Consider the following 230,686-nt stretch of genomic DNA (forward strand, 5'->3'; position numbering starts at 1 on the left):
CGCCGTGGTCTTCACCGCCGTGATCACGGCGGTGGGCCTGTGCCTGTACCTCAGGTACCGCAGGGGAGTTGCACTGCGCGGCCCGGTTGCCGAGACCGCCGCCGAAGGGCTCTGACGCCCACCGGGGTCAGACGGCAACGGGGCGCCGGGCGAACACCCGGCGCCCCGCGCGTTCAGCGGACGCGCACGTAGCCGAGGTGTCCGGAGATCTCCTCGGCCGCGGCCCGGACCGCGACGGCCACCTCGCGCAGGAGCCCTTCGGACAGCCGGAACGACGGCCCGGAGGCGCTGATCGCGGCCACGACCTGCCCGTTGTGGGCGAAGACCGGAGCGGCCACGGCATTCAGTCCCGTCTCCAACTCCTGGATGGTGCAGGCGAATCCGTCCCTGCGGGCGGCCTCAAGCTGCTTCCGCAGCTCCAAGGGGTCGGTGACGGTGCGCGGCGTGTACCGCTCCAACGGCTCGGCGAGCCTCTTCTCGAGGGCCGCCTCGGGCAGGTGCGCCAGCAGCACCTTCCCACTCGAGGTCGCGTGCAGGGGCGTCCGCTGGCCGACCCAGTTGTGCGTCGTGATCGCCGACGGGCCGAGCACCTGGTCGATGTTGACGGCCGCGTCCACGTCCAGGATCGCCAGGTTGATGGTCTCGGCGACCTCGACCGCCAGCCGCTCACAGATCGGCCGGCTCTCCCGGGACAGGTCGAGCCGGACGGTCGCCGCACCGGCGAGCCGGACCAGGCCGAGGCCGAGCCGGTACTTCCCCCGCTCGCCGGGCTGCTCGACCAGCCCGCGCAGCTCCAGGGCGGCGACCAGCCGGAACGCGGTCGACTTGTGCACCCCGAGCTCGGCGGCGATCTCGGTCACCCCCGACTCGCCGCGGCGGGCGAGGAGTTCGAGGATCGTCACCGCCCGGTCGACGGACTGCACCGGGGATTGCCCCGCACTGTTGCTCATGGCGCAACATTATGCACAACCAGCAGCTTCCACGACCCTTGACAAGGCTTCGACCCGAAGAAACCATGTTGCGTATACCGAATCGAGTTGTGCAATACGCGACACGATTCGATCTCTGGAGGCTCTGGAGGTTCCACGTGATCACGGTGTGCCGGATCGAAGACCTGCCCCCCGGCGAGGCCCTCCGGGTCACCGAGGGTGTCCCCTCCCCCATCGCCCTCTTCAACGCGGACGGCACCTTCTACGCCGTCGACGACACCTGCACGCACCAGGACGCGTCCCTCGCCGACGGCTGGCTGGAGGGCTGCCTCGTCGAATGCCCACTGCACGCCGCCTCGTTCGACCTGCGGACCGGCCGCCCCACCTGCCCCCCGGCGAAGGAGCCGCTGCGCACCCACCGGGTCTCCGTGCAGGACGGCTTCGTGCTGCTCGACATCACCGTCGGTGAGCCGGCATGAGAACGATCGCCGTCGTCGGGGCCTCGCTCGCCGGCCTCAGCACCGCCCGTGAGCTCCGCTCCGAGGGGTACGACGGCGCCCTCGTGATCGTCGGCGAGGAGCGCCACCGGCCGTACGACCGCCCGCCGCTGTCCAAGGAGTTCCTCAAGGGCGACATCGACGCACAGGCGCTCGCCCTGGGCACCCCGGACGAGTACCGGGACCTGGGGGTGGAGTGGCTGCTCGGCGAGCGGGCGGTACGCCTTGATCCGGCGAGCCGGACGGTGACCCTGGCCGGCGGTCGCGAGCTGCGCACCGACGCGGTCGTCATCGCCACCGGCGCCGGCCCCCGGACGATCCCCGGCTCGGCCGGGCTGACCGGCATCCACACCCTGCGCACGCTGGACGACGCCGAGGCCCTGCGCGCGGACCTCACCAACGGCACGCCCCGGGTCGTCGTCATCGGCGCGGGCTTCCTCGGCGCCGAGGTGGCGTCCACCGCTCACCGCCTGGGGCTGGAGGTCACCGTCGTCGAGGCCGCCGAGGTGCCCCTGGAGCGGGCGCTGGGCCGTGAGATGGGCCTGGTCTGCGCCTCGCTCCACGCCGACCACGGGGTCCGCCTGCGGTGCGGCGTCGACGTCGTCGGCTTCACGGGCGATGACCGCGTCACCGGTGTACGGCTGGCGGACGGACGTGTGCTGCCCGCCGAGGTCGTCGTGGTCGGCGTCGGGGTACGTCCCGCGACCGACTGGCTCGCAGGCTCCGGCGTCCGGGTGGACGACGGGGTGGTCTGCGACGCCGGTTGCGCAACCGGCGTCCCCGGCGTGGTGGCCGTGGGGGATGTGGCCCGCTGCCCCAACCCCTTCACCGGCCGGCACACGCGCATCGAGCACTGGACCAACGCGACGGAGCAGCCGAGGACCGCCACCCGCACACTTCTGTCCGGCACACCCGCGCCCGGGCCCACCTCCGCCCCCTACTTCTGGTCCGACCAGTACCAGGCGCGCATCCAGCTCGCCGGGCACGTCAGGCCGGGCGACGAACCCCGGATCGTCGAGGGCGACATCGACAGCCGTTCCTTCACTGCCGTGTACGTGCGGGACGGGCAGGCCGTCGCGGTACTCGCGATGAACCAGGCCAAGGTGTTCAACCGGCTCCGCCGCACTCTGGTCCCGGCCGTCACGGTCACAACGGGCTGAGCCGCATTCCGCGTACGCGGCCGACCGCATCCGAGTGACCGAGATGAGCGATGTGCGGGCGTCGGGGCGACTCCATGTGCCCGGTGGACTGGAGAAGCCAACCACCTGGCGGAAGGGGCGCGCACGGGCCATCGGCAGGAAACGGAGAGACTCCGCCCCCTGCCGGTCGCAGGTGTCCGGCTGTTCCGCGTCGCCGAGCAGCGGACGGCCGGCCCGCTTCCACCCGGAACTCCGCGTGGGTCAGGCCGCCTTGCGGTGGCGGTAGAACTCGGTGTGGTCCGGGTCCAGGGGTGTGTTGCCGAGGATGATGTCGGCGGACTTCTCAGCGAGCATCATCACCGGAGCGTAGATGTTGCCGTTGGTGACGTACGGCATCGCCGAGGCGTCCACGACGTGCAGCCCCTCCAGCCCGTGGACCTGCATGGTGGTCGGGTCGACGACCGACATGTCGTCGGTGCCCATCCTGCAGGTGCAGGACGGGTGCAGGGCCGTCTCGCCGTCGCGGGCGACCCAGTCGAGGATCTGCTCGTCGGTGTCCACGGCAGGGCCGGGAGAGATCTCGCCGTCGCTGAACTCGGCGAAGGCGGGTTGGCCGAGGATGCGCCGGGTGACGCGGATGGCCTCGACCCACTCCCGCCGGTCCTGCGCGGTGGAGAGGTAGTTGAAGCGCAGCAGGGGGTGGACGCGGGGGTCGCGCGACCTGATCTTCACCGAGCCTCGCGCGTCCGAGTACATCGGGCCGATGTGCACCTGGTAGCCGTGTCCGCCGGCCGGCGCGGAGCCGTCGTAGCGGACGGCGATCGGCAGGAAGTGGAACATCAGGTTGGGGTAGTCGACGTCCTCGTTGCTGCGCACGAAGCCGCCGCCCTCGAAGTGGTTGGTCGCCCCCGGCCCGCTGCGCAGGAACAGCCACTGCGCGCCGATGAACGGCCGCCGCCAGAGCTTGAGTTGGGGCTGCACCGAGACGGGCTGCCTGCAGGCGTGCTGGACGTACACCTCCAGGTGGTCCTGGAGGTTCTCTCCGACGCCGGGCAGGTGGTGGACGGGCCTGATACCGAGGGCGGACAGCTCGTCCGCGTCGCCGATGCCCGAAAGCTGAAGCAGCTGCGGGGAGTTGATCGCGCCTCCGGAGAGGATGATCCTCCCGCCCTGGACGCGCCGCACCGAACCCCGGTGGGCGTACTCCACGCCGACGGCCCGCTTGCCGTCGAAGAGGACGCGGGTGGCGAGCGCCCGGGTCCGCACCTCCAGGTTGGGGCGGCCCAGGACGGGGTGCAGGTAGGCGCGGGCGGCGCTGAGCCGGCGGCCGCGGTGCAGGTTGCGGTCGAAGGGGGCGAAGCCCTCCTGACGGTGGCCGTTGACGTCATCGGTCAGCGGGTATCCGGCCTGTTGCACCGCCTCGAAGAAGGCGCCGAAGAGCGGATTGCCCACCGGCCCGCGCTCCATGACGAGCGGGCCGTCGTGGCCACGGAACGCGCCGTCCCGGTCGGCGAGGCAGTTCTCCATCTTCTTGAAGTACGGCAGGCAGTGCGCGTAGTCCCAGGTCTTCATGCCGGGGTCGGCACCCCAGCGCTCGTAGTCCAGCGGGTTGCCGCGCTGGAAGATCATGCCGTTGATGCTGCTGGAGCCGCCGAGGACCTTGCCCCGGGCGTGGTAGATCCGCCGGCCGCGCATGAACGGCTCGGGCTCGGATTCGTACTTCCAGTCGTAGAAGCGGCTCCCGATCGGGAACGTCAGGGCGGCCGGCATGTGGATGAAGACGTCCCACGGGTAGTCGGGCCGCCCGGCCTCCAGCACCAGCACCCGGTTCGCCGGGTCCGCGCTCAGCCGGGCAGCGAGCGCACAACCGGCCGATCCTCCGCCGACGATGATGAAGTCGTACTGCTGAAAGGTCATGTGTTCCTGCCGTAGCTGTCGGCGCCCGGCGGGTGCGGTACCGCAACCAGGCGGTTGGCGGGCGATGGCGAGGCGGGATGGGGCAGGGGGAACCGACGTCCGACGCGACGTCGACGGCGAGTTTCTCCAAGTGAGACTCGATCCGTATGGCGCAACAGTCTCCGCGCGGCACGGATCGGCGTCAAGCCGCACCAAGCTGCGGTGTCAGGTCTTCCGCCGACGTTCGCCCCTCCCTACTGTTGTGGGTTGCGCAACCGCGTGCGTAATCTGAAACAGCTTGGTTGCCCTCCACACGTCAGGCAGGAGTCCTGCCATGCCCCACCAGCTTCCCGAGCACCCCGACTGGCTGTGGCGCACGCCCGATCCGAAGCCGTCCTACGACATCGTCATCGTCGGCGCGGGCGGCCACGGCCTGGCCACCGCCTACTACCTGGCCCGCAACCATGGCATCACCAACGTCGCCGTCCTCGAACGCGGTTGGCTGGCCGGCGGCAACATGGCGCGCAACACCACGATCATCCGCTCGAACTACCTGTGCGAGGAGAGCGCGGCGATCTACGAGCACGCGCTGGAACTGTGGGAGGAACTGCCGGAGGAACTGGAGTACGACTTCCTGTTCAGCCAGCGTGGCGTGCTCAATCTCGCACACACCCCGCAGGACGTCCGCGAGGGCACCCGGCGGGTCAACGCCAACCGGCTGGGCGGAGTCGACGCCGAGTGGCTGGACCCGGACGAGGTCCGCGCGTTCTGCCCGATCGTCAACACCTCGCCCGAGGTCCGCTACCCCGTGCTCGGCGCGACCCTCCAGCCCAGGGCCGGCATCGCCAAGCACGACCACGTCGCCTGGGCGCTGGCCCGCAAGGCCGACGAGTACGGCGTCGACCTGATCCAGAACTGCGAGGTCACCGGCTTCGTCCGCGACGGCGACCGGGTCATCGGCGTCGAGACCACCCTCGGCCGGATCGCCGCCGGCCAGGTCGCGCTCGCCGCCGCCGGGCACACCAGCACCCTCACCGACCTGCTCGGCCTGCGCCTGCCGCTGCAGAGCCACCCGCTGCAGGCCTTGGTCTCCGAACTGCTCGAACCCGTGCACCCGACCGTGGTCATGTCCAACCACGTGCACGTGTACGTCAGCCAGGCGCACAAGGGCGAGCTGGTCATGGGCGCGGGCATCGACCCGTACAACGGCTACGGCCAGCGCGGCTCGTTCCACCGGATCGAGCAGCAGATGGCCGCCGCACTGGAGCTGTTCCCGATCTTCGCCCGCGCCCACGTGCTGCGCACCTGGGGCGGCATCGTCGACGTCACCCCCGATGCCTCGCCGATCATCGGACCGACCCCGATCGAGAAGCTCTACCTCAACTGCGGCTGGGGAACCGGCGGTTTCAAGGCGACACCCTCCTCGGGCTGGGTCTACGCCCACACCATCGCCACCGGCCGGGCACACCCGTTGGCCGCGCCCTTCGCGCTGGAGCGGTTCACCACCGGCGCCCTCATCGACGAGCACGGCGCCGCCGCCGTCGCACACTGAGCCCCCGCAGGAGGACACATGCTGCTCATCGCCTGTCCCTGGTGCGGGGAGCGCGACGAGACCGAGTTCCACTACGGCGGCCAGGCCCATGTCGCCTACCCGGCCGACCCCGAGGAGCTCTCCGACGCCCGGTGGGCCGAGTACGTCTTCGTCCGCGACAACCCCAAGGGCCCGTTCGCGGAGCGCTGGTCGCACGCGGCCGGCTGCCGCCGCTGGTTCAACGTCATCCGCCACACCGTCACCCACGACATCCTGGCCGTCTACCCGGCGGGCCGGGCGGAGCCCGAGGTGCACGCATGACCCACCGCCTTCCCGAGGGCGGTCGCGTCGAGCGCGCGACCGTGCTGCGGTTCAGCTACGACGGGGTCGAGTACTGCGGGCTGCGCGGCGACACCCTTGCCTCCGCACTGCTCGCCAACGGCGTGCTCGCCACCGCCCCCAGCCTCCACCGCGAGCGTCCACGCGGGATCGTCACGGCAGGCGTGGACGAGCCCCACGCGCTGGTCCAGGTCGACGGCCCCTGCTCGGAACCGATGCTGCTCGCCACCACGGTCGAGCTGTACGACGGGCTGTCGGCCACCAGCCTGCGGGGCCGGGGCCGGCTCGACGAGGCACCCGACGAGGCCGTCCACGACAAAATGCACCTCCACTGCGATGTTCTCGTCGTCGGCGGCGGCCCGGCGGGCCTGACAGCCGCACTCGCCGCCGGGCGCTCCGGGGCCCGGGTCGTCCTGGTCGACGACCAGCCGGAGCTCGGAGGCGCGCTGCTCGGCGGCCGGGAAGAGATCGACGGGCGCCGCGCGCTCGACTGGATCGAAGGTGTCCGCGCCGAACTCGCCGCCCTGCCCGAGACGCGGATCCTCACCCGCGCCACCGCGATCGGCTACCACGACCACAACTACCTGCTGGTCGCCGAGCGCCGCACCGACCACCTGGGCCCGCACCCGGTCCCCGGCGTGTCCCGTCAGAGGCTCTGGCACCTGAGGGCCCGCCAGGTCGTCCTGGCGACCGGATCGCACGAGCGGCCGATGGTGTTCGCGGGCAACGACCGCCCCGGCGTGATGTCGGCCGCCGCCGTCCGGACCTACCTCAACCGCTACGCGGTGCTCCCCGGTCGGCGCGCCGTCGTGTTCACCACGAACGACCACGCCTACGCCACGGCCCTCGACCTGGCCGCGGCCGGCACCGAAGTGGCTGCGCTGGTGGACACCCGCCCGCAGCCGCCCGCCGCACTGGTCGCCAATGCTCGCCGCGCCGGGATCGAGGTCCTCCCAGGGGCGGCCGTGGTCGCGACCGCCGGCGAGGACCGGATCACGGCCGTGCGGATCAGCGGACTGACCGCCGATGACGCACTGACCGGGCCGGTGCGGGAGGTGGGCTGCGACCTGCTCGCCGTCTCGGGCGGCTGGAGCCCGGCGGTGCATCTGTGGAGCCAGTCCCGCGGCACCGTGCGCTACGACACGGGGATCGCCGCGTTCGTCCCGGACGTGAACACGCAGGATGTCCAGGCCGTCGGAGCCGGGCGCGGCACGTACGACCTCGCCGGCTGTCTCGACGAGGGCTTCGCGGCCGGAGCGGCGGCCGCGACCCGCGCCGGGTTCCCCGCGGCCGTCCCGCCGGTGCCTCCCAGCGCGGGCGACGAGCCACCCGCGCCACCGCGTCCGGTCTGGATCGTGCCCGGCGAGGACGGCGAACCGGCGACCTGGCGCGACCACTTCATCGACTCCCAGCGCGACGCGACGGTCGCCGACGTCCAGCGGGCGGTCCGGGCCGGGATGCGCTCCGTCGAGCACATCAAGCGCTACACCACCATCGGCACCGCCCACGACCAGGGCAAGGGCTGCGGGGTGAACGCGATCGGCGCCATCGCCCGGCTGCTGGGGGCGAGTTCGCCCGGCGAGGTCGGCACCACCACCTTCCGCGGCCCGTACGTCCCCGTCTCCTTCGCCCTGCTCGCCGGACGCGAGCGCGGCCCGCTCTTCGACCCGGTGCGCACGACGCCGATCCACCCCTGGCACGTCCGGCGCGGCGCGGTCTTCGAGAACGTCGGCCAGTGGAAGCGTCCCCGGTACTACCCGGAGTCGGGTGAGGACATGGACGCCGCCGTGCTGCGGGAGTGCCGAGCGGCCCGCGAAGGCGCCGCGGTCCTGGACGCCTCCACCCTCGGCAAGATCGACATCATCGGCGCCGACGCCGGGGTTTTCCTGGACCGCATCTACACCAACGGCGTCGCCGAACTGGCCGTGGGATCGGCTCGTTACGGCGTCATGTGCCGCCCCGACGGCATGGTCTTCGACGACGGTGTCACCGTGCGGCTCGCCGACGACCACTACTACCTGACGACGACCACCGGCAACGCGGCAGCCGTGCTCGACTGGTTGGAGGAGTGGCTGCAGACCGAGTGGCCCGAGCTGCGCGTGCGCTGCACCTCGGTGACCGAGCAGTGGTCCACCGTGGCCGTCGTCGGCCCCCGCTCCCGCGAGGTCGTCGCCGCCCTCGCGCCCGGTCTGGACGTCTCCAACGAGGCGTTCCCCTTCATGACCGCCCGTCAGGCCGACCTGGCCAACGGCGTTCCGGCCCGGATCTGCCGCATCTCCTTCTCCGGCGAGCTGGCGTACGAGATCAACGTCGCGAGCTGGTACGGCCTCGCCGTGTGGGAGGCCGTGATCGCGGCGGGCGGCCCGGCCGGAATCACCCCCTACGGCACCGAGACCATGCACGTGCTGCGAGCCGAGAAGGGCTACCCCATCGTCGGCCAGGACACCGACGGCACGGTCACCCCGCAGGACCTCGGCATGCAGTGGATCGTCTCCCGCCACAAGCACTTCGTCGGCAAGCGGTCCTTCCGCCGGTCGGACACCGCGCGGGCCGATCGCCGGCACCTGGTCGGACTGCTGCCGGTCGACCGCGGCGAACTGCTGCCGGAGGGCTCCCAGCTGGTGGCCGACGGCGTCGACACCACGACCGGCCCGGTCCCCTCGCTCGGCCACGTGACCTCCAGCTACCGCAGCGCCGCGCTCGGCCGGACCTTCGCCCTCGCCCTCGTCCAAGGCGGCCGGGACAGGATCGGCGAGACCGTCCTCGCGCCGCTCCCGGACGGCCGCATGGTCGCCGCGACCATCACCGGACCCGTGCTCTACGACCCGAAGGGAGCCCGCCGTGACGGTTGACCAGCTGCGGCGCAGCCCGCTCGGACACCTCACCGACACTCCCCCGGCCTCCGGCCGGGGGGACCCCCGTGTCGCCCTTGCCGTCACGGGCGGACGAGGCGTCCGGCTGCGCGAGGTCCCGTTCCTCGTCCAGCTCGACCTCCGGCTCGACCCGGCCGGCCCGGCCGCAGCGCAGGTGGCCGAGGCGCTCGGCGCGCCTCTGCCGACTCGGACCGGCGCCGCCGTCCGAGCGGGCGACCTCCAACTGCTGTGGCTGGGACCGGACGAGTGGCTCGTCGTCGGCCCGGACGGCTCCCGTCCGACGACCGAGCGGGTCCTGCGCGCGGCGCTGGGAGACGAGCCGGGATCGGTGGTGGACGTCTCCGCCAACCGCACGACGCTCGAACTGTCCGGCCCGGCCGCGCGCCAGGTACTGGAGAAGGGCTGCTCACTCGATCTGCACCCGCGCGCCTTCGCGCCGGGCCGCTGCGCCCAGACGATGGTGTCCAAGGTCAACGTGGTGCTCCACCAGCTCGACGCGGCGCCGTCGTACCGGCTCCTGGTCCGCGGGTCATTCGCCCAGTACCTCGCGGACTGGTTGCTCGATGCGATGGAGGAGTACCGGCATCCGCCGCTCCCCGTCCTCCCCTGACCGGCTACGACTTCGGCTGCTTCGGGCCCGGGGCCGACACTCCACGGGGCCGTCGGCCCCTCGGTGCCGGGGCGGGCAGGCCGCCCGGGCGGGTGGGACGGCCGAAGCGGACCGGCACGCCCGGGGAGTACAGCACGCTCACGGGCGGCCCGGCCGGCGACGGCAGGCCGGCCGCGGTCACCAACTCGTCGTCGCAATGGAGGAGTTCGGCGCGGTGCAGCGGCCAGCGCGGGTGGGTGTTGGGCAGGTGCACCGTCCGGCCGAGGAAGGCGTTGTGCATGCCCCAGCGGGCGGTCAGGAAGTGTTCGAGGGCCGTCGGGCGCTCGATCCGCTCGCCGATGCGGACCCGGATCCGGGAGCGTGTCCCCCGCGGTCCGGGCCAGCGCCTGCGGCTGGTGTAGCCGATGGTGTCCGCGTCGCGGTGGATCGCCATCTTGGCCCACATGTAGGGCAGCCGGAAGGCGCTGCGGGCGATGGCCACCGGCAGCAGCCGCGAGGCCTCCAGCGAGCGGAACACCACACCGCGCCGCCCGTGCCGGTCCACCGAGTAGAGCCGCACGTTGGTCTCCGGAAAGGTGCCGAGGTACGGGATGCCCGGCGCGTTGAACCAGCCCACGCGGTGCATCCGGAACGCCACCAGGCCGATGTAGGTGAGTCCGTCGTGCGTGTCCGGCACGGTCCCGGCCGGCAGGAGCGGCGCCACGTCCGCGGGGTCGGCGGCCCAGTGCAGGAACGACAGGTCGAGCCAGGACTGGGTGAGCAGCGCGCCCGGCACCTCGCGCACCGGGTCGGGCGTTATCGGCTCCGCGGGGGCAGGGACGAGCGACATCGCACCAGCGTCGCACGCCCTTACATCCGCCTCCCCGGCACCCCCGGCCGCCGGTTCGCGGGGGGTGGCGGGTGAGGCTCCTGTGAAAGGTGTTGTTCCGGTGGACGGAATGAGCCGGTGAGCGATATATGTAGGCGCATGACAGAACGCTCCATGCAGGAGCCGACACTGCTTCTGCTCACCGCGCTGGCCGACGCCCCGAGGCACGGCTACGCACTCATCCAGGAGATCGCGGCGATCTCCGACGGCCGGGTCACGATGCGCACCGGCACGCTCTACGGCGCGCTCGACCGGCTGCTGAGCCAGGGCCTGATCGAGGTCGCCGCCGACGAGGTGGTGGACGGCCGCGCCCGGCGCACCTATGCGCTGACCGACGCCGGCCGGGGGGTGCTGGCCGCCGAGGCCGAGCGACTCCGGGCCGTCGCCGCCGAGGCCAAGCGCCGGCTCTCCGTTTCCGTTGTCCGTCCGGGGGTCAGGGGGGCCTTCGCGTGAACCAGTCGACGGCCGGCCTCAGGGCCGCCCTCATGCTCTACCCGGGCCGCTACCGCCGCGAGCGCGGCGAGGAACTGGCCGACGTCTTCGCCGGGACCACGGCGGATGCGGGCCGGCTGGCCACCGCCCGGGAGCTGTTCGACCTCGGCGCGTACGGGCTGCGCATGCGCACCGGGCTCACGTCCACCTCGGCGGGCGGGCGGCTGGCGGTACTGGCCGCGCCGCTCGTGGCCGGGGCGGCGGCGGGGCTGGCGACGGCGTACGCAGCCATCGAGTACACGCAGGGCTTTCCGGGGCATCTGACGCTGCACCACACGCACTACCTCCTGAAGGTCCTGGCCTCCTACGCGGTGGTCGGGGCGGTACTGCTCTCGGCCGGCGCGGCGGTGCTCGGGAGGTGGACGGCGGCGAAGTCGTTCGCCGTCGTGTCGGCACTCGCGACGGCGACGGACATGGCCTTGCAGGCGACCGATCCGTTCTTCGGCGACCTCTGGGACTTCCTGGAGCAACTCCAGTGGCACGGGCCGTACCTGCTCTGGCCCCTGGTGCTCCTGGCCGCACCACGGGACGCCCTGCCGTCGCCGACCTGGCGGGAGCGGGGCCTGCTGGCGGCATCGGCGGTACTGACCCCCGTGGTGGCGCTCACGGCCAACGTCTACGACAGCACGCACCACCTGGAACTGCAGTCGCGGGCCCTGATGGTCTGCGTCCCGCTGCTGATGGCGCTGACGGCGCTGCGCGGATGGTACGTGGTGGCCGTTCCGGGACTCGCCGCACTGCCGTGGGCGCTGAGTGTCAACCTGCACGCGATGTGGCAGCAGACCGGCGGATTCTGGCGGTTCGCCCCGATGGCCGTCGTGGCGGTCGCCGCGATGATCGCGGTGGCCACGCTGGGACGGCGGCGCGGTTCGTCCGACCCGGCGGGATCGAACGGCGGGGACGGGCGACTGACGGCCTGAGACCCAGCGGCCGATGAGGTGTCCGGGATCCCCGCGAACGGGGACTCCCGGACACCTACCGCGAGTGCCCCTGCGGCGGTCCCGGCCGTCAGGCGGCGGCGAGTTCGGTGAACTCCCGGATGTCGATGCCGCGGTGCAGCGCGCGCAGGTCGGCGTGGAGCGCGGACGGCGGCACCGCGAGGACGCCGCAGCGCGCGTGGGCGAGGCAGTAGCGGCTCACCGAGCGCCGCAGCAGCCGGTGCAGACTGCCCCGGACCGCGCCCTGCTGCCCGGCGCCGACCACCAGCAGATCGTCGGCCCGGTCGGCCAGCCGCGTCAGCACCGGGCCGGTCTCCCCGCGCACCACCAGCGGCTCGACCCGCACGCCGACCGGCAGACCGCCGAACGCCTCGTCCAGCGCGCGCTCCAGCCGCTCGCCGGCGGCCTCCTCCCACGTGCGGAGCAGCGGCGGGCACGGCTGCGCACGGTAGTTGCGCTCCCCGCCGACGGGGGTCCAGGCGAGCACGGGGACCAGGACGGCCTGCCGGGCACGGGCCTCGTCCACCGCACGGTGCAGTGCAGTCAGGCTGTGCAGCGATCCGCTTACTCCGACGATGACGCGCGCGACGTCCGACATGGTCCTTCACTTTCCGATATCCGACCCACCAAGTTCCTTTGATTACATTGCCATACTCGATGTCCACCTGTCTACCTAAGGTGTCAATCGCGTCTGACCTTGCATCTCGCAGACATCGCGGTCACTTGTCCGAGGTCCGGACCTCCTGGAGCAGGCCCCAGGTGAAGTCGGCGGTGCACGCGAGCGGCCGGCCACCGGCGTCCGGGGCGGTGAAGTCGAGCCGGAAGCGGGTCGGGGCACTGCCCTCGCGCGGCACCGCCGGCGGGAACGCGGCCCCCACATCGGCCACCACGCAGCTCCACGGCACGAGATCGCCCAGCGTGCGCAGCACCGGCGCCGGTGCGTCCGCAGCGCGGACCAGCCACTCGTTCAACAGCGGACTGCCGGCCTGCGCCGGGCCGACCAGGACCTCGAAGCGCAGTTCGGGCCACAGCGGCAGCGGCCACTGCTGCGCCGTGCACGCGAGATCGCCGATCCGACGGGGCACGATCGTGGGCGGCGGGCCGAGCACCGCGATGTACCGCCGGGCGCCGGCCGGGAACCGGGGCGAGCGGATCATCGCCTGCCAGCGCTTGTTCGCCTCCCGCATGGCGCCGCGCGTGACACCGAGCCGCCGGACGGCCTGCTCGACCAGTTCGGGGTGATGGTCGGCCATCCTGCGCAGCAGTACGAGCTGGAACTCAGTGGTCCCGAAACCGTGAATCGCCATGCCGCCAGGCTACGAGGAGCGGCCCGGCCGCAGCTGCGTGCCCGTTCCGTCCGGCGGGGGCGCGAACTGCCGTCCGGAATCGCGGTGCCACCGACAGCGGGGACTCGGCGATCGAACGGTGCAGCCACCAGCAAGACGGAGGGGGTGCCACGAAGGCTCCCCCGCCACCGTCAGGACACCCCCCACGTGCGGCAACTGACCGCGTGGAGCCCGCAGTGCGCCTACGGGCCGCTTCGGCGACGATGCGCGCTCGAACGAGCATGCGGACGCCTTCGGTCCACCGACCGGACGGTAGGATCTTCCCCCGTAGCAGGCAGGACGGCCCCCGTACTTGCTCCGTCCACGCTGTACAGATCCTCACCGTCCGGTGCGGCGTCACAACCGATCGTGCATACCCGGACCCCACCTTGTCAAGAATCCTTGATGAGGGAACGACCCGACTGACCGCTCGTCACGTATGATTGACGACAGTTCAGCCCCCACGCCGCGAAGGAGCGCACAGGAAGATGGCCGAGGACAGCACCACGGCTCACCGCCGAACCATCGCGGAGCGACTCGAACACCTCATGAGCACCGGGCACCCCGACGGAACCGGTCCACGGGACTACCTCGCGGTGGAGCTTGCCAGCCAGGAGCACGCGAAGCGTCATCCCGGCAGCCCCACCATCAGCCGTCAGACGGTGCACAACCTCCGCCACGGCAAGGTCGCCAACCCGGGGATCAACGCCCTGACCGCCCTGGCGAACGTGTACCAGGTTCCGATCGCGCACTTCCTGTCCGCGGGCGACGATGCAACCGCCGGACCGGCGTCGGAGCCTTCGCCCGCCATGGTGCTCCAGCGGCTGGACGACGTCCTCAGGGTCCTGCAGCCCGACACGGCCGCCGCCCTCGATGACGCGGCCCGCGTCGCAGTCCTGGATTCCCGAGGCTGCAAGATCGGTCCCTCGGACCTCGCGACCCTGCGCTCCGGGCAGTGGGACGAGCAACTGCGCCGGCCCCTGCGCGACTTCGCCGGCAAGATCAGTCTCCCGCCCGGCTACTTCGTCGACGACACGATCCCCGCCGCCGACCCCAACGACCTGTTCCTCCTGGGAGCCTTGAAGGCCGTGGGCGCCAGGAGCGTCGCGATGCGCCAGGTCGCCGGCCTGCCCGCGGACGCGCTTCAGGCCCTCTCGCCCGTGCTGGACCTCCTCAGCAAGGCGAACCCGCGGCAACGCATGTAGCGCGGCGCACCCGGCCACGCCCGGGTAGGGTCCACTCGCCGGGTTCCCCTGTCGTCGCCCTCACCGGCCGCCACGGGAGCCCCACCAGCACGACCGGGGGATGTCGTGAAGTTCGTCCAGTGGCAGCAGATCGAACTCCTGTGGGGAGCGGAGTTGAACGACAAGGAACTACGCAAGCGCTGCGCCGACGTAGTGGCCCGGATCGACTTCCCCAGCCCGTTCAGCATCAACGCGCTGGTCGACAGTGTCGAACGCCGGCGGGGACGCCAGATCTCGCTCGTCCCCGTGGCGTTGCCCGTCCACCCGGGAAGCCCGTGCGGCCTGTGGGTGGCCACGGACGACATCGACTACGTCCTCTACCTGCAGGAGACGAGCCGGGCTCACCAGGAACACATCGTCATGCACGAGCTCGGCCACATGCTGCTGGGACACGGCTCCACCGAGGCCGACCAGGCCGAGGCCACCCGGCTGCTGATGCCCACCCTCGACCCGCGCTTCGTCCAGGCGGTCCTGGCGCGATCGGTCTACACCAGCCAGGAGGAGCGGGCAGCCGAACTGGTCGCCTCCCTCCTTCCCCTGCGGGCCGGCCGCGAGGCCGCCCAGGCACGGCAGGAGCCCGTGAGCCCCGGCATGGCTAACCTGGTCCGGCACATCGGTGCCGCCCTGGAACGCAACTCCTCGCGAAGGACCTGACCCTTGCTGCTGCTCACCGTCGTCTACGGCATCCTGTCGGTCATCACGTGGAGTGCCTTCGTCTACAAGGTCCGTGATCTGGCACGGGACTGGCGCAACCGGGAACTCCAGCTCCTCTGCCTCTCGATCGCCACGTTCGCCGCCCCGTTCGTCCTCGCCTCGCCCCACGTCTACATGGGGATCGATGACGTCCTCGGCGTGCCGAACATCGCCACACTGATCATCTACATCTGCGTGGCAGTCTGCGTGACCGGCTTCATCGCCCTGCTGGTGTCCTGGTCCTCGGCCCAGGGAGGGTTCCGGCTGCGCCACTGGATCGGGGTCGGCTACTCGCTGGCCACGCTCGTCGTCATGACCGTGTGCTTCTTCCTCGGCAACGTCGACGGCCCGGAGCATCCCGTGGACTTCGACGTCACCTTCGAAGCGGTGCCCTACATCTCCACCTTCCTGCTCAGCTACCAGCTCCTCTTCACGACCAGCATGGTGATGCTCATCGTGCTGTGCCGCCGCTATGCCAAGGCCGTGGACCGCCTGTGGTTGCGCCGCGGACTCCTCACCGTCGCCCTCGGAGCCTGGTTCGGTCTCGGCTACGGAGTGCCCAAGGTCGCGAACATGGTCTGGGACCTGTTCGGGCCCTCCCCCCTGCACGACGTCAGCAGCATCGCGGCACCGCTGTCCGCCAGTGTCTCGGCCATGCTCTTCTCCATCGGGTTCACCATGCCCGGCTGGGGCGCCGGAGCGAGCCGCCTGAAGGATCTCGCAGCCGCCTACCGGTCCTACACGCGCCTCTACCCCCTGTGGTGCGACCTCGCCACCGCCTTTCCCGAACTCGTCCTCTTCACGCCGAACGAGCGTCAGGAGCCCTGGTCCGTCCGGGACCTGCTCTCACGTCCCAGGATCGAGATCCGCGAGGGACGGATGGTCCTTCAGCCCCGTGACAGCCACGAGGCCGACACACTGCAGGACCTCGACCTGCTCGTGACGCGCCAGCGGGTGGAGATCCGCGATGCCCAGCTCAGGCTGCGCCCCTACTTCACGGAGTCGGTCGCGCAGGAGGCACGGGACCTCGCACGGAAGCGGAAGCTCACGCCCGACGAGGTCGAGGCGGCCGTGGAGGCCGCTCAGATGAGCGTCGCTCTTCGCGCACACACTGCCGGGGCCCTCGTACCGGCCACGGCCACCAGCCTCCACGCCCCCACCGCCGTCGACCCGGCAGAGGAAGTCTCCTGGCTGGTCAAGGTGGCGGTCGCCTACAAGACCTCTCCCGTGGTTGCCGCCGTGACCGCGCGCTTCGCCGGAGCCGCCGCCGGAGTCGCCGCCTCATGACAGGCACCGGTCCGGCTCCGGGCACGTCGACGGACACCCCGACGCTGTTCGACCCCGCACTGCTGGCCGACCCGCACGCGGGCTACGCACACCTGCGGGGGGCCTGCCCCGTCGTACGCACGATGACGCCGGACGGAGCTCCGGTGTGGCTGGTCACACGCTACGAAGACGTTCGGGCAGCACTGACCGACCCACGGCTGTCGCTGAACAAGCGGACTTCCACCAGCAGCGGCAAGCACGGTGCGTCGATGCCCCCGTCGCTCGACGCGCACCTGCTCAACATGGATCCGCCCGACCACACCCGCCTGCGCCGCCTCGTCGCCCCGGCCTTCACCGCCCACAGGGTCGCCCGGCTGCGGCCGGCGATCCAGCAGCGCACCGACGAACTCCTCGACCGCTTCCAGGACGGCTCGTCCGACGTCATGACCGCCCTGGCCACACCACTGGCGCTCACGGTGATCTGCGACGTACTCGGCATCGCCCGGGAAGACCGCCGAGACTTCCGGACGTGGACGGACGCCCTCCGCTCCCCCGCTGCGGACGCGGCCCTCACCTCGCGCCGGGCACTCCACAACATGCACGGCTTCCTCGTCGAACTGATCGCCGACAAGCGCGACCACCCCGGCGATGACCTCCTCACCCAGATGATCACGGCACGCGAGGACGGCGACCGGCTGTCGGAACCGGAACTCGTCGCCCTGTCCTTCCTCCTCCTGTTCGCCGGGTACGACAACAGCGCGAACCTCGTGGGCAACACCGTCCTGGCGCTCCTGACCCACCCCGAAACGCTGCACTCCCTGCGATCGGGCGCCCTCGGCATCGACGGGGTGGTCGACGAGGTCATGCGCTGGAACAGCCCTTCCATGCTGGCCTCCCGACGGTTCGCCCGCGAGGACGTCCACATCGGAGGCGTCCGGATCGCGGCGGGCGAGCGGATCTGGATGTCGCTCGCCTCGGCCAACCGGGATCCGCAGCAGTTCAGCGACCCCGACCGGTTCGACGTCCACCGACCGGAAGGCGGACATCTCGGGTTCGGCCACGGCATCCACTACTGCCTCGGGTCGGCACTCGCCCGCCTGGAGGCCGAGATCGCCACCGAAGCACTCATCCGCCGCTTCCCGTCACTGCGGCTGGCGCACCCGGACGAGCCAGTCGAATGGTGCGACTCCTTCCGAAACCGAGGACCGCTCGAACTCCCAGTCATCTGGTAGCGAGAGCCGACTGCCGGGTGGACCTCGACGCGCCGGTGCACCGCTGCGTCCCCGAGCTGGAGCCGTCAGGCCCGCGGTGCCGGATCGCCCGCCCGGGCATGCGCCGGACCAACCTCCACGGGTCCCGCGTGATGCAGATGGCGCAGTACGGGCCGAGGATGAGTTTGGTCCCGGGGACTGTTCCCCTGGCCAGAGCCGTGCGACCGGCCCCGGGTGGTGAACCGGGCCGGGAGTCTCCCGCAACACCCGAGGAGTCGCCATGACGACCGAGAAGCCGATCGATCCCACCGTGCCGCCCAGCGGCACCGGGTGCGTGGAATGCGATGCCGCAGGCGGCTGGTGGTTCCACCTGCGGCGGTGTGCGGCCTGCGGCCACATCGGCTGCTGCGACGACTCGCCCGCCAAACACGCGACTGCGCACGCCAAGGCAACCGGGCATCCCGTGATCCGCAGCTTCGAACCGGGCGAGGGATGGTTCTGGAACTACGACACCGAAGAGTTCTTCGAGACCGGCCCACAGCTGGCCCCGCCTGACAACCACCCGCCGGGCCAACCCGTCCCCGGCCCGGCCGGACGCGTGCCGGTCGACTGGGCCGAGCGGATCGGCTAGCCGCTCACTCCCCTTCCGGACCCACGACCGGGCCCCGGAGGCCGCGCACCCCCAGGCCGGGCAGAACTACGCCGTCGCGCAGTGGGCCGCCGCCCACGGAGCAGAGCCGGTTACGACGGTGGGCCGGGCCACGGGTCGGCGAGCACACTGGAAGGGGTCGTTCCCTGGAGCCGGCAACAGTCCTGGGTGGTGGGCCATGGCAGAGGTCACCGAGGCGGTGCGGACCGTGATGATGACCGTGGACGACGATCCCGCGGTGTCCCGTGCGGTTGCCCGGGACCTGCGCCGTCGCTACGGGAGCGACTACCGGGTGGTCCGCGCCGAGTCCGGCGCGTCGGCGCTGGAGGCGCTGCGCGAGCTGAAGCTGCGGGGCACGCCGGTGGCGGTGATCCTGGCGGACTACCGGATGCCGCAGATGAACGGCATCGAGTTCCTCGAAGAGGCACTCGATCTGTACCCGGGAGCCAGGCGGGTGCTGCTCACCGCCTACGCCGACACCAACGCCGCGATCGACGCGATCAACGTCGTCGACCTCGACCACTACCTGCTCAAGCCGTGGGAGCCGCCCGAGGAGAAGTTGTACCCGGTGGTGGACGACCTGCTGGAGTCGTGGCGGGCCACCGGGGGCCGGGCCGTGGACACCACGAAGGTCGTCGGCCACCGCTGGTCGGCCCGCTCCTCGCAGATCCGGGAGTTCCTGGCCCGCAACCAGGTGCCGTACCGGTGGTACTCCAGCGAGGAGCCGGAGGGCACGCGCCTGCTGGCCGCCGCAGGGCTGGACGCGCGGCGGCTGCCGCTCGTGGTGCCCCCCGACGGCGCGGTGCTCGTGGAGCCCGACGAACGGGACCTGGCCGCCCACGTCGGGCTGTCGACCACCCCGGCGGCGGACTTCTACGACCTGGTCATCGTCGGCGGCGGACCCGCCGGACTCGGCGCGGCCGTCTACGGAGCCTCGGAGGGCCTGCGCACCGTCCTGGTGGAGCGTGAGGCGACCGGGGGCCAGGCGGGCCAGAGCTCGCGGATCGAGAACTACCTGGGCTTCCCCGACGGGGTCTCCGGCGCGCAGCTCACCGATCGGGCGCGCCGCCAGGCCACGAAGTTCGGCGCTGAGCTGCTCACGGCGTGCAAGGTGACCGGGTTGGAGGTGAACGGGGCCGCCCGCACGCTGCGCTTCGCCGACGGCTCCTCCGTCTCGGCCCAGGCCGTGATCCTGGCGACGGGCGTGTCGTACCGGCAGCTGGACGTGCCGGGAGTCGCCGAGCTGACCGGGCGCGGGGTCTACTACGGCTCGGCGCTGACCGAGGCGGCCGCCTGCCAGGGGCAGGAGGTGTTCATCGTGGGCGGGGCGAACTCCGCCGGCCAGGCCGCGATGTTCCTCGCCCGCCATGCCCGGAAGGTCACCCTGCTGGTGCGGGCACCGGAGCTGGCCGCCTCGATGTCCTTCTACCTGCTCCAGCGGGTCGAGGACACCCCCGCCGTGTCCGTGCGCACGGACACGGCCGTCGAGGCGGCCCACGGCAGGGAGCACCTGGAAGCGCTGACCCTGCGAAACCGGGTGACCGGGCGGTCCGAGACCGTCGACGCACAGTGGATGTACGTCTTCATCGGTGCCGAGCCGCTGACCGACTGGCTGGCCGGCACGGTGCTCAGGGACCCCCGCGGCTTCGTGCTGACCGGCCCCGATCTGAGCGCCGACGGGCGCCCTCCGGCGGGCTGGCCGCTGGACCGGCCTCCCTACCACCTGGAGACCAGCGTGCCGGGAGTGTTCGCGGCCGGAGACGTCCGCGCGGAGTCCGCCAAACGGGTCGCCTCCGCGGTCGGCGAAGGCGCCATGGCCGTCATGCTCGCACACCGGTACCTGGAGCAGTCGTGACCGCCCGCCCGGCGAGCTGCGACGAGCAGGAGCTGCGGAGGCTGTTCCTGTTCGAGAGGCTGACGGCCGAGCAGCTCGCCCAGCTCTGCCGGGACGGACATGTGGAGTGGTTCGACCCCGGCCCCGTGTACCGGGAGGGCGATCCGGCCGTGAACCTCTACGTGCTGTTCCACGGCACCGTGGTGCTCTCGCGCCGCGTCGGCGGCCAGGAGGTGGACATCAGCCGCACCTCCGCGCCCGGGGTGTACGCCGGGGCCTTCCAGGCGTACCTGGGCGACCAGGTGCCGCAGGTGTACAACAACTCGCTGCGGGTCACCGAGCGGTCCCGCTTCTTCGTCCTGCCCGCGGAAGCCTTCGCGCAGATCATGCGCGACTGGTTCCCGATGGCCGTCCACCTGTTGGAGGGGCTGTTCTTCGGATTCAAGAACACCCAGGAGGCGGTCGGGCAGCGGGAGCGGCTGCTGGCCCTCGGGACGGTGACGGCCGGGCTCACCCACGAGCTCAACAACCCCGCGGCCGCCGCTGTGCGCGCCGCCTCGGCGCTGCGGGAGCGCATCGCCCGGGCACGCCGCGAGTTCGCCGCACTCGCGGCCGGGCCGCACCGGGGCGAGGACCTGGCGCACCTGAGCGACCTCCAGGACCTGACCGTCGACCGGATGGGGCAGACCCCGAAGCTCAGCCCGTTGCAGGCCGCCGACCAGGAGGATGCGGTCGGTGACTGGCTGGAGGAGCACGACGTCGCCGACGGCTGGGAGCTCGCGTCGGTCCTCGTCCAGGCGGGTCTGGGCACCGCCTGGCTGGACCGGATCGTGGGTGCGCTGCCCGCGGAGATGCTCAGCAGCGCGCTGAACTGGCTGACCTGCACAGTCGAGTCCGAACTGCTGCTGGGCGAGATCGAGGACGCGACCCACCGGGTCTCCGCGCTCGTCGGGGCCGCGAAGCAGTACACGCAGCTGGACCGGGCCCCGTACCAGAACGTCGACGTCCACGAACTGCTGGACAGCACTCTGCTGCTGCTCGCAGCGAAGATCGGCCCGGACATCACGGTCGTGTGCGACTACGACCGCACGCTGCCGCGCGTCCCCGGCTACCCCGCCGAGCTGAACCAGGTCTGGACGAACCTGATCGACAACGCCGTCTGGTCCATGCGCAGCACCGGCCCCGGCGAGGGCACCCTCACCGTCCGGACCGCGCGGGACGGGGACCGGGTGCTGGTCGAGTTCCGCGACACCGGCCCCGGCGTGCCCGCCGACGTGCAGAGCCGGGTCTTCGACCCGTTCTTCACCACCAAGCCCGTCGGCGAGGGCACCGGCCTGGGCCTGGATGTCTCGTGGCGCATCGTCGTCAACCGGCACGGCGGCGACCTGCGCCTGGTGTCCGCGCCTGGCGACACCCGCTTCCAGGTCCGCCTCCCGATCGCCCCCGCGGAGCCCGACTCCCCGCCGGAGCAGGCCTGAAGCAATCAGCAGGCGGCTGCAGACGCAGGTCAGCGACCTCGATCTGGCGGACGCCATGTACGAGTCCGTGATGCGGTCGATCCTCGTCGACGCGCCGACGATGACCGGCAACCCCGCGACCGCCGCCGCCATCGCCTTCCGCACCGTCGCACCCACGCTGCCGAAGCTCACGGACGCCGAGCGCGCTCTCCTCGGCGAATGGCTGGCCCGCGCCGCCGACAGCTGACGGGCCACGCCCGGCGCGACCGCGGCAGACCGGCGCGGCACGAACCTCGCGTGCCCGCCGCGAAGCACCGCCGGGACTGGGCCCGCCCCGGAGCGGACCTTCCAGCGCATGACGAGGCACAAGGCGACGGCGGCGAGGGCGAATCCGACTCCCAGCAGCACCGCGGCCCTTGAGGCGCCTTTGTGAGCCGACCAGCCGGGACAGGGCGACCTTCGGCGGGTAGTGCACGAGCAGATGGATGCGGTGCTTATCGCCGTTGAACTCGACCAGCCCGGTTTCGAAGTCGGCGCAGACGGCGCGCACGATCTCTTCGCAGCGCCGAAGGATCTCGTCGGTGAACGGTCCGCGCCGGTACTCGGGCGTGAAGACCACATGCGCATGCAGCACGCGAATAATAGTTCGACAATTGTGGATATCGGGATTTGGCTCCCAACGTCCGGACACAGACCTAGGGTTGAGCTCGTGAAGGTCGTGGTGCAGGTGAAGCTGGTGCCGGAGGCCGATCAGGCCGCCGCGCTCCGGATGACCCTGCGCATGGTCAACGAGTCGGCGAACTGGGTGTCGGTGGTGGCATTCGAGCGCGGGGTACCGCGTGAGTACGAGCTGCGCAGGCACACCTACCAAGCGCGCCGGAGTGCCACTGGTGTACGTGAACCCGGCGTACACCAGCCAGGAATGCTCCCAGTGCCACCACATCGACCGGAAGAACCGCGTCGACCAGGCGACGTTCGCCTGCCGGTCCTGCGGGACCGTCATGCACGCGGACGACAACGCTTCCCACAACATCGTCCGCAAGGGCGAGACCGTGTGGACAGCGGGGCGTGAGTCACGCGTCCCAGCCACCGCAACCTAGGTGGCTCAGACGTGGGAGGCCACGCGGCACCCAGCCGCGCCCTACCCACAAACCCGGCCCCATCAGGGCCGGGTCAAGTTGACGTGTCGTTGCCCGCGCGCAGCCAGGCGATGTAGTCGGAGGCGGCTCGTTCGGTGTCGTACTCGGGCTGGTAGCCGGTGTCTTCCTTCAGGCGGCTGATGTCGAGGACCAGGTGCGGCGCACCGCCTCCGCCGGGGAGGCCGACCTCGGCGCCGGGCGCCGTCTTTCCGTCCTCGGCGAAGGCCGGACGGACGAGGTGGGTGAGGTCGGGGGCGCAGCAGCGGCGTCAAATCGCTTTTGCACTATGGTGGTTGACGTGTCCCGGCCCCTACCATGAGAGCGGGCAGGAGGGGGCCATGGCCGGGATGTCGGCGGAGCCGGGGCGGCGGCTTGAGCGTGCGCTGGCCTGGGCGATCAGGAACTCGGACGGGGTCGTGGCGTTCACCGGCGCCACGGTGGTCGGTCTGCTCGACATGCTCGGCGACACGGTTGCGGAGCGGGTCGGATCGGGCGCGACCCTGCTGGTGCTGGCCGCGTTGGTGTACGGGACGCTGGCGGACCGCAAGCGGCGGGCGGCGGACATCCGGGAGGCGATGGCCGGGACCAGGCGGGCACTCGAGGGCATGACCGCGATCCGGGAGCTCGCCGGCTCCGAGGTCGAGCAGGCCCTGGCCCAGGCCCGGCAGGACACCGACCGGTGGGTGTTCAAGGGCGGCACCGGGACGTACCTGCGGGCGGTCACCCTGCCGGAGTGCGTCCGCGAGGCGCAGCGCCTGCGCCGTTCGCTGACGGTCAAGATCGACATCGTGCACCCGGGCGACGAACGGGCCTGCCGGGCGTACGCGCGGTTCCGGCAGGCCTTCGGGCGCCCGTCGGACGGCGACCCGTGGACCACCGGCCGCACCCGCAAGGAGTCCTTCGCCACCGTGCTCGCCGCCTGCTGGTACCGCCAGCGGCTGGACACCCTGGAGATCGACGTCCACCTCTCCTCGGTGGTCCCGACCCTGCGCTACGACCTCTCGGCGTCCTGCGCGATCGTCACCCAGGACGACCCCAGCCGGGTGAGCCTGTACGTCGAGAAGGGCCGGCCGCTGTACGACTACTACGTCACCGATCTCCACCACTACCGCGAGCAGGCCGTCAAGCTCGACCTCCGCGACGCGGAGCCGCTCGGCGACGAACCCACCGTCGAGGAGGTGCGCCGGCTGTTCGACGGGCTGGGACTGCCCCTGCCCGCCGACCTGACGGACCGGGACGTCGGCGAGATCGTCGACAAGGCGCTACGAACGGAGAACCCGTACCGGAGGTGACACGGATGGACTTCGCCGTGCTGGAGCAGCTGGTCGGCCGCACCTCGGCCGAGCCAGGGCTGCCCGCGCTGGTGATCCGGGAGCTGGAGGAAATCGCCTCCGGCGAGCGGCCGTTGAACGCGGTCTCGCACCCGCTCGGCTTCTTCTGTCTGCCGGTGCTGCGCCAGGGCGAGCTCGGAGTGTGCGTGCACGTCTTCGAGCCCGGCGGGCTGCGCGAGTCGCTGGTGCACTGCCACAGCTGGCAGTTGACCAGCAGCGTGCTGTACGGGCGGATCGGCAACACCCGGATGCGGGTCTCCGACGCACCGGACCGGCCGACGCACCGGCTGTTCGTCGTGGAGAGCGACGCCTCGGGAGTGGACCAGCTCCGGCCGACGGCACGGCTGGTGCGCTGCGGGGTCGAGGCCCGGCACACGGGCGCCCGGGGCGACACGTACACGCTGGCCGCCGGGACGTTCCACACGACGGTCGTACCGGACGGCGGTCCGGCGGCCACCTTGGTCCTCGCCCGGACGGTGCCGGACGGCCGGGACCTGATGCTCGGTCCGGTGCACGCCCCGGCGCGGCGGACGTTGCGCCGGGCGTGCGACCCTGTCCGGACCGCCGGGCTCGCCCGGTCCTGCGCCAGGAGGATCCGTGAGCGGGGGTGAGGCCGGGACGCCGGCGGGAGGCCCGGAGTCGGCGGCAGGGTTCGCCGCCGAGTGCCGGATCGCGGTGGACGCGGCGGAGCGGGCCGGTGCGCTGCTGCGCTCGCGCTTCCAGCAGGAGCACGCGGTCCGTCCCAAGGGCGACCGGGGCGACGTGGTCACCGACCTCGACCTCCTGGCCGAGGGGCTGGTGGTGGCCCGGATCCGGGAGAGCTTTCCGCGGGACCGCATCCTCACCGAGGAGGCGGGCCTGCTGGACGGCGACCGGCCGGACCGGACCTGGCTGGTCGATCCGCTCGACGGCAGCAACAACGTGGTGATCGGTCTGGCCGCCTACGTGGTGGGCGTCGCGCTGTGCGTCGAGGAGCAGCCGGTGGTCGGGGTGGTGCACGATCCGGTGACCGGGCGGACCTGGCGGGCGCTACGCGGCTGCGGCGCGTACGGTCCGCACGGGCGGATCGCCGGCCCGGCCCGCAGGCTGCCGCCGGCCGGGCCGGTGCTGGCCTGGACCCAGGGGCACGGTGTCGCCCGGGACGACCCGACCGCGTGCGGGCTCAGGACGGCGCTGGAGGCCGGATCGCGCCGGCTGCTCCAGCTGTGGGCCCCCCTGCTCACCTGGTCGATGCTGGTGCGCGGGGACATCGACGGTTTCGTCGGCTACCGGCCGGAGGAGATCGACCTCCCGGCCGGGAGCCTGCTCGCCGCCGAGGCGGGACTGGAGGTCCGGCGCCTGGACGGCGGCGAGTTCAGCCACCGGATCGGACAGCCGGACACCGATCGCAGCTTCGTCGCCGGCCCGCCCGAGGCCATCGGGCACCTGCTCGACCTGGTGGCACGCGCGCGGCTCACGCGGTGACGGCCAACGCCGTCGTGGCGGCCAGCACCGCGGCGACGGCCAGCACCGCGCCCGTCGCCGTCACCCGCCGGACCGGCACCCGGACGCCGAAGGCGCGGCACCGCTCGTACCAGATCAGCGTGGCGAGCGAGGCCCAGGGCAGTATCACCGGCCCGGCGTTGGTGCCCACGAGCAGGGCCAGCAGCTGCGCGTGGTTGCCGACCGGCACCACGGCCTCGCCGGCCAGGTAGACCGGCAGGTTGTTCAGCACGTTGGACAGGCCCGCGCCGGCCAGCGAGGCCCGGAAAAGCCCGGACGCGCCGCCGTCCGTGCCGACCGCCGTGGCCAGCAGGTGGTGCAGCCCGTGCGCGTCCACCGTCTGGACCACCAGGAACATGCCCGGCACCAGGACGAGCAGCCGCCACGGCACCAGGGAGAGGCGCAGCTCCGTCGGCCGGCGCAGGGCGAACGCCACCACCGCGACGGCCGCGGTGGTGGCGGAGGCCAGCCACAGCGGCAGGTCGGCCAGCATAACGGCGAGCAGGAAGACGGCGCAGCACGCGGCGCAGATCCGGAACAGCACCGGGTCCGCCGGCCGGTGCCGCTGCGGGGGCTGGTAGTCGAGCGCCCCGCGCCGGCCGCGCCGCCAGTAGAACAGCCACAGGCAGGCCATGGTCAGCACTACGGCGGCCAGTTGGGGCGCCCACATCGCGCGGGCCATGCCGGCCGGGGTGAGGGCGACCCGGTCCGCCGCCAGCAGGTTGGTCAGGTTGGAGACCGGAAGCAGCAGGCTGGAGGTGTTCGCCAGCCAGACCGTGGTCATCGCCAGCGGGACGGGGGCGATCCCCACCCGTCCGGCCAGCGCCAGCATCACGGGCGTCAGCAGGACGGCCGTCGTGTCGAGGTTGAGTGTCACCGTGGTGAGCGAGGCGAAGGCCACGCACAGCACGAACAGCGCGGCGTAGCTGCCCCGTCCGGCCCGGGCCACGGCGGTCGCGACCGCGTCGAACACCTCGGCGGCGCTGGTGAGTTCGGCCAGGACGATGACGCTGGCGAGGAAGGCCAGCAGTGGCCCGATGCGGGTCATCGCGGCCCCGGCGGACGCGGTCGGCAGCAACCCGCTCGCCACGCACAGCAGCCCGGCCGCGAGCAGCCCCACCGCCACCCGGTCCAGCACTTCCAGACGCCTCAGGAACAACACGGGCAGAAGCATCGCACGCGGAAGTGAGCCGGGACAGACGGCCGCGAGAGACGGCCGGGCCGGCCGCGGCGGCCGGTGAACCCTTCCGCACACTCCCCAACTGCTGATGAACTGTCATAAAGTTGGCGCATGGGAGCGCTTGACGCCGACAGCGGGGAATCGTCCGGGCCGCTGGACTTCTTCATCAGTTACTCGCCGGCCGACGAGCGGTGGGCGGCATGGATCGCCTGGACCCTGGAGGAGGCCGGCTACCGGACCTTCCTCCAGGCCTGGGACTTCGTGCCGGGCACCAACTTCGTCGAGTTCATGGACCGCGGTGTCACCGAGTCCGCCGCGGTGATCGCCTTGTTGTCCCGCCACTACGAACGCTCGCGCTACGGACGGCTGGAGTGGCAGGCCGCGCTCCGCGCCGATCCGGACGCGCCGGAGCGGCGGCTGGTCACCGTCCGGGTCGAGGACGTGTCGGTCGACGGCCTCCTCGCCATGATCACCTACGTCGACCTGGTCGGGGTCGCCGATCCGGACCGGGCCCGCCGGCTGCTGCTCGCCCGGATCGAGCAGGCACTGGACGGCCACGCCCGGCCGCGGCTGCGGCCCGGCTTCCCCGGCGAGCCATCGGCGACGACAGCGACGGCAGCCCCGGCGGCCGGCCGCCCGTCAGCGGCAGGCGGCACGCACCTCGTGGACGGCGCCCCGGCGCCCTCGCCGCTCGCCCGGCCGATCGGCCGGACCGGCTGGAGCGGGCGGCGACGCCCGTCCGCCCGGCCCGAGTACCCGCCGGCCGCCCGGGACCGGACCGGCCGGGAGTCCATCACCGTCCTGCACCTGGCCGGCCCGGCGTTCGGCCGCGGCCAGGACCCGGTCGACCTCCAGGCGGCGATCTGGGGCGATCTGGTCGCACTCGCCGACGGCGGCGCGCCGGCCCCCGAACTGCTCGTCGTCACCGGCGACCTGACCGCGTCCGGCAGCCCCCGCGAGTGCGACCAGGCCCTGACCTTCCTCACGGGCCTGCGCACCCTGCTCGGCCTGGAGCCGCACCGGGTCGCCATCGTGCCGGGGGGCCAGGACGTCAACCTCGCCGCCTCCCGCGCCTACTTCAGCACCTGCGAGGCGGACGAGCAGCCGCCGCGCCCGCCGTACTGGCCCAAGTGGCGGCACTACACCCGGTTGTTCCAGGAGTTCTACCAGGGACTGGACACCGTGTTCGACAGCGACCAGCCGTGGTCGCTGTTCCCCGTGCCGGAGCTCGGCACGGTGGTCGCCGGCCTCAACTCCTCCCTGGCGTACAGCCACCGGCCCGACGACCAGTACGGCTGGCTCGGCCCGGAGCAGGCCGCCTGGTTCGCCCAGGCGCTGCGGCCGTACGAGGCCGAGGGCTGGCTGCGGATCGGCGCGCTGTGCCACCCGCTCTCCGCTCCGCCCCGGCCGACGGGCACCGGCGCAGGCATCGGCGCGGGCATCAGCCCGGGTATCGGCGCGGGCGCCGGATCAGGGCGACACCCCGGGGCGCTGCGCGACCTGGACCGCTTCACCCGGCTGACCGCACCCCGGCTGCACCTGCTGCTGCACGGCCCGGCCGACGGACGCTCCGCCGTCTCCGGGCTGCCCCTCCAGGCCGACGAGTTGACCGTCGCCCGGGTCGCCGGGCCCGGCTCGCACCAGCTGCTCCAGCTCACCCGCTCCGGCCTCACCCGCTGGCCCGGCCCCGACGGCGGCGCCCAGGACCGGCTCCACCGCCCCTGGCACCGTTCCCACCGCGCGTTCGGCCCCGCGCCCGGCCCGGCCGAGCCGCTCCCGGCCGCCGGGCCGCCCGACCGGGAGGCCCGGGAGCTCGCCTCCCCGCTGGAGGCGCTCACCGAACGGGTCGCGGAGGTGTGCCGGACGAGGCACCAGGGCGCCCAGCTGCGCTCGGTCGGCGGCCCGCTGCCCCAGCTCCTGGTCACCTGGCGCGAGGCCGACTTCGTGCGCCAGCAGCGGGTGGCCGTCTGCCTCGGCACGCCGCAGGCGCAGGACATCGACGGGTTCATCGCCCAGGTGCACGCCGCCGAGACCGCGGCACCGGCCGGCGCCGGGGGCGACGCCGAGCTCGTGTACGAGGGAGCGCCACCGGGCCGCGCGCTGCGCGACCACGCCCGCCGGCGCGGGGTGCGGCTGCGCAGCTTCGTCGAGTTCCAGGGGCTGCTGGACCTGCACGACTACGTGGCCGCCCAGAGCGAACGCATGCGCTCCGACGACCGGTACCCGCCGGGCCTGTACCTGCCGCAGCGCTACCGCCGCCTCGACCACCCCGCCACCGGCGAGGGCGACGGGCTGGTGGACCACCTGCTGCGCCAACTCGACGGCGACCAGGGCAGGTTCGTCCTGCTGCTCGGCGACTTCGGGCACGGCAAGACCTTCGCGCTGCGCGAACTCGCCCGCCGGATCCCCCTCGAACTCCCCCAGCTGACACCGCTGTTCATCGAGCTGCAGGCGCTGGACCGGGCGCACTCCTTCGACGAGCTGGTCGCCGCCCACCTGGCCGGCCACGGCATCGACACCATCGACCTGCGGGCCTTTCGCTACATGCTCCGGCAGGGCCGGATCGTCCTGCTCTTCGACGGCTTCGACGAGTTGGTGAACCGCGTCAGCTACGAGCGGGCCGCCGACCACCTCCGGGTACTGCTGGACGCCTCGGTGGACAGCGCCAAGATCGTGGTCAGCAGCCGGACCCAGCACTTCAGTTCGCAACAGCAGGTGCTCACCGCGCTGGGCGAGCGGGTCCGCCTGCACCCGCAGCGGGAGCTGCTCGACATCCAGGAGTTCACCCCGGCCCAGATCCGCAGCTACCTGGTCAACCGGTACGGCGACGAGGCGGCAGCCGACCGCCGGCTGCGGCTGCTCCAGGACATCCCGGACCTGCTGACGCTGTGCCGCAATCCCCGGCTGCTCAGCTTCGTCGCCGAGTTGGCGCACAACCGGCTCCGCTCGGTGGCCAGCGCCGGGCGCGCACTGAGCGCCGCCCGGCTCTACCAGGAGGTGTTCACCGCCTGGCTGGAGTTCGAGGAACGGCGCGGCCGGGGCGGCCCGGGCGCGGCGCCCGGGCTGAGCCTGGACCAGCTCTGGGCGGCCGTCACCGAACTGGCCGTCCGGCTCTGGGAGAGCGGCCGCGACACCCTGCCGCTGGACGAACTCACCGATCTGGCATCGACCCTGGCCCCGCTCGCCGACGGCCGGCAGCCTGCCGCGCACACCGCGCACGCGGTCGGCTCGGGCAGTCTGCTGGTGCGCACCGACGACGGGATGTTCCAGTTCATCCACAGCTCGGTGATGGAGTGGCTGGTCGCCCGCGAAGCGGCGGTCCGGCTGGCCGCCGCCCCGGACGGCGCCCTGACCGGCTCCCCGGGCGGCGACCTCCCGGGCGGCGGGCTGCTCGGCCGGGCGAGGTTCAGCCGGCTGGCGGTGGAGTTCCTCTGCGACCTGGCCGACCACCGGGTGTGCCAGGAATGGGCGGAGCGGGTCCTGGCCGCCCCCGCCGAGGAGCCGGCCCGGGCCGCCGGGCGCCGCAGGTCCGCGCGCAGGCCGGTCCAGCACGACGAGATCGCCCGCGCCAACGCCCTGCGGATACTGGCCCGCCTCCGGGTGCCGTCACGGACCGACCTGCGCGGAGCCCTGCTGGTCGGCGAGGACCTCTCCCACCGGGACCTCTCCGGGGTCGACCTCAGCCACGCCGACCTCACCGACGCCCGCCTGGTCGGCACCGACCTCTCCGGTGCCGTCCTCCGCGACGCCCGGCTGGTCGGCGCCAGACTGTCCGGGGCGAACCTGTCGGGCGCCGACCTGTCCGGCGCCGACCTGCGCCGGGCCCGGCTGATCCGCACCGACCTGCGCGGAGCCCGGCTGGCCGGCGGCCACTGGCAGCGCGCCGCCGTGATCTGCGCCGGCACCGATCCGGGCCTGCTCGCGACACCCGAGCTGCGGGCGGCGGCGGTCGCGCCCGGGCTGCCCGTGGAGGCCGGCTTCCGCCCCTCCGAGGTCGGCGTGCCCTACGGCTTCGACCCCCGGACCAGCCGGCTGCCCGAGCCGGTGGCCTTCAGCACCGATGGCCAGTTGCTCGCGGTGGGCAGCGACGACGGCACCGTCCTGGTCTGCGACGCCATCACCGGCACCGCGCTGCGCACGCTCAGGGAGCACGTCGGCCGGGTGTACGCGGTGAAGTTCGCCGAGGGTGTCCTCGCCACCGGCAGCGCCGACGGCACCGTCCGCCTGTGGGACCCGGTGTCCGGTGCCTGCCGCCACCGCCTGGACGTGCACGCCGACGGCGTGTGGCCGGTCTCGCTGCGCCCGGACGGCCGGCTGCTCGCCACCGGCGACGCCGAGGGCACGGTGACCCTCTGGGACACCGTCTCCGGCCGCCCGCTGCACCGGCTGCCCGGCCACACCGCCCCCGTGTACACCGCCGTGTACAGCCCCGACGGCTCGCTGCTCGTCACCGGCGACGCCGCCGGCGCCGTACGGCTGTGGGAGGCCGACACCGGCCGGCTCGTCACCGAACTCGACCGGCACCACGGCCCCGTGTACCGCGCCCGGTTCAGCCCGGACGGCACGCTGCTGGCGACCGGCGACGGCGGCGAACCGGCCGGCCCGGCGCCGACGGCCGACCCGGGCCCGGCCGTGGGCGGCCGGTACCCGACCGCCGGCGGGACGGTCCGGCTGTGGGACACCGCGACCTGGCACCTGCGCCGCACCCTCACCGGCCACACCGGCCGCGTCTACACCCTGGCCTTCCACCCCGAGGAGCCCCTGCTGGCCAGTGGTGACACCTCCGGGCAGGTCCGGCTCTGGAACACCGACACCGACACGGCGGCCGGACTGCTCACCGGCTGCACCGGCGCGGTGTACCAGGTGGCGTTCCACACCGGGCCCGACGGATCGGGCGCCGGAGCCCTGCTCGCGGCCGGGGACAGCGCCGGGACGGTCCGGGTCTGGCAACTCGGCGGCGGTGGCACCAGCGGTCTCGGCACCGGCGGGGGCACCGGCGGGGAGGGCGAGCCGGCCGTCCCGCTGCGCCGGCAGCCGCAGGAGCACCACGGGTCCGTCTGGGCCTGCAAGTTCCGTCCGCACGGCGGCCCCGAGGGATCCGACTCCGGGACCCTGCTGGTCACCGGCGGCAACGACGGGGCGGTCCGGCTCTGGGACGCGGCCACCGGGCAGAGCCGCCGGCTGCTGCGCGGGCACGGCCGCCGGATCGGCGCACTCTCCTTCAACGGGAGCGGCAACCTGCTCGCGGCCGCCGGCAACGACGGGACGGTCCGCCTGTGGGAGCCGACCACCGGCCGCCGGCTCCGTGAGATCACCGGCCGGAGCAACCGCCTGGTCTCGGCCGCGTTCGGCCCGTCCGGCCCGGTCCTGGCCACCGCCAGCAACGACGGGGACATGTACCTGTGGAACGCCGCGTCCGGCGAGTACCAGCGGCGGCTGGACGTCGAGACCGAGCACGTCTGGGCCGAGGCGTTCAGCCCGGACGGCTCCCTGCTGGCCACCGCCAACGACGACGACACCGTCCGGATCTGGTACCGCTCCACCGGTGCCCACGTCGCGACCCTCGCCGAACACCGGGGCCGGGTGCGCTCGATCGCGTTCGGCGCGGACGGCCGCCGGCTCGCCACCGCCTGCGACGACAGCCGGATCCGGCTCTGGGACCTCTCGACCGGCCGGCTGCGCGGCAGCCTGGAGGGGCACACCGACCGCGTCTACGCCGTCGTCTTCGCCCCGGACGACTCCTGGCTCGCCAGCGCCTCCTGGGACGGCCACGCCGTGGTCTGGGTCGACGGCCGGCCCCGGCACCACCTGCACGGCCACACCGGCCGCCTGTGGACCGCCGCCGCCCACCCCGGGGGCGGCTGCCTCGCGACCGCCGGCGACGACCGCGTGATCCGGCTCTGGGACCCGAGCACCGGCCACGGGACCGCCCGGCTGACCGGCCACACCGGCCGCATCCTGGCCCTCGCCTTCAGCCCGGACGGCTCGCTGCTGGCCAGCGGCGCGGAGGACGGCACCGTCCGCCTCTGGAGCGTCCCCGGCTCCGGGCCCGCCCCCGACTCCCCCGCCGCGCTCCACGCCACCCTCCTCGCCACACCCACCGGCTGGGCCGCACTCAGCCCGTCCGGCGGCTACAAGTACGAGGGCGACCTCGCCGGCGAGTTCTGGCACGCCGTCGGCATGTGCCGCTTCGAACCCGGCGAACTCGACGCCGCCCTCCCCGACATCCGCCGCCTCCCCCTGGAGTCCCCGCTCTGATCCCACCCGGACGACGGGCGCGACGGTGGACCTGCGGCCGCACTCGGAGCCGCCGCGCCCGCCCGCCGTCACCAGCGGTCGTGCACCCGTGGCCGCAGGGGCAGGGCGGGGAGTCGGCGAGGGGTGACGGCCAGCACGAGGCGGGCCGGCCGGACGACGCGGCCGACCAGCGGCCGCACCGGCTGGTCCGAGACCGGCCGGAACTGCCAGCCGGAGAGGAGGGTGGCCAGCGCGATGGTCATCCCTTGCCATGCGGACCCGGCGGCGACGCACCCGTGGTCGTCGGAACCGAACGGGATCAGCGCGCGCCGAGCGGCGGGGTCGTTGTACCGGTACGGGTCGAACCGGTCCGGTTCGAGGAACAGGCCGGGGTCGCGGTGCAGCGCGTACGGGCTGATCAGGACCTCATCACCGGGTGCCAGCCGCCGATCGCCGAGCAGCACCGGTTGGGACGCGCGGCGGAGCAGGAACGGGCGTGCGTAGCAGCGGAGTGCCTCGCCGACGACCTGCCTGGTGTACATCAGCGTGCTGAAGTCGGCGGCGGTGGGCGGCCTGTCGTCCAGGACCTCGGCGATCTCGGCGAGGATCCGCTGCTCGATGTCGGGCCGACGCGCCACCTGGTGCAGCGTCCAGGCCAGCAGGGCGGCCTGGGCCTCGGTTCCGGCCAGGACCAGGCCGATCAGCTCGTCGCCGATCTCGTCGTCCGTCAGGGCCGGGCGGCCGTGCTCGTCCTGGGAGGAGAGCAGCAGGGTCAGGGCGTCGGTGTGGTCCTGGGGAGAGTTTCGACGGTGGGCGAGCGCGTCGGCGAGGACGGCGCGGACGGGGGCGGGCGTCGACCGGAGCCGAGGCTCGGAGCAGGCGAGCCCGGGGATCTCGTCGAGCACGGCCGGGAGTACGTCGCCCAGGGCCTCGGCCAGGTCGTTCCCGGCCGGCCCCGTGACGAGGGACCGGGCCAGGGTGGCCAGTGCGAGGCGGGTCATCTCGTGGGGGATGTCCAGCGCGGACCCTGCGGTCCAGGAGCCGGCCACCTCTGCCGCCGCGTCGGCGGCGATCCGCGCGTGGTCATCGAGCCGGGACCAGTGGAACGCCGGCTCGACGACCCGGCGGCGGGCTGCCCGGACGGATGGCGGGGCGGTGCCGGGCCCGTGGCCGAGGGCCGGGCCCGGACTCCCGGGGAGCCATCCGACGTCGAACTTCGACGCCTCGTCGACCAGCACCTGCTCCACCAGATCCGGCGAGGTGACGAGGTGTACCTCCCGAGGCCCGAGGCGGACCGTGACGATCTCCTCGCCGGAGCGGAGGGCGGCCACGAAGCCGAGCGGATCCCGCAGGAGGTGCGGCCCGTCCCCGCCCCGCCGCGCTCCTGCGTGCGTGGCGGAGTGACGGGGGCACTCCTCGGTGTGCGAGGTGGGCTGTGCCGGTGTCGCCGACATGGTCTCTCTTTCGCTTTCGGATGTCGCCGACCGGCCTTACGGGTGACCGGGCACGGAAGTTCAGTCGCGCCCGGACCGCGTGGATGAGGGGGCGGCGCCTTGTGGGCGCCACCCCCTCGGGCCGACCGCAGGGTGTCAGTCGGCGACGGCCGCAGCCGGTGCCGGTGAGGGCGCCGGCGTCGGCTCGGGGTCCGCTGCTTCCGCCCGGTAGTCCTCCGGGCTGGTCTCGTCGGTGCCCTGCGGAGTGCGCAGGATCCGGAACAGCACAGTGAGCACGGCGGCGGCCAGAAGGTTGAGAGCCAGGGCGGTCAGGCCGAGGTAACCGGTCTGGCCGATCAGCGGGATCAGCGCGGTGCTGCCGCCGAAGTGCCTGGTGGCGGGGGTGGCGATGCCGTAGGCCTGCCAGGTGCCGTAGGCCATGCCCACGGCCCAGCCGGCCAGCAGCGCCCAGCGGTGGAACCAGCGCGTGAACAGGCCCACCGCGACGGCCGGCAGGGTCTGCAGGATCCACAGGCCGCCCAGCAGCTGCAAGTTGATCGCGACCTGCTTGTCCGTGCCCAGCACGAACGCCAGCGCGCCGAACTTGACCAGCAGCGAGACGAGTTTGGCGACCCGGGTCTCCTGCTGCGGGGTGGCGTCCGGCTTGAGGAGTTCCTTGTACACGTTGCGGGTGAAGAGGTTGGCCGCACCGATGGACATCACGGCCGCCGGGACGAGTGCGCCGATGCCGATGGCCGCGAAGGCCACGCCGGTGAACCAGCCGGGGAAGAGGGCGGCGAACAGCTGGGGGATGGCCAGCTGGGCGTTGTAGCCCTTCTCCCCCTTGCCGACGCCTGCGGCCACGGCCAGGAAGCCGAGCAGCGCGAGCAGGCCGAGCATCAGCGAGTAGGCGGGCAGCAGGGCCATGTTGCGCCGAACGGTCCGGCGGGACTTGGCAGCGAGCACGCCGGTGACGCTGTGCGGGTAGATGAACAGACCCAGCGCCGATCCCAACGCCAGTGTGGCGTAAGCCCATTGGGCCTTCGGTGCGGGAACGAGCGAGCCGACCGGCTGGTGGGTGGCGGGGTTGACGGCGCTGAACTTGGCAGCGGCCGCGTCGAAGATGTGCCCGTAGCCGCCCAGCCGCATCGGCAGGTAGACCACTGCGACGATGATGACGAGATAGACCAGGGTGTCCTTGACGAAGGCGATCAGCGCCGGGGCACGCAGGCCCGAGGAGTAGGTGTACGCGGCGAGCACCGCGAAGGCCAGCAGCAGCGGCAGGTCCTTCGTGAACCAGTTGCCGCTCGATCCGCCGCCGATTCCCAGCACCTCCAGCACGGCTTCCAGGCCCACGAGTTGGAGTGCGATGTAGGGCAGGGTGGCGAGGATGCCGGTCAGCGCCACGGCCAGGGTCAGCGCCCGGGAGCCGTAGCGCCCGCGTACGAAGTCGGCCGGGGTGACGTAGCCGTGCACGCGGGCCACCGACCACAGCCGCGGCAGCAGGAGGAACACCAGCGGGTAGACCACGGCGGCGTAGGGCACCGCGTAGAAGCCGGCCGACCCGGTGGCGTACACGGCCGCGGGCACGGCGATGAAGGTGTAGGCGGTGTAGACGTCACCGCCGAGCAGGAACCACGTCACCCAGGTGCCGAACGAGCGCCCGCCCAGCCCCCATTCCTGCAGGTCGAGCGCGTTCTCCGCGCGGCGCCACCGGGCGGCCAGGAACCCCATGACCGTCACCAGGGCGAGCAGCAGCAGGAAGACCGTGAGCGCCGGGGTGTTCACCCCGTCGGCGAGGGGCTTCATCGGGCGTCACCGCCGTGGAGGGCCGCGCGGTGCTTCTCGTCCCGGCTCAGCAGCACGTAAGCGGCGCAGGTGAACAGGGCCGAGAGCGGCACCCACGCGAGCTGGTACCAGTAGAAGAAAGGCACTCCGTCGAGCGCCGGTGTCGACTTGCTGTAGGAGGGCACCCACAGCAGCACGACCACGGGCACGGCCAGAGCGAGGCCGGCCAGTACCCGTTCCGGCGTCACCGCGGGCAGACTGCGCGGCACCTCTTCCCCGCTGGTCCGACGGACTTCCGATGACATCTGTGCAGCCTCCGCGTTCCTGATGGGCGATCCGGCCGGTCGGCCACTTCCGGCCGGCGCATGCCCACCCTTACGGCGTCGAGGCGGTCGAGGTTCACGGCTTTCGGCCGCGGACGACTACGCGGCCCGACCGAGCGCCCGCGCCCGGTTGCCGTCCGGCCGGTTGACGGAACGTCGAGTGAGGTGGCGGCTCAACTTCACCGAACCGGACGCCTCGGAGTCCGTGACCGGCCCGGGCTGCAAGGACGTCAGCCGTGGGGGCCAGGCGCTGTCCCTGGACCTCAACGGCGGCCCGGTCAAGGTCTGGACCGGCCCCGACTGCACCGGCACCTCCGCCGTGGTGACCAGCAGCGTCCCCGACCTCTCCAGGGTCGGCTTCGACAAGAAGATCGCCTCGATCCGTTTCGGCGGCTGACGGCATTCGGCCGTGGGCTCGTGACCGGCTCCTCGCCGCTGAACCGCTGCGCACGGTTCTCTCCTCCGCTCGGTTTCTCCCGGCGCAGCGCCTCACGTGCCGTAAGGCCGACAGGTTCAGGCCCGCAGCTCGGGGAACTGGTCGTCGCGCCACTCCTGCTCGTGCGCGGTGTCGTCCTGCTCGCGCTCGCGCAGCTCGACGCGGCGGATCTTGCCGGAGATGGTCTTGGGCAGCGGGTGGAACTCGACCCGGCGGACGCGGAGGTACGGCGGGAGGTGTTCGCGGGCGTGGCGCAGGATGGCCAGGGCGGTGTCACGGCCGGGCGCCCAGCCCGGGGCGAGGGCGATGTACGCCTTCGGGACGGCGAGCCGGATCGGGTCGGGCGCGGGGACGACGGCGGCCTCTGCCACCGCCGGGTGTTCGATGAGCACGCTCTCCAGCTCGAACGGCGAGACCTTGTAGTCGGAGGCCTTGAAGACGTCGTCGCTGCGGCCGATGTACGTGATGTACCCCTCGTCGTCGCGGACCGCGAGGTCGCCGGTGCGGTAGTACCCGCCGGCGGTGACCTCGGCGTTGCGGTCGGGGTCGCCGAGGTAGCCGGTCATCAGGTTGACGGGCTGCCGGGCAAGGTCGAGGCAGAGCTCGCCCTCGTCGCCCGGCTCGCCGGTGACGGGGTCGACGAGCAGGACGGGGACGCCGGGCAGCGGGCGGCCCATCGAGCCGGGCTTGAGCGGGGAGCCGGGCGTGTTGCCGACCAGCAGGGTGGTCTCGGTCTGCCCGAAGCCGTCGCGGATGGTCAGACCCCAGGCGCGCTCGATCCGGGCGATCACCTCGGGGTTGAGCGGCTCGCCGGCCGCGACCAGCTCGCGCAGCGCGCCCGGTCCGGCGGACAGGTCGGTCTGGATCAGCATCCGCCAGACGGTCGGCGGCGCGCAGAAGGTGGTGACCTCCGCCCGGCGCAGGTGCTCCAGCAGCCGGGCCGCGTCGAAGCGCGAGTAGTTGTGGACGAAGATCGTCGCCTCGGCGATCCACGGCGCGAAGAAGCAGCTCCAGGCGTGCTTGGCCCAGCCCGGGGAGCTGATGTTGAGGTGCACGTCGCCAGGTCGCAGGCCGATCCAGTACATGGTGGTCAGGTGGCCGACCGGGTAGGAGGTCTGGGTGTGCTCGACCAGCTTGGGGCGGCTGGTGGTGCCGGAGGTGAAGTAGACCAGCAGCGGGTCGTCCGGCGCGGTCACCGCCCGGAACGGCGCCGGGTCCTCGATCCGGTACGCGTCGGCGTACGACGCCCAGCCGGGTGCCGCCTCGCCGATCGCCATACGGGTCCAATCGCCTGGCACCGGAGCGAACTTGGCGGTGTCGGCGGTGTTGGCCAGCACGTGGCGGGCGCCGCCGCGCTCGATGCGGTCGGCAAGGTCGGCACCGCCCAGTGCGGTGGTGGTGGGCATGATCACCGCACCGAGCTTCATCACCGCGAGCATGCTCTCCCACAGCTCGACCTGGTTGCCCAGCATGAGCAGCACCCGGTCCCCCTGCCGCACGCCCTGCCCGGCCAGCCAGTGGGCGACCTGGTCGGAGCGTCGGGCCAGCTCGTCGAAGGTGTACTTCGCCTCGCTGCCGTCCTCCTCCACGATCCACAGCGCGGTCCGGTGGTTGCCCCGGGCAAGGACGTCGAACCAGTCGACCGCCCAGTTGAACCGTCCGTCGAACACCGGCCAGTGGAACTCCTCCAGCGCGGTCCGGTGGTCCCCGGTCATCCGTACCAGCACGTCCCGCGCTGAGCGGTACCGGCCGGTGGCGGAGTCCGCGGGGTCCGGTGAGTAGGTCGTCACGGCGATTCGCTCCTGAGAAGAGGGCAGCCGAGCCTCGGCCGGCTCGGCGTACGCCCCAGTCTTGACGTACCGCCGCGGCCCCCGGTTCATCCTCCCGCCGGTCGGGCCCGGGACCCGGGCGGCGACCGGGGTCTGCTCCGGCGGCGCACACGTAGTCCGTCGGGTTCGGCCCGATTACGTGTTTCCCCGGATGCCGGCCGGGTGCCGCTCATCCGAGGATGAGGGCCGGGAGCAGCGTGGACGGGTTCGGCCGGCCTCGCCGAGGCTCCGCCGTACCGCCGAGGAGTTCTGTTTGGACGCCGTTCTCACCCTGCCCACGATCGAGTCGGCACGCCGCGAGGGCGTGGCGCGCACGGCCCCGGCGTTGTTCGGCCGGGAGCGCGAAACGGCCGACCTGCGCAGGCGGGTGGCCCGGGCGCTGGCCGGTGCCGGTGGCGCCGTGCTCGTCACCGGTGAGGTCGGGGCCGGCGTGACCAGCCTGGTGTCGTCCTGTCTGGCCGAGCCGGCCCGGACGGGCGTGCCGGTCTGGCGCGGCGCGGCGGACGAGCTCGGGCGACGGTTGCCGCTGCTGCCCTTCCTGGAGTGTCGTACCGGGACCGGCCGGGCACTCTACCGCTCCAGCCCCGACCTGGCCGAGCTGACTCGCGCCGCCGGTGGCGCGGTGTCGCTCGCCGCCACCAGCGGCCTGCTGCTGGAGGCGGTCGAGGAGCAGTGTGCCCGGGGCCCGCTGGCACTGGTGATCGACGACGCCCAGTGGCTGGACGACGCTTCCGTCGCGCTCTGGCGCCGACTGGCGCGCGTCGCCGAGGACCTGCCGCTGCTGCTGGTGGCCGGGGTACGGCACGGGCTGTGGTCCCGGCCGGTCGAGTCGCTGGTCTCGGCCGCCCGACTGGCCGGCGACGCGATCGAGCTGGGACCGTTGCCGCCGCAGGCCGTCACGGCGCTGGCCGGCCACCGGCTGGGCGCGGCGGCCGGCGAGAGCCTGACCAGGCTGCTGGCGCAGGCCGGCGGCAACCCCGGCTACCTGCTGGAACTCCTCGACGTGCTGGACCGCCAGGGCGGGCTGCGCCGTGGCGGAGCGACGGTGGAGCTCGCCGAGGCCGGGGCGGTGCCTGCGTTCACCGAGCTGGCCGAGCTCCGGCTGGCCGAGCTGTCGCCGGGGGCGGCCATGGCCGTGCGGGAGGCGGCGCTGCTCGGGCGGCGGGCCCGGATGGCGGATCTCGCGGCGGTCACCGGGCAGTCCACGACCGAGCTGGTGGGCGCGGTGCGGGAGGCCGTGTCGGCGGGGCTGCTGGCCGGGTCCGAGGACGGTCTGGCCTTCCGGCACCCGATGCTGTGGCGCGGCATCCGGGAGAGTGTTCCGGACGTGCTGCGCTGGTCGATGCACGTGGAGACGGCGCGCCGGCTCGCCGAGTCCGGTGCCGAACCGGTGCGGGTCGCCGAACAGCTGGATCAGGCCGGGCCGGTGCTGGACGGCTGGGCGGTCGGCTGGGTTCGCCGGCATGCCTCCGTCCTGGTCGAGCAGGCCCCCGAGCTCGCCGTGCCGGTGCTGCGCGCGGCGGCGGGCGACGGGCACCTGGACGACCGGGCCAAGGTGCTGCAGGCCGCGCTCGCCCGGGCGATGCTCCGCACCCGCCGGTACGACCAGGCGCTGGAACTGGCCCGGAACATCGTCGCCTCGACGGCCGACCCGGTGCTGACGGCCGAGGTGGCGTGGGACCTCGCCCGCAGCCTGCACCTGGTCGGCGGCCACGTCGAGGCCGGCCGACTGTGCGAGGAGCAGCTCGCCAGGGACGGTGTGCCGGCTGTGTTGCGGGCGCGGCTGGCCGCCTGCCTGGTCTACTCGCTCGTGGTGCTCGGCGAGCCCGTCCAGGACCGGCTCGCCGACGCCGAGGCCACCGCCGACGCCCTGGTGCGCGCGTCCGGCGACCCGTGGGCCTCGGGCGGGCTGATGCTGTGCCGGGCCGTCGCGGCGCGGGCGGTGGGCGACGGCGAGCGGGCGCTCGCGCTGCTGTCGCAGGCCGACGACGTGCTGTCCGGTCCCGGGGACGGCCGGCCGGAGCTGCGCGCGGTGGTGCTCTCCGAACTCGCCGATCTGCTGGGCGAGTTGGACAGTCTGGTGCAGTCGGACGCCGCGCAGGCCCGGGCCAGGGCGTCGGCCGCGCAGTCGCGCACCCACGACTCCCGGTGGACGGCGGTCGCCGGATTCGCGCTGCACCTGCGCAATGGCGCCTGGGACCTCGCCGGGGGCGAACTCGCCGAACTGTGCCGCCCCGACGAGCCGCAGCCCATGCTGAGCGCGCACTGCGCATACGCCGTCCAGCAGGCGGTCTGCGCGCAGCCGGAGGCCGCGGCGGCGCAGCTGCGGCTGGCTCAGCAGGTGGCGGGGGCCCGGGCCGTCGGGCGTACCGCGACGCTGCTGCGGGCCGCCGAGGCGATCGCGGCCGAGCGGGCGGGTGACTCCGCCCGCGCCCTGCGGGCGTTGGAGGGGGAACTGTCCGCCGGACGCGCTTCGGGAGCGGCGTACCGGCTGGTCTGGTGTCCCCGGGCGGTGCGCTACGCGCTGGACTGCGGCCACCTCGAACTGGCCGAGCGGTTCGTCGGCTTCGCCCGGGACTCGGCGGCCGCACAGCCTCTTCCGCACCGGGTGTGGGTGCTGGCCTGGTGCGAGGCGCTGGTCGCGGCGGACGACGCGCGGCTGTGCGCGGTGGCCGAGTACTTCCGGTCCGCCGGGCGGCACACGCAGCTGGCCTGGGTGCTGGAGGACCTGGCCGCGGTCCGGGCGGCCACCGGGCAGACCGCGTCGGCCCGGCTGACCCTCGCCGAGGCCCTCCAGCTGTACCGGGACCTGGGCGCTGCGGCGGAGGCCCGCCGGGCCGAGCAGCGGTTGCGCGCGGCGGGCGTCGAGGCGGTGACCCGGCGCCGGACGGGCCGCAGGCGCGCGGCGGCCGGCTGGGAGGCGCTGACTCCGGCCGAGCTGACGGTGGCCCACCTGGCGGGCCGCGGCCTGTCCAATCCGCGGATCGCGGAACGGCTGGGCGTCTCCGCGCGGACGGTGCAGACCCACGTCTCCGGCATCCTGGGCAAACTCGGCGCCACCTCGCGGGTCGCCATCGCCCAGGAACTCGCGCGCCGGGAGGAATCCCCGGCCTGACGGGCACTACCAGCGGTCGGCCGGGTCCGCCGGGATGTGGTGCGGGATCTCGACCCGGGAGCGCAGCCGGAGTTTGGTGAGGATCCGCGAGACGTGGGTCTGCACCGTGCGCCGCGGCAGGTTGAGCTCCGCCGCGATGCCGGGGTTGGACATCGCCTGCGCGGCCATCCGGGCGATCCGTTGCTCGGTGGCGGTCAGCGACTCCCAGCCCCACTCGCGCCGGACGCTCGGGCCGTCCGCCCCGTACGGGACCCCGAGCCGGCGGCACTCGGCGGCGGCGCGGGCCGCCGTGTCCTCGGCCTGCCGGTGCTCGCCGGACGCGGTGAAGGTGCGCGCCGCGTCCTGCAGGGTCTGGGCGTGCTCCAGCGGACGCGCGGTGCGCTGGTAGTACGCGGCCACGTCCAGCAGGGCGACGGCGTCGCCCGCGAGCAGGGCCTCGCAGTGTGCGGCGGCCTGCTGCCAGTAGGCGATCGGAGCGCGCTCGGCCTCCGTACGGCAGACCCCGGCGGCGTGGGCGGCGGTGGTACGGTCTCCCGCGGCCAGCGCGAAGCGGACCAGGTACGGCAGCCAGTGGAAGCGCATCCCCTGCTGACGGATCCGCTCCGGGTCCAGGCACTCCAGCAGGGCTGCGGTCGCCCGGCTCCGATCGCCCGCCCGGTCCGCCGCCACCGCAGTGGCCAGCGCCAGCAACTGCCGGGTGTCGAAGTCGAACTCACCGGTCGGCCGGTCGGCGCAGAGGTCCAGGTGGCGCCGCAGCGCCGCGTCGTCGCCCCGGTGGGCCGCGATCGCGGCCAGCATCGCGTGCACCTCGAAGAGCAGCCAGTGCTCGGCCGTGTCCTGGTCGGCGAGATGGTCGATCTCCGCCGTCGCCTCGTCCCAGCGGCCCTGCTGGAAGCGGAGCTTCGCCAGGTCGACCGTGGTGGTGAGCGGGGTGACCCCGCCGCTGTGCTCGGTCGTCCGGCGCAGTGAGTCGACGGTGTCCTCGATGTCCGCGGCCCGGTCCAGGGTGCGGAGCGCGCGGAGCCGTCCCGACAGCGCGATGACCAGCGTGTAGCGCTCCGACGGGTCCCGGCGCAGCGCGTCGATGGCGTCCTCGATCCGTTGCAGCGCGAGGTGCGGGTCCACCGACTCCGCGAAGTACGCGCTGAACCAGTTGGCCAGGCCGACCGCGAACCAGGCCTCGCAGGACCGGCCGAGCTCGATCGCCCGGTCGAGGTGGCGCTGCGCCGCCTCGGGCCGTCCCAGGTGGTGCTCGATCGGTCCGCGCTGGGCGTGCAGGGTGGCGAGCCACCGCGGCGGGATGTCACCGCGCGCGAGGGCCTGCTCGATGACGTCGACCGACTCCGCGAGGCGCCCCGAAACGTGCAGGTGGATCGCCAGGTGGAAGCTGGCCTCGCCGACCGTGGCGGGGTCGGCGTCGGACGCCAGCAGTTGCCGGCAGAGCACCGACACCTGCTCGGGCCGGTGGACCCGGTGCAGGGCGTTCACCACCGCCAGGTACAGCCGGCCGTCCGGAGCCGCCGGGTCGAGCAGCGGCGAGAGCAGCTCGACGGCGACGGCGGGAGCCCGGTTGACCAGTGCCTCACTGTGCTCGTGCAGCCAGGTTCGCGACCAACTGCCTTGCGGCGCCCAGGAGTCCGACGAGGCGGCGGCCTTGGCCAGCTGCCGCAGCACGCGGTCGAGGGGGGCGTCCGCGGCTTCCAGCCGCTCGGCGGCCCTGGTGTGCAGGGACGCCCTGAGCGCGAGCGGGATGTCCTCGTACAGCCGCTCCTGGAGCAGCGGGTTGCGGAACGCGGTCGTGCCGCCGTGGAGGCCGATCAGTCCGAGCGCCTGTGCGCCGGTGAACCTCGGAGCCAGCTCCCGGGCCGAGCCGTCCAGGACGGCCAGCGCCTCGTCGGTGCCGAACTCCGGTCCGAGCACGCTGAGGGTCTGCAGGAACTCGTGGTCCTCGGGGCCGAGATGGCTGATGCGGTTGCGGACCGCTCCGGCCAGCGTGGCACCGACCAGCTCGGCGGCGAGGTCGACCGCCCGGCTGCCGTCCGCGGCGGGCCGCAGGAGGCCCTCGCGTCCGACGTGGCCGAGGAACTCGACGGCGCACAGCGGGCTGCCGCCCGTGCCCGTCAGCAGCTGGGTCAGCCTCGGGCCGGGGGGCGCGCCGAGGTGGTGCTCGGCGAGCGCGGTCAACGCGGCGGCGTCCAGCAGGCCGAGGCGCAGCAGCGGGCCCTGGCGCCGGGTGTGGCCGCGGCGCAGGGCCTCGACGGCGGCGCCGACCGTCCGGCTGCGCACCGCCCCGACCAGCAGCAGCGGCAGTTGGTCGGCGTGCCGGGCGAGCCGCTGCCACCAGACGGCGGTGGCGTCGTCCACCCACTGGAGGTCGTCGATGAAGAGCAGCACCGGGTGTTCTCCGCAGGCCGTCTCGACCAGGCCCAGCAGACGCTCGATCAGGGCCGGGATGGCGTCCTGGTTCGCCCCCGCGCCGGTCCGCAGCAGCCGGCGGATCTCCGCGCGGGCGGCGTCCTCGCCATGGCGGTGGACGCCCAGCGCGTCGAGCACGGGCAGCAGCGGGAACTCGCCGGCGGCCTCGTCGCAGCAGCCGCGTACGACGGCGAAGCCGGCCGCGAGCGCGTGCGCCTCCAGTGCCTGGACGAGGGTGGTCTTGCCGCTCCCGGGCTCGCCCTCGATCAGCACCGCCTCGCCGTACCCCCGGCGGGCCTGCGTCAGCAACTCCGCGAGCCGAGCCAGCTCCGCGTCACGTCCGAACAGCGACGCGGAGGGGGATTCCGTCATGGTCTTCCGCATGCTGGCCGCTGTCCTGCCCCGTCTGTTCGCCCTTGACCTGGAAAGAGAGCCGTTCAACCGATTGTCAGACTCACGCGAGGAGGGTACTGGATTCCGGACGGACGGCCCCGGGCCGGTGGCGCGAGCGAGGTGGCGAGACTGTGGCGCGGATCACGCTGGACCGGACGCCCGGCCCGTCCGTAAGGCGGGGGGACGTCGAATGGGAGGCGGCGCGGCCGGGTGCTCCCACCGCTGCCCCGGAGGATTGTCAGGCTGATGAAGCATGCTCAGGAGCGGCTGGTGCGCGAGTTGTACGCGCGGCACGCCGCTGCGGCGTATCCGCAGGCCCTCAGGCTCACGGACGGTGACCGGGAGCGGGCCGGTTCGCTGCTCCGGGCCGCCCTGATGGGCGCCCTGCGCCGCCCGGTCGCTCCGGCCGGTGCCGACATCGGCGGCCGGCCGGCCGACGAGAGATCTACTTCAACCACCGCTCGCTCGCCGAGACCGCCGAACTGCTCGACACCCCCGAAGGAACCGTCAAGTCCCGCTGCTTCTACGCCATCCGCGCGCTGCGCCTGGCGCTCCAGGAGCACGGCCTGGCGCTCTGACCCGGACTCGGCCACCGCCGTCAGCGGGCGCCGCGCCCCTGACAGCGAACCTCAACCCTCGACCACGCGACAGTGGTTGGACCCTGGCGCCGATCGCTGACGCAGAGCGCGAATGACTCACTGACTCCCGGAGGAGATGACAGGCCCGCGCCGCTCCCGGAGCCAGCCGTCACTCAGGTCCGCCCAGACACCCTGGTACTGGTCGAAGAGAGACTGGAGCCGAGCGTGGGTGAGATCGGCGGCGGACGTTGAGGCGATGAGGTGCTCCAGCTCATCAGCGAGACGATGGAACCGGTACTGCGTCTCCTCCATCAACACCCAGCGCGACCTCCAGTTGAAGAACGACTCGACGGCCCCCAGCAGTGTGACCACTGCCACCAGCGCGAAGGCCAGACCGGCCCAGAAGTTCAGGCTCTGCAGACCGAGGATGATCGTCGAGGTGGCGGACAGCGAGAGCGTCAGCACCTTCAACGCCGAGGAGGCCAGCCGAAAACGCTTCTTCCTCCTTCGGGCGTACGCGTTTCCCTGCCGCATCTTCTCCAGGAGGCGACCAGCAGCCTCCACCGGATCCAGCCCCACCTCCACAGCTCCCCCAGATCCCATTCCGCCCCCATCACTTCCGGCGTACGACGCCTCCTGCGACTCCCGTCCGTAGGGTCTCACACCCCAGGACTGCGCCGCGGACGGCAACGCTCGACTCCCCGTACCCCGGGTCCGGACCCGGGGTACGGACCCGGTCGGTGACCGGCTCCGGCTCCGAAGGGTGCACCGGGGCACGGGAAGTCAGCGCGAAGTCGCCGGGAAGTCAGTGGGAGATCAACGGCCTTGGAGGAACCTGACGTTGCCACCGAAGGTCCAGCCCTTTGAGCCGTCCCAGTTGACCGACCGCGTCATGAGCGCTTCTGCACGGAGGCCGCCTGGGCGGTGAGAAGTGCCGTGATCTCGTCGGCCAGGTGCGGGCCGAGCCGCCCCCAGCCCTCCTTGTAGCCGTAGACGCCGGCCAGGGTGCGGGCCTCGTAGTCGCCGTTCATGATCTCGATGTCGTCGGCCGTGATGAGCGCCGGGTGGGCGACTCCGACGGCCGCCGAGACCTTCATCAGCTCCTTGCGCAGGGTGCGCAGGTAGACCGCGGCCCGGGTGGCCTTCGAGGCCGGGTCGAGGCCGCGGGCCAGCCACGGGTTCTGGGTGGCGATGCCGGTGGGGCACTTGTCGGTGTGGCACTTCTGCGCCTGGATGCAGCCGATCGACAGCATCGCCTCACGGGCCACGTTGATCATGTCGACGCCCAGGGCGAACGCGACCGCGGCGTTCTCGGGCAGGCCGAGCTTGCCGGAGCCGATGAAGGTCAGGTCGTCGGTCAGCCCCAGCTCGGCGAAGGTGCCGTAGACCCGGGAGAAGCCCATCCGGAACGGCAGCGACACCGAGTCGGCGAACATCCGCGGTGCCGCCCCGGTGCCGCCCTCGCCGCCGTCGATGGTCACGAAGTCGACGCCGCGGTCACCGCGCGCCATCAGCGTGGCCAGCTCCTGCCAGAAGTCCATCTCCCCGACCGCGCTCTTGACCCCGACCGGCAGACCGGTCTCGGTGGCGAGCAGCTCGACGAAGTCGAGCATCGAGTCGACGTCGCCGAACGCGGTGTGCCGCGACGGGGAGGCGCAGTCCTTGCCGACCGGGATGCCGCGGATCCCGGCGATCTCCGGGGTCACCTTCGCGCCCGGCAGCATCCCGCCCAACCCCGGCTTGGCACCCTGGGAGAGCTTGATCTCTATCGCCTTGACCGGGGCACTGGCGACGACGTCCTTGAGCTTGTCGAGGTTGAAGCTGCCGTCCTCGTTGCGGCAGCCGAAGTACGCCGTGCCGAGCTGGAGGACGAGGTCACCGCCGTTGCGGTGGTACGGCGAGAGGCCTCCCTCGCCCGTGTTGTGCATCGCACCGGCCAGCGCCGCGCCCTTGTTGAGTGCCGTGATGGCCGCACCGGAGAGCGATCCGAAGCTCATCGCCGAGATGTTCACCACGCTCGCCGGCCGGAACGCCTTGGCGCGCCCGCGCGGCCCGCCCAGCACCTTGGCCGAGGGCAGGGGAGCCTGCGGGTCGTGCGCGTCGGGCAGGGCGCCGGCGAACGTGCGCTGCTTCAGGTAGGCGTGCCCCTGGACGTGCTCGACGTCGACCTCGGTGCCGAACCCGAAGTAGTTGTTCTCCTCCTTCGCCGACGCGTAGATCCAGGTGCGCTGGTCACGGCTGAACGGGCGCTCCTCCTCGTTGGAGGTCACGATGTACTGCCGCAGCTCCGGCCCGATCGTCTCCAACAGGTACCGGGCATGCCCGATCACCGGGAAGTTCCGGAGCAGTGCGTGCCTCTTCTGGATGAGGTCGCGGGCAGCCAGAAGCGCCACCGCTGTCGCGGCGGCCGCGCCGATCTTCCGGGCTTGCATGGACGTTCCTCCTCGATGCGCGGCACCGTCGCCGTGCGTTGGAGCCGTTGTGTCGGGCTGGGCGTCGGACGGCGGCACAGGACCATTCGGGCAGGCATCAGCGTCCGTCGAATAATGCGAAATGATGTTAAGAGCCCGAGCGAACAGGCCTGCAGCCAGGGGGCCGGTCCGGGGTTCGCCTTTACCATCGGCGCGCCCGGCGTTCCGGTGGCCGGCAGGCGGCACGCCGACTCGTCGAGGTTGGAACCGGGTCCAGGGAAGCCGAGGACCGCGGCCATCGAATTCCCGTCAAAACCAGGGCACAACAGAACGGCATCAGAGACCCGGCAGCGGCCCCTCGCATATTCGCACCACAACCAGTACGACGGAAAGATCAGCCGGCGCCGTGCGGACTTTGTCGCGCGCCGGATCGCTCCGTGCACCGCCTACGGCGAAGGTCGAGGACGCGGCCGCTGGCATGGCAGGCCATCAGGCATGACTGATGGTGTCTCAAATCCACCGCCATGCACTGTCCCAAACGGCAGGTCAGAGCGGTGAGACAGCTCAACGCGAGCCGGTACGGGCAGCAGCCGGCCGATCTTCGGCGAGGTCGCTGATAGCTTTGAGAAGCGGGACGCGGCGGCGTCCGTCGCGCTTTCCCGAGGACTCCCGATCCCGATTTCATCGCGGATCCGAAACCAGCCCGATCAAGGATTTTCATCTATGGGAATAACCGCCGTGCGGCAATACCTTCCGCGTGCCGTCCTGGGCATGACGCTCGTGGCGCTCGTCATCGCTTTTCTGCCCGGCACCCGAGCGACCGCCGCGAGCTGGACCAGCAGCTGCGCCGCCGGCAGCTTCTGCCTCTACGACCAGGTCGGCGGCCAGGGCGCCGCGCTGGCCGCCGACCCGACCGTCCCGGTCCAGGGCCTCGACGCCTCCTGGAACGACCGGGCCCGCTCGGTCGACAACCAGTCGTCGTACTGGGCCTGCTTCTACGCGGACGCGTCGTACGGCGGCACCGTGCAAGCCGTCCGCCCCGGCGGCCAGGCCAACCTCGCCGAGCTCGGCACCCGGCTGGACGGCAAGGTCACCTCGTTCAAGGGCGCCAAGTCCAAGGCCGGCTGCTTCACCGGCTACGAGCGCTGCGCGACCGGACAGCTCTGCCTGTTCGCCGAGGAGAGCGGACGCGGTGCGATGACCGCCCTCACCGAGAACGAGGTTCGCGGCTACGGCGCCGATTGGAACGGTCGGGCGGTCTCCGTCTTCAACCACACCGGCAAGCACGCGTGCTTCTACCCGAACCCGGACCTGAGCGGCAGCTGGAGCGCCGGCGGCTCCACCTACCGGGCGTTCGTCGTCCTCAGCGGCGACAGCACCTTCGTGCCCGCGCCGTACGCCGGCACGCTCAGCTCCGACCGCCTGGTCACCGCCTCCGGCGGCCGCCCCGCCACCGACTTCTGCTGACCGAGGAGGACTGTCATGAAGCGCACCGCAGCCGTCCGCACCGCCACGATCCTCGGCCTCGCGGCCTCCGTGCTCGCCGCCCCCGGCGGCGGCCTGGCCGGCGCCGCCGACACCGACATCGCGCTGGGCTCCATCACCCTCGCCCAGGGCGCCCGCACCACCCCCTTCCCGGGCATCACCCGCACGGTCTACCAGGACGCCGACCGGTCCTGGACCGTCAACGTGGTGGACATCGACCCGGCCCGCGCCCCGATCACCTTCAACGGCTCCATCGGCGACGGCATGTACACCACGCAGACCGTCCAGGAGATGCTCGAACAGACCACCGGTGTGGCCAGTCGCCGCCCGTTCGTCGGCATCAACGGCGGCTACTTCGACACCGGCGTGACCCTGAAGCCGGACCCGGCCGGCCAGATCTTCCTCGGCGACCTCGGCGGCGTCTCGATCAAGAAGGGCCGCCTGCTCAGCGAGGCCGCCGGCGGCCGCCTCGTCCCGCTCCCGGCCGACGCCCCCACCGGCGCGAAGGCCGTCCTGCGCCCGGCGGGCTCCGTGCTGATGCTGCAGAACGGCCGCCCGTACATCACCGAGCTCGCCACCAAGCTCACCGTGCAGCTCTCCGACGACCCCACCGTGAGCCGCAGGATCGACGGCATCAACCGCCTCCCCGGCCGCCAAGCCCACTGCCTGCGCAACCCCGACCCCGCCGACAAGACCGTGAAGGTCGTCGAGGGCGTCTGCTTCAACCCGTCGGAGATCGTCGAGTTCACCCCCGAGTGGGGGGCGAAGACCCCGTCGCCGGACTTCCTGAAGGACACCACCACCGACGACGACCCGGGCGTCGAGGTGCTGTTCGACCCGGCGGGCACGGCCACGGCCTGCTTCCGCCCCGGCGCCGCCCCCGGCGGGATCGTCAGCGACGCCCCGCGCGGCGGCCACGACGTGCCGCCCGGCGGACGCGCCCTCCAGGGCACCGGCGACGGCGCCACCTGGCTCTGGGACAACGCCTGCGCCGGCAGGTCCGTCGCCGAGCACACGGTGATCACCGACACGCGGTTCGGCGACACCCTCGCCGACACCTGGTTCGGCCGCGCCCCCGCCGGCGCCGTCGAGCAGCCGATCGACCCGGCGCTGTACGCCACCGACGGCGGCGACGTCCTGATCCGCGACACCGCGCTCGTCTACCAGCCGGCGACCGACATCGACAGGCGCACCTGGCGCACGGCCGCCGGGGCGGACGGTTACGGCCACCTCTACCTCGTCACGGTCGAGGGCCGGAAGGGCGGTGGCACCGGGCTCGCCGAAGGCGCCACCCGCAGCGAGTTCGCCCGGCTGCTGAAGTCGCTCGACCTCGTCGACGCGATCAACATGGACGGCGGCGGCTCCACCACCCTCAACATGCGCGACGCCAACGGCAACGAACCGCCGCTCACCACGACCACGGACTCGGCCCCGCGCCACGTCGCCGACACCGTCTACGCCGCCGTCGGCGGCTACGGGCTCGCGGCCCGCTAGGCGGTCGGCTCCGGAGTCCTCCGAAGGTTGACTCCGGAGCCGGTGTCGTACATGGCGTCTGGTCAGATGCCGGGGCGGCGGGGGACCCGGTGGTCGGTGACCGTCAGCAGCCCGGCCTTCCCCAAGGCAGCCTCGGCGGGAAATGCGGCCGCCATGCTCGCTCCTCCCCCGGATACCGCACCGATCCGCGCGAGCGCCGACCCGAACGGCACCAGGTCTGCGCCCATCGCCCCGACCCCGGCCACCGGGACCACCTTCGCCACGTCCAGCAACTCCTCGCCCGGCCCCAACAGCGGCTCCACCGCCAGGCGATAGCGGTTGATCATCTTCTCGGTCACCCCCGCAGGGTAGCGGTCCCGGCTGCCTCGCCCTCAAAGGTCGCCGGTCCCATGCCGGGTCCGGGCTGCGTGCGCGTGGTGGCTAGGATGAGCTATGGAATCGAACATCACACGTTCTGCGGCGACTTGGGCCGGATCGCGGGCGCAGGTCCTGGCTTTCCTGATGGGTGCCGCGGCCGTCGGCTGGACCGTGGTCGCGCTGAGCGTGCATGCACCCGATCCGGCCGCACTCGACCCCGACGGTGCGACCGATGCCGCAATGGCCCGGACGGGTGCTGCCGTGATGGCCGCCGTCGCGGCGGTGGCAGCCTTGCTCTGGTGGCGCCACCGGGTGACCGCGCACCGTCCGGGGAGGGGTTGGGCGCGCGCGGCGTTCGCCGTCTCCGCTGCTCACCTGGTGCCCGTCCTGCCGGTGATCGCACTCGCCTCGTGGGGCTGGAGCGCCCCGCTGATCGCGTTCACGTGCGCGGTGATCACCTGCGGCGTTCAGGAGGCCGCCGCGGCGACGGCGACGGGTGACGGCCGGGCGGGCCGGTTCACCCCGACGTCCGGCTGACGACCCGAGGCGCCGGTGCAGGACGAACCGGGCCCAGCCGCACGGAATCCGCTGTTGGCCGTCGGGAGAAGCGCCTCACGTCCTGCTCACAGGCCGGGTGCCTGGAAACCGTTCAGATACCAGAGGGGGGCGACGTACCAGATCAGGGCGATCGCGGTGACGAGGGTACCGCCGGCCACGGGGAGTGCCCAGCCGGGCCAGCGGCGGTGCCGGACCACGATGACCTTGGCGACGAAGGCCCCGTAGAGGAAGCAGCCGGTGAGCGAGTGCAGCGCCACGCGGGTGTCGGTGAATTGGACGCCGTAGGCGGTGATGCAGTGCTGAGCGATGGGCAGGGAGAGGAGGAAGGCGGCCAGGCCGATGAGGCGGTGCGTGGTGTGGACCCGGTGCGGTGCGGCTTGCAGTGCGGGAACACGGCCGTAGATCCACAGGGCGAGAAAGAGCTGAATCAGCGCCAGGCCCAGGAGTGCGGAGCCCAGTTGGGCTTTCAGCTGCATCGCGTCATTGCCGCGGTTCCCGAAGAGGCTGGCCTCGTAGTCGGGGGTGTGTACCCGGCCGTACCAGAAGAGGCCGGCCGCCACCGCCACGGGCAGGAGAAGCCACAGGACGTCATGGAGCCGTCGGTGGCCGACGGGGGGAGCGAGGCCCTCCACGCGCTCGGCCGCCGCCGCTCTCGATCTTGCCGCCGCCGCTAGCGCTGGCTGCCAGGCCACGACGATCAGCAGGGTGAGCACCTCGGCGATGAGGCTGAGCACGGCCTGCGGGGCGGGTTGCAGGCCGTCTTCGGAGAACCCGAACAATCCGGTGGTGCGAGATGCGACGAACCCGACGAGCGTGCAGACGGCAATCACCGCGCCGGCGATTCGCAGGAACAGGGGCGCCCCCAACAGAAGGAGTGCGGCCACCGCGAAAGCCGTGCTGGCCTGCAACAGGAACAACGGGCCGATGATGTGGACGAAGCGGTATCCGTCGATGTAGAGCTGGGCGTGGATGTATCCACTCGCCGCGAGCGTGGCGGCAAGCACCAGGCGCAGCGCGAGGGCGGGCAGGCTCCGGGTGTTCATGCGAGCTTCTCGTCCTTGACGGCCAGTGCGTGGCTGCCCTGCCAGTAGTTGACGGTGCGGATGCCGAGTGCGTCCTTGAGGCGTCCGGCGGGCAGTACCTGCGGGAGTGGGGCGGGGCCCTCTCCGGGTTTGGGGAACGGGTAGCAGGTGGGGCGGGCCGAGTGGAAGGTGATGTTGCCCTCGGTCTTGCTGAACAGCTGGTGGACGTGCCCGTTGAGGCACGTCACTGAGGAGAAGCGGCGAAACATCGACAGCAGCTGCACCGAGTCGTCGGTGCCCCAGCCCCACGTCGGATACATCGCGAACAACGGGATGTGGCTGAAGATGACGATGGGGGTGTCCGACGACAGGCCCGCGATGTCCTTGCGCACGAAGTCGATCTGATCGTTGCCCAGGTGGCCGAGTTGCTCCAGGTGCAGCGTGTTGACGAGCGCGATGAAGTGCACACCGTGAGTGTCGAAGCTGTACCAGCCGTCGCCCAGGGTGTTCTGGCCGAAAGCCTGTCGGTAGGCGCGTGGTCCGTTGTCTCCGATCGAGTCGTGCTCGCCCGGCACGGTGAAGACCCGGTCCGTGTCCAGTTGCGACAGCATCTGCTTGACCTGATCGAACTGGTCCGGAGTGGAAAGGTGCGTCAGGTCGCCACTGTGCATGACGAAGTCGGGCCGGAAGCCGAGGGAGTTGATCTGGTTGATCGCTGTGCCGAACGTCCCGGTGACGTCCATGTTGGCCGGTCCCTGGAAGCCGATGTGGCTGTCGGAGATCTGCACGAACCGCAGGTCCGCGCTGCTCGCCGGGGCCGCGCTCGCCGAACCGGGGATGTGACTGATCACCTCGCCTGCGGTGACCGTCAGGACGACGGCACCACCGAACCAGGCGGAGTGCCGCATGAGCTGCCGGCGGGTCATGCCGTGCTCGCCGCCACCGTTGGAGTCGTCCGTGTGCTCGGTCATGGGGTCACCTCCACGGTGGCGGTCATGAACGGGTGGATGCTGCAGAAGTAGGGGTAGGTGCCGGGTTGGGTGAACGTGTAGCTGTAGGTGTCGTTGGTGGCCAGGGCTGCCGACTGCAGTGGCCCGCCCGATCCTTGCTTGCTGGTGACGGTGTGAGTGTCGGGGTCGGTGTTGGTCCAGGTCACCTTCGTACCCACCTTGACCGTCAGAGCGGGCGGGGAGAACGCGAAGTTCTGGATCGTCACCGCGTTGGCGGCCGCTGGAGCGGACGGCTGGCCGCCGGCAGTGGCAGGTGAGGTCGAGGACGCGCTTGGTGGTGCGCTGACAGCGACCGTGCCGCTCGTTCCGGAGGCACCGGGAAATCCCGCCAGGGTCTGACCGGGTCCGGGGCTCAGCGCACCGGAGGGTTTGGGTGACGATCCGCCGCACGCGCTGAGCAGGCCCAGCACTCCGGCAACGGCGACCGCGACCAGGCAGGCCGTACGCGGCCGCCGGACTGGCGGAGAGGAATTCGCATTCATGACCATCGTTCCTTCTACGCGTCCCCAGTCGCCCGGGCGGGTGTGATGCAGGACCAATCCGCGATCGGTCTCCACGAGCAGATGGGACGACCGCGGAACGCCGGCCGGGCGATGCTGGAAAGGGGTGCAACCCGGTGGGCCACGCTATGTGAGCGAACGGCACATCCCATGCTGCAAAACGAATTCCACGGCGGAGTATCGCTGTTTCACCCTTGCGGCGGGCAGTGGGGCGCCTCAAGCAGGGAGGCCCGGCGGTGCCCCGCCCGGGGGCGGCGAGGAGATCCAAGGGCGCACCGTCCCTGGCAACACCGTGAAAGGGCCGCACGCAGGCCAGTACGACTGAGCCGAGCCCTGTGGATATTGCGTTGCCCCGCCCCCGCCCGCTTCGTAGGGTCTCGTCCCGACAGCGACGTGTAGCTCAGCGAGACAGAGCACCAGGCTCGGGACCTGGAGGGCGCGGGGGCAGAACCCGCCACGTCGGCAATGGACACCAACGCTGAGCAGCAGCACCCGCGCCCGACGGCCGCCACCGCCGTCACCGTCTCCACCGACTACGCGCACGGCCGGCTCGCCCGCGCCTTCGCCACCGCCCTGTCCCACCCGGACCCGGCCACCCGCGAACGCGCCGAGCAGCGGATGAGCGGCTGGCGCGCGGTGCTGGCCGGCATGCGCGACGGCCGCCTGCGGGTCGGCTCCCGCACCCCGGTGACGGGCCTGCCCGCCTGGGTGACCCCCGAGGTGCTGCGCGGCGGCTTCGCGACCGGCCGCGCCCGCGCCGAAGGCCCCCTCCAGCCCGACGAGTCGGCGGCCTGCCGCGCCGCCGGCATCCCCGAGGGCCGCGCCGAGCTGTTCGCCCACTCGCTCACCGAACCCGGCCTCACCGCGCTGTGGCGCCTCCTCGACAGCGGCCGCTACCGCGTCACCGTGCCCGAGGAGGCCGCCCTGCTCACGGTCGCCTGGCTGGTCCGCGCGGGCGAGCACGACGCCGCGCTCGACCTGGTCGCCACCCTCCGGCCCTTCGCCGACCGGCTGCGCTTCACCCCGCGGCCCGGCGGCTCCTCCACCGCCGCCCCCGACGCCGTACACCGCACCACCGCCGCCGACGCGAGCGCCGCCCTCGCCCTCCGCGGCCCCAGCCACGCCGTGGAGACCCAGCGCGAGGCCCACACCGTCTGGCTCCCCTTCTCGGACGAGTTGCTCGCCCACTGGTTGGAAACCTCCCCCAGCGACGAGCGTCCCGGCCGCGTCCTCGACCGCACCCCCGGCCCCGACTGGCACCGGCGCAGCGCCGAACTCCTCCTGCGCTACCGCACCCTCGCCGCCGCCCACACCCGGTGCGGCAAGCACCGCAACCCCCGCGAGAACCTCGGCATCCTGCGCACCGCCCTCGAACTGACCGTCACCGGCAAGCAGTTGGACGCCCGTACGATCGGTCTGCTGCGCCACGCCGCCGAGTCGATGGTCCGCCGCCGCGGCCTGCCCGGCTCCGCCCGGCACACCGCGCTGCGCCGGGAGCAGGGCCGCCAGGCCGCCCTGCCCTCCCACCACGCCCTCGCCGTTCTCCTGCTCGCCCGCCTCGCCGACCTGCCCGAGCACGAGGGAGTGGCCGACCCTGCCGCCGTCCTCGCCCCCGTCACCGTGGCCGAGGCCGACGCCAGAGGCCTGCCCGTCGGCGCCGTCATCCCGGCCACCCTGCACAGGCCCGTCCTGGCCGCCACCAGCGCGCCCGTCGAAACGCTCATCGAGCGCGGCCTCGTCCCCTCCGCCGAGGTCCTCGCCGAACTCGTGCCCCAGCTCGCCTCGGTGGCCGACGCCGCCGCCCACCCCGACCCGGCCCTGCGCACCCTGGCGGCGGCAGGCCACCGTGCCTTCGCCGAGCGCCGCTCGCTGCTCCTGCTCGACTACGCCCACCAGGTCCGCGCCGAGGAACTGCCCTGGGTGCAGGCCGTCCGCCCGCACCGCAGCACCGACCCCGCCGTCGCCGACACCCAGTTCGCCACCCTGCGCCGCCTGGGCGAGGTGGCCGTCGGCGCGTTCCCCGGCACGATCCTGCCCAACCCGCTGGTGAGCGAACTGGCCGCGCTGGCCCGCCGCTGCGGCACGCAGCTGCCGTTCGTCGAGGAACTGGCCGCCGACATCTTCATGGGCGGCTTCTCCTCGAAGTTCCCCGCGGCCGCCCGCATCGCCGCCGAGCTCCTCGAAGGCACGCTCTACGAACGATACTTCGGCATCGACTACCTCGACGTGTACACCCTGGCGGACGGCGCGCCCTTCGCCGCCCTGTGCACACGGCGGGCGGCCCGCACCGGCGAGCCGCGGTCGGTGGCCGGCAACGGCACGGTGATCGAGCAGGCCCAGATCCTCACCACCCACAACCTGGCCACCCTCGCCGGGCCGGTCGGCATCACCCCGCCCGCCGGCTGGGACACCCTCGCCCGGCGCTCCTTCGCCACCGCCTGCCGACTGGCCGGACTGGCCGAGCGGGTGCCCCGCCCGCTGCCGGTCGTGAAGAACGCCGCCTTCGCCTGGCGCCAGGGGCTCTTCCACCTCTCCCTGTGCCCGCCGCGGGCCCGGGACGCCGTCCTGCGCGAACTCGCCCAGGACCACCCCGCCCGCCTCGCCCCGGCCGTGACGGGCCTGCACCTGATCGCCGGCGGCGGCCGGTTCGACCCCGACGGCACCGCGGATGGCGGCACCGCCCGCCGCTTCCTCGGCTGGAGCACCGGCCCCCACTGGCTCCTCCACCGCTGAGCCACCGCCGCCCGCCCCGGCCCGGTCGAAGGGCCGGGGCGGCGGCTTTTGGCTCGGCGATCCGGATGCCGACCAGCCGGTCGACGTATGCCCCGGCCCACCCCCGGCCCCGACCCCGCTCCGGGCGAAGCCCGCCCGGCGGGCCGTCAGCGGTGCCGGACCGCGGTGATGGCGGTCGCGTCGAGGTCCTCGTGGTAGGAGGCGGTGGCGTGCAGGTCGGCGGCGAGGGCGATGGCGAGGGCGTCCGGGGTCTGGCGTTCGCTGGTCTCGAAGAGGAGGGAGCCGCCGGGGGCGAGCCAGCGCGGGGCGTCGGCGGCGACGCGGCGCAGCACGTCGAGCCCGTCGGTGCCGCCGTCGAGGGCGGGGAGGGCCTCGTGCAGGCGGGCCTCGGGGGGCAGGAGGTCGATGTCGGCGGTGGGGACGTACGGGACGTTGGCGAGCAGGACGGCGATGCGGTTGCGCAGGGCGGCGGGCAGGGCGGCGAAGAGGTCGCCGTGGTGGACCTGACCGCCGCACGGGGCGAGGTTGCGGCGGGCGCAGCGGACGGCGGCCGGGTCGACGTCGGCGGCGTGCAGCTCGACGGGGTGCGGGACGGCGGCGGCGAGGGCGGCGCCGAGGGCTCCGCTGCCGCAGCACAGGTCGACGATGACGGCGTCCGGGCCGGTCAGCGCGGTGGCCGTGGTGACGAGGTGCTCGCTGCGGCGGCGCGGGACGAAGACGCCGGGGTCGACGGCGATCCGCAGGCCCGCGAACTCGGCCCAGCCGACGACGTGTTCCAGCGGGCGGCCCGCGGCGCGGGCGCGGACCATCGCGGCGAGCTCGGCCGGTGTGGCGGCCGCGGTGAGCAGGATCCGCGCTTCGTCCTCCGCGAAGACGCAGCCGGCGGAGCGCAGGCGCGAGACCACGGAGGAACGAAGGGGCGCGGAAGGGAAGACCGACAAGGAGAACCTCTTGAGGGAATCGAGAAGAACTGAACGACTCCGTCAGGGCCCCGCGAGGGACGTCGCCGTGGAACGGGACGCCATCGCGCCTACGCGCGCGACGCGCCGTCCCTGCGACCGGACCCGGGGAGCACCCGCTCGGACGTACCGGTAATGGGTCTCACCTCCCTGGGTAGCGGTCCTACTCGGCGTCGGTCACCCTACCGCACCTCTGCGTGACCAACCTCCGGGGTCGGTCGATCTCTGGCTCTCAGCCCATGATGTCCGCGACCACGGCCGCGAACTCCTCCGGGGTGAGGATCCGGATGCCGAGCTCCTCGGCCTTGGCGCGCTTGGAGCCGGCCTTCTCGCCCGCGACGACGAGGGTGGTGCGCTTCGAGACCGATCCCGAGGCCTTGCCTCCGGCGCGTTCGACGAGCTCGTTCACCGCGTTGCGGGAGAGGTCGGCGAGGGCGCCCGTCATGGCGCCGGTGACGACGACGGTCTCGCCGGCGAGCGGGCCTGCCGCCGAGTCGTCCCCAGAGGTGGTGGCGGCAGGCGCTGCCGGTTCGGTGACCTCCGTACCGACACCCTGGGCCGCGAGTCGGTCCAACAGCGCTGCCACGTCGTCGAGTTCGGCCATGATGACGGCAGCCTTCTCGACCCCGATGCCGTCCACGCCCGCGAGCGCCGCCACGTCGGCGGCCCGGATCGCGGCCATGCTGCCGAAGTGGGCGGCGAGGCGGCGGGACATCGTGCGGCCGGTGCCGCGGACGCCGAGCGCGCAGAACACCCGGTGCAGCGGACGCGTGCGGGCCGTCTCCAGGGCGGCGAGCAGGTTGTCGGCGCTGGTCTCGCCCATGCGGTCGAGGGTGAGCAACTGCTCCTTCGTGAGGGTGAAGAGGTCGGCGATGTCGTTGACGAGACCACTCTCGACCAGCTGGACGGCCCGGGTGCCGCCCAGGCCCTCGATGTCGAGCTGGTCGCGCCCGGCCGCGTAGATCACCGAGGCGACGGCCTGGCAGGCCCTCCCCCGCACACAGCGCCAGCGCTGCTCGGACGTGTCGATCGCGTCGCCGCAGCGCGGGCACACCTCGGGGAACACGATCGGCCGCTCGGCGCCGGCGCGCTCGTCGACCAGCGGCGCCTCGACGCGCGGGATGACGTCCCCCGCCCGGTAGACGAACACCTGGTCGCCGATCATCAGACCGCGGCGCTCGATGTCGGCCGGGTTGTGCAGCGTCGCGTACGTGACGGTGACGCCGTCGATCACGACCGGTTCGAGGACGGCGCGCGGCGCGATGATCCCGGTGCGGCCGACGTTCCACTCCACGGCGAGCAGCCGGGTGACCTTGTGCTGCGCCTGGAGCTTGCGGGCGACGGCCCACCGCGGCGCGCGCGATCCCGAACCGGCCTCCTCCTGGTCCGCCGCCGCGTCCGCCTTGACGACGACGCCGTCGATGCCGAACGGCAGCGCGGCGCGCAGGGCGGCGATCTCGTCGATGCGCTGCTGCGCCTCGGCGAGGGTGGCGCAGCGGCGGGGCGCGGCGTCGGTGGTGGCGGCGGTGTTGGCGCCGAGCTCGGCGAGGCGGGCCAGCAGGGCGGCGTGGTCGAGGCCGGGCAGGCCGAGGGCGTCGTAGGCGAAGAACGTCAGCTCGACGCGGTAGGGGCGGTCCTTGGCGCGCAGGGTGCCGGCGGCGCCGCTGCGCGGGTGGGCGAAGGGGGTGGCACCGTGGGCGGTGCGGACGGCGTTGGCCTGCTCGAACTGCTCGTGGGTGAGCAGGACTTCGCCGCGCAACTCGATGTCCAGCGGCTCGGCGAGCCGCGCGGGCAGGCCGAGGACGGCGTCGGCGGCGTGGGTGATGTCCTCACCGGCCAGGCCGTCACCGCGGGTGAGCACCTGGGCGAGCCGCCCGGCCCGGTAGCGGGCTGCGACGGCGAGACCGTCCAGCTTCGGCTCGACGCACCAGGCGGCGACCGGACGGCCCAGGCGGCGCTCCAGACCGGCCGCCCAGGACTCCAGCTCCTCGGCGGAGAACACGTTGTCGAGCGAGAGCATCGGCACAGTGTGCGGGACGTCCCCGCCCGCCGCCCCGCCGGCGACCTTCCCGGTCGGCGTCTCGGGCAGCACCTCGTCGGGGTGCTCACGCTCGTAGGCCTCGATCGCCCGCACGAGCGCGTCGTACTCGTCGTCGCCCAGCGGGGTCTCCCCGTCGGCGTAGTACGCGGCGGCAGCCCGGACGGCGGCGGCGACGGCGTCGGCGTAGGCGTCCGCGGAGGTCAGGGCGACAGGGGAGGCCATGGTGGCGATGTCCTTCATGCCGCCATCATGGCGAGTAGGACTGACATTCGACCGCCTTCGCCGGCGGGCCCCGGAGCCTGCGCAAAAAACGCTTTGGCGGACCACGGCAGCCACTGCTAGCCTGCCGGAGACCGTGCGAGAGAACGAGGAGGTGGTACCCGTGAACGCAGTATCGACATGGGTGCTCCCCTCCGGGGTCACGGTCGGGCGATAGGTCGTCCGGGAGCGCCGTTCAAGAGCACTCCCGAAAGGCACGACCATGCAATTCACTTCCGAGCAGCGCCTCGACAACGGCGTCCTCGAACGCGAATTCACCCTCGGCGAGATCCCCGGCACCCTGTGGACGCCTGAATCCGCCGCACCGACCCCGCTGATCCTGATCGGCCACAACGGCGGCCTGCACAAGCGGGAACCGCGGCTGGTGGCCCGGGCCCGGCACGCCGCGGCGTACGGCTACGCGGTGGCCGCCATCGACGCCCCCGGGCACGGCGACCGGCCCCGTTCCGCCGCCGACGAACAGGCCCGCGCCGACCTCCGCCGGGCGATGCAGGCCGGCGAACCGGTCGACGAGATCTTCGAGTCGTTCATCGGTCCGCTGGTCGAAAAGGCGGTCCCGGAGTGGCGGACCACCCTGGACGCCCTCCTTTCGCTGCCCGAGATCGGCGGCCCGGTCGGGTACTCGGGGTGGACCGCCGTCGGCATTCGGCTGGCGGTGGTCGAGCCGCGCATCGCGGCCGCCGGTTTCTTCGCCGGGGGTTACGTGCCCCGCGCCCAGCGCGAGGAGGCCCGGCAGGTCACCATTCCGCTGCGGTTCCTGCTGCAGTGGGACGACGAAGGGAACCCCCGGCAGCGGGCCCTGGACCTGTTCGACGCCTTCGGCTCCAAGGAGAAGACGCTGCACGCCAATCTGGGCGGGCACGCCGGCACCCCGTGGTTCGAGGTGGACGACGGTAACCGGTTCTTCGGCCGGCACCTGAAGTGAGGCCGGGCCGGCAGGCCGGCAGCGGACGGTAGGCGGTGCCGGCCAGGATGCCGCTCGTCGAGGACGGGTCCCGGGGACTGCGGTGGCCGGCAGATGCACAACCGCCCCGATCGCGGCGGTACCCGCCATCGGCGGTACCGGCCGGTCGGGGCGGCACGTCTCCGGATCGACGACGGTGAAGGGTCGGCCGGTCCGGCCCGCTGGGCCGCAACTGACGGAAAGCCCGCGACCTTGGGGCAGGTGACAGGATCCGCGCCCAGCCGGTGACAGCCATCGCGCCCGGCCGGGTGATGAACCGCAGGTCGTCGAAGGCCTGCGGTGACAACCGTCGCGGCCCGTCACACCGGCCGCCCGTCACCCGGTCGCCGGGCGGGGCGGCGTGTCGGGTGGCGGGGGAAGAGTGGCGGCGGAAGGGTGGCTGGCGGAAATCCCCCGGGAGAAAGGGCAGCCATGCCTGAAGTCACCACTGCGTACAAGACCGGCACGCCGTGTTGGGTCGACCTCATGGCGAAGGACCAGCGGGCCGCGCTCGACTTCTACCGTGACCTGCTCGGCTGGCAGGGCGAGCCCGGCCCGGCCGAGTTCGGCGGGTACGCGGTCTGCGAGCTCAACGGGAAGGCTGCGGCCGGAATCGGGCCGGCGATGGCCCCGGAGGGGATGCCGGAGCCCCCGACCGTGTGGACCAGCTACCTGTCCACCACGGACGCCCAGGCCACCCAGGACGCGATCACCGCTGCGGGCGGCACGCTGCTGGTGCCGGTGATGGACGTCGGAAGCCTGGGGCGGATGCTCATCGCCTCCGACCCCCAAGGCGCGGTGTTCGGGGTCTGGCAGCCCGGCGACTTCTTCGGCGCGAGGGTGGTCAACGAGCCCGGCGCGCTGATCTGGAACGAGCTGCACACCAGTGACATCGAGGCCGCGACCGCCTTCTACGGCGAGGCCTTCGGCATCGAGATCCAGCCGATGGAGGGTGCGGAGGGCTCGTACTGGGCGCTGCACGTGGGCGGTCGGCCGGTCGGCGGGGCCACGCTGCTCGCCAACGACCCGCCCGGCACTCCGGCGCACTGGCTGACGTACTTCGCGGTCGACGACGTGGACTCCACCGTCGACGCGCTGGTCAAGAGCGGCGGCACCGTCCTCGCCCCGCCCTTCGACATGATGGCCGGCCGCATGTCGGTGGTCGCCGACCCGCAGGGCGCCCCGTTCGCACTGTTCAAGTCGTCCATGTAGGGACGCGCGCTCACGCTCTCCCTCCGCCCGCCCGGGCTTTCCCGGGCGGGCGGAGGTGCTCCGCGAAGAACCTGCGGACCGCGCGGCGGACCGTCAACATCGCTCGCGACCACCGAGTTCGGGCCGGCACGGGACGGGGCGGGAGGAGTCGACGAGGCAGCCGGGGGCGAGCCTGCTGGTGGCGGCCGCCCAAGGCGCCGTCCGCGATCCGGCGGGGGACGCCCCGGACCGCGTTGTAGGGGGCGCACGAGCACGACTCGGCGCCGCCGTCAAGTTGCACGTGTCCGTCGATCGCGTGCCGCTGGGCTTGGCAGCTCGTCCGGGTCTGCTGGACCACGAGCGCGATGCGCTGACGCGGCGGGGCTGAGGGGTCTCACCGTCGGTGGTCCAGTCGCGCCAGTCCCCTTCCACCCCTGTGAGGTGCCGGACCAGGCCGAGCAGCTACGCCGGGACGCCCGTCAGCGGCCTCGCGCGGTACAGGGCCGACGCGCCCGGCGGGACGAGGCAGGGCAGCAGCCACTCCCACAGCGCGGTGACCCGGCGGGCGCGCTCCTCGGGCGAGCAGTCCTCGCCGAAGGTGACCTCCAGGCCGCACGCAGCCGTCACCACGAGCGACTCCGGCCCGATGCCGCCCGGGCGGTCGCGCAGTTCGCCCGCCCGGCGCGCGCCGGACAGCAGCTCCCGTACCACACCCGCCCAGACCCCGTGGAAGCCCCGCGTCCCGGCCGCGCCGGGTTGCGCCGGGCCGGGTTGCGCCGGGCCGGGTTGCGCGGCCTCCCTCAGCCACACGCCGCCCTCCCGGCCGAGCCGGAACGCGGCCCGGATCACCGCGTCCGAGCCGAGCGCGTCGACCAGCCAGTACCCCGAGTCGATCAGCGCCTGGAGCGGCGACGAGGCCGTGCGCAGCGTCGCGCACGCGCCGCGCAGCGACTGCTCGGCCTGGTCCAGCACCGCCCGCGCCAGGTCCTCCTTCGACGCGAAGTGGAAGTACAGCGCCCCCTTCGTCACCCCCGCCACGCTCGCGATCTCGCCCAGCGTGGCCCCCGCATAACCACTGCGGCCGAACAGCACCGCCCCCGCCTCCACCAGCCGCCCGCGCGTCCGCTCCGACCTCTCCTGCGCCACCTGCCTCAACCCCTCACTGCTGCGAGCCGGTTCCGATCACACCCACCGCACCGAACAGCCTCGCCGGGCCGCGTCCGCCACGCCGGCGCCCTCATCCGACCCGGGTGAACCGGGCCCCGGCGCCCGGCTGTTCGTCCTTCCGGACCGCCGCGGCCGGTGCGCCGCCGGCCTCCGCCCGCTCGGGGGCGGCCACCAGGATCGAGCGTTGGAGCCGCCGCAGCGCCGCCGACGGTTCCATGCCCAACTCCCTCACCAGGGTGGCACGGAGGCGCTGGTACACCTCCAGTGCCTCCCCCCTCCGGCCGGAGCGGTGCAGCGCGAGCATGTACTGGCCGTGCAGGCTCTCGTGGGTGCGGTAGCGGTCGACCAGCACGGTCAGTTCGGCGAGCAGGACGCGGTGGCGGCCCAGCCGCAGGTCGGCCTCGATGCGCTGGTCCAGGGCACAGAGTCTGGTCTCCTCCAACCGCTTGGCCTCGACGCCCAGTTGGCCGCCGGCCGGGACGTCCGAGAAGGCCGGTCCGCGCCACAACCGCAGCGCCTCGTCGAGCATTCTGGCGGCGAGCCGGTGATCGTCGCCGTCCATCGCGCGGTAGCCCGTGCCGGCCAGGCGGTCGAACTCGCGGGCGTCCACCAGGCCGCCGCCGCTGTTGAGCATGTAGCCGCCGGGGGACGTCACGAGGACGTCCTTCGCGCAGGCGACCCCGGCGGCGGCGCCGGTCGCGGCGATCGCGCGGTCGATGAGGTCGCGCAGTTGGAGGACGTACGTCTGCACCGTGGTGCGGGCGCTGCGCGGCGGGCGGCCGGACCAGAGTTCGTCGGCCAGCACGCCGGCCGGGACCACCTGGTCCGCCCGCAGCGCCAGTAACGCCAGGACCTGACGCGGCTTCGGCGCCGACGGCACCACCGACACACCGCACATCCGGACGTCCAACGCCCCGAGCACGCGGATCTCCATGACGACCACCCCAATCCACGGAACGCCCCCGGCGGATCCGCCGCGGCCGGCACCCGACTCCCCCGGATCGACACCCGGGCCACTTCACCAGTCAAAAACAGGACGGGCGGTTTGTCAATACAAAACCGAACGCGCTGTTTGTTTATGCGAATCGGGGTACACGTGCTCAATTACGGGGCGCGGGCAGGCATCCTGCACTCCCCACGCGCGATGCCGTGCGACCGCGCGCGGGCAGGGCCATGCGCCCGGGCCGACCGGTAGGCGGCTTGCCGACAGGCCGCCTACCGGCACGCGACCTGTCGGCCGGTGGACATACGGAAGGCGGCGCCGGAGCCCAACAGGCCCAGCGCCGCCACCAGTTCGCCCGCTCCCTCGCGAGCCCCGCGCTACCTCAGGACACCGCGACCCCGTCGCCGAGCGCGTGCGCCTCGACCTCCGCGCTCCCGCCGCCGTCTCGGCTCCTGCCCGCGCCGCCGGAGCCGCCCTCGGCCGCCGCACGGGCCACCGCCACCTCGGCCACCACCTGGGCGCCGCGGTCCGGACCCATCCGCAGCGAACCGAGCACGCCGGGCACCGCGATGCTCGGCATCATGTGCTGGAACAGTCCGGCCACCCGACGTTCCAGGTCGGCTCGGCCGCTCAGCTTCTGGGACTGGATCTGCACGCCCGTCCACGCCGCCGTCAGCAGCCACGCGGCGTCCGCCGGAACGACGTGCGGCAGCAGCTCGCCGCGCTCGCCGGCCGCGACCAGGATCGCCTCGAAGCGGGCGATCCACCCGAGGATCGCGCCGCTGCCGAACTCGTCGAACACGTCCTGGCCGAGCGAGAGCCGGGCGCCGGCGCTCAACAGCGGGTCGCGCGGCAGCAGATGGGCGACCACCATCCCGGTGTCCACGAACTCCTGGAGTTTGCAGACGCGTTCGGGCACCTCGTCCTGGGTGAACTGCTCCTCGACCACACCCTGCGCAAGATCGCGCTTGGACGCGAAATGGAAATAGACCGCCCCGCGCGTCACACCGGCCCGGGAGACCACCTCGCCGATGGTCGCGCCCTCGTAGCCGAACTCGTCGAAGACAGAAGCCGCGGCCTCCAGGATCAGCCGACGCGTCCGGAGCGCCCGCTCCTGCCGTACCACCGGAACCACCCCGCCCTGACGTTCTCCCGAAAAACAAAACCAAACACGCCGTATCTTAGCGACGACCGACCCAAAGGGGACAGGACGATGTCCGGGAATCGCCCCATGGGCTGCATCTCCCCCACCCGCCCCCTCCCTCCAGCGAATTCGAGGCCACCGGCGATCCGCCGACACCTCGGGGCCGCCCCTCGCGCCGAGTCGAACACAAAACCGAACGCTCGGTATCTGCAGCGGTATGCCGGGCTTCGGAAACGATGAAGATCGACGCCCGGGACGGGCCGCACCGGCGGCAGCTACCGCTACTCCATGCACCGGGACGACCAGGAAGCCGCCGCCTTCCACGGCTCGCTCCACGAGGCCCGGCCGGACACCCCCCGCGTCACGAAGCGTGAAAGCCGAAGCGCGTGGCGCCTCCACGGCGGTGCGCGCTTCGTCGCGTGGCGCCGCGCTCAGGGCCGCCCGGGCGCCGGCGCCGGGTTCATGGCCTCCACGGCCTTGACCAGAGGGGCGAGTTCGGGATTCCCGGCGGCCTCGTCGAGCGCCTCCCGGAGGGCGGCGTCGTTGGTCGGCCGGGCCGCCTCCAGCAGCTTCAGGCCGTCCTCGGTGACGTTGGTGTAGATGCCGCGGCGGTCGGTGGGGCACAGGTAGCGGGAGAGCAGACCGCGGTCCTCCAGGCGGGTGACCAGGCGGGTGGTGGCGCTCTGACTGAGGACGACCGCGTCGGCGACCTGCTTCATCTGGAGATGGCCGCCCTCGCCGTCGTGCTGGCGGCTGAGCACGTCGAGCAGCGAGTACTCGCGCACGCTCAGGTCGTGCCCGGACTGCAGGGCGCGCTCGATGTGCGCCTCGATCCGGCCGGCCAGGAGGTGGAGGGCGGCCCATCCATTGGCGAGGGCGGTGAGCGCGGGGTCCGTGGCGGTCATGGGCGCGGTCTCCTTCCGGGGGCGACGGGGTCCAGGATAAGCCCCACCCCCGAATACCAGCCTGAGCAAAATACCCACACTTGGACTTATGGCGCGCCTGCAATTATTGTTGAGGCCTGTAAGGCGCACTAGCAATCTCACCTGGAGGGTCGCACCATGCCTCTCGCACTGCTCGCCCTGGCCATCGGGGCCTTCGGGATCGGGACCACCGAGTTCGTGATCATGGGTCTGCTACCCGAGATCGCAGGCGACTACGGTGTGTCCATCCCCACCGCCGGACTGCTGGTCACCGGCTACGCGATCGGCGTCGTCGTCGGCGCGCCGCTGATGACGGTGCTCGGCACCCGGATCAGCCGCCGGACGATGCTGATGCTCCTGATGGGCCTGTTCGTGGCGGGCAACCTGCTCTCCGCGGCCGCGCCGAACCTCGGCGTGATGCTCGCCGGCCGCATCGTGGCCTCGCTCGCCCACGGCGCCTTCTTCGGCATCGGCTCGGTGGTCGCCGCCGACCTGGTCGCCCCGGACCGGAAGGCCGGCGCCATCGCCACCATGTTCACCGGGCTCACCGTCGCCAACATCGTCGGCGTACCGCTCGGCACCTTCATCGGCCAGGCCGTCGGCTGGCGCACCACCTTCGCCGCCGTCGCCGCGCTCGGCGTGGTCGGCCTGCTCGGCATCGCCAGGCTGGTGCCCGACCTGCCCCGACCCGGAAACGCCCACCTGCGCCGCGAGCTCACCGCGTTCCGCAACCCGCAGGTGCTGCTCGCGATGGCGATGACCGTGCTCGGCTTCGGCGGCGTGTTCGCCGCGATCACCTACATCGCCCCGATGATGACCCGCGTCGCCGGCTACTCCGACGGCGCCGTCACCTGGCTGCTGGTGCTGTTCGGCGTCGGCATGTTCCTCGGGAACCTGCTCGGCGGCAGGTTCGCCGACCGCCGGCTGATGCCGATGCTGTACGCCTCGCTCGGCGGACTCGCCGTCGTCCTGGGGCTGTTCACCCTCACCGCGCACAACAGGATCCTCGCCGCGGTCACGATCCTGCTGGTCGGCGCGCTCGGCTTCGCGACCGTCCCGCCGCTGCAGAAGCGCGTCCTCGACCAGGCTCACGGCGCACCCACCCTCGCCTCCGCCGTCAACATCGGGGCGTTCAACCTCGGCAACGCCCTCTCCGCCTGGCTCGGCGGCCTGGTGATCTCCGCCGGCCTCGGCTACACGGCCCCGAACTGGGTCGGCGCGCTGCTCGCCGCCGCGGCCCTCGTCCTCGCCGTCTGGTCCGCCGCCCTGGAGCGCCGCACCCCGGCACGTGAGGCCGCCGTCGCCGCTACCGCCGTCCCCGTCCACCACTGACTCCCCCGCCCCCGTTCCCCCAGGAGAAGCGCCACCATGAGCGCCACCTCCGTCACCCCCTCACCACTGCGGATGAGCTTGACGGTGCCGGCCATGAGGGCCTCCGAGAGGTCGCGATCGAACCTTTGCGCCGCGAATTTCCCGCCACTCAAAGGCCGATGCGGTTCGCGATTCACCGTTCCGGGTGATGGCGGGCCGACGCGCACGGCCGGGATCCTGGTGGCCCGAGACATGACGAGACGCCGACAACACCGGGAGGGCGAGCGATGGAGACCCAACTGCCGCACCACGAGGACGGTTCGGGCGTCGGCCGGCGCCGGATGCTGGGGATCGCGCTCGGGGCCGGGCTGGTGCCCGCACTGGGGGCGTCAGCCGCCGCGAACGCGAAGCCGGCACCGGACGAGCCCGACATGTCGGCTGCCGAGCTCGGGCGGCGCGTCGCCGAGGTGGCCGCCGCGCAGATCGGCGTGCCGTACGCGTGGGGCGGCGGCGACCGGCTCGGGGCGGGCTACGGCTTCTGCGACGGCGAGAACGGCTACCTCGACGGAGTCTGCCTCGGCGAGAAGACCGTCGGCTACGACTGCAGCGGCCTGTCCCTCTACTGCTGGCACCTCGCCAGCCACGGGAAGATCGAACTCGCCCACTACACCGTCGCGCAGTTCAACCGGAGCGCCGCGGTGGAGCGCGACGCCATGCTCCCGGGCGACCTGATCTTCTTCTCCCGCCCGGACGCGATCCTGCACCACGTGGGGATCCATGTGGGCGACGGCGCGATGATCCACGCCGAGCGGACGGGCACGCTCGTCGCCCGCGTCGAGAACGTGCTCGACATCCCGCGCTGGGCCGACGAGTTCGCGGGAGCACGCCGCCCGCACTCCGCTTCCTAGCGACTCACAGGCTCAGCCGCCCCGTCACCAGCCCGCCGTGGACGCGCAGCAGCAGCCCCTGCAGCACCTCCCGCTCCTGCGCGTCCAGCGGCGCGAGCACCTCGTCCTGCACCGACCGCGCCTCGGCGTCGAGTTCGGCCAGCAGCGTCCGCCCGGCGTCCGTCACGGACACCGACACGCGCCGCCGGTCGGCGCCGTCCCGGGCCCGTTCGACGTACCCACCGGCGGCCAGCTGGTCGGCGATCTTGGCCAGGTCGCTCGGGTCCAGGGCGAGCCGCTCGCAGAGGTCCCGCTGGGCGTGCGGCCCGAAGTCGGCGAGGGCGGCCAGGACGGCCATGTCCCACAGCCGCAGTCCGCGCCCGGCCAGCCGCTCGCCGAGGCGGGCCCGAGCGGTGCGGCCGATCCGGGAGAGGAGGTAGGTGCTGAGGTCCAGCAGGGTCGGCGGCATGCCGTCCGAGGGCGAGGCGGCGGGAGTGGTCATGGCTGGATTCTAGGGTTTATTCCTATAGTGGGTCTGCACCTACTAATATTCGAGTCACGCCCCAGGAGCCCTGTTCATGGACGCTCTGTATCCCCGCCTGCTCGTCACGCGCTTCGCCGAGTGCTTCGGCTTCTACCGCGCCGTCCTGCCGGCCCTCACCGGCGCCGCCCTGATCAAGGGCGCCCCCGAGGGCCCGTACGCCAACTGGGACGTCGACGACCAGGCCGTCCTCGTGCTCTACGACCGCGCCGCCATGGCGGCCACCCTCGGCACCACGGACCTTCCCCTCCGGGCCGCCGCCCAGGACTCCGCGATGCTGGTCCTCCGCGTCGACGACGTCGACAAGGCGCTCGCCCTCTGCCTCGCCCACGGCGGCACCCTCGCCGTGCCCGCCACCGACCGCCCGGAGTGGGGCCCCAACCTGCGCAGCGCCCACCTGCGGGACCCGGACGGCCACCTGATCGAGCTGCAGTCCTACTGACCCGCCCCCGGCGGCCCCGCACCGAGGACGGGGCCGCCGGAGGACGCGACACTCAGCCGTGGAAGGCCTGGAGCTCAGCGCACGGGCTCCTCCTCCCACAGCTCCCCGCTGCACGCGGCCACCAGCGCGCCGATCCGCGCCAGCGCCTCCTCGGCCGGCATCGGGTCGAGTCGGCGCCCGTCCCGCAGGCGCAGCGCGACGCGCCCGTCCGCCGCCTCCCGGGCGCCGATCACCGCCTGGTACGGGACCAGGCGTGCCTCCCGGATGCGGGCGCCGAGGCTCCCGTGCTCGGGACCGGCGATCTCGGCGCGCAGCCCGAGGTCGAGGCAGCGCTCGCGCAGCCGCTCGGCCTGCGGGAGTTCGGCGTCCGAGATGGGCACCAGCACGATCTGGGCCGGCGCGAGCCAGGCGGGGAACGCGCCGCCGTACAGCTCGATCAGGTGGGCGACCACCCGCTCGACGCTGCCGATCACGCTGCGGTGGACCATCACCGGCCGGTGCTTGGCGCCGTCCGGGCCGATGTAGTGCAGGTTGAACCGCTCGGGCTGGTGGAAGTCGATCTGGACGGTCGAGAGGGTGAACTCGCGCCCGGCGCCGTCGGCGATCTGGACGTCGATCTTGGGCCCGTAGAACGCGGCCTCCCCCTCCGCCGCCTCGAACGGCACGCCGGAGCGCTCCAGCACCTCGGTGAGCAGCGCGACGGCCCGCTCCCAAAGGGCCGGGTCGGCCACGTACTTGCCGCCCGCGCCGGGCAGCGAGAGGCGGTAGCGGACGGGCACGATGCCGAGCGCGCGGTGTGCCTCGCGGATCAGCTCCAGTGCGGCGACGGCCTCGTCGGCGGCCTGCTCGGGGGTGCAGAAGACGTGGGCGTCGTTCAGCTGGATCGCCCGGACGCGGGTGAGGCCGCCCAGCACGCCGGACAGCTCGGAGCGGTACATGCCGCCCAACTCGGCCATGCGCAGCGGAAGTTCGCGATAGCTGTGGGGGCGGGAGCGGTAGATCAGCGCGTGGTGGGGGCAGAGGCTGGGGCGCAGCACCATCTCCTCCGAGCCGAGTTGCATGGGCGGGTACATGTCGTCGCGGTAGTGCGCCCAGTGGCCGGAGATCTCGTACAGCTCGCGCTTGCCGAGGACGGGCGAGTACACGTGGCGGTAGCCGGCACGGCGCTCGCGGCCGCGGATGAACTCCTCCAGGGTGTGCCGGACGGCGGCGCCGTCGGGCAGCCAGTAGGGCAGGCCGGAGCCCATCAGCGGGTCGGTGTCGAAGAGGTCCAGCTCGCGGCCGAGCTTGCGGTGGTCGTGGGCGGCGGCGTGCTCGTGGGCAGCGGTGGCGTGGTCGGCGTGGACGTCGGCGGGGGCGTGAACGTTCATCGGGTGGTCTCCACTCGGAGGGCGGGGCGAGTGGATCAGGGAACGACGAAGCCCCGGGGCACTCGCCCCGGGGCTTCGGACTAGGTCAGCAGTCAGCGCACCGGGACTCTTTCCGGCGTCGTCGTGGCGAGTGCAGCGCGCTTCATGCGATCCACCGTAGCAGGTGGGCGATCCCGGTGGTGATCTCTTCTTCCGCCGGACGACCTGGCCGAAGCGTGGCGGGAAGATTTCCACCGGCTGGAGGAGGCAGCCCCGCGTACGTCTTCGAGTGCGGGTCCTGCCCGGGCCGCCCCTTCACCCACTGGTTCGACGGGGGTCGACCAACACGGAGGGTTGGCCTGTGCTCGCAGTGACCCGAGCTCAATACAGGACCTCGCACCCCCGGGCCGCGAGTGCATCGAGCGAATCGGGTGCGAGGTGGACGGGGTTCCAGCGGAGGTCGAGCTTCTCCAGGGCGGGGAGCTCGGTGAGCCAGGTCGGGAGGGTGGTGATCCGGTTGCTGCGCAGGTCGAGGCGGCGCAGCAGGGGGAGACCTCCGAGGAGTGGCGGGATCTCCGTGAGGCGGTTGTCGCGGAGGTCGAGCTCGCGCAGGTTCGTCAGGTCGCCGGCGGACGACGGCAGGGTGCTCAACCGGTTGCCGCGCAGCCAGAGTTCACGTAGAGAGCCGAGCCGGCCGATCGAGTCGGGGAGGACGGCGAGCCGGTTGTGCTGGGCGCGCAGCTCCACCAGGGACGCCATGTCGCCGATCGTGGCGGGGAGTTCGCCGAGCCGGTTCTCGCCGACGTTGAGGTAGCGCAGCGCTGTGAGGCGGCCGAGGGTGTCGGGGAGCGCGCTGAGTGCGTTGTCGTGCAGGTAGAGGAAGTCGCGCAGGCCCGTCAGGTCGCCCAGCTCGGCAGGCAGGGTGGTGAGTCGGTTGTGGCCGAGGTCGAGGGTGCGCAGGCGTCGCAACGCGGCCACCGAAGGCGGCACGTCGACCAGGCCGGTCTCGGCGAGGATCAGGACGGTCACGTCCGTGCGGTCCCACACGTCGGCCGGCACCTCTGCGGCGGGGCGTCGCCAGAGGTTGAGCGTGGTGTCGGTCGTCATGACGCCTCCCGGGTCAGCCCGGTCAGCTCGTCGGCGCTGACCCGGAAGCGCAGGAGGCGGCCTCCCGCGGTGAAGTCGTCCAGCGCGTCCGGCGCCGCAGGCGTGTTGATCACGCGGTCAGGCTGCCAGCGGTGCACCCGCCGCCGCAAGTGCCCGGCACCCGTCGACGCAGCCGGCGTGGGCTCCGTTCACCCCGGCCACGACCCGGCCGGCCATGCTGCGTCCCGGCCCTTCGTCCCAGCCGTTCTCTGGCGTTCCTGCCCTTCGACGGAGCCCTGCCGGATCGGGGACCGGAAGGCGGAGCCGCCTTCGATCCGCCCGGTCTTGAACCCCACCATGCCCACCGGGCGTACCGTCGAGCCCGCCCGGCGCGGGCGATAACCGATTGACCGCGCCGACGGCCGCTGCCCATCATCCCCGCATGGACGCACGATTGCTGAACGTGGTGGACGTCGAGGCCACCTGCTGGGACGGACCGGTGCCGCCCCGTGAGGTCAACGAGATCATCGAGATCGGACTGACCGTGGTCGACCTCGAAGCCCGCGAGCGCGTCGGGCGGCACCGGATCCTGGTGCGACCGAAGCGCTCGACCGTCAGCGCCTTCTGCACCGAGCTGACCGGGCTGACGCAGCACGAGGTGGACACCGGTCTGCCGTTCGCCGACGCCTGCGCGCTGCTGGCCGCCGAGTACGGCGCCGGGGAGCGGGCCTGGGCCAGCTGGGGCGACTACGACCGCAAGCAGTTCACCCGCCAGTGCCGCGAAACCGGCGTGGCGTACCCCTTCGGCGAGCGGCACACCAATGCCAAGGCGGCCTTCGCGTACGCGTACGGGCTGCGCAGGCGCCCCGGCATGGCGCAGGCCCTGGAACTGGCCGGCCTGCCCCTGCAGGGGCGTCACCACCGGGGCGAGGACGACGCGTGGAACATCGCGGCACTGATCCTCGACCTCGCCCGGGTGGGGCTCTGGCCGCAGGGCGACGAGGGCTGAGTTCCGGACAGCCCGCCGCCCCCGGGAAGCTCCCGGAGGCGGCGGCAGGGCGGCGGAACCGGCCTACAGGTACATCGTGTTGGGCGGCAGGCCGCACAGGACCCGGCCGTAGAGCTCGGTGTTGGTCGCGGAGTGCATCAGGGCGTGCATGCTCAGTGCGTGCAGGTCCCGCACGGTGCGCTGGAGCGAGCCGGTGAGGTACAGCGAGCCCCCGCCGCTCGCGTCGCCGAGGGTGCGGGCCGTCCGGGTGGCACGGTCGAAGACGCGACCGAGGTAGGCGCGGGCGTGCACCCGCTCCTCGACCGTCCACGGCTCACCGGCCGCGCCCTTGGCGTCCACCAGGGCGGCCAGCCGCGCGGCGTGGCCCTCGGCCTCCTCGATCTGCAGCGCCGCCTCGGCGACCTGGAGGTGGGTGACGGGGGCCTCGCGCCGGGACGCGTACTCGGTGTACGTGATCTTCTTGTCGAGCTGCTCCATGGAGGCCGCGAGCGCGGACTTGGCCAGGCCGATCGCGGTGCCGGTGAAGGTCGTGCAGCCGGTCGCGATCAGCGGGGCGCGGTAGAGCGGCGACTCCGGGTTGAGCTTGGAGGCGGACTGCTCCCGGAGGACGAGGGCGAGCGGCAACAGCCGGTCCTGCGGCACGAACACGTCCTCGGCGACGGTCGTGACGCTGCCGGTGCCGCGCAGGCCGGTGGTGTCCCAGTCGTCGACGATCGTCAGGTCGCAGAGCGGGATCAGCGCCATCAGCGGCCACTGCGACTGCCCGTCCGGCGTCGGGCCCATCGCGAGGGCCACCTGCCACCGGCTGTGGTGGGCGCCGCTGATGAACTGCCAGCGGCCGTTCACCACGGCGCCGTCGGCGGCCGGGACGGCGGCGGCGGTCGGGCTGAGCACGCCGCACACCCGGGCGTCGCCCGACTCCGGGCCGAACACCTCGTCCTGGACGTGGTCGGGGAACTGGCAGGCCATCCAGGCGGAGATGGACCACGCGGAGACGTTCCACGCGGCCGAACCGTCGCCCTGGGCGAGCTCGGTCATGACCTCGACGAAGGTCGCGGCGTCGGTCTCGTAGCCGCCGTAGCGGGCGGGCACCCGCATCCGGAACACGCCGGCGTCGGTGAGCGCCGCCAGGGACTCCTCGTGCAGCCGCCGGTGCTCGTCGCCCCACGGGGCGTGGGTGCGCAGGACGGGGGCCAGTTCGGCCGCACGGCGGATCAGTTCCGCGCGGGCCGGGGCGTTCGCGTTCATGAAGCTCCTTGGAGGCGGTCAGACGGCCGGGGTGAGGCGGATGGGCAGCGTGGCGGTGCCGTTGAGCAGGAAGGTGCCCTGCGGCTGGACCTCCTCGGCCGGCACGGCGAGGGCGAGGTCCGGGAAACGGTCGAACAGCGCGGGCAGCCCGATCGCGGCCTCCATCCGGGCCAGCGGCGCGCCGAGGCAGTGGTGGACGCCGTAGCCGAAGGACAGGTGGTCCTTGTCGGGGCGGGTGATGTCGAAGCGGTCGGCGTCCTCGCCGTGCCGGCCGCGGTCGCGGCCGGAGGCGGCGAAGCCGATCAGCACCGGGTCGCCCTTGGGGATCCGCACGCCGGCGATCTCGACCTCCTCCGTGGTGAAGCGGAACGGCAGTTGGGCGATCGGCGACTCGACGCGCAGGGTCTCCTCGATGACGTCCCGCCACGGCACCCGCCCGTCGCGGACCATCGCGAACTGCTCGGGGTGGGTGAGCAGCGCGACGACGGCCTTGCTGAGCAGGTTGGTCGTCGTCTCGGAGCCCGCGCCGAGCATGAGGTGGAGCGTGCCGGCGAGTTCGGACCGGTTGAGCCGGGAGCCGTTGTCCTGGGCCTCGATGAGCATGCTCAGGAGGTCGTCGTCCGGCTCCTTGCGCTTCATCTCGATGAGCTCGTACATGGCGTTGTGCCAGGACTCGACGTTGGCGACGGCCTCTTCGTGGTTGATGGTGGTCTCGGTGTTGACCTCGCCACCGCGCATCACCTCGCGGCGCATGTGCTCGGGCACGCCGAAGAGTTCGCAGATCACCTTGGTGGGCAGCGGGTAGGCGTAGCGGTCCTTGAGGTCGACGACCTCGCCGGGCGCGGCGGTGGCCAGGTCGTCGAGGAGCTCGCGGACGATGCGTTCGACGCGTGGACGCATGGCTTCGGTGCGGCGCAGGGTGAACGCCTTGGCGGTGAGGTTGCGCAGGCGGGCGTGGGCGGCGCCGTCGCTGGTGGTCATGTTGTCCATCAGCACCCAGCCGATCAGCGGGAAGTCCTCGCTGATCTCGCCGTTCACGAAGGCCGGCCAGTGCTCGTGGGCGTTCTTGGCGAAGCGCTCGTCGTTCAGCACCTGGCGGACGGTGTCGTAGCCGACGACCGACCAGGCGCGGACGTCGCCGGGCAGGGTCACCTGCGCCACCGGGCCCTGGGCGCGCAGGCGGGCGGCCTCGGCGTGGACGTCCCGGCCGGTGGGGTCGAGCACGATGGGCTCGGGGTGGGGTGTCACGGGGGAACCTCCGGTAGTTCCGTGTGCTGGTTGTCCGTCGGATCACGTGCGGGAGCGGTGGCGGGCCCCGAGCATCACCCGGGTGACGACCGAGGGCCGCATGAGCGCCTGGGGCGGGTCGACCAGGCCGGCCGCGCGCAGGAAGGCGGTGGAGAGGGTGCCGTCGTGGGCGGCGGCGGCCTGCAGGCGCGGCATGTAGAGGTTGGCCATCCGCACGGCGAGCGTGCGCCGGCCCTGGACCTCCGGGAAGCCGAGGTCGCCGCCGACGGCCATGTCCCAGGGCGCGTCGACGACGGCCGCGAGGTCGCGGAAGTAGTCGCGCGGGCGGGGTGGGACGCCGCGCTCCAGGTGACTGCGGAGCACGGTGGCGCCGATCGCGGCGACGGTCATGCCCTGGGCGTAGATGGGGTTGAACACACAGGCGGCGTCGCCGATGGTGAGCAGGCCGTCGGGCAGGCGCTCGACGCGCTCGTAGCGGTGGCGGACGTTGGCGGGGAAGTGCATGGAGACGGGCTCGGTGAGCATCCGGGCGTGTTCGACGGCCGCGTGGATCTCGGGGACGGGCATCTTCTTCGCGAAGGCGAGGAAGCCCTCCGGGTCGGTGGGCGGGCGCTCGCCGAGCAGGCCGTAGAGGGCGAGGGCGTAGCGGTCGTGCAGGCGCACCAGCGTGGCTCCGCGCGGCTGGCCGGGGCCGGCCACGCAGACCAGGCCGGCGCCGTCGCCGATCGGGTCGACGGGCAGCGGGGCGGCGAACTCGGCGGTGGTGTAGGTGAGGTCGATCTTGACGCGCTCCTGCGGCACCTGCGGGTAGCCGAGTTCGTGGAGCCAGCGCGGGGTGCGCGAGCCGCGGCCGGTGGCGTCGACGACGAGGTCGGCGGCGAGGACCTCCTCGGGGCCGTCGAAGGGCTGGACGCGCACGCCGGTGACGCGGCGGCGGTCCGGCGAGGAGTCGAGGCCGTTGATGTCGCAGCGGTCGAGGAGGCGGACGTTGGAGAGGGCGAGGACGCGCTCGCGCACCCGGGCCTCCAGCAGCGGGCGTTCGGCGGAGACGCAGATCAGCCCGGTCTCGGCCTTGCGGATCGCCCGGCCGTTGAAGTACCACGTCAGCCCGGTGCCGAAGTCGCAGACGGGGACGCCGAGTTCGGCGAGCTCCTTGGTGAGGCCGGGGAACAGCTCCTCCAGCACCTGCTGGCCGCGGGCGAGCAGGCCGTGGACGTGCCGGCCCTGCGGCGCGCTGCGGCGGGGGCCCACGGAGGGCGTCAGCGCGTCCCGGTCCACCACCGTGACACCGCGGTAGGCGTCGGCCAGCAGGCGGGCCGCGAGCAGACCGGCCACGCTCGCACCCAGTACCACGGCCCGGTCACCGATTCGAGTAGCCACCGTGCTCCCCTCTTGGAACGTCCGACGGCGGGTGAAAGCGAACGAAAGCGCGCATCCGAAAGCATGGGAATTGGCGGCGCGTCGAAGCAGCGCGCTCGGCCGACGGGACCATCATTGACGGCCCGGGAATTCGCCTCTACTTCCAGATTGCTCTGTCGCCCGGCGGTGCCCCGGTGATCCCTGTTTACCGCCGGGGCGCGCTGGTAGCGTCCCCGGGCGGCAGGGACGAAGGGCGGTGCTGCGCCCAGCAGATGGCGTCGCGCCCGCCCGACGGGTGGCATGCCGCCCGACGAATTGAGGAGGCCCGGAAATGCAGCCGTTCCGAATCGCCGTTCCGCAGGAGGACCTGGACGACCTCCATCGCCGCCTGGCGGCGGTGCGCTGGCCGGCCGAGGTGCCCGGGGCGGGCTGGGCCCGCGGGGTGCCGCTGGAGTACCTGAAGGAGCTCACCGAGTACTGGCGGACGGAGTTCGACTGGCGGGCCGCGGAGGAGCGGCTGAACCGCTTCCCGCAGTTCCGCACCGAGATCGACGGCGCCACCGTGCACTTCCTGCACGTGCGCTCCCCCGAGCCGGACGCCACGCCGCTGGTCCTCACCCACGGCTGGCCGGGCTCGGTCGCCGAGTACCTGGACGTCATCGAGCTGCTGACGGACCCGCGCGGCCACGGCGGCGACCCGGCGGACGCGTTCCACGTCGTGATACCGGCCCCGCCCGGCTTCGGCTTCTCCGGCCCCGCACCCGAGGCCGGCTGGGACGTCCCCCGGATCGCCCGGGCCTGGACGGAGCTGATGCGCCGGCTCGGCTACGGCCGCTATCTCGCCCACGGCGGCGACCTCGGTGTGTGGATCTCGCTGACCGCCGCCGCGCTCGACCCCGAGCACCTCGCCGGTGTGCACGTGACGTTCCTGCTGACCCCGCCCACCGGCCCGGAGGACCTGGAGGGCCTCGACGAGGCGGACCAGGAGCGGCTGGCGTACCTGGCGGCGTTCGAGACCACGGGCCGGGCCGGCTACATGAAGATCCAGAGCACCCGCCCGCAGACCCTCGCCTACGGGCTCACCGACTCGCCGGTGGGCCAACTGGCCTGGATCGCCGAGAAGTTCCAGGACTGGACGAGCGGCGACTCGGTCAGCCGGGACCAGCTGCTGACCAACGTCTCGCTGTACTGGCTGACGGCGACGGCCGGTTCGTCCGCGCAGCTGTACTACGAGATGGCCGACATGCTCCCCGACGCCGCCCGCCGACCCGTCGCCGGGCCGCCGCAGCCGGTGCCGCTCGCCGTCGCCGCCTTCGCGCACGACGGGAGCCTGCCGGTGCGGCGGATCGCCGAACGGCGGTTCCCGAACATCGTCCAGTGGAGCGAGTTCGCCGAGGGCGGGCACTTCCCGGCGCTGGAGGTGCCCGAACTCCTCACCGGCGACCTGCGCTCCTTCGCCCGCGCCGTGCGGGCCCACGAGGCGGCCGACGAGCAGCCGAAGCAGGCGGCCGACGAAATGCCCTGAACTTTTTTCGCGGCCGGAGTCCAATCCGCGGTCCTCCCGTTCGTCGAAGTGTCGAACCGCACTCCGACAGCCGAGCCGAGGAGACGACGTGCCGCACACCGAGGACGCAGCGCCGGTCCCGCCCTCCGGGGACGGGACCGGCCGGTTCCCCCTCTCCAGCCAGCAGGAGCACTGGTGCGCCAACGCGGGCTCCGGCTCGTTCGGGCCCCGGTTCACCGTGTCCAAGGCCCTGCGGATCACCGGGCGCGTCGACGTGGCGGCGCTCCAGGGCGCGCTGGACGACGTGGTGGCGCGGCACGAGGTGCTGCGCACGGTCATCGTGCGCGACGCCGAGCCGCCGCACCAGGAGGTGCGCCCGCCCTCGCGGGTGCCGCTGCACGTCCGGGACCTGCCGGTGGCCGAGGAGCGCCGCGGCCCGACGGCGCAACGGCTGCTCGCCGAGGCCGAGTCGACGGCGCTGCCCGTCGAGCGGCTGCCGCTGCTGCGGGCCTTCCTGACCCGTTTCGACGACCGGGACGCGGTGCTCGGCCTGGTCAGCCACCACACGGCGTGCGACGGCTGGGCTCTCCAGCTGATCCACCGCGACCTGGCCGCGTGCTACGCGGCTCGGACGGAGGGGCGCGAGCCGGACCTGCCGCCGCTGCGCCAGTACGGGGAGTACACGCTGTGGCAGGCGGAGAACCGGGCGGGCGAGGCGGCGGCCGAGAACCTGGCGTACTGGCGAAAGCGGCTGGACGGCGCGCCGTTCTTCACCCTGCCGACCGACCGTCCGATCCCGCCGGTGCACACCGAGCTGTACGTCGCGCACCCCTTCCGCTTCGACGCGGCGACGGCGGACGCGGTGGCGGCGCTCGCCAAGGCCTCCCGCTGCTCGCGGTTCATGGTGATGCTGGGGGCGTTCGCGGTGCTGGCGAGCCGGATCTCCGGCGTGGCCGACCCGGTCGTCAACACGATCGTGCACGGCCGGGGCCGGCCCGAGTACCAGGACACCGTGGGCCCGTTCCTCAACTTCCTGGCCCTGCGCACCGACTTCGCCGACGCGGGCGCCTTCCGCGAGCTCCTGCTCGCCGTGCGCACGACCTGCCTGGAGGCGTACCGGCACGAGGTGCCGATCCACCGGGTCGAGCAGGCCGTGCCCTCGCTCATGGCGCCGATGGCCGATCCGCGCAACTGCGACTTCATCTTCGGCTTCTCCGAGACCCTCGCCGCCTCGGCGAACGGCGCGGACCCGTTCCTGATCGCCGAGGGGGCCGTGCCGGTCGCCAAGGCCGAGAACGTGAGCGAGCAGATCCCGGGCGGCGCCGCCTGGAACATGGGCGTGGCGCCGTCCGGCGAGGTCAGCGGCGCCGTCCAGTACAACCCCGAGGAGTTCGACGGGGCGACGGTGGCCGGCTGGGTGGCCGCGTACCGGCGGATCCTGCTCGCCGTCCTCGCCGACCCGGAGCGCGACTGGCGCACGCTCTGACCGGGTTGAGGAACCCCGACTGCGGCACCCCACACGAGAGGTGTTTCCCTTGACGTCCTACACACTCGAACCGCTGGGCCCCGTCTTCGGCGCCCGCATCACCGGCATCGACCTGCGCGAGGAGGTCGGCCGGGAGACCGCCGACCGGATCCTCGACGACCTCGTCCGCCACCGCGTCCTGGTCCTGCCGGGCCAGGAGCTGAGCCACGCCGACCACGTCCGCTTCAGCCGCCTTTTCGGCCCGCTGGACGTCTACCCCGTCGCCCGGTACGTCGTGCCGGAGCACCCCGAGGTCCTGAAGATCAGCAACATCTTCGAGGACGGCGAGCCGATCGGCCTCTACGACGGGGACGACCAGGAGGAGTGGCACACCGACTACTCGTGGCGCGAGATCATGAGCCGGGCCTCGCTGCTCTACTCGGCGATCGCCCCGGAGGAGGGCGGCGACACGATCTTCGCGGACAGCACGACGGCCTACGACGAGCTGCCCGAGGAGGTCCGGGAGCGGATCGCCGGCCTGAAGGCCGTCCACTCCATGGCGCACCTGGTCGAGCAGGAGCTCCTCACCAACCCGCACAAGAAGCCGCTCTCCGCCGAGGAGCGCGAGCGCACGCCGGACGTGGCGCAGCCGATCGTGCGCCGCCACCCGGTGACCGGCCGCAGCTCGCTCCTGCTCGGGAGCATGATCATCAGCGGCATCGTGGGGCTCGGCGAGAAGGAGAGCGCCGAGCTGCTGGACGACCTGCACGCGCACGCCACCGCGGAGCGCTACCTCTACCGTCACCACTGGAACGTCGGCGACCTCGTGATCTGGGACAACGACGCGACCATGCACACCCGCACCCCGTGCGACAGCCGTTACCACCACCGGCTGCTCTACCGCACCACGGTGATGTGACGGCCCGTCCGCCGTCGAAAAGCCGCTCGTCCGTTCCGCACGATCGGCGCGAATAAAACACTTCGCAAACGAACCTTGACCGCATTCTGGAAGATGCGGTCAGGCCGACCCGCCCTGGGAGAATTCCCGGGGAGGGAGAACCCAGGAGGAATGCATGTCCGGGGCCATTTCTGAGAGCATCGCGCCGCCGCGCACCGAGGCCGGCGCGGAAATCGCCGCCGCTTTTCCGGCGGCCGGCGCCGAGCCGGACACCGCCGTCCGCCTCGCGCTGATGGAGCGGCTGCACCGCCACTACACGACCTACCTCGGCGGCGCCGAAACGTTCCTGTCGGTGCCGCGGCTCAACGCCGACCCGGTCGTCACCGCCACCGAGGACGCCTGGCTGCGCTGGGAGGACCACCAGGTGGACCCGGCACTGCTGCCGCGCACCGCCGAGGGCCTCGCCGACTGGTTCACCGACCTGCGCTCCCGGCACGTCCAGCCGGCGTTCTGCCGCTACCTCGCCGACGAGGCCACGATCGAGGAGATCGCGCTGTTCTTCCTCGCCGAGGAGCTGGTCGACAGCCGCTTCGACGACCTCGTCGCGCTCGCCCAGATCGGCGCGGCCGGCACCAGCAAGCTCACCATGGCCGAGAACTACTGGGACGAGATGGGCGAGGGCAAACTGGAGCAGATGCACACCCGGCTGTTCGAGCACTCGGCCCGGTACATGCGCGGCCGGCTCGAACTCGGCGGCGTCGACGTCTCCGGCCTCGGCGGCATGGAGGTGTACGAGAACGCCAACCTCGTGCTCATGTACGGGATCCACCGCCATCTGACGCCCCGCCTGCTCGCCGCGATGGGGCTCATGGAGTACACCGCACCGGTGCGCTTCCAGGCGATGGTCGACGGGTGCGCGCGCCTCGGTGTGCCGGACGACGTCATCCTCTACCAGCGCATCCACGTCCACGTGGACGCCGACCACGGCGCCGAGTGGCTGGAGAACGTGCTGGCCCCGCTGGCCCACCACTCCCCCGAGGTGCTGCGCGAGATCGGCATGGGCGCGCTGACCCGGGAGCGGGTGGCCAACGCCTACTACACGAAGGTCTGGCAGCAGATGCGGGCCCTTCGGTGAAGGCAGCGCCGTGAAGCCCGAGGAGTTCTACCACGACGGCAGCCGGTCCCTCCAACGCCGCTTCGGCACCGAGGAGTTGGCGGACCACCTGGCACGCAGGTACGTGCTCGACGAGCTGGAGGAGGCGCACGCCGAGTGGATCCGCGGGGCCGACGCCGTGTACGTCGCGACGCTCGACCCCGACGGCTTCCCCGAGTGCTCGTACAAGGGCGGGCTCCCGGGCTTCGTCCGCGTCCCGGACCTGCGGACGCTGGAGATCCCCAGCTACGACGGCAACGGCATGTACCGCACGCTCGGCAACGCCGCCGCCGCGCGGCGCGTGGGGCTGCTGTTCCTCTTCCCGGCCCTGCGCGCCAAGTTGCGGGTGAACGGCACCTGCGACGTCCTCACCGACGGGGACGCGCTGCGCCCGCACCACGGCGCCGAGGCCGTGCTGCGGGTCGGCGTGACCGCGGTGTTCGAGAACTGCCCGCGCTACCTCCACGACCCGGTGACCGGTGAGCACTCCACGCACTGCCCGCGCCCCGGCCACCGGCCGCCCGACCCCGACTGGAAGCTGAAGCCCGAGTACGACGGGCTGCTGCCGGCCCGCGAACCCATGGATCCAGGAGCTGCCACCCCATGAGCCGACGCACCGTCATCGACCTGTCCCACCCGATCGAGGCCGGCATGACCACCTACCCCGGCCTGCCCGGGCCGGTGATCGCCGACCACATGTCCCGCGCCGACTCCCGCACCCGGTACACCCCGGGCACCGAGTTCCAGATCGGGCGGATCGAGATGGTCGCCAACACCGGCACCTACCTGGACACCCCGTTCCACCGCTACCCGGACGGCGCCGACCTGTCCGGCCTGGACCTCGCGCTGCTCGCCGACGTCCCGGGCGTCCTGGTCGACGCCACCGGCACCGGGCGGGCCGTCGGCCCCGACCTGCTGGAGCGGCACGAGGTCGCCGGGCGGGCAGTGCTGGTGCGCACCGGCTGGGACCGGCACTGGGGGACGGAGAAGTACGGCGACCCCGAACACCCCCACCTCACCGTCGACGCGGTGCACTGGCTGATCGCCGAGGGAGCCGCCCTCGTGGGCATCGACTCGGTCAACATCGACGACATGGCGGACCTCGACCGCCCCGCCCACACCGGTCTGCTCGGCGCCCGGATCCCGATCGTCGAGCACCTCGGCGGCCTGGACCGCCTCCCGGCGAACGGCTTCCGCTTCCACGCCGCCCCGCCGCCCGTGGTCGGCATGGGCAGCTTCCCGATCCGCGCGTACGCCGTCCTCGACCGGCCCGCCGACTGAGCCTCGCGGCCTGTCCATCCGCCGCCGGCCCGTTCGTCGGATTCGCAGAAGGATCCGAAACCGGATCCCGGAAGCCGGACCGCCGCCGGACACCGGCGGCGGACGACCCCGAGCGAGGAGACGGACCATGAAGTACCTGCTGCTGATCTGCGCCGACCAGGACGCCGAGGTCACCCCCGAGGACGACGCGGGCATGGCGGTCGGCACCGCCGACTGGGTCACCGAGATGGACGGGCGCGGCGTGCGGCTGGACGGCAACCGGCTGCGCCCGGCCGGGGACGCCACCTCGGTGCGGGTCCGCGCCGGCGAGGTCGTCGTCAGCGACGGCCCGTTCGCGGACGCCGAGGGCCGGATCGCCGGCTACGACGTCATCGAGTGCGCCGACCTCGACGAGGCGATCGAGGTGGCCGGCAAGCACCCGGTCGCCCGCTTCGGCACCATCGACGTCCGCCCGGTCTGGTAGCCGGGCCCCCTCAGCGGCCCGGGCGTGGCACGCATCCGAACCGATCGCATCCGAGACCCACCGAGAAAGGCCCCCGCGATGACGCACGACACGGCCGCCACGGCCGCCGCACCGCTCGCCCCCGAGCTCCTCGCGCAGTACCACCGGGACGGCTACGTACTCCTGCCGCCCGGCTCGCTGGCCGGGGACCTGCTCGACGTGGCGCTCGACGAGCTCCCGTCGGTCCTCGCCGAGGACAACCCCGGCCGGGTCCTGGAGCGGGACGGCCACACCGTCCGCTCGGTGTACGGCCTGCACCGCACGCACCCCGCGATCGCCGCGCTCACCCGGCGGCCGGCACTGCTCGGCGCCGTCCGCGGCCTGCTCGGCGGCGACGTGTACGTGCACCAGTCGAAGGTGAACATCAAGGCGCCGTTCGCCGGCGACCAGTGGGAGTGGCACCAGGACTACGTCTACTGGCTCACCGGCGACGGCATCCGGCGGCCGGACCTGGTCAACGTCGCCGTGTTCCTCGACGAGGTGACGGAGTTCAACGGGCCGCTCACCTTCGTGCCCGGCTCGCACACCGCCGGGCTGCTGGCCAGCATCGACGCGGACGGCATGCCGCTCGGCTACGAGGACGCACCGGCCTGGGTGGCGACGCTCACCGCCGACGAGAAGTTCCGGGTGCGCCACTCCGTCATCGAGGAACTCGCCCGCGCCAACGGGATGGTGAGCCCCAAGGGGCCCGCCGGGTCGGTGCTGGTGTTCCACCCGAACATCCTGCACTGCTCGGCGGCGAACATCTCGCCGTTCCGCCGGTCGATGCTGATGTTCGTCTACAACAGCGTCGCCAACCGCCCCGAGGTCACCGGCCTGCGGCCGGACTTCCTCGCCGACCCGGAGCCGGTCGCGCTCCAGCCGATCTGACGACCCGCCAGAACAGCACACGGCGATCACTTTCGGCGCAGGGGGGAAACCATGCGGGACGCGGACGAGCAGGTGGGCGCATGAGCCAGCGTAGCGAGCGAATGGTCAGGAGGTGCGGGTTTCGCGAAGCGACCGCCGAGCGTAGCGGGGTGGGCGCATGAGCGGCGGAGCATCGGTGCTGCGCGGGCCACGGGTGCCCCACCAAGCGCCGTACGGCGTCCCGGGGCTGGTCCGCGAACAGCGGACGCGCACCCCGGACGCCGTCGCCTGCTCCGACCCGGGGCGCACCCTCACGTACGCCGAGCTGGACCTGCTCAGCGACGCGTGCGCCGCGGCCGTGCGGGGAGCGACGGGCGGGCGCCGGGGCGCGGTAGCCGTGCGGATGCCCCGGCAGGCCGACCTGCTGGTCGCGCTGCTCGGGGTGCTCAAGGCCGGCTGCCACTACGTCCCGATCGCGACCGACGAGCCCGCCGGGCGGATCGCGGCCATGGTCGCCGCCGTCCGGCCGCTGTGCACGGTGGTGGCGGCCGGGCAGGAGGACCTCGCCCCGGGCGGTGCGCCGGCCGTCACCGTGCCGCGCACGCCGCCCGCCGGGTACGCGCCGCTGCGGGAGGTCGGCCCGCAGGACCCGGTGTACGCCCTGTTCACCTCCGGCTCGACGGGCGCCCCGAAGGCCGTCCTGGTCGGCGCCGCCGCGCTCGCCAACCGCGTCCTGTGGATGGCCGGGCGGTTCGGCCTCGACGGGCGCGACCGCGTCCTCCAGAAGACGCCGAGCACCTTCGACGTCGCCGGGTGGGAGTTCTTCCTGCCCGTCGTCACCGGCGCCCGCTGCGTCTTCCCTCCCGCCGACGCCCACTACGACCCGCAGCTCCTCGCGCGCGCCCTGGCCGACGGGGGCATCACCGTCTGCCACTTCGTGCCGACCATGCTGGAGGCCCAACTGCGTCTGGCGCCCGTCGAACTCCCTTCACTGAGACTGGTGTTCTGCAGCGGTGAGGCGCTGCCACCCGCACTCGCGGTGCGCTTCGCGCAGTGGTCGGGCGCCGAACTGCACAACCTGTACGGGCCGACCGAGGCCGCGATCGACGTCACGCACTGGCCGGTGCCGCGCGGCCTCGCCGCCGACGGGGACGTCCTCATCGGAGCACCGATCGACAACGTCGACCTGCGGGTGGCCGGGGCGGACGGCTCCCTCGTACGTGCGGGCGAACCGGGCGAGTTGTGGATCGGCGGCGTCCAGGTGGCGCTCGGGTACGTGGGCCGGCCCGACCTCACGGACGCGGCGTTCGTGCTGCGGGACGGCCGGCGCTGGTACCGCACCGGGGACCTGGCCCGCGTCGAGAACGGCCGGCTGCGCTACCTCGGCCGGATCGACGCCCAGCTGAAGATCCGCGGCGTGCGGATCGAGCCCGCCGAGGTCGAGGCCGCGCTGACCGCGCACCCGGCGGTCGCGGCCGCGACCGCCGTCGCCGTCCGGCCTCCGGACGGACCCGCCGAACTCGTCGCGGTGGCGATGCGGGCCGACGGCCGCGAGGACGCCGACCACGAGATCCTCGCGCACGTCGCCGGGCGGCTGCCCCGGGCCTTCGTGCCGCGCGCCCTGCGCTGGGTCGACCGGCTGCCCCTCACCTCCTCCGGCAAGGCCGACCGGCGGCGCATCGGCGAGGAGACGGAGCGCTGGTGGGCCGCGGCGGTGACCGGTGGCGACACGGCGGACCAACCGGCCGCCGCCTGGTGGGAGGTGCTCGCCGTCCCGGCCGACGGGCGGCGCGAGGACCTCGGCTTCCTCAGCCTCGGCGGGCACTCGCTCGCCGCCCTCGCCCTGATCGCACGGCTCGCCGAGCTGTACGGCGCGGACGTGCCGCTGTCGCTGTTCCTGCGGGACAACCTCACGCTCGCGGGCCTGCGGAACGTCCTCGCCACCGCACCTCGCGGCGCGCGCCCCCAGGCCGCCCCGGGCCCGTCCGACCGCAGCCCGCTCACCCCCGTGCAGGAACCGCTCTGGCTGCTCAACCGCGCCCTGGCCGACGACTCGGGCAACAACGTCGTCGGCGCGCTGCGGATCCCCGCCGGCGTCGACGACTCCGTCCTCCGGGCCGCCGCGCGGGACGTGATCGGGCGGCACGACCTCCTGCGCGCGGCCGTCGAGGTCACCGACGGCGTCCCCCGGTGGACGTACGCGCCCTCCTGCGAACCCCGGTTGACCGTCCGGGAGGTCGCCGACCCGCTCGACGAGACGGCCGAGCGCGGCTTCGTCGCCGACGTCGCACGGACGGCGATCCCGCTGGACCGGCCGCCGCTGCTCACCCTCGGCCTGCTCCGCGGCAAGGGAGAGGCGCTGCTCGCGCTCTCCCTGCACCACCTGGTGGCCGACCAGCACGCCCTCGAACTCGTCGCCCGGGACCTCGCCGCCGCCTACACCGCCCGCGCACGCGGCCTCGCGCCGCAGTGGCCGCCGGCGCCGAGCTTCGCCGCCTTCGCCCACCGGCGGGCCGCCGTCGTCGGCTCGGACCGCTGGCACGAGGACCTCGCGTACTGGGAGGCGCTCCTGCCCGACGCGCCCGCCCGCACGCCGCTGCCGTTCCGGCTCACCGGCCCGGTCGGCCCCACGCTCGACGGCCGCCGGACCGTCGCCGCGCTCGGCCCGGACCTCACCGCCTCCCTCGACGCCCTCCTCGCCCGCACCGGGCACACCCGGGCCACGTACGTCGTCGCGTGCGTCGCGACCGTCCTCGCCGCGTGGGCGGGCGAGCGGTCCGTCGCCGTGGGCGTGCCGGTCAGCCGGCGGCTGCGCCCCGGGGAGCAGGAGCTCGTCGGACCCGTCCTCAGCACCGTACCGCTGTGGCTGGACGTCGAGGACCGGGACGGGCGGGACGACCTGCTCGGCCACGTGCGCGAGCGGTCGCTGGAGGCGCTCGACCACCTCGCGCCCACGTTCCAGGCCATCGTGCACCGGCTGGGGCTGCCGCCCTCGCCCCGGGACAACCCGCTGTTCCAGGTGTGGGTGAACGACCTCAGCCGGATCGGCCCGGCGCCCGCCTTCGCCGACGCGCCCGCGCGGTGGGTGGACGCGGCGCCGCCGTACGCGCTGTTCGACCTCAACTTCTACGTCCGGCACGATCCGCAGGACGGGCTCCGGCTCGAACTCGTCGGGCGGGACGGGCTGTTCGAGGACGCGGTGGTCGACGAGCTGCTGCGACAGGTGGCCGAGGTCGCGGCCGCGTTCGCGGCGGACCGGGCGCCGTTCGACGCTCCTCCTGCCCCTCCTGCGAACGCGCCCCGGCCGGACGCGCCCGACGTCCTCGCGCGGATACGGCAGGTGGCTTCGTCGCGCCCCGCCGCCGTCGCCGTCCGCTCGCCCCAACTGACGTTCACGTACGCTGAGTTGGTCCGCCGCTGGGAGCACATCGCCGCCACCGTCACCGCTGCCGGCATCGGCCCCGGGGACGTCCTGGAGCTGCGCGCCGGCCGCAACCCCGACCTCGCCGCCGCCTTCCTCGGCGCCCGACAGGCGGGCGCCGCCGTCGCCCTCACCGACGCGCACCTGCCCGCCGCCGCACTCGCCGAACGGCAGGACCTGCTGCGCCCCAGGGCCGTGCTGACCGCCGACGACACCCTCCGGCCCGGCGCCCGGGAGCCGCGCCACCTCCCCGGCATCAGCCACGTCCTGTTCACCTCCGGCACCTCCGGCCGCCCGGCCGCCGTCGCCGTGCCCCCGGACGCACTCGCCGGCACGCTCCACTGGTACCGCCGCTCCTTCGGCCTCGGCCCCGACGACCGCGTCGCCCTGCTCGGCGGCCTCGGCCACGACCCGCTGCTGCGCGACCTCCTCGTCCCGCTGCTCGTCGGCGGCACCGTCGTCGTCCCGCCCGAGTCCGTGTTCACGGCCCCCGACCGGCTGTTCGCGCTGCTGGACGACGAGCGCGTCACCGTCCTGCACGCCACCCCCGCGCTCCTCGAACTGCTCCTCTCCGGCCGCCCCGACGAGGCCCGCCTGCCGCACCTGCGCCTGGTCGTCAGCGGCGGCGCGCCGCTCACCGCGGGCATGGTCCGCGCGCTGCGCGCCGTCACGGCGGCGGCCGTCGTGAACGCGTACGGCGCCACCGAGACGCCCCAACTCGCCTCCGCCTGGCGGCTCGCCGCGGGGCAGGCTCCGCCCGCCGGGCTGCCGGACACGGCCGAACTTCCCGTCGGCACCGGCGCGGGAGCGGCCGAGCTGCTCGTCCTGCGCCCCGACGGAACGCCCGCCCCGATCGGCCACGCCGGGGAGGTCGTCGTCCGCTCCCCGCACCTCGCCGCGGGCTACCTCGACGCCACCGGCCGCGGCGACCGCTTCGACACCGCGGCGGGCACCTACCGCACAGGCGACCGCGGCCGCCGCCACCCGTCCGGCGCCGTCGTCCTGCACGGCCGGCTCGACCGCCAGCTCTCCGTCAACGGCTACCGCCTCGACCCCGAACAGGTCGAGCGCGCGGCCCTCGACCACCCCGCCGTCCGGCACGCCGTCGCCGGCCTCACCACGACCGCCGCCGGGCCCGTGCTGTCGCTCACCGTCCGCACCGCGCCCGGCGCCGCCGCCCCGGACCCGGCCGACCTCCGCTCCCACCTGCGCCGCCGGCTGCCGCGTTACGCCGTGCCCACCGAGCTCCGCTTCGCCACCGGCGCCGCCCCCGGCGGCCGTGCCAAGGCCGCCGGAGCGCCCACGACCGGGAGCACCGCGCACGAGGGCCGAGCCGCCCGACTCGCCGAACTCGTCAGGGAGGTCGTGGGCGTCGACCTCCCGCCGGCCGACAACTTCTTCGACGCCGGGCTCAACTCGATGGCCGTCGTCCGTCTCCACGCCCTGCTGTGCGAACGGCTCGCCACCGCCTTCCCGGTGACCGCGATGTTCGAGCACCCGAACCTCCTCGCGCTGGCCCGCTTCCTCTCCGGCCGTGCTCCGGCCCCACCGCTCCGGGACGGTCCCCCCGCGCCCCGGTCCGCCCAACCGGCCGAGCAGCGGCGGCAGTTGCGCCGACGCATCCGACACGACCTCCAGGGGAACACGTGAACGACCAGAGCAGGTACGAACCCATCGCCGTCGTCGGAATGGCCGGCCGGTTCCCCGGGGCCGTCGACCTCGGCGCGTTCTGGGCCAACCTCCGCGACGGCGTCGGCTCCATCCGCCTCGCCTCCGACGAGGAGCTCGCGGCAGCCGGGGTCCCGGCCCGCGCGCTCGCCGACCCGCGGTACGTCAAGGCCGTCGCGACCGTGCCCGAGATCGACGGCTTCGACGCCGGGTTCTTCGGGCTCACCCCGCGCGAGGCGCGCATCTGCGACCCGCAGATCCGGCTCTTCCTGGAGTGCGCCCACGCCGCCCTGGAGGACGCCGGCTACGACCCCGAACGGCTCGCGGACGTCGGCGTGTTCGGCTCCGCCGGGCGCGGCCGCTACCTCGACCTGGTGCGTCGCAGCGAGGGCCGCGCCGGGAACGGCGGCAGCGGGGGCGACGGCGTCGGCTTGTCGCTGAGCACCTGGAACTCGACGGACTCGCTGGCCCCGCTGGTCTCCTACAAGCTCGGCCTGAACGGCCCGAGCCTCGGCATCGCGACCGCCTGCGCGAGCCCGCTGGTGGGCCTGCACCTGGCCGCCGCGTCGCTGCGCGCGGGCGAGTGCGAGGTGGCGCTGGTCGGCGGGGCGGAGGTCGAACTTCCGCTGGAGCACGGCTACTGGTGGGAGCCCGGCGGGAAGATCAGCCGCGACGGGCACTGCCGCCCGTTCGACGCGGCCGCGACGGGCACGGTGTTCGGCTCGGGCGCCGGGGTGGTCGCGCTCAAGCGGCTCTCCGACGCGCTCGCCGACCGGGACCACATCCGCGCGGTCGTCCGCGGGACGGCCGTCAACAACGACGGCTCCGCCAAGGCCGGGTTCGCCGCGCCGAGCGTCTCCGGCCAGTCGGCGGCGATCGCCGAGGCGATGGTGGCGGCGGAGGTCGAGCCGGGCGACGTCGGCCTCGTGGAGGCGCACGCCTCGGGCACCGTCCTCGGCGACCCGATCGAGGTCGCCGCCCTCACCTCGGCCTACCGCTACCTCGGCGCGACCGGGAGCGGCGCCACCCTGCTCACGTCCGTCAAGGGCAACATCGGGCACCTCGGCCACGCGTCGGGGATCGCCTCGCTCATCAAGGTCGTGCTGACGCTGCAGCACGGGACCGTCCCGCGCACCGTCGGGTTCCGGACGGCCAACCCCGAACTCGGCATCGACGACTCGCCGTTCGAGCTCCCACCCGGGGCGGTGCCGTGGGAACGCCGGGCGCGGCGCCCCCGGGTGGCGGCCGTCAACACGTACGGGGTGGGCGGCACCAACGCCCACGTCGTCGTCGAGGAGGCGCCAGTGCGCGAGCCGTCGACGGCCTCCCCGGCGACAGACCGTCCGCGGATCGTCGTCTGGTCGGCCCGCACGCCCGAGGCGGCGGAGCGCTACCGGGCCCGGCTCACCGGCCACTTCGCCTCCGGCGCACCGGACTTCGCCGCGAGCGCCGCCACCCTCCAGCAGGGCCGCACGCCCCACCCGTACCGCGGCGCGGTGGTCGCGGCGGGCGCGCGCGAGGCGGCCGATCTGCTGGCGGCGGCGGGCGGCCCCGCCACCGGGCCGTCGGGGAGCCGCATCGCGCTGCTCTTCCCCGGCATGGGGACGCAGCACACCGGCATGGCGCTCGACCTCTACGACCGCTCCCCCGCCTACGCCCGCGCCTTCGACGAGTGCCTGGACCTCTTCGAGGCCGAGGGCGTGCCGCTGCGCCGGCTGTGGCGGGACGCCGACACCGGGCGGATCGACGATCCCGACGTCGCCCCGCCGCTGCTGTTCGCCGTGGAGCACGCACTGGCGCAGGCCTGGCACGCGTGGGGTGTGCGCCCCGGCGCCGTCCTCGGGCACAGCCTCGGCGAGCTCGCGGCGGCTGCGGCCGCGGGCGTGCTGACGGCCGAGGACGCCGTACGGGCCGTGGTCGCGCGGTCGCGGGCGCTGACCGCCACGCCGGCCGGTGCCATGCTCGCCGTCGCGGCGGCGGAGGCCGAGGTCGCGCCGCTGCTGCCGGACGGCGTGCACGTGTCGGTCGTCAACGGCCCGCGCATGGTGGTGGTCGCCGGACCGGCGGACGCCGTCGCGCGGGCGGGCGCCGAGCTGCGGCGGGCGGGGATGAACGTCCGCCCGGTCCCGTTCAGCCGCGCCTCGCACGTGCCGCTCGCCGCCCCGGCGGTGGAGCCGTTCGAGGAGGCCCTGCGCGGGCTGCGGCTCTCCGCGCCCGTCCTCGATCTGTACTCCTCGGCGAGCGGCGGGCTCGTGAGCGATGCCGATGCCACCGATCCGGCCTTCTGGGCGCGGCAGTTGGCGCGGCCCGTGCGGTTCGCGGACGCGGTGGCGGCGCTCGCCGGCCGGGACGGACGGCAGCTGCTGATCGAGTGCGGACCGGGCCGGGCGCTCACCTCGGCCCTGCGCCAGCACCCGGCCGTGGACGCCGAGCGCCACCGGGTCCTGCCGACCCTGGCGCAGCGCAGGACCGAGCCGCTGGCCGACGTGCACGCGGCACTCACCGCGATCGCCGGCGTGTGGACCGAGGGGCACGCGATCGACTGGGCGGCCGTCGAGGACCTCTCGGACGCGGGCCGCGTGCCCGTGCCCGGGTACCCGTACGAGCGCCGGCGGTACTGGGCCGACGTCGCTGCGCAGGACGCACCCGAGGACGCCGTCACGGACTCGCCCTTCACCCTCCCCAGCTGGCGCGAACAGCCCCGTTCCGCGGGCACGTCGAAGGCGCCCGCCCGCACGGCCGTCGCCGCGCTCCCGGCCGACGAGGCGGCGGCCCGCCGGGTCACCGCGGCGCTGCGCGAAGCCGGACTGCGGGTCGTCCCGCTCACGCCGGGCGAGGCGTACGAGGACCGCGAGGTCGGCTTCGTCGTCCGGGAGGGCGAACCGCAGGACCTCGCCCGTGCCTTCCGCACCCTGCGCGAGCGCGGTGTGACGCCCGGCCTGCTCGTCCACGCCGGCAGCCTCGGACGGCCCGAGGACGCGGACCTGGCCGAGCAGTTGGCGGCCGGCCACACCCCCGCCGCCGAACTGCTGCGCCAGGCCGCCGACGGCCCCGCGACCGAACTCGTCATCCTCACCGAGCACGCCGTGGACGTCGGCGGCCACGACCCGCTGCGGCCGGGCCATGCCGCGCTCACCGCCCTGGCGCAGCCGTCCAGGGCCCGCCTGATCGACCTCGGCGGTTCCGTCCCCGACCGCGAGCTCGCCGCCGAACTCCGCACCGGTGCCGACCCGTTGGTCGCCCTGCGCGGCACCCGCCGCTGGATCCCGACCGAACACCCCCTCGCCGTCGCGCCCGTCGAGAGCCCCGCCCTCCGCCCCGCCGGCACCTACCTGATCACCGGAGGCACCGGCCGCCTCGGCGCCCAGGTGGCCAGGCTGCTGGCCGCCACCGGACTGCGTCCCACCCTCGTCCTCCTCGGCCGCGAGGCGGCGGAACGGCCGGACCTGGTCGCCGAGCTGGAGTCCCTGGGCGCCACCGTCGAGCCGGCCGCCGGTGACGTCACGGACCACCAGGCGCTCACCGCCCTCCTCGACGACGTCGCCCGCCGCCACGGCCCCGTCCACGGCGTCCTCCACCTGGCCGGCCCCGCACCGGACGCCACCGCCGCGGACGCCTTCGGCCCCCGGGCGTTCGGCCTCCTGACCCTCGCCCGCGCCTTCGCCGGCCGCCCGCCGCTCGACCTGTTCGTGACCGTCACCCGGAACGGACCGGACGCCGCCGACGCCGTCCTCGCCGCCCTCACGGCCACCGGAGCCCCTCCCGCGACCCGCACGCTCGTCGTCTCCACCCCCCAACCCGCCGACACGGCCCTCCTTCTGGAGCTGCTGAACGCCCAGACCCCGAGTCGCGTGACGATCCGTCAGATCGGTCAGATCGGCGCCCGCAGTGCCGAACCGGTCGCCCAGGCCGCCGGGCCCGCCCCGACCGACCGCGCCGCCACCACCTCCCGCCTGCGCGAGCTGTGGACGGGCCTCCTGGGCTGGCCCGAGATCGCCGACGACGCGGACTTCTTCGACATCGGCGGCAACTCCCTCACCGCGGTCGAGCTGGTCTCCCACATCCACGACCAGTTCGGCGTGGACCTCGGCATCGCCGCCCTCTTCGACTACCCCACCCTGGACGCCCTCGCGGCCCAGATCGACCGGAAGAAGGCCGGATGACCAGACCCGACGGGCACCACCTCGTCCCGCTGAGAGCCACCGGCTGGTCCGTGTGGCGCGACGTCGTCCTGCGCAGCACCGGTTTCCCCGCCGACACCGTGCTGCCGCTCACCGACCCGGCGCTCGCGGCGGCCGCGGACGCCGACGACCCGGACGCCTACCGCGCCGAGTACGCGCAGGCCTCCGAGCGCCTGTCCGCCGCCGTGCGCGAGGCGTCGGGGACGCCGCGCTTCCGGGAGGCCGTCGCCTGGCAGAACCCGAAGCTCCTGAAGCTGTGCCTGGACAAGCTCGCGGCCGGCGAGCCGCGCAACGTCCGGGGGCGCAACCACGAGCTGGCGGTGGCGGGTTACCTCCAGCGGTACGCGCTGAAGAACGACACCATCGGCTTCGTCGGCCCGGTCGGCTGGGCCCGGTGGACGGACGACGGCGCGCCGCTCGCCTCCCGCGTCGGCCCGGACTTCCTGGCCCGCCGCACGGTCTACTTCGAGATATGGGCGGTCGACGCCGTCGCCCAGGCCCTCTCGGCCGACCCGCGCATCCGCCCCTGGCTGGCGCCGCGCCGGTTCGCCGCGCACCACCTCGCGGGCTCCACCCTGCTCGTCCCCGGCCGTCCGCCGGTCCAGCTCACGCCCGCCGAGGCCGAGTTGCTCGCGCTCGTCGACGGGGTCCGCACGCTCCCCGAGCTCGCGGACGAGCTGGCCTGGTCCGAGTTCCCCGAACTCGGCGATCCCGCGGGCCTCCTGGCCGCCGTCGAAGGCCTGGTCGCACGCCGGCTGATCCGGCACGACCTCGTCGGCACGATCGAGGCCCACCCCGAGCGCGCGCTCGTCGCCCGCCTGGAGCGGATCGCCGACCCGCAGGCACGGGCGTACGCGCTCGGCGTCGTGGCCAGGTTCACGGGCGCCCGGGACGAGGTCGCGGCCGCCGCGGGCGACGACGCGGCGCTGGAGGCGGCGATGGCCAGGCTCGGCGCGTGCTTCGAGGAGATCACGGGCGTCGCCGGCGAGCGCCGCGCGGGCCAGACGTACGCCGGGCGGACGCTCGTCTACGAGGACACCGTCCGCGACGTGCGGGTCGACCTCGGCCCGGCGCTGCGCGACGCGCTCGCGGGGCCGCTGGCGCTGCTCCTGGACAGCGGGCGGTGGCTGGTCGCGGAGGTGGGCCAGGAGTTCGACCGCTACCTGACCGACATCTACGAGCGCCGGGTCGCGCAGCACGGCGACCCGCAGGTGCCGCTGGCCGCGATCCTGAGCCTCGCGACGCCGCAGCTGTACTTCAACATCCGGGGCCTGTCGAAGCCGGCCCGCCGCGCCGTCGACGAGTTCCAGCGCCGGTGGGCGGACGTGCTGCGGCTGCCCCCGGACGCGAAGCGCGTCGACCTGCGCAGCGAGGACATCGCCGGGCGGGTGGCCGAGTTGTTCCCCGCGCGCCCGCTGCCGTGGCCGACCGCGGTGCACCACTCGCCGGACTTCATGCTCGCCGCCGCGGACGAGGAGGCGGTCGGGCGCGGGGACTTCCTGCTCGTCCTCGGCGAACTGCACCTGTCGTTCAACACGATGGAGAGCCGGGTCTTCGTCGAACAGCACGACGACCCGCCGTCGATGCTCGCGGCCGCCGAGGCGGACATGCGCGGGAGCCGGATCTACGGGATCATGAACCGGGACGTGCCGGGCGTGAGCTCGCGCGTGTCGCCGCCGTCGGCGCTGCTCTCGCCCGACTACACGTACTGGACGATGCACCCCGAGGCGGTGACGCCGCCGGGCCCGATCATGCCGGCGGCCGCGCTGTTCGTGCGCCGGGAGGGCGAGCGGCTCGTGGTCCGCTCGCGCGCCGGGGCGTTCGAGGCCCCGCTGGCGCACGTCGTCGGCGAGCCGCTCGCGGCCGCGGCGATCAACGCGTTCAAGCCGGTCGCGCGGGCCCGCCACAACCCGCGCATCACCGTGGACCGCCTGGTGGTGGCCCGCGAGTCGTGGACCTTCCCGGCCGCCGAACTCGCCTGGGCCGCCGTGCGCTCCGAGCCCGACCGCTTCCGCGCCGCCCGGCGCTGGCGGCTCGAACACGGCCTGCCCGAGCGTGCGTTCTACAAGGTCCCGGTGGAGGACAAGCCCGCGTTCGTCGACTTCACCAGCCTGGTGCTGGTCAACATCCTGGCCAAGGCCGTGCGCCGGTCCGTGGAGGAGGAGAACGGCTCCGTGACACTCACCGAGATGCTGCCGGACGGGGACGAGCTCTGGCTCCGGGACGCGCAGGGGGCGCGGTACACCTCGGAGTTCCGCGTCCTCGCGGTCGACGGGCTCGCCCGCGACCTGTGACGGGCGGGGTGTCCATCCGGGCCGTCCCCGTTCGTCGTGGGGGTGGCCCGCCCCCAGCGGCGGCAGCTGCACCACGCACGAGAAACCGGAGGAGCACCACATGATCAAGGCCCTGAACGAGATCGAGGTCATCACCCTCTTCGTGGAGGACCTCGCCGCCACGAAGAAGTTCTACCTCGACGTCTTCGGCCTGGAGGTGGTCTACGAGGACGGCGAGTCGGCCGCCCTGAAGATGCGGAACCTGATGATCAACCTGCTGGAGGTCGGCGAGGCGCACAGCCTGGTCGCGCCGGCCCCGGTCGCCGGGCCGCAGGCGGGCGCCCGCGCGCTGCTCACCGTCAACGTCGCCGACGCCGACGCCGTCTGCGCCGAGCTGGCGGAGCACGGCGTGGACCTCCTCAACGGGCCGGTGGACCAGCCGTGGGGCCGGCGCACGGCCACGTTCGCCGACCCGGCCGGGAACGTCTGGGAGATCGCCCAGGAGCTGTCCGAGGCGTAAGGCCCGACGCTCCCGCAACGCCGGACCCCCGACGCCGGACTCCAGCAGCCGACTTCGCAGAGAGGACCCCGTAGATGTCGCACGTTGTCGAGCTCATCGTCCCCAACAGTGCCGAGTACCACCTGCGCAACCCCGCCCTGAACCTCACCGGTGAGGAGCGCGAGCGGGTGGTGCGGTTCAGCGGCACCTACGAGTGCGAGCACTCGGTCTTCTGGAGCCCGAACCCGCGGGTCCTGGTGCTCCCCCTCGGCTGGAACCGACAGTGGTTCGACGACATCCACCGGACGCTGGGCCTGGACCCGGCGCCGGTGGTGTCGCCGGCCAGGCGCACCGGTCTGCTGGTGGAGGACTTCCTCAGGGACGGCGAGGCGCAGGCGCGGCTGCGCGAACTGCTGGAGCCGTACGACGTGGTGAAGCTGCAGATCGTCGGCCCGACCGACGAGACGTACCTGCTGGCGGCGCTGGTGCGCGGCTGGGGCAGGTCGGTGGAGCTGGACCACGTCGGGGAGGACGCCTACTGGGCGAGCCTCTACCTGGACTCCAAGATCAGTCCGCTGGACCTGGCCCGCGAGCTGCCCGGCATCAACGTGGCCCCGGGCATGGTGGCGGGCAACTGGGTGGAGCTGCGCGGCGGCCTCAAGGCGATGACGGCCCGCTACGGCAAGGTGATCGCCCGGACGCTCTTCGGCGTGGCCGGCGACGGCTCGGGCGTGGTCCGCGACGCGCCGGGCGCCGTCGAGGAGTTCCTGGACAACGCGGGCCGGGACTCGTTCTTCGCGTTCCCGATCCTGATCCAGCGCTTCCAGGAGCACGCGGAGGGCGTCGGCTGCCCGGCCGCGGACATCCTGATCGGCGAGGACGGCGTCGAGGACGTCGTCCGGTGCGCGCTGACCGTCGAGCACGGCTACTCCTTCCGCAGCGTGGACGTCGGCGTCGGCGCGCTGCCGCCGGAGTGGGGCGAGCGGCTCACGCGGGCCGCGCACGAGGTCGGCGCGGCGGCGCACCGGCTCGGCTACCGCGGCTGGATGTGCATCGACTGCGTGGCCGGGGACGACGACCGGCTGTACATCACGGAGATCAACGCGCGCCGCAGCGGTTCGCTGCACGCGGGCGGACTGCTGCGGATGTGGGGCGCGGAGAAGGAGTTGACGCTCTCCGCCCACTTCATGCTGCCGGTCGCCGAGGGCACCACGTACGAGGAGCACATCCGGCCGGTCTTCGAGAAGCTGTGGGCGGACGGGGTGAAGGCGTACCCGACGAGCGTGCGGGCGCTGCCCTGGCCGGACCCGATCGTCGCGGTCATCGCGGCGGCGCCGACGGCCGCCGAGGCCCGGGCGATCGTCGCCGGGATCAAGGAGGGGATCGACGCGCGGACGGCCGGCCTGACCGGCGCCGGCGAGTCCGCCGCCGAGCCGGGCAGAGCGTGAGACCGCGGGCGGGTCGCCCGCCGTACAGGGGGAGGTTCTCGTGAGGCTCGGTCGTGAGGTGCACCTGGTGTCCCGGCCCTCGGGCCGCTTCCCGCGGGCCGGGGACACCAGGGTGGTCGAGGTCCCGGTCCCCGGACCGGGCCCCGGCCAGGTCGTCGTCCGCAACCTGTTCATGTCGATCGATCCCGGGCTGGTCCTGCGGATGAACGACCTGAGCAAGCTCGACATCCCCGACTTCGCGGTCGGGGCGCCGATGTGGAGCGACGCGATCGGTGAGGTCGTCGACACCGCCGACGAACGGCTGAGCCCCGGGGACATCGTCTGGCACCGCTTCGGCTTCCGCGACTACGCGGTCGCGGAGGCCGGGGAGTTCCGCCGGGTCGACCCGGACGCGTACCCCTCGCTCACCCACCACCTGTGCTTCGGGCTGACGGCCTACGTCGGCACCGAGGTGGCGCAGATCCGGCCGGGCGACACGTTCTTCGTGTCCAGCGCGGCCGGCGCGGTGGGCAGCATGGCGGGCCAGCTGGCCCGGCTGCGCGGGGCGAGCCAGGTGATCGGCTCGGCGGGCACGCCGGAGAAGGTGCGCTACCTCAGGGAGCGCCTCGGCTTCGACGACGCCTTCGACTACCACGAGGGAGTCCGGCCCCGGCTGCCGGAGCTGGACGTGTACTACGACAACGTCGGCGGCGCCCACCTGGAGGCGGCGATCGACGCGATGCGCCCGCGCGGGCGGATCGTCATGGGCGGGCGCAACGAGGAGATCCGCACCGGATCCGCCGAGGGCCCGCGCAACATGATGGCCGTGATCGGCAAGCGGCTCGAACTCCTCGGCTACTACACCTTCGACCACCCCGAGCTGTTCCCGGTCTTCGACGAGCGCTTCCCGCGGTGGGTGCGCTCCGGGGAGATCGTCGTCGCCGAGACGATCGTGGACGGCCTGGAGAACGGCGTGAGCGCCGCCGTCAACCTGATGCACGGCGCGTACGTCGGGAAGGTCGTGCTCCGCCTCTGAGCGGCGCCCGCGAGGGCCCCGCCGGCGCGGCACACCCGGAGCAGCGGGTGTCCATCCGGCGGGGCCCGGTTCGTCGCAGTGGCAGCACCGGCCGGCCGGGCGGCGGCCGAGACACACCACCGGAGACACGGAGGAGCGATGGCGAAGGTTCTGGAACGCGGCGCCGGGGAGCGTGCGCGGTGAGCGCCCCGCAGACGGAGAGCACGGCGGCCCGCCTGGTGCGCGAGCGCCTGGCGATCTCGGCGCTGACCCGCCGCGCGGGCGCCGGGCTGATCGCCGCCGACGTGCTCGTCAACGTGCTGCTGGGCGCGCTGCCGGTGGTGTTCGTCGTCGCGACGGCGGTGCTGCTCGGCAAGGTGCCCGCGGCAATGGCCGGCGGCCTGGACTCCCCCGCCTGGGACTCGCTGCTCGGCGCGTTCCTCGTGGCGGCGGCGGCGTTCATCGGACAGCAGGTCGTCGCGCCCGTCCGGGAGTCGGTTGGCGAGCTGGTGGCCCGGCGGATCGACGGGGAGGTGATCGACGACGTGATCGCCGCCGCCACCGGCACGACGAGCGTGGGGCCGCTGGAGGACCCGCAGGTCGTCGAGGACCTGCGCACCGCCGCGCGCGAGCTGGAGACCTGGGTGCAGAGCCCGGGCCAGGCCTGCGCCGGCCAGCTCGCGCTGATCGGCCGCTACACCCAGCTCGCCGGCTACGCCGGGGTGGTGGGCGCCGTCTTCTCCTGGCTCGCCGCGGCCGGGCTGGTCGTCGCGGTGATGCTGTTCCGCTACGGGCTGCGCGGCGGCCTGCGCAAATACGCCGACGTGCGCTTCGAACTCGACGGCGCCGAGCTGAAGAACGACTACCTGCGCGAGCTCGCGATCGCCCCGGCCGCCGCCAAGGAGATCCGGGTCTTCGGCCTGAACGGCTGGCTGCGCGGCTTCTGGGGCTCGTCCTACCGGGAGTGGCTGGTGCCGCTGTGGGCGGCCCGGCGCCGGATCTACCTGTGGCCCTTCGTCTGGTTCACCGCGTGGGGCATGGCCGTGACCGCCACGGTGATGGCCCTCGTCGGACGCGGCGCGGCCGGTCCGAACGCCGGCCTCACCCTCACCGACTTCGCCCTCGTCGTCACCGCGGCGCTCAGCGCGCTCGGCCTGGGCGAGTTCTACCGCGAGTCCGACCTGCCGACGGCCGTCGGCATGCACGCCTACGGCGCCACCGAGAGCTTCCTCGGCCGGCTCGCGGCCGAGGAGCCCGTCAGGGCCGCGGCGTCGAAGGTGCCCGAGCCCGCGCACACCATCACCTTCGAGAACGTCTCCTTCCACTACCCCGGCGAGGACCGCATGATCCTCGACGGCCTGGACCTCACCCTCACCGTCGGCCGGTGCACCGCGCTCGTCGGCCTGAACGGCGCCGGCAAGACCACCCTCGTCAAGCTGCTCGCCCGGCTCTACGAGCCCACCTCCGGCACCGTCAAGCTGGACGGCGTCGACATCCGGACCTACCCCGTCGAGGCCTGGCGGGCCAAACTCGGCGTCATCTTCCAGGACTTCGCCCGCTACGAGGTCTCCGCCGCCGACAACGTCGCCTTCGGGTCCGTCGCGCACCGCGACGACCGCGAAGGCGTGGAGGCCGTGATCGACGCCGTCGGCCTGCGCGAGGCCCTCGACGGGCTGCCGCGCGGCCTCGACACCCCGCTCGCCCGCCACCTCGACGGCGGCGGCGACCTCTCCGGCGGGCAGTGGCAACGCGTCGCCCTCGCCCGTGCCCTGTTCGCGCTGCGGCACGGCTCGCCGGTCCTCGTCCTCGACGAGCCCACCGCCAGCCTCGACGTCCGCGCCGAGGCCGGCTTCTTCCAGGAGTTCACCGAACTCTCGCGCGGGGCCACCACCCTGCTCATCTCGCACCGTTTCTCCACCGTCCGCCAGGCCGACCACATCGTCGTACTGGAGGGCGGGCGGGTCGCCGAGCAGGGCGGCCACGACGAGCTCCTCGCCGCCGAGGGCCGCTACGCCCGCCTCTTCCGCCTCCAGGCGGACCGTTTCACCGACTCGGACACCGACACCGAAGGCACCGACACCGAAGGCACCGAGACCACCGAGGCAGCCGGGAGCGCACGTTGAAGGAGACCCTGTCCGGCACGTGGCGGCTGCTCTCGATCGCCTGGAAGGTGGACTGGCGCAAGACCGTCACCGCCACCGTGCTGATGACGGCCGGCGCCGTCGCCGCGCCGCTGCTCGCCGCCTTCCTCGGCCTGATGACCGACGCCGTCGTCGACGGCCGCGGCGGCGCCGCGGGCGGGTACGGGGTCGTCGTCGCGGTCCTGGCCGTCGTCACGCTGTCCTTCGGCAACTTCGCCCACGTCGCCTACTTCGAACTCGCCGAACTCGCCGAACAGCACTTCGTCGAGGACCTGATCACCCTCTCCAACGGCTCCGAGGGCATCGAGCACCACGAACGCTCCGACTACGCCGACCTCGTGACCGTCCTCCAGCCCGAGAGCCGGCGCTTCCCCAACGCCTTCCAGGCCCTGTTCAGCCTCTTCGGGCTGATCCTCGCCGTCGTCTTCACCGCCGTCCTGCTCGCCCGGCTCAACCCGCTGCTCCTGCTGCTGCCGCTCGCCGCCGTCCCGCCGCTGATCGCCGGCCGCAGGGCCGAGGCCGTCACCGACCGCGCCAGGACCGCCACCGCCGAACCCACCCGCATCGCGCTCAACCTCTTCCGGCTCTCCGCCAACGCCCGCTTCGCCGGCGAGCTGCGGGTCTTCCGGATGAGCGACGAGCTGCGCCGCCGCCACGCCGAGCTGTGGGACACCACCAGCCGCGGCCTGTGGCGCGCCAACACCCGCGCCGCCGCCGTCCGCGCCGCCGGCCAGACCGTCTTCGGCCTCGCCTACATGGGCGCGATGATCCTGGTGATCCGCGAGGCCGTCGCCGGGCGGCACGGCGTCGGCGACGTCGTCCTGGTGATCTCGCTCGCCACCCAGGTCAACCGGCAGGTCGCCTCCGCCGTCAACCTCCTCGGCGACCTCCAGCGGATGGCCGGCACCCTGCGCCGCATGGACACCATGCGCGACGTCGTCACCCGGGACGACGAGCCCACCGCGGCGCAGGCGCAGCAGGCGCCCCCCGAGCGGTTCGCCCGCGGCATCCAGCTGGACGACGTCGACTTCGCCTACCCCGGCACCGAAGCCCCGGTGCTGAGCGGCATCTCGCTCGCCCTGCCCGCCGGCTCCACCGTCGCCGTCATCGGCGAGAACGGCGCCGGCAAGAGCACCCTCGTCAAGCTCCTCTGCGGGCTCTACCGCCCCACCCGGGGCCGCATCCTGCTCGACGGCACCGACCTGCGCGAACTGCCGACCGAGGAGTGGCGCGAGCGGATCGCCGCCGGCTTCCAGGACTTCGTCCGCTTCGAGCTCCCCGCCCGCCACACCGTCGGCGTCGGCGACCTGCCCCGGATCGACGACGACGCGGCCGTCCGCGGCGCCCTGGAGAAGGCCCACGCCACCGACGTCGTCGGCCAGTTGTCCGACGGCCTCGACACCCAGCTCGGCACCAGCTGGACCGAGGGCGCCGAACTCTCCGGCGGCCAGTGGCAGAAGCTCGCCCTCGGTCGGGCCCTCATGCGCGACACCCCGCTGCTCCTCGTCCTGGACGAACCCACCTCCGCGCTCGACCCCGAGGCCGAACACCACCTCTTCGAGCGCTACGCGACCCAGGCCCGCACCCTCGGTGCGTCCACCGGCGCGATCACCCTCCTCGTCTCGCACCGCTTCTCCACCGTGCGCATGGCGGACCTGATCGTCGTCGTCCGCGACGGCCGGATCGTCGAGACCGGCGACCACGCGACCCTCATGAAGGCCGACGGCCTGTACGCGGAACTCTTCGAACTCCAGGCGCTCGCCTACAAGTAGCCGATCGCGAACGAGCCGGCGCGCCTGGCGCACCTCTCCCACACACCCGTTCCCAGGAGGAACCTTGCGAAGATGGACCGCCCTGCTCACCACCCTGTTGACGGCGATGGCCCTCGCGGGCGCGGCCACGCCCGCGAGCGCCGCCGACGACGACTCTCCCGACCTCGCCCTCACCAAGGGCGTCACGACGCACGGCATCATGACCCACGTGCGCGCCCTCCAGCGGATCGCCGACCACAACGACGGCCTGCGCGCCTCGGGCACCGACGGGTACGACGCCGCCGCCGACTACGTGGAGCGCACCCTGCGCCACTCCGGCTACGACGTCCAGGAGCAGCAGTTCACCATCCCGTACTACCGGGAACTGAGCCCCGCCGCGCTCACCGAGGTCTCCCCCGCCGCCGTCACCATCAAGGCCGACACGTTCGTCTACTCGGGCAGCGCGGACGTGACGGGCACCGTGGTGCCGACGACCAACGTGGTCGTCCCGCCGACGCCCCAGCCGAGTTCGGCTTCCGGCTGTGCCCCCGGGGACTTCCCCCCGGTACCGGCCGGGGCCGTCCGGATCGCGCTGATCCAGCGCGGCGGCTGCGGCTTCGCGCCGAAGACGGCCAACGCGCAGGCGGCCGGCTACAAGGCCGTGATGATGTTCAACGAGGGCCAGCCGGGCCGTGACGGAGCGCTGACCGGCACGATCGGCGGACCCACGAGCATCCCGGTGGTGGGCCTCAGCTACGCCGACGGCCTCGCCCTCTACCAGGCGGCCACGTCGGGCACCGGCGCGACCGTCCACCTCGTGACCAGCACCGAGCAGAACCCCGACGCGCAGACCCGCAACATCATCGCGGAGACGCGCGGCGGCGACCCGAACCACGTCCTGCTCGTGCACGCCGAGCTCGACGCCCTGCCCAGCGGCCCCGGGATCAACGAGAACGGCACCGGCGTGGCGACGGCCCTGGAGATCGCGCGGCAGCTCGCGCGCCTGCACGTGCCGCCGCACTACAAGGTCCGGTTCGCGTTCTTCGGCGCCGAGGAGACCCGTGCGTTCCGCGACGCCACCGGCGCGGTCGGGCTCCAGGGCTCGTACCACTACGTCAACACGGTCGGCCAGGCCGGGGTGGCAAAGATCTTCGCCGCCGTCCACCTCGACTCGGTCGGCTCGCCGAACTACACCCGCTACGTCTTCGACGGCAGCGGACCGGCCGGGTCGGACAAGATCACGAAGCTGTTCACCGACGCGTTCGCCGCGCGCGGGATGGCCACCGATCCGCACCCGCCCACCACGTTCGACGGCGACCTCGACTACGGTCCCCTGATGAACGCGGGCGTCCCGACCAGCGGCCTGTTCGGCGGCGCGGCCGAGGTCAAGACCCCGGACCAGGCCAAGAAGTACGGCGGCACGGCGGGCCGGGAGAACGACCCGTGCTTCCACCAGGCCTGCGACACGATCGCCAACGTCAACCGCACGGCGGTCGGCGAGTTCGGCTCCGCCGCGTGGACGGTCGTGCGCGAGCTCGCCGAGCACGGCCTGCCCGGCACGGCCTGACGGCGTTTCCGGTCATCGGCGTTCCCCGCCGTCCAGAACCGCGCCCCCTGTTCGTCGTGGGGATGCGGTGACGGACGGTCCGTTCCGGCCGCCCGGTGTGATCACCGGGCGGCCGGTGCCCGTTCCGTCCTAGAATCGGGTCGCCGCGCATCCGTCAACTGAGAGTTGAAGCCATGAAGTTCATGCTCTTCGTCTGCGTCGACAAGGCCGCCTACGAGCGCGAGCCGCAGCAGCCGGTCGAGCCCGACGAGCCGATGCCCTGGGCCGACGAGCTCGACGCGGCCGGCATCCGCCTGCACGGCGACGAGCTGAGCCCGTACCACGCCGCCACCACCGTCCGCCTGCGCGGCGGCGAGGTCGTGCTCGGCGACGGCCCGTTCGCGGAGACCAAGGAGGTCATCGCGGGCTACGACATCATCGACTGCGCCGACCTCAAGGAGGCGATCGACATCGCCTCCCGCCACCCCGTGGCCGAGCACGGCGTGATCGAGATCCGCCCCTTCCGCGGCTGAGCGTGGGAGTCGAGTCGGCCGTCGCGGCCACCTTCCGGGCCGAATGGGCCCGGGTGGTCGCGACGTTGATCCGCACCACCGGCGACTGGGACCTCGCCGAGGAGTGCGCCCAGGAGGCCTTCGCCCAGGCGCTCGCCCGCTGGCCGCAGGACGGCGTGCCGGCCCGGCCCGGCGCCTGGATCGTCACCACCGCGCGCAACCGCGCCATCGACCGGCTGCGCCGCCGCAAGGTCGAGGCCGTCAAGCTCCAGCAGATCGCCGTCGACCTGCGCCACGAGGAGGAGCGGGCCCCCGAGGAGCCGAACGACATCGCGGACGACCGCCTCCGGCTCATGTTCACCTGCTGCCACCCAGCGCTCCCGCTCGTCTCCCGCGTCGCCCTCACCCTGCGCACCCTCGCCGGCCTCACCACCGCCGAGATCGCCCGCGCCTGCCTGGTGTCCGAACAGACCATGGCCAAGCGCCTCGTGCGCGGCAAGGAGAAGATCCGCCACTCGGGCATCCCGTACCAGGTGCCCGGCAAGGAACTGCTGCCGCAGCGCCTGCCCGGCGTCCTCGCCGTGCTCTACCTCCTCTTCAACGAGGGCTACACCGCCTCCACCGGCGCCGACCTGCTGCGCCCCGACCTGTGCGGCGAGGCGATCCGGCTCGCCCGCCTGCTCGCCCGCCTGATGCCCGACCAGCCCGAGGTGCTCGGCCTGGGCGCCCTCATGCTGCTCCACCACGCCCGCCGGGACGCCCGGGTGAACGCCGACGGCGAACTCGTCCCGCTCGCCGACCAGGACCGCTCGCGCTGGCGGCGCGAGGAGATCGACGAGGGCGTCGCCCTGCTGGAGTCGGCCCTCGACCTCGGCGAGGTCGGCCACTACCAGCTCCAGGCCACCATCGCCGCCTGCCACGCCACCGCTCCCTCGGACGCCGAGACGGACTGGTCCGCGATCGCCCACCTCTACGGCCGCCTCGCGGGCCTGGCCGCCTCCCCGGTCGTCGAGCTGAACCGCGCGGTGGCCGTCGCGATGGCCGAGGGCCCGGCGGTCGGCCTCGCCCTGGTCGACGAACTGGCCGCCGGCCGCGAACTCAGCGGCTACCACCTCCTTCCCGCCGTCCGCGCCGACCTCCTGCGCCGCCTCCACCGCTGGGACGAGGCCGCCCACGCCTACCGCCTCGCCCTCGACCTGGCCACCACCGACACCGAACGCAAGTACCTGGCCCGCCGCCTCCGCGAGGTCGCCGCCTGCACCGGCTGAGCACCCCGGCATGCCGAGGACCCGCCCCCGTTCCGGGTGGCGGGTCCTCGTACGGGCGGGGTCAGCCCGCGTGGATCGGGGTGTTCTGGTAGCCGGCGATGCGCCACTCGCCGTCGGGGCGGCGGGAGAGCATCCAGGTGGCGCGGATCGCGCGCTCGCGGGCGACCTCCTTCTCGCCCGGGGCGAGGACGCCGCCCTGGGTGACGACGAGGGCGAAGTCGGGGCCGTGGAACTTCGCGGCGAGCGGGTCGCCGGTCACCCGGGTGCCCTTGAACGGGCCCGCGTAGGCCTGGGCCATGAACGTGCGGATGGCCTCGCGCCCCTGGAGGAAGACGTCCCCGGCGAGGATCAGGTGGGCGTCCTCGGTGAAGAGGTCGGCGAAGGCGTCGTGGTCGTGTCCGGCCCACGCGGCGACGATGCGCTGCGGGACCTCGACGGCGGCGGCCTGGTCGGAGGTGAGCTCGGGCATGGCGGATCTCCTCATCGTGCGTACGGAAGGGCGGAACGTCCTACCGCCCGGCGAACTGCCCCGGGGTGCGGCCGGCACCGGCCGGGCCGCGGTAGGCCTGCGCGATGTCCAGCCACGCGCGCGCGTCGGCGCCGGTGGCGGTCACGGCCAGGTCGTCGGGGTGGCGGCGGCGGGTGACCAGCAGGCAGAAGTCCTCGGCGGGCCCGCTCACCCGGTCCGTCGCCTCGACCGGGCCGAACGCCCAGAGCGCGCCGGACGGCGCCGTGATCTCGAAGCGGAACTCCTTCTTCGGCGGCGTCAGCTTCCGCGCCTCGTAGCCGAAGTCCCGGACCCGGACGGCGAACTCGACCAGCGGCCGGAGCCGGTCGGTGCGCGGGCGGGCGACGCCGAGCGCGTCCGCGATGTCCTGCCCGTGCCCGAACAGCTCCATCATCCCGGCCGCGGCCAGCACGGGGGCCGGGATCGGCCGCACCAGCCACGGCACCAGCTCCCCGGCCGGCACCTCCGCCAGCGCCTTCTCCGCCGCCGCCCGTTCGGCCTGCCACAGCTCGTACAGCCGCTCCGGCGGCTCGGCCAGGTACGGCAGCAGCGCGGTCTGCACGGCTCCGTCGAAGTCGCCGCCGATTCGGGAGACGATCGCCCGGAACGCGTCCGGGGCCGCGGCCGCGGTGCCGGCCAGCTTGAAGGTCGCCGCCAGATGGGCGATCTGGTGGGCGATCGTCCACCCGGGCGCCGGGGTGGGCAGGCGCCACTGCTCCTCGTCCAGGTCCGCGACGAGTCGGTCGATCTCGCCGCCCTCGGCGCTCAGCGCCGCGATCACGTCCTGCGGGTCCGCCATCCTGTGTCCGTCCGTCCTGGTCTCGTCACGGTTCTCGTCGCGGGTCTCGTCACGGTTCTGGTCACGGTTCTCGTCACGGGGTCAACCGATCCGATGGACCGTCATGTCAAATCTGCGGATCGGCAGTACGATCAGCGAACTTCAGTATGGGCCGCAGCAGTTGGCCCGCCTACTCCGATCGTGCGGACCACCCCCGCGTGCGCCGACGGCCCGCGCGGGCCCCGCACACCCCAACTGCGCAAGCTCGAAGACGAAGACGAAACCCGGCATTTGGCAATGTGGTCCACCAGCGTGGCGCAGGCCCCGCCGCATGCCGGACACCCCGCCCCTGCGCACCAGCCCCACCGGGAGGACCCATGAGGGACAAAGTCGTCCAGCACCACCGGGCCTTGCTCAACCTCTTCCTGATCGTCGTCATCGGCCACTGGATGGAACACCTCGTCCAGGCCTACCAGATCTGGGGCCTCGGCCGGCCCGTCCCGAAGGCCCGGGGCGTCCTCGGCGAGTTCTACCCGTGGCTGATCACCTCCGAGTGGCTGCACTACGGCTACGCGATCGTCATGCTGATCGGCCTGTTCGTACTGCGCCCCGGCTTCGTCGGCCGCGCGCGGACGTGGTGGACCATCTCCCTGGGCATCCAGTTCTGGCACCACATCGAGCACCTGCTGCTGCTCCTCCAGGCCCAGACCGGCCACTACCTGTTCGGCCGTTCCGTCCCGACGAGCATCCTCCAACTGGCCTTCCCCCGAGTCGAGTTGCACCTCTTCTACAACACGATCGTCTTCATCCCGATGGTCGTCGCCATGTACCTCCACCTGCGGCCCAGCCCGGAGGAGGCCCGGGAGATGGCCTGCAGCTGCCACACCGTCGAGCACCGGCCGATGGCCGCGTCCGGCGCATGACGCTCGCCCAACCCCTGCGACGAACGCACACCGCGCGCGCTTTCCAGCGCCGGATGGCCGCCGGCCTCGTCGTCCTCGTGCTGTTGCTCCTCTCCGTCGGCTGGCTGAGCTCCGCCGAGCCCGTCCGGCTCGACGCGGCCACGCCCACCGACGGCGGCACCGTCCGGTCCCCGCCCGCCGAGGTGGTGCTGGCGTTCACCGGCGAGCTCCACGCGAAGGCCGTCTTCGTCCGGGTGACGGGCGCCGACGGCACCGCCGTCGACAGCGGCACGCCCCGACTGGACGGGCAGCGCGTGGTCACGCCCGTCTCGATCTCCCGGCCGGGCGCCTACCTGGTCACCTACCGGCTCGCCCTCACGGCGGGCAAGGAGACCTCGGGCGTCACCGGCTTCTCCGTCGGCACGCCCGCCGCCGGACCACAGGGCGACACCGAGGCCGCGTCCGGCCCCTTCGGCCCCGCCGGCCACTCGCACGGCATCGACGGCGTCTGGAACGCCGCGCTGCTCGTCGTCGACGCCGTGCTGCTGCCGGTGGCCGTCCTGCTGATGATCCGCCGCCCCCGGGTCCGCCGCCGCGCGCGCCCGGACGCCACCTCAAAGCCCTGAGGACGACACCTGGAGACCACACGCCCATGAGCCCGCGCCGCCGCGATCCCGCCGCCCGCCCGGCCCTGCTCGACATCGCCGCCCGGCTCCTCACCGAGGAGGGTCCGAAGGCCCTGTCCGCGCGGCGGATCGCCGCGGAGGCCGGCAGCTCGACAATGGCCCTCTACACCCACTTCGGCGGGATGAACGGCCTGGTCCGCGCGACCGTCCACGAGGGGTTCGCCCGGCTGCAGCGGCACTTCGACCGGGTCCACCGCACGGCGGACCCGGTCGCCGACCTCGCCGTCCTCGGCTTCGCCTACCGCTGCAACGCCCTCGACAACCCGCACCTGTACGGGGTGATGTTCGGCGGGGCGCTGCTGGGCGGCTTCTCGGTCGGCGAGGAGGACCGCCGGCACGGCCGGTACACGCTGACCGGCGTGGTGGAGTGCGCCGCCCGCTGCATCGAGGCGGGCCGCTTCCGGGCGACGGACCCCGGGCTCGTCGCCCACCAGATGTGGTCCGCCGTGCACGGCCTGGTCACCCTCGAACTGGGCGGCTACCTCCTGTCCCCGTGGAACGCCGAGAGCTGTCTGCTCGCACAGCTGACGGCGCTGATGGTCGGCGTCGGCGACAGCCCGTCCGACGCCGCGGCGTCGATGGCCTCCGCGCTCCTGCGGATGCCGACCGAGGTCGCGTCGCACGAGGACGTCCCGCGGCAGGGCGCCCCGGCCGACGCCACGAGCCCGTGAAGGCTCAGGCGCTCGTGAGCACCACGAGCCGCTGGGTGGCCCGCGTCATCGCGACGTAGCGGTCGACCGCGCCCTCGATGCCGCCCCCGAACGCCTCCGGGTCGACGAGGACGACCAGGTCGAACTCCAGCCCCTTCGACAGCTCCGGCGTCAACGACCGCACCCGCGGCCGCTCCCGGAAGGAGGGGTCTCCGATGACGCACGCGACCCCCTCGGCGTGCTCGGCGAGCCAGCCGTCCAGGATCGACTCCAGCTCCCCGATTCCCCCGTGCGCGACGGGAATTCCGCTGCTGCGGACGGACGTCGGCACGTTGGCGTCCGGCAGCGCCGCCCGGATGACCGGCTCGGCCTCGACCATGACCTCCTCCGGCGTGCGGTAGTTGACGCTCAGCGACGCCACCTCGATCCGGTCGAGCCCGGCCCGCTCCAGCCGCTCGCGCCAGGACTCGGTGAAGCCGTGCCGGGCCTGGGCGCGGTCCCCGACGATGGTGAAGCTCCGGGACGGGCAGCGCAGCAGCAGCATCTGCCACTCCGCGTCGGTGAGTTCCTGTGCCTCGTCGACGACGATGTGCGCGAACGGGCCCGCGTAGGGCTCCGGGTCGGCGGTGGGCAGGGCTGTCTCGTCGACCAGGCTGTCGCGCAGGTCCTGACCGCGCAGCATGGTGACGGCGCCTTCGCCGTCGTCGTCGGCCTGGAGGATGTGGTCGATGACGTCGGCCATGCGCGCGCGTTCGGCGGCGAGCGCGGCCTCGTGCCGGCGCTTGCGCTGGGCCGCCTCACGGTCGCCGAGGCGCCGGCGGACGGCGTCCAGGAGCGGCAGGTCGGAGACCGTCCACGCCTGCGCGTCCGCGCGCTGGAGCTTCCTGACGTCGTCCGGGTCGAGCCAGGGCGCGCACAGCCGCAGGTAGGCGGGAACGGTCCAGAGGTCGCCGACGAGGTCGGTGGCGTCGAGCATCGGCCACGCGCGGTTGAGGGTGGTGACCAGCTCCTTGTTCTGCCGCAGCGAGCGGCGGAACATCGCCGGCGAGAAGTCTCCCCGGCCCTCGTCCCCATCCTCGTCCCCGTCCTCGTCGTCCGCCGCGTCCGTCTTGTCGAGGAGGATCGTCACGAGCTCCTCCCAGATCTGCTCGCGCGCCTCGTTGTGCGGGGTGCCGGGCTCCGGCGCGGCGAAGGCCTCGGCCCAGTCGTCGGCGCTCAGCCAGAGGTCGTCCCAGTAGGTCTCGACCGTCATCCCCTCGGCGGGCGGCTCCTCGTAGATGCCGACGGCCTTCTCGATCGCCCCGACCATGTCCGCGGACGCCTTGAGACGGGCCACCTCCGGGTCCGGCTCGGTCCCCGCGCCTGCGCCCTCGGGCACGAGGTCGCGCAGGGTGCACGTCCGCACACCCTCCTCGCCGAGGCTGGGGAGCACGTCGGAGACGTACGCCAGGTACGGCTGGTGCGGGCCGACGAACAGCACGCCGCCGCGGCGGTGCCCGAGGCGCGGGTCCGAGTACAGCAGGTAGGCGCAGCGGTGCAGGGCGACGACGGTCTTGCCGGTGCCCGGGCCGCCGTCGACGACGAGGGCACCGCGCGATCCGGCGCGGATGACGGCGTCCTGGTCGGCCTGGATGGTCGCGAGGACGTCCCGCATGCGCTCCGAGCGGTTGCCGCCCAGGCCGGCGATGAACGCGGACTGGTCGTCGAGGGCGGCGCGCCCTTCGAGGCCGCCCGCGGTGAACACCTCGTCCCAGTAGTCGCCGATCCGGCCGCGCGTCCAGCGGTAGCGGCGGCGGCTGACCAGGCCCATCGGATTGGCGTGGGTGGCCGCGAAGAACGGCTCGGCGGCGGGGGCGCGCCAGTCCAGCAGCAGGCGGCGGCCGGTGCTGTCGGTGAGACCGAGGCGCCCGATGTACACCGGCGCGTCGTCGGCGGCGCTGACGACGTGTCCGAGGCACAGGTCCGCGCCGAAACGGCGCAGGGCGCGCAGGCGGCTGGTGAGCCGGTGGATCTCGGTGTCCCGGTCCAGCGCGCCCCGGCCGAGGCCGCCGGGCGCGCGGCGCACCGCTTCGAGGCGCTCGGACAGCTCGGCGATCGTCTGCTCCAGGCTCTCAGCGATCGCCGCGAAGTGCTCCTCGTCCCGGGCGATCAGCGCCGGGTCGGCCTTGGCGGCGAGACGCTCGGGAAGGTCGAACACACCGCCGGACAGGGGGTCGGTGGCATCGGTGGAGGACAAACGCGCACGCACTTCGTGGATCTCCCGTTTCCGCAGTTCTCGGCGTTGAGGCGGCAATTCTGCGGGGCGACCGGGGCCTTGCCGCAAGGCCCCCCTTGCGCTATACGTTGAGAGTGGCGAGGGGTGGGTGTCCTGGCGTGCCACACCCTCGCCGGGCCACGGCACGGCCACCGGATCCCGGCCTTCCCAGACCATGCCCCGTTCGCCCACGTCTCGACACACGCGGGTGCGCGCGCACGGAAAGGCCCCGCCGCCCGCCCGGCACGGGCGAGCGGCGGGGCCGGACCGGCCGGATCCGTTACGGCAGCGGCACCGTCGTGAGCGTGCCCGCCGGGACGCCGCTCAGCGCGCCGTTCATGGCACCGCTCCAGATCGGCCCGGCCAGCGAGCCGCCGAAGGCCTGGTCGACGACCTTGCCGCCGATCTTCTGCCCGTCCAGCGGCTTCTGGTTCTCCGTGTCGCTGACGACGGTCGCGCCCGCCATCTCGGGGGTGTAGCCGACGAACCACACCTGGCGGCTGCCGTTGGTGGTACCGGTCTTGCCCGCGCTGTCGCGGCCGGAGAGGCCGGCCGGCTTGCCGGTGCCGTCCTCCACCACGCCCTTGAGCATCGTGGTGACGGTGTCCGCCGTGTCCGCGGACATCACGGACGTGCAGTTCGCGTTCGGCACCGCCAGCTGCTTGCCGTCCGGGCCGGTCACCGCGGTGATGGCGGTCGGCTTGCAGTAGCTGCCGTGCGCGGCGAACGTCGCGTAGACGTTCGCCATCTCCAGCGGGGTCAGGGAGTTGCTGCCCAGCGTCATCGACGGCACGACCTGGAGCTTCTCGCCGCCCGCCTGCGCGGTGATGCCCAGCTTGTTGGTCATCTGGGCGACGCTGCACAGCCCGGTGTCGCCCTCCAGCTTCGCGAAGTAGGTGTTGACGGACTGCGCCATCGCCGACTTCATGTCGAACTGGCCCTTGAGGTTCGGGCTGTCGTTGTGCACCTGCTCGGTCGACGGGAACTTCCCGCCGTTGCAGTCCTTCATCGCCGGCCACGCGATGCTGTAGTCCGTGTTGTAGCTCTGGCTCGGCGCGATACCGCCCTCCAGCGCCGCCGCCGCGACGATCGGCTTGAACGTCGACCCGGTCTGGAAGCCAGCCCCGCCGCCCATCGCCTTCTCGACGTTGTAGTTGATCTGGGTCTGGTGCTTGGTGTCGTCCACGCCGTACGGGCGGCTCTGGCCCATCGCGAGGATCTTGCCGGTGCCCGGCTGGACGATGCTCATCGCCGTCGCCGCCAGGTCACCCGGGTTCACCTGGCTGGTCACCGAGTCGTTGAGCGCCGCCTGCACCTTGGGGTCGAGCGTCGTGCGGATCTGCAGACCGCCGCGCTTCCACAGCGCCTTCCGGTCGGCCGCGTTCTTCCCGAACGCCGGATCGGTCAGCACCACCTGGCGCGCGTAGTCGCAGAAGAAGCCCTCGCCCTGCTTCGCCGTGATGCAACCCTGCGGCGACGTCTGGATGTTCAGCCCCAGCGGGGTCGCGATCGCCTGCTGCGCCTGGTCCTTGGTGATGTGCCCGTACTCGGCCATCTTCTTCAGCACGGTGTCGCGCCGCTCCTTGGCCGCGGTCGGGTTGCTCACCGGGTCGTAGCCGCTCGGCGACTGCTCCAGGCCGGCCAGCAGCGCGGCCTGCGGGAGGGTGAGGTCCTTGGCGTGGACGCCGAAGTAGCGGTGGGCGGCCGCCTCGATGCCGTAGGCCTTCTCGCCGAAGTACGTGATGTTCAGGTAGTTGGTGAGGATCTGGTCCTTGCTGAGGGTCTCCTCGACCTTGATCGCGTACTTCAGCTCCTGGATCTTGCGGCCGACGGTCTGCCGCTGCGCCTCCTGGACCTTCTGCTGGTCGTCGCCCGCCTCCTCGACGAAGACGTTCTTCACGTACTGCTGCGTGAGCGTCGACGCACCCTGGGTGCTGCCCGTGGCGGCGTTCTTGTTCAGGGCCCGCAGGACGCCCTTGAGGTCGATCGCGCCGTGCTCGAAGTAGCGGTTGTCCTCGATGTCCACGAGGGCGGTCTTCACGAGCGGGGATATCTGGTCCGCCGGGACGATCGTGCGGTCGCGGTCGTAGACCGTGGCGATCACGCCGCCCGCCGCGTCGTACACCGTCGACGCCTGGGACAGCGGCGGGGTCTTGAAGTCGTCGGGCAGGTTCTGGAAGTCGTCCGCCGCAGACTGCGCCCCGAGCCCCACCGCACCGACTGCGGGCAGGGCTATGCCCGCCACGACCACCCCGGCGATCGTGCTCACACCGAGCAGCTTCACACCGGCCCCGACCTTGTTCACACCCGTTCCCCGCCACTTCTCTCGCATGTCGCGACCATACGTGCACGACATGAGAGAACCGAACAAAAGTCCGCCCTGCACTGTCACTGCTTTGTCACAGCCTTGCGACGGGCCGGAATCCAGACCTCCCTCCCGGCCGGTCCCGACCGGAGACAATAAGGAATATGTAGAGAATATGTTCAAACCGTGTCGCAATGATGACCATCGGGCTGCCCACGAAGGCACCCACCGATCGGCGCGCACCCCGAAAATCGAGGGTTGACCTTGACCCAAGGTCAACCCCCAGGCTGAAGGCATGACGAACACCAACGCGAACGCGAAGCGGATCGACTCCACCATTACCTGGACCAGCATGGTCCCGGTCGAGGACACGGCTCTGGCCGTCACCGACACCCGCGGGCCCGGCCGGCCCGTCGTCTACCTCAACGGGTCCTACGCCACTCAGCGGAACTGGCGGCACGTCATCGCCGAACTCGGCGGCGAGTACCGGCACATCACGTTCGACGAGCGCGCCCGCGGCAAGTCGAAGCGGTCGGCGGACTACTCCTTCGAGGCCTGCATCCGCGACATCGACGCCGTGCTCGAAGCAACCGGGGCCGAGAACCCGATCGTGGTCGGCTGGTCCTACGGTGCGGCGCTCGCGCTGCACTGGGCCACCCGGAACCCGGACCGCCTCGCGGGTGCGGTCATGGTCGACGGCGGCTACCCCTGGGACTACCTCGCCACCGTCGAAGGGGGCCGCGAGGCCGGCAAGGAGCAGATCCGGAAGATGTTCCGGCGCTTCGGCTGGATCATGCCGCTCGTCCGCCCGCTGGGCATGGCCGCGCGGATGAGCGCCGACCAGCACGCGGAGGTCAACATCGAGCTGAACGAGATCGTCGCCGCCGGCGATCCGGTCTTCGACCTCGTGTCCTTCCCCATGCGGTTCGTCGTGGCCACGGGCGCCAGCCTCGGCGGCACCGAGGAGGGCCTGACGGCGATGCGCGCCACGCTCGACCCGGTCCTCGCCCGCAACCCCGACGTCCGGGTGAGCGCCACCGTCCCGAGCAAGCACACGACCATCGTGCGCAAGGACTTCCGCGCCATCGCCACGGCCGTCCGGGAAGTTGCCGCCGCGACGCGGCCTGGGATCAACTGACGCCATGACGGACGGAATAACCATCAGCCAGGCGGCGGCGTTCGTCGGCGTCACCGTGAAGACCATCCGGCACTACCACCAGAACGGTCTGGTCGACGAGCCCCGGCGCGACACCTCCAACTACCGGCGCTACGGGACGGCCGAGCTCCTGCGGCTGGTCCAGGTCCGGACCCTCGCCGGGGCGGGCGTGCCGCTGGCCGGGATCGGCGCCATCCTCGACGCCGACCCCGACGAGTTCGCGGCCGCGCTCGTCGACGTGGAGAAGAGCCTCACCGGCCGGATCGACGAGCTGATCGCGCGGCGCGAGATGCTGCGCCGGCTCGCCGCGGGCGACCGGGTCCTGCTGCCCGACCGCGCCTGCGCGCTGCTCGACCGGATGCCCGGGCTCGGCTTCTCCGCCGACGACGTGACGACGGCGCACGACGGCCTGGTCCTGGTGCGGGCCCTGATGCCGGAGGGGTTCGACGACTACCTCGCCCAGATCGAGCACGGCCTCGACGACCCCCGGCACGTCGCGATGGTCAAACTGACCTGGAGCGCCGGCAACTGGGACCCCGACGACCCCCGGATCGAGGAGCTCGCCACCGAGGTGGCCGAGCACTTCGTCGCCGACCCGTCCCTGCTGCCCACGCTGTCCGGTCTGCGGGACAGCGAGGACGGCGACACCCGCTACGAACTCCTCACCCGGCACGGGGAGGACGAGCGCCCCGGCTGGACCCGGCTGACCGCGCTGATCGAGGAGAAGGTGCGAGCGGCCGGCATCGAGATCCGGTGAGGACGCACACCCGTGGTACGGGTCCCCGGCGGACGGCCGGGGGCCGCGGCCCGAACGGATGCGCGGCCTCAGCGCCGGGCGGCCTGGCGGGTGCGGCGGACGAGGCGGTGCAGGCGCTGGACGGCCACGAAGCGGCGCATCCGATCGGCCAGCGTCAGGCCGTACTTGAGCCGGAGCTGGGCGTTCAGCCCGGCCACCCGCTCGGGACCGATGGCTCCGAGCAGCCGGCTGACGTGCCGCTGGTAGACCTCCCAGTAGGCGCGGTCGCCGTCCGGGAGGGACCAGAAGAACATCGGGATCTCCTCGACCAGGCAGTTCCGGTCGTAGGCGCGCAGGTACTCGGCGAACACGGGCTCGGGGCGGGCGATCAGCCACTCCCGGACCAGTTCCATCGAGCGGACCCGGTCGATCAGGCCGCGCGGATCGGTCTTCCGCTGGGTGATGGACAGTTCGCCGTCCTCGCGCACCCGCCAGTGGTAGATCGGGTCGGAGAGCACGTCGACCCGCCCGGCCAGGAAGTGGTGGGGCACGCTGACCGGGGCGTCCTCGTACAGGATGCCCTCGGGGTAGAGGATGCCCGCGCCGTCGAAGAAGGAGCGCCGGTAGACCTTGTTCCAGGCGGTGCGGTCGGTGACCAGGGCGGGCAGTTCGCTGACGTGGGTGCGCAGCCGGGTCTCGCGGAACGGGCGGCGGTGGGCGTGCGAGGGGGTGAGGCCGGTGGTGCGCAGGCGCATCGCGTTGCCGGTCGCGAAGTCGGATCCGGTGTCGTCCAGCGTGCGGATCATCAGCTGGTAGGCGTGCGGTGGCAGGGTGTCGTCGCTGTCGACGAAGGCCAGGTACCCGGTGCCGGGGGTGAGGTGGCGCCAGCCGGTGTTGCGGGCGGCGCCGAGGCCCTTGTTCTCCTGCTCGACGAGCCGGAAGCGCGGGTCCCGGGCGGCGTACGCCTTGGCGATGACCGGGCTTTCGTCGGTCGAGCCGTCGTCGACCATGACGCACTCGAAATCCTCGCAGGACTGGCCCGCGATCGAGTCCAGGCACTCCTTGAGGTAGCGCTCGACGTTGTAGATCGGGACGACGACGGACAGACGCGGGGCCATCGGACGGCCTTTCGCTCAGAGGCGGACGGGCCGGGCCGGGCCGGCGATCCCATCACCTACAGTGATCTGCGGTGGCCCTAGTGTAGGGAACTCGCGCGGCTGTTGAACGAACGGCGGGCGGATTCCAGTTTGCGACTCGGTGCGGCTGCCGTGCCCGGCGTCAACGGCCGCCGCGCGCGGCGGACCGTCCCACCCGCGGTCCCGGAGCACGGGCCGGCCGCCTGGGCTCAACTCCCGGACCTCCAGCCGGGGTCTGATCGCGTACGCAGCGAGTGCGGGTCAGGCCGGCTGGGCGAGGAGCAATGGCATGTCCCGGCCAGGGCTGCGCAGCCCGCCGCACAGCCGCCACACGACCGCCGCACCCTCCTCCTTCGGGTGTCCGACCGGCACCGCGTCCCGGCCGTCAATCCCGGCGGCCGTGGAAGATCCCCCAGCTCAACCGGCCCGCCCGGCACGCGTCCACCCACAGCGGGAGGTTCTCCAGCAGCCCCTCCAGGTACGCCGGGCCGACGAGCCCGCGCAGCTCCTCGGCCTGCCGCCGGGTCTCCTCCTCCAACCGGACGTAGTGCGTGAGCAGTTGCCCGCTCCGGTCGTCGAAGGCGACCCCGGTCAGCCCGACTTCGGGCAGCCGCTTCTCGTAGTACCCCGGCGTGGCGAGGCTTTCCACCTGCAGGCGCGCGACCACCTCGCGCAGCGACTCGGGCGCGACGCCGTCCGCCGCCATGACATCGGTGAAGACGAGATCGCCGTCCGCCCGCAGCACGCGTGCCGCCTCGCTCAGCAGCCGGTCGCGGTCGGGGCTGTGGCAGAAGGCCTCCTGCGACCAGACGACGTCGAAGTGCCCGTCGGGGAACGGGATGTCCTGGAACGAGCCCGTCACGACCTCGATCAGCCCGTCGAGCCCGCGCTCCGCGTTCGTCCGGCGGTGCCGCTCGTTCTGCGACTCGCTGATGTTGAGCGCGACCACCCGACAGCCGAAGTTCCCGGCGAGGAAACGCGTCGGCCCGCCGTACCCCGAGCCGAGGTCCAGCACCGTGATCCCGGGGGACCCGAGCCGGTCCGCGATCTTCGCCGCCGTCCGTTCGCACGTCCGCCGGGACGCCGTCCCGACCGGCTCCTGCTCGTCGAGGTAGATGCCGGTGTGGATGTTCTCCCCGCCCCACACCGCGGAGTAGAACCCGTCGACCTCGCTGCTCCCGTAGTACCGCCGCACCGTCTCCACCGCGTCCGCGATGTTCTCCTCGGCCATGCCGCCGCACCATCCTCGCGCCGTTCCGCTGTCGGGTGGTGACTCTACGTGGATTCGGCGGGGTGCGCCGTCACGCCGAGCAGAGACTGTCCACGGGGTTGATCAGCAGCTGGAACTCCTGGCGCAGGCTGCCTTCCGTCATGCCGGCACCGAAGGCGAAGTCGCTGCGCAGTTCGGTGCCGAATCCGGTCGCATCCGATCAGAGTGAGACCCATGAGGCGTCAGATCAGTTGCGCCGCCCAGCGCTGACCCAGGGCCTCGCGGCCACAGCCCCCAGAGGCCCTTCGCGAGCGTCACGAGCCCGCCGGCGAGGGCCGGGCCCAGCACCACCGGCCGGGCCCGGCCCTCCGGCACCACACGGGCCGCCCCGGCGGACGCCGCGGCCGGGCACCGGCCGCACGGGGCGTCCGCCCTGGTCGGACTGCTCGCCGCCTGGTGCTCCGCCAGCGCGCCGCTCCTCGGGCATCAGGCGCGGCGGCCCCACGCCGAGATCATCGGGGCGGTGGCCAGGTCGAGTCGCCCGGTGGCGACGTTGGCGAGGTGGCGCTCGATCTCCTCGTCCGTCGCGAGGCCCTGCTCCACCAGGAGCGGGCGGATGTGCCGCACGGTCGCGTCCTCCAGCACGGCGCACGCGGGCGAGGTGATCGGGAAATACGCGTCCGCCTGGACGTCGACGAGACCGGCCTCGCGCAGCACCCGCGGCAGGGTGCGCCCGTACCCGAGGTCGGCGCCGCGCGCGGCCATCAGCTCGCGGAAGCCGGCGCGCAGCCGGTTGGCGAGCTGCTGCTCGGGGCCCGACTCGTCCGGGCACAGCAGCGGCTGGAGGGCGGGGTCGGCGTCCTCCAGGAGCAGCCAGCCGCCGGGGCGCAGCGCCTGGACCATGCGGCGCAGCGCCTCGGCGCGGTCAGCCACGTGGACGAGGACGAGCCGGGCGTGCACGAGGTCGAACCGGCCGGGCGGCGGCGGGTCGGTGGCGACGTCGTGGGTCAGCACCTCGATCACGCCGTCGGCGATGCCGCGCGTCCACGCCACGTCGATGTCGGTGGCGACCACCGTCCCGGTCGGGCCGACGCGCTCGGCCAGCCCGAGCGGGACGGACGGGCCGCCGGCGCCGACCTCCCAGCAGCGCATGCCCGCGCCGATGCCGATCCGGTCGACGTGCCGGAAGGTCACCGGGTCGAACAGCTCGGCCAGGGCGCCGAAGCGCACGCCTGCCTCCGGCCGCTCGTTGTCCAGCAGGTAGCCACTGTCACGGTCATGGTCAGTCATGGGCCGATTCTCCCAGACGAGCCCGGACGCGAGCCTGCGGGCCGCCGCTCGCAGGCCGCGGGTGGCCTCGCCCGGATCGGGTCCGTAGGAGGCCCAGGATCTGGCGCCGGTGGCCGGAGTTCGCCGAGGAACTCACGGTGATCGTCGAGGAGTTGACCGACCTTCCGCCGCGTCGGCTGCAGCCCGTCGGCGTCACCGAGGCCACCTGGCGCGACGGCTCGGCGGTGGACCCGAACTTCGCCCACTCCGAGACCCCGGCCTACCTGGGCCGAGCGGTGGCAGCCCTGGCCGCCGACCCCGACGTCATGGCCAGGACCGGCCGGGCGCTGGCGACCTGGGGTCTGTACCGGGAGTACGGGTTCACCGACGCCGACGGCACGCGGCCGGACTGGGCCGCGCACTGGGCCGCGAACCTGGAGACCGAGTACGGGCCGCTCGGCCGGCCGCTGTGACCCCGAACGGCACCTGACACGCACGAACCCGGCGGCCGCGAGGCGGAACGCGGCCTGGCCCCCGACCACGACCCGCGCCTCTTCGCGGACGCCGACACCCTCGTCAGCGGCGTCCGCCTGCACGCCCGCGTCGCGTACGACCACCTCGCGGGGACGCTCGACGCAGGCGCGGGGCCGTCCTCGGGCCGAGGGCGGGGCGTGCTGGTGCTGGCGGGTTCACCGAGATCGGCCGCAGCAACTCCTTCGTCAGGAGCTGACGCCAAAAGCCGACGGCGGCGGGCGCCCCGGGCACCCGCCGCCGCTCCGCACTGCTCCGGATCAGGCCACCCGCTCGACCGCCGGGCCGACCAGCCGACTCCGGACGACCCACGCCACCGCCCCGAGGGCGAACCCGTAGACGGACACCAGCCCGTGGCCGTTCTCCTGGGCGAGCCACATCGCCAGGCCCAGCGCCGGAACGCCGGCCGCCAGGGCGATCTCCTTCGGCACGCGGGCGCGGGTGAGGAAGGCGAGCGCCAGGGTGGCGCCGAGGAAGTAGGTGGCGCCGGAGCTGCCCGCGAAGTTGCGGGGATCGGTGCTGGGGCCGTCGCCGAAGCCGAGCAGCGTGTCGATCCGGCCGGGCAGCAGGATGCCGGCGAGGAAGAAGCCGAGGGTGAGCGTGCCGCCCCAGTACCAGTGGGCGAGCGCGGCGACGGCGGCGAGGGTGACGAGGTTCCACAGCCCGCCGAAGAGGCCGCCGTTCTGCATGAACACCGAGGTGAACTCGCGCCACCAGCCGGACTTGGCCGGGTCGGCGTCCAGCGCGTCCATGGCGCCCGACCAGACCAGCTGGAGCACGACGCCGCCGACGGCGAGCGCGGTCAGGACGATCGCCGCCCACGGCAGCGGCCGCCCCCGCAGGGTGTCCCGGCCGACCACGCCGAGCCCGCAGTTGACCATCATGACCATCAGCGCGGCCGTGGTCACGTTGAACAGGATCGCCCCCATGCCCGCCCTCCCCCCGGTTCCGGCGTTTTCCAACACCGTTCGAAAACGTGATGGCACCACGCTAGCACAGCTTTCGAACGGCGTTGGAAAACGCTGGGACCGTCGATCGCCGAAAGCTCACCAAGGAGCGCACCGTCGACGCCGGCATGGCCGTCCTGGCGGGCCGCCGCAACGACAAGGACGCGTGGATCCGCGTCGTCTTCTCCACGCTCCCCGACGGCACCCGCTACGTCCACTTCGGCGTCCGCACGACCGCCAGGTCCGTCCGACCAGCGGGTCTCCTGAACGGCCGTTCGCCTCCGCCCATTTTCCCGGAAGCGGCCCCGGGCGGGCGGCCGCTCTGGCATGCTCGCCCGGACGACGTCAGGCTCCGGGTGACCGGTGTCTCACGCAGGGTCAACACGGAACCGGGGGCGGGCATTGCAGTACACGATCAGCGCGACGGTGTTCCTCGCGATCCTCATCGTCGTCCGGCTCCGGCGCCGGACGGAGGCCCGCAGCCGGGTGGACGAGGCGCTCACCGTCTTCACCGCCGTCGTGTTCGGCGTCCTGATCGCGGCCACGGCCTGGGGGCGCGCGATCCTCCAGCTCGTCGGCGTCGCCGTCGACGCGACCCACTGACGGCTGCACCGCGCCCGGCGCAGCGGCATCCCGAAGAAAGGACACCGGCTTGACGAGGACGGACGAGTCCGGAGCGCAGCTTGGCTAGCCGCAGGCCGCCGGTCCGGCGGCGCCGCCGGCGCAGGCCCGTACGGCGCGACGAGGCCACCTGGATCGTCTACGCGCTCGCCGCGCTCGCCGCGTTCGGTGTGGTGGTGGCCGTGGTGCGGTGGCTGGCGGCGAACTGGTGGGTGCTCGTGGCCGCCGCCCTCGTGGCCGCCGCCGTCGCGGCGGCCGTCGTGCGCGGCCGCGCGCTCGCGGCCCGCCGACGGCAGCTGCACGCGGCCCAGTTGCGGTTGGCGCTGAGCGGTCCGGGCGGGATCGACCACATGAAGCCGGACGCGTTCGAGTACGCGGTGCGCGATCTGTTGCAGCGCGACGGCTGCCGCGCGCGCAAGGTCGGACAGGCCGGCGACCAGAGCGTGGACGTGCTCGCCGAGGACCCGATGGGCCGGCGCTGGGCCGTGCAGTGCAAGCACAAGCAGGACCCCGTCGGCGGCAAACCGGTGGGCGTCGGTGTCCTCTACGCCCTCGCCGGCACCTACCAGCGCGTCCACGGCGCCCACGTCGCCGTCGTCGTCACCAACGGCCGTTTCTCGCGGGACTCCCAGCGCTGGGGCGCCGAACAGGGGATCCTCCTCGTCGACCGCCCCGCCCTCGCCCGCTGGGCCGCCGGCGGCCGGCCCCTCTGGGACGTCCTGCCGCGCGTGCCCGCTCCCCGCAACGGCCGCGACAACTGACCGGAGGAAGAACCACAGGGGCGGGAGCCGAAACCGGCTCCCGCCCCTGCGAGTTGGAGCGCCGGGCCCGAATCGAACGAACCCCTCCCACTGAAAGTGGGCGTGCTACCGCTGCACCACCGACGCCTGACCGACCGGGCCTCGCTCGCTTCCGCGATCTCGCCCCGTCGACAGGTACGAAGTTACCAGCTCATGATCGGAAGGGGAAAATCGAGGGCTGACGGGGGAACGGAGCCGAGGGAAGGAGCGGGGATTGACCGCGAGTACGGGGACCGTGTTCCGGGGCGAGGAGGTGCCCGCGGAGGACCGCTTCGACTGCTGGCGGGAGTTGGTCGGACGGACGCGGGACAGCGAGATGACCAGTGCGCACGCCGACGACTTCGCGGCGGAGATGCGGCGCCTGGAGCTCGGGCCGGTGACCCTCCTCAAGTCGTCGTTCCCACCGGCCCGGTTCCGGCGGACCGCCCGGATGGTGCGGAGGTCCGACCCGGGGGTGTACCACCTGACGCTGGTCCTCGGCGGGGGCCTGTCGCTGACCCGCGACCCCCAGGCCCGCACGACGGTGTTCGGGCCTGGCGAGCTGTACGTGCTCGACAGCTCGCACCCGTACGACGTCCGGGCCTTCGCCGCCGACACCGCTCGCACCGCCGACACCGCCCGCGCCGCCGGCCCGTCGGTACGCCGGGCCGATGCCCTGGGCGTCGACTTCCCGATCGGCATGCTGCCGCTCCCGCCGGACCGGTTGCGCGACCTGATGGGCCGCGGGTTCTCGGGGCGCCAGGGGACGTGTGCGCTGCTCTCGGACTTCCTGGTCGGCCTGGACCGCCAGGCCGCCGTCCTCGGCCCGACCGAGGCGCCCCGGCTGGGCACGGTCGTGATCGACCTGGTCGCCGCCTGGCTGGCCCGGGAACTGGACGCCGAGGCCGCGCTGCCGGACGACGCCCGGCAGCGGGCGCTGGTGCAGAACGTCCGGACGTTCATCGGCCGGAACCTGCACGACCCCGAACTCTCCCCGCCCGTGATCGCCGCCGCGCACCACATCTCCGTCAGCTACCTGCACCGCGTCTTCACGCAGCAGTCGGCGGGTGAGACGGTCGCCGTGTGGATCCGCCGCCAACGGCTGGAGAAGGCCCGCCGTGACCTCGCCGACCCCGCGTTGCGCGCCCTGCCCGTCCACGCCGTCGCCGCCCGCTGGGGCATCCCGCGCGCCTCCGACTTCAGCCGGGCCTTCCGGGCCGCGTACGGGCTCTCCCCGAGCGAGCACCGGCACGCCTCACCGTCCGGGCGCGCAGGGGAGTAGACGCACAGCGCAGGAACTGTCGACGCAGCGCCAACACGGCCGCTCCGCGACCTGGCAGCCTCGTCCCCGAGGTGGAGGGCGGCGCAGCGCCGCCCTCCACCTCGCGCCGGACCACTCGCCCCGGCGCAGCCGGACGGGCCGGCGGCCCGGCACGCCACAGGGGAGCGTGCCGGGCCGCCGCGCCGCCGCGCCGCCCGACGGTCTCCGAGGATTCGCGCCCGGCCCCGAGGGGGCCGACGGCGACCCGTCCACGCCGAAGTGGCTCACGGCGTCCCTGACCTCGTCCACCGGTCCGGCGATTCCCCTGACGGCGGATCAGACGAAGTAGTGGCCCTGGTCGAGGTCCTCGACGAGACCGGGCTCGACGGGCCGCCAGCCGAGCAGGTCACGGGTCAGGGCGCTGGACGCCGACTGGTCGACCCCGAGGAGGGCACCCAGGAAGCCGAACTCCTCGGGCGGGAGCGGGCCTGTCGGCAGGCCCAGGTGGCGGCCGATCACGGTGGCGATCTCGCGGATCGGCACGCCCTCGTCGCCGACCGCGTGCAGGAGCGATCCGGCCGGGGCCTCCTCCAGGGCGAGGCGGTACAGGCGGGCGGCGTCCCGGACGTGGACGGCGGGCCAACGGGTCGACCCGTCGCCCACGTAGCCCGCGACGCCCTTCTCGCGGGCGAGCCCGATCAGGGCCGGGACGAAGGCGCGGTCGCCCTCGCCGTGCACGCTGCGCGGCAGCCGGACGACGGACGGGCGGACGCCGTGGGCCGCGGTGGCGAGCGCCGCCCGCGCGTTCGCGTCCCGGCCCTCGGCCGGTGTGCCAGGGGCGGCGAAGTCGCGCTCGGTCGCGGCGCGGCCGGGTGCCGCGGGCGTTCCGGAGCTGACGACGAAGGGCTTGCCGCTGCCCTTGAGCGCGGCGCCCAGCGTGTCGATCGCCCGGCCGTCGACCCGGACCGACTCCTCGAAGCGGCTGAAGTCGTGGATGAAGGCCAGGTGGATGACGCCGTCGGACGCGGCCGCGCCGGCACTCAGGCTCCCGGGGTCGTCGAGCGTGCCGCGGTGCGCCTCCGCCCCGGCCGCCTCCAGGGCCGCCGCGGAGCGGTCCGAGCGGGCGAGCCCGACGACCTCGTGCTTCGCGGCGAGCAGCTCGCGGACGACGGCGCTGCCGATGAAGCCGGTGGCGCCGGTGACGAACACGCGCATGGTGCACTCCTCGTGGGGATGGCTGTGGTGCTTCCAGCGTCGGGCGGTGGAGTGTTCGGCGTCCAAGGCCCGTTCCGCAACGTGCAATACCGATCAGGCATCACTGCAGGTCAGTTGAGTCGTCGCAGGTGGATCCAGGCGACCGGGGATTACGCTGGGGACATGGCCGACCCAACGCCGCCGGACCTCGACCTCCGTCTGGTCCGCTACTTCACCGTCGTCGCCGACCACCGGAACTTCGGCCGCGCCGCCGCCGAGCTGCGCGTCGCCCAGCCGTCCCTCAGCCGGCAGATCCGCCGCCTCGAACAGCAGCTCGGCGCGCAGCTGCTCGACCGCACGCCGCAGGGCAGCCGGCTCACCGAGGCGGGCGAGGTGTTCCTGCCCCGCGCCAGGGCGCTGCTGCGCTCGGCCGCGCAGGCCGCCGCCCACGCCCGGGCCGCCGCCGAGCCCAGGCGGATCACCGTCGGCTACACCTCCAACCTGATCGTCACGCCCGCCGTGCGCGAGCTGCGCCGGCGGCACCCGGACGCGGAGGTGCAGGCGCGGCACCTGGCCTGGAACGACGCCCGGCAGGCCCTGCTGGACCACCGGGTCGACGCGGTCGTCACCCGCCTCCCGCTGGCGACGGACGGGCTGCACGTGACCGTCCTCTACGACGAGCCGCGGGCCCTGGTGGTGCCGGCCGGACACCGCCTGGCCGACCGGGTGTCCGTCACGCTCGACGACATCGCCGACGAGCCGCTCCCCCGGGTCTCCGACGCGGCCTGGGACGCCTTCTGGCGGATCGACCCGCGCCCGGACGGCCGGCCGGCGCCCGACGGACCGCTCGTCTCGGCGCACGAGGACAAGTTCGAACTCGTCGCCGACGGACGGGCGGTGGCCCTCATCCCGATCAGCCCCGGGGCGGCCGGGCCCCGCCCGGACCTGGTCGTCGTCCCGATGGACGGCGTCGAGCCGAGCCACGTCGTGCTGGCGGTCCGGGCCGGTGAGCGAAGTCGGCTGGTCGCCGCCTTCCGGAAGACGGCGGAGGCGCTGCTGACCGGCACCCTGGACTCATAGCCTGCGCACAGATAATCTACGGAAAGATCACCTGTCCGTTCAGGAAACCTCAGGAGGCTCCCCATGTGGACGTACGAGCACAGCGTCGAGACCGACGCCACACCCGAGGCGATCTGGCGCCTGTGGGCCGACGTCGACAACTGGGGGACGTGGAACGCCGACATCGTGAGCATCCGGATCGACGGCCCGTTCGCGGCCGGCACCGGGATCGTGATGACCCCGTGCGGGCAGGAACCCGTCCACCTGCTCATCGCGGAGGCGGCCGCCGGCGAACTCTTCGTCGACGAGGCCCGGATCGACGGCCTCCTCCTGCGCACCACCCACCGGCTCGACCGCGGTGAGCGGCTCCGCACACGGGTCACCTACCGGATGGAGATCACCGGCGACGCCGTCGACCGGGTGGGCCCGCAGATCGGCCCGGCCATCACCGCGGACTGGCCCGCGACCATGGCCGCCCTCGTCGAACTGGCCCGCGGCTGATGGCGCCCGGCCCCGGCGACAGCCCCGGGTTCCTGCTCTGGCACGCCACGCTGCGCTGGCAGCGCGACATCGCCGCCGCCCTCGGCCCCCTCGGCCTCACCCACGTCCAGTTCGTGCTGCTCGCCTGCACCTGGTGGCTGAACTCCCAGGGCGAGCACCCCAACCAGCTCGCCCTCGCCCGCCAGGCCGGCACCGACGTCAAGATGACGTCCCAGGTCCTGCGCGCCCTCGAAACCAAGGGCCTGATCGAGCGTGAGGTCGACCCCGCCGACACCCGCGCCAAGCGCCTGCGCGTCACCGAGGCCGGCGCCGACCTGACCCCGCGCGCGATCGCCGCCGTCGACGCCGTCGACGCGGAATTCTTCCGCCCGGTGGCCCGCGACCACGCGATGTCCCTGCTGCGCCGCCTGGCCGCCCCGGAGGCGTGAGGCTCACCTACCCTCCGAGGCTTCTCCGTTCCGGCTTCCGCAGACGGCGTTCCTTGGCCGCAGGGAGCTCGTGCATCGTTCCGATGCGATTGCATCACATCCTAGAATGGGAACCGATGCAAGCGCATTACTACCCAGGATGGCGAGGCGGGCCCATGCCCAGGCAGGTGGACCACGAGGAACGGCGGCGCCGGATCGCCGAGGCGGTGTGCGCGCTCGCCGACAGCAGCGGCCTGGAGGGCGTGACCCTGCGCGACGTCGCGACGCAGGCCGGCGTCTCGATGGGGGCGGTGCAGCGCTGCTTCCGCACCAAACAGGAGATGCTCGTCTTCGCGCTCGACCACATCGGCGAGCGCGTCACCGAACGTCTGCGGGCACGCGCCGGCTCCACCCTGGAACACGTGCTGGGCGAGGTGGCCCTCGTCGACGAGGCCCACCGGACCGAGGCCCGGGTCTGGCTCGCGTTCGTCGCACAGGCCGCCGTGACACCCGAACTCGCCACCGTCCTGCGCACCCGCTACGCCGAGCTGCACCCGCTGCTGGCACGGCTGTTGAGCGAGAGCCGCACGGACGCCGATCCGGACCGGGCGGCCCACACACTCCTCGCCCTCGCCGACGGCCTGACCACTCACGTCCTGATCGGCCACCTGACCCCGCAGGCCGCGCTCGACATCCTCAACGCCCAGATCCCGGCCGTCACGCAGGCGAACCCGTAGGACCACGGGCCGTCCGAGGGGCTCGCCCTCGGCAGAGGGAAAGCTCCCGGCGGTGCCCGGTTCTCCCATCTGGAGCCCATGGGCCGGCCAACGGATCCGACGTGCACACGTGCGATACCGGCCGCGTCGTGCCATCCGGGCCGGTTCGCCTCGTCGAGGTGTCGACTCGGGTTCTTCACAAGAACCTTGAGACGTCACGCGTCCCACACGACCCGAGGTCGGGCGGGCTGCCTCAGCGCGCCAGGCGGCCCAGGAGGGCCGAGGCGGCGGTGATGCCGAGGAGGGTCGCCACCGTCAGCACCGCGAAGTCGAGCGGGAGGTGGGACGGGGTGCCGATCAGGAGACCGCGGAGGGCGTCGACCTGGTAGCTGAGGGGATTGGCCTTGCTGACGGTTCGGAGCCAGCCGGGCATCAAGTCGACGGGGTAGAGGGCGTTGGAGCCGAAGAAGAGCGGCATCGTGATCGCCTGGCCGATGCCCATCAGGCGGTCGCGGGTGAGGACGATGCCGGCGATGGCCATCGACAGGCACGAGAAGAAGGCCGAGCCGAGGAGCACCGCGACGACGACACCGAACAGGCGCAGGGGGTTCCACGTCATGGCGACGCCGAGCAGGGCGGCGATCAGGACCACGACGACGGCCTGGAGCACCGCCTTCACCCCGGCGGCGAAGGCCTTGCCGGTGACCAGGGCGGCCCGCGGGGTCGGGGTGACCAGGAGCTTGGTGAGGACGCCGGAGTCCCGCTCCCAGATGATCATGATGCCGTAGAAGATCGCGATGAACATCGCGGACTGGGCGATGATGCCCGGCGCGAGGTAGTCCAGGTACGGGATCCCGCCGGTCGGAATGGCCCTCAGGCGGGTGAAGGTCTCGCCGAAGATCAGGAGCCACAGCGCCGGCTGGACCGCACGGGTGTACAGCTCGGTCCGGTCGTGGCGCAGCTTCTGCAGCTCGACGGTGCACATCGCGACCACGCGGGCCGGCACGAGCCGCCAGCCGGTGCGGGCGCGCGGGGGCACGAGCAGCAGGCCGAGGTCGGGGCCGTCGTGGGCCGGTCCGTGGTCCGGTCCGTGGTCCGGTCCGTGGTTCGGTTCAGCCGAGGCGGCCGGCTGTGCGGCGGGTACGGCGGACATCGCTGAAGTCTCCTTCCGGGCTCTCGGCGCGGGTGAGGCCGTGGCCGGCGAAGTGGCGGAACACGTCGTCGAGGGTGGGGTCGGGCCGCGCCGGATCCTGCTCGCGGACCTGGGCCTTGAGCTCCTCGGGGGTGCCGAGCGCGCGGATGCGGCCGCGGTCCATGAGGGCGATGCGGTCGCAGTGGCGGTCCGCCTCGTCCATGTAGTGGGTGGTGACCAGGACGGTCATGCCGGTGGCGCGGCGGACGGCGTCGACGCGCTCCCAGACGCCGGTGCGGGCGATCGGGTCCAGGCCGATCGTCGGCTCGTCCAGGACCAGCAGGCGCGGGGCGCTGACCAGGGCCTGGGCGAGTTCGAGGCGGCGCACCATGCCGCCGGAGTAGGTGGCCGCCATGCGGTCGGCGGCCTCGGTGAGGTCGACGGCGGCCAGTGCCTGGGCCACCCGCGCGGCACGCTCGGCCCGCGGCACGTCGAAGACGCGGGCGAACAGGGCGACGTTCTCCCGCCCGGTCAGCCCGGACTCGGCGGAGAGCTGCTGCGGCACGTAGCCGAGCAGGCGGCGCACCTCCATGCGCCGCCTGGCCGCGTCGTGGCCGAAGACCCGCACCATGCCGCTGCTCACCGGGAGCAGCGTGGTGATCGCGCGGATCGTGGTGGTCTTGCCCGCGCCGTTGGGGCCGAGCAGGCCGAACACCTCGCCGGTGCGCACGGTGAGGTCGATGCCGTCGACGGCCTTGGTCGCGTGGCCCTTCCCGCGGCCGTGGTGGAACGTGTACTCCAGGGCGCGGCACACGACCGCGTCGTCCTCCGTGGTGGTCATCGCCCGTCCTCCCCCGGCAGGTCGCGCAGGCCGGCCGCGACGCCGCGCAGGGCGGGCAGCGCGGCGGCCAGCGCCGCCCGGTCCCCGGCGGGCAGCCCCTCCACCAGTTCCGCCATGAGCTCCGTGCGCCGGGCCCGCCAGGCGGCGATCCGTTCGACGGCCTCGTCGGTCACGTACAGCAGGGCGGCCCGCCGGTCGGCCGGGTCCACCTCGCGCCGCAGGAGTCCGAGGGCGACGAGCTGGTTGACGAGCGTCGAGACCGAGTTGCCGGCCAGGCTGAGCTCGTTGGCCGCGTCCGAGACCCGCATCCCGGGGGCGTGGGCGACCAGGCGCAGCAGCTCGACCTGGGCGCCGCGCAGGCGCGGTTCGGTGAGGCCGTCGCGAAGGCGGCGGCGGACCATGCGCTGGATGCCGACGAGGAGGTTGGAGAACTCGTCGGCCAGCGCGGCGTCGAGAGGCCCGGCCTCCAGCGGTTCCAGCGGTTCCAGTGCTTTCAGTGCTTCCAGTGGCTCCAGGGCTTCTGCAGCTTCCGCACTCATGTCTTCATATTAGCTCTCAATAAGAGGTATCTGTCGAGAGTGCGCCGCGTCAGCGCCCGCAGGTGGTGTCCGCCGCGGGCAGTGCGCCGGTCACGAGGCCGGCTGACGGCGGAACCGGTCGAGCCCGTCGTCGGCTGCGGCGGCGGGACCGGCTGTCGCGACGACCGTGACCGTGGGACAGGGCGAGGGTGCCGAGCGCCGTGGCGGGCTTCATAGCGTCACCCTGACTACCGTCGATGACCGGCAAGTCAGCTCCGAAGGAGGAGCCCCGCGCGGCGGCACTCCTCCCCCGGGATTCCCCCGCCTCCGCCCGAAGCGTGACCGGCCCGCCGGTCAGAACCACTCCGGGCGGCAGTCCTCCGCGGTGCGATCCAGGCTGTCGAGCAGGTCGAACTGCGCTCCGGTCTTGGGGAGTTCGACCCGGAAGAAGTACCGGGCCGCCTGCCGCTTGCCCTCGTGGAAGGCGTCCGCGCCGTCGCCCAGCGCGAGGAACTGCTCCAGCCAGATCCATGCCATCACCACGTGGCCGACGGCCTCCAGGTAGGCGGTGGAGTTGGCCAGCGCGGTCGCCGGGTCCCCGGTGGACCACAGCCGGGCCGTCGTCCGCTCGACGCGGGCCGCGGCCTCCGCCAGCCGGGCTGCCAGCTCTGCCGCCTCGCCGCCAACCGCATTTGCCTTCACGGTGGTTGAGGCCAGGGTGTCGAGGAGCAGCCTCAGTCCAGCGCCGCCGTTCATGACGACCTTGCGGCCGAGCAGGTCCAGGCCCTGGATGCCGTGGGTGCCCTCGTGGATGGGGTTGAGCCGGTTGTCCCGGTAGAACTGTTCGACGTTGTACTCGCGGGTGTAGCCGTAGCCGCCGTGCACCTGGATGGCGAGGTTGTTGGACTCCAGGCACCACTGCGACGGCCAGCTCTTGGCGATGGGCGTCAGGACGTCCAGCAGCAGGCGGGCCCGGTCCTGCTCGACCGCGTCCTCGGCGGTGAACTCCTCGTCGAGCAGGCGGCTGCAGTACAGACCGAGCGCGAGCGCGCCCTCCACGTAACTCTTCTGCGCCAGCAGCATCCTGCGCACGTCCGCGTGCTCGATGATGGGCACCTGCGGGGCGTTCGGGTCCTTGCCCGTGAGCGGGCGGCCCTGCGGGCGGGTGCGGGCGTAGTCGAGGGAGTGCAGGTAGCCGGTGTAGCCGAGCGCCGTGGCGCCCTGGCCGACGCCGATGCGGGCCTCGTTCATCATGTGGAACATGTACGCGAGCCCGCGGTGCTCCTCGCCCACCAAGTGGCCCACCGCGCCCGGGGCGCCGCCCGGGGTGTGCCGGCCCTCGCCGAAGTTGAGCAGGGTGTTGGTGGTGCCGCGGTAGCCCATCTTGTGGTTGAGGCCGGCCGGCACCACGTCGTTGCGCTCCCCCAGGGTGCCGTCCGGCCGCACCAGGTACTTGGGCACGATGAACAGCGAGATGCCCTTCACCCCCGCCGGAGCGCCGGGGGTCCTGGCCAGCACCAGGTGGACGATGTTCTCGCTGAGCTCGTGGTCGCCGCCGGAGATCCACATCTTGGTGCCGGTGATCCGGTACGTGCCGTCGTCCTGCGGCACCGCCCGGGTGGTGATGTCGGCCAGTGAGGATCCGGCCTGCGGCTCCGACAGGCACATGGTGCCGAAGAACCGGCCCTCGACCATCGGGCGCACGTAGGTGTCGATCTGCTCCGCGCTGCCGTGGGCCAGGAGCAGGTTCGCGTTGCCGACGGTGAGCAGCGGGTACGAGGCGGTGGCGATGTTGGCGGCCTGGAACCAGGCCCGGCAGGCGTTGGCGACCACGGTGGGCAGCTGCTGCCCGCCGACCTCGTGGTCCATGGCGGCGCCGACCAGGCCCGCCTCGGCGAAGACCCGCAGGGCCGTGCCGACCTCCGGGATGACGTGCACCCGCTCGCCGTCGAAGCGCGGTTCCTCGGCGTCGTTCTTCTTGTTGTGCGGGGCGAAGTGCCGGGTCGCGATGGCCGCGCTGAGGTCCAGCACCGCGTCGAAGGTGTCCCGGTCGTGGTCGGCGTAGCGGGGGCGGCTGGTCAGGGCCGTGACGTCCAGCCAGTCGTACAGCAGGAAGTCCAGGTCACGGCGGGAGAGCAGCAGGGAGTCCATGGGCGGGCGTCCGTTCGCGGAGGGTGGTGGGCGTGGGCACGGATGGCGCGGGTGGTCACCCTGGCGCGCCCGCCACGGCGGCGTACCCGGACGGCTCCCACCACTCCAGCGCGCTCCAGTGGCCGCTGGCCGCCTCGAAGACCAGGTGGGACCCGTCGAAGACGTCCTTGGCGTTCGCGGGGTGCTCGTTGCCGAAGCGCTCGGCACACAGGTCGACCTGCAACAGCCCGTCGAAGCGGGTGAATTGCGGCTGGTCCAGGAGCACCCAGGAGGTTCCGACCAGCTCGTCGACGCGGAACTGCCGGACGTCGTGGAGGTCCAGGCACACCGGCTCCCACCGGTGGTCGTCGCTCACGACCCGCGCGTCGATCACGAGCCGGACGACCCGCGGGGCGTGCCTCGGCCCGTACTCCTGGTCGACGAGGACGCGCCGGACACAGGAGTCACCGAAGTCGTAGCGCGCCAGCAGGGCGGCGGTCCCGGCCTCGTCCAGCGGATACGGCCCGAGCGCGCGCTTCGGCAGCGGCGGCCTGTTGTCCACGGTTCTCCCCTTCCCCATCGATGCCGCAGGTCCTCGGCACGGGCCCCATCCTGCCGGGTACGGTGCCCGCGCCGCCACGGCCGTCGGCGAAGGGATGCCGGGCTCGTGCGTCGGGGCGGTGCGTGACGCGTCCCAGCGCCATTGGCTTCCGCTCCCCGGCATAACGGAGTCCGTTGGGAACTCCGCGAAACATCTGCCCGGCAGTGGTCGGGCAGACATGATCCTCCCGTCTGCCGGGCGGGAGGGGCGATCCCGACCACGGCTTTCGTCTCCGGCATCCGGGCAAGCGATCAGGTCAGCGGCCCGGTCGGAGCTTTGACACGCTTCAGGTCCGGCTGACCTCACTCGTCCTCTCACAAGGCTCTTATCCGGTCTGTCAATCATGAGCGCTGCCGGCGGGACTCGGAGCCGACCGGACCCGTGCGAGGTGTGGGGCCTGTGCCCCGAGCCGGGGAGTCCAACGAACACCTGCGGCTGTCCACCGCGGCACGCCCACAGCGCAGGACAGCGGTGATCACTACCTGACTGGGAGTCGACATGCACGAACACGGATCCTCACCCGAAGCGCACAGTGTGAGCCGCCGTACCGCCCGACCCCGCCCAGCGGTGCGACTGGCATCGACCCCCGTGGTGGCCGCGGTCGCGGCACTCACGGTGCTGACAGGCTGCACACCGGCCAGTTCGGCCCCGGAGGCGTCGCAGGCGGCCACTGCCCCGCCAGGGTCACAGGCGTCGCAGAAGCCCACGCCGACGGGGGGCCAGGCGTCGCAGAAGCCCACGCCGACGACGAGCCAGGCGCCGCAGAAGCCCACGCCGACGACAAGCCAGGCGCCGCAGCAACCCACGCCGACGACAAGCCAGGCGCCGCAGAAGCCCACACCGACGACAAGCCAGGCGCCGCAGCAACCCTCCTTGGGAGTGGAGAACTACCTGTACACACCCTCAGTCGATCTCACCACTCTGGCGAAGCTGATTCAGCGCCCCGACATCCAGGGCGTGCAGGTCCTGTACCGGTGGAAGATGCTGGAGCCGAGCGAGGGACAGTACGACTTCTCCCAGATCGCGAAGGATCTGCAGTACCTGCAGAGCCAGCACAAGAAGCTCTTCATCCAGGTCCAGGACCGATCCTTCTCGCCGACACCACAGGGAATTCCGCAGTATCTGATGACCGATCCGGCGTACGACGGCGGCGCGGCGCCCCAGTACGACGACTCGGGAAAGGTCGTCGGCTGGGTCGCGGAACAGTGGGTGCCCGCCGTCAGCAACCGGTTCCAGACGCTGCTGAGCGCGCTCTCGAAGAGCTTCGACGGCAAGGTCGCCGGGGTCAATTTCCCCGAGACCTCGGTCACCGTGGACCCGGCGCAGGAGCAAGCCCGGTCCGGGTACACCTGTGACAAGCACGTCGACTCCGTCATCAACAACATGGTTTTCGCGCGCTCGGTGTTCAAGCAGTCACAGGTGGTTCAGTACGTGAACTTCTGGTGCGGCTCGGACGAGGCCAGCAACGAGTACCTGTCCCGGACCTTTGCGACCGCGCAGAAGGACGGCATCGGCCTTGGCGGCCCGGATGTCGTGCCGTGGAAGCCCTACGCCATGAACCACTCCGCGTATCCGTACTTCAATCAGAACAAGGGAAAACTGAGCCTGGTCGCGATGGCGGTGCAGGAGCCCGACCTGCAGTACATCGACCCCAAGACGGGCAAGCTCTGCACGAAGGACGACTTCACCCAGTTCGCCACCGACTATCTCGGCGCGAACGTCATCTTCTGGGCGACGTCAGCCCCCTGGCTGCAGCAGAACTGAACAGCTCGGGGCCGGCATCCCGTCACCGCTGGAAGGTCAGCCGGAACAGCGCCCCGCCGCCCGGCGCCGCCTCGGCCACCAGGTCGGCGCCGTGCGCGCGGGCGATCTGCCGGGCCATGGCGAGGCCGAGTCCGGAGCCGGGCAGAGCGCGTGCGGCGGAGGCCCGGTAGAAGCGGTCGAAGATGTACGGCAGGTCGTCGGGGGCGATGCCCGGACCGTGGTCGCGAACGGTGAGCGTCGAGCCGGCCAGCTCGACCTCGACCGGGCCGCCGCCCGCCGGACTGAACTTCGCCGCGTTGTCCAGCAGGTTGGTCACCAGCCGGGCCAGCCTGGCCGGCACCCCGGACACGGTGAGATCCGCACCGGCGACGGCGACCTCGAAGACCGTACCGGGCCAGTGGTCCCGGGCCGTGTCCACACAGTGCTCGATCAGCGGCGCGAGGCGCACGTCCTCCACCAGGGCCTGCGGCTCCTCGTCCCTGGCCAGCTCGATCAGATCGTTCACCAGACCGGTCACCTCACGCAGTTGGCGCCGCAGCCCGGCCGTCGCCCGACTCCGCTGACTCTCCGTCAGATCGTGCACCAGCAACTCGGCGTTGGTGCGCAGCGCCGTCAGCGGTGTCCGCAGTTCGTGCGAGGCGTCGGCGACCAGTCGGCGCTGGGCTGCGACCGACTGTTCGAGCTCACCCAGCATGGTGTTGAAGCTGACCGCCAGCCTGGTCAGCTCGTCCTCGCCGCGGCTCGGCGGCAGGTCGATCCGCACCCCGGTGTCGCGGGTGGCGGCGATCCGCTCGGCGGTCTCGGTCAGGGTGGCCACCGGCCGGAGCCCGGCCCGAGCCACCAGGTACCCGAGCCCGCCGGCCAGCAGGACGCCCGCACCGGCCACCGCCGCCATCAGCTCCCCGGCGTGCCGTACCCCCTGATCGGTGGCGTCGGCGCGCAGCGCCACCTGCAGCGCGCCGCCCGGGACAGGCTCTGTCACCATCCTTGCCCGATGCCCGTCGATCACGAGATCCGTCCGGAACACGCCGCGCCGGCCGGCGGCGACCTCCCGAGTCGCGTCGGTCACCGGCAGCAGGTAGCCGACCGGTGTGGGCCCGGCCTTGGCGGGGACGAACTGTGCACAGGCCGGTGCCGCCAGGAAGCGGCACTCGCCCTGCAACACCCCGGGCTGCGGGTTGCGGTACTGCTTGCGCAGCAGGGCGGCTTGCTGGGTGAGCTGGAGGTCCAGCTGGTGCGCCAGCTCGTACCGGGCGATGCTGTACGCGGCCCCGCACACCCCGAGCGTGACCAGCGCCACGGCACCCGTGCAGGCCAGAGCCAGCCGAGTGCGCAACAGCCGCCGCCTGATCATTCGGCTGCCAGCCGGTAGCCCACGCCGTGCACGGTGTGCACGAGCCGCGGCTCGCCGCCCGCCTCCAGCTTGCGGCGGAGGTAACCGATGTAAACGGCAAGGGAGTTGGACTGCGGCCCGAAGTCCGCTCCCCACACCCGGGCCATGATGGTCTCCCGGGGCAGCACCTGCTCGGGGTTGCACAGGAGCAGTTCCAGCAGGGCGAACTCGGTACGGGAGAACACCAGCGCCCGCCCCCCGCGTACGCCGGTCCGGCTCACCGGGTCGACGGTGAGGTCCGCGTAGCGGTAGCTGTCCGTGCCGGAGTCGACCCGGCGCAGCAGCGCGCGTACCCGGGCGGTGAGCTCGTCCAGCGCGAACGGCTTGATCAGGTAGTCGTCCGCGCCCGCGTCCAGGCCCTCCACCCGGTGGCTCACCGAGTCCCGCGCGGTGAGCACGATGATCGGCGTGGTGTCCCCGAGCGCCCGGAGCCGGCGACACACGGCCAGGCCGTCCAGTACCGGCATCATGACGTCGAGCACCACCGCGTCGGGCTGCCAGACCGCCACCTCGGTCAGGGCGGCCAGCCCGTCGGCCGCACCGCGCACCGTGTACCCGGCGACCGACAGCCCGGTTTCCACTGCGGCACGCACCTCGGGATCGTCATCGACAACGAGCACCTTCATACCTGCAAGCCTCGCAGTTCGGCGGATGAGGATTTCTTAGCTCACCGGTCCCGGCACTCCATGCGCCAGTGGGCCCGGCGGAGCCCGGGCGGTATGTCGCCATTCAACCACCGCCGACTCCACGGTGAGACAGGCCACGTCCCGACCACCGAGTACGAAGCCAACTACTACCTGACCGACACGAAACCGCTGGTCACAGTCACAACCTGGAGTCTGCGGCCAAGCCGTGCGGTTCATATGCTCGTGCGCCGCGCTGTGTCGACCGACACACCGGACGGACCGTCAGCACCGAGCCCCTGGGCTGTTCCCTCTCCTGGTCGGCCCTACGCGGCCGCCTGGTGGGCGCCGAGTGCCAGGCCGGCTTGGCGCTCGGTCAGCAGGCCCCGCCCGTGGAGCCAGCGGACGGTGTCCGTCATCGTTTCGGCCGTCGGCCGTGGGGTCAGGCCTGCGGTGCTCGCGGTGGGGGCCACCGGGCGGGCGTGGGCGCAGGTGTAGATGGCGCCGTACTCCGCCGGTATGTGCCAGGGCCAGAGGCGTTGGGCGGCCGTCGCGAGGGCGCCGACGGGGAGCATCGGGCGGGCCGGGAGGTGGAGGGCGGGCAGGGGGCGGCCGGTGACCTCGCGGAGGGTGCGCAGGTAGGTGCGGGTCGGGAGGTGGCGGCCGGGGGCGAAGTGCCGGTTGGCTTCGGGGGTTTCGGCGGCGGGGTAGGTGGTGAGCAGGTCGGCGTGCAGGCGGGCGGTGTCCCGGACGTCGCCGACGGGGAAGCCGCCGAGGGGCCACAGGGGCATCAGGCCGCGCAGGGTGTTGCGCAGCCGGGTGTTCTGGTCGCCCGGGCCGGGGTCGTACGGGCCGAGGAGCGCGGGCGGGTAGGTGATGAGGACGGGGGCGCCGTCGGCCTGGTGGCGGCGGGCGATGCGCTCGGCGGCGGCCTTACTCGCCATGTAGGCCTCGCGCGGACGGCCGACGGGGGTGTCCGCGTGCAGCGGGCCGGGCCCGGCGGGCAGCAGGGCGACGACACTGGAGACGTGGACGATGCGGGCGGCGCCGGCCCGGCGCGCGGCGCCGAGGACGAGCTCGGTGCCGCGCGCGTTGGTGGCGCGCATCGCCGCGTGGTGGCGGCTGTCGAAGGAGTAGACGGATGCGGCGTGCAGGACCGCGTCGGTGCCCGCGACCGCCCGGCGCACATCGCGCTCGACGGTGACGTCGCCCGCCACCAGGCCGACGGCCGACGGGTCGACGGCGAGCGCCGCCAGGCCGCGTTCGGCGGCGCCCGGGTCGCGGGCGAGGATCCGCACCCGGTGGCCGCGGCGGACGAGCTCCGCGACGGAGTGGACACCCACGAACCCGGTGCCGCCGGTCACGCACACCAACATTCCGTTCTCCTCCTCGGCCGAGTACCTCAAGCGGCTTCTTCAGACCGTCCGCTGGAAGCCGCCGCCGTAGAACAGCAGCGCCCGCCGGTCGGGGGCACGGTCGGTCGCGAGCACCTCGCCGAGGAAGATGGAGTGGTCGCCGCCGTCGTAGACCTCGGCGAGCTTGCACTCCAGCCAGGCGAGCGCGCCGGCCAGCAGCGGCGCGCCGGTGAACGGCCCCGGCCGCCAGTCGACCTCGCGGAACTGGGCGGCCCCTAGCGGGCGGGCCCGGTCGGCGAAGTAGCGTGCCAGGTGCTCCTGTTCGGCGCCGAGCACGGACACCGCGAAGGAGCGGACGGCCGTGATCGCCTCGTGCATGACCGCCGTGCGGGAGACGCAGCACAGGACCATCGGCGGCTCCAGCGACACCGAGGTGAAGGCGTTCGCCGTCATCCCGTGGACGCTCCCGCCGCCCGTGGTGAGGACGGTGACGCCGGTCGCGAAGCCGGCCATCGTGGCGCGCAGGTCGGCGCCGGCCCCGATCACCGCGCCCGCCCGGGGCTGGTCGAGCCGGTCGCCCCCACGGGCCCGACCAGCCGGGGCGGGTCGGCGTACGGGGCGAGGGCCAGCCGCAGTTCCGGCGGCACCAGGGCGGGCACGGTGTGCGTGTTGGGGCCGCGCATGCAGGCGATCCGCTGCCGGCCGCGGGCGACGAGGAGTTCGTCGGCGCCGGCGAGGCGCACGTACTCGAAGCCGAACTGGAGTTGGGTCTGGGTGACCTCCTCCAGCCGCATGCGGACGGAGAGTTCGTCGAACGCGGTGATCTCGGCGAAGAACTCGCAGTCCACCTTGAGCGTGAACAGCTTGAGGTCGCCCTGCAGTTCGGCGAGCACCCCGGGGGCCTTCTCCTTGAGAAACATCTCCCGGCAACGTCCCTGCCAGCGCAGGTAGTTGACGTAGTAGACGTTGCCGACGAGGTTGGTCTCCTCGAAGCCGACGACATGCCGGATCTCGTAGTAGCCGGGCATCACTCCCCCTTGCTTTCGAAGACGACACTGCCGTTGAGGACGGCGAAGACGACGGGTTCGTCGCGGTCGGTCACGGTGGTCACCCACGTGGCGATCGACGCGTCGCCGGCCGACAGCACCACCCAGCCGGAGCCCTCGACCCGGTCGAGCGTCAGGGCCTGGCCCGTCGCGGCGGACTTGCGCAGGCACTCCAGCGCGCACCACACCCGGGTGGCGGCGAGGTCCGGAGAGCACCCGGCCTCGGTCACCAGCAGGTCGCGCAGCGGGAGTTGGGCCTCGCCGAGCAGTCCGGCCCAGTCCTGCGCGGCGCGCGGCCGGACCGTCTCGACGTCGCACGCCAGCCGTCCGCCGTCGGCGCCGACCACCGCGAGCGTCAGCCCGCCGCTGTGCGCGGCGGATACCGCGCGGCCGTCCAACTCCGGCCTGCCGTCCGGGCGGTGGCGCAGTCCGGCGGGTGCGCCGAGCGCCCGGGAGACGGCGACGGCGGTGCGGGTGCGCCGGTCCGGCTCCTCCCCCGCGGCCTCGACGACGACCGCGCGAGCGCCGCCGAGCACGGTCTCCAGCTTCCGTTCCAGGTAGGAGCCGAGCATCGCCGGCACCCACGGCCCGGCACCGTCGCGCTTGCGGACGGCGACCAGGGTCAGGCCCTCCCAGCGCTCGACCACCCGGCCGTCCGGGGTGCGGACGTCGAGGTCGTAGACGTAGGTGTCACCGTCCTGGCTGCGTTCGCGGGCGTCGAGGACGACGAACTCGGTGTCCTGGTCGGCGGGTTCGGCGAGCCAGAGCCGTTCGATGCCGCGCGGCAGCAGGGTGGCGTCGGGGACGCAGCACTGGATGGCGTGCATCATCGTGTCACGGGTGCCGGGGTCGGCGAGGACGTGGTCCTGCGGGAGGTAGGCCGCGAACCAGGGGGCGGGCGTGCTGGTGGAAACCTCGGCGACGGCGTGCCGGGCGCTCGCGCGGCGGTAGTCCAGGAGCCGCTGGAAGCGCTTGCCCTGGAAGAGGACGCTCCCGTAGAGCTCGGTCACCGGGTCGACCGGGACGGCGGGCAGGTCGAACGCCGCGGACCGGGGGCCGTCCGGGACGGCGGGCCGCGGGTAGCGCAGGCGAGCCCGGAAGTGATCGGCCGCGAAGCCGGTGTCCGCGGCGCGCAGGACGACGTCGACGGTGCCGGCGCCTTGGACGAGGGCGGCGACGCGCAGGGTGGTGGAGCCGCCGGGGCGGACGGCGATGGGCCGCAGGAACTCGACGTCCTCCAGCACCGGCGGCCCGGCGTGTCCGCTGACGGCCCCTGCCACCTGGGCCATCGCCTCCATGCCGAGGACGGCGGGGAAGAGCAGGTCGCCGTCGAGCTGGTGGTCGTTCAGGTACGGGTCGCCGCCCTCGGTGAGCTCTGCCTCGGTGATGAGCTCGACGCCCGGGTAGTGGGTGACGACGCGTTCGACGAAGCGGCCGAGCGGCAGCCCGGGCCGGTCGAGGGCGAGGGTGGGCAGGCCGGCGGCGCGTCCGGTGACGACGACGGCCGGCCCGGCCGCCGGGTCGGCGAGCAGTTCGCGCAGGACGCGGATGCCCTCGTCGGTGGAGATCGGCGTGATGCCCTCGCGCATCAACGACTCGACGACGCCCAGCCGTTCGCCCATCCCTGCGCCGGACCACACGGACCACTCGACGGCCAGCGCGCGGGCCTGCGCGTACTGTTCGCCGAACCGCAGGGTGAGCTCGGTCATCCAGTCGTTGGCGGTCGCGTAGTGCGCCTCTCCGCGCAGGCCGGCGCGGCCGATGATGGAGCCGAAGGTGATCAGAAGCTTGAGTCGCTGCGGCGCGACGGCGGCGAGGACGGCGGCCAGGCCGCCGGTCTTCGGGGCGAGCGTGCGGCGGAAGTCGTCGGCGGTCAGGGCGGTGAGGGCGGCCGGCTCGTTGCGGCCGGCGCCGTGGAGGACGGCGGTGACCGGGCCGAGGGCGCGCTCCAGCCGGTCGACGGCCGCGGCGACCTGCGCGGCGTCGGTGACGTCGGCGCGCTCGTAGCGCAGGCGCAGTCCGGCGGCGGTCATCCGGGCGAGGTTGGCGGCGAGTTCGGGGTCGGTGGCCGGGTCGGCGCGTCCGATCAGCGCGAGGGCGGCCCCGGAGTCCCGGGCCACCGCCAGGGCGCACTCGGCGGTGATGCCCTTGCCGCCGCCGGTGACGAGCAGGACATCGCCGTCGTCGAGCGGGGACGTCAACGGCCCGGCCGGCGGCGTCAGCGGCCGCAGCACCGGCACCGTCCGGGTGCCGTCGGGCCGGTAGCGGACCTCGGTGAACCCGGAGGTGGCCGCGGCCTCCGCGACGACCAGGGCGACGGCCTCGGGCGCGAGCGGGTCGGGCAGTTCGACGACGGTGGTGGGGACGGACGGGTGCTCCAGGTGGAGCGTCTTGGCGAGGCCCGTCGCGCCGAGGCGGTGCTGGACGACGACCAGCCGGGTGCCGGCCGGGGCGGTGGCGGCCGCGCGCCCGGCGGCGAGGAACAGCTCGGTGTCGTCGGGGCCGCTCTCGGTGGGCAGGCACAGCAGCACGCCGTCGCCGATGCCCGCCTCGGCGAGGGCGGCGCGCAGCGGCTCGGCCAGCGGGTGACCGGGCGTGCCGAAGGCCGTCCAGCGGCCGTTCGCCCCCGTGGCGGCGGTCGCGGGCAGCGTCGCTTCGACGTACTGGACGGCGAACGGGCGGACCCACGGCGCGACGCCCGGGACCTCGGCCGTCGGCGCGGCGCCGTCCTCGGCGGTGCGCGCCAGCCCGTCGATGAGGTCGGCGAGTTCGCCGAGGCGCACGGTCGCGTAGCCGGTGGTGGCCTCCAGGGCGGGCAGGCCCAGCGCGCGGGTGACGTCGTTGACGATCTGGCCGACGGTGATCGAGCTGAGGTGCAGGTCGTCCATGGGGTGGGTCGCGGAGGTGACGGTCTCCAGCGGCAGCTCGACGCGCTCGGCGGCGAGGCGGCGCAGGAGCTCCAGGGTGGACTCGCCGGGGGCCTCGCCGACGGGGGCGGGCTCGGCGGTCCTCGCGGGGGCCAGGAGCGCCGCGTCGATGGCCGGGGCGGACTCGCACGGGCTGGCGAGGAACGTCATCGCGCCGTGCGCCGGCAGCGGGCGGATCAGCCGGCCGGCGAACAGCGCGTCGGGCCGGACGGGCGCCCCGAGCACGAACGCGGCGGCGACGACGCGCAGCAGCGGGCCGAGGGACGGGCCGTCCGTGTCGACGGCGAGGACCGGCCGGTCCGGCGCGATCTCGGCGAGCAGGCCGGACAGCACCCGGCCCGGCCCGACCTCGACGACCAGGTCGGCGTGCGCCACCGCCACCGCAGCGGCCTCGTGGAAGCGCACGGGTAGGGACACCTGGTCGCGCAGCAGCGTCCGCAGGTCGGCGTCCGGGTCGAGCAGGGCGCCGGTGACGGTCGAGGCGACCGGGCGGACGGGCCGCGCGAAGTCGACCTCCCGCAGCCGCTCGGCCATCGCCCGGGCGGCGGGGGCGACCAGCGGGGAGTGGAAGGCGTGCGAGACGTTGAGCCTGGTCGCGGTGACGCCCTCGGCCGCGGCCCTTCGGCAGGCCTCGTCGACGGCGGCGGCCGGGCCGGAGACGACCGTCTGCCGGGGGCCGTTGTAGCCGGCGGCGACGACGTCCAGGCCGGCGGAGAAGCGCGCCACGTCCTCGGGCGTCGCGGCCAGCCCGGCCATCGCGCCGCCGCCCCGGCTCGCCTCGGCCATGACCTGGCCGCGCACGGTGGCCAGGCGCAGCACCCGCTCCTCGGTGAGCGCGCCGGCCCAGTGCAGCGCGGTGAGTTCGCCGAGGCTGTGGCCGACGGCGGTGGCGGCGCGGAGGCCGAGCCCGTCGAGGACGCGCAGCGCGGCGAGCGAGCCCGCGACGATGCGGGGCTGGGCGACGCGGGTGTCGACGTGGTCGGCGCCCTGCGGCGGGCCGGCCAGGCGGTAGACCTCCTCGGCGTCGGTGAAGCGGCGGCGGAGCGCGCCGACGGCGCCGCGGCCGGAGCCCTGGCCGGGGAAGAGGTAGGTGATCCGCGGCGGGGTGCCGGTGGAGGCACCGAGGAAGACGCCTTCGCCGGGCAGGAACCTTTCTTCGGCGCCGGAGTCGAGCAGGGCCACCAGCCGCTCCAGCGCGCGGACGGCGTCGTCCGGCGAGGTCACGACGAGCGCCGCGCGGACCTGAGCGCCGGTCAGGCGCCCGGCCGATCCGGCGGCCAGGTCGGCGAGTTCGGCCTGCGCCAGCTTGGCGACGAGGCCGAGCAGGCGCTCCGCCTCGGAGCGCAGGCCATCGCGGTCGCGGGCCTCCAGGAGGAGCAGTTCGGCGTCCTGGCGGCCGGCCACCAGCCGCCCGGTGTCGGTGTCGACGGCGGTACGGCGCCGGGCGCCGGGGGCTGCGGTGACGGCGACGTGGGTGTTGATGCCGCCGAAGCCCATCGCCGAGACGCCCGCCCGGACCGGCTGGTCCTCGGGCCACAGCTCGGCCGCGCCGGGCACGTACAGCGCGGCGTCGTCGCCGAGCAGGCCAGGGTGCGGGTCGTGGTGGCCGGTGCCCGGCGGGATCACCTGGTGGTGCACCGCGAGCGCGGCCTTGATCAGGCCCGCGACGCCTGCGGCGGCCTTCGTGTGCCCGAAGTTGCCCTTGACGGTGCCGAGCGCGGCCGGACGGGCCCCGGGGTCGGCGGCCCGGCGGGCGGAGGACAGCGCCTCGATCTCGGTGGCGTCGCCGAGGGCCGTGCCGGTGCCGTGCCCCTCGAAGTACGAGACGGTCTCGACGCCGTACCCGGCCTGCCGGTAGGCGCGGGCGATCGCGAGCCGGTGGCCGCCCGCCTCGGGGCGGGTGATGCCGCCCTTGCCGTCCGAGGAGACGCCCCAGCCGGCGATGGTCGCGTAGATCCGCCGGCCGGCCGCGAGCGCGTCGTCCTCGCGCATGAGCACGAGCATGCCCGAGCCCTCGCCCGGCCAGAAGCCGTTGGAGTCGCGGTCGTAGACCTTCATCTCGCCGGTGGCCAGAGCGCCGGTCTTGGCGAAGCCGATCACCTCGAACGGGTCGATGGACAGGTCGACGCCCCCCGCGAGCGCCACGTCGAGATCGCCGTCGACGAGCGACCGCGCGGCGGTGACGACGGACAGCAGCGAGGAGGAGCAGGCGCCGTCCACGGTGTATCCGCCGCCGCGCAGGTCGAAGTGGTTGCAGATCCGGCCCGCGATGGTATTGGCCAGCCCGCCCGCGAGGGAATCCTCGTCGATCGGCGGGAAGGGCGCTTTGTAGGCGGGTTCCAATTCCTCCAGGAACTCGGCGGCGGCCGCCTCCGACCATCCTTTTCCGGCGAGTGCCGCCGCGACCGTCCGGCGCACGTAGGGCCAGCGCAGTCGCATGATGTTGGCCCGTGAGAATTCCCCGGTGAGGCTGTTTCCGACCACCACCCCGGTGGACTGCACGGGGAGTCCCTCCCCTCCCGGGAATCCCGCGTCGGCCAGCGCCCGGGCGGCCGTGTCGAGGGCCAGCCAGTGCGTCAGGTCCGTCGACCGGTACGTGCTGCCGGCCACGCCGTAGGCCACCCGATCGAACGTGAAGTCGCGGAGCACCGCGGCCTTGCTCGCGTAGAACCGGTCCGGCGCGCTCCGGTCGGCCGACCAGTAGTCGGCGTGGTTCATCCGCTCGTCGGGCAACCGACGAAATGCCCGGCGCCCGCCCAGGACGTTCTCCCAGAGTTCGTTGGGGGAATTCGCGTCCGGGTACCTGAGCCCGATTCCCACGATGGCGACCCGCTGGCTGCTCACGTATTCACCGCCCCTTGGATCCGAATTGACGACCCGCCACCCCGCACCGGGAACGGCACGCCGTATCCGAATCAAGGCTGCCCCGCCGGGGCCTGCGTGTCTACTTCGAGCGTGCTTTGCGGCTGCTCCGGGGCGGGTTTATTGCATAACAGCGTCATCCATGCTTTCCATAACGCCGTCATCAAATTCCGGGGCCGACGGGGTGTTTCGGCCAACTTCGCTCCGGCCGGCGGAGTCGTCCGTTCGGGTGAGCTCGCACTCCCGGTGACGCGCGCCGGGTCCCGTCCGTGATGACCTCGGTCCGGCACACCACCGACACCGACGGACAGCCGGCGTGTGACGGTGACCGGACCCCGGAGCTCGCGCATCCCGGCCAGCCGCAGCCGGCCCGGCCGGCGGGGTGACGCCGGGCATGGCGAAGCCCCCGCCGGGAAGGCGGGGGCTTCCGTCGGAAGGGTGGTCAGGAGGTCAGGTCGGTGGCCAGGTGGCGGGCGGTGGTGAGGGAGGTCCACGCGGTCAGTTCGATCAACCGGGTGTCGCTCGGCACGGATTGGCGGGCGGCCACCATGACGGCGTCGTCCACCTGGTAGGCGGCCTTCGCCGTCAGGAGGGCCAGCCGCCCGGCCGCCCGGTGCTCCGGGGGCAGGGACGAGACCGCCGGTTCGAGCCAGGCCCGGCCCAGGCCGGGCGGGGTCCCGTCCCACGCGGCGAGTTCGGCGGTGACGAGCGAGCGGACGGGGGCCGGGACCGAGCGCTCCCCGCCCGCGTCGATCACCGCGGCCGCCCTCGCGAAGGCGCCCGCGATGCTCGGGACGCCGGCCGCCCAGACCAGGTCCTCGGGCAGCCGGGCCGCGGGGAGCAGATCGAGCGAACCCCCGGGCGACGGTGCGGCGGCCGCGCTCTGGCGAGCCATCCGGCCGAGCAGTGCCAGCGCCGCGCGGCGGGCCGCCGACGGGGCCTTGGGCGGCAGCGGGCTGTCGCCCAGGAACAGGCTCACCATCCGGTTCAGGTAGTGGAAGGTGGCAGCCACCCCCACCAACTCCGGTGCCAGCGCCGGGGGGAACGGCGCCAGGGCGCCCGATCCCACAGGACCGCCGAGCGCCTCGACGGCCGTCGTGTGCACCTCCACGCAGTACGGGCACGCGTTGGCCCGGGAGACGGCGGCGGCCACCTCCTCCTTCTCCGCCCGGTCCGCCCGGCCCGCCGCGAGGAGCGTCTCGCGTAGCATCATCCACGCCGCCGCCAGCACCTGCGGGGAAGGCGCGTGCAGGGCGACGGGCGGTGCGAGCATCCCGAACTCCCGCTCCACCTCGGCGTAGACGCGCGCCACCGGGGCCCCCGCCCGCGCGGGGCGGACGGGGGCGACGTGGCGGACCTGTGCCAGGGAGCCCCTCAGCGCGGTGCGCAGCAGTGGTCCTGCCACGACTACTCGCCCAGCAGGCCGGGGAGCTGGGCCTTCACCCCGTGCCGTCCGGCGGTCCCACCGCCGGGGCCGGGGGCGCCGTAGCCGACGTCGACGCCGCGTTCGCGGGCCGCCCGCACGATGCCGGGGATCGCGCGCTCGGCGAGCGCCGAGATGGTGAGCGCCGGGTTCACCGTCAGGGCGGCCGGGACGGCGGAGCCGTCGGTGACGAAGATGCCGGGGTGGCCGCGGAGTTCGTGCCCGTCGTCGAGGGCGGAGGTCTCCGGGTCGTCGCCGATGCGGCAGGACGCGAGCGGGTGCACGGTGTACGCGCCGACGACGTCGTTGGTCCAGGGCATCACCCGGGCCAGGCCGTCGCGTTCGAGGATGTCCTTGACGGCGGCGTCCGACTCGGCCCAGCCGCGCAGGGTGCCGGCGGTGGGCTCGTAGCTGATCGGCCCGCGCCCGAGCATCTGCTGGGAGATGCGCACGGCGTTGCCGGTGGGCGGCGGCGGGCCGAACACGCCCTCGTTGTCGTCCTCGACCATGGTGAAGATGGTCAGCCAGGACTGCCACTGCCGGACGAGCTCCTTCTTCTCCCGGCCGAACCAGCTCGGGCCGGTCGCGTCCGGTACCTGGGCGAGGATGGTGCCGAAGCCGGGCGGGAAGTAGAGCTGTTCGAGCGAGTAGCGCGAGCCGACCGGCCGGGATCCGTCGAGGGTGTCCCAGCTGGCGACGACCGGGCCCTTGCCGATCTGGTTGGCGCCGTAGGCGGCGAGGCCCTCGCCGCGGCCGAGGCCGAGCAGGTCGCGGGCCTTGTCCTCGTCCACGACGGCGGTGTTGAGGCGCTCGCCGTTGCCGGAGAAGTAGCGGCCGACGGCGTGCGGCATCCGGCCGAGGTCCGCCTCCGAGCGCTGGAGGATGACGGGGGTGGCTCCGGCGCCCGCCGCGAGGACGACGATCTTCGCGTCGATGGCGCCGCTCTCCCGGTGCACTCGGTAGTCGACGTCGTCGATGACGTTGTAGTGGACGCGGTAACCGCCGCCGTCCGTGCGGGTGAGCTTCTGGACCTCGTGCAGCGGCCGGATCTCGGCGCCGTGGGCGAGCGCGGCGGGCAGGTAGTTGAGCAGCAGGGAGCGCTTCGCGTCGAAGCGGCAACCGGCCATCATCCAGTTGCAGTTGGTGCACTTCGCGCGGTCGATGGCGGCCGGCACCGGGTTGGCGGTGCGGCCCGCGTGCGCGCAGGCGGCGGCGAACAGGCCGCCCGCGTAGGTGACGTCGTTCCAGTCCTGCCGGGTGATCGGCAGCGCCTCGGCCACGCGGTCGTACCAGGGGTCGAGGACCTCCCGGCTGACGGCCTTCGGCCAGATCCGCGCGCCGGCGGCGGTGACGCGGTCGAAGACGAAGCGGGGTGCGCGCGGCATCGCGGCGAAGTAGACGACGCTGCCGCCGCCGACGCAGTTGCCGCCGAGCAGGCTCATCCCGTCGCCGACGACGAAGTCGAAGATCCGGGTGTAGGAGGAGCCGAGCAGGAAGTCGTGCTCGAAGTCGCCGGCCGTCAGCCAGGGGCCGCGCTCCAGGACGGTGACCTTCGCGCCGCCCGCGGCCAGGTGGTAGGCGGCGATCGCGCCGCCGAAGCCGCTGCCGACGACCAGGACGTCGGTCTTCTCCGTGGCGGTCATGCCGGGCTCCCTGTCGCCGTCGTGTCCGGGTGGATCGCGGCCAGCGGGCGGCCGTAGGAGAAGTCGGGGAACCGCCAGAGGGCGTCCTCGCCGGGGTCGAAGAAGCCCATTGCGAGGAGGCCCGGGTGGCCGGCCGCGATGGCGTCGGTGGTGTGCAGGTGGGCCGCGGTGTCGAAGGCCATGTTGCTGAAGAGGGTCAGCAGCACCCACAGCTCCCTTTCGGGGTGCCGAGGTGACGTCAACTCCTGTACCAGGGCCGTGCGGTCGTCGAAGGTGAGGGCGACGAACGGCGGGACGTCGCCGTCCAGCGCGAGCCCCCGCCCAGCCGCGTACTCGCGGGCGTTGCGGTCGAGCGCCTCGGCGTAGTCGTCCAGGGCGGTGGAGATCCCGGTCGCGGGCGTCTCCAGGAGTTCGATCGCCCCGGCCGCCACGGCACCGCCGCCGGCCGAGGCGCCGGCCACCGCCCGGTCGTCGGGGAACCTCTTCTCGCCGGGGACGATGGTGTCCGCGAATGCCTCCAGGGTCATCGTTCGAGCCCGGTACTCATCCGATATGTCGGAGCGCACTGGCGTCTCCTCGGGTTCGTGGGTGGGAAAGCCGGGGGGCCGACACCGGTGCGCCCTGTTCGGAAACCGGAGCACGGGCACCGCCACCCCCCGTTTCGCAGGCGCGACGGCAGTATCGTGCATGCGAACCACGCACCGGCGCATCTTCGGTGTTGCTGCCCCGACGTACCGTCAGTTGCACGGACTTGCCGCGTACTTGCCACGTCCGCTTCTTCCGTGTTGCTGCCTCGATGGCAATACGTCGGAGTAGGTATTCCGCCGCTGGCCGAGGGCATGCCATGAATATGACGGGCTCTTGTTGCGCCTGACATGCACTGCTACGGTCTTCATTCATCACGGACGCGCAACTTCCGATCATGGCGGTCCTGGGTGACCGAGACCGCTCGCCAACCCGCGGTGAAGAACCGCTGAACGTTCCCGGGCGGAGGGGGGTGGGTTGAACATGGGCACTGACGCTGCCGAGGGGGGGACCAGACGACCGCGGTTAATGCTGGTCAGGTCGGCGCCAGGGCATTACAACTGTCGAACCGAAAGCGGCTCCTAGAATCTGGGGTAGCAATGAAGCCGGCTATCGAACAGGCCGTGACTCGCGCCATCGAGACCATGCAGGAAAACATTGGTGAGATTCTCACCATTGACGACATGGCGCGCGCCGCGATGTACAGCAAATTCCACTTCTCGCGAGAATTCCAGCGCGTCACGGGGGTGTCGCCCCGGCGGTTCCTCTCCGCGATCCGGATACAGGAGGCCAAACGTCTCCTGCTGGAAACGACGTTCACCGTCACCGAGATCAGCCACCACGTCGGGTACAACAGCGTCGGGACGTTCAGCTCCCGCTTCGCGGCCAGTGTCGGTATCTCCCCCACCATGTTCCGCCAACTCGGCGGCTACACCCCCGGGATCGGCATCGAGGGCCACGCGGCCGACGAGACCTCCTCCGTACGGGGTGAAGTGCGCAGCGCCGTCGCCGGGTTACTCGGACAAGTGTTCCTCGGCCTCTTCCCCACCCGCATTCCCCAGGGCCGTCCGGCCGGCTGCGTCGTGCTCCCCGGCCCCGGGCGGTATCTGATCGACGGGGTTCCCCCCGGCACGTGGTACCTGCTCGCGCACTCCGTGCCCGCCGCCTTCGACGAGGTCCTGCTCGGCGAGCAGGAGGTGTTCGTCGGCTCGGTCGGGCCGATCGAGGTGCGCGCCGACGTCCCGCTGATCCCGGCCGACGTGGTGATGCGGCCGAAGCACACGGTCGACCCTCCGGTGCTGCTGGCGCTGATGGACGTCCGGACGGCTGCCGTGCGCGCCGGCCTGGCGCGAGCGGGCACCGCCTGACCCGGGTTCGCGCGCCGTCGCCGGGCAGCGGACGGCGGGTCGGACCGGCAGCGGACGGAACAGCCGCACACGACAGAGGGGCCCACCGAGCACGATGGGCCCCTCGTCCGTCTCTCTGCCGACTCCCCGGGGCCCGGCTATCCGGGGGGCAGCTCAGCCCCGCGCACGGTGCACTGTCATCGGCAGGCCGCCGCGCACGCGCAGCGACAGCATCGGCTCGGGCACCACGCGGTGGCCGGGCAGTTTCGCGAGCCGCAGCTCGCGCGCGATCACGGCGATCGTGAACGTCGCCTCCAGCAGCCCGAGGTGGCTGCCCACGCAGAACCGCGGGCCCGCGCCGAACGGCAGGTAGGCGTAGCGCGGGCGCTCCGGGCCGGCGCCCTCCGGGCGGACCCGGTCGGGGTCGAAGCGGTCCGGGTCGAACTGCTCGGGGGCGTCCCAGAACGCCGGGTGGCGGTGCAGGGTGTACGGGCAGATCAGGACGTCCGAGCCGGCGGGCACGTGGTACCCGCCGATCTCGTCGTCGGCCTGGGCCTGCCGGGGCAGGATCCAGACCGGCGGGTAGAGGCGCATGACCTCCTCCACCACGCGGGAGGTGTACCGCAGCCGGTGCAGGTCCTCGTACTCCGGCGGGCGGTCGCCGAGCACCTCGACGGCCTCCGCGTGGAGGCGGTCGAACACCTCGGGGTGACGGTCCACCAGGTAGAAGGTCCAGCCGAGGGTGCTCGCGGTGGTCTCGTGCCCGGCGAGGAGCAGGGTGACGATCTCGTCGCGCAGCCGCTGCCGGCCGACCGCGGGGTCCGGCTCGTCGTGGGCGGACGCGATGATCAGCGACAGCGCGTCGTCGCCCGTGGCGCCCCCGTCGCGGGCGTTCCGCTCGGCGACCAACGCGTCCACGACGCGCTGGAGTTCGACGCGCGCCCGGCGGAATCGCCGCTGCGTGGGCAGCGGGATCCAGCCGGGCACGGCGCCGAGCGTCACCATGTCGAACATGGCCTGGTCCTGCACGGCCTCGAACTCGTGGCCGATCGACTCGAAGGCGCCGAGGTCGGTGTCGAGCAGGGTGCGGCCGAGCACGCCGAGGGTGAGCCCGGTGAGCTCCTGGAGGAGGTCGACCGGCCGGCCGTCCTCGAACGCCCGCAGGCGGGCGACGAGTTCGGCGGCCTCCTCGGCGACCGCGGCGGCCTGCCGGCTGATCCGCTTGTGCTGGAAGACCGGCTGGATCGTGCGGCGCTGCTTGCGCCACAGCTCGCCCTCACTGGTGAGCAGGCCGTCACCGAGGGCCCGGCGGGCCTGGACCAGCCCGATGCCCTTGTGGTAGTTGGCGGCGTTGTCGGCCAGGACGTGCTTGGCGTGGTCGGGGTGGTTGAAGAAGTAGAGGGTCTTCGGCCCGATGGAGATCCGGACCGCGTCCCCGTACTCGGTGGCGGCCGCCCGCATCAGGGCGAGGCGGTCGCCGGCGAGGCGGCGCAGCAGGGTCGGGGCCGCCCGGCGCGGAGGGCCGGGCGGCACCCGGCGGGGGGCCGTGGCGGTCACGCCGCGACCTTTCCGCTCGCCCCTGCCGCCGTCCTGCCGGTCGCGGCCGTCCGCAGCCGGGTGGCCTGCTGTTCCTGCTGCCCGCGGTCGCGGAAGTGCACGTACCAGAGGTAGAGGCCGCGGATCAGGCAGGTGAGGGCGGTGGCGAAGAAGATGCCGTACGCGATGTGGGCGACCATGAACAGGGCGTAGATCAGCGCGACTCCGGCACCGAAGGCCATCTGGTTGGCGGGTTTGGACGGGGTGGTGCCGGGGTCGGTGATCATGTAGTTGGTGAAGAGGACGAACGCGACGCCCGTCATCATCGCGAGCGCGCCCTGGATCGACGTGCCGAAGATCAGCCCGCGCAGCACGGCCTGGAGGGCGAAGGCGGAGAGCCACCCGGCGATGAGCCAGGTCCGGCCGGTGAGTTTGGCGTTGAGGATGGTGCCGGACATCAGGATGCCGAGCACGATCAGCCAGCTGAACGGGGTGTTGGTGTGCTCGGTGAAGTGGTACGGCGGCGCGATGCTGGCCCACGGGAAGAGCACGAGGATGGCGGCGATGCCGAAGTTCGACGGGTTCATGTAGTGCCGCAGCCGGCCGCGCACCGGCACCCGCAGCACCCACTTGGCGCTGACCGCGAAGACGACGCCGAACATCATGACGAAGACCCGGTCGTTGACGTAGGTCAGCATGTTGAGCGCGAGGCCGGTGATGTGCGAGGGGTAGAGGAACTCCAGCACCCCGGGCAGGCCGTTGCCGAGGAAGCGCGGGCGCCGGCCCTCGGCCTTGGCGCCGACCAGTTCCAGCGCGATCTCGGTGCTGTAGGCGGTGGCGAGGGCGATCAGCGGCCAGGTCCAGGGCTGTTCGAAGCCGAGCACCGTGTAGCCGAGGATGTTGAAGATCGTGATCGAGATCGCGAAGCGGCGCAGCGCGATGACGACCTTGGGCTCGTGCCGGGAGGCGGTGGCCGACCTACCGGCGGCCGCTACGGGCGCCGCCGGGGCCGCGGGCGTGGTGGTGGGGGCCTTGTCTGCCATGTCCGTCACTTCTCCTTGGCCTGGCTGCCGAGTTGGAGCGAGTGCCACCCGGGGGTGAGCGTCACGGTCTGCTGGTGCACCTGGCCGTCGCGGTCGCGCCACTGGAGCTTGACCGGCATCGGGCCCGTGACACCCTTGCCGAGGCCGATGTGCACGTCGTGGCTGCGTTTGCCGGAGTGGCCGCTGCCGCCGTCGACGCGGTCGATGAGCTTGCGCCCGTCGGGGGTGGTGACCTCGATCTCGGCGCCGATCACCGGGGATCCGGGGGCGGGCGTCGGTCCGGCGGCGCCGGGGGTGTCGTAGGTGAGCCGCAGGCCGAGGTAGGAGCCCGTGTCGGGGCTGTCGTTGCGGTAGAAGACGGGGGCGTCCCACTGGCGGGCCACCGCGAAGTCGAGCTTGCCGTCGCCGTAGGCGTCGCCGGTGGCGATGCCGCGGGTGGGCACCGGCACGGCGAGGCCGAGGCGGCCGGCGAGGTTGCTGTAGTGGCCGTCGGCGCCCTTGACGAAGAAGCGCAGGGTCTGGTCGCCGCCGATGTCGTCGCCCGCCTCGACCCTGGGCCACCACCACGGGTTGTCGAGCAGGGCGTCGTTGGCGGTGGCGAGTTCCTGCAGCTGCGGCCAGCGGTTGGTCTGCCCCTTGACGAAGCCGGTGGCCTGGACGATCGCGAGCCGGCCGCTGTTGTCGAAGTCGCCCATCTTGACGTCCCAGCCCCAGCCGGACCACGCGGTGCCGTCCTCGGCGCTGCGGTCCTTGAACGGGGCGGTGCCGTGCGCGAGCTGGGCGCGCAGGTCGGCCTTGTCGCGGGCGGTGTTCATGAACTGGAAGTTGCTCTCCTCGATGCCGAAGGAGGTGGTGATGTTGCTGACGAACAGGTCGTAGAGGCCCTTGCCGTCGAGGTCGCCGAAGTCGACGCCCATGCCCTTGAAGGAGTCGTTGCCGAGGATCTTGGACTTGGGCGTGGAGCCGTCGCGCGGCCCGGTGACGACCTCGAACTTCGGGTGGCCCGGGGTGGAGACGTTGTAGAGCAGGCGGTCGTTGCCGAAGTCGTTGGCGACGTACAGCTCGGGCAGCTGGTCGCCGTCGAGGTCGATCGAGCTGGAGGCGAGCGACCAGCCGTGCTTGGCCTCCTCGGGGAAGGCGTCGTCGGAGCACTCGAACCTGGCGGAGAGCCTGTCCGCCGCGTTGCCGCCGGTCCAGCGGCAGATGTACTTGCCGCCGCTGTTCCGGGCGTGGGACATCGAGTGGTTCATGACCACGCCGCCGCTCACCCGGTCGTCGAGGACGGGCCCGTCGGGGAAGTAGTTGCCGATGAAGAGGTCCTGGTGGCCGTCGCCGTCGAAGTCCGCGATGCTGGCGGTGTTGGTGTTCCACTGCGCGCCGGTGTACGTGCCGTCGGTCGCGTTCGGGCCGGGCACGAGCTCGACGGGCTCGAAGGCGTGCGCGTCGAGCCGGGTGGCATCGGGCTTGCCGAGGAACAGGACCGGGGTGCGGCCCCAGTAGTAGACCAGCAGGTCGGTGCGGCCGTCCTCGTTGAAGTCGCCCGCCACGCAGCCCATCGGCGCGATGTGGTCGTTCATCGGCAGCGGGGACGGGTCGAGCGCGAACGGCGCGTAGTGCGGACCGTCGGAGCCCGGCACGGGCGTGACGTCGACCTGGTCGGTACGGGTGTCGACCAGGCACAGGTCACCGGACTTGCCGGTGCCGCGCAGGTCCGTCATGGTGATGGCCGCGCCGACCGAGGAGATCCAGGCGCGGATGTGCTCGTAGTCCTTGTTGACGGTGCGGATCGTCTGCTGCTTCGCCGCCGGCGGCAGCTCGATCGGCAGCGGCGTGAAGTGGAAGCGGCTCGCCATCGCGTCCTGCTCGGCGGCCGACGTGGTCGGCGGCAGCACCAGGAAGTAGCCGGCGACGATCGCCAGCACGGCGATGATGCCGGGCAGTTGCAGGCGGACCCGGCCAAGGAGGGTGGGCACCGGTCAGCTCCTTCCAGCGGTGGCGAACGTGTCGGCGACGGCCTGGCGCCAGGCCTCGTAGGACGGCTCCGGGCCGTTGGAGCGCCCGGTGGGGCGCAGGTCCTGGGTGACCTTGGCGGCCGCGGCGGCGTCGGTGCCGCAGAGCACCTCGGCGGCCAGCTCGGTGTGCGGGCCGAGCAGCCCGGCCCGGATGCGGGCCTCGCACGCGAACGCGGCGCCCTGGGCGACCATCGCCCGGTGGACGCCGGCCCGCTCGCGGAAGGCGCCCAGCTCCGCCTCGTCCACGCCGCCCGCGTAGGCCGCGGCGAGGCCGGCGCCGCCGTACAGGTCGGAGTGCCGGTGCTCGGGGAACCTCTCGATCAGCCCGGCCACGACGTCCGGGTCGGTGCCGCCGACGAACCACAGCGCCCGGCCGACGCCCTGGTCGATCGCGCGGTTCGCGTACCCGGGCGAGTCGTCGGCCGGCCACGGGAACGCCCGCTCCCGGAAACGGCCGTGGACGTACCGGTCGGTGCGGAAGTACGCCTGGTGGAATCCGTAGCCGTCGAGCACCAGCCAGCGCAGCAGCGGGTCGAGTCCGGTGATGTCCGGCCAGCGGAAACGCGGCAGCCGCGCCATCGCCCAGCCGATTCCGACGTACACCATGTAGTGGTGGTCGGCCCCCCGCCCGGCGAGGAATCCCCCCACCCAGCCGCGGCCCTGCAGCGGCAGCCCGTCCAGCATGGCGAATCCCATGCCGGCCCCCTCGTAGGCGAAACCGCGGAATCGGGTCGGGACGGTTTCCAGCCGGTGCTCCGCCTCGGCCGGCGCACCGGACTCCACCGCGTACGCATATCCTTCGAGAAAACGGCTCCCGACGGTTTCGAGGAGTTCCCGGGCCGCCGGAGACTTCTCGTGGAAACCGCGCCTGGCCAGCTTGGTCTCGGCAGTGTTCGGCGTCAGCACGCGCCGCCGTAGTGTCCGCAACGGGCTTGGCACTCTGCTCTCCTTTCCGTGGTACGGAGATTGACGAGCCTTACCCTGGATAATTCCCGTTCCGGCGGACGGCCGCTTCTTCGCGAATGCTCTGGTCCTTCTCCCGAAATGCTCAGCTTCCCGAATTGCGGGGGGCGGGCGCGGCGAACCGCTTGCGGACGTTCGCGCGCCACGCCTCGTACGCCGGCGGGTCGGCGGGCGAGGCCGCGTCGGCGAACACCGCGCACTCGTCGCCGAGCGCCGCGGCGTCCGCGGCCGGCAGGCCGGTGAGCGCGAGCGAGGCCTCCTCGCCGTGCTCGGGGACGAAGCCCGCGTACACCCGTGCCTTGGCGGCGAACACCGACCCCTGTGCCAGATCCGCGCGGTGCCCGCCCGCCTCGTCGGCCAGTTCCTTCAGCTGCGCGGCGCCGCACCCGCCCGCGAACGTCGCGGCGAGTCCCACCCCGCTCCACAGGTCGGCCTGCCGGTGCTCGGCGAACTTCGCCACCGCCGACGCCACTTGACGGTGCTGCGCGCCGTGGATGAACCACAGCGCCCGCCCGATCCCCTGGTCCACCGCACGCGGGAAGTAGCCCGGCGCGCCCTGCCACGGGTACGGACTGGGCACCCGCTGCTCGTCCACCCAGCGCCGGGTGTGGAAGTACGCGAGGTCGAAGCCGTAGCCGTCGACGGCCAGCCAGCTCATCGTGGGGTGGTACGGCGTGCCGGACAGGTCCGGCAACACCTTGGACCACAACCGCCGGGGCAGGCGCGCCATCGCGAACCCGATCCCGATGTAGGCGAGGAAGACGTGCGGCTGCCCGGCCCCGGTCAGGAGGTCACGGGTGCGGTGGCCGCGGCCCATCGCGTCCAGGACCGTGAAGGCCATCGTCGCCCCCTCGAAGGCGAACCCGCGCTGCTCCGCGTCGACCAGGCGCAGCCGGTCCTCGACCTCGCGCGGCCCCCGGGCCTCGATGCCCCACTCGAACCCGCACACCACCGCCTGCGGCACCGCCTCCAGCCGGCGCGTCACCGGCGAGGCCGCCACCGGGAACCCGCGCCGGGCGAACGTCACCTCCGCCGGCGAGGGCGCCAGTGCCAGCCGCCGCAGCGTTCCCAGGACCGTCGGCATGTTTCCCCTCCACACCCCGCCGTCCCGTACGGCGGCACGGTTACATGCTCGGCGGCGCGTCCGGTTTGCGGCATCTTCCGTGTTGCGCTGCGGTGGAGTAACCGGTCCGTACCGTTTGACCGAACGACCTTTGCTCGACCGGGTGTTGTGCCACCATGAGTGCCCCGACGGGGAGACGGCGGCTTTCGGCCGATCTCTGCGGCGGTCCGTGCGCGCGTGTCGAGCTGGAGGCCAAAGTTGATCGGGGGCTCGAACGGGGTCGATCGGGCGTGTCCGGTCTGCCACGGTCCGCAGGGTGGCCGCGAGTTCTGCACAAGCTGCCGCTGGCGGCTGGAGGACGAGGTCCACCTCGGCGAACCCACCCCGGACGACCTCCGCCGCGAGGAGACGGCGCTCGCCGCCGCCCGCGCCGAATGGGACGAGCAGGCCGCCGTCCTCGCCGCGGGCGACCCCGGACCGGCCGGCGAGCCCGGCCCGGCGTGGGACCGGCTCCTGGAGGAACTCGTCGAACACCCGGACGCCGTCCTCTGGTTCGTCGAACTCACCGACGAACGCGTGGGGTTGATCCGGGCCGAGGCCGACCGCAACGGCATCCCCCGCACCGTGGACGCCGGCGGCGCCGCGTGGACCGCCCTCGCACCCGGGTTCGCCGAGGACCCCGCCGACCGCGCCTTCCAGCTCGCCGGCGGCATCGGCACCCACCCGCCCGTCGACCGCACCGTCCTCGACGACGCCGTCCTCCGCCTGCTCGCCACCCTGCTCCCCCACGGGCGGCGCCACCGCACGGTCCTGCTCACCCAGCGCCCCGACTGGCCACTCCTCGCCCGCGCCGCCGCGGCCGCCCGCACGCTGCGCGCGCCCGACGCCCAACTCGGCCCCACCACCGGCGGCGTGGCCGGAGTGCGCCGCCTCCTGCGCGGCGCACCACTGCACCGCGACCACTCCCTCGTGCTCGCCGACGTCGACGCGCTCAGCGGCGCCGTCCGCCCCGAGGCCAAGCTGCTCTTCCCGGCCGGTGCCCGGCTGCGCCCCGGCGAGACCGTCACCGTGCCGGTGACCGTCCACGGCGGCGTCGACGCGGACACGATCGTCACCCTCCCCGTCGTCGCCGCCGGCAGTGACACACCGCACGACGCCGTCTGCGCCCACGGCGTCCGGCTGCCCGCACTGCGCTCCGCCGACCTCACCTTCGTGCTGCACGGCCCCGGCGAGGTCGAGGTGCTGCTGCCCGACGGCTCCACCGCCGAGCCCGTCCGCGCCGACCTCGACACGATCATCGCCGCCCTCCCCCGCCGCCTCGCCCGCCCGCCCCGCCTCCACCTCCTCCTCGCCGTCGAACTCTGCTACGCCGCCTCGCCCGACGAGGCCACCGCCCGCATCGACCACGCGCGCGACCTCGTCACGGCCCTCAGCGGCCCGGAGGGTGCCGCCGCAGGCGTCGACGTCGGCCTCGTCGGCTACTACGACCACCACGTCCGCGAGAGCCCGTACGCGCCCCGGGGCACCCTGCTCGACACCCTGCCCCTCGGCCCGCCCGCCGCCGCCCTCGCCACGCTCGCCCGCTGGCGCCCGCTGCGCCGCCGCCGGGACACCACCTCGGCGCTGGAGGACGCGCTGAAGGCGCTGCGGCAACTCGCCACCGCGCCGCCGTGGGCGCCGCCCGGCCGCCCGCGCCCGCAGCGCACCGCGGTGATCCTCGGCGCGCGCCCGCCGGGCGAGCCCACCCAGCGGGACTCGGTGCCCGCCTGCCCGCTCGGCGTCGACTGGCGCGCCGAGCTGGCCGGGCTGCGCGAGGCCGGGGTCCGCGTCCTCGCCCGGCGGGACGGCCCTACCGCCGGACGGCCGACCGAACTCGCCCGCCAACCCCTGTGGGACCACACCGACCTGGCCTGGCACACGATCGGCACCGACGGTGCCCTCCCGCCCGGGCAGCCGCCCGCCGTGACCGCCCTCGACCTGCTCCCGCCCTGGCACGTCGACGGGCCGCCCTGCCGGCTGGCCCTGGCCCGCTCCCTGCTCTGACCGCCGCACCGAGGAGACCCCCGATGTCCAACCAGCCCGCCCCCTCGTCCGACCAGGGCGCCGCGTCCAAGGACGGCCGGTCGCCGGAGTCGGACGCCGGCCCGGCGTGGGAGGGCCCGCAGACCGTCGGCGGACCGGGCCTGCGGCCCTTCGGCCCACCCCAACCCACCATCCCCGACAGTTACGCCGCCACCGTCCCCGCCCCGAACGGCAAGGCGCAGGACGGCAACCTGCCGCCGCTGCCGCTGCCCGCGCCGCCCGGCCGCATCGGCCCCGACGGGCCGGGCTCCGTCCGCATCGGCCTGTGGGGAGCACCGCGCTCCGGCAAGACCACCTTCCTCTCCTCCCTGCCGATCGCCGCCATCCAGCACGCCCGGCACGGCAAGGGCAACTGGCTCATCAGCGGCATGACCAAGGAGGCCATCGACTTCCTCAACCGCGGCATGCGCCTGCTCGCCGTCGACCGCGGCTTCCCCGGCGCCACCTCCGCCACCCAGGGCATGAGCTGGTCCTTCCAGGGCGAGGAGCCGCGCAAGCTGGCCGGCACCAGGCAGATCGGCTTCGTGCTCGACATCCACGACGTCAGCGGCGAGGTCTTCCGCCCCGAGCATCCCGGCCACGAGACCATCGTCGACCAGCTGGCCTCGGCGGGCGGCATCGTCTACCTCTTCGACCCGCTCCTGGACCGCGAACACTCCACCCAGAGCCTGGAGTTCTTCTACGCGACCCTCAACGCGATCACCAGCCGCGTCCGCGACAGCCGCGGGATGATCGGCGGCCGGCTGCCCCACCACATCGCCGTGTGCGTCGCCAAGTTCGACGACCCGGTGCTCTTCCGCCCCTCCGTCGAGGCGCGCTGGGTCACCCAGGACGGCGTCGGCGCCCGCATCCCGCGCGTGCCCTCCGAACTCGCCGCCGGCTACTTCGCCTGGATCTGCGACACCTTCCGCGGCTCCAGCGCCTCCCTCGTCCGCGACGCCCTGCACACCTACTTCCACCCCGACCGCATCACCTACTACGCCACCTCCGCCATCGGCTTCCGCCTCAACGCCGACGGCATCTTCGACTACCGCCTCTACGCCAACGTCGAGCAGGTCGGCGGGGAGCCCCGCATCGCCACCTCCCCGCAGCCCATCAACGTGCTGGAGCCGCTGATCGACCTCGAACGCCGCATCCGCTCGCGCAAGATCAAGCTGCGGTGACCGCCGTGGAACGACCCGACACGCAACAACCGGACGCGCGGCGACGACCCGAACCCGAACCCGTCACCGCCCACTGGGCCGTCCTCGGAAAACACCCGGGCCGGGCCATGGGCTACGAGCTCCTCGCCGCCAGCCTCGACGAGGACCGCGCCCGGCGCTACCTGTGGGGCGCGCAGACCGGCACCCCCGAGGTCCGCCGCCCCGACGAGAGCGGCGGACTGCCCTGGCGCGTCTTCCTCAGCGGCGTCGAGGGCGAACGCACCGCGGCCTGCGCCCTGATCGAGCAGAGCTGGGACGGCACCAGCGACGGCACCGGCGCGCCGATCGTCACCTCCCGCCTGCTGCTCGTCGAATGGGCCCAGGGCGCCGCGCGCGGCGTCACGTGGTCCGCGCTCACCGACGCGGCCGCCGCCGTGCGCTGGCCGAGCCCGGACGACGGGCCGGCCCGACCGCTGCGCCTCGACCTCGGCGGCCTGTCCGTCTCCTCCTCGGCCGCCGAACTCGCCGCCGTCATCGAGGAGGTGGGCTTCGACTGGACGGCCTGCGTCGCCGCCCTGCTCACCGACGGGCACCGGATCACCATCACCGCCGACGGCCGCAGCCTGCCCACCCCCGAGCAGCGGGTGCGGATCGTCGACGCGATCGCCGCGCTGCTGCCCTACGGCTGCCGGCACTGGCTCAGCGGCGCGAGCTGGACCGGCGACTCCGACCACAAGGTGCAGCTGACCTTCGCCGAGAGCGCCCGCACCGGCCGCACCGCCGTCCGCTACGGCACGGCCACCGCCCAGCCCACCGATCCGGGGGCCGCCGCCTACCTGGCCGAGCTGAAGCGCCTGCGCGCCAAGGGCTGGACCAGCAGGGAGCTCGTCGCCCACCTGCTGGCCGCCACCGCGCCGATCCACTGGAGCGACGGCCCCGGCATGCTGCGCGTCCTGCGCGAGGTCGACCTCGTCGACGCCGTGGTGGCGGCGATCCGCGAGGGCACCGCCCGGATCGAGGACGTCGCCCACGTCCTCGAACGACAGGGCCTCGGGCGGCTCGACGCCGACGGCCGACGGGACCTCTTCCTCTTCCTCGCGCGCGCCGCCCGCCCCGGCAGCGGGGCCCCGTGCGACGAGCACGCCGTCCGTCTGCTGGGCGAGCACTGGCCGGCCGAACTCCCCGAGTGGACGGCCGAATCCGTGCTCGCGGACCAGGATCCCGACCGCGGCTTCGCCCAGGCCTTCGCCTGGCTCGACCTGCTCCGCGAGCTCCGCGGCCCCGGCTCGGCCGCGTTCACCGAGCTGTTCACGGCGCTGACGGACCCGCGCCGGCCGGGACCGGTGGCCATGCCGCGCCAGAAGTGGATCGGCGGCGCGGCACTCGCCGCCCAGCAGGCCTTCGGCGCCGAGGCCGAGCCCGCCGACCGCGTCCTGATCGCCCACCCCGAGATCGGACGCGAGTGGGCGTTCGCGGCGCTCGCCAGCGGCGGCCCGGACCCGGTGGCGCTCGACCGCCTGCTCCGGGCCGCCAAGCAGGAGCGGCTCCCGAGCGCGACGGGCTGGCTGCGCTTCACCGCCTACGTGTGCGGGGCCGTCGACGACCGCACCCTCGTCCGTGTCAACGACGCGGCGGACTTCGGGTCGGCCATCCCTGCCGCACTCTGGAAGGAGCTCCTCGAACTCGCCGTCCGGCACCGGCGGCCGCTCGTCGTGTCGCACCTGTGGCCGTCCTACTGGGAGGTCGCCATCGGGCCGCGCGGTCCCGAACTCGCGGCGCAGCTGGCCCAGTCGGCCGCGTACCTGGAGGCCGAGGCCGGGCCGACGCGCGCCGAGTACGCGGCGGAGCTGGACCTCCTGCGGCTGGTCGCGGCCCACGGCCAGGGCGTACCGGTCGCCGGCCTCGAACGGCTCCTCGCCCGGGAACCCGCACCGCCACCGGGCCGCACGCCCCCCCGCGGCCGGGGCGCCGGACCCGCCGAGGCCTACGCCGCCCGGCTGTCGGAACTGCTGTCCGCGGCCGCCTCCGACGCGCTCTGGCAGCGCGTCGTGGAGACGCTGCTCGGTCCCCGGCCCGACCCCGGCCGCTGGTCCGTGACGCGCCTGCTGGCGGAGCGCCACCTCCGGGGCCAGGAGGCGCTGGTGCAGGCCCTGGACAAGCGGTTGCTCGCCGGCGAGGCCGTCTGGCTCGAACTCGGCCTGCCGCCCGCGGTGACCGACGCCCTCGACAAACTGCCCGGGATGCACTCGCTCAACGCCCGCAACAAGGTCCGCCACCTCCTCCACGGCCCGGCGGCCCCCGTCCAGCTCGGCATCGCCCTCGCCGACGTGCACGCCGGCGGATACCCGATCGACCTGGCGACCGAGCTGCTGCCCGCCCTGATCAGGTGGGAGACCGAGGAGGTGGACCTCCTCCTCGCCGAACTCTGGTACCGGGCCCACCCCTTGGCCCAGCGGCTGTACCACGTCATCCTGCAGACCCAGGCGGCCACCCGGCTGCGCCTGTCCCTCGTCAACCTCGCCCACCAGGAAGTGCAACGCCAGCAGTACGCCCAGCAGTTGCTCCGCTACGAGGGCTGGCACGGCTCGGCCTCGCCCCCCACCGGAACGCAACCGGGCAAACGCCGCGGTCCCATCGGCCGGATCTTCGGCAAATGACCCCGAGAACCGCCAAGGAGCATGCCCGATGACCCTCGCCGTCGACGTCGGCGCGCGCTTCGTCCGGCTCGCCCACGTCCGCCCCGACCGCCTGCCCGCCCTCGCCGAACTGCCCGGCACCGTACCCGGCGAGGGCGTACCCGTCCCGGCCGGGCGGGACCCGGCCCGGACACTGGCCGCCGCCTGCACCGCCTTCCGCGAACGCCACGGCCCGCCCTCCCAGGTGGTCCTGGTCGCCCCCGAGGCCATGCCGCCGGTCCACGCCCGCCGGATCGCCGAGGCCTTCGGCCCCTCGACGCCGGTCATCGAACTGCGCCCAGCCGCGGCCGTCCTCGCCCTCCTCCGGCACAACGGCCAAGCACTGGACGGCACATGGGCCGTGTGCGCGATCGGCACGACGACCGTCGAGGTGAGCGTGTGCGTCGCCGCGCAGCGCAGCGTGGGCGTCCGGCGGTTCGTGCGCCACACGCCGGACGGCGGCCTCGGCGCGGCCTTCGACGCCGCCCTCCTCAACACTGCGATCACCGGCGGTGGCCCGGCCGACGACGCGGCCCTCACGGCGCTGCGCGCGGCCCGCGGCGCACCCGGCGCCGCCGCCCGCTGGGAGCGCGTCATCGCGCGGGCCGAGCAGCACCCGGCGCGCTACGACGACATGGCCGTCCTGTGGATCGGCGACCGGGAGGTGCCCGCGGGGACGGCCCGGCACGCCCTCGCCGTGCTGCGCGAGCAGGTGGGCCACACGGCGGCCGAGGCCGGGCTCGACGGCCTCCCGGTCGTCGCCGTGGGCGGCCCGGCCCGCATCGCCGCCGTCCGGCGGTCGGCCGCCGGGGCCGGGCGGGCGGTCGAGCTGCCCGCGGCGGCGGACCCGGCGCTGGCCGCCGTCCTGGGCGCCGCCCTGGTGGCCGCGGGGCTCGTCGACCCGGCCGACCGGTACCCGTACGAGGTGCTGATCGGCGCCCGGCGGGTCCGCCACGGGCGGCTCACCGCCACCGAGTTGACGCTCTGCGGGCCCGGTCGCCTGGTGCCGGGCGGCGCCACCGTCTTCGCCGAGCGCGGCGGCCGCCGGCTCGCGGTCGGCGGCGCGGGCGAACGGCCGCGCGAGGCCGAGGTGCGGGTCCGCGACGCGGCGGGCGGGCCCGCCGTACGGGTCGGGGCGGTGAACCTGCCCGCGAGCCGGGAGGGCGAACGCTTCCACGTCGGGATCGCGATGGCCGCGACCGGCCGCACCCGGCTCGTGCTGCGGCCCACGGGCGGCTCCGGCGAGCCGCACGAGTACCCGCTCGGCGAGCTGCCGAGCGTCCTTGAGGGAGACCGCCGTTGAAACCGACGCGCACGGCCCGACTGCTGGCCGCGCTCCTGCTGACCCTCCTCCCGCTGGCCCTGCTGCGGCCCGGCGCCGCACACGCGGCCGACCCGAGCCGGCCCACCCGCGCCGAGGTCTACCAGGCCCTCGGCCTCGAACACCAGCCTGCCGACTACGTCGTCCTCGTCGACACGTCCCCGTCCATGACGCAGCAGGGACGCTACGAGACCGTCCGCCAGACGCTGCAGACCTTCCTCGCCGGGCTCACCAGCACCGACCACGTCGCCCTGTACACCTTCGACAACACCGTCGTCACCCGCTACATCGGCGCCGCCGGGGATCCGGCGGGCATCCTCTCCCGCCTGCCCGCCGCCCCCGGTCCGAACGGCGACACCGACATCGGCGCGGCCCTCGACGCCGCCCTCGGCGAGCTGGAGCGCAGCGACGCCCTGCCGATCGCCTCCGTGGTGCTGATGACGGACGGCGAGAACGCCCCGGGGGCAGGCACCGCCTACCCCGTCGCCGCGACCGCCACCTGGACGGCCGCCCTGCACGCGCGCGCCGCCAAGCTGGCCGGGCACACCGACCTCGTCGGCTACGCCCTGCCCCTGGCGACGGGCGCGACCGGCGCGCAACTGCTGCGCCAGGTCGTCACGGACACCCGGGAGCTCGTGCCCGGCAGCATCCAGGACCTCGGCTCCTACCTGCAGCGCGCGGGCGACGACACCCGCCTGCGGCAGGCCCGCGCGATGCTGGCGCCGGACCTCGGCCAGGGCGTCACCGTGTCCTGGTCGGGGCCGGACACGATCGACCTGGGCAAGGGCGAGGCGACGGGCACGCTCTCGTTCACGTCGCGCACCGCCCGTCTCCCGCTCTCCGTCGACGGCATCGGCGTCACCGTGCCGGGCGGCCGGATCCGGGTGTCGGGCCTGCCCTCCTCGGTCCTCCTCTCCCCCGGGTCGACCCAGTCCTTCCCTGTGCGGATCACCGGCAGCTTCGAGAGCGGCCTGCTGACCCCGCAGCACGTCGAGCACGGGACCGCCGCGCTGGAGGTCACGGCGACGGTCGGCTCGCCGTGGCAGCCCGTGCTCGGCCCGGACCTCCAGCTGAACATCCCGCCCACGGTCCAGCCCGCCGACCTCCAGGTGAAGCTCTCCGGGCAGGTCGGCTCCGCCGCGACCCTGCCGCTGTTGGTGGGCCTGCCGGTGCTGGTCCTGCTGGTGCTCGTCCTCGCGTGGCTGCGGGTGTACCGGCCCGCGCTGAACGGCGTGCTGCTCGTCGAGCCGGCCTTCGGCGAGCAGATCCCCGAGCACGTCCCGCTCACCGGCCGCCGGGTGCAGCTGCGCCCGGCGCTGGGCGGTGCCGGGCTCGTGCGCGGCCGGCGCCGGATCGGCGAACGCGGCTCCCGGATCGACCTGCGCATCCACTTCAGCCCGGACGGCTCCCAGGCCCGCGCGAGCTCCGTCACCTGCGCCCCCGGCAGCCGCGTGGTGGCCGCGGGCACGGCGTTCGTCTACCAGCCCGCGCCGACCGATCCCCCGGGGAGGCCGTCATGAGCACGGCCCTGGTGAACGTCGCCGCGACCCGCGTCGGCACGCGGGCGCTCGGCCCAGGGCTGCGCTCGGTCGTGTGGGTGCAGGGCTGCCCGTTCACCTGCCGCGGCTGCATGTCCCCGGACTGGATCCCCGAGCGGCCCGCCCGGTTCGTCGCGCCCGAGGCCCTCGCCGCCGAACTGCTGGCGGACGAGCGGGTCACCGGCCTGACGCTCTCCGGCGGCGAGCCGATGGCCCAGGCCTCCGCCCTGGCCGAGACCGTCGAGTTGGCGCGCGCCCGGCGGGACCTCTCCGTCCTCTGCTTCACCGGCCACCGACTGGAACGTCTGCGCGAACACCCGCCGCACCCGGACGTCCCCCGCCTGCTCGCCCTCGTCGACGTGCTCGTGGACGGCCTCTACGTGGCCGCGCACAACGCCGGGCGCGGCCTGCGCGGCAGCACCAACCAGCGGGTGCACCGGCTCAACAGCCGCTCCCAGGCCGAGGATTACGACTACGAGAACGGCCCGCGCAGCGCCGAGATCGCCCTCGACGGGCCCGAGGCGCTGCTCGTCGGCGTGCCGCCCACCGGCCTCCTGGAGGCCTTCGACACGGCCGTCACCACCGTACGGAACAGGATCGCGCACGCAGACCCCGGGAGGGAACCATGAGCGGCCGCAAGCAGATCCAGGTGGACGAGTCCCAGTGGTACCGCCTGCTGAAGAGCGCCGACGAGCTGAAGACGGTCCGCCGGGACCTCCCCAAGCTCATCCAGGGCGTGCGCGAGCAGGCCCGCGCCGACATGGCCGGCGAGTTCGAGGCCGTGCGGCGCCGCCAGCAGCAGAGCGAGGAGGCCGTCCGCCGGCTCAGCGACCAGAACCGCGCACTGGAGGAGGAGACCAACCGGCGGCTTCACCAGCAGGCCGCCGACCTGCACCAGCGGCTGACGCAGACGGCCGGGGAACTGCGCGCCGAGACGCGCACGCAACTCGACGAGCAGCGGCGGAAGTTCGAGACCGACCTGGCCGCCGAACGCCGGGAGCGCCGCGCCGAGATCGCCGGACTCACCGCCGACGTCAAGGAGCTCCAGCACGACCGCACCAGGGCCGAACAGCTCTCCGCCACCTGGCTCGACGACGCCGGGTCCATGGCCGACCTCATCGCCGACACCATCCCCCACGAGCGTTACGCCCCGGGCGAGTTGGCCGGCGTCCGGATGCGCCTCGGCCAGGCCCGCGGCAACCACGACCTCGGCCGCTACGACGCCGCGCTCGCGGTCACTCAGGAGGGCTACTACACCCTCAGCGAGCTCCGCGTCCGGATCGAGCAGGCCGAACTGCTACGCCGGTCCTGGCAGTCCGCGGCCGTCCAGGCGGTGCTGCTGGTCGAGCAGCAGGTGCGGTGCAGCGCCCAGCTGCCGGTCGTCGGGCCGGACCAGCAGGAGATCCCGGGCTACTCCCTGGACGTGGACTTCTGGTCCGCCGGTGCCCTGAGCGAACTGGGCGAGCACCTCGCCGAACTGCTGGAACGCTGCCGCGACGAGGCCACCACCGCCGAGGAACTGGAGCGCATCCGCCGGGTGGAGGCGCCCGCCCTGGAGGCGCAGCTGGCCGACACCGTCCGGCAGGCGCGCCTGTGCCAGCTGGCCTCGCAGATCCGCGTCAACCTCGCCGACGAGGTGGTCCAGGCGCTGGCCGAGACCGCGTTCTACGCCTACGTCGAGGACGACTTCGTCGGCGCGGACCAGCGCGGCGCCCACATCACCCGGCTCCGGCACGAGACCGGCAGCGAGATCGTCATCGACATCGACACCGCCGACCCGGCCTCGGGCCGCAACGTGATCCGGGTGATCTCCTCCGACCGCGACACCGAGGCGGAGGCCGACCAGCGCGCCCGCGCCGAGGCGGTGCGGCGGATGCTGGAGGCGGGCGGCCACCAGGCGCACGCCCCCGTCCCGATGCCCCGGCTCGAACCCGGCACCCCCGACCTCAGGACCGACGACCCCCGCTACGACCTCCGGCACCAGCCCCGCGGCGAGGGCGCGTGACCACACCACCGCGCGGCGAACGCTTCCGCGACCTGCGCCTCAGCACCGACGAGCCCTTCACCGTCCTGTACGGCCCCGGCGTGGACGACGTCTTCGTCGCCCCGGACTACCGGGTACGCACCCTGGAGGAGACCCTCTGGGAGCTGCTCCACGCCGAGGGCTACCAGCGCATCGTCTACTCCTCGCTCAGCCGCCCGCTCTACTTCCGCGACCCGGAGTCGCGCCGGCTGAGCCGGCCGGGCGGGCAGCCCGAGCCCGCGCAGCCCGGCCGTGCGATGCGGCGGCTGCGCGGACCCCTCGGCGCCGTCCGGCTGTCGCCCGGTCCCCCGCCGGCCGCGGCGCCCGCCCCCGCCGGCGGCATCGCCGACCCCTTCGCGGTCATGACGCACCTCGGCCAGCTGCGCCAGCGCGAGGTGCGCACCGCCGTCGTCTACATCCAGGCCGAGGAGACCCTGGTCCACAACGAGGCCTCGCGCCAGCTGGCCAGCGCCCTCGCCGACCGGGCCCAGGACCGGCTCGGCCGCAACCGGTGGATCTTCGTCTTCCGCCGCTCCACTCTGGAGGAGGTCGAGCGGGTCGTCGCCGACCGCCGCGTCTACCCGGCGCTCGCCGCCTTCCTCCGCACCGAGATCGACCAGCCGTCCAGGGGCGGGGCGTTCCGGGTCGGCTACCCGGACGAGTCCGAACTCGACCGCATGGTGCAGCAGTTGCGCCTGCGCGAACACCTGCGGATCGGCGACTGGCGGGAGCTGGCGCCGCTGGTCCGCTCATTCGCGAGCAGCCCGCGCCGCGCCTCCGCGTGGCGCGAGGACCTGCGTCCGCTCATCGCCGACGGCGCCGCGCTCGACCGGCGGACCGTCCTCGAACGGCGCCTGGTCACCACCGTCACGCCGCACGACGAGAGCCCCTGGACGCGCCTCGACGCCATGCCGGGCCTGGAGCCCGTCAAACGTCACCTGCGCCGCCTGCGCAACCGGATCGAGGCCGAACGCGCCCTGCCCGCCCGGCGCGACGCCGCCACCCAGCACCTCCTCTTCACCGGCAACCCCGGCACCGGCAAGACCACCGTCGCCCGCCTGATCGGCGAGATCTACCGCGACCTCGGTCTGCTGCGCCGCGGCCACCTGATCGAGGCCGACGCCTCCGACCTGGTGGCCGGCTACGTCGGCCAGACCGCCGAACGGACCAACGCCCTGGTCGACCGCGCCCTCGACGGCGTCCTCTTCCTCGACGAGGCCTACGCGCTCAGCGACCAGCGGGAGGGCTTCGGCGGGCAGGCGATCACGGCGCTGCTCGCCCGCATGGAGAACGACCGCCACCGGCTGGTCGTGGTGCTCGCCGGATACCCCGCCAAGATGCGGGAGTTCCTCGCCGCCGACCCGGGCCTCGACCGCCGGATCAGGGCGTGCATCGAGTTCCCCGACTACGACCCGGCGACCCTGCTCACCATCCTGTTCGGCATGTTGACGGAACGTCAGCTCAACCCGACGAAGGAGGCGCGCGAACTGCTGGAGCAGGTCGTGACCGGCATGCACCGGGTCGCCCGCGAGGGTTTCGGCAACGCGGGGGCGATGCGCCTGCTCGCCGACGACCTGTTCGACACGTGGGCCGGCCGCGTCCAGCGGCAGGTGCACCTGCCGCTGCTGCCGCAGGACCTGCCCGAGCGGTACCGGGCGTACCCCCCGAAGCCGGTCCCCACCACGGCCGACCTGCTCGCCGAACTCGACCACCTGGTCGGCCTGCGCGAGGTCCGCGAGTACCTGATCGGCCTCACCGAGCGCCTGGCCCTGCGCCAGGCCCGCGGCCTGCCCGGCACCGCCCTCCCGCACATGCTGTTCCTCGGCCCGCCCGGCACCGGCAAGACCACCGTCGCCCGCCTGGTCGGCCGGATCTGCCACGCACTGGGCCTCCTGCACACCGACGAGGTCGTCGAGGTGACGCGCGCCGACCTGGTCGCCGAGTTCGTCGGCCAGACCGCGCCGCGGACGCGGGAGGTGGTCCGCTCCGCGCTCGACAAGGTGCTGTTCATCGACGAGGCCTACATGCTCGCCCCCGGCGACGGCCGCGACGACTTCGGCAAGGAGGCCGTCGACACCCTCCTGCGCGAGATGATGGAGCACCCGGGCCGGCTCGTCGTGATCGCGGCCGGCTACCCGCGCGAGATGCAGCGCTTCCTCGACGCCAACAGCGGCCTGCGCTCCCGCTTCGGCGAGACGCTGCACTTCGCCCACTACCCGACCGACGACCTGGTGCAGATCCTCCGCGCCCAGGCGGCGGCCCAGCGCTACCGGCTCTCGGACGACGCCGCGCACTGCGCCGCCGCGTGGTTCGACGCCCAACGCGCCGCGCACCCGCACGACTTCGGCAACGCACGGGCGGTGGGCGGCCTGCTCCGGACGATGGAGACGCGGCTGGCGCGCCGCCTGGGACCGGGCGGCTGGGACGGCCCCGCCGAGGAGCCGATCACGTTCGCGGGGGAGGACGTGCCGCCGCCGGCCTGACTCACCGGTCCGCCCAGGACAGGGCGGCGTGCGCGCCGTCGTCCGCCTGCTCGCGGCGCTCCAGCAGCCCGGCGAGGATCTCGTCCACCCGCGTGAGCCTGGTCTCCAGCGAGGCCGCCAGCGCCTCGGCCTCCACCAGCGCCGAGCGGGCTTCGCCGTCCGACCCGGCGCCGCCGTCCGCTTCGACGCCGTCCGGCGCGAGCGCCCGGGCCAGCTCCACGTCCGCGTGGGCGTGCAGGCGCAGCGAGGCGAGCTGCTCGACCCGCCGGGTGCGCACCGCGTCCAGCCGGTCCCGCACCTCGGCCAGCCTCGCGCCGCTCTCCTCGAACCGCCGCTGCTCGACGGCCAGTTGCCCGTCCACGTCCTCGGCGCGGGCGAGCCGGTCCCGGGTCTGCGGCGAGAGCGCCGCGAGCTGCTCCTCGGACAGCCGCACGAGCCGGTCGGCGCTCGTGCGCAGGACGTCCTCGACGCCGGTGTCCTTGCCGCGCAGGGCCAGCAGCCTGGCGGTGATGGCCTCCTGCTGCCGGGCGATTGCGTCGAGCGCCGAGACGATGCGCTCCAGCCGCCGCAACTCGTCGACCTGGCGGCGCAGTTCGGTGTGCTCGGCGAGCCGGCGCCGCAACTCCTGCTCGCGCTGCTCCAGTTCGTCGAGCGCCTCCCGCTCGGCCTGCACGGCCCGCTTGGCCGCCCGCAGCCGGTCCGCCAGCTCCCCCACGTCCCGCCGCACGGCGGCCCCGGCGAGCACCGCGTCGAACAGCACGTCGACCGCGTCCCGCAGGCCCTCGCCGGCCGTCAGCGCGTCGTCGAGCTCGTACAGCGCCTCCAGCGCGGACGCCCCGCCGGGCCCGCCGTCGATCCCGCGCAGCTCGGCGCACACCCACTGCAGCGCGGCTCCCAGCACCCGCAGCGAGGCGACGACCTCGCCGTCGCCGACGGCTTCCAGCGCCGCCGCGATCTCCCGCCTGGCCCGCTCCATGCCACCCCCCAGCCGCGCCCGTGCCCGGCCCCCGATGGTATCGGCGAAACGCCCCCTGAGCACCCCCGCCCCCCGCTATCCTGCGACCGTCGCACCACCGCACGACGTCACCAACTGGGGGTCACCATGCCGGAGTTGCTGCGCTTCCAAGGACCGGACGACTCCTCCCTCGTGGTCGAGGTCGACGACGACTCCCCCGGGATCCAGCTCGTCTCCCGCGGCGACGAGGGGATCGCCGAGGCCGCGCACCGCCTCGACGCCGCGCTCGCCGCCTGCCGCCCCACCCTCGAATCCGTCCTCGCGGTCCTGAAGCACCTCAGGCCCGAGGAGATCGAGGTCTCCTTCGGCATCAAGCTCAACGCGGAGGCCGGCGTCGTGATCGCCAAGACCGCCACCGAGGGCCACTTCGACGTCACGCTCAGCTGGACGTCCGGTTCGGCGCCCACGAGCTGAGCCGTGGCGTCCAACCCGGCCCGTGCGCCCTGGGTCGTCAGCATCCAGCCGCACGGGCGCAGCCTCCCCGAGGGCGGCGGCACGCTGATCTCCGACCGCCTCGTGCTCACCTGCGCCCACGTCGTCGACCCGGGCACCCCCGCCGAGCCCCCGGACGGCCCGGTGCTCGTCCGCTTCCCGTTCCTGCCCCCGCACGAGCCGATCCCCGCCCGCGTGCTCCCCGACGGTTGGCACCCGCCCAAGGACTGGACCGGCGACGTCGCGATCCTGCGGCTCGACGCCCCCGCGCCGCCCGGGGCCGATCCCGCGCCGCTGCGCCGCACCGACGCCGACGTGTTCGGCCACACCTTCCGCGCCCACGGCTTCCCCGCCGAGCACAAGGTCGGCGGCGTGCCGATCCGCGGCGAGATCGTCGGCTACGCCGAGGGCGACTGGCTCCAGCTGGAGTCGACCGCGCAGACCGGCTGGGCCACCGAGCCCGGCTTCTCCGGCGCGCCGGTGTGGAACAACACCCTGCACGCCGTGATCGGCGTCCTCGGGCGGCGGCAGAAGCCGGGCCGCGCCGACCGCCGGGTGGGCTTCGCGCTCTCGCTCGACCCGATCGTCCGGCTCTGGCCGCCGCTCGGCCCGCTCGTCCACGACATCACCGAGCAGGAGCGCCGCGAGCGCCTCGCCCGGCTGCTCGCCGTCCCGCTCGCCCCGTCCGGCGAGCTGCCCCGGCTCGACCAGGTCGACCCGCACGACCTCGGCGTGAGCGAGTCCACCTACACCGCGGGCGGCTACGAGCCCTACGTCGAACGTCCCACCACCGACCGCGAGTTGGACACGGCCCTCGCGGCCGGTGGCTTCGTGGTCGTGCTCGGTCGCTCCAAGGCGGGCAAGTCCCGCACCCTGCACGAACGCCTGAGCCGTGCCCGCGGCGCCGCCCGGCTCGTCGCCCCCCGGCGCGGCCGGCGCGACCTGGAGGAGCTCGCCCGCGCCGGCCTGCCGCAGTCCCCCGGCCAGGTCGTGGTCTGGCTCGACGACCTGCACCACTACCTGCTCTCCGGCGCGCTCGACGCCCACGCCCTCGACCTCCTGCTCCACCACGACCCGCCCTGCCTGGTCGTCGGCACCCTCACCCACCGCCACCGCGAGGAGCTCGCCGGTCTGGAGAACGAGGTCGGCCGCGCCACCCGCGAGGTGCTGCGCCGGGCCGCCGTCGTGCACCTGCCCCGCACCCTCACCGACGAGGAGCGGCAGAGCGCCTCCGAGCTCTACCCGCAGGAGGACTTCTCGCTGCGCGGTCTCGGCGAGATGCTCGTCGCCGCGCCCGCTCTGGAGACGCGCTACGACGCCGGCCAGGAGAGCTGCCCCGAAGGCCGGCTGCTGGTCCGCGCAGCCGCCGACTGGGCGCGCATCGGAGCCCCCGTCCTGCTCGACGAGCCGACCCTGCGCGAGCTCTTCGACGAGTACCGGCTGCGCTCCCCCGAACTCGACCTGGACCCCGGCGACGAACCCTTCCGCACCGCGCTCGCCTGGGCCCGCGACCGCGCGCAGGCGGGCATCGCCCTGCTCGTCCGCGCCCGCGACGACGCCGGACAGCCCGGCTACGAGGTCTTCCCGTACATCGCCGAGTACCTCGACGCCGCCGCCGACGCCACCCCGGTCGACGACGCCACCTGGCAGCTCGCCGCCCGGCTGCTCGGCGGCGCCGACCTGCTCACCCTCGCCATGGTCGCCGTCATCCGCGAGCGCGCCGACGTCGCCGAGGAGCAGCTGCGCCGGGTCGTCGCCGAGGACGAGGACGACGACCTCACCGCGGGCGCCGCCCTGTTCCTCAGCACGATCCTGATCTACCGCCGCGAGTTCGCCGAGGCCGAGCGGCTGCTGCAGCGGGCCGCCGACTCCGGGCTGCAGGACGTCGCCGAACTGGCCCAGAGCGAACTCGGGAGCCTGCTCTCCGGCCGCGGCGAACACCAGGCCGCCCGCGTCCTGCTGGAGCGCGCGGCGTCCGCGCAGGACCCGGACATCTCGCTGCTCGCCCAGATCGCACTCGCCGGCGTGCTCTGGCAGCTGGGCGAGATCGACCAGGCCGAGCGGCTGCTGACCGCGGTACTCGCGCACGGCGTCGAGGAGATGCCGCCGCAGGCCACCGCCCGACTCGGCCAGGTGCTCAGCGGCCAGGGCAGCACGGCCGTGCTCGCCGAGGCGCCGGGGATCGCCGGGCCGGAACACGGCAAGCGCGTCCCGGCGCTGCGCTCCGCAGCGGCCCGCGCCGAGCCGCCGGCCGACCAGCCGTGGAGCCTGTCGCGGGCGGTCGGCACGTCCGTCGGCTCGTCGATCTCCGGCATGGCCCGCGCCGGCCTGGGCGGGCTGCTGGTCGGACGGGGCGAACTCGACCGCGCCGAGGAGCTGTTGCGCTCGGTGCTCGCGGACGGCAACCCCGAGGCCCGCCCGATCGCCCAGGGCGCGCTGGGCGAGCTGCTGATCGTGCGGGCCCGCTACGGGGAGGCGGCGGAGCTGCTCGAACTCGCCCTCGCGAACGGCGGCCCGTGGGTGGAGGTCGGGGCGCGGCTCTGCCTCGGCGTCGCCCGTGTCCACCTGGGCCAGACGGACGAGGGCATCGCGCACCTGCGCCAGGTCGTCGACACCGGCCACCCCGACCGGGCCCCGGAGGCCATGGCCGTCCTCGGCCACTGGTACCTGGGGGCGGAGGATCACGTCGAGGCGGAGCGGTGGCTCCGCCGGGCCATCGCCACCGGCCACCGTGACTGGAGCCCGATGGCCCGGACCGGCCTCGCCTGCGTGCTCTACACCCGGGACGGGGACGACGCGGCCACCTGCGCCCTGCTCACCGACGTGGCCGCCTCCGGCCACCGCGACGAGGCGCCCCGGGCCGCCGGCCTGCTCGGCGACGTCCACGCCCTGGAGGGCCGCGCGGCCGAGGCCGTCGCCGCCTACCGGCAGGCCATCGCCACCGGCCACCACGTCTGGTCCTGGCACGCCCGCATCGACCTGGCCTTCCTGCTCGCCGGGGCACACCACAACGCCGGCCCCGAGGGCGACTTCGACGATGTCCCGGAGGCCCTCGCCCTCCTCGCCGAGACGTCCCGCTCCTCCCACCCCGACCTCGGCCCGCGCGCCGCGGACCTGCAGGGCGACCTGCTGGTCGAGGTGGGCCGCCCCGAGGAGGCCGTCGACGCCTACCGCCGGGCCATCGCCACCGGCCATCCCGAGTGGTCCCTCGTCGCCCGGATCGACCTCGCCACCCTGCTGGTGGACCTCGGCCGGCCCGAGGAGGCCGAGACACTCCTGCGCGAGCTGATGGCCTGCGGCCACCCGGTCGCGGCGGGCACCGGAGTCGCCCTGCTGGGCGTGCTCCTGGTGCTCACCCCGGGGCGCGACGCCGAGGGCGTCACCCACCTGCGCACCGCCGTCGACACCGCCACCGGCCCGCCCCTGCAACTCGCCCGCTTCCACCTCGCCGCCCACCTCCTCGCCGGCGACGACACCGCCCGCGCCGAGGAGCTGCTGCGCGCGGTGGTCGACGACGAGCCATCCGACGTCACCGGGGTGGCCCGCGCCCGGCTCGCCGCACTCCTGCTGGACCGCGACGACACCACGGCCGTCGCCGACCTCCTGGCCACCGACGACAACCCCGTCCCGGCCTACGTCTCGGCCGGTGAGGACCTGCTGGAGGTCGGCGAACTCGACGCCGCCGTCCGCCTGATGGAGACCGCCCGGGATCTGCCGGCGAGCCCCGACACCCCGCGCGCCACGACCATCCTCGGCATCGCCCTGCGCGCCCGGGGCGACTTCCGCCGCGCCCGCGACGTCCTGACCGAGGCCCTGGAGACCACCGAGCCCGAACTGCACCACCTCGTCCGCCGCTACCTCGGCAGCACCCTGTTCCGGCTGCGCGACCTCGCCCGGGCGGAAGAGGTGCTGCGCCCGGTCGCCGAGGCGCAGGACAGCCCGCACCGCCCGGAGGCGCTCCTCCTGCTCGCCCAGGTCGTCGACAGCGTGCCGGACCGCGAACAGGACGCCGCGACCTGGTTCGAGGCCGCCATCCGCTGCGACGACCGCGACGTCGCGGGCCGCGCCCGCGTCGACTACGCGATGCTTCTCCAACGCCTGGGCGACGAGACCCGCGCCCGCGAGGTGCTCGCCATGACCCCCGAGGAGCCCCCTACCGCCCTCGAACCCGTCGCCGTCGCTCCTCCTCCCGAGCCGGGCGGCCTCCCACCCGCCGTGCTCCTCCTCCTGGCCGAACTCGCCGACGCCGAGGGCGATCCCACCGAGGCCGCCTACTGGCGCACCCGCGCCGGCTCCGCCGACCGCTGACCCTGGCACCACTGCCACACGTGTGCAGGCGAGCGGATTCGCTGGAACGAGCAGGGGCGGCGACACTCCCATGGCAGCAACCGAGAACCCTCGGTCGATCCGCAGGCGAACTGCTCGGTCGGTCAACTGTCAACGACTTTGGGAAAGGCTCGCTGATACCGCCCACTGATTCTGCTTACCCGTCGGGCGCCGCGATGCAGCCCCGATGCTGTTGCGGGAGTGACGTGGTGCGTGGCCTTCGGCGGTTCGGGGGCCGAGTCTCGGTCGACTGCCCGAATTCGGGCAGATTTCTTCCCAGTTCGCGAACCGCATGCGTAGGCTTCAGCCACTTCCCACCTCTGACGATCGAAACCGTCAGGCAGTCACATGTGCCACGGGACCAATTCCGTGTTTCCGGGCCGATGCCACTCCGAGGTGGTGCGCCGTGTCATTCCAGCGCCGCGAAGAGGAGATGCCCCAATGGCGACCCGCGTGACGAACACACCGTCAGATACCACCCGCACCGGCGGGCTCCCACGGCTCGTGCCGGTCCGACACAGGCGCAGCGGCGCGGTGTGGGGCGCGCTCCTCATCGTGTACGTGGTGTGGGGTTCGACCTATCTGGCGATCCGGATCGGGGTGGCGACAATGCCGCCGTTTCTCTTCGCCGGCACACGTTTCGTGGTCGCGGGGGTGCTGCTGGCCGCGCTGGTGGCCTGGCGGCAGGGGACGGCCGCGCTGCGGGTCACCCGTCGGCAGTTCGCCTCGGCTGCCACGGTGGGTCTGTTGCTGCTGTTCGGCGGTAACGCGCTGGTGGTCCTCGCCGAGACCTCCCTCCCTTCCGGGCCGGCGGCGCTGCTGACGGCCTTGATCCCGGTGTGGCTGGTGCTGCTGCGCAGGGCCGACGGCGACCGGCCGCGTGCCGCGACCGTTCTCGGTGTGCTGCTCGGACTCGCCGGCCTGATCGTGCTGACCATCCCCGGAAGCGGCGGCGGGGTGCGGCTGGGCGGGGTGCTGACGGTCGTCACCGGGACGCTGATGTGGTCGGGTGGTTCGTTCGCGGCCTCGAAGCTCCCTCTGCCCGCGAACTCGTTCTCTGCCAGTGCCTACGAGATGATCGCCGGCGGTCTGGGCTGCCTGGCGCTGGGGGTGGTCCGCGGCGAGCAGGATGGCCTGGATCTGGGCGCTGTCTCCACCCGGTCGTGGCTGGCACTGGTGTATCTGATCGTCTTCGGCTCGCTGGTGGCGTTCACCGCCTACGTGTGGCTGCTGCACTCGGCGCCGCTGTCCCTGGTGGCCACGTATGCGTACGTGAACCCGGTGGTCGCCGTCGTCCTCGGCTGGGTTGTTCTCGGCGAGCCGCTGACCTGGCCGGTGCTATCGGGCGGTGCGATTGTCGTCGCCGGCGTCTGTGTGGTCGTCAGTACCGAACGCCGAGGCCTGAAAAAGGCCGTTTGAGTGACCGGAGCGTCACCTTCTGTACACGGACACGCAGCGTGTGGTGCGATGCCCACGTGAAATCCGGGGGTCGGGCCGGAAAGCGACGCCCGCCCTCGATCCGTGGACGAATTGAAGGGAAACCCATGGTGCTCCGTGTGCTGGCCGCGACTGGTGTCGCCACATCACTGTTCGGCTCGTCGGCCTTCGGCGGCAGCCCGCCCCCGCCGCCGGACCGGATCGTCATCGACAGCGTGGCGGTCAACGGTTCCGGTTGCCCGGCGGGGACGGCCGCCGTGGCCGTGTCCCCCGACAACACCGCCTTCACCGTTACCTACAGCAACTACCTCGCCCAGGTGGGGCCCGGGTCGGCGCCGACCGACGACCGGAAGAACTGTCAGCTCAACCTGCTCATGCACGTCCCCGGTGGCTACACCTACGCGATCGCGTCCGCCAGCTACAGCGGCTTCGCGTCACTGGCGCCGGGTGCGTCCGGGACCCAGCGGGCCAGCTACCACTTCCAGGGCAACGCCCACACGACCAACTCGACCCACCGCTTCAAGGGCGGGTTCACCGGCAACTGGCAGACGACCGACACCGTGAACGTCGCCGCCCTGGCCTTCGCCCCCTGCGGGGAGGAGCGCAACCTCAACATCAACACTGAACTGCGGGTCGAGCGCGGCACCTCGAGCCCGAGCGCCACCAGCTTCATGGAGATGGATTCGACGGACGGCAGGATCAAAACCGTGTACCACCTGGCCTGGAAGCAGTGTCGCTGATCTCGTTCGGTGCTCGAGGACCCTGGCCGGACTGGACGAGCACCAGGTCGCCCGCGGGACTCCTGGCACCGCTGGGTCACCCTGGCCGTGCTCGCGGTCGCTGCCGCCCTCGAATGCCGCGACCATGCCCCGGCCGATGACGGGACCAGCCCGAATGGGCTGATCCCGCTCACCTGCAACGAGATCCAGTGCCTGTTCACCGCCCTGCTCGTTCGGCCCGTCCACGACCTCGCGCGCTGGTCCACCTGGCGCCGACGCCACCAGGTCCGCGCGCGTGGGGCATGCCGGGCCCGCGGTCGCGCCAGGGGGCGAGTTCCTTGGGGTGAGGCGCATCGTCAGTCCGGGCGACGGGTGTCGGCGGGGTCGATGGCCTGGTTGACGCGGTGGCCGATGGCGCGCAGGGTGCGCTGTTGGGCCTGGGTGAGCGGGTCGAAGACGAGGCGGCGGACCTCCTCGACATGGCCCGGGGCGGTGGCGCGGCCCCACCCCGCAGCCCGGCGGGAGGCTCGGTGGGGGCCGGTGCGGGAGGAGTCCCGCACCGGCCCCGGACGTTCACGCCGAGGCGGTGGAGCCGTCCGCCTTGCGGCCACGGCGGCCGAGCACGATACCCGTCACGGCGCCGAGGACGCCAACGACGATGCCCGCGATGCCGAGCGTGCGCGCGGTGGAGTCGCCGCTGCTCGCCTTCGCCGCCGTGGGCGCCGCCGGGGCGGTCGCGGCAGCGCTCGGGGCCGGCGTGGAGTCGCCGCCGGTGGCGGCGGTCAGCTTGAGGACCGGGGCCGGGTGCTCCGGCTCCTTCTGGCCGTCCTGCGGCTCCTCGATCCAGCGGACGATGTTGCCGTCGCTGTAGGTCTGGAGGGCCTTGAAGACGACCTTGTCGGTGCCGTCGGGCAGCGCGCCGAGGTCGACGGTGAAGTCCTGGTAGTGGCCGGGGGCGATCTGGCCGCCGGTCCAGACGATCTGCGAGACGACGTCCGTGATGTCGCCGTCGTCGGTGTGGATCGGGGTGGCCAGCTTGGTGGTCTGGATCTGGTCGGTCCAGCCCGGCACCGGCGCGACCAGGGCGGACGGGACCGGGTGGTCGGTCGGGAAGTCGATCTCCACCTTGACCGTGCTGTTCTTGTCGTCCTCGTTGGGCACGCGGAACGCGAAGGTCTGGTCGGTCGCGTTCTTCGGCACGCTGGACGGCTGCACGGTGACGTGCGCGGACGCGGTGGCGGCGGTGGCCAGCACGGTCGCGGCGGCCAGGGCGGAGGCGACGGCAAGGCGGTTGTTGAAGGACAGGCTCATGGCTGAGTGGTCTCCAGGTCGGAGGCACGCGTCGGCCGGCCCACCGGTGATCGGGCACCGTGGGAAGGCTGAGCATGCGTATGCGATCGAGGTAGTCGGCGGACGGCCGCGACCGGAGACGTTCCGCTCCGGTCAGACGACCCCCGTCAGCGGCGGACCGCGCCTGATCACCACGTGCCGAAGGAGTGCCGACGGCGGCAGGCCCCACCAGCCGTCCGCCGGCACCGGGCGCACTCCGCCTGCCCCCGCACGACCGCCGAGCCCGTCACGCAGGGCCACGAACAGGTCCAGAACGCGACGGAGTTGAGCCGCGCAGGCCCGCACGGTGGCCGAGGCGGTGTCGGCCGCGAGCCGGACCAGCGTCCAGAGGGCCGCCTCGCCGCGCCGCAGCCACCACCCGGCGGCGACGGTCGCGGCCAGGTGCGCCGCGAGCATGGCGGGACTCAGCCCCAGGAGCGTCGCGTGGGCCCAGAAGGCGACATGCGTCGCCGCGACGGCGGTGTGGGGAGCCGCTCCGCCGCCCATCACCATGTGAGTCATCGGGGCGCCGGAGCGCCCGCCCATCCCCGGCATGTCGGCCATGCCGTCCATACCGGCCCTCATCGGCGAACGCCGTGGGCACTGGGCGGCGTGGAACAGGACGTGCAGGCCGCCCTGGCCGGCCGCCAGCCCGCCGACGATCGCCCGCGCCGAGCGTTCCCGGCGCGCGCCGAACACCGCGACCGCCCCGGTGAGGAGCCACCCGGACAGCAGCGCGCTCAGTGGAACCGCGCCGCCGGAAGCCAGGGCGTGCCCGGCGGCGGCCAGCACGACGCAGACCGTCGCGAAGGGCAGAGCCCGCAGAACGCGAAGGTCGAGTGCGGCGGCGCGCACGGGCAGAGGCTCGGCGGCGGTTCCGGAGTCAGACATGGCCGGGACATCATGACACCACCCGCCGCACCGCCGCGTGGGGACCCGAGGAAGAACCCCGGACATGCGCGGAACTTTTCCGGTGTCGCGTCCGACTACCAGTGCCGGGCCGCAACCGTCGGCCCCTGCCCCCGGATCTTCCCAGGAGAGTTCCATGCGTTCTCGTGTGTTGTGCGGCATGGCCGCCGCCGTCCTCGTGACGGGATGCGGCAGTGGCGGAGGTGCCAAGACCGGCGACGCGGGAGCGGCGGCCACGTCCGCACCCGCTGCCGCTGCCCCGTCGGGCGCAGCGGCGTTCCCGGTCAAGGTCACGGACTGTGCCGGGAAGGAGACGGTGTTCGACTCGGCACCGAAGAAGATCGTCACCAGCAACGCGTCCAGCCTGGAGATGCTGCTGCGGCTCGGCGCGGGCGACCGGGTGATCGGCACGGGCTTCCCGCCCGGCAAGGGCACGCTGCCGACCGACATCGCCGATGCCAGCGCCAAGGTGCCGGTGCTCGGGGACATGGCGATCCCCAAGGAGAAGCTGCTCGGCTCCGGCGCCGACCTGTACGTGGAGACCTTCGCCGCCATGGGCGGCATGGGCGGCATGGGCGGCGGGATGGGCACCACGCCGACCGACCAGGAGTACCAGGCCGCCGGGATCAAGCGGGTGTTCCTGCACTCCACCGCCTGCGCGGCGATGGCCAGGGCCCCGCAGCAGGACCTCTCCGGCGTCGAGGGCGACATCCGGAGCCTGGGCCAGGTCACCGGCACCTCGGCCGAGGCCGACGCGCTGGTCGCGGACATGGAGAAGAAGGTCGGATCGGTGAGGAACGCGCTCGCCGGCGTGGCGGCGGACCAGCGCCCCGGCTACTTCTTCTTCGACTTCGACGCCGGCACCAAGCAGCCGATGGCGCTCTGCAACCGGCAGGTCGGCAACGCCGTGATCACCCTCGCCGGGGCCCGCAACGTGTTCGGCGACTGCGACGGCGACTTCAAGCCCGTCTCCTGGGAGGACGTCGTCGCCAAGAACCCGGACTGGATCCAACTCGGCGTCCGCAACCGCGGCAGCGAGGCCGAGAACAGGAAGGCTTTCGACGACGCGGAGAAGTTCCTGCGCGAGTTCCCCGCCACCAAGGGCCTCAAGGCCGTCCAGGAGGGGCACTTCGTCCGGGTCGGCTCGGAGGTGACCACCATCGCCGGCACCCGCGACGCCGACACCGTCCGGCAGATCGCGCACAGCCTCTTCCCGGACCTCGTCAAGGACGCGCAGTAGATGACGGCCGCACCCGCTGCAGCGCCCGTCCGTCGGCCCGCGCGCACCGCGCGGGCCGGCCCCGTCGCGTCCGCTCTCGTCACCGCACTGGTCGTCGCCCTCACGCTGGCGGTCTCGTTCGGTCCCGTGGACATCCCGGTCCGGGAGGTCTGGACCGTGGTGGAGCACCGGATCACCGGGACGGCGCCCGAGGCCGGCGCCCGGGACCTGATCGTGTGGCAGCTGCGCGTACCGCGTGCCCTGCTCGCAGCCCTCGTCGGCGCCGGGCTGGGCCTGGTCGGCACCGCCGTGCAGGCGCTGGTGCGCAATCCGCTGGCCGATCCGTACCTGCTGGGCATCTCCTCCGGCGCGTCGCTGGGGGCCGTCGCCGTCATCGTCCTCGGCGCGGGCACCGGCTTCGCCTTCGGGTTCGGCGTCTCGGCCGCCGCGTTCGCGGGCGCGCTGGCCGCCTTCGCCCTCGTGTGGGCGATCGCCCGGCGCGGCGGCGGCTTCGCCCCGATGCGCCTGGTGCTGGCCGGGGTGGCCATCGGGCAGTTCCTCTCCGGCTTCACCAGCTTCCTCGTCCTCCAGGCCGGCGACGAGCAGCAGACGCGGGGCGTGCTGTTCTGGCTGATGGGCAGCCTCGGCGCCGCGACCTGGGACCAGCTCGCCGTACCCGCCGCCGCCGTCGCCCTGGGCTGGCTGGTCCTCCAGGCACGGGCCCGGCACCTCAACGCCCTGCTGATGGGCGACGAGACCGCCGCCGGCCTCGGCGTCGACACCGCCCGGCTGCGCCGCGAGCTGTTCGCCGTCACCAGCCTGCTGACCGGGGTCCTGGTCGCGGTCTCCGGCGCGATCGGCTTCGTCGGCCTGCTGGTGCCGCACGTGTGCCGGCTCGTCGTGGGCGGCGACCACCGCCGGCTGCTGCCGCTGTCCGCCCTGACCGGCGCCGTCCTGCTGGTCGTGGTGGACACCGTCGCCCGCACCGCCCTGGACACGCAGGAGCTGCCGATCGGCGTCGTCACCGCCGTCATCGGCGCACCCGTCCTGCTGTACCTGCTCGACCGACGGCTGGAGCGCGGATGAGGATCGCCATCGAGGAGCTGTCCGTCGCCCTCGGCGGGCGTGACGTGCTCTCCAACGTCGGCCTGATCGCGGCCGAGGGCGAGATCGCCGGCCTGGTCGGGCCGAACGGCAGCGGCAAGTCCACCCTGCTGCGCACCGTCTACCGGCACCTGCGTCCGGACGCGGGGCGGGTCCTGCTGGCTTCGCGGGACGTGCGCTCGCTGGCCCCGGCCGAGGCCGCCCGGCACATCGCGGCCCTGCCCCAGGAGCGCGGCGCGGACTTCGAGTTCACCGTGCGCGAGGTCGTGGCGATGGGCCGCACCCCCTACAAGCGGGCCTTCGCCGGGGACGACGAGCGGGACCGGGTGGCCGTCGCCGAGGCGCTGGAGCGGGTCGGCCTCGGGGGCCACGCGGACCGCCGGTTCGCGCAGCTGTCCGGCGGGGAACGGCAGCGGGTGCTGCTGGCGCGGGCGTTCGCTCAGCAGCCGGACGTGCTGGTGCTGGACGAGCCGACCAACCACCTCGACGTCCGGCACCAGGTGGAGCTGCTCGCCCTGCTGCGTGAGCAGCGCCGCACCACGCTGATCTCGCTGCACGACCTCAACGCCGCGGCCTCGCTCTGCGACCGGCTGCACGTCCTGCACGAGGGCGTTCTGGTGGCCTCCGGCACGCCTCGGGAGGTGCTGACGCCCGAGCTGCTGGCGAAGGTGTTCGGCGTGCGGGCCGCGGTGGTCGAGCATCCGCTGACCGGTGATCCGCTGATCGCTTTCGACCACCGGCAGGCCGCCCCATGACCGCCGGCGGGGCCGCCGCCGGGGAGCCGGCTGCCTCGGTGTAGGACCACCGGACCGCCCCCTGGTTCCCGATGGGAGCGAGGGGGCGGTGGTGTGTCGGCCGGCAGGGCTCAGGACTCCTCGAAGTGGCTCGGCCGGCCGTCCCGCAGCACCAGGGTGCCCCGCGGCTCGGCGTCGGCCCGGCGCATCAACTGCCAGCTGCCGTCGGCGCGGTGCAGGACGGTGGAGTGCCAGGGGGTGGTCCAGGCGTCGGGGGCGTCGAGCAGCCGGATGCCGAACTTGGCGGCGCCGCGCGGCTGGGGGTGGATGGACAGGCGGACGGTGCGGGGGTGGTGCTCGGCGATGAGGTCGCCCCACGCGCGGCTGCGCTGGATGACCCCGTAGGCGCGCCGGCGGCACTCGCGCTGCAGGGCGGACCTGGTGCCGCTGAAGTCCACGGTGTCCTCGGTGAGGAAGCGGGTGATGCCCCGGTAGAGCGCGAGGGTGTGCTCGTCGCGTCTCACCTCGGCGCGCAGTTCCTCGACGGTGGGCGCGTACGCGGCGTGCACCCGGGCGCGCTTCTCGTCGTACGGCAGGTCGCCGAGCACGTCGCGCAGGTCGAAGACGGAGAGGCGGGTCAGGCCCTCGCGTCGGATCAGGGCGGCGAGTTCGTCGGAGTAGGCGTCGATGTGCGGGTCCGGCACCCGGATCAGGTCGCCGAAGACGTGCCCGTCGGAGCATATTTCCATCCGGGCGCCCGGCTCGTACACCTCGCCGACCGCCCGGCAGAGGTCGTCGAGGAAGGTGAGGGAGAGGCGTTCGCCCTCGTCGGGGAGGTGTCCGAGAACCTTGGCGGGGCTGGGCGACTTGCAGGGGAAGCCCGGCAGGGTGAAGACGATCCGGTCTCCCGCCTCGACGAACTCGGCCAGCTGCCGGAGCTGTTCGGGGAAGTCTTCGACGGCGGCCGGGGTCGCGGTGTCGGTGGCACGGCGGTGGGGCAGCAGCAGTTCCAGGACGGCGGCGCAGATCTGTCGGACGGGTCTGGAACTGTCCGTGACGGATTCGGTGGGCATGCGTCTCCTCCGTGAGGGCATGGCGGGATGGCGGCCCGGCGCCGCTCGTCCCGACGGGAGGCGGGTGCCGGGCCGCCCTGGTCGGGCGGGTGGGTCGACCGGCGGTGGCCGGGTCGGTCAGGTGCGCTTGTCGTAGGCGACCGGGAGCCGGTTGACGCCGCGGGCGAGCACGGCCGGGATCCAGGTGAGGTCGTCGAGGGAGCCGGCGGGCCGCAGGCCGGGCAGACGGGCCAGCAGGGTGGCGAGGGCGATCTGGAGCTCGGCGCGGGCGAGGGCGGCCCCGGGGCAGAAGTGGATGCCGTGCCCGAAGGCCAGGTGGGAGTTCGGGCTGCGCTCCAGGTCGAGCGTGTCGGCGTCCGGGAACTGCTTCCCGTCCCGGTTGGCCGCGCACAGCGAGACGATGACGGAGTCGCCGGCCGGGATGCGGGTGCCGTGCAGGTCGCTGTCCTCGGCGAAGAACCGCCAGGTGGTGAGCTCGAACGCGCTGTCGTAGCGAAGGAGTTCCTCGATCGCCCGGGGCATCAGGGCGGGGTCGTCGCGCAGCCGCTCCAGCTGGTCGGTGTGGCGGAGCAGGGTGATCAGCATGGTGGTGATCTGGTTGGTGACGGGCTCCTGGCCGGCGACGAGGAGCTGGAAGATCATCGAGTCGAGTTCCTCCTGGGTCAGCTCCCTGCGGTCCTTGGCGACGACCAGACGGGAGAGGAGGTCGTCCTCCCAGTGCTCGCGCTTGTGGGCGACGACCTCGGCGATGTACGTCTGCAGGCCGAACAGGCGGGCCTCGTAGGCGGGCCTGCCCGGGTCCTGCGGGCCGACCGGCTGGACGACCTTGCCCCAGTCCCGGTCGAAGCGGGCGGCCAGCTCGGCCGGGAGGCCGATGACCTCCGCCAGGACCCGGAACGGGTAGTGCGCGGCGAAGCCCTGGACCAGGTCGGCGCCGCCCTCGGCGGGCAACTCGTCCACGAGGGCGTCGGCGAGCTCCTGGAAGCGCGGGCGCAGCGACTCCACCCGGCGTGGGGCGAAGGCCTCCAGGACGAGGCGGCGCATCCGGGTGTGCTCCGGCGGGTCCTGGTGCAGCAGGTGCGCCTGGAGCTGGGAGTGCTGGGGCTCGGGCATGATCGAGGCCAGCGCGCGCCAGTTGTCGTTGCCGAGCTCGTGGTTCTTGCCGAGGCGGGGGTCGTTGAGTGCCCGGTGGGCGGCGTCGTAGCCGGTGACCAGCCAGGCGGCGATCCCGGAGGGGAAGCGGACCTTGTGGACGGGGCCGGCGTCGCGCATGCGGCGGTAGAGGTCGTACGGGTCGGTCTTGTAGGCGGAGCCGTACAGCGGGATCGGCTCACCGGCGGCGGCGCCGGTGACGGGGCAGCGGCCCTCGGTGTGGTCAGGGGTGGTCATGCCGGTTCCTCCGGGTGGCGGGTGGGATGGTCACAGGGCCAGGGCGGGGCGGTGGTGGTCGAGCCACAGCGCGACGTCGACGACGCGTTCCAGGCGGAGTCGGTGGCCCCACTGGAGCTGCTCGGCGGGGGTGTCGAGGCCGGCCTTGATGACCGTCTCGTCGGCGATGTCCCGTACGTGCGGCGCGTCCAACGCCTCGCGGGCCAGTCGCTGGAGGCCGCTGTTGTAGTCGGTGTGGTGCGTGGCCGGGTAGTGGTTCTTCGGCCGCCGGAGCACCGAGTGGGGGGCGATGCCCCGGCCGACGTCGCGCAGCAGGCTCTTCTCGCGGCCGTCGTGGTTCTTCATCGCCCAGGGGGTGTTGAAGGCGTACTCGACGAGCCGGTGGTCGCAGTAGGGCACCCGGACCTCCAGGCCCTGAGCCATCGAGAGGCGGTCCTTGCGGTGCAGCAGCTGGCGCAGCCAGCGGGTCAGCGAGAGGTGCTGGAGTTCGCGCTGCCGGTGCTCCTCGGGCGTCTCGTCGTCCAGGTGCGGGACCGCGGCGAGCGCGCTGCGGTAGGTGTCGGCGCGGAACTCGCCGATGCGCAGCCGGGCGGCGAGCTCGGGGTTGATCGGCATGGCGGCGTCGTCGCCGGTGACGAGCAGCCAGGGGAAGGCCTGCGCCGCGAGCGCTCTGGGGTTGTGGAACCACGGGTAGCCGCCGAAGACCTCGTCGGCGGCCTCGCCGGACAGGGCGACCGTGGAGTGCCTGCGGATCTCGCCGAACAGCAGGTAGAGCGAGGTGTCCATGTCGCCGACGCCGATCGGTGAGTCCCGGGAGACGACGACGGCCCGGCGGTGCTCCGGGTCGAGCAGGGCGTGCGGGTCGAGGATCACGGTGGAGTGGTCCGTGCCGATGAAGGCGCCGGCCTCGGTGGCGAAGGGCGTGTCGTGGCCGGTGCGCAGGACGTCGCCGGTGAACTGCTCGGCCTGGTCGCTGTAGTCGACGGCGTAGGAGCGGAGCCTGGCCTGCGGGCCCTCCCGGAGCCGGAGTTCGTCGGCTACGAGGGCGGTGACGACGGTGGAGTCGAGGCCGCCGGAGAGCAGGCTGCACAGCGGGACGTCCGCCTCCAGCTGCGATCTGGCCGCGCGGTCGACCAGCTCGCCGACGCGCTCCTTCGTGGCCTCCGGGTCGTCGGTGTGCGGACGTGCGGTCAGGTCCCAGTAGTGGCGCTCGCGGACGCCGTCGCGGTCGAGGACGAGCAGTGCGCCGGGGTGGACCTCGCGGACGCCGGCCCAGACGGTGGGGCCGGTGTTGAACAGCAGGCTGTAGGCCTCGCGCAGGCCGTCGGCGTCCACGGTGGGGGTGATCTCGGGGTGGGCGAACAGGGCCTTGGGCTCGGAGCCGAAGGCCAGGCCGCCGTCGACGGCCGCCCAGAAGAGCGGTTTGACGCCGAGCCGGTCGCGGACGAGCAGCAGTCGCTGCCGGTGTTCGTCCCAGACGGCGAAGGCGTACATGCCCTCCAGGTGGTCGACCAGGGCGTCGCCCCATTCCAGGTAGGCGCGCAGCACCACCTCGGTGTCGCTGCGCGTCTCGAACCGGTGGCCCCTGTTTCGGAGCCGCTCGCGCAGCTCGTGGTGGTTGTAGACCTCGCCGCTGTAGGTGAGCACCACCTGCGGCAGCTCGGGGCGGTCGGCCATGGGCTGGGCGCCGCCCTCGATGTCGATCACGGCGAGCCGCCGGTGGCCGAGCGCGGCGTGGGCGCCGGTCCAGACACCCCCGGCGTCGGGCCCGCGCAGGGCCATGGTCGCGGTCATCGCCTCGATGACGGGGGCGCGGTGCCGGACGTCCTGGTGGAAGGACACCCAGCCGGTGATTCCGCACATGCGCGTGCTCCAGACGTGAGAACGGTGAAAGCGTGAGTGGGAGGTGACGTGGACTCAGGCCGTCCGGCCGGCAGTCGAGCGGCCGTGCAGCGCCAGCAGCGGGACGGCGAGGCAGGCGCAGGCCGCGGCGACGCCGAGGCCGAGGTGCAGGCCTGCCGTACCGGAGCCGCCGAGGCTCCACGTGGCGGTGGCGAGGGCCGGGCCGAGGGTGAAGCCGAGGCTGCGGGCGAGCTGTACGGTGGAGGCGGCGGTGGCCGTCGTCGCCGGGGTGGCGGACGTCATCACCATGGCCTGGGTCGGGCCGCCGTACAGGCCCATGCCGGCTCCGGCGAGGGCGAGGCGCCAGGCGATGTCCGGCAGGCTCCAGGTGTCGCCGAGCGGCACGAGCAGCAGGAAGCCGAGTGCGGTGAGCGTGGCCCCGACGGTCGCGGTCGGCCGGGGGCCGAAGCGGTCGGCCAGCCGTCCGCCGAAGGGCCCGCCGATCCCCATGGCGAGCGGGAAGCACAGGATGGTCAGGCCGGTCGCGGTGGCGCTGGCGGCCTCGTCCCGTTGCAGGTGCAGGGCGAGCAGGTAGTGCATGACGGCGAAGGCCCCGGCGACGGCCAGCACCGCGGTGTTCAGGCCTGCCGTCCGGTTCGCCCGCAGCACCGACCTGACGGGCTGTCCGCCCGCACGCCGCAGCCACAGCGCGGTCAGCGGTACGGCGGGGGCCGCCAGCAGCAGCCAGGCCGGAGCGTCCGCCGTGAAGGTGAGCCCGAGGAGGACCGCGCAGACGGCACCGCCGATGAGCGCCGCGTCGGTCAGCTCCGTCCGGGCCGGCCTGACCAGGGCGCCGCCCCGGGGCAGGTGACGGCGGGCGAGGAGCCAGGCCCCCAGGCAGACCGGCAGCTTGACGAGGAAGATCGCCCGCCAGCCCAGGTGGTCGAGCAGCAGTCCGCCCAGGGCCGGGCCCGTGACCGCGCCGAGCGGCCCCAGGGTCGCCGGCACGCTCATCGCCCGGCCCCGCAGTTCCGGCCGCACCGAGCGCATCGCCAGCACCGGCATCAGAACGAACAGCACCGCGCCGAAGGCCCCTTGGACCACCCGGGCCGCGATCAGCGCACCGGCCCAGGGCGCCGCGGCGGCAGCGGCGCTGCCCAGCGCGAACCCGCCGACGGCGGTCAGCAGCGCGGGGCGGGTGCCGACCGCGTCCAGCCACCGTCCGGCCGGCAGGAGCAGCGCCACCAGAGGGAGTTGGTATCCCAGGACGGCCCACTGGGCGGTCTGTGCGGATATGTGGAAGCCCTTGCCGATGTCCGCGAGTGCGATGTTGACGATGTTCATGTCGAGCATCGCCACGAACGACAGCATCCCCGCGACCGCGACCAGGCTCCAGCGGTCCGTGACCGCCTGCGGAGCTTCCCGACCCGTCGTCGCGCTCACGGCGTACACCCCTTGCCGGCGGATCTCGGCCGATCCGACCGGCACCTCATGGGCCGCATGCTCCGTCCTCCTCCTGTGTCGGGCACCGTCGGCGACGGCACCCGGCACATGAGTCGGACCGGGACTCCCGGAAGTTCCGAACACTTGCATGATTCTTCGCCGACCATGCGAACGCCCCCGGAGCTGCCCGTCCTCCACGCGGTCCGAGCGCCGCGACGGGTTGGCGGGTCATTCCTCCAGGGCGGCCGCGATGTGGTCGAGGTCGGCGAGGAGCGCTGCCATGCGTTGCGGCGGGATCGCCTCGACCATGCGCTCTTCGATGGCGTAGACGGCGGCCTGGACCGCGACGAGGCGCGCGCGGCCATCGGCGGTGAGGTGTGCGGGCCGGGCACGGCCGTGGTCGGCGGTGGCGGGGCGAGTGATCAGTCCCGCTTCCTGCAGGCCCCGCAGGACGACGTTTCCGGACTGCCGGGTGACGAAGGTCGCGCGGGCGAGGTCGGCGTTGGACATGCCGGGGTGCAGGGCCAGGAGTTCAAGGGTGGCGTACTGCGGCACGGTCAGCCCGTGCTCGCGCAGGACCTTGTCCATGGCACCCCGCAGGGCGGCCTGAGCGCGTTTGAGCAGGTACCCCACGTGCTGGGTGACGTCCTTGGCGGGGTGGGGCGGCTCGGCCGGCGTGCTCTCCATCATGTCAGCATTTTGACATAGCCCTCGCGGCACCCTAGCCTCGCCTATGTCAAAGTCCTGACATATGACTCCGGTACAAGGATCGAGGAAGACCCATGTCTGTCACCATCGACGGCCCCGACTTCGTGGCCCTGCAAGTCCGTGACGTGGACGCCGCAGCCGCCTTCTGCGAGCAGCACCTGGGCCTGCGCCGGGCCGCGGTCTCGCCGCCGCACGCGGTCGTGTTCGACACCAGGCCGACCCCGTTCGCCGTCCGCCAGCTCCTCCCGGACGTCGACCTCGCCGACACCGCACGGCCCGGCCTCGGAGTGGTGCTGTGGTTCCGGACTTCCGACGCCCACAAGCTCCACGACCAGCTCGCCGCCGCCGGGATCAGGATCCTCACCCCGATGGCGGACAGCCCCTTCGGGCCGGTGTTCTCCTTCGAGGGCCCGGAGGGCTACACGCTGACCGCACACGGAGGCTGACCGCGGCCGTCGGCCCGGCCGGACCCTTCTCGCCGACGGGATCCGCGCAGGGCACAGCCGGGATCCTCCTCCCACTGGCACGGGTAGCGCGGGCGTACGTGGGTCGCTGTCACAGGAGCAGCGCCTCGAGCTCCGAAAGTCGGCCGAACAGGTCGGGGAGGCCGCGCACGCCGTTGCGCACGGACTCGTGCGACAGCGCGAGGTCAGGGCCGGTGCTCGCCTCGACACCGGCGAGGCACCGGAGGATGTTCCGCCTCGTGTGCCCCAGCCAGCCGTCGATCATGAACACAAACCAGCTCGGACCTGACGGCGGCAGCGCTCCGCCCCCCGCGACATAGCCGTCGAGGACCGAGCGGAAGATGGCGGGCTCGATGTCGTCGAAGCCAGGTCCCTTCGCGAGGCTCAGCGCGGTCGAGCCGAGCTCACCGGACAGGTCGAGCATCCCCGAGAGCTCCCAGTCGAGCACCACCGGCCGACCCTCTCGAGCGAGCAGGTTCCACGGTTGGATGTCCTGATGGGTCAGCACGACGGGGCCTGGCCGTTGGCAGGTGTCGACGAAGTGGGAAATCGCGAGGAACGTCTCGATGTGAGAGGCGAGTTCGTCGGCCCACGGCTGTCCGGTCGCCGCCGCCCGCGCGGCGAGCTCGGGCCAGTCCCGTGACGCCGGTTCCTCGATCGACACATGGGTCCACGCGACGTCGAGCGCGTGGATGCGCGCGAGGATCTCACCGATCTCAAACGCGTACGCCGCCGGCACCGGTGCCTCCGGCACCTTTTCTCCCTCGACCCATCGATGAACGAGCGTGTGGGGGCCGGCCGAGATCGGCTCCGGCATCGGAATGCCGGCGGCGAAGGCCGCCCGCTCAAACCTGAACACGTCCTCGACACGAGAGGTCCAGCGGCGGTCGACGAGGTTCAACTCCTTCACCGCGAACGACCCTTGGTCGGTGTCGAGCCGGTACATCCGGTTGGCGAACCCGCCGTGGACGCGAATCATCGGCCCGATCGGCGCCCCGAGATGCGAAAGGTCCACCTACGCATGCTAGTGGCTGGCAGTTCATCGGTGCACCTGACTTTCCCGCGATGCGTGCTCACGATCACCGCTACGCCGACGGCCACAGCCCGACCACGTACCAAACACGCCATAGGTAGCCCCTCAGGCACGTCTGAACGTCCTCGGGCCCGGCCACCCAGTACGTTGACCGGGCCCGGTAGTTTGACCGGTCCGAGCCCTTTCCACCTCTCGAAGGAGACGCCTCCCGTGGCCAGCCCGACCCAGACGCTGGAGTTCCAGGCGGAGACCCGCCAGCTGTTGCAGCTGGTGATCCACTCGATCTACTCGAACAAGGACATCTTCCTGCGCGAGCTGATCTCCAACGCCTCCGACGCCCTCGACAAGCTCCGCCTGGAGTCCCTCACCGACACCGGCCTCGACGTCGACACCTCCGACCTGCACATCACGCTGGACATCAACCGCGACGCCCGCACCCTGACGGTGCGGGACAACGGCATCGGCATGACCCGCGACGACGTCGTCGACCTGATCGGCACCATCGCCAAGTCCGGCACCGCGAGCCTGCTGGCGAAGATCAAGGAGGCCAAGGACGCGGACGCGGCACAGAGCCTGATCGGCCAGTTCGGGGTCGGCTTCTACTCGGCGTTCATGGTCGCCGACAAGGTCACCCTGCACACGCGCCGGGCCGGCACCGAGGAGGGCACCCTGTGGGAGTCCGACGGTGAGGGGACCTACACGATCGCGGAGGCCGGCGATCTGCCGGTGGGCACGTCGGTCACGCTGCACCTCAAGCCGGCGGACGGCGAGGACGGGCTGGGCGACTACCTGGCCGCGTGGAAGATCCGCCAGATCGTCAAGCAGTACTCGGACTTCATCCGCTGGCCCATCCGCATGGCCACCGAACCCGCCGGCCCCGGCACCGAGGCCGGCGCCGACGACCAGGGCGAGAGCGAGCGCCCGGGCGAGCCGGAGACGCTGAACTCGATGAAGGCGCTGTGGGCCCGCCCGCGCAGTGAGGTGACCGAGGCCGAGTACAACGAGTTCTACCAGCAGATCAGCCACGACTGGCAGGACCCGGCCGAGACGATCCACATGCGCGCCGAGGGCACCTTCGAGTACGAGGCGCTGCTGTTCATCCCCGCCCACGCCCCGTTCGACCTGTTCTCCCGTGACACCAAGCGGGGTGTGCAGCTGTACGTCAAGCGCGTGTTCATCATGGACGACTGCGACGCGCTGATGCCGAACTACCTGCGGTTCGTCAAGGGCGTCGTCGACGCCCACGACCTCTCCCTCAACGTCTCCCGCGAGATCCTGCAGCACGACCGCCAGATCACCGCCGTGCGCCGGCGCCTCGTCAAGAAGGTCCTCGGCGCCCTCAAGAACACGCAGGCCACCAACACCGAGGCCTACCTCAAGCTGTGGGAGCAGTTCGGCCGCGTCCTCAAGGAAGGCCTGATCGAGGACCGCGACAACACCGACGCCCTGCTGGAACTGGTCAGCGTCGCCTCGACCAACGATCCGCAGGAGCCGACCACGCTGCGCGAGTACGTCGCGCGGATGAAGGACGGCCAGGACACCATCTACTACCTGACCGGCGAGAACCGGGCGATGGTGGAGAACTCCCCGCACATGGAGGCCTTCACCGCCAAGGGCTACGAGGTCCTGATCCTCACCGACCCCATCGACGAGATCTGGACCGACCGGATCCCCTCCTTCGACGGCCGCCGCTTCCAGTCGATCGCCAAGGGCCAAGTCGACCTCGACAACGACTCCGACGGCGACAGCAGTGACGAGGCGAAGACCGAGAAGGCCCAGCGCGAACAGGACTTCGCCGCCCTCCTCGCCTGGCTCCAGACCACCCTGGCCGAGCACGTCAAGCAGGTCCGCCTCTCCACCCGCCTGACCACCTCCGCGGCGTGCCTGGTCGGCGACGCCCAGGACCTGACCCCCACCCTGGAGAAGATGTACCGGGCCATGGGCCAGGAACTCCCTGCCGTCAAGCGGATCCTCGAACTCAATCCCACCCACCCCCTCATCACCGCCCTGCGCCAGGCCCACGAGACGAACGCCGACGACCCGGCACTCGCCGACCTCGCCGAACTCGTCCACGGCAACGCCCTGCTCGCAGAAGGCGGCGACCTGCCCGACCCGGCCCGCTTCACCCGCCTCCTGACCGATCGCCTCACCCGCACCCTGTAGCCCCCGCCGGGTGCGGCCCGCCATACGCCAACCGGCTGGTCGGCCGCACCCCGCGCCGCTCGGCCGACATGCTCCACGCCGCAGCGAAGCACGGCATCACCCTCGACACCTTCGACCGGGAGCCGATGCAGTTCGACCTGGGACAACGAGCCCCGAGCGGGGAATCTTCGTACCAGCCGTTCACTGGACACACCCCCGCTCAGCTCGTTGTGCCACCTCATGACATCGGCTCCTCGCGGTCGGGCTCGGCGGCGTAGGACGTGAGGCGATCGGCGAGCGCGATGACGAGGTCGCGGAGTTCATCGGGGCGCTCGATGACGAACGGCCGGTTGAGTGAGGCGAGTACCGGAGGCAACCAGTCGAGTCGCTCCGCCCGTAGCTCGACGCGCAGCCAGCGCTCGGCCGCGCGGTCCTCGCCGGCTGCGGCCTCGTGCTCCTCCAGGTTCGCGACGCTGACGGGAAGGTGGGCGCGGATCTGCTCAACCGTCCCGTGGATCCGCAAGGTCACCTCATGCCGGTACTCGGCCGTGGCGAATCCCGACAGCACGCGCTGTGCCGGACCGGGACCCGCGGGCGTTTCGAATGAGCCGGGCAGGGTCCTCGCGTCCGCGATGCGGTCGAGCCGGAAGGTTCGGTCCTCGCCGATCCGGGCGTCCTTGCCCGTGACGTACCACCGGCCCGAATGGGCGACGATCCCGTACGCGTGCAGTGTGCGTTCGCTGCGCCGTCCGTCGCGGTCGGTGTAGCGGATCGAGACCGGTCGGTGGTGGCGCACCGCATCGGCGATCGTGAGCAGGACCCCGGCGTCCGGGGTGTCGAACTCGCCGGGCCGATCCGTGAAGGCGAGAGCTTCCACGAGTGCGTCGAGCCGGCGGGCGATGTGCTTGGGCAGCACCCGCCGGATCTTCGCCGATGCCGTCTCGTTCGCCGTGTGCTCCGTCGTCGTCAGCCCTGCTCCGCGGCCGGCGACCAGCCCGAGCAGGACGGCCAGCGCCTCGTCGTCGCTGAGCATGAGCGGAGGCAGGCGGTACCCGGGGGCGAGCCGGTACCCGCCGTAGCGGCCGCGCACCGATTCCACGGGCACGTCGAGGTCGATCAGCTGGTCCACGTACCGGCGCACGGTGCGCCCTTCGACGCCGAGCCGGTCGGCGAGTTCGGCCACCGTCCGGGTGCCGCCCGACTGCAGCAGTTCCAGGAGTGTCAGCACGCGGCCGGTGGGTCGAGGCATGTCCGCAGCCTAACGCGAATACAGGACCGATTCTGTCCACTATTTCTCCTAGCCTACGACGTGCACGCCTCCAGCACAGCCAAGGAGATTCCCATGGACTTCGTCTCGATCCGCATCATCACCAGCGACGTCGCGCGCCTCGTCGAGTTCTACGAGCGGGCCACAGGGGCGCGGGCGACGTGGGCCACCGAGGACTTCGCCGAACTCAGGACCGCGGGCGCCACCCTCGCGATCGCCGGCACCCGCACGGTCCCGCTGTTCGCTCCGGGCTCCGCCCGCCCGGCGGACAACCACAGCGTGATCACCGAGTTCCTCGTCGACGACGTGGACCGCGTTCACCGGAACCTGACCGGCTTCGTCACCGACTTCGTCACCGAGCCCACCACGATGCCCTGGGGCAACCGGTCGCTGCTGTTCCGCGACCCCGACGGCAACCTCGTCAACTTCTTCACCCCCGTCACCCCGGCGGCCATCGAGAAGTTCGCACGCTGACGTCTCGCGCAGCTGCTCGTGCGGGGGCCCTGGGATCCCAGGGCTCCCGCACGAGCAGCTGCGCGAGGTCACCCGCTACGAGCACGACCGGGTCGGCGACCTGGTCCACGTCGACATCGAGAAGCTCGGACGCATCCCGACGGGCGGCGGCCGTCGGATGCACGGCGTCGGCACCGAGTCCGCCCGCACACGCCGCGAACGAACGGGAAGGTGGAGCGCCCACGAGCCGCGGTCAGGACATGGCCTGACGGGCCGCCAGGTCGTCCAGGATGGTGGCGGTGGCGGTCGCGCCGAAGCGTTCGGCGCCGGCGGCCACGAACTCCAGCATGCGGTCCAGGGTGCGCACCCCGCCCGCAGCCTTGACCTTCATGTGCGCGGGGACGTTCGCCCGCATCAGCCGCACGTCCTCCAGGGTCGCGCCGCCGGGCGCGAAGCCGGTGGAGGTCTTCACGAAGTCCGCGCCCGCCAGCGCGCTGAGTCGGCAGGCGCGCAGTTTGGCGTCGTCGTCGAGGTAGGCGTTCTCGAAGATCACCTTGGTGAGGGCGGCGCCCCCGGCGGCGTCGACGACCGCCTCGATGTCCTGCCGCACCGCGTCGTCCTCGCCGCCGCGCAGCAGGCCGATGTTGAGCACCATGTCGAGTTCGGCCGCACCCGCCGCCAGGGCGTCGGTCGCTTCGCCCGCCTTGGCCGCCGCGGTGGTGCCGCCGTGCGGGAAGCCGATGACGGTGCCGACCGCGACCGCGGTGCCGGCGAGCGCCTTGACCGCGAGGGCGACGTCCGCGGGGCGCACGCAGACGGAGGCGACGTCGTAGGTCGCGGCGAGTTCGCAGCCGCGCAGGACCTCGCCGGTGGTGAGTTCGGGCCGCAGGAGCGAGTGGTCGATCATCTTGGCGAGCCGCCGGACGTCGATGCCCGTGAAGTCCATGAGCCTGTCCTAGGGGTGAGGCGTTTCGCGCCACAGCCCAGGGGGCGGACGCGCGGACGGTTCGACGATAGGCCATGGCTGTCTAGTCGTCTATACAGCTCCGGGCAGGCATCCACTCACCAGATGTGGCGAGGATCACACTGCACGCCTCTTGCCCTTGGCGCCTTTCGCCGCGGAATGCCCCGCTCTGTACTGGTCTACGCTGGTTGACTAGACAGCTGGACGGCGTAGTCTCAATTTCGGAGGACCCCTTTTGGAAACGGATTTCGCGCCCAGGTACCACCGGATCGAACAGGCGCTCCGAAACCGGATCGCCAAACACCGACCGCACGACCCGCTCCCCTCGGAGTCGGAGCTTTGCGACGAATTCGGGGTGAGCCGCATGACCGCACGGGCGGCCGTTCAACGGCTCGTCACGGAGGGTTTGGTCTATCGGGTCTCCGGGCGCGGGACATTCGTCGCGGAACCACCGACGCACCGTCGCGCGGAAAACCTGGTCCGATTCAGCGAGGAAATGCGCAGGCAGGGCCGGAAACCCTCTTCGCGCCTGATCTCGGCGGTTCTCCGTCCGGCCCTGCCGGAAGAGGTCCACCGGCTCCGGCTCCGGAGGTCCGCCCAGGTCGTCGAGATCGGCCGGGTCCGGCTGGCCGACGGGATCCCGACCGCACTGGAGCGGGCGGTGTTCCCCGAGGCCCTCGCCGCCCTGCTGGAGGTCGACTTCCGCACGGCCTCGATGCACGAGACGCTCGCCGGGCTCGGCCGGACGCCGACCCGCGGACATTCGTCCATCAGGGCCGCGACGGCCGGCGAGCGGGAAGCGGAGCTGCTGGCGGTGGCTCCCGGCACCGCCCTGCTCGTCGAGGAGCGCCTCATCATGGACCAGGACGAGCACCCCCTGGAACTCACGGAAACCCGCTACGTGGGTGACAGGTACGCACTGGACGTCGCCTTCGAGGTCGAATCCTGAGACGACCTCCGCAGCCGTGCGGTCGCTCCCACGACCGACGGACGGGAAGGGACGCCGACCGAACCGCGCGGAAGGAATTTCCGAAGGGGGACTGCAACAACCCGGCGGGCCGTCCGGCCCGCCGGTGCCAGCGGTGGAAAGACACGAATGCGTGGAGGGAAAGCCGTGTTCGCGTACCTGATGACCTCTCCCGGAGAAATCAACCGCACCGTGGTGCCCGATCCGGAATGCCGCGAGGACGAAATCCTGCTGCGGACCGAGGCCGTTTCGATCTGCTCGACCGACGTCTCCTACTTCCGCGGCCACCTCTTCGCCGAGGACTGGCCGATCATTCCCGGGCACGAATACGTGGGAAGAGTCGTCGAGGTCGGGAAGCGCCTCCGGGACGACGTGCGGCCGGGTGACCGGGTGACCTACTGGGGGCAGACCGACTTCGGCGGAATGGCCGAGTACCGGGCACTGCGGCCGCTCTTCCCGGGCCGGCCGGGCGTGGAGACGGCCTGGTACACCGGGCGGAACTTCTACGACGCCGACCAGGCCGCGGCGGTGGTCCTTCCGCCGCAGGTACCGTCGGACCTGGCCTCCGTGATCGAGCCGCTGACCTCCGTCCTGCGCTCGTTACTGCTCAATCCCCCGAAGCCCGGCGACACCTGCGTCGTCCTCGGCTGCGGCCCCAGCGCCCAGTTGGCCGTCCAGGTGCTGCACCGCCACCTCGGCGCGGGCTCGATCACCGTGCTGGACCGCAACGACGACCGGATGGCCGTCGCACTGCGGCACGGCGCCGCCCACGCCTTCAACACGGACACCCAGGCGGCCGAGCTCGAAGCGTACGTGCGCGAGCACCACGACCACTACGCGGACTACGTGTTCGACGCACTGCCCCACATCGCGGCACCGGCCAGCACCCCGGACAAGGACATCCGGGAGATCGCGATGGGCCTGCTGCGCCCTGGCGGCTCGTACGTCATCTACGGCGCGACGGCCGTCCCTCAGCGGCTCAACACGTGGATGATCCTGGCCAAAGGCCTGAGACTGCTCTCCACCCCGTTCGACGTCCGCTCGTTCCCGATGGCCCGCTCCGCGCACGTCACCGCCGTGGCCCTGCGGCTCGTCGAATCGGGCCTGGTCGATCCCGCCCCGCTGATCACCACCCGGGCCCGCCTCGACGACGAGGCCGCCGTCCGCGAGGCGTTCACCGGTTACGGCCGGGGCGCGTCGATGAAGACCTCGTTGCTCGCCCCGTCCGTCCTCCTCGACCACGTGCGCCGCACGGCCGTCGCAGCCGTCCCCGCCGCCTCCGCCGCCGACGCCTTCGCCGAGCAGGCCGGGATATCCGGGTGACCGGCACCTCGGTGCCGGTCACCCGGGACCAGGATGCCCCGGCCTTCGTCCGGGACCGGCTGACCGCCACGGCCTACGGCGGCCTCGCCGTCTACGCCTACGTCCTCTACGCGCTCGGCCCGCTGCTGCCGCTCCTTCGCCAGGACCTGCAGCTGTCCTACGCGCTGATGAGCCTGCACTCCACCGCCTTCGCCGCCGGCGCGATGCTCACCAACCTCCTGTTCCGCCGTCTGCGGACGCGCCTGGACCACCGGGCGCTCTTCTGGTCCGCACTCACGGCCCTGGCCCTGGGATCGCTCCTCCTCGCGACCGGGCTCTCGGCCATCGTCACCCTCGCGGCGGCGGTACTGGGCGGGACCGGTGGGGCACTACTCCAGACCACGGCCCTGGCCGTGCTGGCCGAGCACCACGGCGCGCACGAGTCCCTACGGGCGCGGGCCCTGGTCGAGGCCAACGCCGCCGCGAGCGTCAGCGCACTCGCCGCGCCCCTGGTCATCAGCGGCCTGGACGGCGCCGGGGCCGCCTGGAACTGGTGCCTGGTGCTTCCGGCCCTCGCACTCGCCGCCATGTACCCGGCGCTGCGCAAGGAACCGCTGCGCCCGCGCACCGCTCCCTCCGCCGGGACCGCTCCTTCCACCGGGGCAGCCCCCTCCGCCGGGACCGCCACCGAGGTGGCGCAGGCTGCCCGCCCGACGGGCTCGTTCCCGCTCCGCGCCGCCCTGTGCGGCCTGGTCGTGGGCTTCGAGTTCTGCCTCGCCTACTACGCCGCGCCCCTGCTCACCAGCACCAGCCACCTGACCGACAGTCAGGCATCGGCGGCCCTGGCCCTGTTCTACGGGGGCGAGCTGGCCGGCCGGCTGGCGGGCAGCCGGCTGACGGCCGGGGCCCGTGCCGCCCGCTCGGCCGCGCTGGTGGCCGGCTCACTGACCGTCGCCGCCACCGGGTTCCTCGCCCTGTGGCTCGCCTCCACCACCTGGCTCGCCCTGCTGGGCCTGGTCCTCGGTGGGCTGGGGGTCGCCAACCTCTTCCCGCTGACCCTCTCGCTCGCGGTGAGCGCCGCACCCGGCCGCACCGATCAAGCCACGGCCCGCGTCCAACTCGCGGTCAGTACCTGCATCATGCTCGCGCCCCTGCTGCTCGGCACGCTGTCCGACCGCCTCGGCGTGCGCCCGGCCTTCGGCCTCGCCGGCTTCCTGCTGCCCCTCGCCGCGCTACTGCTCGCCACCGGGCGACGGCGCCCGGCCCCCGCCGACGCGTCCCCCACGGGAGTCACCCCGCATGTCCGTCACTGAGAGCTCCGCCCGCGCCCGCGACACCCTGGCCCGCAACCACCGCACCGGTTTCTCCCGGGCGGCCCAGCGCCACTACGGCTTCACCTGCCCCTCCCCCGACAGCTACCCGTTCCAATGGGCGTGGGACAGCAGCTTCCACGCCGTCGCCCTCATCCACGTCGACACCCGCCGGGCCCGGGACGAACTGCGCTCCCTGCTCAGCGCCGCCACCCCGACCGGCTTCCTGCCGCACATGGTCCTCTGGCAGGACGACCTCCGCCCACGCGCCACCGAGGACTTCAGGATCGACCTCTGGGAGGGGTGGCGGTCCGTCACCATCGCACCGCCCGTGGTGGCCCGAGCCGTCGAGCGGGTGTACCTGGCCACCGGCGACGACCTCTGGCTGCGCCGTGTCCTGCCGCCGACGCTCGCCTTCTTCGGCTGGCTCAGGGACCACCGCACGAGCCCCGGCACCGGCCTGCTGGAGATCTACCAGCCCGACGAGTCCGGACTGGACAGCAGCCCCAAGTACGACGGCGCGCTCGGCATCGAGTCGGCCGCCGACGGCACCGTGCACGCCGCCTGGCACGGCGCGATGCGGTCGCTGATCACGGCCTACGGCTCCCCCGCCCGCACACCCGAGTCCCCGCTCCGCGACCGGCGGCTGTTCGTCTGGAACGACGTGCTCGTCAACACGGTCTACGCCGACGGGCTCGCCTGCCTGGCACGCCTCGTGCGGGCGACCGGTGCGAACGGGCGCACCGCGGAGCGGCTGGCCGGGGAATCCCGCGCGATCGGCACCGCCCTGATGCGCCACTGCTGGGACGAGACCACCGGCTCCTTCCACGACCTCGACCTCGTCGCCGGCAAGCGCGACGAGGTCCTGACCGCCAGTTCGCTGCTGCCCGTCCTCCTCGACTCGGTGCCGGAACCCGCCGCCCGGAGGGTCATCGAGCAACACCTGCTGAACGAGCGGGAGTTCTGGCGGCCCCATCCGGTGCCCAGCGTCGCCGCCACCGAACCCTCCTACGACCCCACGTTCCGCACCGGGGCCATCTTCCGCGGCTCCAGCTGGATCAACCTCAACTGGTACCTGTACTGGGGCCTGCGCCGACACGGCTACCGTGCCGAGGCCGACACGCTCGCGGCACGCACCTGCGCGCTCGTCGCGGCCTCGGACACCACGCGGGAGTGCTACGGCCCGGAGGACGCCGCCGGGCACGGCGCGCGCTCCTTCGGCTGGAGCTCCCTCGTCCTGGACCTGGCCGCCGCCATGTCCCCGCCGACGGAAGAAGGCTGACCATGGCCAACTGGGGATTCCTCGGCGCCGGTTCGATCGCCGCCTCCAGCCTCGCCCCCGCCGTCCACGCGGCCGACGGGCCGCGTCTGCACGCCGTCGCCGCGACCGACGCACGGCGGGCCCGGACCCTCGCCCCGGCGCGGGTGTACACCCGGTACGAGGACCTGCTGGACGACCCGGCCGTCGACATCGTGTACGTCGCGCTCCACAACAGCGCCCACCGCCCGTGGGTGGAGCGCGCCCTGCGCGCGGGCAAGCACGTCCTGTGCGAGAAGCCGCTCGGGCTGACCGCCGCCGAGGTCTCCGCCATGACCGCCACGGCCCGCGCCGCCGGACGGCTGCTCGTCGAGGCCGCCTGGAACCGCTGGCACCCGCGCACCCGGGACCTCGAAGACCTGATCACCCGCGGCGCGATCGGCACCGTCCACACCGTGGCCGCCCGGTTCGACGGTCTCGCCCCCGCCCCCGGCAACTACCGCCTCGACATCGCCCTCGGTGGCGGCGCCCTCTACGACGTCGGCTACTACGCCGTCTCCGCCGCGCTCGCCGCGTTCGGCTGGCGCGCGCCGACGGTCGTCCGGGCCGAACAGGAGCACTGGCGACCCGGCTCCGCCGACTCGGTCACCCGTTTCCTGCTGGAGTTCCGCGGCCGGGGAACGGCCGAGGTCGGCTGCTCACTCGTCGGCGGCATGTCCGAGACCTTCACCACGACCGGTACGGGCGGCTCGATCACCCTCACTCCACCGGCCTTCTGTGCCGGCTCCGCCCCCACCACGCTCACCACCACCGGCGGAGACCGCCGCCACTACCCGGCCCAGGATCCCTACCGTCTCATGGTCGAGTCGGTCGACGCGGCCGCGCACGGCGACACCACCGCCCACCTCGTCCCGATCGCACAGTCACTCCTCATCGCGACCACCCTGGACGGCGTCCGTAGCCACCTGGCACGGGGGTGCCGCTGACGGTCGACTCGACGAGCCCGCCGTCCACCGTTCCCTCGTTCGCCGGCGCCGGAGCGGCCACCGGCGCGGTCCCTGTCGACACCGGGTCCGAGCTGGTGCGCCGCGGTGCCGGGGTGTCTGATTCGATAGGGGCACCGTCGCCACCGCCCGAAACGGAGCAAGACCCTGAGTACGTCGTTCGCCGAGGCGTTGTCCGTCGGCCTGCTGGTGCTGGTCCTGGTCTGCGCGGTGGTGCGGCCCTGGGGGTGGCCGGAGGCGGTGGTGGCCGTGCCGGCGGCGGGGCTGGTGGTCGCCGTCGGCGCGATCTCGCCGTCGGACGCGGTGGCCGAGGTGCAGCGGCTCGGGCCGGTGGTCGGCTTCCTGGCGGCCGTGCTCGTGCTCGCCCAGCTCTGCGACGACGAGGGCCTGTTCCACGCCTGCGGGGCCTGGATGGCCCGCACCGCCGCCGGGCGGCCGCGCCGGCTGCTGGTGCAGGTGTTCGTGGTCGCCTCGGTGATCACGGCCGTGCTCAGCCTGGACGCCACCGTGGTGCTGCTCACCCCGGTGGTTTTCGCCACCGCGGCCCGGCTCGGCGCCCGGCCCAAGCCGCACGTCTACGCCTGCACGCACCTGTCGAACACCGCCTCGCTGCTGCTGCCGGTCTCCAACCTGACCAACTTGCTGGCCTTCGCCGCCAGCGGGCTGAGCTTCACCCGCTTCGCCGCCCTGATGACGCTGCCGTGGCTGGCGGCCATCGCCGTCGAGTACGCGGTGCTGCGCCGGTTCTTCGCCGCCGACCTGGACGCCGGCGCCCCGGCCCCGGCCGACCTCCCGCCGCCGGAGATGCCGCTGTTCGCCCTCGTCACCGTCGTCGGCACGCTCGGCGGGTTCATCCTCACCTCCGTGCTCGGGATCGACCCGGCGTGGGCGGCCCTGGCCGGTGCCCTCGTGCTCGCCGTCCGCGCGCTGATCCGGCGGCGCACCACCCCGGTCGCGGTCGTGCGCTCGGCCGCCGTGCCGTTCCTGGCCTTCGTGCTGGCGCTCGGCGTCGTGGTGCGGGCCGTGGTCGACAACGGGCTCGCCTCCGCGCTCGGGCACCTCGTCCCGCAGGGCACCGCCCTGCCCGCGCTGCTCGGCACGGCGGCGCTGGCGGCCGTCCTGGCGAACGTCATCAACAACCTGCCCGCCACCCTCGTCCTGCTGCCGCTGGCCGCCCCGGCCGGTCCCGGCGCGGTGCTGGCCGTGCTGCTCGGGGTGAACATCGGCCCCAACCTCACCTACGCCGGATCCCTGGCCACCCTGCTGTGGCGGCGCATCGTCCGCGAGCACGGCACCGACATCGGCCTGGGCGAGTTCACCCGGCTCGGGCTGCTCGTCGTACCCGCCGCCCTGCTGCTGGCCGTGGTGGCACTGTGGGGGTCCTTGCAGATCATCGGAGGCTGACACCGTGACCGTCGTCGTCTGGATCACCGAAGGCACCTGGCCCGCCTGCGTCGACGCCGCCCGCGCGCACGCGCCGCAGGACGCCGGGATCGTCCTGCTCCACGTCAGCGGCCGGGAGGTGCCCGGCGCCGCCCACGGCGCGTTCGCCGGGCTGCTCGGGCGCGGGCACCCCGAGCGTGATCCCGGCACCCGGCTGGAGGGGCTGGCAGCCGCCTCGGGGCGGCACCTCCTCGATGCGGCGGCCGAGCGGCTGGGGCAGCCCTGCACCCGGGTGGAGCGCAGTGGCCGCACCGAGCGCGAGGTCGTCGCCGCGGCGGAGGGGGCCGAGTTGCTCGTCCTCGCCCGCGACGGCGACCGCACGCGCCTCGGGCCCCACAGCCTCGGGCCCGCCACCCGCTTCGTCGTCGACCACGCCCCCTGTCCCGTCCTACTGGTCTGGCCGGAGCCGGCACCGAGCGCCGACACCCTCCCTCCCCCACCCCGCCGGTAGCCCGACCGGGCTACACGCCCGCGGGGCCGGAGAAGGAGAGTCGGCAGCCGCCACCGGCCGGGAGGTGGAGCCGGAAGCGCCGGGGGTCGCCGGGAACCGCGACGACTGCGGCGTCGCCGCCCTCGTCCGGTCCGGACACCCTCTCCTTCGGCGTCGAGGACGCGGACGGCACGTTCAGCGCGCTCGCCGCGCTGGACGGCCGGTACCTGTCCACCGAGGTGGCCGGCGGCTTCACCGGCCGCGTCATCGGCATGTACGCCGCGGCCGGCACCGTTCACTTCGACCGCTTCGACTACGAGCCCCTCCCGCTTTCCTGACGACTCGTCAGAATCGTTCACCTGTTTCACACGAAAGGGACGACCCGTGAACGACGCACAACCGACCTCGCGCCCGCGCAGCCGCCGGCTCGGCCGACGGCCGGCATCGCCGTGGCACTGGCCACCACGAGGAGCCTCGCCTGCGGCACCGCCACAGCCGCACCGGCCGGCCCGGCCCAGGCCCAGGCGGCGGCGGACAAGGTCCCGCACGACGCGATGGACGCCGTGGCCGCGATGCAGCCCGGCTGGAACCTCGGCAACACCCTGGACGCGATCCCCGACGAGACCTCCTGGGGCGTGTGGGCGCTGTACCAGAGCGCCGACCGGATCTTCTCCTCCCGCCAGGAACCGTTCCTCGTGACCGAGACCAACGCCCAGGCCATCAGCGGCACTTCGGAGAACCGGTCGGCGTTCGACGGCCAGTGGCGGCAAGCCGCCTGGGCGCTCGTCTCGCGCGGCGCGCGGATGATCGAGTACTGGCACTGGCACACCCTGCACTTCGGTGCCGAGACGTACTGGGGCGGGATCCTGCCGCACAGCGGCAAGCGCGGCCGGGTGTACACGGAACTCGCGTGTCTCGGCGCCGAGTTCGCGACGGCGGGGGCGGTGGTCGCCGGGATCGAGCCCGACGCCGACATCGCGATGCTCTACTCGATGCCCAGCAAGTGGCTGATGCAGAAGTACCCGTCGCTGGCGAAGGTGAACGCGCGCTGACTGAGGACGCGGCGGTGGACGAGCTCGTCTGCGACCAATGCGGTCGACGATTTTGCGGCTGGAATTAAATGGCCGGGAAACTGGCCCGAAACAACGTCACGCGACTCTTCCGTCGTCGGCCGGGCCAACGTCCCCCGGCCCCTGGCCCCGCCCCCGGAGGAGTGACGAGTCGTGACGCAGACCATCGAAGAGCAGAAGCGGAGAACAAGGTCCGGCAGGCGTTACAACGACTGGACGCAGAACAGCACCCTGGAGGACTACTCGCTGCGCTACGCGCCCAAGTCGTTCAGGCGCTGGACCCCGTACGTGGTGGCCACCACCGCCCTGGGCGGCATCGCCTACCTGGCGGATTTCGCCATCGGCGGCTCCATCGCCATCTCCAACGGCTTCGGCAGCGCGATGGTGGCGATCCTGGCCGCCGCGGTGGTCATCTTCCTGACCGGAATCCCGATCTCGTACTACTCGGCGAAGTACTCCATCGACATGGACCTGCTGACCCGGGGCGCCGGATTCGGCTATCTGGGCTCGACGCTGACCTCGGTGATCTACGCCAGCTTCACCTTCATCTTCTTCGCGCTCGAAGGGTCGATCATGGCCCAGGCGCTCCAGCTCGGCGTGGGGATCCCGCTGCCGGTCGCCTACCTGATCGCCTCGCTGATCATCCTCCCGCTGGTCGTCTACGGGATGACCGCGCTGTCGAAGATGCAGGTCTGGACCCAACCGATCTGGCTGGTGCTCATGGTCGCCCCGTTCGTCTCCATCGCCGTCCAGGACCCGGGCACGTTCTCGGCCTTCACCCACTTCGCGGGCAACTCGCCCACCGGATCCCGGATCAGCCTGATCGGGATCGGCGCCGGGGCCGGCGTCGCCCTGTCCCTGATCGCGCAGATCGGCGAGCAGGTCGACTACCTGCGCTTCATGCCCGACAAGACCCCGCAGAACGCGAAGAAGTGGTGGGGCGCCGTGATCGGTGCCGGACCGGGCTGGGTCGTCCTCGGCGCGGCCAAGCAGATCGGCGGCGCCTTCCTCGCCTTCACCATCGCCGGAAGCGTGGGCCTGGACAAGGCCGATCAGCCGATCCAGCAGTACCTCGCCGGCTTCAGGACCTTCGCCGCGCCCGTCGCGCTGGGCCTGGCCACCTTCTTCGTGATCCTCTCCCAGATCAAGATCAACTCGACGAACGCCTACTCCGGCTCGCTCTCCTGGTCCAACTTCTTCTCCCGCCTCACCCACCGCCACCCGGGCCGCGTGGTCTACATCTTCCTCAACGTCGGCATCGCCCTGGCACTGATGGAGGGCGGCGTCTTCGGCTTCCTCAACACCGTGCTCGGCTTCTACTCCAACGTCGCCATCGCCTGGATCGGCGCCGTCGTCGCCGACCTGGTCATCAACAAGCCGCTGGAACTCAGCCCGTCCTACGTCGAGTTCAAGCGCGCCCACCTGCACAACTTCAACCCGGTCGGCTTCGGCTCGATGCTGATCGCCTCGGCGGTCTCCATCACCGCCTACTTCGGCGCCTTCGGCTCCTACGGCACCGCGTTCTCCCCGTTCATCGCGCTCCTCCTCGCGATGGCCCTCTCGCCCCTCCTCGCAGTGCTCACCAAGGGCAGGTACTACATCGCCCGCACCGACGACCAGGACGAGCCGCTCTTCACCGAGGACGGCCTGCTCTCCGCCGCCACGCTGACCTGCACCGTCTGCGCCGAGGACTTCGAACGCCCGGACATCGCCGGCTGTCCCTTCCACCAGGGCGCGATCTGCTCCCTGTGCTGCAGCCTGGAGAAGGACTGCCACGACTCCTGCAAGAAGGGCGGAGCCGGCAGCGACACGGTCGACCTCGCCATGCCCACCGTCCGCTCGGCTACCTGATCGCCCGTCTCACCGACTGCTGCGGTAAGGGGCGGTGGGCTCCGCCGAGCCCACCGCCCCCGTTCACCACCCGACCGGGTGCTCCCCCTCGGGTGCTCCCCCTCGGGATCTCTTACTCGGCAAGGAAGCGGTAGACCGTCATCGAGCCGTATTCCTCCCCCGGGCGCAGGACGGTGGAGGGGTACTCGGGCCGGTTGGGCGAGTCCGGGAAGTGCTGCGTCTCCAGCGCGATGCCCGCGTAGGCGGCGTACGGGTGGCCGGAGCGGCCGGTCAGCGAGCCGTCGAAGAGGTTGCCGGTGTAGACCTGGAGGCCCGGCTCCATCGTGAAGCACTCGATCCGCCGGCCGCTGGCCGGGTGGCTCAGCACGGCGGCCCTCCTGAAGCCCTTCCCGGCGAGCACCCAGGTGTGGTCGAAGCCCTGGCCGGCGCGGCGGATCTGCGGGTTTCCGTCGGCGACGCGGTCGGCGATCGTCCGGGTCTCGCGCAGGTCGAACGGCGTGCCGGCGACGGGTACGACGGGGCCGACCGGGATCAGTTCCCCGTCCACCGGGAGGTATCCCGCGGCCTCGACCTGGAGCAGGTGGTCGAGCACCGTTCCGCAGCCCTCGCCGGCCAGGTTGAAGTACGCGTGGTTCGTGAGGTTCACGACCGTCGGCGCCTCCGCGGCGGCGCGGTAGACGATGGAGAGGTCACCGGCCGGGTCGAGCAGGTACATCACCTCGGCGGTGAGGGCGCCCGGGAATCCCTGGTCGCCGTCAGGGCTGCGCAGCCGCAGCCGGACTCCGGCCCGGCGGCCCTCCCGGACTGCCACGCCGTCCCAGAGCCGGGTGGCGAAGCCGTCCGGCCCGCCGTGCAGGGTGTGGCCGTTGTCCTGGGCCGCCAGCCGGTGCCTCGTGCCGTCGAGGGGCAGGACCCCGCCGGCGATCCGGTTGGCGTAGCGGCCGACCGTCGCCCCGAAGTACGCGGCCTCCCCGAGCAGGTCCTCGACGTTCTCCGAACCGAGGACGACGTTGCACCGCCGCCCGTCCCGGTCCGGCGCGTGCACGGCCTGGAGGCGGGCGCCCAGGCTCAGCACCTCCACCGTCACGCCCTCGGGCGCACCGAAGGTCCAACGGATGATGCGCCGACCGTCCGGCAGTGTCGCGCCGGACTCCTGGGTCACCGTCACTTCGCCGTGGGATATGAGTGCGTCTCTCGGCACGGGTACTACTCCATTGCGTTCGGTGCGGTGCGAGGAATGGGCGACGCCCGCCGTGCGGGCGGGCGTCGTCGGCGTGACGTCGGCGGGTCACATCCCCTGGGACAAGCGGTGATAGGCCTGGTTCCAGCGGAGTTCCTTCGTGAACCGGCGGATGGACGTGTCCCCGTCGATCACCAGGAGCTCCACGCCCAGCATCTCGGCCAGGTCCTCCAGTTCCTCGGCGCCGAGCGCACCGGAGAGCACGGTGTGGTGCGGCGCACCGGCCGTCAGCCACGCCTCGGCGGAGGTGTGGAGGTCCGGGCGCGGCTTCCAGACGGCGCGGGCCACGGGCAGGTTGGGCAGCGGTGCCGGCGGCGCGACGACGTCGACCTCGTTGGCCACCAGCCGGAAGCGGTCGCCCAGGTCGGCGAGGCCGACCACCACCGCGGGGCCGGGCTCGGCGTCGAAGACCAGGCGGACCGGGTCCTCACGACCGCCGATGCCGAGCGGGTGGATCTCGCACGAGGGGGTGGTGGCCGCGATGCTCGGGCAGACCTCCAGCATGTGCGCGCCGAGGATCAGCTCGTGGCCGGGTTGCAGGTGGTAGGTGTAGTCCTCCATGAAGGAGGTGCCGGCGGCCAGGCCGGTGGCGGTCACCTTGAGGGTGCGCAGCAGCGTGGAGGTCTTCCAGTCGCCCTCGCCGCCGAAGCCGTAGCCGTCGGCCATCAGCCGCTGGACGGCCAGGCCGGGCAGCTGGCGCAGCCCGCCGAGGTCCTCGAAGTTGGTGGTGAAGGCCTTGAAACCGCCCTCTTCCAGGAAACCCCGCAGGCCGAGCTCGATCCGCGCCGCGTAGCGCAGCGACTCGTGGCGCTCCCCGCCGGCCCGCAGCTCGGTCGCGAGGTGGTAGCCGTCCTCGTACTCCTTGACGAGCTCGGTGACGTCGGCGTCGGTCGCGGCGTCCACGGCCGCGACGAGGTCGTTGACGCCGTAGGTGTTGACGGAGACGCCGAAGCGGAGCTGGGCCTCGACCTTGTCGCCCTCGGTGACGGCGACGTCGCGCATGTTGTCGCCGAAGCGGGCGAGCTTCAGGCCGCGCAGTTCGGCACGGCCGGCGGCGGCACGGGCCCAGGAGGCGATCCGTGCGGTCACGGCGGGGTCGGTGACGTGTCCGGCGACGGTCTTGCGGGCGACGCCGAGGCGGGACTGGATGTAACCGAACTCGCGGTCGCCGTGGGCGGCCTGGTTCAGGTTCATGAAGTCCATGTCGATGGAGTGCCAGGGCAGTTCGACGTTCGCCTGGGTGTGCAGGTGGAGCAGCGGCTTCTGCAGGGCGTCCAGGCCGGCGATCCACATCTTCGCCGGGGAGAACGTGTGCATCCAGGCGATCAGGCCGATGCACCGGTCCTCGGCGTTGGCCTCCAGGCAGATGCGGCGGATGGCGGAGGCGTCGGTGAGGACGGGCTTCCAGACGACCTCGACCGGCAGGGCGGCGTCGGCACCGAGTGCGGTGGCGATCCGCTGCGACTGCTCCGCGACCTGCCGCAGCGTCTCCTCGCCGTAGAGTCCCTGACTGCCGGTCAGGAACCAGATCTCGCGTCCCGCGAGTGACGTCATGGGGGTGACTCCTTACCGGGCCTCGGGGTGCTGGCCGTAGACGTTCTGGTAGCGGAAGTTGAGGCTGTCGATGTCCGCCTGGGCGATCGGCAGCGGGTCGCCGAGCTGCCGGGAGATGTGGACGGTGCGGGCCACGTCCTCGCACATCACGGCGGCCTTGACAGCGGCCTTGGCGTCCTTGCCGATGGTGAAGACGCCGTGGTTCTGCATGAGGACGGCGGGCGAGCGGTGGCCCTTGAGCGTGTCCACGATGCCCCGGCCGATCGAGTCGTCCCCGATCAGTGCGAACGGGCCGACCGGGATCTCGGCGCCGAACTCGTCGGCCATCGCGGTGAGGACGCAGGGCACGGCCTCGCCCCGGGCCGCCCACGCGCTGGCGAAGGTGGAGTGGGTGTGGACCACCCCGCCGACCTCGGGCATGTGGCGGTAGACGTAGGCGTGCGCGGCCGTGTCGGACGAGGGCGAGTGGTCGCCCTCGACGACGTTGCCGTCCAGATCGCACACGATCATGTTCTGTGCCGACAGCTCGTCGTAGGGCACGCCGCTCGGTTTGATCACGAGCAGGTCCTCGCCGGGGATCCGGGCGGAGACGTTGCCCGCCGTCCAGACCACCAGGTCGTAGCGGACCAGCTCCTGGTGGAGTTCGCTGACCTGGTGGCGGATGAGGTCGGTGGTCGCGTTCACAGAGCCTCGCTCGATGAGGTGAGGGCGGCGTTTCGGATGTCGCGCAGGCGGTGCAGGAGCTTGTCGGCGCCGAGGCCGAAGTGGTCGTGCAGGGCCCGGTACTCGGCGAAGAGCCGGTCGTAGACGTCCGCGGAGACGTGGTCCGGCCGGTACGCCGCCGGGCGCACCCGGCCCATGGCGGCGGCCGCGGTCCGGACGTCCTGGTAGGCCCCGGCGGCGACGGCGGCGTGGATCGCCGAGCCGAGTGCCGACCCCTGCTCCGACTCGGCGACCGACACCGGGCGACGCAGCACGTCGGCGTAGATCTGCATGAGCAGCTCGTTCTTCTTGAGGCCGCCGGTGACGACGAACTCGGTGACGGGGACGCCGCCCCGTTCCAGGGCCTCGACGATGACGCGGGTGCCGAAGGCGGTGGCCTCCAGCAGTGCGCGGTAGATCTCCTCGGGGCGGGTGGCCAGGGTGAGTCCGGCGATCACGCCGGAGAGGTGGTGGTCGACCAGGGTGGAGCGGTTGCCGTTCATCCAGTCGAGCGCCACCAGGCCGTGGGCACCGACGGGTTGGGCGGCGGCCTTGCGGGTGAGGAGCTCGTGCGCGTTCTCGCCGTTCCGCTCGGCCTCGGCCAGGTAGTCGGCGGGCAGGCCCTGGCGCAGCCACCAGGCGAAGATGTCGCCGACGGCGCTCTGGCCGGCCTCGTAGCCGTAGGAGCCGGCGACGATGCCGTCCTCGACCACGCCGCACATGCCGGGGACCTCCGCCAGCGTGGCGCCGTTGACGACGTGACAGGTCGACGTGCCCATGATGGCGAGGAGCTGGCCGTTGTCGACCGCCCGTGCGGCGGGCGCGGCGACGTGGGCGTCGACGTTGCCCGCCGCCACCGCGATCCCCTCGGGCAGACCGGTCCACTGCGCCGCCTGTGCGGTGAGGGATCCGACCCGGGAGCCGAGCGGGGACAGCGGGTGCTCCAGGCGGGTGCGGGCGAAGTCGGCGAAGTCCGGGTGGAGCGCGGCGAGGTAGTCCTCGCTCGGGTAGCTGCCGTCCTGGTGGATGCCCTTGTATCCGGCGGTGCAGGTGTTGCGGCTCTCGGCGCCGGTGAGCTGCCAGACGATCCAGTCGGCGGCCTCGATCCAGCGGGCGCAGGCGGCGTAGACGGCCGGGTCCTCCTCCAGGACCTGCAGGGCCTTGGCGTACTGCCACTCGGCGGAGATCCGGCCACCGTACCGGGAGATCCACTTCTCCCCGCGAGCGTGTGCCAGGGCGTTGATGCGGTCCGCCTGGGCCTGGGCGGCGTGGTGCTTCCAGAGTTTGGGCCAGGCGTGCGGGTAGGGGGCCCAGTCGGGCGTCTCCGCCAGGGGGGTGCCGTCGGCGAGCACCGGGAGGACCGTGCAGGCGGTGAAGTCGGCGGCGATGCCGATGACTTGGGCGGGGTCGATGCCGGCGTCGGCGAGCGCGGCCGGGACGGCGGTGCGCAGCACGGCGCGCCAGTCCGCGGGGTGCTGCAGCGCCCAGTCGGGCGGGAGCGGTCGGCCGGTGCCGGGCAGCTCGCGCTCGATGACGGCGTGCGGGTAGCCGTGGACGGCGGTGCCGACCTCTTCGCCGTCACGCACGCGGACCACCACGGCGCGGCCGGAGAGAGTGCCGAAGTCGATGCCGACGACGTATCCCTCCGAGTCCCGGGCGGCAGGAACCACGGTCACTTCCTCATCCTTCGTGCGGGAGGCGGGTGTTGTCGCCTGCCGCTGGTGCGGTCCAAGTCCGGGGCAGGGCGGAACACACCAGCGACAGGCTCCGTTCCGCCGGCTCCGTCGGGGGAGGGCGGAAGGTGGACCGCCGGCGGACGGACAGAGGCGATGTCGTTGCCCGCCGGCGGAGTTGAGGAGCGCCCTTTGTGAGCGCTCACAGGGATTGTTAGCGTTAACATATGCGCTGTCAAGCGAAGTTTCGTTCGCCGGGCGGGAAGGTTTCGTTCGCCGGGCCGGACCCGGGCGGACGGCCGAGGCGCACGACCGCGGCCGAAGTGGTGCGCCGCCGCGACCGGGGTGGCGCGCGACTGTGACCGGAGTGGTCCGCGCGGTGGCGCGCCGCCACACGTACCGGCTACCGGATCACCGGTGCCCGGCGGGGCCCACGCTGCGGCGCAGCACCATTTCCGGGGCGATCTGCACATGGGTGCGGGTGGGCGCCATGCCCTCCAGTTCCCCGACGAGGAGTTCCAGGGCTCTGCGGCCGAGCTCACCGAAGTCCTGCCGCACCGTGGTCAGCGGCGGGGTGAAGTAGGCGGCCTCCGGGATGTCGTCGAAGCCGACCACGCTGATGTCCTCGGGGACCGACCGGCCGGCCTCGTGCAGGGCGCGCAGCAGGCCGAGGGCCATGTGGTCGTTGGCGCAGAAGACGGCGGTGACGTCGTGCAGCCCGGCGATCCGCAGACCGGCCTGGTATCCCGAGCGGGCGCTCCAGTCGCCGCGCTCCACCTCCGGCACGGGGGCCCCGGCTGCCTGCAGCGTGAGCCGCCAGCCCTCCTCACGGTCCTGGCTCTCCAGCCAGTTGGCCGGCCCGGCCAGGTGGTGCACGGTGCGGTGGCCCAGGTCGAGCAGGTGCCCGGTGGCCTCTCCGGCGCCGGAGCGGTTGCCCACCGACACCATGGGCACCTGGGTCTGGTTGCCCGAACCGACGGCGACCAGCGGCACGGAGCTGGAGAGCCGGGCCACCGCGCTGACGGCGGAGGTCTGCGGCGCGATCACGACGACGCCCTCCACCCCCTGGTCACGCAGCCGGTCGACGGCCTCCTGGACCGAACGGCCGTCCAGGGAGCGCAGACTGGTCACGCTCACGAAGTACCCGGCGCTCCGCGCGGCGCGCTCGATCCCGTCCAGCATCGAGGCGGGGCCGTAGAGGGTCGAGTCGAAGCTGACCACGCCGAGGGTCTGCGAGCGGCGGGTGACCAGCGCGCGGGCGGCCGAGTTGGGCCGGTAGTCCAGCTCCCTTATGGCCGCCAGCACCCGGTCCCGGGTGTCGGGCCGGACGTGCGGGGCGCCGTTCAGCACCCGGGACACCGTCTGATGGGAGACACCCGCCAGTTTCGCCACGTCCGCCATCACGGGCTGGCGCTGTTCCGTCCCGGCGCTGTCGGTTCCCACTCGCAGTCCCCTCCTCGGCTGGAACCACAGTACGCGACCAGGTCCAGGCCAATCCGTCACCCTCGGTTCAACAGGCGGCGCCCCTTCATATCAGGCCTTCGGTCCGCCAGCATGTGCCGATACTGCCAAGTTAGCGCTCACAAGAGCGCCATGGAGGCAGTTGCCGCAGATCGTCACTCTGGCGGGCCGGACAGTCGCTGTCGGCGACCGACCGGGCGGGGCTGGGCTCAATGCAGAACGATCGGGTTGGTGAGCGCTGCCATAAGGCCGTCGGCGTAGCGGACCTCGACGCGGACGAGCGCCGATTCCGCTGCTTCCGCCGGACTCATCGGCCACTCGGCGGCTCCCGCGCCGTCGCCGGGCAAGGACGTTCCGTGGACCCTCCCGTTTCCGGCGTGCAGGGCGACGGTGCCGGAGGGCACTCCGCGCACCTCGACCCGTACGACTCCGGGCTCGTCGCCGATCACCAGCGCCTCACCGATCCCGGTCCATCACCGCAGGTCACCGAGAACGCCAGCTCGACGTCGTCCGAGGCGGCGAGTCGGCTGCGGCCGGTGCGGGTGCCGGCGAGGACCGCGTCGACACCCAGTTCGTCGGCCAGCACCACGGTGTGCGGGATGCCGATCTGGTCGGCCGGGTGGGCGTCGCTGTTGCCGACCGCCGGCCGCCACCGCCCCCGGCGGATGTCCGGGGCCAGCCTTCGGCCTGGAATGCGCCCGAGACGTACGGCGCGTGCGGGTGGGCCGCTACGCACAACCCGCCGCCACGCCGGACCTCGTCCAGGTACCGGCCGATCACGCCGTCCTCCGCGCCGTAGTCCCAGTCGACCACCCGTCCCGGCCGCACGCCCAGCGCCAGCCAGTGCCCGTCCCGGGTGGTCACCTCCTGGCCGAGGATCACCAGTGGACCACCGTCCGCGTACGGGCCCCACGCGCCGTGCGTGTCCGCCGTGTTGTGCTCGGTCACGGCGAGGAACTCCAGGCCCGCCGCCCGGGCTCCCGCCACCAGTTGTTCCGGTGTCAGCTCGCCGCCGTTGGAAGCCGTCGAATGCACGTGGCAGTCGCCCCTGTACCAGTCCCGCCCCCGGCCGGGCACCTGTGCAGGCGGGAACCGGGGCTCGGAGTACGGGTTCCCGCCACGGTCGCTCAATGCCATTCCGGGAGCCTAGTTCCCCTGAACGACGCCAGGGAGAGCGCTGCCGTCTCGAACGCTCCCCCGTTCCCCGCCCCCTGGACCGACGGCGGCCGGGCCGGGGCTCCCGGGTGCGCGGAGCCCGGTCCCGGCCGGGGTGGGTGCTATCCGAGGGTCCACTTCTGGTTGTCGCCGCCCCAACAGGTCCACAGCTGGACGGCCGTGGCGTCGGCGACGGCCGCCCCGGCGACGTCCAGGCATCGGCCGGACGGGACGCCGGTGACGCTGCCGTCGGTGTTGAAGCGCCATTGCTGGTTGGCACCGCCGTTGCAGGGCCAGGTCACCACCTTGGTGCCGTCGGCCGTCCCGCCACCGTATGCGTCCAGGCACAGCGTGCTGCCGGAGACGTTCACCGTGAGCTGTCCGTCAGCGGTGCGCGTCCAGGTCTGGTTCGCCCCGCCCCAGCAGGTGTATATCTGCGTCTGCGTCCCGGCCGTGGCGGAGGCGTCGGGCACGTCCAGGCACTTGCCCGAACCGGTGCCGCGCAACGCCCCCGTGGTGGCCGAGGAGTTGGCGTAGCCGGCGGCGACGATGGTGGCCTGGACGGCGTTCTCGGTGGCCTCCGACGGGTAGCCGGCGGTCATCACGCCCTCGTAGAAGGTGCCGCGGGCGCCCTTGCTGTTGTCGCCGCCGATGCCGAGGATGATCGCGCCCTCCTTGTGCATCGGGTTGTAGCCCGCCACGTTCGGGCGCGGTCCGGAGTAGAACGTCGACAGGCCGCCGGACTGGGCGTCGCCGGCGCGGATCGCCCACTGGTTCGGCGCACCCTTGACCATGGCTGTCAGGTAGCGGTGGTTCACCGTCGGGTCGTTGGCGTTGTAGCCCGCGTTGGCCCCGGAGAACAGGCCGTTCTCCAGGTCGGCCATCACCCACGGGCCCGGGCCGGTGCCGTAGCCCCAGACCTTGATGTTGCCGAAGTAGATGGACTCCATGTGACCGTTGCCGGTGTCGTTGCTGCTCGTCTCGGCGTTGCCGTAGTCGAAGCAACAGCCACCGTTGTAATGCGTGCCGTCCAGGATCGCGTACATCCCCTCGGGCTGGTCGCCGGTCGCGATGCCCGAGGTGTGGTTGTTGCGGTAGCCGGTGCCCGGTGCCACGTACACGCCGTAGGCCCGGTGCCCGTTCAGCGTGGTGGGCGCCAGCGTCGCGTCCGCGAGGTTGTCCGGCCCGGACGCGGCACCGCCCCCGGGCGCCTGGGTGAGGTGGTTGCGCCGGCCGCTCTGGTCGTAGATCACGGTGATCACGCAGGTGGTTCCGGCACAGAAGGCGTCCTGAGCGGCCGCATCGGCGTAGCCGCCGGTGCCCAGCACGCCGATGTCCCGGAGCGCCTGGTCCGACGAGCGCCTGACCTGGTACAGCGGCCCGGCGTACCCGGAGTAGAGGGCGCGGGTGGTGCTGTGCGCGGCCACGCAGGGCGTGCCGCCGGCGGCGTACACGTCGCACGGGCCCTGCGCGGCCGCCGGCGCCACACCGCTCGTCGCGGTGGCGCCGGCCAGGGCGCCGACCAGGACGGCGAGAGCCGCCCCGGCGCGGGCGAGGCGGCGCAGCACGCCGCTTCCACGGGTTGTCCTGTTGTTGTCACTCATGGGTCTCCCTGCTCATCGTCGAGCGCGGCCAGAGGAAAGTGAGCGCTAACAATCCAGCCCGTGGCGACGTAATTCGGCCCGGGCGGGAGGTGGAGGGTTCCTGGACCGGTGACAGTGCCCTCACCGACCGTACGCCGTCAAGGCTTTCGACGGATCCGCACCGAGGGAATCGCCGACAGGCACACACCGCCGTCAGGGCGTCACCCTTTCGCTGCTGCACGGTAGTTGACGCTGAGCAATGTGAGCGCTCACACTCCACACCGGTACACCTGATCGCCCGCGCCGATTCGCCGCGCCTTTCACCGGCTCCCCCACCCGCCGGCAGAGATCGAGAGGAACCACCCATGCACGCACCCTTCCGACGGTGGTCCAGAGCCGCCCACGTCGCCTCCGCCGCAGTCGTCGTCGTGGCCCTGGCCGCCGGCTGCAGCAAGCAGGGCGCCGGTGACTCCGGCACCCCCACCGGCGCTTCCGGCGCCGTGCCCGCGATCCAGGGCGACATCACCTTCAATGACGACAACCTCGGCCGCCTCGACGCCGCACTCAAGGCCGCGCTCCAGGGCAAGGACCTGTCCAAGCTGGACCTGGCCATGGTGGTCAACGTCGCCGTGGACTACTGGAACGCCGGGAAGGCCGGTTTCACCAAGGCGCTCGCCGACCTCGGGGTCAAGGGCGCCTTCCAGGCCCCGGCGAACGGCCGGCTGGACCAACAGCTGTCCATCCTCCAGACCCTGCGCGGGCAGGACATCTCCGCCTTCTCGCTCTCCGCGATCGACCCGACGGCCGTCAAGTCGCCGATCCAGTCCGCCGCTTCGGCCGGCATCCCGGTCCTCGCCGTCGACTCGCCGCTGCCCGCCGAGAACGGCGCCGCGCTCTACCTCGGCACCCCGAACTACCAGGCCGGCAAGCGGGCGGGCGAGGCGATGAAGGCCGCACTGGGCGGCCGGGGCAAGGTGGTGGTGCTGGTCGGCTCGCTGACCGCGTCCAACGCCGTCGAGCGCATCCAGGGCTTCGAGGACGCGCTGAAGGGCACCGGCATCGAGGTGGCCAACAAGCTCGCCGACAGCATGGACGCGGCGAAGGCCCTGACCAACGCGCAGACCGCCATCCAGACCGACCCCGGCGTGACCGGCCTCTACGGCGTGTACTCCTACGACGGCCCCTCGGCCGCACAGGCGGTGCAGGCGGCGGGCCGGACCGGCAAGGTCAAGGTGATCTCCGACGACAGCGACGCCCAGACCCTGACGTTCATCCAGCAGGGCGTCATCCAGGCCACCGTCGTCCAGTCGCCCTACCAGCAGGGCTACACCGGCGCCTATCTGCTGGCCGCGCTCAAGGTGCTCGGCAAGGACGCCACGATGGCCGTCGTCAAGCCGTTCCTCGAGTCCGACGGCAGCACCCTGAGCTCCGGCGTCGGCGTCGTCACCCAGGACAACCTCGCCACCTTCCGGGCCAAGCAGTCCCAGCTCGGCATCACCGGATGACCGGGGTGGGCGTCCCCGCGGCCGGCCGGTCGGCGGTGGCCGCGTCCCTGCTCGCGGTGCGCAAGGGCTACGGGCCGGTCACCGTGCTGGACATCCCCCGACTCAACCTGATGAGGGGCCAGATCACGTGCGTGGTCGGGGAGAACGGCGCCGGGAAGTCGACCCTGATGGGCGTGCTGTCCGGCACCGTCTCCCCCACCGCCGGGGAGGTCCTGATCGCGGACCGCCCCCTCCAGCCGGGCCGTCCCGACCACGCGAAGGCCCTCGGCGTTGCTCTCGTGGCCCAGGAGTTCCCCCTGGTCGGGCGGCTGAGCGTGGCCGAGAACCTGCTTCTCGGCCGGCACACCCGCGCCAGGCAGGGTGCGGGGATGCTACACCGGGCCCTGTTCGACCGCGCCGGCACCCGGCGCGAGGCGCGTGAACTGCTGGCGGAGATCGGCGTCGAGGGCGTCGACGTCGACCGGCCCGTGGAGCGGCTGCCCGTCCCGCTGCGACAGATGATCGAGATCGCCAAGGCCTGGGGCAACCGGCCGCTGGTCCTGATCCTGGACGAGCCGACCTCCTCGCTCGGGCCGGTCGAGGCAGGGAAGGTCCTCGCCCTCGCACGGCGGCACGCCGCGAACGGCGGCGCGGTGCTGTTCATCGGCCACCGTCTGGACGAGGTGCGGGACATCGCCGACCGCGTGCTCGTGCTGCGCGGCGGCAGCCTGGTCGCGGACCTCGGCCCGGTCGAGGCGACCGAGGCGCGGATGATCCGCGAGATGGTCGGCGGCGAACTCGCCCGTGATACCGCCGCGCGGCCCGTCCCGGCGCCGGCCCGTCCCGTCCTGAGCGCGCGGGGGCTGACGGCGGACGGTCTCGGCCCACTCGACCTGGACCTGCGGGCCGGCGAGATCGTCGGCGTGGCCGGGCTGATGGGCTCCGGCCGCAGCCGGCTGCTGCACACCCTGATCGGCGCGCAACCCCGCACAGGCGGCGAAGTCGAGTTGGCCGGACGCCGCTTCCACCCGCGCCACCCCGCCGACGCCGTCGCCGCTGGCATCGGCCTGGTGCCGGAGGACCGCAAGGAGCAGTCCCTGCTGCTGTCACACCCGGTGCGCTGGAACGCGACGCTGGCCACCTTGCGGCGCGACTCCTGGCACGGCGTCCTCACCCCCGGCGGCGACCGTGCACGCTCACAACGGATCGTCGCAGACCTCGGGGTACGGCTGCGCAGCCAGGAGCAGCCGATCCGCGACCTTTCCGGCGGCAACCAGCAGAAGGTCGTGTTCGGCCGGTGGCTGCACGCCGCCCCCGATGTCCTGCTGCTCGACGAGCCCACCCGCGGCGTCGACGTGGGAGCCAAGGCCGAGATCTACCGGCTCATCGACCGGGCCGCGGCGGACGGTCTGGCCGTCCTGGCCGCCTCGTCCGAACTGGAGGAACTGCTGTGGATCTGCCACCGGATCCTGGTGATGGCCCGCGGACGGATCGTCGCCGACCTGCCCCGCGAGCACTTCGGCAAGGAACGCATCATGACGGCGGCCACCAGCCGGCCGCGGCCGTCGGCGAGCACGGAGGAACACGCATGACCACCGAGACCGCCCCCGCCCGCGAGGAGGCGCCCGCACCGGCCCGGAGCCGGCTGCGCGTCCTGGTCGACACGCCCGAGGTGGGCGTCGTCCTCGCCTGCGTCGCCGTGTTCGCGGCGCTCGCGCTGGCCCGGGACACCTTCGCGAGCGCGGTCAACCTCCAGGGCATGGGCGCCGATCTCGCCCAGTACGGGCTGATCGCGATCGGCGAATCGCTCGTCATCCTGACCGGCGGCATCGACCTGTCGGTGGGTGCCCTGCTGGGCACCAGCGTGATCCTCATGTCCTGGTTCGACGTCCGGGCCGGCCTGCCCGCCGGTGTGGCGGTCCCGGCGACCCTGGCCATCGCCGGACTGGTCGGGCTGGTCCACGGGCTGGCCGTCACCCGGCTGCGGATGCCTCCGTTCGTCGTCACGCTGGTCACGTACACGGTGGCGCAGGGCGTGACCCTGGCGATCACCTCCGGGACCTCCATCGTCGGCATCTCCCCGTTCTTCGGCGACGTCGGCCAGAGCTACCTGGCCCAGATCCCGGTGCCGCTGGTGTTGTTCGCGGTGGTGACCGCCGCCGCGTGGTTCTTCCTGGAGCGCACCTACGCGGGACGGCAGGTCTACGCGGTCGGCGGCAACCCCGAGGCCGCCAGGCTGGCCGGCATCCGCGGCGGCCGGCGGGTGGTGTCGATGTACGTGGCCTCCTCCCTGGTGTCGGCCTTCGCCGGAATGCTCGTGCTGGGCCGGATGGGGGTCGGTTCCGCCAGCGGCGTCGGTGTCGGCTGGGAGCTCTCGGCGATCGCGGCCGCGGTCATCGGCGGGGTCAGCCTGACCGGGGGGCAGGGTCGCGTTGTGGGCATCGTCGCCGGCGCCGTCCTGCTGGAGCTGATCAACAACGGGCTGACCACCCTCCAGGTCAACTCCAACTACACCAACATCGTGCTCGGTTGCGTGCTCGGCCTGGCCATCACGGCCGATCGCCTGCGCGCCAGACACGTGGCGAGGCGCTCCTGAGCCTGCCCCGGATCACCGACGATCCCGGCGTTCCCCGAGCGTCCCGGCACACCCCCGCCCAGGCCCGGCAGGGGTTTCGCCGTGTCCGCGAGTCGGTGGCACCGGCACGGGCCGCGCACCCTCATCTCATGGCACCCTTGCCGCCGACAAAAGGCAGGAGCCACAACGCAGGCCTCCGACCTGGGCGGCAGACAGCGTCATCAAAGGGGTACGCAGGTCCTGGGTCCCGATCGGGCAACGGTAGTACATCACCAGTACGGCCGGCGAGACCTCCGCCCGGCCGCTGCTGGCGCGCGTCGCCGGCGAGGCACCCCAGCCTGCGGGCTGAACCCGCGCACGGGTTCAGCCGGGGCCGGGCGTGGCACCCCGGCCCGGCGAAACCGGGCCTCGGACTGGATGTTTGCGTTAACATTCAACTACCGTGGTGTCGTCAGCGCCGGACACCACCCTGGGGCCAGCACCTGTGAAATCCACCGTTTCCGCTTTCCGGCCGCGCGTTCTCATCGCGGAGGACGAGGCCGGAGTCGCGGACATGCTCACCACCGGCTTGGGGTTCCTCGGATTCGATCCCCATGCCGTGACGTCGGGCGAGGAATGTCTGACGCAAGCCCTGACACGGAAGCACGACATCATCCTGCTGGATGTGTTGCTGCCCGACCTGGACGGCTTCGAAGTCTGCGCCCGACTGCGGAGATCCGACGTGCGGACCCCCGTCATGTTCCTCAGTTCACGGACCTCGGTGAACGACCGGATCCACGGTCTCACTCTCGGCGGTGACGACTACGTCACCAAACCCTTCGACCTGAACGAGGTCGCCGTACGGATCCACGCAATGCTGCGCCGGTCAGCGGACTACACCGCGCCGCGCCGCCTGAAGGCGGGCGGCGTCGAAATCGACCGCAAGAGCCACGACGCCTGGCTGCACGGAGAACCGGTCCAGCTGACGGCCACCGAATTCCTGCTCCTTCGGTACCTCATGGAGCGCCCCGAGGAGGTCGTGACCAAAACGGACATCCTCACCAACGTCTGGGGCCACGGCTTCCCGCGCGACAGCGGCGTCGTGGAGACGTACATCTACTACCTCCGTCGGAAGCTCGGCGACACCGATCAGACACTGATACGCACGGTGCGCGGCGTCGGCTACGCACTGCGCGCCGACGACGCCCGGCGAGCGGAGTGACGGTGACGAAGCCTTCCGAAGGATCCGGAAACGGGGACCGGCCGGGAAGGCGGGCCGCCGAGGAGTTGCGCGACCTCCTCGCCACCGTCAGCCACGAGCTGCGAGCGCCCCTCACCACGATCGCCGGCTACGCCCAACTGAGCCTCCTCGGCGGCCTGGAGGACCGCCAGGCCCTCCGCCGCGCCATGACGAGGGTGCAGGCGGAAGCCCGTCGGATGACCGCCCTGGTCGACGAGTTGCTGCTCTTCTCCACCCTGGGAGAGCGGCGGCCCCTGGAACCCGTCGCCGTCGACCTGGCCGAGCTCTGCGCCGAGCTGGTGGCCGACACCCGGGTGAGCCACCCCGGCCGGCCGGTCGCCTGCGTCATCGACGAAGGTCGCCACCTGGTTCAGGCCGACCCGCACCGGCTCCGGCAGGTACTGACCAACCTCCTCGTCAATGTGCACCATCACACACCCCCGGGAACCCGCACGGTGGTGAGACTGCGCCACGAGGCGGACTGGGCCTGCATCGACGTGGCCGACGACGGACCCGGGATTCCCCCGGCCCTCCATGAGCGCGTCTTCGAGCCCTTCTTCCGCGCCCACGGATCACCGGCCGGCCACGAGGACGGAAGCGGGCGGCGCGAGGCGGCCCCCGGCAGTGGGCTCGGCCTGAGCCTCGTCGCGGCCTTGGTCGACGCCCACGGCGGCACCGTGCGGATCGAGCCCTCCGAACGCGGTGCGCGGTTCACCGTTCGACTGCCGGGACGGCCGCCGGTCGAATCCTGACGCGATTCTGATCGAGCTCTGAGATTAATCCCCGACCACCCGTGATTTAATCGGTTCGCGGACACAACGCAGAGGCTCTTCCGGTCACCGCCAGTTCCATCCTGCATTCCCCCCCCGGGGCAGGAAAGGCATGGCAACCGCCCTCCCCGGGCGGCGACCGGAGGAGCCCTCTCGCGCTTCCGGAAAGCCCGATCGGCGGCCAGGAATTGAAGCTCCGGGCCCGCCTTCCGAATCTTCACCCGGGGGATTCACCTCCCGCCATTTCCCTCACGTATAGTTCTGCGGTCATGGAGTTGGAATTTCGTCATCTCAGGATGATCCGAGCCATCGACGACGCCGGAAGCGTGACCAAGGCGGCGGACCTTCTCGGACTCGCCCAATCGGCGCTTTCCACCCAGCTGAAACGCATCGAGAACGCCCTGGGTGGCCGGCTCTTCGAGCGGGGCAGGGAGGGCGTGCGGCCGACCCCTCTCGGCATCCTGGTGCTGGAGCGCAGCCGGGTGCTCCTGCCCGCCATGCGTCAACTGCAGGAAGACGCCGCCCGCTTCGCGAACGCGGCCCGCGAGACCCGCGGCCTGCGTGTGGGAGCCACCCACGGACCGCTCCTGGGCGCCCTGGTCGACCGGCTGGTGGCGGCCAGGCCCGAGATGGCACTGAGCACCCAATCGTCGAGCTCGGCACCGGAATTGGCGAGCCGGGTGGTGGACGGGCAGCTGGACGTCGTACTGACCGGGCTCTGCGGACACCAGAAGGCGCTCGGCGACGAACGGCTGGAGTGGCGGGAGATCGCCGTCGACCCGGTGTTCGCCGTGCTCTCCGAGGACCATCCCCTGGCGCGGGAACGCGAACTGGAACTCGGGCAACTCGCCGGTGAGCGCTGGGCGTTGCCGCCCGGGGGCGACTGTTTCACGGAGTGCTTCGCGGCCACCTGCGTGCGGGCGGGCTTCCTGCCCCTGCCGGTCTACGAGGCCGATGCGGCCTCGTGCCTCCACCTCGTCCGGACAGGCCGGGCGGTGTCCCTGTGCCGGGCAACGTTCCCGCCGACCGGCGGGGTCGTGACGGTTCCGCTGGATCCGCCGGAGCTGAGCTGGCGCCAGGTGATCGGCTGGGTGCCGTACTCGCTGACGTGGGGACTCGCGGACGAGGTCGTCGGCTACGCCAAGGCGGTGCACGCGGACGCCGCCGCAGCGAATCCGGCGTACGCGGCATGGCTGCGGCGCGGGGACCATCCGACGCCGTGACACGAGGACGCCGTGACACGCGGACGCCGCGGGCAGCACCACGCCCGAGGCCTCTCCGCTCTGGTACGTCGACGTCGCCGCGAACACCGTCGTCGTCCAGTCCACCGACGCCGGCCGCACCGAGGCCTTCCTCCAGGCGACGTTCCCCGGCAACGACTACTCATGGGTCCTGGCCGATCCGAGCTTGACGGCCCAACCGCGGGTCAACAACTCGACCTCACCCGCACCACCGTGTGCGCCGAGCCCGGTGACTCCGGTGGCTCATTCATCTCGGGCAGCCAGGCGCAGGGCGTCACCTCCGGCGGCTCCGGCAACTGCACCTCCGGCGGCGCCACCTACTTCCAGCCCGTCAACCCGATCCTCGATGCCTACGGCCTGACCCTGGCCACCGGCTGACCGGCCCTCCGAGCGGTGCCCGCCTCCCGTCCGCCGGCGGGAGGCGGCACCTTTTTCAGGGCCGGAAGACATCAAACGTTCACCCAAGATTCACCCCTCGGCCTTCCGGGCAACCCTCCCGCCCGCGGTGGGCGTTCACACGAACCGGCCGACGGCGAACCGCGATCCAACGGTGATCCGAAGCCTCTTGACGCGACCGTTGTGAGCGTTAACACTTCATGTCACGCCAGGCCGGAGCCGTGCGGACCCACTCCCTCGGTACGAGGACCGCTCCCGGCCGGGCCCCCGCTCGACCGCTCCCGGCCGCCCAGGAACAGGCAGCGCCGTGCCGGTCGCGGAACATCACTGGAGGAATTGTGCGGAAGCTTTCAGCGGGCCTCGTCGCCGCGGGTCTCGCCCTCTCCCTGGCAGCCTGCGGCCAGAGCGCCAACGGCGCCGGCGACGGCGCGGCCAAGGGCGACGCCAAGGGCGGTCTCGTCGGCATCGCCATGCCGACCAAGTCGTCGGAACGCTGGATCAACGACGGCAACAACATGGTCAAGGAGTTCCAGGCCAAGGGCTACAAGACCGACCTCCAGTACGGCGACAACGTGGTGGAGAACCAGGTCTCCCAGGTGGAGAACATGATCACCAAGGGCGCCAAGTTGCTGGTGATCGCCGCCATCGACGGCTCCTCGCTCACCAACGTGCTGCAGAAGGCCGCCGACGCACACATCCCGGTCATCTCCTACGACCGGCTGATCCGCGGCACGAAGAACGTCGACTACTACGCGACCTTCGACAACTACAAGGTCGGCGTCCTCCAGGGCGGCTACATCGTCGACAAGCTCGGACTCAAGGACGGCAAGGGCCCGTTCAACATCGAGCTGTTCGCCGGCTCGCCGGACGACAACAACGCCACCTTCTTCTTCAACGGCGCGATGAGCGTCCTCAAGCCGTACATCGACCAGAAGAAGCTGGTCGTGCAGAGCGGCCAGACCGACTTCAACCAGGTCGCCACGCTGCGCTGGGACGGCGGTGTCGCCCAGTCGAGGATGGACAACCTGCTGAGCAAGGCCTACACCTCGGCCCACGTCGACGCCGTCCTCTCGCCGTACGACGGCATCTCGATCGGCGTCCTCTCGTCGCTCAAGGGCGTCGGCTACGGCACCGCCAGGTCCCTGCCCGTCGTCACGGGCCAGGACGCCGAGCTGGCCTCGGTGAAGTCGATCATCGCGGGCGAGCAGACCCAGACCGTCTACAAGGACACCCGCCAACTGGCCAAGGCGGCCGCCCAGATGGGCGACGCGGTGCTGACCGGCGGAAAGCCCGAGGTCAACGACACCAGCCAGTACGACAACGGCGCCAAGACCGTCCCGGCGCAGCTGCTCCAGCCGGTGAGCGTCGACAAGGACAACTACCGGCAGGTCCTGGTGGACAGCGGCCAGTACACCGCCGACCAGCTGAAGTAGTCCACCGGGCCCGCCCGGCGGGCCCGGCTCCCGACCGGCGGTGCGGGGCCGGAGCACCCGTGGCCACCGCACCGCCCCCGAACGATACGGAAGCACAACCATGGCTGGACCCGTTCTCGAAATGCGGTCGATCAGCAAGTCGTTCCCCGGCGTCAAGGCACTCTCCGAGGTCAACCTGGCCGTCGCCGCCGGCGAGGTGCACGCCATCTGCGGTGAGAACGGCGCCGGCAAGTCCACCCTGATGAAGGTGCTCAGCGGCGTCTACCCGCACGGCGGCTACGAGGGCGAGATCCTGTTCGAGGGCGAGCCCTGCCGGTTCAAGGACATCCGGGCCAGCGAGCAGCGCGGCATCGTCATCATCCACCAGGAACTGGCCCTGGTGCCGTACCTGTCCATCGCCGAGAACGTCTTCCTGGGCAACGAGCACGCCACCCGGGGCATCATCAACTGGCACCGGACGCTCACCCACGCCGCCGAACTGCTCCGGCAGGTCGGCCTGGACGAGAACCCGCACACCAGGGTCGCCGACCTCGGGGTGGGCAAGCAGCAGCTGGTCGAGATCGCCAAGGCGCTCGCCAAGAAGGTCAAGCTGCTCATCCTGGACGAGCCGACCGCCGCGCTGAACGACGAGGACAGCCGCAAGCTGCTCGACCTGATCCTGGAGCTCAAGGCGCAGGGCATCTCCTGCATCATCATCTCGCACAAGCTGAACGAGATCGCCCGGGTCGCCGACGCCGTGACCATCCTGCGCGACGGGCGGACCATCGAGACCATCGCGATCGGCCCCGAGGGCATCTCCGAGGACCGGATCATCCGCGGCATGGTCGGCCGCGACCTGGAGCACCGCTACCCCGAGCGGACCCCCGACATCGGAGAGGTCGCCTTCGAGCTCGAGGACTGGAGCGTCCGGCACCCCATCGACCAGCAGCGCATGGTGGTGGACCGCGCCTCGCTGACCGTGCGCCGCGGTGAGATCGTCGGCATCGCCGGCCTGATGGGCGCCGGCCGCACCGAGCTGGCGATGAGCGTCTTCGGCCGCTCGTACGGGCGGTGGGCCGCCGGCCGGGTACGGCTGCACGGCCGGGAGATCCGCACCCGGACGGTGCCCGAGGCGATCGCGCACGGCATCGCGTACGTCACCGAGGACCGCAAGCAGCTCGGCCTCAACCTCATCGACGACATCAGCCGGAACATCTCCCTGAGCGCGCTCGGCAAGCTCTCCCGCAACGGCCGGGTGGACCGGCGCGAGGAGGCCAGGGTCGCCGAGTCCTTCCGGCGCACCATGAACATCAAGGCCCCGACGGTGTTCGCCCGGACCGGCACCCTCAGCGGCGGCAACCAGCAGAAGGTCGTCCTCAGCAAGTGGATCTTCGCCGAGCCGGAGGTCCTCATCCTCGACGAGCCCACCCGGGGCATCGACATCGGCGCCAAGGCGGAGATCTACACCGTCATCGCCGAGCTGGCCGCCCAGGGCAAGGCCGTGCTCGTCATCTCGTCCGAACTCCCCGAACTCCTGGGCCTGTGCGACCGGATCTACACGATGGCCGAAGGCCGGATCACCGGCGAGGTGGCCCGTGCCGACGCCACCCAGGAATCCCTCATGCGGCTCATGACCATGAGCGCCGCATCCAGCAACGAGCAGGTGTGAGGCATGGCCCCGACCGAGATCATCCCGGATTCGTCCCCGAAGGCGCCGCAGGCCGGCCCCGGCCCCTCCCTCGGCGGCGTGCTGGCCCGCGCGCTGCGCGGCAACGTGCGCCAGTACGGCATGCTGGTCGCACTCGCGCTGATCGTGCTGCTGTTCCAGGTCTGGACGGACGGCATCCTGCTCCAGCCGCTCAACATCACCAACCTGATCCAGCAGAACGGCTACATCCTCATCCTGGCGATCGGCATGATGATCGTCATCATCGCCGGGCACATCGACCTCTCGGTCGGTTCGCTGGCCGCCTTCGTCGGTGCCGCGGCCGCGGTGATGATGGTCAAGCACCACGTGTCGTGGCCCGTGGCGGCGCTGGCCGCGCTGGTGGTCGGCGCCGTCGCCGGCGCCTGGCAGGGCTTCTGGATCGCCTACCTCGGTATCCCGTCCTTCATCGTCACCCTGGCGGGCATGCTGCTCTTCCGCGGCGGCACCCAGATCCTGCTGCAGGGCCAGTCGGTCGCACCGTTCCCCAAGGGCTTCCAGAGCATCAGCAGCGGATTCCTCCCCGAAGTCGGACCGCGAACCAACTACCACAACCTCACCCTGCTGCTGGGCCTCGCGGTGCTGGCCGTCGCCATCCTGCAGGAGGTGCGCGGCCGGCGGCAGACCGCCTCGTACGGGCTGGAGGTCCTCCCGGCCGGCCTGTTCCTCGTCAAGCTCGCCGCGATCACGGCGGCCGTGGTGGTCTTCACGCTGCTGCTGGCCAGCTACCACGGCGTGCCGATCGTCCTGCTGATCCTCGGCGCCCTGCTGGTCGGTTTCGGCTACCTGATGCGCAACTCGATCATCGGACGGCACACCTACGCCATCGGCGGCAACGAGGCCGCGGCCAAGCTGTCCGGTGTGAAGAGCAAGCGGGTCGTCTTCCTCGCCTTCACCAACATGGGCGTCCTCGCGGCGCTCGCCGGGCTGGTCTTCGCCGCGCGGCTCAACGCCGGCACGCCGCAGGCCGGCATCAACTTCGAGCTGGAGGCCATCGCCGCCGCCTTCATCGGCGGCGCCTCCGCCAGCGGCGGCGTGGGCACCGTCCTCGGTGCCATCATCGGCGGCCTGGTGCTCGGCGTGCTGAACAACGGCATGTCGCTGGTCGGCGTGGGCACCGACTACCAGCAGGTCATCAAGGGACTGGTGCTGCTCGCAGCCGTCGGATTCGACGTCTACAACAAGCGCAAGGCCGGTTCCTGAGCCTCCTGAGCGCGGGCGGGGAGCCACACACCGTGATTGAGGGCACGGCGTCGTTCCCCGCCCGTTCGTCGTCCCTCCGCCCGCCTCTCCACGCAGACTTCTCCGTGCGAGAACACTTCAGTGGGCCAGGAGCACCAGGACCAGCACGACCAGCGCCGGCACGGTCTGCACGAAGAGAATCTTCCGGGAGGACGTCGCGGCGCCGAACACCCCGGCTACGGCCACGCAGGACGCGAAGAAGACCCGCACCTGGAACCCGACCGGGTCGGAGGCGAACGCGCCCCAGAGGAGTCCCGCAGCCAGGAAGCCGTTGTAGAGGCCCTGGTTGGCTGCCAGCGCCTTGGTCGCGAGCGCGAACTCCTCGGACGTGCCGAAGGAGGCCCGAGCCCGGGGAGTGGTCCACAGGAACACCTCCAGGACCAGGATGTAGACGTGCAGGAGGGCGAGCGCCAATACCGCAATCACGGCAACTGTGGACATACCAGGCATCCTATGTCCCGGTCAGGACCTGACCGGTCGTGAAGTGAACCGCGCGGGCAGGTGAAGCGGCATTCTGTTCAGGCACTCGCCCAATCGTCAAGACCGGGGCCCGACACACGCATCCGCGGAGATTCCTTTCAAGCAGGCGGCAACCTTGCGGCCGGCGGCGGCAACTGACGGATGACCGCGAGGGCGGAAGCCGCCCACGGGTCGTCCGACCGATCCCACCGCCAACCGCCCTCGCGCACCACCCGACCGGGCACGTGCGTCGTGGCGGGGGCCGGAGCAAGGAGCAACTCCCGTGAACGAGACGGATCCCACGGCAGACGGCCGCGGCCGGTCACGGGCCTGTTCCGTTCCACCGACGGCGGCTCGGCCTGGGTCCGGATCAACGACGACCAGCACCAGTTCGGCGGAAGCATCATCAACGTCATCTCCGGCGACCCCGATGTCTACGGGCGGGTGTACCTGGGCGGCTACGGCCGCGGCGTGGTGTACGGCGACCCGTCCTGACCGGCACGGCCCGGGGGCAGGCGGCGGATACGCGTCGCCGCCCCCGGGCCGGCCTCGGAACAACCCGCGCCGGAACGGCAACCTTCCCGTCTCGCGGCGGCAACTGATGGACAACCCGGCCTGCCTTCCGCAGGCCGCCGCTCCAGAAGGACAAGCCGTTGCCAGATCTCGACCGACGCACACACCGCCGGCGCCCGGCGACCCGCCGCGTGCTCGCCGCCGCCGGAGTCCTCGCCGTCATGGGCGCCGCCGTCCCCCTGATCGCCCAGGCCGCCCTGCCCTCGAAAGCCCACACGCTGACGGTGGCCGTTGACGGCAGCGGCCGGTACCGAACCGTGCAGGCGGCGGTGGACGGCGCGCGCCCCGGCGACCGGATCCGGATCTCCAAGGGCACGTACCACGAGGTGGTACGGGTGCCGGCCGGCAAGGACGGGCTGACCATCGCGGGCGCCACCGGCAACCCCGCCGACGTCGTCATCACCTATGGCAACTCCGCCGACACCGCCAAGTCCGGCGGCGGCCGACTCGGCACCGAGGGCAGCGCCACGGCCACCTTCGCCGCCACCGGACTGACCGTGGAGAACCTGACCGTCGAGAACACCTTCGACCGGGCCGCCGCGCAGCCGGGCACCGCGCCCCAGGCCGTCGCCGTGGCGGCCGAGGGCGACCGCCAGGTCTTCCGCCACGACCGCATCATCGGCCACCAGGACACCCTGCTCGCCTGGTCCCCCGACGCCACCGCGCAGACCCGCCAGTACTTCACCGACGACTACGTCGAGGGTGACGTCGACATGATCTTCGGCAACGCCACCGCCGTCCTCGACCATGCCACCATCCAGGCCGACGACGACGGCGCCCCCGCCGACGGCCTCAACGGCTTCCTCACCGCCGCCAACACGGAGACCGCGCACAAGTACGGCCTCCTGATCACCGACAGCACCGTCCGCTCCACCGCGCAGGACGGCACCTACTACCTCGGCCGGCCCTGGCACCCCACCGCCTCCGCCGTCGCCCAGGTCGTCATCCGCGACACGGTGCTCCCGGCCGCGGTCAAGAGCGCCGCCCCGTGGACCGACATGAGCGGCTTCTCCTGGCGCTCGGCCCGCCTCACCTCGTACGGCAACACCGGACCGGGCGCCGCCACCAGCGCCGACAGCCCGCAGCTGCCGGCGGCCCAGGCCGGCGAATACACCGCCACCGCGTACCTCGCAGGCACCGACGGCTGGAACCCGGTCGGGGCCTCGAACAGCACCGGCTCGTCCGTGCCCGCCGGAACAGCGACCGGCGACACCCGCCACGTCACCGAGCCCGCACCGCCCAGCACCGTCTGCGCCACCGTCCCGGCCGCCCGGACCATGCCCAACCGCAGCACCGACCAGGCCGGCGAAACCACCCCACCGGACACGGTCCGCATCCAGCACGCCCTCGACACCTGCACCCAGACCGGACAGCACACCGTCGCCATCCGCCTGCAGGCCACCGACTCCAGCCACAACGCCTTCCTCACCGGACCACTGACCGTCCACCAGGGCGAGGTCCTGCTCCTGGACAGCAACGTGACCCTGTACGGCTCACGCAACCCCGCCGACTACCAGATCAACGG

Annotated in this window: 183 protein-coding genes, 2 tRNA genes and 8 pseudogenes (2 of these 193 cut by a window edge); 112 read left to right on the forward strand and 81 right to left on the reverse strand. The window is 72.9% G+C overall.

The genetic code is table 11. From position 1 onward, the window contains the following. A protein-coding gene (locus tag ACWCXH_RS00945) for an APC family permease (protein ID WP_449799166.1) crosses the window boundary here: on the forward strand, window positions 1-115 show its 3' portion. It extends 1,442 nt beyond the left edge of the window; only the last 115 of its 1,557 coding nucleotides appear in the window; the start codon falls outside the window, past its left edge; its stop codon occupies window positions 113-115. 58 nt (window positions 116-173) lie between these two features. Here the strand turns inward: ACWCXH_RS00945 and ACWCXH_RS00950 are convergent, their stop codons facing one another. Continuing rightward, window positions 174-950, reverse strand: coding sequence for an IclR family transcriptional regulator (locus ACWCXH_RS00950; protein ID WP_449799167.1), 777 nt, complete (start codon window positions 948-950; stop codon window positions 174-176). Between the two features lie 137 nt (window positions 951-1,087). Between ACWCXH_RS00950 and ACWCXH_RS00955 the strand changes: the two genes are divergently transcribed. Continuing rightward, window positions 1,088-1,408, forward strand: a complete 321-nt coding sequence (locus ACWCXH_RS00955) for a bifunctional 3-phenylpropionate/cinnamic acid dioxygenase ferredoxin subunit (RefSeq protein WP_449799168.1) — start codon at window positions 1,088-1,090, stop codon at window positions 1,406-1,408. Then, window positions 1,405-2,586, forward strand: coding sequence for an NAD(P)/FAD-dependent oxidoreductase (locus ACWCXH_RS00960; RefSeq protein WP_449799169.1), 1,182 nt, complete (start codon window positions 1,405-1,407; stop codon window positions 2,584-2,586). Before ACWCXH_RS00955 ends, ACWCXH_RS00960 begins: the two co-directional genes overlap by 4 nt. A gap of 240 nt (window positions 2,587-2,826) precedes the next feature. On the opposite strand, the gene betA is transcribed toward ACWCXH_RS00960, so the two are convergent. Further along, window positions 2,827-4,482, reverse strand: a complete 1,656-nt coding sequence (gene betA / locus ACWCXH_RS00965) for a choline dehydrogenase (protein WP_449799170.1) — start codon at window positions 4,480-4,482, stop codon at window positions 2,827-2,829. Between the two features lie 313 nt (window positions 4,483-4,795). Here betA and ACWCXH_RS00970 point away from each other — a divergent pair, with 313 nt between their 5' ends. From ACWCXH_RS00970 to ACWCXH_RS00985, 4 genes are read left to right on the forward strand one after another with little or no spacing between them, the layout of a single operon-like run. After that, the gene (locus ACWCXH_RS00970; protein WP_449799171.1) at window positions 4,796-6,013 is read left to right on the forward strand and encodes a sarcosine oxidase subunit beta family protein; all 1,218 of its coding nucleotides are present in this window, start codon (window positions 4,796-4,798) and stop codon (window positions 6,011-6,013) included. Between the two features lie 18 nt (window positions 6,014-6,031). Further along, complete coding sequence (locus ACWCXH_RS00975) at window positions 6,032-6,313, forward strand: sarcosine oxidase subunit delta (protein WP_449799172.1); 282 nt, start codon at window positions 6,032-6,034, stop codon at window positions 6,311-6,313. After that, on the forward strand, window positions 6,310-9,183 hold the full coding sequence (locus tag ACWCXH_RS00980) for a sarcosine oxidase subunit alpha family protein (protein WP_449799173.1): 2,874 nt from the start codon (window positions 6,310-6,312) through the stop codon (window positions 9,181-9,183). Before ACWCXH_RS00975 ends, ACWCXH_RS00980 begins: the two co-directional genes overlap by 4 nt. After that, complete coding sequence (locus tag ACWCXH_RS00985) at window positions 9,173-9,814, forward strand: sarcosine oxidase subunit gamma (RefSeq protein WP_449799174.1); 642 nt, start codon at window positions 9,173-9,175, stop codon at window positions 9,812-9,814. Before ACWCXH_RS00980 ends, ACWCXH_RS00985 begins: the two co-directional genes overlap by 11 nt. A 4-nt stretch (window positions 9,815-9,818) precedes the next feature. Here the strand turns inward: ACWCXH_RS00985 and ACWCXH_RS00990 are convergent, their stop codons facing one another. Then, window positions 9,819-10,643 carry a YqjF family protein gene (locus ACWCXH_RS00990; protein WP_449799175.1) on the reverse strand — a complete coding sequence of 275 codons (825 nt, stop codon included), beginning with the start codon at window positions 10,641-10,643 and terminating at the stop codon, window positions 9,819-9,821. Between the two features lie 138 nt (window positions 10,644-10,781). On the opposite strand from ACWCXH_RS00990, the gene ACWCXH_RS00995 reads away from it, so the two are divergent. Together ACWCXH_RS00995 and ACWCXH_RS01000 are read left to right on the forward strand one after the other, a co-directional pair. Then, entirely contained in the window at window positions 10,782-11,135 is a 354-nt protein-coding gene (locus tag ACWCXH_RS00995; protein ID WP_449799176.1) for a PadR family transcriptional regulator, read from the forward strand. Continuing rightward, window positions 11,132-12,094 (forward strand): hypothetical protein, encoded by a 963-nt coding sequence (locus ACWCXH_RS01000; protein WP_449799177.1) that lies wholly within the window; start codon window positions 11,132-11,134, stop codon window positions 12,092-12,094. The genes ACWCXH_RS00995 and ACWCXH_RS01000 overlap by 4 nt, the downstream gene beginning before the upstream one ends. An 88-nt stretch (window positions 12,095-12,182) precedes the next feature. Here ACWCXH_RS01000 and ACWCXH_RS01005 read toward each other — a convergent pair whose 3' ends face one another. Together ACWCXH_RS01005 and ACWCXH_RS01010 are read right to left on the reverse strand one after the other, a co-directional pair. Further along, window positions 12,183-12,710, reverse strand: coding sequence for a universal stress protein (locus ACWCXH_RS01005; protein ID WP_449799178.1), 528 nt, complete (start codon window positions 12,708-12,710; stop codon window positions 12,183-12,185). A 121-nt stretch (window positions 12,711-12,831) separates the two neighbouring features. After that, the gene (locus ACWCXH_RS01010; RefSeq protein WP_449799179.1) at window positions 12,832-13,419 is read right to left on the reverse strand and encodes a hypothetical protein; all 588 of its coding nucleotides are present in this window, start codon (window positions 13,417-13,419) and stop codon (window positions 12,832-12,834) included. Window positions 13,420-13,925: 506 nt separating this feature from the next. Here ACWCXH_RS01010 and ACWCXH_RS01015 point away from each other — a divergent pair. From ACWCXH_RS01015 to ACWCXH_RS01050, 8 genes are all read left to right on the forward strand, one after another. Then, a complete protein-coding gene (locus tag ACWCXH_RS01015) occupies window positions 13,926-14,642 on the forward strand; it encodes a hypothetical protein (RefSeq protein WP_449799180.1) in 717 nt (238 codons plus the stop codon). A gap of 105 nt (window positions 14,643-14,747) precedes the next feature. Further along, entirely contained in the window at window positions 14,748-15,335 is a 588-nt protein-coding gene (locus ACWCXH_RS01020) for a hypothetical protein (protein WP_449799181.1), read from the forward strand. Between the two features lie 3 nt (window positions 15,336-15,338). Continuing rightward, window positions 15,339-16,661, forward strand: coding sequence for an MAB_1171c family putative transporter (locus ACWCXH_RS01025; protein ID WP_449799182.1), 1,323 nt, complete (start codon window positions 15,339-15,341; stop codon window positions 16,659-16,661). Next, complete coding sequence (locus ACWCXH_RS01030) at window positions 16,658-17,872, forward strand: cytochrome P450 family protein (protein WP_449799183.1); 1,215 nt, start codon at window positions 16,658-16,660, stop codon at window positions 17,870-17,872. The genes ACWCXH_RS01025 and ACWCXH_RS01030 overlap by 4 nt, the downstream gene beginning before the upstream one ends. 259 nt (window positions 17,873-18,131) lie before the next feature. After that, window positions 18,132-18,482 (forward strand): UBP-type zinc finger domain-containing protein, encoded by a 351-nt coding sequence (locus ACWCXH_RS01035; RefSeq protein WP_449799184.1) that lies wholly within the window; start codon window positions 18,132-18,134, stop codon window positions 18,480-18,482. A 196-nt stretch (window positions 18,483-18,678) separates the two neighbouring features. Next, complete coding sequence (locus tag ACWCXH_RS01040) at window positions 18,679-20,355, forward strand: FAD-dependent oxidoreductase (RefSeq protein ID WP_449799185.1); 1,677 nt, start codon at window positions 18,679-18,681, stop codon at window positions 20,353-20,355. Next, window positions 20,352-21,812 carry an ATP-binding protein gene (locus ACWCXH_RS01045; RefSeq protein WP_449799186.1) on the forward strand — a complete coding sequence of 487 codons (1,461 nt, stop codon included), beginning with the start codon at window positions 20,352-20,354 and terminating at the stop codon, window positions 21,810-21,812. Before ACWCXH_RS01040 ends, ACWCXH_RS01045 begins: the two co-directional genes overlap by 4 nt. A 55-nt stretch (window positions 21,813-21,867) precedes the next feature. Further along, window positions 21,868-22,038 carry a hypothetical protein gene (locus ACWCXH_RS01050; RefSeq protein ID WP_449799368.1) on the forward strand — a complete coding sequence of 57 codons (171 nt, stop codon included), beginning with the start codon at window positions 21,868-21,870 and terminating at the stop codon, window positions 22,036-22,038. Between the two features lie 222 nt (window positions 22,039-22,260). On the opposite strand, the pseudogene ACWCXH_RS01055 reads toward ACWCXH_RS01050, so the two are convergent. Then, a pseudogene (locus ACWCXH_RS01055) lies at window positions 22,261-22,734 on the reverse strand (transposase); the annotation flags it as partial. Here ACWCXH_RS01055 and ACWCXH_RS01060 point away from each other — a divergent pair. The 4 genes from ACWCXH_RS01060 (at window position 22,688) to ACWCXH_RS01075 (ending at window position 25,725) form a co-directional block, all read left to right on the forward strand. Continuing rightward, on the forward strand, window positions 22,688-22,891 hold the full coding sequence (locus tag ACWCXH_RS01060) for a zinc ribbon domain-containing protein (RefSeq protein ID WP_449799356.1): 204 nt from the start codon (window positions 22,688-22,690) through the stop codon (window positions 22,889-22,891). The pseudogene ACWCXH_RS01055 and the gene ACWCXH_RS01060 overlap by 47 nt on opposite strands. A gap of 377 nt (window positions 22,892-23,268) precedes the next feature. Further along, window positions 23,269-24,222 carry a hypothetical protein gene (locus tag ACWCXH_RS01065; RefSeq protein WP_449799187.1) on the forward strand — a complete coding sequence of 318 codons (954 nt, stop codon included), beginning with the start codon at window positions 23,269-23,271 and terminating at the stop codon, window positions 24,220-24,222. Window positions 24,223-24,227: 5 nt separating this feature from the next. Then, a complete protein-coding gene (locus ACWCXH_RS01070; protein ID WP_449799188.1) occupies window positions 24,228-24,872 on the forward strand; it encodes a hypothetical protein in 645 nt (214 codons plus the stop codon). Further along, window positions 24,859-25,725, forward strand: a complete 867-nt coding sequence (locus ACWCXH_RS01075) for an inositol monophosphatase family protein (RefSeq protein WP_449799189.1) — start codon at window positions 24,859-24,861, stop codon at window positions 25,723-25,725. The genes ACWCXH_RS01070 and ACWCXH_RS01075 overlap by 14 nt, the downstream gene beginning before the upstream one ends. On the opposite strand, the gene ACWCXH_RS01080 is transcribed toward ACWCXH_RS01075, so the two are convergent. Next, window positions 25,715-26,905, reverse strand: coding sequence for an SLC13 family permease (locus ACWCXH_RS01080; protein ID WP_449799190.1), 1,191 nt, complete (start codon window positions 26,903-26,905; stop codon window positions 25,715-25,717). The two genes, ACWCXH_RS01075 and ACWCXH_RS01080, sit on opposite strands and share 11 nt — an antisense overlap. Window positions 26,906-27,034: 129 nt before the next feature. On the opposite strand from ACWCXH_RS01080, the gene ACWCXH_RS01085 reads away from it, so the two are divergent. After that, the gene (locus ACWCXH_RS01085; protein WP_449799191.1) at window positions 27,035-33,181 is read left to right on the forward strand and encodes a WD40 domain-containing protein; all 6,147 of its coding nucleotides are present in this window, start codon (window positions 27,035-27,037) and stop codon (window positions 33,179-33,181) included. Between the two features lie 68 nt (window positions 33,182-33,249). Here the strand turns inward: ACWCXH_RS01085 and ACWCXH_RS01090 are convergent, their stop codons facing one another. From ACWCXH_RS01090 to ACWCXH_RS01100, 3 genes are all read right to left on the reverse strand, one after another. Next, the gene (locus ACWCXH_RS01090; protein ID WP_449799192.1) at window positions 33,250-34,614 is read right to left on the reverse strand and encodes a cytochrome P450; all 1,365 of its coding nucleotides are present in this window, start codon (window positions 34,612-34,614) and stop codon (window positions 33,250-33,252) included. Window positions 34,615-34,749: 135 nt separating this feature from the next. After that, window positions 34,750-36,402, reverse strand: a complete 1,653-nt coding sequence (mctP, locus tag ACWCXH_RS01095) for a monocarboxylate uptake permease MctP (protein ID WP_449799193.1) — start codon at window positions 36,400-36,402, stop codon at window positions 34,750-34,752. Next, window positions 36,399-36,686: a DUF3311 domain-containing protein gene (locus ACWCXH_RS01100; protein WP_449799194.1), complete on the reverse strand. Its 288-nt coding sequence runs from the start codon at window positions 36,684-36,686 to the stop codon at window positions 36,399-36,401. The genes mctP and ACWCXH_RS01100 overlap by 4 nt, the downstream gene beginning before the upstream one ends. A 178-nt stretch (window positions 36,687-36,864) precedes the next feature. Between ACWCXH_RS01100 and ACWCXH_RS01105 the strand changes: the two genes are divergently transcribed. Next, the gene (locus tag ACWCXH_RS01105) at window positions 36,865-37,101 is read left to right on the forward strand and encodes a hypothetical protein (protein WP_449799195.1); all 237 of its coding nucleotides are present in this window, start codon (window positions 36,865-36,867) and stop codon (window positions 37,099-37,101) included. Between the two features lie 116 nt (window positions 37,102-37,217). Here the strand turns inward: ACWCXH_RS01105 and ACWCXH_RS01110 are convergent, their stop codons facing one another. After that, the gene (locus ACWCXH_RS01110) at window positions 37,218-38,855 is read right to left on the reverse strand and encodes an AMP-binding protein (protein WP_449799357.1); all 1,638 of its coding nucleotides are present in this window, start codon (window positions 38,853-38,855) and stop codon (window positions 37,218-37,220) included. Window positions 38,856-39,222: 367 nt separating this feature from the next. On the opposite strand from ACWCXH_RS01110, the gene ACWCXH_RS01115 reads away from it, so the two are divergent. After that, entirely contained in the window at window positions 39,223-42,084 is a 2,862-nt protein-coding gene (locus ACWCXH_RS01115; protein ID WP_449799196.1) for an ATP-binding protein, read from the forward strand. Window positions 42,085-42,090: 6 nt separating this feature from the next. On the opposite strand, the gene ACWCXH_RS01120 is transcribed toward ACWCXH_RS01115, so the two are convergent. Beyond that, window positions 42,091-44,871 carry an ATP-binding protein gene (locus tag ACWCXH_RS01120; RefSeq protein WP_449799197.1) on the reverse strand — a complete coding sequence of 927 codons (2,781 nt, stop codon included), beginning with the start codon at window positions 44,869-44,871 and terminating at the stop codon, window positions 42,091-42,093. Window positions 44,872-45,335: 464 nt separating this feature from the next. Here ACWCXH_RS01120 and ACWCXH_RS01125 point away from each other — a divergent pair, with 464 nt between their 5' ends. After that, window positions 45,336-45,470 carry a sigma factor-like helix-turn-helix DNA-binding protein gene (locus tag ACWCXH_RS01125; protein WP_449799358.1) on the forward strand — a complete coding sequence of 45 codons (135 nt, stop codon included), beginning with the start codon at window positions 45,336-45,338 and terminating at the stop codon, window positions 45,468-45,470. 117 nt (window positions 45,471-45,587) lie between these two features. Here the strand turns inward: ACWCXH_RS01125 and ACWCXH_RS01130 are convergent, their stop codons facing one another. Next, window positions 45,588-46,049 (reverse strand): DUF4231 domain-containing protein, encoded by a 462-nt coding sequence (locus ACWCXH_RS01130; protein WP_449799198.1) that lies wholly within the window; start codon window positions 46,047-46,049, stop codon window positions 45,588-45,590. Between the two features lie 311 nt (window positions 46,050-46,360). After that, on the reverse strand, window positions 46,361-47,902 hold the full coding sequence (locus ACWCXH_RS01135; protein WP_449799199.1) for an FMN-binding glutamate synthase family protein: 1,542 nt from the start codon (window positions 47,900-47,902) through the stop codon (window positions 46,361-46,363). A 702-nt stretch (window positions 47,903-48,604) separates the two neighbouring features. On the opposite strand from ACWCXH_RS01135, the gene ACWCXH_RS01140 reads away from it, so the two are divergent. After that, complete coding sequence (locus ACWCXH_RS01140) at window positions 48,605-49,348, forward strand: peptidase inhibitor family I36 protein (protein WP_449799200.1); 744 nt, start codon at window positions 48,605-48,607, stop codon at window positions 49,346-49,348. 15 nt (window positions 49,349-49,363) lie between these two features. After that, on the forward strand, window positions 49,364-50,860 hold the full coding sequence (locus ACWCXH_RS01145; RefSeq protein WP_449799201.1) for a phosphodiester glycosidase family protein: 1,497 nt from the start codon (window positions 49,364-49,366) through the stop codon (window positions 50,858-50,860). 62 nt (window positions 50,861-50,922) lie between these two features. Here ACWCXH_RS01145 and ACWCXH_RS01150 read toward each other — a convergent pair whose 3' ends face one another. Beyond that, a complete protein-coding gene (locus ACWCXH_RS01150) occupies window positions 50,923-51,198 on the reverse strand; it encodes a hypothetical protein (protein WP_449799202.1) in 276 nt (91 codons plus the stop codon). A 163-nt stretch (window positions 51,199-51,361) separates the two neighbouring features. On the opposite strand from ACWCXH_RS01150, the gene ACWCXH_RS01155 reads away from it, so the two are divergent. Then, the gene (locus tag ACWCXH_RS01155) at window positions 51,362-51,754 is read left to right on the forward strand and encodes a hypothetical protein (RefSeq protein WP_449799203.1); all 393 of its coding nucleotides are present in this window, start codon (window positions 51,362-51,364) and stop codon (window positions 51,752-51,754) included. Between the two features lie 86 nt (window positions 51,755-51,840). On the opposite strand, the gene ACWCXH_RS01160 is transcribed toward ACWCXH_RS01155, so the two are convergent. From ACWCXH_RS01160 to ACWCXH_RS01170, 3 genes are read right to left on the reverse strand one after another with little or no spacing between them, the layout of a single operon-like run. Beyond that, window positions 51,841-52,818: a DUF6529 family protein gene (locus ACWCXH_RS01160; protein ID WP_449799204.1), complete on the reverse strand. Its 978-nt coding sequence runs from the start codon at window positions 52,816-52,818 to the stop codon at window positions 51,841-51,843. After that, entirely contained in the window at window positions 52,815-53,768 is a 954-nt protein-coding gene (locus ACWCXH_RS01165; protein WP_449799205.1) for a metallophosphoesterase family protein, read from the reverse strand. Before ACWCXH_RS01165 ends, ACWCXH_RS01160 begins: the two co-directional genes overlap by 4 nt. Then, window positions 53,765-54,295 carry a plastocyanin/azurin family copper-binding protein gene (locus ACWCXH_RS01170; protein WP_449799359.1) on the reverse strand — a complete coding sequence of 177 codons (531 nt, stop codon included), beginning with the start codon at window positions 54,293-54,295 and terminating at the stop codon, window positions 53,765-53,767. The genes ACWCXH_RS01165 and ACWCXH_RS01170 overlap by 4 nt, the downstream gene beginning before the upstream one ends. 401 nt (window positions 54,296-54,696) lie before the next feature. Between ACWCXH_RS01170 and ACWCXH_RS01175 the strand changes: the two genes are divergently transcribed. Beyond that, window positions 54,697-54,770, forward strand: a tRNA-Pro gene (locus tag ACWCXH_RS01175). Window positions 54,771-54,772: 2 nt separating this feature from the next. Continuing rightward, window positions 54,773-57,040 (forward strand): hypothetical protein, encoded by a 2,268-nt coding sequence (locus tag ACWCXH_RS01180; RefSeq protein WP_449799206.1) that lies wholly within the window; start codon window positions 54,773-54,775, stop codon window positions 57,038-57,040. 146 nt (window positions 57,041-57,186) lie between these two features. Here ACWCXH_RS01180 and ACWCXH_RS01185 read toward each other — a convergent pair whose 3' ends face one another. Together ACWCXH_RS01185 and ligA are read right to left on the reverse strand one after the other, a co-directional pair. Further along, a complete protein-coding gene (locus tag ACWCXH_RS01185) occupies window positions 57,187-57,945 on the reverse strand; it encodes a putative protein N(5)-glutamine methyltransferase (RefSeq protein ID WP_449799207.1) in 759 nt (252 codons plus the stop codon). A 286-nt stretch (window positions 57,946-58,231) separates the two neighbouring features. Then, complete coding sequence (ligA, locus tag ACWCXH_RS01190; RefSeq protein WP_449799208.1) at window positions 58,232-60,280, reverse strand: NAD-dependent DNA ligase LigA; 2,049 nt, start codon at window positions 60,278-60,280, stop codon at window positions 58,232-58,234. A 241-nt stretch (window positions 60,281-60,521) separates the two neighbouring features. Between ligA and ACWCXH_RS01195 the strand changes: the two genes are divergently transcribed. Next, window positions 60,522-61,244 (forward strand): alpha/beta hydrolase, encoded by a 723-nt coding sequence (locus tag ACWCXH_RS01195; RefSeq protein ID WP_449799209.1) that lies wholly within the window; start codon window positions 60,522-60,524, stop codon window positions 61,242-61,244. Window positions 61,245-61,694: 450 nt separating this feature from the next. Then, entirely contained in the window at window positions 61,695-62,474 is a 780-nt protein-coding gene (locus ACWCXH_RS01200) for a VOC family protein (protein ID WP_449799210.1), read from the forward strand. 441 nt (window positions 62,475-62,915) lie between these two features. On the opposite strand, the gene ACWCXH_RS01205 is transcribed toward ACWCXH_RS01200, so the two are convergent. The 4 genes from ACWCXH_RS01205 to ACWCXH_RS01220 form a co-directional block, all read right to left on the reverse strand. Beyond that, window positions 62,916-63,599 (reverse strand): ScbR family autoregulator-binding transcription factor, encoded by a 684-nt coding sequence (locus ACWCXH_RS01205; protein ID WP_449799211.1) that lies wholly within the window; start codon window positions 63,597-63,599, stop codon window positions 62,916-62,918. Between the two features lie 91 nt (window positions 63,600-63,690). Beyond that, window positions 63,691-64,554, reverse strand: coding sequence for an AfsR/SARP family transcriptional regulator (locus tag ACWCXH_RS01210; protein WP_449799212.1), 864 nt, complete (start codon window positions 64,552-64,554; stop codon window positions 63,691-63,693). Between the two features lie 391 nt (window positions 64,555-64,945). After that, window positions 64,946-65,689 carry a ScbR family autoregulator-binding transcription factor gene (locus tag ACWCXH_RS01215; protein WP_449799213.1) on the reverse strand — a complete coding sequence of 248 codons (744 nt, stop codon included), beginning with the start codon at window positions 65,687-65,689 and terminating at the stop codon, window positions 64,946-64,948. Between the two features lie 449 nt (window positions 65,690-66,138). Beyond that, window positions 66,139-66,612 (reverse strand): MarR family winged helix-turn-helix transcriptional regulator, encoded by a 474-nt coding sequence (locus tag ACWCXH_RS01220; RefSeq protein ID WP_449799214.1) that lies wholly within the window; start codon window positions 66,610-66,612, stop codon window positions 66,139-66,141. Between the two features lie 156 nt (window positions 66,613-66,768). Between ACWCXH_RS01220 and ACWCXH_RS01225 the strand changes: the two genes are divergently transcribed. Next, the gene (locus ACWCXH_RS01225; RefSeq protein ID WP_449799215.1) at window positions 66,769-67,962 is read left to right on the forward strand and encodes an MFS transporter; all 1,194 of its coding nucleotides are present in this window, start codon (window positions 66,769-66,771) and stop codon (window positions 67,960-67,962) included. A gap of 266 nt (window positions 67,963-68,228) precedes the next feature. Further along, entirely contained in the window at window positions 68,229-68,849 is a 621-nt protein-coding gene (locus tag ACWCXH_RS01230) for a C40 family peptidase (protein WP_449799216.1), read from the forward strand. Window positions 68,850-68,853: 4 nt separating this feature from the next. Here the strand turns inward: ACWCXH_RS01230 and ACWCXH_RS01235 are convergent, their stop codons facing one another. Beyond that, window positions 68,854-69,330, reverse strand: a complete 477-nt coding sequence (locus ACWCXH_RS01235) for a MarR family winged helix-turn-helix transcriptional regulator (RefSeq protein ID WP_449799217.1) — start codon at window positions 69,328-69,330, stop codon at window positions 68,854-68,856. Window positions 69,331-69,406: 76 nt separating this feature from the next. Between ACWCXH_RS01235 and ACWCXH_RS01240 the strand changes: the two genes are divergently transcribed. Then, window positions 69,407-69,811, forward strand: coding sequence for a VOC family protein (locus tag ACWCXH_RS01240; RefSeq protein ID WP_449799218.1), 405 nt, complete (start codon window positions 69,407-69,409; stop codon window positions 69,809-69,811). A 74-nt stretch (window positions 69,812-69,885) separates the two neighbouring features. Here ACWCXH_RS01240 and thrS read toward each other — a convergent pair whose 3' ends face one another. Both thrS and ACWCXH_RS01250 read right to left on the reverse strand, forming a co-directional pair. Continuing rightward, window positions 69,886-71,181 (reverse strand): threonine--tRNA ligase, encoded by a 1,296-nt coding sequence (thrS, locus tag ACWCXH_RS01245; RefSeq protein ID WP_449799219.1) that lies wholly within the window; start codon window positions 71,179-71,181, stop codon window positions 69,886-69,888. A 360-nt stretch (window positions 71,182-71,541) separates the two neighbouring features. Continuing rightward, complete coding sequence (locus ACWCXH_RS01250) at window positions 71,542-72,267, reverse strand: leucine-rich repeat domain-containing protein (protein WP_449799220.1); 726 nt, start codon at window positions 72,265-72,267, stop codon at window positions 71,542-71,544. 421 nt (window positions 72,268-72,688) lie between these two features. On the opposite strand from ACWCXH_RS01250, the gene ACWCXH_RS01255 reads away from it, so the two are divergent. Beyond that, window positions 72,689-73,255, forward strand: a complete 567-nt coding sequence (locus ACWCXH_RS01255) for an exonuclease domain-containing protein (RefSeq protein ID WP_449799221.1) — start codon at window positions 72,689-72,691, stop codon at window positions 73,253-73,255. 63 nt (window positions 73,256-73,318) lie between these two features. Here ACWCXH_RS01255 and ACWCXH_RS01260 read toward each other — a convergent pair whose 3' ends face one another. The 3 genes from ACWCXH_RS01260 to ACWCXH_RS01270 are packed head-to-tail and all read right to left on the reverse strand — an operon-like array spanning window position 73,319 to window position 77,131. Continuing rightward, window positions 73,319-74,503 carry an acyl-CoA dehydrogenase family protein gene (locus ACWCXH_RS01260; protein WP_449799222.1) on the reverse strand — a complete coding sequence of 395 codons (1,185 nt, stop codon included), beginning with the start codon at window positions 74,501-74,503 and terminating at the stop codon, window positions 73,319-73,321. An 18-nt stretch (window positions 74,504-74,521) separates the two neighbouring features. Continuing rightward, window positions 74,522-75,751: a cytochrome P450 family protein gene (locus ACWCXH_RS01265; RefSeq protein WP_449799223.1), complete on the reverse strand. Its 1,230-nt coding sequence runs from the start codon at window positions 75,749-75,751 to the stop codon at window positions 74,522-74,524. 42 nt (window positions 75,752-75,793) lie between these two features. Next, window positions 75,794-77,131 (reverse strand): FAD-dependent oxidoreductase, encoded by a 1,338-nt coding sequence (locus tag ACWCXH_RS01270; protein WP_449799224.1) that lies wholly within the window; start codon window positions 77,129-77,131, stop codon window positions 75,794-75,796. 310 nt (window positions 77,132-77,441) lie between these two features. Here ACWCXH_RS01270 and ACWCXH_RS01275 point away from each other — a divergent pair, with 310 nt between their 5' ends. From ACWCXH_RS01275 to ACWCXH_RS01365, 19 genes are all read left to right on the forward strand, one after another. Continuing rightward, window positions 77,442-78,635: an epoxide hydrolase family protein gene (locus ACWCXH_RS01275; protein ID WP_449799225.1), complete on the forward strand. Its 1,194-nt coding sequence runs from the start codon at window positions 77,442-77,444 to the stop codon at window positions 78,633-78,635. Window positions 78,636-78,723: 88 nt separating this feature from the next. Next, window positions 78,724-80,100 carry a condensation domain-containing protein gene (locus ACWCXH_RS01280; protein ID WP_449799226.1) on the forward strand — a complete coding sequence of 459 codons (1,377 nt, stop codon included), beginning with the start codon at window positions 78,724-78,726 and terminating at the stop codon, window positions 80,098-80,100. Window positions 80,101-80,149: 49 nt separating this feature from the next. After that, entirely contained in the window at window positions 80,150-80,998 is an 849-nt protein-coding gene (locus tag ACWCXH_RS01285) for a TauD/TfdA dioxygenase family protein (protein WP_449799227.1), read from the forward strand. Window positions 80,999-81,152: 154 nt separating this feature from the next. After that, window positions 81,153-82,112 carry an iron-containing redox enzyme family protein gene (locus tag ACWCXH_RS01290; RefSeq protein ID WP_449799228.1) on the forward strand — a complete coding sequence of 320 codons (960 nt, stop codon included), beginning with the start codon at window positions 81,153-81,155 and terminating at the stop codon, window positions 82,110-82,112. Window positions 82,113-82,122: 10 nt separating this feature from the next. Next, window positions 82,123-82,737: a pyridoxamine 5'-phosphate oxidase family protein gene (locus ACWCXH_RS01295; RefSeq protein ID WP_449799229.1), complete on the forward strand. Its 615-nt coding sequence runs from the start codon at window positions 82,123-82,125 to the stop codon at window positions 82,735-82,737. Next, the gene (locus tag ACWCXH_RS01300) at window positions 82,734-83,411 is read left to right on the forward strand and encodes a cyclase family protein (RefSeq protein WP_449799230.1); all 678 of its coding nucleotides are present in this window, start codon (window positions 82,734-82,736) and stop codon (window positions 83,409-83,411) included. Before ACWCXH_RS01295 ends, ACWCXH_RS01300 begins: the two co-directional genes overlap by 4 nt. Window positions 83,412-83,538: 127 nt before the next feature. After that, on the forward strand, window positions 83,539-83,874 hold the full coding sequence (locus tag ACWCXH_RS01305) for a YciI family protein (protein ID WP_449799231.1): 336 nt from the start codon (window positions 83,539-83,541) through the stop codon (window positions 83,872-83,874). Window positions 83,875-83,952: 78 nt separating this feature from the next. Then, the gene (locus ACWCXH_RS01310; protein WP_449799232.1) at window positions 83,953-84,783 is read left to right on the forward strand and encodes a phytanoyl-CoA dioxygenase family protein; all 831 of its coding nucleotides are present in this window, start codon (window positions 83,953-83,955) and stop codon (window positions 84,781-84,783) included. Window positions 84,784-84,940: 157 nt separating this feature from the next. Then, on the forward strand, window positions 84,941-89,833 hold the full coding sequence (locus tag ACWCXH_RS01315) for an amino acid adenylation domain-containing protein (RefSeq protein WP_449799233.1): 4,893 nt from the start codon (window positions 84,941-84,943) through the stop codon (window positions 89,831-89,833). Further along, the gene (locus tag ACWCXH_RS01320; protein ID WP_449799234.1) at window positions 89,830-94,014 is read left to right on the forward strand and encodes a type I polyketide synthase; all 4,185 of its coding nucleotides are present in this window, start codon (window positions 89,830-89,832) and stop codon (window positions 94,012-94,014) included. Before ACWCXH_RS01315 ends, ACWCXH_RS01320 begins: the two co-directional genes overlap by 4 nt. Beyond that, window positions 94,011-96,326, forward strand: coding sequence for a lantibiotic dehydratase (locus ACWCXH_RS01325; RefSeq protein ID WP_449799235.1), 2,316 nt, complete (start codon window positions 94,011-94,013; stop codon window positions 96,324-96,326). The genes ACWCXH_RS01320 and ACWCXH_RS01325 overlap by 4 nt, the downstream gene beginning before the upstream one ends. Window positions 96,327-96,426: 100 nt before the next feature. Next, a complete protein-coding gene (locus ACWCXH_RS01330) occupies window positions 96,427-96,825 on the forward strand; it encodes a VOC family protein (protein WP_449799236.1) in 399 nt (132 codons plus the stop codon). Between the two features lie 74 nt (window positions 96,826-96,899). Next, window positions 96,900-98,252 carry a hypothetical protein gene (locus ACWCXH_RS01335; protein WP_449799237.1) on the forward strand — a complete coding sequence of 451 codons (1,353 nt, stop codon included), beginning with the start codon at window positions 96,900-96,902 and terminating at the stop codon, window positions 98,250-98,252. Between the two features lie 40 nt (window positions 98,253-98,292). Beyond that, window positions 98,293-99,267, forward strand: a complete 975-nt coding sequence (locus ACWCXH_RS01340; protein ID WP_449799238.1) for a zinc-binding dehydrogenase — start codon at window positions 98,293-98,295, stop codon at window positions 99,265-99,267. 179 nt (window positions 99,268-99,446) lie between these two features. After that, window positions 99,447-101,369, forward strand: coding sequence for an ABC transporter ATP-binding protein (locus ACWCXH_RS01345; protein ID WP_449799239.1), 1,923 nt, complete (start codon window positions 99,447-99,449; stop codon window positions 101,367-101,369). Further along, window positions 101,366-103,159: an ABC transporter ATP-binding protein gene (locus ACWCXH_RS01350; protein ID WP_449799240.1), complete on the forward strand. Its 1,794-nt coding sequence runs from the start codon at window positions 101,366-101,368 to the stop codon at window positions 103,157-103,159. The genes ACWCXH_RS01345 and ACWCXH_RS01350 overlap by 4 nt, the downstream gene beginning before the upstream one ends. A gap of 64 nt (window positions 103,160-103,223) precedes the next feature. Further along, complete coding sequence (locus tag ACWCXH_RS01355; protein WP_449799241.1) at window positions 103,224-104,705, forward strand: M20/M25/M40 family metallo-hydrolase; 1,482 nt, start codon at window positions 103,224-103,226, stop codon at window positions 104,703-104,705. Between the two features lie 173 nt (window positions 104,706-104,878). Next, window positions 104,879-105,217, forward strand: a complete 339-nt coding sequence (locus tag ACWCXH_RS01360; RefSeq protein ID WP_449799242.1) for a YciI family protein — start codon at window positions 104,879-104,881, stop codon at window positions 105,215-105,217. Between the two features lie 2 nt (window positions 105,218-105,219). Continuing rightward, entirely contained in the window at window positions 105,220-106,464 is a 1,245-nt protein-coding gene (locus ACWCXH_RS01365; protein WP_449799243.1) for an RNA polymerase sigma factor, read from the forward strand. A gap of 61 nt (window positions 106,465-106,525) precedes the next feature. Here the strand turns inward: ACWCXH_RS01365 and ACWCXH_RS01370 are convergent, their stop codons facing one another. Beyond that, window positions 106,526-106,933 (reverse strand): SgcJ/EcaC family oxidoreductase, encoded by a 408-nt coding sequence (locus ACWCXH_RS01370; RefSeq protein WP_449799244.1) that lies wholly within the window; start codon window positions 106,931-106,933, stop codon window positions 106,526-106,528. A gap of 40 nt (window positions 106,934-106,973) precedes the next feature. Further along, window positions 106,974-107,771, reverse strand: a complete 798-nt coding sequence (locus tag ACWCXH_RS01375; RefSeq protein ID WP_449799245.1) for a TIGR03084 family metal-binding protein — start codon at window positions 107,769-107,771, stop codon at window positions 106,974-106,976. A gap of 356 nt (window positions 107,772-108,127) precedes the next feature. Between ACWCXH_RS01375 and ACWCXH_RS01380 the strand changes: the two genes are divergently transcribed. The 3 genes from ACWCXH_RS01380 to ACWCXH_RS01390 are packed head-to-tail and all read left to right on the forward strand — an operon-like array spanning window position 108,128 to window position 110,009. Next, window positions 108,128-108,673, forward strand: a complete 546-nt coding sequence (locus tag ACWCXH_RS01380) for a hypothetical protein (RefSeq protein ID WP_449799246.1) — start codon at window positions 108,128-108,130, stop codon at window positions 108,671-108,673. After that, the gene (locus tag ACWCXH_RS01385; RefSeq protein ID WP_449799247.1) at window positions 108,670-109,278 is read left to right on the forward strand and encodes a copper resistance CopC family protein; all 609 of its coding nucleotides are present in this window, start codon (window positions 108,670-108,672) and stop codon (window positions 109,276-109,278) included. Before ACWCXH_RS01380 ends, ACWCXH_RS01385 begins: the two co-directional genes overlap by 4 nt. Window positions 109,279-109,304: 26 nt before the next feature. After that, on the forward strand, window positions 109,305-110,009 hold the full coding sequence (locus tag ACWCXH_RS01390; protein WP_449799248.1) for a TetR/AcrR family transcriptional regulator: 705 nt from the start codon (window positions 109,305-109,307) through the stop codon (window positions 110,007-110,009). 4 nt (window positions 110,010-110,013) lie between these two features. Here ACWCXH_RS01390 and helR read toward each other — a convergent pair whose 3' ends face one another. Further along, on the reverse strand, window positions 110,014-112,236 hold the full coding sequence (gene helR / locus ACWCXH_RS01395; protein WP_449799249.1) for an RNA polymerase recycling motor ATPase HelR: 2,223 nt from the start codon (window positions 112,234-112,236) through the stop codon (window positions 110,014-110,016). Between the two features lie 286 nt (window positions 112,237-112,522). After that, window positions 112,523-114,574 carry a transglycosylase domain-containing protein gene (locus tag ACWCXH_RS01400; RefSeq protein WP_449799250.1) on the reverse strand — a complete coding sequence of 684 codons (2,052 nt, stop codon included), beginning with the start codon at window positions 114,572-114,574 and terminating at the stop codon, window positions 112,523-112,525. 268 nt (window positions 114,575-114,842) lie between these two features. Here ACWCXH_RS01400 and ACWCXH_RS01405 point away from each other — a divergent pair, with 268 nt between their 5' ends. Together ACWCXH_RS01405 and ACWCXH_RS01410 are read left to right on the forward strand one after the other, a co-directional pair. Continuing rightward, entirely contained in the window at window positions 114,843-115,685 is an 843-nt protein-coding gene (locus ACWCXH_RS01405) for an alpha/beta fold hydrolase (RefSeq protein WP_449799251.1), read from the forward strand. Between the two features lie 4 nt (window positions 115,686-115,689). Further along, window positions 115,690-116,460: a MerR family transcriptional regulator gene (locus ACWCXH_RS01410; RefSeq protein WP_449799252.1), complete on the forward strand. Its 771-nt coding sequence runs from the start codon at window positions 115,690-115,692 to the stop codon at window positions 116,458-116,460. 68 nt (window positions 116,461-116,528) lie between these two features. Here the strand turns inward: ACWCXH_RS01410 and ACWCXH_RS01415 are convergent, their stop codons facing one another. The 3 genes from ACWCXH_RS01415 to ACWCXH_RS01425 form a co-directional block, all read right to left on the reverse strand. Further along, window positions 116,529-117,557, reverse strand: a complete 1,029-nt coding sequence (locus tag ACWCXH_RS01415; RefSeq protein ID WP_449799253.1) for a glycosyltransferase family 2 protein — start codon at window positions 117,555-117,557, stop codon at window positions 116,529-116,531. Between the two features lie 403 nt (window positions 117,558-117,960). Continuing rightward, window positions 117,961-118,806 carry an SAM-dependent methyltransferase gene (locus ACWCXH_RS01420; RefSeq protein ID WP_449799254.1) on the reverse strand — a complete coding sequence of 282 codons (846 nt, stop codon included), beginning with the start codon at window positions 118,804-118,806 and terminating at the stop codon, window positions 117,961-117,963. Between the two features lie 465 nt (window positions 118,807-119,271). After that, on the reverse strand, window positions 119,272-120,075 hold the full coding sequence (locus tag ACWCXH_RS01425; RefSeq protein WP_449799255.1) for a methyltransferase domain-containing protein: 804 nt from the start codon (window positions 120,073-120,075) through the stop codon (window positions 119,272-119,274). A gap of 176 nt (window positions 120,076-120,251) precedes the next feature. On the opposite strand from ACWCXH_RS01425, the pseudogene ACWCXH_RS01430 reads away from it, so the two are divergent. Further along, window positions 120,252-120,527, forward strand: a pseudogene (locus ACWCXH_RS01430) (short-chain dehydrogenase); the annotation flags it as partial. Window positions 120,528-120,845: 318 nt separating this feature from the next. On the opposite strand, the gene ACWCXH_RS01435 reads toward ACWCXH_RS01430, so the two are convergent. Beyond that, window positions 120,846-121,514, reverse strand: coding sequence for a hypothetical protein (locus ACWCXH_RS01435; protein WP_449799256.1), 669 nt, complete (start codon window positions 121,512-121,514; stop codon window positions 120,846-120,848). A gap of 420 nt (window positions 121,515-121,934) precedes the next feature. Between ACWCXH_RS01435 and ACWCXH_RS01440 the strand changes: the two genes are divergently transcribed. Then, window positions 121,935-122,135: a hypothetical protein gene (locus ACWCXH_RS01440; RefSeq protein WP_449799257.1), complete on the forward strand. Its 201-nt coding sequence runs from the start codon at window positions 121,935-121,937 to the stop codon at window positions 122,133-122,135. Window positions 122,136-122,215: 80 nt separating this feature from the next. Then, entirely contained in the window at window positions 122,216-122,914 is a 699-nt protein-coding gene (locus tag ACWCXH_RS01445) for a restriction endonuclease (RefSeq protein WP_449799258.1), read from the forward strand. 54 nt (window positions 122,915-122,968) lie between these two features. On the opposite strand, the gene ACWCXH_RS01450 is transcribed toward ACWCXH_RS01445, so the two are convergent. After that, window positions 122,969-123,040 (reverse strand) — tRNA-Glu (locus ACWCXH_RS01450). 127 nt (window positions 123,041-123,167) lie between these two features. Between ACWCXH_RS01450 and ACWCXH_RS01455 the strand changes: the two genes are divergently transcribed. Further along, window positions 123,168-124,214: an AraC family transcriptional regulator gene (locus ACWCXH_RS01455; RefSeq protein ID WP_449799259.1), complete on the forward strand. Its 1,047-nt coding sequence runs from the start codon at window positions 123,168-123,170 to the stop codon at window positions 124,212-124,214. Between the two features lie 315 nt (window positions 124,215-124,529). On the opposite strand, the gene ACWCXH_RS01460 is transcribed toward ACWCXH_RS01455, so the two are convergent. Then, complete coding sequence (locus ACWCXH_RS01460) at window positions 124,530-125,408, reverse strand: SDR family oxidoreductase (RefSeq protein ID WP_449799260.1); 879 nt, start codon at window positions 125,406-125,408, stop codon at window positions 124,530-124,532. Window positions 125,409-125,570: 162 nt separating this feature from the next. Between ACWCXH_RS01460 and ACWCXH_RS01465 the strand changes: the two genes are divergently transcribed. From ACWCXH_RS01465 to ACWCXH_RS01480, 4 genes are all read left to right on the forward strand, one after another. After that, window positions 125,571-126,467 (forward strand): LysR family transcriptional regulator, encoded by an 897-nt coding sequence (locus ACWCXH_RS01465; protein ID WP_449799261.1) that lies wholly within the window; start codon window positions 125,571-125,573, stop codon window positions 126,465-126,467. 63 nt (window positions 126,468-126,530) lie between these two features. Then, complete coding sequence (locus ACWCXH_RS01470; RefSeq protein WP_449799262.1) at window positions 126,531-126,947, forward strand: polyketide cyclase; 417 nt, start codon at window positions 126,531-126,533, stop codon at window positions 126,945-126,947. Beyond that, the gene (locus ACWCXH_RS01475; protein ID WP_449799263.1) at window positions 126,947-127,375 is read left to right on the forward strand and encodes a MarR family winged helix-turn-helix transcriptional regulator; all 429 of its coding nucleotides are present in this window, start codon (window positions 126,947-126,949) and stop codon (window positions 127,373-127,375) included. Before ACWCXH_RS01470 ends, ACWCXH_RS01475 begins: the two co-directional genes overlap by 1 nt. Before the next feature lie 155 nt (window positions 127,376-127,530). Further along, entirely contained in the window at window positions 127,531-128,091 is a 561-nt protein-coding gene (locus ACWCXH_RS01480; RefSeq protein ID WP_449799264.1) for a TetR/AcrR family transcriptional regulator, read from the forward strand. A 232-nt stretch (window positions 128,092-128,323) separates the two neighbouring features. Here ACWCXH_RS01480 and ACWCXH_RS01485 read toward each other — a convergent pair whose 3' ends face one another. The 5 genes from ACWCXH_RS01485 to ACWCXH_RS01505 all read right to left on the reverse strand — a co-directional run bounded on the left by ACWCXH_RS01485 (window position 128,324) and on the right by ACWCXH_RS01505 (window position 133,253). Then, a complete protein-coding gene (locus ACWCXH_RS01485) occupies window positions 128,324-129,223 on the reverse strand; it encodes an ABC transporter permease (protein ID WP_449799265.1) in 900 nt (299 codons plus the stop codon). Then, window positions 129,183-130,043, reverse strand: coding sequence for an ATP-binding cassette domain-containing protein (locus tag ACWCXH_RS01490; RefSeq protein ID WP_449799266.1), 861 nt, complete (start codon window positions 130,041-130,043; stop codon window positions 129,183-129,185). The genes ACWCXH_RS01485 and ACWCXH_RS01490 overlap by 41 nt, the downstream gene beginning before the upstream one ends. Beyond that, window positions 130,040-130,444 (reverse strand): MarR family winged helix-turn-helix transcriptional regulator, encoded by a 405-nt coding sequence (locus tag ACWCXH_RS01495; protein WP_449799360.1) that lies wholly within the window; start codon window positions 130,442-130,444, stop codon window positions 130,040-130,042. The genes ACWCXH_RS01490 and ACWCXH_RS01495 overlap by 4 nt, the downstream gene beginning before the upstream one ends. Window positions 130,445-130,915: 471 nt before the next feature. After that, entirely contained in the window at window positions 130,916-132,712 is a 1,797-nt protein-coding gene (locus tag ACWCXH_RS01500; RefSeq protein ID WP_449799267.1) for an acyl-CoA dehydrogenase, read from the reverse strand. Window positions 132,713-132,767: 55 nt separating this feature from the next. After that, window positions 132,768-133,253 carry a hypothetical protein gene (locus tag ACWCXH_RS01505; protein ID WP_449799268.1) on the reverse strand — a complete coding sequence of 162 codons (486 nt, stop codon included), beginning with the start codon at window positions 133,251-133,253 and terminating at the stop codon, window positions 132,768-132,770. Between the two features lie 627 nt (window positions 133,254-133,880). On the opposite strand from ACWCXH_RS01505, the gene ACWCXH_RS01510 reads away from it, so the two are divergent. Next, window positions 133,881-135,056, forward strand: coding sequence for a hypothetical protein (locus ACWCXH_RS01510; protein ID WP_449799269.1), 1,176 nt, complete (start codon window positions 133,881-133,883; stop codon window positions 135,054-135,056). Between the two features lie 22 nt (window positions 135,057-135,078). Here the strand turns inward: ACWCXH_RS01510 and ACWCXH_RS01515 are convergent, their stop codons facing one another. From ACWCXH_RS01515 to ACWCXH_RS01555, 9 genes are all read right to left on the reverse strand, one after another. Further along, a complete protein-coding gene (locus ACWCXH_RS01515) occupies window positions 135,079-136,410 on the reverse strand; it encodes a sensor histidine kinase (protein WP_449799270.1) in 1,332 nt (443 codons plus the stop codon). After that, window positions 136,407-137,075 carry a response regulator transcription factor gene (locus tag ACWCXH_RS01520; RefSeq protein WP_449799271.1) on the reverse strand — a complete coding sequence of 223 codons (669 nt, stop codon included), beginning with the start codon at window positions 137,073-137,075 and terminating at the stop codon, window positions 136,407-136,409. Before ACWCXH_RS01520 ends, ACWCXH_RS01515 begins: the two co-directional genes overlap by 4 nt. 323 nt (window positions 137,076-137,398) lie before the next feature. Continuing rightward, complete coding sequence (locus ACWCXH_RS01525) at window positions 137,399-138,448, reverse strand: NAD-dependent epimerase/dehydratase family protein (protein ID WP_449799272.1); 1,050 nt, start codon at window positions 138,446-138,448, stop codon at window positions 137,399-137,401. Between the two features lie 39 nt (window positions 138,449-138,487). Then, on the reverse strand, window positions 138,488-138,940 hold the full coding sequence (locus ACWCXH_RS01530) for a flavin reductase family protein (RefSeq protein WP_449799361.1): 453 nt from the start codon (window positions 138,938-138,940) through the stop codon (window positions 138,488-138,490). A 29-nt stretch (window positions 138,941-138,969) separates the two neighbouring features. Next, on the reverse strand, window positions 138,970-139,455 hold the full coding sequence (locus ACWCXH_RS01535) for an acyl-CoA thioesterase (protein ID WP_449799273.1): 486 nt from the start codon (window positions 139,453-139,455) through the stop codon (window positions 138,970-138,972). After that, entirely contained in the window at window positions 139,455-145,244 is a 5,790-nt protein-coding gene (locus ACWCXH_RS01540; RefSeq protein ID WP_449799274.1) for a type I polyketide synthase, read from the reverse strand. The genes ACWCXH_RS01535 and ACWCXH_RS01540 overlap by 1 nt, the downstream gene beginning before the upstream one ends. A 460-nt stretch (window positions 145,245-145,704) precedes the next feature. Beyond that, a complete protein-coding gene (locus ACWCXH_RS01545; protein ID WP_449799275.1) occupies window positions 145,705-146,667 on the reverse strand; it encodes a carboxymuconolactone decarboxylase family protein in 963 nt (320 codons plus the stop codon). 2 nt (window positions 146,668-146,669) lie between these two features. Then, the gene (locus ACWCXH_RS01550) at window positions 146,670-148,328 is read right to left on the reverse strand and encodes an FAD-dependent oxidoreductase (RefSeq protein WP_449799276.1); all 1,659 of its coding nucleotides are present in this window, start codon (window positions 148,326-148,328) and stop codon (window positions 146,670-146,672) included. After that, on the reverse strand, window positions 148,325-148,855 hold the full coding sequence (locus tag ACWCXH_RS01555) for a DUF5987 family protein (RefSeq protein WP_449799277.1): 531 nt from the start codon (window positions 148,853-148,855) through the stop codon (window positions 148,325-148,327). The genes ACWCXH_RS01550 and ACWCXH_RS01555 overlap by 4 nt, the downstream gene beginning before the upstream one ends. A gap of 597 nt (window positions 148,856-149,452) precedes the next feature. Between ACWCXH_RS01555 and ACWCXH_RS01560 the strand changes: the two genes are divergently transcribed. Further along, on the forward strand, window positions 149,453-150,220 hold the full coding sequence (locus tag ACWCXH_RS01560) for a helix-turn-helix transcriptional regulator (protein ID WP_449799278.1): 768 nt from the start codon (window positions 149,453-149,455) through the stop codon (window positions 150,218-150,220). Window positions 150,221-150,373: 153 nt separating this feature from the next. Here the strand turns inward: ACWCXH_RS01560 and ACWCXH_RS01565 are convergent, their stop codons facing one another. From ACWCXH_RS01565 to ACWCXH_RS01585, 5 genes are all read right to left on the reverse strand, one after another. After that, on the reverse strand, window positions 150,374-151,660 hold the full coding sequence (locus tag ACWCXH_RS01565) for a cytochrome P450 (RefSeq protein WP_449799362.1): 1,287 nt from the start codon (window positions 151,658-151,660) through the stop codon (window positions 150,374-150,376). Between the two features lie 92 nt (window positions 151,661-151,752). Then, a complete protein-coding gene (locus ACWCXH_RS01570; RefSeq protein WP_449799279.1) occupies window positions 151,753-152,778 on the reverse strand; it encodes an enediyne biosynthesis protein in 1,026 nt (341 codons plus the stop codon). A 5-nt stretch (window positions 152,779-152,783) separates the two neighbouring features. Continuing rightward, on the reverse strand, window positions 152,784-154,631 hold the full coding sequence (locus ACWCXH_RS01575; RefSeq protein ID WP_449799363.1) for a CRTAC1 family protein: 1,848 nt from the start codon (window positions 154,629-154,631) through the stop codon (window positions 152,784-152,786). A 123-nt stretch (window positions 154,632-154,754) separates the two neighbouring features. Continuing rightward, on the reverse strand, window positions 154,755-155,729 hold the full coding sequence (locus ACWCXH_RS01580) for a DUF1702 family protein (protein ID WP_449799280.1): 975 nt from the start codon (window positions 155,727-155,729) through the stop codon (window positions 154,755-154,757). A gap of 109 nt (window positions 155,730-155,838) precedes the next feature. After that, window positions 155,839-156,837: a DUF1702 family protein gene (locus ACWCXH_RS01585; RefSeq protein ID WP_449799281.1), complete on the reverse strand. Its 999-nt coding sequence runs from the start codon at window positions 156,835-156,837 to the stop codon at window positions 155,839-155,841. Window positions 156,838-157,074: 237 nt separating this feature from the next. Between ACWCXH_RS01585 and ACWCXH_RS01590 the strand changes: the two genes are divergently transcribed. Genes ACWCXH_RS01590 through ACWCXH_RS01625 form a run of 8 tightly spaced genes read left to right on the forward strand, consistent with a single transcriptional unit; the run spans window position 157,075 to window position 170,080 of the window. Next, entirely contained in the window at window positions 157,075-158,859 is a 1,785-nt protein-coding gene (locus tag ACWCXH_RS01590) for a hypothetical protein (RefSeq protein ID WP_449799282.1), read from the forward strand. A gap of 23 nt (window positions 158,860-158,882) precedes the next feature. Further along, complete coding sequence (locus ACWCXH_RS01595; protein ID WP_449799283.1) at window positions 158,883-160,061, forward strand: hypothetical protein; 1,179 nt, start codon at window positions 158,883-158,885, stop codon at window positions 160,059-160,061. A 5-nt stretch (window positions 160,062-160,066) separates the two neighbouring features. Further along, window positions 160,067-162,697 (forward strand): hypothetical protein, encoded by a 2,631-nt coding sequence (locus ACWCXH_RS01600; RefSeq protein ID WP_449799284.1) that lies wholly within the window; start codon window positions 160,067-160,069, stop codon window positions 162,695-162,697. A gap of 28 nt (window positions 162,698-162,725) precedes the next feature. Then, complete coding sequence (locus ACWCXH_RS01605) at window positions 162,726-164,018, forward strand: hypothetical protein (protein WP_449799285.1); 1,293 nt, start codon at window positions 162,726-162,728, stop codon at window positions 164,016-164,018. Continuing rightward, on the forward strand, window positions 164,015-165,556 hold the full coding sequence (locus ACWCXH_RS01610; protein WP_449799286.1) for a vWA domain-containing protein: 1,542 nt from the start codon (window positions 164,015-164,017) through the stop codon (window positions 165,554-165,556). Before ACWCXH_RS01605 ends, ACWCXH_RS01610 begins: the two co-directional genes overlap by 4 nt. Continuing rightward, entirely contained in the window at window positions 165,553-166,203 is a 651-nt protein-coding gene (locus ACWCXH_RS01615; protein ID WP_449799287.1) for a 4Fe-4S single cluster domain-containing protein, read from the forward strand. Before ACWCXH_RS01610 ends, ACWCXH_RS01615 begins: the two co-directional genes overlap by 4 nt. Beyond that, a complete protein-coding gene (locus tag ACWCXH_RS01620; protein ID WP_449799288.1) occupies window positions 166,200-167,579 on the forward strand; it encodes a hypothetical protein in 1,380 nt (459 codons plus the stop codon). The genes ACWCXH_RS01615 and ACWCXH_RS01620 overlap by 4 nt, the downstream gene beginning before the upstream one ends. After that, entirely contained in the window at window positions 167,576-170,080 is a 2,505-nt protein-coding gene (locus tag ACWCXH_RS01625; RefSeq protein ID WP_449799289.1) for an AAA family ATPase, read from the forward strand. The genes ACWCXH_RS01620 and ACWCXH_RS01625 overlap by 4 nt, the downstream gene beginning before the upstream one ends. A gap of 1 nt (window position 170,081) precedes the next feature. On the opposite strand, the gene ACWCXH_RS01630 is transcribed toward ACWCXH_RS01625, so the two are convergent. Further along, window positions 170,082-171,056, reverse strand: coding sequence for a hypothetical protein (locus tag ACWCXH_RS01630; protein ID WP_449799290.1), 975 nt, complete (start codon window positions 171,054-171,056; stop codon window positions 170,082-170,084). Between the two features lie 126 nt (window positions 171,057-171,182). Here ACWCXH_RS01630 and ACWCXH_RS01635 point away from each other — a divergent pair, with 126 nt between their 5' ends. The 4 genes from ACWCXH_RS01635 (at window position 171,183) to ACWCXH_RS01650 (ending at window position 178,030) form a co-directional block, all read left to right on the forward strand. Beyond that, complete coding sequence (locus tag ACWCXH_RS01635) at window positions 171,183-171,509, forward strand: CU044_2847 family protein (RefSeq protein ID WP_449799291.1); 327 nt, start codon at window positions 171,183-171,185, stop codon at window positions 171,507-171,509. Between the two features lie 3 nt (window positions 171,510-171,512). Then, entirely contained in the window at window positions 171,513-175,835 is a 4,323-nt protein-coding gene (locus ACWCXH_RS01640) for a tetratricopeptide repeat protein (RefSeq protein ID WP_449799292.1), read from the forward strand. A 459-nt stretch (window positions 175,836-176,294) separates the two neighbouring features. After that, entirely contained in the window at window positions 176,295-177,272 is a 978-nt protein-coding gene (locus ACWCXH_RS01645; protein ID WP_449799293.1) for an EamA family transporter, read from the forward strand. A 128-nt stretch (window positions 177,273-177,400) separates the two neighbouring features. Further along, window positions 177,401-178,030 carry a DUF4360 domain-containing protein gene (locus tag ACWCXH_RS01650; RefSeq protein ID WP_449799364.1) on the forward strand — a complete coding sequence of 210 codons (630 nt, stop codon included), beginning with the start codon at window positions 177,401-177,403 and terminating at the stop codon, window positions 178,028-178,030. 335 nt (window positions 178,031-178,365) lie between these two features. Here the strand turns inward: ACWCXH_RS01650 and ACWCXH_RS01655 are convergent, their stop codons facing one another. The 3 genes from ACWCXH_RS01655 to ACWCXH_RS01665 form a co-directional block, all read right to left on the reverse strand. After that, window positions 178,366-178,569, reverse strand: coding sequence for a hypothetical protein (locus ACWCXH_RS01655; protein ID WP_449799294.1), 204 nt, complete (start codon window positions 178,567-178,569; stop codon window positions 178,366-178,368). A 13-nt stretch (window positions 178,570-178,582) separates the two neighbouring features. Then, window positions 178,583-179,320, reverse strand: a complete 738-nt coding sequence (locus tag ACWCXH_RS01660; protein WP_449799295.1) for a YcnI family copper-binding membrane protein — start codon at window positions 179,318-179,320, stop codon at window positions 178,583-178,585. Between the two features lie 132 nt (window positions 179,321-179,452). Beyond that, a complete protein-coding gene (locus ACWCXH_RS01665; RefSeq protein ID WP_449799296.1) occupies window positions 179,453-180,229 on the reverse strand; it encodes a hypothetical protein in 777 nt (258 codons plus the stop codon). Between the two features lie 154 nt (window positions 180,230-180,383). Here ACWCXH_RS01665 and ACWCXH_RS01670 point away from each other — a divergent pair, with 154 nt between their 5' ends. The 3 genes from ACWCXH_RS01670 to ACWCXH_RS01680 are packed head-to-tail and all read left to right on the forward strand — an operon-like array spanning window position 180,384 to window position 183,325. Continuing rightward, window positions 180,384-181,487: an ABC transporter substrate-binding protein gene (locus ACWCXH_RS01670; RefSeq protein ID WP_449799297.1), complete on the forward strand. Its 1,104-nt coding sequence runs from the start codon at window positions 180,384-180,386 to the stop codon at window positions 181,485-181,487. Next, window positions 181,488-182,552 carry a FecCD family ABC transporter permease gene (locus tag ACWCXH_RS01675; RefSeq protein ID WP_449799298.1) on the forward strand — a complete coding sequence of 355 codons (1,065 nt, stop codon included), beginning with the start codon at window positions 181,488-181,490 and terminating at the stop codon, window positions 182,550-182,552. Then, window positions 182,549-183,325, forward strand: coding sequence for an ABC transporter ATP-binding protein (locus ACWCXH_RS01680; RefSeq protein WP_449799299.1), 777 nt, complete (start codon window positions 182,549-182,551; stop codon window positions 183,323-183,325). The genes ACWCXH_RS01675 and ACWCXH_RS01680 overlap by 4 nt, the downstream gene beginning before the upstream one ends. Before the next feature lie 110 nt (window positions 183,326-183,435). Here the strand turns inward: ACWCXH_RS01680 and ACWCXH_RS01685 are convergent, their stop codons facing one another. The 5 genes from ACWCXH_RS01685 to ACWCXH_RS01705 form a co-directional block, all read right to left on the reverse strand. After that, a complete protein-coding gene (locus ACWCXH_RS01685; protein WP_449799300.1) occupies window positions 183,436-184,377 on the reverse strand; it encodes an L-tyrosine/L-tryptophan isonitrile synthase family protein in 942 nt (313 codons plus the stop codon). 117 nt (window positions 184,378-184,494) lie between these two features. After that, on the reverse strand, window positions 184,495-185,766 hold the full coding sequence (locus ACWCXH_RS01690; protein WP_449799301.1) for a cytochrome P450 family protein: 1,272 nt from the start codon (window positions 185,764-185,766) through the stop codon (window positions 184,495-184,497). A 30-nt stretch (window positions 185,767-185,796) separates the two neighbouring features. Then, window positions 185,797-187,629: an asparagine synthase (glutamine-hydrolyzing) gene (gene asnB, locus ACWCXH_RS01695; protein WP_449799302.1), complete on the reverse strand. Its 1,833-nt coding sequence runs from the start codon at window positions 187,627-187,629 to the stop codon at window positions 185,797-185,799. A 54-nt stretch (window positions 187,630-187,683) separates the two neighbouring features. After that, window positions 187,684-189,051: an MFS transporter gene (locus ACWCXH_RS01700; RefSeq protein WP_449799303.1), complete on the reverse strand. Its 1,368-nt coding sequence runs from the start codon at window positions 189,049-189,051 to the stop codon at window positions 187,684-187,686. A 228-nt stretch (window positions 189,052-189,279) separates the two neighbouring features. Further along, window positions 189,280-189,741: a MarR family winged helix-turn-helix transcriptional regulator gene (locus ACWCXH_RS01705; protein ID WP_449799304.1), complete on the reverse strand. Its 462-nt coding sequence runs from the start codon at window positions 189,739-189,741 to the stop codon at window positions 189,280-189,282. Window positions 189,742-189,833: 92 nt separating this feature from the next. Here ACWCXH_RS01705 and ACWCXH_RS01710 point away from each other — a divergent pair, with 92 nt between their 5' ends. Then, entirely contained in the window at window positions 189,834-190,205 is a 372-nt protein-coding gene (locus ACWCXH_RS01710; protein WP_449799305.1) for a VOC family protein, read from the forward strand. A 109-nt stretch (window positions 190,206-190,314) separates the two neighbouring features. Here ACWCXH_RS01710 and ACWCXH_RS01715 read toward each other — a convergent pair whose 3' ends face one another. Next, complete coding sequence (locus tag ACWCXH_RS01715) at window positions 190,315-191,238, reverse strand: phosphotransferase family protein (RefSeq protein WP_449799306.1); 924 nt, start codon at window positions 191,236-191,238, stop codon at window positions 190,315-190,317. Window positions 191,239-191,466: 228 nt separating this feature from the next. Between ACWCXH_RS01715 and htpG the strand changes: the two genes are divergently transcribed. Further along, window positions 191,467-193,419, forward strand: a complete 1,953-nt coding sequence (htpG, locus tag ACWCXH_RS01720) for a molecular chaperone HtpG (RefSeq protein WP_449799307.1) — start codon at window positions 191,467-191,469, stop codon at window positions 193,417-193,419. Window positions 193,420-193,636: 217 nt separating this feature from the next. Here htpG and ACWCXH_RS01725 read toward each other — a convergent pair whose 3' ends face one another. Then, window positions 193,637-194,647 carry a helix-turn-helix transcriptional regulator gene (locus ACWCXH_RS01725; protein ID WP_449799308.1) on the reverse strand — a complete coding sequence of 337 codons (1,011 nt, stop codon included), beginning with the start codon at window positions 194,645-194,647 and terminating at the stop codon, window positions 193,637-193,639. A 93-nt stretch (window positions 194,648-194,740) separates the two neighbouring features. Here ACWCXH_RS01725 and ACWCXH_RS01730 point away from each other — a divergent pair, with 93 nt between their 5' ends. Beyond that, on the forward strand, window positions 194,741-195,139 hold the full coding sequence (locus tag ACWCXH_RS01730; RefSeq protein ID WP_449799309.1) for a VOC family protein: 399 nt from the start codon (window positions 194,741-194,743) through the stop codon (window positions 195,137-195,139). A 232-nt stretch (window positions 195,140-195,371) separates the two neighbouring features. On the opposite strand, the gene deoC is transcribed toward ACWCXH_RS01730, so the two are convergent. Further along, the gene (gene deoC / locus ACWCXH_RS01735) at window positions 195,372-196,064 is read right to left on the reverse strand and encodes a deoxyribose-phosphate aldolase (RefSeq protein ID WP_449799310.1); all 693 of its coding nucleotides are present in this window, start codon (window positions 196,062-196,064) and stop codon (window positions 195,372-195,374) included. 253 nt (window positions 196,065-196,317) lie between these two features. On the opposite strand from deoC, the pseudogene ACWCXH_RS01740 reads away from it, so the two are divergent. The 11 genes and pseudogenes from ACWCXH_RS01740 to ACWCXH_RS01790 all read left to right on the forward strand — a co-directional run. Continuing rightward, window positions 196,318-196,512: pseudogene (locus ACWCXH_RS01740) on the forward strand (GntR family transcriptional regulator); the annotation flags it as partial. Between the two features lie 66 nt (window positions 196,513-196,578). Beyond that, window positions 196,579-197,031 (forward strand): GntR family transcriptional regulator, encoded by a 453-nt coding sequence (locus ACWCXH_RS01745; protein ID WP_449799365.1) that lies wholly within the window; start codon window positions 196,579-196,581, stop codon window positions 197,029-197,031. A 165-nt stretch (window positions 197,032-197,196) separates the two neighbouring features. Further along, window positions 197,197-198,372, forward strand: a complete 1,176-nt coding sequence (locus ACWCXH_RS01750; RefSeq protein ID WP_449799311.1) for a zinc-dependent alcohol dehydrogenase — start codon at window positions 197,197-197,199, stop codon at window positions 198,370-198,372. Then, window positions 198,369-199,664, forward strand: coding sequence for an MFS transporter (locus ACWCXH_RS01755; RefSeq protein ID WP_449799312.1), 1,296 nt, complete (start codon window positions 198,369-198,371; stop codon window positions 199,662-199,664). Before ACWCXH_RS01750 ends, ACWCXH_RS01755 begins: the two co-directional genes overlap by 4 nt. After that, window positions 199,651-200,943: an amylo-alpha-1,6-glucosidase gene (locus ACWCXH_RS01760; protein WP_449799313.1), complete on the forward strand. Its 1,293-nt coding sequence runs from the start codon at window positions 199,651-199,653 to the stop codon at window positions 200,941-200,943. Before ACWCXH_RS01755 ends, ACWCXH_RS01760 begins: the two co-directional genes overlap by 14 nt. Window positions 200,944-200,945: 2 nt before the next feature. After that, complete coding sequence (locus ACWCXH_RS01765; RefSeq protein WP_449799314.1) at window positions 200,946-201,905, forward strand: Gfo/Idh/MocA family protein; 960 nt, start codon at window positions 200,946-200,948, stop codon at window positions 201,903-201,905. A gap of 165 nt (window positions 201,906-202,070) precedes the next feature. After that, the gene (locus ACWCXH_RS01770) at window positions 202,071-203,327 is read left to right on the forward strand and encodes an SLC13 family permease (protein ID WP_449799366.1); all 1,257 of its coding nucleotides are present in this window, start codon (window positions 202,071-202,073) and stop codon (window positions 203,325-203,327) included. Window positions 203,328-203,331: 4 nt separating this feature from the next. Next, window positions 203,332-203,817 carry a universal stress protein gene (locus ACWCXH_RS01775; RefSeq protein WP_449799315.1) on the forward strand — a complete coding sequence of 162 codons (486 nt, stop codon included), beginning with the start codon at window positions 203,332-203,334 and terminating at the stop codon, window positions 203,815-203,817. Between the two features lie 119 nt (window positions 203,818-203,936). Beyond that, window positions 203,937-204,134: pseudogene (locus tag ACWCXH_RS01780) on the forward strand (beta-xylosidase family glycoside hydrolase); the annotation flags it as partial. A 105-nt stretch (window positions 204,135-204,239) separates the two neighbouring features. Next, window positions 204,240-204,830, forward strand: a pseudogene (locus tag ACWCXH_RS01785) (beta-galactosidase); the annotation flags it as partial. Between the two features lie 189 nt (window positions 204,831-205,019). Beyond that, window positions 205,020-206,717: a purine-cytosine permease family protein gene (locus ACWCXH_RS01790; RefSeq protein WP_449799316.1), complete on the forward strand. Its 1,698-nt coding sequence runs from the start codon at window positions 205,020-205,022 to the stop codon at window positions 206,715-206,717. A gap of 112 nt (window positions 206,718-206,829) precedes the next feature. Here ACWCXH_RS01790 and ACWCXH_RS01795 read toward each other — a convergent pair whose 3' ends face one another. The 9 genes and pseudogenes from ACWCXH_RS01795 to ACWCXH_RS01835 form a co-directional block, all read right to left on the reverse strand. Further along, window positions 206,830-207,918, reverse strand: a complete 1,089-nt coding sequence (locus ACWCXH_RS01795; protein WP_449799317.1) for an aldose epimerase family protein — start codon at window positions 207,916-207,918, stop codon at window positions 206,830-206,832. 87 nt (window positions 207,919-208,005) lie between these two features. After that, window positions 208,006-209,511: an L-arabinose isomerase gene (gene araA / locus ACWCXH_RS01800; protein ID WP_449799318.1), complete on the reverse strand. Its 1,506-nt coding sequence runs from the start codon at window positions 209,509-209,511 to the stop codon at window positions 208,006-208,008. Between the two features lie 12 nt (window positions 209,512-209,523). After that, a complete protein-coding gene (locus tag ACWCXH_RS01805) occupies window positions 209,524-210,195 on the reverse strand; it encodes an L-ribulose-5-phosphate 4-epimerase (protein ID WP_449799319.1) in 672 nt (223 codons plus the stop codon). Next, the gene (locus ACWCXH_RS01810) at window positions 210,192-211,889 is read right to left on the reverse strand and encodes a ribulokinase (protein ID WP_449799320.1); all 1,698 of its coding nucleotides are present in this window, start codon (window positions 211,887-211,889) and stop codon (window positions 210,192-210,194) included. The genes ACWCXH_RS01805 and ACWCXH_RS01810 overlap by 4 nt, the downstream gene beginning before the upstream one ends. 408 nt (window positions 211,890-212,297) lie before the next feature. Next, window positions 212,298-213,329: a LacI family DNA-binding transcriptional regulator gene (locus ACWCXH_RS01815; protein WP_449799321.1), complete on the reverse strand. Its 1,032-nt coding sequence runs from the start codon at window positions 213,327-213,329 to the stop codon at window positions 212,298-212,300. A gap of 227 nt (window positions 213,330-213,556) precedes the next feature. After that, on the reverse strand, window positions 213,557-213,796 hold the full coding sequence (locus ACWCXH_RS01820) for a hypothetical protein (RefSeq protein ID WP_449799322.1): 240 nt from the start codon (window positions 213,794-213,796) through the stop codon (window positions 213,557-213,559). After that, entirely contained in the window at window positions 213,793-214,083 is a 291-nt protein-coding gene (locus ACWCXH_RS01825) for a PHP-associated domain-containing protein (RefSeq protein ID WP_449799369.1), read from the reverse strand. Before ACWCXH_RS01825 ends, ACWCXH_RS01820 begins: the two co-directional genes overlap by 4 nt. 26 nt (window positions 214,084-214,109) lie before the next feature. Then, a pseudogene (locus tag ACWCXH_RS01830) lies at window positions 214,110-214,484 on the reverse strand (CehA/McbA family metallohydrolase); the annotation flags it as partial. A 140-nt stretch (window positions 214,485-214,624) separates the two neighbouring features. Next, window positions 214,625-216,106, reverse strand: a complete 1,482-nt coding sequence (locus ACWCXH_RS01835; RefSeq protein WP_449799323.1) for an arabinofuranosidase catalytic domain-containing protein — start codon at window positions 216,104-216,106, stop codon at window positions 214,625-214,627. A 344-nt stretch (window positions 216,107-216,450) separates the two neighbouring features. On the opposite strand from ACWCXH_RS01835, the gene ACWCXH_RS01840 reads away from it, so the two are divergent. From ACWCXH_RS01840 to mmsB, 11 genes and pseudogenes are all read left to right on the forward strand, one after another. Next, entirely contained in the window at window positions 216,451-217,590 is a 1,140-nt protein-coding gene (locus ACWCXH_RS01840) for a substrate-binding domain-containing protein (RefSeq protein ID WP_449799324.1), read from the forward strand. Beyond that, window positions 217,587-219,161: a sugar ABC transporter ATP-binding protein gene (locus ACWCXH_RS01845; RefSeq protein WP_449799325.1), complete on the forward strand. Its 1,575-nt coding sequence runs from the start codon at window positions 217,587-217,589 to the stop codon at window positions 219,159-219,161. The genes ACWCXH_RS01840 and ACWCXH_RS01845 overlap by 4 nt, the downstream gene beginning before the upstream one ends. Then, complete coding sequence (locus ACWCXH_RS01850; protein WP_449799326.1) at window positions 219,158-220,165, forward strand: ABC transporter permease; 1,008 nt, start codon at window positions 219,158-219,160, stop codon at window positions 220,163-220,165. The genes ACWCXH_RS01845 and ACWCXH_RS01850 overlap by 4 nt, the downstream gene beginning before the upstream one ends. Before the next feature lie 421 nt (window positions 220,166-220,586). Further along, window positions 220,587-221,345 (forward strand): response regulator transcription factor, encoded by a 759-nt coding sequence (locus ACWCXH_RS01855; protein WP_449799327.1) that lies wholly within the window; start codon window positions 220,587-220,589, stop codon window positions 221,343-221,345. A 2-nt stretch (window positions 221,346-221,347) separates the two neighbouring features. Then, window positions 221,348-222,115 carry a sensor histidine kinase gene (locus tag ACWCXH_RS01860; RefSeq protein WP_449799328.1) on the forward strand — a complete coding sequence of 256 codons (768 nt, stop codon included), beginning with the start codon at window positions 221,348-221,350 and terminating at the stop codon, window positions 222,113-222,115. 287 nt (window positions 222,116-222,402) lie between these two features. After that, on the forward strand, window positions 222,403-223,356 hold the full coding sequence (locus ACWCXH_RS01865) for a LysR family transcriptional regulator (protein WP_449799329.1): 954 nt from the start codon (window positions 222,403-222,405) through the stop codon (window positions 223,354-223,356). Between the two features lie 34 nt (window positions 223,357-223,390). Beyond that, window positions 223,391-223,483: pseudogene (locus ACWCXH_RS01870) on the forward strand (alpha-lytic protease prodomain-containing protein); the annotation flags it as partial. An 89-nt stretch (window positions 223,484-223,572) separates the two neighbouring features. Next, window positions 223,573-223,752: pseudogene (locus ACWCXH_RS01875) on the forward strand (trypsin-like serine protease); the annotation flags it as partial. 356 nt (window positions 223,753-224,108) lie between these two features. Continuing rightward, window positions 224,109-225,203: a multiple monosaccharide ABC transporter substrate-binding protein gene (chvE, locus tag ACWCXH_RS01880; RefSeq protein WP_449799330.1), complete on the forward strand. Its 1,095-nt coding sequence runs from the start codon at window positions 224,109-224,111 to the stop codon at window positions 225,201-225,203. Window positions 225,204-225,303: 100 nt separating this feature from the next. After that, window positions 225,304-226,851 carry a multiple monosaccharide ABC transporter ATP-binding protein gene (gene mmsA / locus ACWCXH_RS01885; RefSeq protein WP_449799331.1) on the forward strand — a complete coding sequence of 516 codons (1,548 nt, stop codon included), beginning with the start codon at window positions 225,304-225,306 and terminating at the stop codon, window positions 226,849-226,851. 3 nt (window positions 226,852-226,854) lie between these two features. After that, the gene (gene mmsB, locus ACWCXH_RS01890) at window positions 226,855-228,090 is read left to right on the forward strand and encodes a multiple monosaccharide ABC transporter permease (RefSeq protein WP_449799332.1); all 1,236 of its coding nucleotides are present in this window, start codon (window positions 226,855-226,857) and stop codon (window positions 228,088-228,090) included. 117 nt (window positions 228,091-228,207) lie between these two features. Here mmsB and ACWCXH_RS01895 read toward each other — a convergent pair whose 3' ends face one another. Continuing rightward, window positions 228,208-228,570, reverse strand: coding sequence for a DUF1304 domain-containing protein (locus ACWCXH_RS01895; RefSeq protein ID WP_449799333.1), 363 nt, complete (start codon window positions 228,568-228,570; stop codon window positions 228,208-228,210). Between the two features lie 270 nt (window positions 228,571-228,840). Here ACWCXH_RS01895 and ACWCXH_RS01900 point away from each other — a divergent pair, with 270 nt between their 5' ends. Together ACWCXH_RS01900 and ACWCXH_RS01905 are read left to right on the forward strand one after the other, a co-directional pair. Then, window positions 228,841-229,083: a hypothetical protein gene (locus ACWCXH_RS01900; RefSeq protein ID WP_449799334.1), complete on the forward strand. Its 243-nt coding sequence runs from the start codon at window positions 228,841-228,843 to the stop codon at window positions 229,081-229,083. 158 nt (window positions 229,084-229,241) lie between these two features. Then, window positions 229,242-230,686: the 5' portion of a pectinesterase family protein gene (locus ACWCXH_RS01905; RefSeq protein ID WP_449799335.1), read on the forward strand. The gene runs 1,027 nt beyond the window's last position; the window shows 1,445 of its 2,472 coding nt (coding positions 1-1,445); the start codon lies at window positions 229,242-229,244; its stop codon lies beyond the right edge, outside the window.

It is taken from the genome of Kitasatospora sp. NPDC001660 (genome assembly GCF_053596725.1).

Coding starts and splice junctions, on each gene's coding strand:
- ACWCXH_RS00950 (WP_449799167.1), bottom strand. CDS start 950: ATGAGCAACAGTGCGGGGCAATCCCCGGTGCAGTCCGTCGACCGGGCG.
- ACWCXH_RS00960 (WP_449799169.1), top strand. CDS start 1,405: ATGAGAACGATCGCCGTCGTCGGGGCCTCGCTCGCCGGCCTCAGCACC.
- betA (WP_449799170.1), bottom strand. CDS start 4,482: ATGACCTTTCAGCAGTACGACTTCATCATCGTCGGCGGAGGATCGGCC.
- ACWCXH_RS00970 (WP_449799171.1), top strand. CDS start 4,796: ATGCCCCACCAGCTTCCCGAGCACCCCGACTGGCTGTGGCGCACGCCC.
- ACWCXH_RS00975 (WP_449799172.1), top strand. CDS start 6,032: ATGCTGCTCATCGCCTGTCCCTGGTGCGGGGAGCGCGACGAGACCGAG.
- ACWCXH_RS00980 (WP_449799173.1), top strand. CDS start 6,310: ATGACCCACCGCCTTCCCGAGGGCGGTCGCGTCGAGCGCGCGACCGTG.
- ACWCXH_RS00990 (WP_449799175.1), bottom strand. CDS start 10,643: ATGTCGCTCGTCCCTGCCCCCGCGGAGCCGATAACGCCCGACCCGGTG.
- ACWCXH_RS00995 (WP_449799176.1), top strand. CDS start 10,782: ATGACAGAACGCTCCATGCAGGAGCCGACACTGCTTCTGCTCACCGCG.
- ACWCXH_RS01005 (WP_449799178.1), bottom strand. CDS start 12,710: ATGTCGGACGTCGCGCGCGTCATCGTCGGAGTAAGCGGATCGCTGCAC.
- ACWCXH_RS01010 (WP_449799179.1), bottom strand. CDS start 13,419: ATGGCGATTCACGGTTTCGGGACCACTGAGTTCCAGCTCGTACTGCTG.
- ACWCXH_RS01015 (WP_449799180.1), top strand. CDS start 13,926: ATGGCCGAGGACAGCACCACGGCTCACCGCCGAACCATCGCGGAGCGA.
- ACWCXH_RS01030 (WP_449799183.1), top strand. CDS start 16,658: ATGACAGGCACCGGTCCGGCTCCGGGCACGTCGACGGACACCCCGACG.
- ACWCXH_RS01035 (WP_449799184.1), top strand. CDS start 18,132: ATGACGACCGAGAAGCCGATCGATCCCACCGTGCCGCCCAGCGGCACC.
- ACWCXH_RS01040 (WP_449799185.1), top strand. CDS start 18,679: ATGGCAGAGGTCACCGAGGCGGTGCGGACCGTGATGATGACCGTGGAC.
- ACWCXH_RS01050 (WP_449799368.1), top strand. CDS start 21,868: ATGTACGAGTCCGTGATGCGGTCGATCCTCGTCGACGCGCCGACGATG.
- ACWCXH_RS01065 (WP_449799187.1), top strand. CDS start 23,269: ATGGCCGGGATGTCGGCGGAGCCGGGGCGGCGGCTTGAGCGTGCGCTG.
- ACWCXH_RS01070 (WP_449799188.1), top strand. CDS start 24,228: ATGGACTTCGCCGTGCTGGAGCAGCTGGTCGGCCGCACCTCGGCCGAG.
- ACWCXH_RS01085 (WP_449799191.1), top strand. CDS start 27,035: ATGGGAGCGCTTGACGCCGACAGCGGGGAATCGTCCGGGCCGCTGGAC.
- ACWCXH_RS01090 (WP_449799192.1), bottom strand. CDS start 34,614: ATGTCGGCGACACCGGCACAGCCCACCTCGCACACCGAGGAGTGCCCC.
- mctP (WP_449799193.1), bottom strand. CDS start 36,402: ATGAAGCCCCTCGCCGACGGGGTGAACACCCCGGCGCTCACGGTCTTC.
- ACWCXH_RS01100 (WP_449799194.1), bottom strand. CDS start 36,686: ATGTCATCGGAAGTCCGTCGGACCAGCGGGGAAGAGGTGCCGCGCAGT.
- ACWCXH_RS01110 (WP_449799357.1), bottom strand. CDS start 38,855: ATGACCGGGGACCACCGGACCGCGCTGGAGGAGTTCCACTGGCCGGTG.
- ACWCXH_RS01120 (WP_449799197.1), bottom strand. CDS start 44,871: ATGACGGAATCCCCCTCCGCGTCGCTGTTCGGACGTGACGCGGAGCTG.
- ACWCXH_RS01135 (WP_449799199.1), bottom strand. CDS start 47,902: ATGCAAGCCCGGAAGATCGGCGCGGCCGCCGCGACAGCGGTGGCGCTT.
- ACWCXH_RS01140 (WP_449799200.1), top strand. CDS start 48,605: ATGGGAATAACCGCCGTGCGGCAATACCTTCCGCGTGCCGTCCTGGGC.
- ACWCXH_RS01145 (WP_449799201.1), top strand. CDS start 49,364: ATGAAGCGCACCGCAGCCGTCCGCACCGCCACGATCCTCGGCCTCGCG.
- ACWCXH_RS01155 (WP_449799203.1), top strand. CDS start 51,362: ATGGGTGCCGCGGCCGTCGGCTGGACCGTGGTCGCGCTGAGCGTGCAT.
- ACWCXH_RS01160 (WP_449799204.1), bottom strand. CDS start 52,818: ATGAACACCCGGAGCCTGCCCGCCCTCGCGCTGCGCCTGGTGCTTGCC.
- ACWCXH_RS01165 (WP_449799205.1), bottom strand. CDS start 53,768: ATGACCGAGCACACGGACGACTCCAACGGTGGCGGCGAGCACGGCATG.
- ACWCXH_RS01170 (WP_449799359.1), bottom strand. CDS start 54,295: ATGGTCATGAATGCGAATTCCTCTCCGCCAGTCCGGCGGCCGCGTACG.
- ACWCXH_RS01180 (WP_449799206.1), top strand. CDS start 54,773: ATGGACACCAACGCTGAGCAGCAGCACCCGCGCCCGACGGCCGCCACC.
- ligA (WP_449799208.1), bottom strand. CDS start 60,280: ATGAAGGACATCGCCACCATGGCCTCCCCTGTCGCCCTGACCTCCGCG.
- ACWCXH_RS01195 (WP_449799209.1), top strand. CDS start 60,522: ATGCAATTCACTTCCGAGCAGCGCCTCGACAACGGCGTCCTCGAACGC.
- ACWCXH_RS01200 (WP_449799210.1), top strand. CDS start 61,695: ATGCCTGAAGTCACCACTGCGTACAAGACCGGCACGCCGTGTTGGGTC.
- ACWCXH_RS01210 (WP_449799212.1), bottom strand. CDS start 64,554: ATGGAGATCCGCGTGCTCGGGGCGTTGGACGTCCGGATGTGCGGTGTG.
- ACWCXH_RS01220 (WP_449799214.1), bottom strand. CDS start 66,612: ATGACCGCCACGGACCCCGCGCTCACCGCCCTCGCCAATGGATGGGCC.
- ACWCXH_RS01225 (WP_449799215.1), top strand. CDS start 66,769: ATGCCTCTCGCACTGCTCGCCCTGGCCATCGGGGCCTTCGGGATCGGG.
- ACWCXH_RS01230 (WP_449799216.1), top strand. CDS start 68,229: ATGGAGACCCAACTGCCGCACCACGAGGACGGTTCGGGCGTCGGCCGG.
- ACWCXH_RS01235 (WP_449799217.1), bottom strand. CDS start 69,330: ATGACCACTCCCGCCGCCTCGCCCTCGGACGGCATGCCGCCGACCCTG.
- ACWCXH_RS01240 (WP_449799218.1), top strand. CDS start 69,407: ATGGACGCTCTGTATCCCCGCCTGCTCGTCACGCGCTTCGCCGAGTGC.
- thrS (WP_449799219.1), bottom strand. CDS start 71,181: ATGAACGTTCACGCCCCCGCCGACGTCCACGCCGACCACGCCACCGCT.
- ACWCXH_RS01250 (WP_449799220.1), bottom strand. CDS start 72,267: ATGACGACCGACACCACGCTCAACCTCTGGCGACGCCCCGCCGCAGAG.
- ACWCXH_RS01255 (WP_449799221.1), top strand. CDS start 72,689: ATGGACGCACGATTGCTGAACGTGGTGGACGTCGAGGCCACCTGCTGG.
- ACWCXH_RS01260 (WP_449799222.1), bottom strand. CDS start 74,503: ATGAACGCGAACGCCCCGGCCCGCGCGGAACTGATCCGCCGTGCGGCC.
- ACWCXH_RS01275 (WP_449799225.1), top strand. CDS start 77,442: ATGCAGCCGTTCCGAATCGCCGTTCCGCAGGAGGACCTGGACGACCTC.
- ACWCXH_RS01290 (WP_449799228.1), top strand. CDS start 81,153: ATGTCCGGGGCCATTTCTGAGAGCATCGCGCCGCCGCGCACCGAGGCC.
- ACWCXH_RS01300 (WP_449799230.1), top strand. CDS start 82,734: ATGAGCCGACGCACCGTCATCGACCTGTCCCACCCGATCGAGGCCGGC.
- ACWCXH_RS01305 (WP_449799231.1), top strand. CDS start 83,539: ATGAAGTACCTGCTGCTGATCTGCGCCGACCAGGACGCCGAGGTCACC.
- ACWCXH_RS01310 (WP_449799232.1), top strand. CDS start 83,953: ATGACGCACGACACGGCCGCCACGGCCGCCGCACCGCTCGCCCCCGAG.
- ACWCXH_RS01315 (WP_449799233.1), top strand. CDS start 84,941: ATGAGCGGCGGAGCATCGGTGCTGCGCGGGCCACGGGTGCCCCACCAA.
- ACWCXH_RS01325 (WP_449799235.1), top strand. CDS start 94,011: ATGACCAGACCCGACGGGCACCACCTCGTCCCGCTGAGAGCCACCGGC.
- ACWCXH_RS01330 (WP_449799236.1), top strand. CDS start 96,427: ATGATCAAGGCCCTGAACGAGATCGAGGTCATCACCCTCTTCGTGGAG.
- ACWCXH_RS01335 (WP_449799237.1), top strand. CDS start 96,900: ATGTCGCACGTTGTCGAGCTCATCGTCCCCAACAGTGCCGAGTACCAC.
- ACWCXH_RS01360 (WP_449799242.1), top strand. CDS start 104,879: ATGAAGTTCATGCTCTTCGTCTGCGTCGACAAGGCCGCCTACGAGCGC.
- ACWCXH_RS01370 (WP_449799244.1), bottom strand. CDS start 106,933: ATGCCCGAGCTCACCTCCGACCAGGCCGCCGCCGTCGAGGTCCCGCAG.
- ACWCXH_RS01375 (WP_449799245.1), bottom strand. CDS start 107,771: ATGGCGGACCCGCAGGACGTGATCGCGGCGCTGAGCGCCGAGGGCGGC.
- ACWCXH_RS01380 (WP_449799246.1), top strand. CDS start 108,128: ATGAGGGACAAAGTCGTCCAGCACCACCGGGCCTTGCTCAACCTCTTC.
- ACWCXH_RS01385 (WP_449799247.1), top strand. CDS start 108,670: ATGACGCTCGCCCAACCCCTGCGACGAACGCACACCGCGCGCGCTTTC.
- ACWCXH_RS01390 (WP_449799248.1), top strand. CDS start 109,305: ATGAGCCCGCGCCGCCGCGATCCCGCCGCCCGCCCGGCCCTGCTCGAC.
- ACWCXH_RS01400 (WP_449799250.1), bottom strand. CDS start 114,574: ATGCGAGAGAAGTGGCGGGGAACGGGTGTGAACAAGGTCGGGGCCGGT.
- ACWCXH_RS01405 (WP_449799251.1), top strand. CDS start 114,843: ATGACGAACACCAACGCGAACGCGAAGCGGATCGACTCCACCATTACC.
- ACWCXH_RS01410 (WP_449799252.1), top strand. CDS start 115,690: ATGACGGACGGAATAACCATCAGCCAGGCGGCGGCGTTCGTCGGCGTC.
- ACWCXH_RS01415 (WP_449799253.1), bottom strand. CDS start 117,557: ATGGCCCCGCGTCTGTCCGTCGTCGTCCCGATCTACAACGTCGAGCGC.
- ACWCXH_RS01420 (WP_449799254.1), bottom strand. CDS start 118,806: ATGGCCGAGGAGAACATCGCGGACGCGGTGGAGACGGTGCGGCGGTAC.
- ACWCXH_RS01425 (WP_449799255.1), bottom strand. CDS start 120,075: ATGACTGACCATGACCGTGACAGTGGCTACCTGCTGGACAACGAGCGG.
- ACWCXH_RS01435 (WP_449799256.1), bottom strand. CDS start 121,514: ATGGGGGCGATCCTGTTCAACGTGACCACGGCCGCGCTGATGGTCATG.
- ACWCXH_RS01460 (WP_449799260.1), bottom strand. CDS start 125,408: ATGCGCGTGTTCGTCACCGGCGCCACCGGCTTCATCGGCAGCGCCGTC.
- ACWCXH_RS01465 (WP_449799261.1), top strand. CDS start 125,571: ATGGCCGACCCAACGCCGCCGGACCTCGACCTCCGTCTGGTCCGCTAC.
- ACWCXH_RS01470 (WP_449799262.1), top strand. CDS start 126,531: ATGTGGACGTACGAGCACAGCGTCGAGACCGACGCCACACCCGAGGCG.
- ACWCXH_RS01475 (WP_449799263.1), top strand. CDS start 126,947: ATGGCGCCCGGCCCCGGCGACAGCCCCGGGTTCCTGCTCTGGCACGCC.
- ACWCXH_RS01480 (WP_449799264.1), top strand. CDS start 127,531: ATGCCCAGGCAGGTGGACCACGAGGAACGGCGGCGCCGGATCGCCGAG.
- ACWCXH_RS01485 (WP_449799265.1), bottom strand. CDS start 129,223: ATGTCCGCCGTACCCGCCGCACAGCCGGCCGCCTCGGCTGAACCGAAC.
- ACWCXH_RS01490 (WP_449799266.1), bottom strand. CDS start 130,043: ATGACCACCACGGAGGACGACGCGGTCGTGTGCCGCGCCCTGGAGTAC.
- ACWCXH_RS01495 (WP_449799360.1), bottom strand. CDS start 130,444: ATGGTCCGCCGCCGCCTTCGCGACGGCCTCACCGAACCGCGCCTGCGC.
- ACWCXH_RS01500 (WP_449799267.1), bottom strand. CDS start 132,712: ATGGACTCCCTGCTGCTCTCCCGCCGTGACCTGGACTTCCTGCTGTAC.
- ACWCXH_RS01515 (WP_449799270.1), bottom strand. CDS start 136,410: ATGATCAGGCGGCGGCTGTTGCGCACTCGGCTGGCTCTGGCCTGCACG.
- ACWCXH_RS01520 (WP_449799271.1), bottom strand. CDS start 137,075: ATGAAGGTGCTCGTTGTCGATGACGATCCCGAGGTGCGTGCCGCAGTG.
- ACWCXH_RS01525 (WP_449799272.1), bottom strand. CDS start 138,448: ATGTTGGTGTGCGTGACCGGCGGCACCGGGTTCGTGGGTGTCCACTCC.
- ACWCXH_RS01530 (WP_449799361.1), bottom strand. CDS start 138,940: ATGGCCGGCTTCGCGACCGGCGTCACCGTCCTCACCACGGGCGGCGGG.
- ACWCXH_RS01535 (WP_449799273.1), bottom strand. CDS start 139,455: ATGCCCGGCTACTACGAGATCCGGCATGTCGTCGGCTTCGAGGAGACC.
- ACWCXH_RS01550 (WP_449799276.1), bottom strand. CDS start 148,328: ATGACCGCCACGGAGAAGACCGACGTCCTGGTCGTCGGCAGCGGCTTC.
- ACWCXH_RS01555 (WP_449799277.1), bottom strand. CDS start 148,855: ATGACCCTGGAGGCATTCGCGGACACCATCGTCCCCGGCGAGAAGAGG.
- ACWCXH_RS01560 (WP_449799278.1), top strand. CDS start 149,453: ATGAAGCCGGCTATCGAACAGGCCGTGACTCGCGCCATCGAGACCATG.
- ACWCXH_RS01565 (WP_449799362.1), bottom strand. CDS start 151,660: ATGCGGGCGGCCGCCACCGAGTACGGGGACGCGGTCCGGATCTCCATC.
- ACWCXH_RS01570 (WP_449799279.1), bottom strand. CDS start 152,778: ATGGCAGACAAGGCCCCCACCACCACGCCCGCGGCCCCGGCGGCGCCC.
- ACWCXH_RS01575 (WP_449799363.1), bottom strand. CDS start 154,631: ATGGCGAGCCGCTTCCACTTCACGCCGCTGCCGATCGAGCTGCCGCCG.
- ACWCXH_RS01585 (WP_449799281.1), bottom strand. CDS start 156,837: ATGCCGACGGTCCTGGGAACGCTGCGGCGGCTGGCACTGGCGCCCTCG.
- ACWCXH_RS01595 (WP_449799283.1), top strand. CDS start 158,883: ATGTCCAACCAGCCCGCCCCCTCGTCCGACCAGGGCGCCGCGTCCAAG.
- ACWCXH_RS01605 (WP_449799285.1), top strand. CDS start 162,726: ATGACCCTCGCCGTCGACGTCGGCGCGCGCTTCGTCCGGCTCGCCCAC.
- ACWCXH_RS01615 (WP_449799287.1), top strand. CDS start 165,553: ATGAGCACGGCCCTGGTGAACGTCGCCGCGACCCGCGTCGGCACGCGG.
- ACWCXH_RS01620 (WP_449799288.1), top strand. CDS start 166,200: ATGAGCGGCCGCAAGCAGATCCAGGTGGACGAGTCCCAGTGGTACCGC.
- ACWCXH_RS01630 (WP_449799290.1), bottom strand. CDS start 171,056: ATGGAGCGGGCCAGGCGGGAGATCGCGGCGGCGCTGGAAGCCGTCGGC.
- ACWCXH_RS01635 (WP_449799291.1), top strand. CDS start 171,183: ATGCCGGAGTTGCTGCGCTTCCAAGGACCGGACGACTCCTCCCTCGTG.
- ACWCXH_RS01645 (WP_449799293.1), top strand. CDS start 176,295: ATGGCGACCCGCGTGACGAACACACCGTCAGATACCACCCGCACCGGC.
- ACWCXH_RS01660 (WP_449799295.1), bottom strand. CDS start 179,320: ATGAGCCTGTCCTTCAACAACCGCCTTGCCGTCGCCTCCGCCCTGGCC.
- ACWCXH_RS01665 (WP_449799296.1), bottom strand. CDS start 180,229: ATGTCTGACTCCGGAACCGCCGCCGAGCCTCTGCCCGTGCGCGCCGCC.
- ACWCXH_RS01670 (WP_449799297.1), top strand. CDS start 180,384: ATGCGTTCTCGTGTGTTGTGCGGCATGGCCGCCGCCGTCCTCGTGACG.
- ACWCXH_RS01675 (WP_449799298.1), top strand. CDS start 181,488: ATGACGGCCGCACCCGCTGCAGCGCCCGTCCGTCGGCCCGCGCGCACC.
- ACWCXH_RS01680 (WP_449799299.1), top strand. CDS start 182,549: ATGAGGATCGCCATCGAGGAGCTGTCCGTCGCCCTCGGCGGGCGTGAC.
- ACWCXH_RS01685 (WP_449799300.1), bottom strand. CDS start 184,377: ATGCCCACCGAATCCGTCACGGACAGTTCCAGACCCGTCCGACAGATC.
- ACWCXH_RS01690 (WP_449799301.1), bottom strand. CDS start 185,766: ATGACCACCCCTGACCACACCGAGGGCCGCTGCCCCGTCACCGGCGCC.
- asnB (WP_449799302.1), bottom strand. CDS start 187,629: ATGTGCGGAATCACCGGCTGGGTGTCCTTCCACCAGGACGTCCGGCAC.
- ACWCXH_RS01705 (WP_449799304.1), bottom strand. CDS start 189,741: ATGATGGAGAGCACGCCGGCCGAGCCGCCCCACCCCGCCAAGGACGTC.
- ACWCXH_RS01710 (WP_449799305.1), top strand. CDS start 189,834: ATGTCTGTCACCATCGACGGCCCCGACTTCGTGGCCCTGCAAGTCCGT.
- ACWCXH_RS01725 (WP_449799308.1), bottom strand. CDS start 194,647: ATGCCTCGACCCACCGGCCGCGTGCTGACACTCCTGGAACTGCTGCAG.
- ACWCXH_RS01730 (WP_449799309.1), top strand. CDS start 194,741: ATGGACTTCGTCTCGATCCGCATCATCACCAGCGACGTCGCGCGCCTC.
- deoC (WP_449799310.1), bottom strand. CDS start 196,064: ATGGACTTCACGGGCATCGACGTCCGGCGGCTCGCCAAGATGATCGAC.
- ACWCXH_RS01745 (WP_449799365.1), top strand. CDS start 196,579: ATGCGCAGGCAGGGCCGGAAACCCTCTTCGCGCCTGATCTCGGCGGTT.
- ACWCXH_RS01760 (WP_449799313.1), top strand. CDS start 199,651: ATGTCCGTCACTGAGAGCTCCGCCCGCGCCCGCGACACCCTGGCCCGC.
- ACWCXH_RS01765 (WP_449799314.1), top strand. CDS start 200,946: ATGGCCAACTGGGGATTCCTCGGCGCCGGTTCGATCGCCGCCTCCAGC.
- araA (WP_449799318.1), bottom strand. CDS start 209,511: ATGACGTCACTCGCGGGACGCGAGATCTGGTTCCTGACCGGCAGTCAG.
- ACWCXH_RS01835 (WP_449799323.1), bottom strand. CDS start 216,106: ATGAGTGACAACAACAGGACAACCCGTGGAAGCGGCGTGCTGCGCCGC.
- ACWCXH_RS01840 (WP_449799324.1), top strand. CDS start 216,451: ATGCACGCACCCTTCCGACGGTGGTCCAGAGCCGCCCACGTCGCCTCC.
- ACWCXH_RS01845 (WP_449799325.1), top strand. CDS start 217,587: ATGACCGGGGTGGGCGTCCCCGCGGCCGGCCGGTCGGCGGTGGCCGCG.
- ACWCXH_RS01850 (WP_449799326.1), top strand. CDS start 219,158: ATGACCACCGAGACCGCCCCCGCCCGCGAGGAGGCGCCCGCACCGGCC.
- ACWCXH_RS01865 (WP_449799329.1), top strand. CDS start 222,403: ATGGAGTTGGAATTTCGTCATCTCAGGATGATCCGAGCCATCGACGAC.
- mmsA (WP_449799331.1), top strand. CDS start 225,304: ATGGCTGGACCCGTTCTCGAAATGCGGTCGATCAGCAAGTCGTTCCCC.
- mmsB (WP_449799332.1), top strand. CDS start 226,855: ATGGCCCCGACCGAGATCATCCCGGATTCGTCCCCGAAGGCGCCGCAG.
- ACWCXH_RS01895 (WP_449799333.1), bottom strand. CDS start 228,570: ATGTCCACAGTTGCCGTGATTGCGGTATTGGCGCTCGCCCTCCTGCAC.